Source organism: Sulfurisoma sediminicola, from assembly GCF_003865015.1.
Lineage (GTDB): Bacteria > Pseudomonadota > Gammaproteobacteria > Burkholderiales > Rhodocyclaceae > Sulfurisoma > Sulfurisoma sediminicola.
Window position 1 is genome coordinate 165,298 of record NZ_BHVV01000006.1, and the last position, 226,459, is coordinate 391,756.

Genomic DNA, 226,459 nt, shown 5'->3' on the forward strand with positions numbered 1-226,459 from the left:
CTGAAGGCAAGAAAAGCCTTGCATTTCGTATAGTTATGCAAGATACTCAACGCACCCTGTCAGATGGGGAGGTCGAGGCGACGCTTGCTGCGCTCGTCACGACTGCGCAAGCCGGCTTCGCCGCCGAACTGCGCAAATGACCAGGGTTCCGGGGGACAGAATGACACTAACGAAGGCTGAACTTGCCGACCTGTTGTTCGAGAAGGTCGGGCTCAACAAGCGAGAAGCCAAGGACATGGTCGAGGGGTTTTTCGAGGAGGTCCGCGATGCGCTGGAACGCGGCGATGGCGTCAAGCTGTCCGGCTTCGGCAATTTCCAGCTGCGCGACAAGCCGCAGCGGCCGGGGCGCAACCCCAAGACCGGCGAAGAAATCCCGATCACGGCGCGCCGCGTCGTCACTTTCCATGCCAGCCAGAAGCTCAAGACCTCCGTCGAAAGCCTGAAACATGGCGACAGCCAGCCATAGCCCGAGCAGCGATCTGCCGCCGATTCCCGCCAAGCGCTACTTCACGATTGGCGAGGTGAGCGAGCTTTGCGGCGTCAAGCCGCATGTGTTGCGCTACTGGGAGCAGGAATTCACCCAGTTGAAGCCGGTCAAGCGCCGGGGCAACCGGCGCTACTACCAGCACCACGAGGTGCTGCTGGTGCGGCGCATCCGCGAGCTGCTCTACCAGGAAGGCTTCACCATCAGCGGTGCGCGCAACCGCCTCGACGAGGGGCCGGACAAGGTCGAGCACCACGCCGCCGACGAGGCTGCCGCGTCAATGCCGTCGCTGCGCGCCGAACTCGCCGGAATCATCGAATTGCTGCGCATCTGAGCGCGGGCTGCTGATATAATTCGCGCCTCGTGTCGGGGCGTAGCGCAGCCTGGTAGCGCACTTGCATGGGGTGCAAGGGGTCGCGAGTTCGAATCCCGCCGCCCCGACCAGTAATACCAAGGGTTTCCAGTCACAAGCTGGAAACCCTTTTTTGTTTCCCGGCGTCCCGGGTATGCGTCAGGGTATCTTCCGCAGCAGGCTGAACAGGCCCAGCAGGAAGAGGGCGAAAAAGCACAGCAGAGACCATTCGGCGATCGACAGGCCGAGCAGCTTCCAGGCGGGATCGGAGCAGAGGCCGTTGGGCTGGAACAGCATCGGCACCAGGCGACCGGCCCACTCCACGAACGCCTCCCACCACGGCATCTCGGCGGCGCAGGTGGTGTTCGGTGCGAAGCGCTGGATCCAGACCTGATAGGCGGCGACACCGCTGCCGGCGGCGGCGATGGCCGTCATCGCCAGCGCGGCGATCATCCGCGCCAGCGGGCTTGCGGCGAGGACGAGGCCGCTGCCGGCAGCCAGCGCCAGCAGCAGGTAGAGCATGCGCTGGATGACGCACAGCGGGCAGGCGGCCAGGTGCAAAAGCTGCGCCAGAAGCACGCCGCCGCCGACCAACGAGAGGCTGACGCACAGCGCGACGGTGAAGGGCAACAGCTTGGGTTTGAGCGGATTTCTTGTCATCGCCCGGCGATCATACTCGCGGCGGGAGGCGGCATTGCCCGGCCCCGTTGTTCCGTGATCCGGTCAGAACAGGCTGGCGACGACGTTGCGGTCGCGCGCGGCGAGTTTTTCGAGGCCTTTGGTCACTTCGAGCGAGGCGCCCCATTTCATGACGTGGGTCAGGAAGGTGGTGAGCGCGAGTGCCAGGCCGTAGCCGGTTTCGCGCCACTCCTGACGAAACTCATCGAAGTTCAGCGTCCGGGCCGAGAGGCGGCCGCTTTTCATGGGCACCAGCGTGACCTTGTGGCCGTCGTTGCGGATCACGATGGCGGTGGTGCGGTGCGAATCGGTGACGACCATGATGCTCCCTTGTGCGTTCTTCTCGAGCGGATTTCGGCCGCTGGCAACGCGTCTTTGAGTCATCGCGATTGAAGCGCCGCACGCGATTTTGTTCAAGCCGGATTAGCGGGGGTTTACACCCCGACTTGCCAGTTATCCCGGCGCAGTCTTGGGAGCACGATGCCGAAAACAAGATTTCAGGAGGACGTTTCCATGGTCATCGAATCCGTTGAACTTGTCGCATTGCCCAATGCTCCGGTCTGGCAGGAAAAGATCTATCGTGCCCATCTCGACACCGGCGAGGATGTCGATCTTTTCCAGCAGCACTGGGACGTCAAGCTGCCGCCGGAGTCGCTCGTCGGGCTGACGCCGGAGGAGGCGATGCGCAAGCGCACGGAGAAGATGCTGGCCGCGGCGGCCGGCCACCACTGACCACGGAATAGGCCGCCGGCGTCCCGCTGGCGCCGACTTTTTGCTAGCCTAACGCCTCCATTCGAACAGCAGAGGAGGCAAGCATGGGCACGATGATCGAATTCGCGCGGCCTGACGGCGGCCATTGCCGTGGCTATTTCGCCGATGCCGGCAAGGAACGGCCGGCCGTCATCGTGATCCAGGAATGGTGGGGCCTCAACGAGCAGATCTGCGGCATCGCCGATCGCTTCGCCGCGGCCGGTTTTTCCGCACTGGCACCCGATCTGTTCCAGGGGCGCGTGACGCAGAATCCCGACGAGGCCAGCCACCTGATGAACGGCCTCGACTTTCCCGGCGCGACCCATCAAGACATCCGCGGCGCGGCAAGGCATCTCGCCGCCCTCGGTGGCAAGGTCGGCGTCACGGGTTACTGCATGGGTGGCGCGCTAACCATCGCCGCCGCCGTGCATGTGCCGGAGATCGCCGCAGCCGTCTGCCTTTACGGCATCCCGCCGCGCGACTTCGCCGATCCGGCCAACATCCGCGTGCCCTTCCAGGGGCACTTCGCCACGCGCGACGACTGGTGCACGCCTGCGGCCGTCGCCGAGCTCGAGGCGCGCATGCGGGCGCACGGTTCGGCGCCGGAAATCTTCCACTACGACGCGGCGCACGCCTTCTGCAACGAGAAGCGGCCCGAGGTGTACGACGCCAAGTGCGCCGCCGAGGCGTGGATGCGGACGCTCGCCTTCTTCGGCAAGCAGCTGCAGTGAGGTGAAGCGGAGCGTCGCGCCACCGCCGTGTCCCTGCGGCAGCGGCAAGGCATATGCGGCGTGCTGCGGCTTGCTTCATGCCGGTGCGCCGGCCGTCGACGCCGAGGCGCTGATGCGCTCGCGCTACAGCGCCTATGTGCTGGGTCTCGCCGACTACCTGCGCGCGACCTGGCACCCGGGCACCCGGCCGGCCGAACTGGATTTCGCCGGCGGGCCGAAATGGCTGGGACTGACCGTGTTGCGTCACGAGGTGACGGGCGATGACCGGGCCATCGTCGAGTTCGTCGCGCGCTACAAGGCCGGGGGCCGCGCGGGCCGGCTCGGCGAAGTCAGCCGTTTCGTGCGCGACGACGGCCGCTGGTACTACGTCGATGGCGATGTCGACTGAGGGGGCGCCGCGCTTCCTCTGCGACGCCATGCTGGGCGGGCTCGCGCGCTGGCTGCGCGCGGCGGGCTACGACACCCTGCTGGCAAGGCGCGAGAGCGACCGGGAACTGCTGGCGCTGGCCGCTGCCACCGGCCGACACTTCCTCACCTGCGACGGAACCATTCGCGAACACAAGGCAGCGCGCGGCGTGGCGCTGGTGCTGCCGCAAACGAAGCTCGACGACATCGCCGAACTCCTCGGCCGACACTTCGCCATCGACTGGCTGGCACGGGCCTTCACCCGCTGCGTCCTCGACAACGCGCTGCTGGAAGCGGCGACCGCCGAACAGGTCGCGAGTCATCCCCATCCCTTGCCGGGTAACGTCCTGCACTGCCCGGCTTGCGGGCGACTCTACTGGGAGGGTTCGCACCTGAGCCGCATGCGCCGGCGCCTCGAGCGCTGGCAGGCAGCCCGCTAAGCCGTGGCAAGGCCGCAGGGCGGCTCGCCACGGTCAGCCCGCGTCAGGTGCAACGACCCACTTTCCGCGTTCCGGTACGGCGGAACTGCAGCTGCGGTTCCTGCTGTGTCGATCCTTGAGTTCCGCCGAACTGGTTTTCGCCACCCCCGGTCGTCTGGCCCCCGAAGAGGGTGAAGCTCTGCTCTGTCGTCACTGCGGCATAGGCATCGGGCGTATAGACGCCGGAACAGGTGCCGCGGAAATGGCAGGCGGCCGAGCCGTCGCCGAAGGCCTGGACCAGTGCGGTGACCGCCGGGCTCTCGTAGGTATAAATTGCCAGCCCGTAGAACAGATTCAGGCCGAGCCCCAGGACTGCCGGCTCGCCATTGACGAAGAAACCGCTGTGGCCGACCTCGGTGGTGTCGGTCTCGACGCCATCGATGATGATGCCGCCCGAGGCGCGGTTCTGGAAGGCGATGTTGACCCGCCCGGGTCCGCCGGCGTAGGCGGCCAGGATGGTCGACGGGTTCGGATTGTCCGGCTTGCCGTTGAGGACGACCCTGGACGCGCCGCCGAACAGGTCGAGATAGACGTGGTTGGTCGCCAACACCTGCGCCCCGTCCTCGAGGACGATGTCGCCGAATATGGTCGTCAGCGATGCATTGTTGCCTGCGTCGACATAGCCGCCGGCCCCGATGCTGATGTTTCCGCCAGCGGCGATATCGACGTTGAACTGTGCGCCGACCACGTTCTCGATCATCACCTGCTGGCCGATCACCGACACGTTGGCGGCGCTGAAGGGATCGATGCCGCCGCCGCGGAAATGAACTGTGTTGCCGCTCATCGCGATGTCGTAGAGCGCTCCGGCACCATCCGTGGCCGCGAGCGGGGCGTCGATGCCCAGCAGGCCGCCCGCCGACAACAGCAGGTCTCCGCCGGTGGATGTGACCCCGTTGTAGATCATCAGGTCGCCGCCGGCCGCCAGGCTCAGCTGCTTGGCATTGCTGCTGATCGCGCCGACGACGTTCATGCTCGATCCTGCGGAAACGCTCAATGTTCCCCCGGTCACCCAGTTGCCGATATCGCTTCCCGCGGCGACCGCACCATTCGCGGTGAAGCTGATGCTGCCCTTCGCCGCGCTGAAGTCGTAAATGTTGCTATCGAGGTTGGCGTTGCCTGCGGTCTGGTAGCGGACGTTGCCATAGCCGGGCGTTGTGCTGAAGTCGGCCAGACGGACATAGCTCGGCTCCATGCCTGCATTGGTCTGGCGGATATCGATGCCACCAAAATTGCCGCCACTGACCTCGGCCTCGATGTAGAAGGCATTCACGTCGGCGCTGATCGCGATCCCGTCCAGGGAACTCATGCCGGTGGAGTAGAGATACACCGTGTCAGCCACGAAATTGTCGGTGAATGTTCCGTTGTTGTCGACGATGCGCCCCCTTGTGAACACGTCGATCGTTCCCGTGGGCGCCTTGACCAGCGAGGCGAAGATATTGCGGCCGGCTTTGAAGGTGACGTTGGAGCCGACGTTGGATACCCAGAGGGTCGATGTGGCATCCATCACGATGTCGCCATAACCGGACGTTACGTTGGACGCACCGTCCCAGCCGGCGTAGGCGCTGAAACTGCCGCCGATGGTCATCTTGGCATTGTTGAACTTGATGTGTCCCGATTCGGCGCCGTAGGCGCTGCTTCCCCTTGACCGTAGCGTCAGATTGCCCGAGTTGAGACTGGTGTATATCCCCGGCACGACCTCGATGCCGCCGCCACCGGACGTGTCGATGGTCACCGGACCGCCGGAAAGGGCGCTGTCGATGGTGGTCCAGTACGCGCTGTCGATGGTGATTTCCGCCGGGTCGAGCAGGAGCATGCCGGCCTTGCCCCTGGGGGCACGGCGATCTGCGAAGCCGGTGAAGTCCAGCGTCTGTTTTCCGGAAACCTCGACGAAGCCGCCGTCCCCGCCCTCGGCGCCGCCGCGGGCGGAGATATCGCCGTAGGCGCGGGTCGTATCGTCGGCCCAGACGATCACCGTGCCGCCATCGCCGACTTTTTTGGCGTCGGCGACGAGGCGGCTGTTCGGCCCGAAATAGGTCCTCTGCGCATTGCGCACGGCGGGATTCCTGCCCTGGTAATCGCCGCCGACCATGATCCGGCCGCCGCCCCGCTCGCCGCTGGCGTCGATGCGCGCGCGATCGGTCAAGGTGACGGTGTCGCCGAGTACTTCGACCCGGCCGCCCCGGGTTCCGGTCGCGACGATGCGGCCGTTGCCATCGACGTAGGCATCCCGGCTCGCCCGCAGGAAGACCTTGCCGCCTTGCGCAACAGCGCTGCTCGCATTGAGCAGCCCCGAGTTCCTGACGACCACGCCCGCCATGCCTATGCGGCCGGCCTCGGCAGCGATGGTGCCGAGGTTGGTGGTGTTACCCGCGGCGCCGGTGATCTCGACCTTGATGCCCGGCGTTGCCGTGTCGACGAGATTCACGGTTTGCCCGGCAGCCAGAATCACCTCGCCCCTGGGCGAATTGATGATGCCCTCGTTGCCGACGTTGGCCCCGATCAGATAGACGGAACCGCCGGCCGGCGTCGTGATGCTGCCCTGGTTGGTGACATCGCCGCCGGCACCCGAGAAAGTCAGCCGCCCGGCCAGGAAGTCAGCATCACGGACGGCCAGGGTGGAAGCGACGAAGCCGGCGGTATCTACCGTTCCTCCCGGCCCGACGAGGATGCCGGCCGGGTTGACCAGCCAGACCTTGCCGTTGGAGGAGAGCGAGCCGTAGATGGCCGAAAGTCCGCCGCCTGCCAGCACGCGGTTGAGCACCGAACTGGATGCGGATGACTGAATGAAGCGGACCGCCTCGCCCGCCGGGATGCCGAAGCGGTTCCATTCCAGGATCGCGCCGCTGGAATTGGTGACGGTTAGAAGCTTGCCGACCTGGTTGAAGGAAGCCGTCCCGTTGGCGAGCCGAGCCAAATCCGCAGCCGTCGCGGACCATGCCGGACCGACAGCGAAGCAACCTGCTAATGCGGCCGCGAGGATGGTTCCCCTGCCGATGAAATGGGGTGCGCGTCGATGGCCCATGGTACGTCCTTCCGGAAATTCAGGAACTTACTTTTACAAAATACATCCGATCGGCGGACTTTTCCACCCCGGATGTCACGGATCGAGAAGCTTTCCACGATTCCAGTCTGGCCGTCGCCGGCGCGATCGTTTCCCGTGACAAATGCCCTACCGGAAGGGCGGTTTTTGGATTAGAGTCTTTCTGTTACGAAAGTTAAATGCCGGAGGTACGTCCGCGATAGTCGGCGCCCCTCGGCACAACAGGCTGCGGCGGAAAAACACAGCGGACCAGACGGAAGTCGAGGCTAATCATGGCTGACACCAACAACACATTCGGAACCTCCACGCTGCTCGGGACGCTCGGTTCGAGCAATCTCACCCTTCAGGCTGCGCCTGGTGATAGCAGTATCGGACCATTCGCCGGCGACCAGTACGACTACTATCAGATCGTCGTAAGCCAAGCCGGCTGGGTCACGGTCGATCTGACCGGACTGTCGGATGACGTTGATCTTTGGTTCTACGACTCGACCCAGATGTCCCTCGCCGGGTCGAACTTGACCTTCACCGACCCCGAGAAGATCCAGTACTACGTCTCGATGCCGGGGACCTATTACATCGTCCTCAATGAGCCGTACCCCTCTGGGCTCAGCACCACTTACAACCTGTTGGCACAGTGGAGCAGCGACAGCAATGCTTCGCCGTCGACGGCTACCGATCTGGGCATCCAAAATATCGGCTCCCATCAGATGCTCCCCGACTCGTTGTCCTTCACCGATGCCTGGGACTACTACCGCATCTACGTCGCGTCCTCCGGGCGCCTGCAGGTCGCCCTGTCGGGACTGACGGGTGATGCCGACATTTTCCTTCTCGACGCGTCTGGCGCTCAGATTGCGGGTGCAAGTTCCGGCAATCTCGGAACAGCGAATGAACTGTTCGACTGGGGCGTTGCGGCGGGCACGTACTACATTCAGGTATCGACATTCGGCGGAGCCAACACGCCTTACCAGCTCGAAACCTTCGTCTACGCCAGCGGCGACGACGCGGCGACGATGTACAGCGCAATCGATCTCGGTGCGCTCAATGTTGGCAATGCCGTGGCGCCTCAGGCGAATGCCGTCGCCGACATCAACGATCCCGCCGACTACTACAAGGTCCACCTGAATGCGGCAGGGCAGTTGACGGTGACTTTGACGGGCATCTCGTCCGCCGGCTTCCAGATGGGATACGTGGATCTGCAGGTGCTCGGCACGGATGGCATGCCGCTCGGCCAATCGTTCAACTCTGGCATGGCAGACGAGTCGGTCGTCCTGAATCTCGCCCCCGGCGATTACTTTATCAAGGCCTTGTATTCGCCGGGCGGGTCGTCAGCGGCCGTCAACTACACCCTCAACGCTCGCCTCGATCCGACGCCACCGCCGCGCTTTGCCATCGTCGGGGGCTCCTCGGCGGTCGAGGGCGGCACCTTCTACGCCACCATCACGCGCAGCGGCGCCGACCTTGCCTCGCCCCAGGCCGTCGAATGGGCCGTGCGGACCGAGGACCTGCCGGGCTGGGTCTCTGCGGATGATTTCAGCGGCACGCTGCTGCCATCGGGATCGGTGACTTTCGCTCCCGGCCAGACCGACACCACCATCAGCATCACCGTCGTCGACGACGCGATATACGACAGCTACGAGAATTTCAACATCGTCCTGCGCAACCCGACCAACGGCGCAGTCCTCGATCCCTGGCAGTCGACGAGCGGCACGGTCCAGGTTTCGGATGCGCAGGGCAGTCCGAGCGTTTCGGCGGTGGCCTCGATCACCACCTGGGGGGCCTCCAGCCAGGTCGAAGGCGGCTCGCTCGTCTTCCGCATCGCGCTCAACGGGCCGCCGGTTGCAGGCGGCAGCACGCTCAACTGGGCGGTCGAGGCTCGTGCCGGCACCGAGCCGGGCGATTTCGCGTCGGCGACATCGGACAGCATCATGTTCGAGGGTGGCGAGACGGCGGTCTTCGTCACCATCGCCCTTGCCAATGATGGTGTCATGGAAGAAGCGGACGACTTCGCCGTTCGCCTGACCGGTGCCGGCGGAAACGTCGTCATCGACCGCGCTTCGGACTTCGCGGTCGCCTCGATCCACACCGCCGACGTCGACGTCACCGCGACGCAGGGGCTTGCGGTCGGACTGGGGACGATGGGCAAGATCGAGTATTCCGGCGACACGGATCTCTACACCTTCAACCTCGTCGCCGGCCGCACCTACATTTTCGATGCCCATGCAAACTCGATCGGTTCAGGGATGCCGGGCGATGTCACGTTCAATCCCTTCCTGAAGCTCTATCAGGGCACGGCCGTCGTCGCCCCCGACGTCGTCGCCATGAACAACAACTTCGCCAGCGTGTATGGCGCTCGCGTCTCCTATACGCCGATAGCCAGTGGCGTGTACACCCTCGAAATAAGCGGCGCCAGCGGTAGCACCGGCGGCTATGTCGTGCAGACCCGCACGAGCGGGGTCGACGACATTCCCGCTAATTTCGTCGGCAACGTCGACGCCGAACACCTGCTGGTGGCGGCATGGATCGAACCGCCCAACGGCACGCCGGGCGCCAGCGACACGGACGTCTATCGCCTGCATCTGCGCGGTGGCCAGACTTATACCTACTACCTCACCTCGTCGCCCGACGTGAGCTTTGGCCTTGTCGAACTGCGCACGGCGGGCGGCAGCCCGCTGCCCGGCGCGACCAGCGTCAATGGACCGCTTACTGCGCCTGATGGCAGCAATTACGCCATCCGCCAGATATCCGTGACGGCGCCGCTCGGCGCCGACGCCGATTACCTCATGGCCGTCAGCGGCACCCATCCCAACGACTATTCGCGCAGCTATCGGCTCAGCGGCGGGGCGTCGGGCATACTCGGCGGCGTGACGTCCGCGCCCGAGGAAGGCCTGCGCATCCTGGTTCAGGGCGGTTCAGGTGCCGAAGGCACTACCGGCCAGACCACCGACTACGTCTTCTCGGTCACCCGTTCCGGCACCGACTTCAGCGTGCCGGCCACCGTGAACTGGGCGGTGGCCCCAACCTCGATGATGGATGGCAACACGGTTGCACCGGTCGATTCCATCGATTTCGCCGGCGGCAGCGTTCTGCCTTCCGGCAGCCTGAGCTTCGCGCCGGGCGTGGATCGTTTGCAGATCACCGTGGCGGTGGCCGGCGATGCCGTTGCGGAAGCCGACGAGTTCTTCACGGTGACCTTGAGCGGCGCCAGCGGGGCCTCGATCGTCACCGGCGGCGACGTGGCCTACGGCCGCATCGTCAATGACGATGTCGCGCCGAACACCAATGCCGTCTTCAGCGTCACCACCGTCGACGCCTACAAGGCCGAGGGCACGGGCGGCAACACCACCCAGGTCTTCCGCGTCAACCGCACCGGCGACACCACCAAGGCCGTCAGCGTCAATTGGGCGGTGCGCAACGACAACATCTGGGGCAACATCGCCACGGCATCGGACTTTGTCGGTGCCACGGTGCTGCCGGCCGGTTCGCTCGCCTTCGCCATCGGCGAAACCGCCAAGTTCGTCACCCTGAACATCGCGGGCGATGCGCTGCTCGAACGCAACGAAGGCTATTCCGTCAACCTCTCGCTGCCGACGACCGTGACCGGCGCCTCGATCGATACGGCCGGCCAGACCTCCTTCGCCGGCATCGTCAACGACGATTCCAGCCAGGTAGTGGTCGTCCAGACCAGCCGCATCGTCGAAAACGGCGGCTCGCCGACCTTCCGCGTCACGCGCAGCAACGCCAACTATTCGGTCGTCGACAACAGCAACACGATGATGCCGGTCGGTGAGGTCATGTACTGGCGGATGGTGGCCGACAGCATCGGCCCCGCCGCGAGCGCCGATGATTTCTGGGGCACCTGGCCCAGCGGCACGCTCACCTTCGCTCCAGGCCAGACAATGGCCACGCTGATGCCGATGGGCAGCGTCGCCTTCGATGGGGTAGCCGACGACAACGAGCGCTTCCGCGTCGAGTTCTTCGATGCCAACGGGCTGCTTCTCAACGTGCCCGGCTCCAGCAACACCTTCCGCATCAGTGACCTGGAAACTACCGCTCCCCTGTTGGTAGGGGGAACCATCGGGGTCGGCGGCAGCCTGGACAGCACCGACACTTTCGACGACTTCCAGATCAGTCTCGTCGGGCCGGGCCACTTGCGCGTCAATTTCGCCTCGCTCACGGCTGGGGCCGACGTCGACCTCGAACTGCGCAGTGGCGATCAAGTGCTCGCCTCGGGCGACAGCGCCCTGGTGGCAAACAACCTCTCGGGCGGCATTTACACGTTGCGCGCGCTGCGTCGCTCCGGCAGCCCGACCTACAGCCTGGACCTCTCCCTGGCGCCCGAGTCCGACCCGTCGGTGCAGCCGCTGGTCTGGATCGACCAGAACTACTCCGCCTCGCCGCTGTATTCGCTCGACGAGGAAAGCGGCAGTTTCGTCCTCGCTCTGCGCCGCGCCGGCGGCGACGTCACGGGAACGGGCACCACGGTCGAATGGATGTTCGAGCGTTCTCCCTGGGGCGGTTCGGCCACGGCCGACGACTTCCGGGCCGGCATGACGGAATTCCCGTCGGGCTCGGTCAGCTTCGCACCCGGCGAGACGCTCGCGCTGGTCACGCTGCCGCTCAACAACGACGTGACGCCGGAAGGCTACGAGGGCTTCCGCGTCCGCCTGACGTCGGTCGTCGGCGGCGAACTCGCGCATAGCCAGACCTACGCCGGCAACTGGGTCGACTCCACCGCCTATGGCAGCATCATGGCGAGCGACAACACCTCCGGCCAGTTGCCCTACGTCTATCTCAGCGCGCTCAACTACGGGCAGACGCGCCAGTTCGAGCGTGACGCCGGTGCAACGTCGAACTACGTCTTCCGCGTCACCTATAACGATCCGTCGAGCAGCAGCTATACGCCGCCCTATGTCCTGGACGATACCACCGAGGGGGCGCGCAACGATTTCCTCGGCCTCGCCACGTCCATTTCGACCAATGCCTCGGTGTCCGGCACAGTCGAGCGTGCCGTCGATCATGACGATTACTTCAGCATCGTTTCGGCGGGAGGCCCGCTGCAGCTCTCGTTGAGCGGGCTAACCGGCAACGCCAACCTTTACCTGCTGGATGGTTCCAGCGTGGTCGTCGCATCGTCCCTGGCCAGCGGCGCCGATGCCGAATTCATCAGCTATCCGACCACGCCCGGAACGTATTACATCAAGGTCGCTGCCGACGATGCAACGACGCAACCGATCAGCTACAACCTCGGCGTTTCGACGCCGTCTGTCGGCAGCTTTACCGACCCGGACACGACCATTTCCGTCAATGGCGACTTCGTTACGGCAAGCTCGGCTGGTACGCTGTCGAGCGGCGGCATCCTCACCCTGACCGACGGCTCCGTCGAGTCGGCCGCCGACCATGACGACTACTACCGGTTTACCGTCGACTCCACCGGCAACGTCCAGGTCACGCTGTCCGGCCTGACGGCTGATGCCGATCTCTATATCTACAATTCAGTCTACGGCTATGTCGCATCGTCGACCTATGGCGGTACCTGGTCCGATTCGGTCAATTTCTACGCCGACACCCCGGGCGACTACTATGCCCGCGTCATTGCCTATTCGTCCTACGGTGCGATCAGCTATGACCTCGACCTGAGCCGGGGCGGCTCGGTCACGACAGCGACCGACGATTCGGGCGCGATGTTCCTCGGCGCCCTCGGCCAGGGCGCAGGCACCTCGCTGAACGTGACGGGTTCCGTCACTACGGCCACCGATCCGACCGACTTCTACCGCATCGACGTCACCAGTCCCGGCCAGATCCAGATCGCGCTGTCCGGACTCGATTCGACGGGCGCCGACCTGCAACTCTTCGACGGCAGCGGCTATCTCGTCGCCAGTTCGGCCCGCCTTGGCACGGCCGGCGAGAACATCGCCTATTACGCCGCGAGCGGCAGCTATTACGTCGCGATCAGCGGCAACTCCAACTACACGCTCGATGCGAGCGTGTACCGCGCCCCGGTCAGCGTCAATTGGGCAGTCGACCTCAGCGATTCCGGCGTCACCGCGGCGGACTTCGCCGGTGGTGTGGTGCCTAAGGGTGCGGTCTATTTCTATCCCGGCCAGACCGACGCGTTCGTCACCGTGCGCGTCGCCGGCGACGTGACTCCGGAATACGACGAGTGGTTCGATGTCCGCCTGATCCAGGACAACGCGGCACTGAGCTACTACAACAGCACCGTTTCGGCCGTCATCCTCAACAATGATGACGAGCGCCCGGCCACCACGGCCACGACGACGACGATACCGATCGGCGGCGTGATGGATGGCGGAATCGGCCAGGTCGGCGACAAGGACTGGGTCCGCGTCGACCTCGCGGCCGGCACGCGCTATTTCTTGGAAGCCCATTCGAACGACGGCAACGACAGCTACTACAACGGCGGCTACTCTTCGCCCCCGCCGTTCGATCCCTTCCTGACGCTGCGCGACGCCAGCGGCAATGCGCTGGCGATGAACAACGATTTTGCCGGCACCAACGGATCGCGGATCGACTACACGCCGACCACAAGCGGCACCTACTATCTCGAGGTCAGCGGCAATCCGGCACGCGTGGCTTCCACGGGCGAATATGTCATCCAGACCCGTTCCAATATTCCCGGCAGTCCGGTAGACGATTACGCGGCCAACACCTCCACCGTCGGCCGCATCGTCGCCGACCACCCGATAGGCCTGGGCTGGTTCGAATCGGCGGGCGACGAGGACTGGTATCGCGTGCGCCTCGAACCTGGCCAGCGCATCAGCCTCGGCGTCGAGACCGCGTCGGACGTCGATCTCGCGCTGCGTCTGGTCGATGGCGCGGGCGCCGAGGTTTTCGGCGGGGTCACGCCTTACAACTATGTGCCGATGGGCACCGACCAGTCGACCGATGGCTATCAGCGCAAGGGTTATTACGTCTCGCTGCCGGGCGGAAATGCGGCGGGCGAATATTTCCTCGCCATCCAGGGCAGCCAGGCGAACGGCTTGCTGCGCAGCTACCGCTTCGAGGACGTGAATCTGGGCTACGAGGGCGACAGCGGCGGCGACACCGGCGTCCGTCCCAACAACGTGATTACCGTCACCACGGCCGACGCCTTCAAGGTCGAAGGCGCCAACAACGCGGCGACGCCTTATGTGTTCAATATCTGGCGCGACGGCGACCTGACGCGTGCGCTCGCGGTGAACTGGAACCTGTCCACGTATTTCATGATGGGTTCGCTCGCCGGTGCCTCCAGCGAGGACTTCTTCGGACTTGCGCAGTCCGGTTTCGAGTGGCCGGGCACCTCGCTCGCCTTCGCCCCGGGGCAGAGCCTTGCTTCCGTCACGCTCAACGTCAAGGGCGATATGGATCCGGAGACCGACGAGTACTTCAACTTCAACGTCTCGCTCGATCCGATGACGACGATGATGGACGCGAGCCAGCCCTGGTATGTGAATACCTGGTCGCTGACCGGCCGCATCAAGAGTGACGACAGCACGGTCGCCACCGCGGGCAGCGTGGTGAGCATCCTGCCCGGCGCCGAGTTCTACGAAGGCAACGGCGGCACCTCCAACTACATCTTCACCGTCGTGCGCGACGGCAGCCTTGCCGCAGGCGAATCCGTGCAGTGGTCCGTCAATTCCGGCATGGCGGCCGCGGCCGGCGCCGAGGACTTCGCCGGCGGCACCGTCGGCGGCGTCCTGCCCGCGGGCATGCTCAGCTTCGCAGGCGGCCAGAGCCTGGCCTACATCACCCTGGCGATCAATCCCGACCTCATCAAGGAAAACGACGAGTACTTCAACATCGGTCTCTACGGCCAGTCGGCCAACATGACGCTGGTCAATGCCCAGGCGACCGGCCGCATCCGCGACGACGACAGCAAGCAGATGGCGCTGATGCAGGTGATGGGCTATGCCAACGAAGGCAACAGCGGCACGACGCCCTACGTTTTCTGGGTCGATCGCGGCGGCGACACCAGCCAGGTGGCCACTGCGCAATGGGCGGTTTCGCGCATGCCCTCGATCTCCGGGCTTGCCTCGGTCTCGGCGGACGATTTCCAGAACGCCCTGTTGCCGAGCGGCACCGTCACATTCGATGCCGGCGCCGAGTCGGCGCTGATCACGCTCAACGTCGTCGGCGATGCCACGGTCGAGCCCGACGAGTACTTCAATCTGACGCTGTCGAATCCCACGGGCGGCTGGTCGCTGGTCAATGCGCAGGTCACCGGGCGCATACGCAACGACGACATCACGCCGACGCAGGCCGCGGCTCTGACCGCGACGACCCAGCGCGTGTTCATCGCTCCGGCGACGACTTCTGTGACCGAGGCTGGTTCGGGCGTCACGCCTTACGTCTTCGACGTTTACCGCAGCGGGGCGGGGCTGGCGCAGGGAACAACCGCCAACTGGTCAATCTGGGCGCCCGGATCGACATCATGGGCAAGCGGCGCGGATTTCTCCGGCGCAACTTCCGGCACCGTCACCTTTGCCGCCAATGCCACCAAGACTTCGTTGACCATCAATGTCCTTGGCGACGCCAATGCGGCGGAGTGGGACGAAGCGTTCAAGGTCTACCTCTCGAACGCGCAATCCGGCGTCGCGAGCGTCGTGCTTGCCAACGACCACACGACGGGGCTCATTCTGAATCCCAGCATCGGTGCCGCGGAGCGGATCGCCGAAGGCAGCAGTTTCTCAGTAGCGACGAACCCGGCGCATCTGATGCAGGCCGAGGGTGACAGCGGCACCACCAACTACACCTTCACCATCCAGCGCACCGGCAAACTCGACCACGCCGCCGGCGTGACCTGGGCGGTGCAGCCTTCTGCCAACGCGCCCGTCGATGCGCAGGACTTCACTACCGCGACGGTCCTGCCCTCGGGTACGGTGCAATTCGCCGCCAACCAAACCTCGGCCACCATCACCGTCGGCGTGCGCGGCGACGGCTTCTACGATGAGTCCGACGAGTATTTCAGGGTCAGTTTGGGCATCGTTTCCAGCGTTGCCACGGCGAACGACGATACCTGGGCCCCGGCCTATGCCGGCATCCTCAACGACGATATCGCCCCCGTGCTCAGCATCTCGATCACCGATGCCTACAAGGATGAAGGCAACGGCACGAACACGACGCAGGTCTTCCGCATCAATCGCACCGGTAACGTCAGCGGTGCGTCTTCGGTGACCTGGACCGTGCGCAACGACATTGTGCGCAGCAACTTCGTCGACGTCACCGACTTCGCCGGTGCCACGGCGCTGCCGACGGGTAGTGTCAGTTTCGCCGCCAACGAGACGGCGAAGTTCGTCACCCTGACCATCGCCGCCGACTCGCGCATCGAGCCGAACGAAGGCTATGCGGTCGTGCTGTCCGGCGCGAGCAGCGCCACCATCGGCGGCGACACCGCCTATGCGGGAATCTTCAACGACGACACCAGCAGTTTCACCATCGGCGGCAGCACGGTGGCCTTCGAGTCGCCGCAATGGGACCCCTACGGCACCAGCCCGGGCACGGCCGTGTTCACCATCGATCGCGGCAGCAGCAAGGCCGATCAGTTCGAGACGGTGACCTGGCTGGTCGCCACGACGCCCACGCCGGGCAGCGCCGATGTCAATGACTTCGGCTCCGATCCGATGATCGGCACGCCTCAGACGGCCGATAACCTGCCGGGCGGCACGGTGAGCTTCATGCCGGGCGAAACCAGCAGGACGATCACCGTCCAGATTGCCAACGACCTGCTGGCCGAAGGCCCCGAAACCTTCCAGGTGCAGTTGCGCCGCAGCGGCAACGTCACCCTGGCGTCGACCACGGTCACGGTGCTCGACGGCGCGATGCCGACGCCGCCCGAGTTCGGCGCGGTCTACCGGCTCCTGCCGGTCGGCCCGTCCACTCCGATGTCCGAGCAGAACGGCACCATCACCAACACGTGGTACGACATCGAGCGACCCGAAGGTGGCGCCTTCGTCTATAGCGTCGCCCGCTTCAGTCACAACCTGGGCGCGGAAACCGTAGGCTGGAAGGCGGTCAACAACGGCTGGGGCAATGTGGCGACCGCCGCCGATTTCGGCGGCAGCCTGCCCAGCGGCACCATCAGCTTTGCTCAGGGCGCCCAGATCGCCCAGTTCACCATCAACGTGACCAACGACACGATCGACGAGTCGGACGAATGGTTCAACGTCGTGCTGCAGGACCAGCAGACCACCCCGTACCAGATCGTCGCCATCGCGCAGGCCGACGGCTTCAGGAAGGAAGGCGCCGCCAGTACCACGACGCCCTATGTGTTCGACCTCTGGCGCAGCGGCGCAGGGCTGGGGACGCAGACGACGGTCGGCTGGTCGGTGATGCCGATGATGGGCGTGGACGGTTCCGACTTCGCCGGTGGCATGATGCCTGGCGGAATGGCGACCTTCGCGGCCGGCGCCACCAAGGTCTCGGTCACTGTCGCCATCCAGGGCGACGCCCAGAATGAGGCCGACGAGTCCTTCAACGTCCAGATTTCGACCGTCACGGCCGCGCCCGGCATCCAGGTTCAGCAGGCCAACTGGAGCGCCACCGGCGTCATTGCCAACGACGATGCCGGAACCATCATTCCGATGGGCAGCGTCTTCAGCATCGCCACCGATCCGCTCAATGTCGTCAAGAACGAAGGCGCGGCCGGCACGACCACGGCCTTCAAGTTCAACGTCACGCGAACCCCGACCGGAACCTTTACTCCGGCCGCCTCGGTCAGTTGGTCCCTGATGTCCTCGATCGGCAACGTCAATCTCGACGACTTCAGCGGCACGGGCTACATGTGGCCGTCCGGAAGCGTCAATTTCGCCGCCAACCAGACCATGGCCGTGATCACCGTCAACGTGGCGGGCGACGGCACTTTCGAGGGCGACGAGTATTTCAGCGTCTCCATCATGCCACCCATGGGCGGCATGATCGGCAACGGCACGGCCGTCGCCGGCATTCTCGACGACGACCCGACGATGAACGAACTCTGGGATGCCGGGCAGATCAATACCAGCATCCTCGACGACGACGACGACTACGGCAGCACGACCACCACGTCCGGCCGCCTCGGCGTGATGAGCAACACCTTCGGCCGCCTCGACAATGCCACCGATGACGACTGGTTCAAGGTCTCGCTCGCCGGCGGACTGAACTACCACTTCGTGGCCGGTTCGCCCGACAACATCGGCATCTCGCTGCGCCTGCTCAACGGCGCGGGCTCGGCGGTGACCGCCGCTTCGGTCGATACCATCGATGGTGGCCTCGGCCAAGTCATGAGTTTCACGCCGGCGACGGCCGGCGACTACTTCATCAGCGCGCGCAGCAGCGGCGGGCTGACCGGCGACTACGGCCTGTGGGTCGGCGTCAACGGTCAGGACGACGTGCCGAGCCGTTCGTCATGGGATATGAACCCAACGACGCAGACGGCCAACATCGCCTATGACATTGCGCATGCCGCTTCCGTCACGTCCCTGAACTACGGCGATCACCTCGGCATGATCGAAAACGACGGCGACGAGGACTGGTATCGCGTCAGCCTCGTCCGTGGCCACGAATATCGCTTCAGCGTCGATCACTTCGCCAGCCAGCAACTCACGCTCGAACTGCGCGACGCGAACGGCCAGTGGGTGCAGACCTTCGGGTCGCTGCCCGCCAGCGACGGCCTGCCTGCGGTAGAAGGCGGTTTCTTCGCGACGCCGCAGCTGGATACCAACAACGACGGCATCCCCGAAGGCGGCGTGCATCTCGACTCCTATTTCGGCACGGCCGGCTCGACACAACTGACGGTTCAGTCGGTCGGACAGAACGGGCTTGCGGCGCTGAGCGACGGCACCATCCTCGTTGCGGGACAGCCGACGTGGGGCACGCTCGGCTTCGAGGCCATCGATCCGTTCGGCACTGTCCTCGGCCATGCCTCGGCCTACTTCAATGATGGCTACGACTATCCGAACGCGGTCGCCGTCATGCCCGGCGACTACTTTGTTGTCGGCGGCTATGCGGAAAACTCGACCTATACGGCGAATGATTTCGCCCTGGCGCGCTGGGACTCGAGCGGGATGCCAGATTATTCGTTCGGCACGAGCGGCACGCTGACGTTCAATGTCTCGCTCGGCGCGGGTACGACCAACGGCGAGGTCACCGCGCTGGCTTACAACGACGGCGACATCCTGGTGGCAGGGTATGCCTCGCTGACGGGCGCGACCAGCCTCCCGGCGGAGAGGAAATTCGTGCTGGCGCGCTTCAACGCCAACGACGGCACCCCCGAAACCACCTTCAACGCCGGCTCTCCGGTGCAGACGGAGATCGGTACCGGCACGCTCGACGCGGCCTACGACATGCTGGTCCAGCCGGACGGCAAGATCCTGCTGGGCGGCGAGGCGGCGACCGGCACCACCCAAATGAACCTGACGGGCAATTTCGCCCTGGCCCGCTACACCGCCACCGGCGCGCTCGATACCACCTTCGGCACCGCCGGCAAGGTGATCACCGATCTCGGCGGCAGCGATTCTATCGATGCGCTGGCCCGGCAGGCGGACGGCAAGATCGTCGCTGCGGGCAGCACCTATCTGGCGACCGGCGAGCAGCGGCTCGCGCTCGTCCGCTACACGGCGACCGGCGCGCTCGATACGACGTTCGGCACCGGCGGCAAGGTGATCACGGACTTCGATCCTGCCTCCTCGATGGGCGGCAGCTGGGCCACGGACGTCGTGATCCAGAGTGACGGCAAGATCCTGGTCGCTGCCAGCGGCTATGACATGATGTCCGGCAGCTACGGCGCGCTGGTCCGCTACAACGCGGACGGCACGCTGGATCGCACCTTCGACGGCGATGGCCGCTTCGACGTGCCGAATGCCGCCAGCATCGAGGAGATGACTCTCGCCGACGGTGCCATCTATGTCGCCGGCAGGGACAGCATGTCCTACCAGCGCGCCTGGAAAGTGCTTGACGAGACCGGGCTCGACCAGACCCAGGACTACTACCTCGTCGTGCGCGAGACGGGCTTCGGTACCGGCACGGGCGCCTACGGCGTCAACGTCGAGGACCAGAACTTCGAGCAGCTGATTCAGACCTCGGACGGCTATGGCACTCCGATTCCGACCAATCTGCTGGTCGGAATCGACGCGGTCTCGTCTAACATCATCGAGGGCGGCACGGGCACGACCAATCAGGCCGTGTTCCGGGTCCGGCGCGAGGGCTACGCCAACAACGCGACCACGGTCGTCAACTGGGCCGTTCAGACCGCGGGGATTTCCGCGAGCATCGCCGCCGATCCGCAGGACTTCGGCACCGGCACGTCCACCGTGCTGCCGACGGGGGCCGTCACCTTCGCCGCTGGCGAAACCGAGAAATTCATCACCGTCGCCGTCTTCGGTGACGCGCTCGCCGGCGAGGTCGAGGACTTCGTCGTGCGGCTCAACTCGGCGAACACCACCTTCGCCGGCACGCAGGCCTTCGGCAACCCGGGCGGTACGGTGATCGTGTCCGACTACCAGGAAGCGCGCGCGACCATTCGTGACCTGGTGCCCGAATATGCGATCGGCCTCGAAAGCCAGTGGGCCTGGCCCGACCGCATGGAAGGCTCGTCCTGGGTGTTCCGCGTCACCCGCAGCGGCCGCGTCGACCAGAGCGGTACGGTCGGCTGGAACCTGGCCGGAGAAGCATTCGAACACTACGGCATCAGCTTCGACGTCGCGGCCTCGAACGACGACATCTCGTCGGTCACCGGCGCCACGCGCACGGGCGCGATGGGCGACACGCTCGCCCTGGCCGGCTCGCTGACCTTCGCCGCCGGCGAGACGCTGCGGATGTTGACCATTGCCAGCGTGCCGGATGCGCGCATCGAGAACAACGAAGGCTTCCGCATCTCGCTGACGGCTCCGAGCGGCTCCTCGGTGCGCGATGGCGCCGGCTCGATGACGCTCGGCGTCTGGAACGACGACTACACCAACGACTACGCCGGTTCCACCCGCGACTCGGCCTACAGCCTCGGAAATCTCGGCGCCGGCGCCACGCTGGCGCTGCCGAGCTGGTTCGCCGGCGGCAGCATCGAGAACGTCGGCGGGGCCGGCGATCCGACCGACTACTACCGCTTCACGGCGGGGGCGAGCGGCGCCCTCACGCTGAATTTGACCGGCGTCGGCGGCGGCACCTTTGACCCGTCCGCCGATATCGACGTGCGCCTCGAAGATGCCCAGGGCAACTGGCTGGGCAGCAGCACCTGGGGCGGCAACACGGCCGAGCAGATCAATTTCAGCGGCCTGGTGAGCGGAAGCGATTATTACGTCGCGGTATACAGCTACATAGGGCAATCGGACTATCAACTGACGCTGAGCAACCTCAGCAGGCAGACGACGCTGGCGATCATGCCGCGCGACGCCTACCAGATGGAAGGCAACTCCGGAACGCGGGCCTTCACCTTCGAGGTGAGCCGCGGCGGCAACGTCCAGAACACCCTCGTCGCGGACTGGAGCATCGGCAGCGCCCTGGACACGGCGAATGCGGTCGATTTCGGGAGCTCAGCGACGCCGACGGGCAGCATCACCTTCGCGGCCGGCGAGATGTCGCGCATGGTCACTGTCAGCGTGGCGGGCGATTCCGTCTTTGAGAATTCCGGCCTCGACGAGACCTTCACGGTCAATATTTCCACGGCCGATCCCGACGTTCTCGTCACCATGGCGAGCGCGGTTGGTGTCATCGGCAACGACGACCGCAACGAGACGGGTGGCGACACCTTCGGTGCCGCGACCACGCTGGCGCTTGCGTCGGGTGGTTCGATCGACCCGGTCGCGGGGTGGGTCGGTTCCGACGACCTCCACGACTGGTACAGATTCGATGCACCGACGGGCGGTGCGGCGGTCAACGTCCGCATCTCCGGACTGGTGTCCGATGCCGACCTTTACATCTATGACAACACGGGTACGGTACAAGTCGCCAGCAGCACTTACGGCGGCTCGACGCCCGACGAGGTCAATTTCGCCGTCACCAGCGGCAATACCTATTACATCGAAGTCCGCAGCTATTCGGGCGACACCAATTACGTGCTCGAGGCATCGCATCTTTTGGCCGAAGCACTTTACGCCATCGCTCCGGCCGACGCGGTTCGCGCCGAAGACGCCGGTGGCGCGAGCACCGACTTCACCTTCACCGTGACGCGCACGGAAGCCTCGCGCGCCGGCTCGGTCGGCTGGTACGTCGAGGCGCCGATGGCGCAATACGGCCAGGCCGACTGGTACGACTTCGCCGGCAGCTATCTGCCGAGCGGCTTCGCGCAGTTCAGCGCCGGCCAGACGGTCGCGACGGTGACCGTGACGGTCACGGCGGACAGCAACAACACCGAAGGCGATGAAACCTTCGCCGTCAGCCTCTTCGCGCCGACGGGCGGCCGCCTCGATCTGCCCAACGCCACGGCCAGTGGAATCATCCTTGCCGGCGGCAGCGCCGACAAGGGCGCGAACAGCATCGCCCAGGCCGATGCGGCCTACGCGACCGGCAACTACGGCTTCGACCAGGCGGTCGGGGTCCTGGCTGCGGGTGGAACGCTCTCCGTCAGCGACAACGTCGCCACGGGTGGCGACACCAATGACTACTACCGCTTCGAGGCTGCGGCCAGGGGCTCGGTGAGTCTGACCCTGAGCAACCTCAGCGCCGACGCCGACGTGCAGGTACTCAATTCCGACGGCTGGTACATCGCAGGCGGATTCGCCGGCGGTCCCAGCACCGAAAACGTGAGCTTCGCGGTCACGGAAGGCGAGACCTATTACGTCCGCGTCTATCCTTACTACGGCGCCACCGACTACGATCTCACGATGGTCCATTCGCAGACCGGATCCGACCTCCTGCCGTCCGTCTGGATCGAGGCGGCCGATGGCGGCATGCCGGTGACCGAGGGTTCGGCTGCGGGTCATGTATTTACTGTCTATCGCAGCGATGGGACGGGCAGCCTGAACGTCGGCTACACGCTCGATACGGCGTTCTCTTCGGCCGGCAGCGCCGATTTCACTCCGGCCTTGTCCGGAGGCACGGTTACCTTCCTCGCCGGCCAAACGGCGGCCAGCGTCACGATCGTCAGCACCGATGACCTCCTGACCGAGTCGGACGAGTTCTTCACCCTGCGCCTGACGCAGGATCCGTCCTATGTCACTCGCACGTCTCAGGACTTCGCTGTCGGCGTGATCCAGGACAACGATGGGCGGAACACGGCCTACCGGATCGATGCGTTCGATTTCGAACAGGCCGAAGGCAATAGCGGCACGACGCCTTATGTCTTCGTCGTCAGTCGCTCCGGCAACCTGAATTACGCCGGCACGGCGAACTGGTCGGTCACGGCCGGATCCCCGACGACCAATGCGGCCGACTTCGGCGGCACTGTTCTCCCCAGCGGAACGGTCAGCTTCGCCGCAGGCATTGACTTTGCACTGGTGACGGTCAGCGTCGCCGGCGACCAGAGCTTCGAGCAGGACGAGTTCTTCTCGGTGACGCTGGGCGGCGCCGCCAACGTCGGTGTGCCGGCCTCGGTCAGCGTTTCGGCGTCCATCGAATCGGCTACGGCCGGGGCGCGCATCGTCAACGACGATCTGCCGGATACCTTTGCGATCGATCCCTATGTGCGGAACGAGGTCGAGGGTGCGGACATGGTGTTCACGGTCAGCCGCAGCATCTCGACGGCTGTAGCCGCAAGCGTGGTCTGGACGCTGAATCACGTCTCGACAAGCACCGCCGACCTCGGACAGACGCTGACCGCCGGCACGCTCAGCTTCGCCGCCGGCGTCACGGCGATGGATGTCACGATCGCGACGTTCGACGATACAGCCGTCGAGGCAAGCGAACTCTTCCGCGTCAGCCTGTCCAACCCGACGGCCGGCGTGACCATCGAACCTGCGCGTGGTATCGCCTGGGGCGTGATCGACGACAACGACTCGGTCGCATCCATTACGAACGTGACCGTGTCCGGTGGCAGCGCGGCGTCGCTCGGGACGATCGTGCCCTTCGGCACCGTCGGTTACGAGGTAAGCGAAGGAAATATTCCGACCACGCTGACCTTCACCATCACCCGGGATGCCGACCTCGGGCCGGATGTCGCGAGCTGGCGGATCGGTGCACCGAACGTGAATGTCGCCGACGGCTTCAGCAAGATCGGCGAGAACGTCGCCAACGCGGCGGATTTCAGCGGCCTGCGGACGGGGTTCGTGACCTTCGCGGAGGGTGCTACCAGTACTACGGCCAATGTCACTTTGGTCGGGGACTCGTTCTCTGAGCCCGACGAGTGGTTCAACGTCGTCGTCGGGGAAACCTGGCGGACCACGACATCGACGACCGTGATCCCGGGCAACCAGGCCTACGTGGCGCCGGTGCGCATCAACAACGACGACGATGAAAACGGCACCGTTTTCGTCAATGGCTTCAATTTCAACGAGCAGACTGAATCGCTGTGGCAACCGGGCGACAGTGACCTCTTCGCCGTTGCCCCTGCACCAGGCGTGACGCTGCCCGCGACGATAGCTGCAGGCGTACAGGCTGCGGTGATCTCGGCGCAGATCGCGCATCCCTCGCTGTCGGTTTCGCCGTCGATTCTCGGAAACGCGGACTCTGACCAGGAAGGCATTTTCGTCTTCACGACGACCGAGTCCTTCAGCTCGGCGATACCGCGCACCTTCACGGTCAACGGAGGCGCCGGCGAGGTTGGCGGCTACGCCGTTCTGACCCGCCTGTCGTCCAGCTACGATGAGAGCACCAACCGCGCGAACGCCAAGACGTTGGTGGCTACACGCGAACCCTACGCCGGCTGGCTCGACTCGGGCGACCGCGACTGGTACAAGGTCACGCTGAACGCCGGTGTGGGCTACAGCTTCGAGGCGGCGACAGGCGCCTGGCAGGGCGCGGCGACGACCGACATTTCCTTCGCGCTGTTCAACGCGACCGGCGACCTTGCCCAGACGACGACGCTGCCCGACTCGCTGATGCTGGCGAGCGATGCCAACGGCGGCTCGTCCGTGGCTGGCATCGCCGGAATGCAGAGCTACTTCTTCGAATACACGCCGACCGCGACCGGCACCTATTACCTGCAACTCAGGGGCAATGACGCCGCCGACCGGCTCTACGCCGTGGCGGTGAATGCGCCTTACGGCGGATCGACGGCGGCGCTGCCGAGCGTGAGCGTGTCCGCGCTCCAGACGGAAATGATCGAGGGCACCACGTCGGCCGGCACGCCGGCCGGCCAGTTCGTCTTCGCCCTGCGCCGCACGGGCAATCTCGACGTCGAATCGGTGGCTGCCTATCAGTTCGTCCCGGGAACGACCACCGCGACTATGGGTGCCGCCAGTGCCGCCGACCTCGTGGGCGTGACCATGAACGCACCCCTGGCACAGACCTTCGGGCTCGGCCAGGCCGTTGCCTACGTCACCGTGACGACGGTAGCCGGCGATATCTTCGAACCCGACGAGCAGTTCAAGCTGGAGTTGCTGACGGCCGGGACCGAGAACGCGGTGGTTTCCGCGACCGCCCGTTCCGCCGCCGTGATCATCCGCGACGACGATTCGCCCCCAGCGCTTTCCATCGCTTTCAACGATACCGACGGAATTGTCGACGGCGCAATGGACGAAGGCAGCAGCGGTCCGGCCGCGACGCCGGGCAGCACGCCGTTCGTCTTCACCGTGACGCGCGACCAGCTGACGCCGCGCGGCTCGACCGTCGCCTGGGCAGTCCAGGCGCCGTCGACCATGATCGCCGGCGACTTCGTCGGCGCGACCTCGGGCACGCTGACCTTCAACGCATTGCAGGAGAGCGCGACGGTCACGGTCAATGTCAGGGCCGACTATGCGGTGGAAGCGGACGAAAACTTCGCCGTCGTGCTGAGCAATCCCGCGAACGCCCTTCTTTCCGCGACGTCGAGCGCGAGCGCCACCATCCGCAACGACGATGAGTTGCCGACCTTCGGCATCGTCGCGGCCGTGTCCGGTCAGGCCGAGGGCAACAGCGGCACGACGCCTTTCGTCTACACCGTCAGTCGCAGCGGCAACGCGAATGTCGCGAGCGTGGTCGGCTGGTCGGTAGCCCAGGATGGCGATGCCGGCCTGACTGCCGGCGATTTCGGCGCCACGCTGACCGCGATGCCCTCCGGGTCGATCACCTTCGCCGTCGGCGAGACCGCCAGGACGCTCACGCTGAGCGTGGCGGGCGACACCGGCAGCGAGGGCGACGAGCGCTTCCGCGTGACGCTCGCGCCGGTCAGCAATGCCGCAGTCGGCACGGGACAGGCGACGTCGCGCATCTACAACGACGACAACATCACCCTGAGCATCCAGCCGAGCACGGCGACGATCGCCGAGAACGCCAGCGTCGAGGCGCGCGCGACCTACACGCCGTTCGTGTTTACGCTCAATCGCTCCGGTCTCAGCCCCGAAGCCAACGTCACCAACGTCTTCAACTGGAGCGTGGTCACGACGGGCATTTCCGCCAGCCTCGCCGCCGATCCCGAGGATTTCGTCGGCAACGTCATCCCGTCAGGCAGTGTCACCTTCGGCCAGGGCGTGCAGGTCCAGAGCATCACCATCAACATCGCCAACGACACGCTCGTGGAAAACGACGAGTCGTTCAGGCTCGAAGTGAATCCGCTGTCCGGCGTGACATTCGAAGGCGTCGCCACGGGCGGCAAGCTCGTGGCCAACGCGGTCATCACCAGCGACGACGTCGCGGCGACGACCCTGTTCTCGATCACGCCGATCGCAGCCGATCTTCTCGAGGGCAATGCCGGCACGACCGCGTTCACCTTCCGCGTCAATCGCAGCGGCAATCTCGCCGATGCATGGACGCTGGCCTATCAGGTCGAGACGGCGCCGGACAGCAACGTCAGCTATGCCGACTTCGGCGTGGGCGCGCTCGGCGACCTGCCGAGCGGGCGCCTGACCTTCGCGCCGAATGTCGCCTCGCAGACGATCACGGTCGCGGTCCGCGGCGACACCACGGTCGGCGAAGGGGACGAGGCCTTCCAGGTCCATATCCTGCCGCCGGTCAATAACCTGACCAATAGCGGCCAGTCGTCCAACTACAGCATTTCGGCCCCGCTCGCCGACGCCATGATCCGCGACGACGATCTGGTCAATCCGGACTTCGCCGGTGGCGATTGGGCCGATGCCCGGGATCTCGGCGAAATCGGCGCGACGCCCCGAATCTTCAGCGACCGGATCGGCGATCCGGTCGGCGGGGATGCCATCGACGAGAACGATTTCTATCGCTTCCGCCTGACTGCGGCGGGCGCGCTGAGCCTGACGCTGAGCGGCATGACCGTCAATACCGACGCCGACGTCTATCTCTACCGTTGGGAAGACGATGGCGACGGCATCGTGAACGAGGCTACCGAGATCACGCTGGTCCAGGCCGGCCTGCAGGGCGGCAACGCCGCCGAAAACATGCGTCTGCCTTACGTGAACGCCGGTGACTACTTCGTTCGCGTCTCGTCCTATGCGGGCGCCACGCCATACGCGCTGTCGCTGGCTTCGACGCCGATGACCGACGGGGCCGGCAATACCCTGACCACGGCGCGCAATGTTTCGCTGACGGCGACACCGCTGGCGCTGACCGACTTCGTCGGCGGGGCCGATGGCAGCGACTACTACAAGTTCACCACCACCTCGGCCACGCGCTTCGCCCTGGCGATGACCGGTTTGAGCGACGACGCCGACGTGCGCCTGCTCAATGCCGCAGGTCAGGTGCTCGAGTCGAGTCTGCTCGGCGGCGCCAGCAGCGAGGGTATCCTCGTCAATAACCTGACGGCGGGGAGTTACTACGTCTGGGTGACGCCATGGGCCGACGCTTCCACCTTCTACGACCTGACCATGTCGGCCGAGACGCTGGAAACCGCAGCCACGGCCTACGATTCGATGGCGACGGCGCGCTCGGTGGCCCTTTCGGCGACACCGCAGGTCTTCCGTGATGCCGTCGGCAATGCCGATCCGCAGGACTACTACAAATTCACGCTGGGGTCGCCGACCCGCTTCGAGCTCGGCCTCTCCAGCATCGCCGCCAGCGGCGACGTCGATGTCGAACTGCTGAACTCCGACGGCGTGCGCATAGCAGCCAGCACCACGGGCGGCAACGCGGCCGAAGCGATCGTCTATGACAACCTGCTCGCCGACACCTACTACGTTCGCGTCTATCCCGCGGCCGGGGCCAGTACCTATGCGCTGAGCCTCAAGGGCACGCCGCTGACGCGCGTCGATGCCGGCGGCAATATCGGCACCCCCGTGGTGCTGACCTCGCTCGGCGCGACGGTCCAGACCAAGGTTGATTACGTCGGCGCCGACGACCCGGCCGATCTCTACAAGTTCACCGTGAGCGGTGCGGCGCAGCGCCTCGCCGTCGAGCTGACGGGCATGAGCGGCGACCTCGACGCCGTCATCCTCGACGCCGACGGCAACGTCGTCAATGGCAACTACTTCGTGCCGGCGAATGCCGGCCAGACAGCCGGCCCGGCCGATGAGATCTTCGACGTGATGTTCGGCGTCGATCCCGACGACGTTGGCCCGCTGACGGCACTGGCCGCCGGCGATTACTATCTCCGCATACAGCAGGGCAGCGATGCCCTCAACACATCCGCCTACCGGCTCGACGTCTCGCTGCAGGACGTCGCCGACGCCGATCCCGATCTCGTGCTCGGCGTCCGCGGCATTCCCGAAAGCGGCGGCGCCGACATCACCTCGCTGCTGGCAAGCACCAGCACGGTGCGGCGCATCGTCCCGCAGGGCAGCAACAGCAACACCTACACCGATTTCATCGGCTCGCTCGACCCGCACGACTACTATTCCTTCACCATCGCCGGGCCGCGCAACCTGCGCCTGACCATGGACGGCATGACCGGGAACGCGGACGTCGAACTGCTCAACGTCAATGGCGCCGTCGTGGCCGCGGGACGCAACAACCGTACGACCGCCGAGTCGATCAGTATCGACAACCTCGCCGGCGGCACCTACTACGTCCATGTGCTGCGCGGCGAAAACAACGTCAATACGCGCTACAGCCTCAACATGACCGCGATGGCGCCGACCGACGGTGCCGGCGACACGGTGAGGACGGCGCGCAGTGTCACGCTGTCCGGTACGCCGGTAAGGTTCAGCGACTACGTGGGTTCGCACGATCCCGATACCACCGACAACGGCATCGACGACGATCCTATTTTCGATCTCGGCGACAACTACAAGTTCACTCTGGGCGCCGCGAGCACGGTGTCCTTCAAGTTGGGCGGCATGACCGGCAACGCCGACATGAAGCTTTACCAGTTGTCGTCGTCGACGGCTACCGTCCTGCCAGGCAGTTCGATTGTTGAAAGCCTCAACGGCGGCACGACCGAGGACTCGTTCGTCAGCCAACTGGGTGCCGGGACCTACGTGCTCTCCGTGATTCCGGGCGCTGTTTCGGGCATCGAGGCCGCCTACACGCTGAGCGGCTGGGCGATCAGCGCGACGCCGGCCGACAACGCCGGTCAGTTCCGTTCGACCGACGGCATCATCGACGATACCTTCGCGGTGATGCCGGGGACGCTGCGGCTGGTCACGGCGGACGCCTACAAAAACGAAGGCTCGGCGACGACGCCATATGTCTTTAGCGTCTATCGCGACGGCGACCTGAGTCTGGCCGCAACCGCGACTTGGGCGGTGAGTGTGCCCGGTGGATCGACGACCGAGGCGGACTTCACCACGACGTCGGTCTTCCCGTCCGGAACCGTCAGCTTTGCGGCGAATGCCAGCGTGGCCACGGTGACCGTCAATATCAAGGGCGATGCGGTGGCCGAGGCCGACGAGTTGTTCACGGTCACGCTGACAGGCGCCTCGAACAACCTCGCCATCGCCAATGCGGCAGTCACCGGGCGCATCCGCAACGACGATACGCCGGTTCCCGGCGCCTCGGTCTATGCGATCACGGCAGTGGATCAGTTCAAGCTCGAAGGCAACTCCGGGACGACCCCTTACGTGTTCAACGTATGGCGCGACGGGGCAAGCCTCGGCGCCGCTGAGACGGTGGACTGGACGATCGACGGCATCGCGTCGACGGACTTCGCCACGGTGGATTCCGGCGATTTCAGCGCGCTGTCCGGTTCGGTGAGTTTCACGGGCACGCAGACGGTGAAGACGATCACGTTGAGCGTCAAGGGCGACACATTGCTCGAGCCCGACGAGTACTTCAAGGTCAGCATCACTCCGTCGGCCGGCACGACGGCCAACGCGTCGGCGGTCGGCGTCATTCGCAGCGACGACCTGAGCAGCAGCCTTGCGCCGAAGGCGGTGACCCTGACGGGTACGGCGCAATCCTTCAACGACTTCGTCAGCTATACGGCGGCGGGCGTTTCCGACGATGACTGGTACAAACTCACGCTGGGCAACGTCACGACCAACGGTGGCGGCCGGGTGATCGCGAGCCTGACCGGCCTGGTCGGCAATGCCGACATCGCCCTCTACAGCGCCGCGACGAGCGGCGGCATCACCAACTTCACGCAGCTGGCAGCATCGAACAACACCGGCACTCTCGATGAGTCCATCCTCTCGGACAACCTGGCCGCCGGCACCTACTATCTGCGTGTCTCTCCCGACGCCGCCAGCGCCGACCCGATCACGGGTCTCGTCACCGGTTACACGCTGGGCCTGCGGCAGGTGGCCCGCGATGACTACGTCGCCAGCATCGAGGCGATGCAAGCGGGCGGGGCGGTCGGCAACATCGGCCTGAGCGGCAACACGGCCGACAAGACCGGCAGCCTCGCCGGCAATATCGAACTGGCAGGGGATGTCGACTGGTTCCGCGTCCACCTGACTGCGGGTACCTATACCTTCACTGCGAAGGGATCGCCCAGTAGCGGCGGTACCCTGACCGATACGGTCATTTCGGGCATCTACAATGCCGCGGGTACCCAGCTCGAAGGGTCGCATGGCGACGACTCGATCCGCATCACGTCGTCCGGCTACACGACGCAAAGCGCCTACACGACCGACGCCCAGGTGGCGCTGGCGATCGCGACCGAAGGCGATTACTACGTGGCCGCGGAGGCATTCGGCGCACTGACCGGTACCTACACGCTGCAGGTCTCCTCGCGCAACGAGGCTCCCGTGGTGACCAATCCGATCAATGACCAGTCCGCGCCCGAGGGCGGCCGCTTCGTCCTGCGCCTGCCGTGGAACGTCTTCCGCGATCCGGAAGGCCAGCCGCTGGCCCTGACTGCAACCCAGCGCGACGGCAGCGCCCTACCGAGCTGGCTGACCTTCGATGCGGCGGCGCAGATGTTCGTCGGCACGGTACCCAATGGTGCCGGCGATTACCAGATCCGCCTGCGCGCCACCGATCCGGGCTTCGACGGCGATCCGGCGACGAGCGGCGACAACAAGTCGGTCGACACGACCTTCACCATCCGCACGCCGCGGATCACCGACGACTACGGCGACACAGTCAGCACCACGGGCGTGGTGACGGTGGGCGGCTCGCTGCGCGGCGTGATCGCACCGGCCTACGACATCGACTGGATCAAGGTCGCCCTGTCCGCCGGCCAGACCTACTCCATCAACCTGCGGGGCGTGCCCGGCAGCAACAAGCTGACCGATCCGATGATCGGCGGGGTCTACGACGCCACCGGCACGCTGATCGACGGCACCAGCAATGATGATTTCGGCGACAGTCTGGATTCGCGCGTCACCTTCACGGCGCGCGATGCCGGCAACTACTACGTCGCTGTGACCGGGGCGGCCAACAGCACGGGCAACTACGAGGTCTCGGTGGCACTGAGCAGCGGCGGGGCGGGCAACGTGCCGCCCAGCTACGCCGGCGGCCTGCCCGACTTCGTCGAGGCGCGCGAACTCAGCCCATTCAGCTGGACCGTGCCGGGCGACGCATTCACCGATGCCCAGACCCTGGCCTACAGCGCCAAGCTCTCCGACGGCACGGCGCTGCCGAGCTGGCTCGCCTTCAACGCGACCACCCGCACCTTCAGCGCGACCTCGGTGCCGGGCAACATCAACGACCTGGATGTCCGCGTTACGGCGACCGACACCTACGGCCTCTCCACTTCGCGCGACGTGGTGATGCGCACCGTGGCGGCCAGCGAGGGGCTCGGCAACTGGACGCTGATGGTCTATATCGCGGCCGACAACGACCTCGAGCAGTATGCGCTGAAGGACCTCAACGAAATGGAGGCCGTGGCCCTGGCCAACGGCGTGCGCCTCGTCGTCATGGTCGACCGCAACGCCGGCTACAGCACGGCCGACGGCAACTGGACCGACACGCGGCGCGGCCTGATCAGGCAGGACAGCAACCTGTCGTCCTTCACCAGCTCGCTGACGTCGTTGGGCGAATTGGATACCGGTTCGCCGACGACCCTGACCGACTTCATCAACTGGACCGCGTCCAACTACCGGGCGGCGAATTACGGTCTGGTGGTCTGGGATCACGGCGGCGGCCTCTCCGGCACCAGCTGGGACTTCACCACGGCCGGGCGCTCCAACTTGTCCATCGCCGAAACGACCAACGCGATTTCCAGTTCGACGCTGGGCAGGGTGGACTTCCTCGGCTTCGACACCTGCCTCCAGGGTATGGTCGAACAGGCCGTGGATGTCCGCGGCGTCGCGGACTTCGTTGTCGCCTCGCAGGATCTGGAACCCGGCGACGGTTGGGACTACAGCCGCTGGTTGAACACCTTCGCCCTCAACGGCAACCCGACGGACCGCGAGCTGGCGACGGCGGCCGTCAATGCCTATGGCACGGCCTACTTCAATACCCAGACGCTGTCGGCGATCGATACCAGCCGCCTGTCGACCCTGATCACGCGGATTAACGAGTTCGTCTCCGCCACCGAGGCCATGCCCGGCGGCGGCTGGACCGATCTGCGGCAGGACCGGACGGCGACCGGGGTGCGCAACTACAACAGCAACGACTATATCGACCTGGGCGCCTACATGGACGTGGTCGCCGCGGACGCCGACCTGTCGGCATCGCTGCGCAGCGCGGCGCAGGCCGTCAGTCAGGCCCTGAGTGCCGCCGTGGTGGCGGAAACGCAGGTTGCCGAAGCCAGCGGCCTGTCGGTCTTCCTGCCCGGCACCGCAACGGCTGCCGCCGCGGCGGACTACAGCTCGAGCAACTTTAGCTTCCTGAACGAGACGCGGTGGGCCAGTTTCGTGCAAAATCTCGCCTCATGACGGATCGACCCGGCCTGAAATTCTTCAACCTGAAACTGGAACCCAAAATATGAACAAGGAACTGTTTATCGACGGCTTCGGCAACATCATGGTCACCGGCACCATGGTGCGCATTGACCTCGTCTCGCTGGTCGAGCCCGCCGCGGAAGGCAAGCAGGCGCGTTTCGAGCACCGCGAGCGGCTGGTGATGCCGCTGGACGGCTTCCTGCGCTCCTTCGGCATGGCCGAGAGCGTCGTGCAGAAGATGGTGGACGCCGGCGTCGTCGCCAAGCGCAAGCCGGGCGACGAGGGCACGACGGCCCAGGTCGTCGAGACTGCTCCGGTTTCGCCCAATTTCGGCTAGCCGATGCGCAACTGAAGGGCCTGCCCCCGGGCAGGCCTTTTTTGTTGCCCGTCACCGCCGAGCATCCCGATCGAAGATCGCCCGATGACCAGCACAGCCGATAACGGCACTCCCGGCGCGCACACGGCGGTGCAGTGCCTGACGGCCATCGCCCATCATCACGGTGTGACCCTGCCGCCGGAGCGCCTGGTGCACGAATACGCGCTCGGCACCGAGGAGCCCTCGCTCTCCGTCGTGGTGCGGATGGCCGAGAGCAACGGCTTCAAGGCAAAGGCGGAACAGATCGACTGGCCGCGCCTGATGGGCCTGCATGGCGTGTTTCCCCTGATGGCCCGATTGGACAACGGCAACTGGGTCATCATCGTCGGCGTGCGTCGCGACGCCGACCAGGAACGCGTGGCCATCGTCGATCCCCTTGCCGCAGGGGCCGAGGTCCTGCTGCTCGATGCGCACCAGTTCGGCGCGCGCTGGCAGGGACAGGTGGTGTTGCTGAAGCGCGTCTTCAAACTGACGGATACGGAACAGCCGTTCGGCCTGCTCTGGTTCGTGCCTGAGATCCTGCGCCAGGGAGGCGCCTTCCGCGACATCGCCGTGGCGGCGATCATGCTGATCGGCCTGGCACTGGCGACGCCGATCTTCTTCCAGCTCATCATCGACAAGGTGCTGGTGCACGAGAGCTATTCGACGCTCTACGTGCTGACGGCGGGGATCGTCGCCGCCATCGCCTTCGAGTCGGTGTTCGGTTTCCTGCGCCAGTACCTGCTGCTCGGCGCCACCAACAAGATCGACATCCGGCTGGCGCGGCGGACCTTCGCGCACCTGCTGTCGCTGCCCATCGACTTCTTCGAGTCGGTGTCGGCCGGCGTCGTCGTCCGCCACATGCAGCAGGTCGAGCGCATCCGCCAGTTCCTCACCGGCAAGCTGTTCCTGACGCTGCTCGACGCGTTGGCGCTGTTCTTCTTCGTGCCCCTGCTGTTCTTCTACAGTGCCAAGCTCGGCACCATCGTGCTGCTGTTCACCCTGGCGATCGCGGCGGTGGTGGCGGCGCTGATCAAGCCCTTCCAGGCGCGGCTGCGGGAGCTGTACGAGGCCGAAGGGCAGCGCCAGGCCCTGCTGGTCGAGTCGATCCACGGCATGCGCACGGTCAAGTCGCTGGCGCTGGAACCCAAGCGCCGCAAGGAATGGGACCGGCGGTCGGCCAGCGCCATCCACAACCACTTCCGCGTGGGCAAGATTTCGATCACCGCCCAGGCGCTGACCCAGTCGCTCGAGAAGCTGATGATGGTGGCCGTCATCGCCTTCGGCGCCCGGGATGTCTTCGACCATACGCTGACCGTGGGTGCCCTGATCGCGTTCCAGATGATTTCCGGGCGGGTGGTGGGCCCGCTGGTGCAGATCGTGTCGCTGGTTCATGAATATCAGGAAACCGCGCTCTCCGTGCGCATGCTGGGCGAGATCATGAATCGCCCCGCCGAGGCCCGCGGACGCGGTGCCGGGCTGGCGCCGAAGCTGGCCGGCCGCATCACTTTCGACCGCGTCACCTTCCGCTATCCCGGTGCGACCAACGCGACGCTGGACGACATTTCCCTCGACCTGCAGCCGGGCATGATCGTCGGCGTGGTCGGACGCAGCGGTTCGGGCAAGACCACGCTGACGCGCCTGATCCAGGGCATGTATCCCGTCAGCCAGGGCCTGATCCGGGTGGACGGCATCGACATCCGCGAGATCGATCTCTCGCACCTGCGCAGCAGCATCGGCGTGGTGCTGCAGGACAACTTCATCTTCCGCGGTTCGGTGCGCGAGAACATCAATGCCACCAAGCCCGACGCGACCTTCGAGCAGATCGTCGCCGCCGCCCAGGCCGCCGGTGCCGACGAGTTCATCGAGCGGCTGCCGCAGGGTTACGAGACGCTGCTGGAAGAGAACGGTTCCAACCTGTCGGGCGGGCAGAAGCAGCGCATCTCGATCGCCCGCGCGATCTTGCCGCAGCCGCGCGTGCTTATTCTCGACGAGGCGGCGAGTGCGCTCGACCCGGAAAGCGAAGCCATCTTCATCAACAACCTCTCCCGCATCGCCCGCGGCAAGACGGTGCTGATGGTTTCGCACCGCATGACGACGCTGGTCGGCGCTCATGCCATCATCGCCATGGACCAGGGTCGCATCGCCGACATCGGTACCCATCAGGAACTGGTCGCCCGCTGCGAGATCTATCAGCAGCTGTGGCGCCAGCAGACCATCCACGTCTGACGCGCCATGGACGAACAGCAAAAACCCGCTCCCGCGCCGAAGGCGGTTCCGTTCCAGGACTTTCTGCCCGACGCCGACGCCATCGAGCAGCGACCGTTGGCCGGGGTGGCACGGTGGACGCTCTACACGGTGGTGGCGATGGTCGTCGTCTTCCTGATCTGGGCGACGCTTTCCGATGTGGACGAAATCGTCGTCGGACGCGGGAAGCTCATCACGGTGCAGCCCAATCTGCAGGTGCAGCCGCTGGAGACCTCCATCGTGCAGTCGATCGACGTCAAGGTCGGACAGGTGGTGAAGAAGGGGCAGCGGCTGGCGGCACTCGACCCGACGTTTGCGAGTGCCGACGAATCGCAGCTGAAGGGCCGCCATTTGAGCCTGGACGCGCAAACGACCCGGCTCGAAGCCGAACTTGCCGGCAAGGCTGTTTCTCCGGGCACGCCAGGCACCGGGTCGGATGCGCGGCTGCAGGCCGACATCCGCAGCGAGAAGGACGCCAACTTCCGCGCACGGCTGAGGAAATTGGACGAAAGCCTGGCGAAGCTGAATGCGTCTCTCGTGACCAATCGGCGCGATCAGGACGTGCTCGATGCACGGGTCAAGTCCTTGCGGGAAATCGAGGCCATGCAGGAACGCCTGGTCGCGCAGAATTTCGGCGCCAAGCAGAAACTGCTCGAAGCACGGGAGAAACGACTCGAGGTCGAACGCGACCTTGACCTGGCGCGAAACCGCGAGGCCGAAATCAAGCGCGAGATCGCCGGCGAACATGCCGATCGCGATGCCTTCAGGAAGGATTGGCGACAGAAGTCCATGGAGGAACTCGCGAACGTCCGGCGCGAGCGCGACAGCATCGGCGAGCAGTTGCAGAAGGCCGAGAAGCGCCGCAATCTGGTCATCATGACGGCGCCAGTGGACGCCGTGGTGCTCGATGTGGCCAAGCGTTCCATCGGCTCCGTCGTGCGCGAGGCGGAACCCCTGGTCACCCTGGTCGCCTTGGATGCCCCGCTGGAGGCCGAGGTGCAGATCGATGCCACAGACGTCGGCTTCGTCAAGACCGGCGACGCGGTGCGCGTCAAGATCGACGCCTTTCCCTTCCAGAAGCACGGCACCCTGCCGGGGCGAGTCACCGTGGTCAGCGAGGATGCGTTCGCCCGCGATCCGGCGCAGATGCGCGCCACGGGGCAGACAGGCGATGCCTATTATCTCGGCCGTGTCGGCCTGGAATCGACCAAACTCGGAAAGACCGGCGCGAATTTCCGTTTGCTGCCGGGGCTCACGCTGTCGGCGGAAATCATCGTCGGCCGCCGCAGCGTCATTTCCTATTTCCTCTACCCGTTGATCCGAGCCCTCGATGAGTCGATCCGGGAACCTCGATAGAAGCACCCTGGCCGGACTTCCCCCGCGCTACGCCGCGGTGGTGACGCTGCTGCAGGAGGGCAAGGCGCGGGATGCGGCGGAACATTGCAAGGCGATCCTGCAGCGCGACCCCTGTGACGCCGAGGCCTATCATCTGCTTGGCCTCGCGGCGGCGTCGGCGTCATCGATGGAGGACGCTTGCGAGAATTTCCGCCAGGCGGCGGTGCTGGCGCCGCGCAATCCCACCTATTTCTTCAACCTCGGCAACGCCTACACGCGGCTGGGCCGCCATGCGGAGGGGGCCGCGGCATTCCGCAACGCCCTCGAGTCGGCCCCCGAGGAGGCTTCCTGCTGGTTCAACCTCGGCAACGCCGAGCATGCCCGGGGCGACAACGCGGCGGCCGACGCCGCGTTCCAGCGGGCCGTCGAGATCAAGCCGGATTATGTGCGCGCCTGGCTGAACCTCGGCAACGTGCGTCGCGAACTCGGCCGCTATGCGGAAGCCCAGGCGGCGCTGGAGCAGGCCATCCGGCTGGAACCGGAGTCGTCGGGTGCCGTCAACAACCTCGGCAACCTGCTGCGCGAGATCGGCCGGCCGGAAGAGGCGCGCAAGGTGCTGGAGGACCTGCTGCGCCGCAGCGCGCGGCATTTCCGCGCCTGGAACAACTACGGCAGCGCCCTGCGCGAATCCGGCCATCTCGAGGAGTCCATCAAGGCCTATCGTCAGGCGATCGCGCTGCAGCCCGACCACGCGCAGGCGCACCTCAACCTGTCGATGGCGCTGCTCGCCGCCGGGCAGTTCGACGAGGGCTGGAAGGAATACGAGTGGCGCTGGAAGGCCGCGCGCGAAACCAAGGGCTACCAGCGCGACTTCAAGGAGCCGCTGTGGCAGGGGCAGCCGCTGCACGGCGAGACGATTCTGCTGCACGCCGAGCAGGGGCTCGGCGACGCGCTGCAGTTCGTGCGCTATGCGCCGCTGGTCGCTGCCCGCGGGGGCCGCGTGATCGTCGAGTGTCAGGGCGAACTCAAGGGCATCTTCGGGCGCATGCCCGGCATTGCCGTGGTCGTGGCCCGTGGCGAGCCGCTGCCGCCGTTCGACCTGCAATGCCCGATGATGAGCCTGCCGCTCGCCTTCCGCACCGACGCGCAAAGCATCCCGGCGGAGATCCCCTACCTGGCGCCGGATCCCGCAAAGGTCGCGGCCTGGCGCGAATACTTCGGCCGCGAGACGCGACCCAAGGTGGGACTGGTGTGGGCCGGCAATCCACGTCGTCACGACCCGGTGTCGAACATGATCGACCGCCGCCGCAGTTTCAACCTGGAGCAGATGCGGCCCTTGCTGGAGCAGCCGGGTTTCGCCTTCTACAGCCTGCAGAAGGGCGAGGCGCAGACGGAACTCGCGCGCTGGCTCGGCCGCATCGAGGACATCGGCAGCCGCTTCGCCGATTTCGACGATACCGCGGCAGCGGTATCGCAGCTCGACCTGGTGATCACGGTCGACACCTCGGTCGCCCATATCGTCGGCGCGCTGGGGCGGCCGGTGTGGATGCTGTCGCGTTTCGACGCCTGCTGGCGCTGGGGACCGATGGGCGAAACCAGCGCCTGGTATCCGACGATGACGGTTTTCCGGCAGGAGCGTTACGGCGACTGGAGCGCGCCACTGGCCAAGGCGGCGCAACGCCTGGCTGGCGAATGGATGCCGGCAAAGCCGTCATCCCCGTGCTGAGCTACCGGCCTCGACGCCGGATCAGCGCACCTCGGCCGATCGACTCGCCTCGATCACGGCCGTTCCCTCGCGTCGTAGCGTGATCCGCCCCTCGTAGCGGCCGGGCCGCAAGTCTTCGGCGGCCCGCGGATGCCCGACACTGCCGAACCACACTGCCTGGTGACGGGGTGCCGTGGCGCTTCCTGCGGCAACTGTCCTGCCATCGGGATCGGTCAGGGTGAGTTCGAGGCGGTCGCCTGCACGCAGGCCGAAGAGTTCGACCCAGAAGGCGAGGGCCTCGGCGTGCCGGGGGAACGACACCGCGCCGTGGAGTCCACCCTCCGCGTTTTCACGCCGGGGCGCCTGCGTCGCAAAGCCGGCGATCAACAGGCCGGTCGGCCGATACTTCAGTTGCGCGCGGACGGCCTGGGCCCAGAGGCCCTGGGCTTCATCGCCGCAGTCCGACGACGCGGGGGCGAAGGGGTCGAGCGGCCGGCCTCGGTGGCGCACGGCGAAATCGACATGGGGGAATTCGGTGTTGCCGGAAAGGCCGATCCGCCCGAGCACCTGACCGGCCTTGACCCGCTGGCCGCGGCGGACGGCGATGCTGCCCCGCTCAAGATGACTGTACTGGGTTTCCCAGCCGTCGCCGTGGTCGATGCGTACGCCGTTACCGGCGTCCTTGCCCTTGAGGGCTTCACGCCCGCGGTCTTTGATGGAAATGTCCGGCTCGCCGTCGCGCAGGGCGACGACGACGCCGTCGGCGGCAGCCAGGACGGGAACGCCGGCTTCCATCGCCGAGGCGTCGATCAGGCGGAAATCGGTGCCGGTGTGGCCGTCGTAGGTCAGGGAGCCGCAAGCGTAGTCGCGGGCGCCGGGGCCGGGATCGTGATCGTAGAAGTTCTGGATGAAGCAATCCACGCCCGGCTGGCACCGGACGGGCAGCTCAAGTGACGGCGGGGCGGCTTGTGCGATGCCGGCCCAAAGGCCGATCAGCAGTCCGAGTGCCGGCAGCCTGCGCCGCGGTCCTGACGGACGGCATGGTGGCAGGACGAGACGTTCGCGCAAGCTGTTCGGGTTTCGGATGACTTGGGCCAGCGCAGATGAGCCGGGCCGGCTAGGAGGCCAATGCGGTGGCGGTCCCGGCGCCTGTGCCGGCGATCTTTCCGAGCGCTGCGGCCACGTCGCGGATCACGCTGGCCCAGTCCTCCAGTGCCGGTTGCCGGAAAATGGTCATCGAGGGGTACCACGGCGAGTCCGTGCGCTCCGCTTGCCAGCGCCATTCGCTGGCGTGGCGAGAGAGCAGCCAGACGGGCTTGCCGAGGGCCCCGGCCAGGTGAGCCACCGAGGTGTCCACCGTGATCACCAGGTCGAGGCAGGCTATGATCGCCGCCGTGTCGGCGAAGTCGGCCGCTTCGGCCATCGGATCATCCCAGGCGGGGAGGGTGGGACGGGTGGTCGCCGCGTCCTTGACGAGGCCGAACCAGCGGATGCCGTCGAGCCGTCCCCACGGCGCCAGAGATTCGGCCGCGAGGCTGCGCAGCCGGTTGTCCTTGAGGCTGGGGTTGCCGCTCCAGCAGACGCCGACGCGCAGCCCGCCGGGGCCGATGCGCGGCCGCCAACGCGCCAGCGCGTCGGCCGGCGGCGTCAGGTAGGGACATCCGCCGGGAATCGATTCCGGCCCGGTCCTGAAGGCGCGCGGCAGGGACATGACCGGCACATGCCAGTCGAAGACCTCCTTCAGCACGGCGTTGCTGCCCCCTGCCGGCACGATCCGCGCGAAGCTGCCGAAGCTGGCGAGGAACAGGCGATGGAGTTCGTCCTGGCAGACGCAGGTGACGGCGAATTTCGTCGCCAGCATGGACAGGTAACGCGCGAATTGCAGCGTGTCGCCAAAGCCCTGCTCGTGATAGACGAGGATGTTCTGGCCGGGGCGCGGTGGGGTGCCGTCCCACTGCGGATAGGCGAAGCGCGGCGGCTTGATCTGGCGCGACATGTGGCTGCCCCACCAGCGATGCTCGTAATCCTCCCAGCCGCCGGCGAAATCGCCGAGCATCAGGCGCGTCAGCCCGCGCCCGAAGCGCGCCTGGTGCGATGCCGGATCGTGGCGCACCGCGCACTCGAAGGCTTCGAGCGCCTCGGCATGCCGTCCGGTGGCGATCAGGACGTTCGCCAGGTTGTTCCAGGCTTCGGCGAAATCGGGCTTCGCCGCCAGCGCCCGGCGATGCAGCTCGATTGCCTCCCGAAAACGTCCGGCATCGAGCAGTGCATTGCCCAGGTTGCTCATGGCCTCCGCATATTCGGGCCTGAGGCGCAGGCTTTCCTCGTAGGCGGCGACGGCCTCATCGAGCTTGCCGACTTCCTTCAGCGCATTGCCGAGGTTGTTCCACGCCTCCGGAAAATTCGCCTGGCGATCGATCGCCGTTCGGTATTCGGCGATGGCGGCTTCGACCTTGCCGGCATCGAGCAGGACGTTGCCGAGATTGTTGTGGCCGACGGCGAAGCCATTGTTGCCCTCGATCGCGCGTCGCAGCAGCTGAATGGCCTCGTCGTGCTGGCCTTGCTCCTTCAACAGGGTGGCAAGGCTGTTCAACGCAGCGGGGTCGGCCGGCTTCAAGGCCACGGCGGCACGATAGTGCCCCAGGGCCTCGCCCTTGGCGCCCTGGATCCGCAACATGTCGGCAAGTGCGAGCTGGGCCGTGAAGAGATTCGGTGCAAGCGCGACCACCCGGCGAAATATTTCCAGTGCCCGTCGCTCCATGCCGGCGGCCCTGAGTGCCAGACCGAGTTCGGCCAGGACTTCCGTGTGATCGGGGTGCCGAGCCAGGAAGCCGTCGAGAAGGGCGACGGCCGCAGGGGTCGATCCCAGCTTGCGCAGCGCCTTGGCACAGTGAATATGGGCATCGGCGAATTCCGGCATGAGGTCGACGGCCGCTTTCAGGTAGGGCAGGGCGGAGTCGAACTCCTTTCGCTGGCAGTAAACGACGCCCAGGAGGTGAAGGGCATCGGGATGGTTCGGGACTTCACGCAGGATATCCGCATAGAGGCGGGCCGCCTCGTCGGAGCGGCCCTGCCGATGCAGCGTGGCGGCCTGGCGCAGCCGGTCGTTGAGTTCATCGGTGCGCTCGTTCGCGTTCGCGGTGGGCTGCATCATGTCCGGCATGTTTCGATCATCTCATTGTTCCTCGGTCAAGCCGGTGATCGCGAGGGGCGACTCCTGCGGAAGGCAGAGATAGTTGTGGGCAAAGACGTAGCGGCGATAGCCAGCGGCCTGAAGCCATTGCCGGAGCGCGGCCCGATCGCACTTGATGTATTCGATGAACAGGATGGGGCGGTATTTGCTGATCGCTGCGCGGGCGCCTGCGAGCACGTCGAGTTCCATGCCTTCGACGTCGATTTTCATGAGGTCGAGCTGGGCCAGGCCGAAGGAGTCCACGGTGACGCACTCGACCTGTTCCTGGCGATCGGGCGCGTGCCGACGCTCCTGTCCGATGGCCTCGCGCTGTTCGGCGCCGAATTCGACACTGCCGAAGCTGAGGGGCTTGCCGTAGTCGAATTGCGGGATGTCGATAAAGCCGGGCGCGGCGCTGGCCGCCAGATGCAGGCAGTGAACATTTTCGATGCTGTTGAGCGCGATGTTCCCGGCAAGCATGTTGAAGACGATGCGTTGCGCTTCCAGGGCGATGATCTTGCCGCCGGGGCCGACCTCGTCGGCAAGAACGACGGAATGAACGCCGATGTTCGCGCCGATATCCATTACCAGCAGGTTCGGCCGTAGCTTCCTGAGGTTTCTCAGCATGCTCCGCAGCAACTTCAATTCATCCGGGTCGTAAGTGCCGCGGGCGGAGAGCTGCCAGCCGACACCGAGATCGTTCTTGTTGACGATGAAGGTGCCGATGTCGGTGGCGATGATGACGTTGTATCTTCTCATGACCTGCATTTCAGGCCACGGCGTGGCCAATGTCAATGAAGTCCGCCCGTCGCGGTCGGCTGCGGCCGGCTGTCGTATTCGAGTGTGATGTCCCATCCGGACTCCGCGGCGCACTTGCGGATCAATTCACAGAAGCCCGAATGGACGGCTGCGTCCATGGGCAGATCGACGCCCATGCCCCGGGTATCCTGCAGTCGCAGCGCGGTGGTGCCGTCGGGCAGGCTCTTGAGCACCAGGTGGGTCGCCAGCAGGGGCGGCGCATCCTGGATGGCTTCCCTTTCCTGCTTGTATGGGGTCGAGAAGTCTGCCTGCTGCAGCGCTACCTGGCGCTGCAGGTCGCTGATCTCACGGCGCACGGCCGGCGCGGTCGCCCGCTTGTCCACGAGCTTTACCGCAATCTGCCCCAGCACAGGCCAGAGCAGCTTGACCAGGCGTCGAGTCAGCCAGACTTGCACCTCCTTGTCGGCATGGCCGATGCGCAGCAGGATGCGGTCGTCCTCGGGAAGGTATTTTGCAGCGAATTGGAGTGGTGTCATGGTCCGTATTTTGCCTCGCGGCGGCTACATGTTCGCGCCGGAGCCGCGTGATTCGAGTTCCTCCCAGCGCGTGAGCAGGGCGAGCAACTCGTCGTCGATGGCGGTGAGCCGCGCCGCCAGTTCCTGCGCCTGCTGCGGCAGGGTCTGGTACAGCGCCGGATCCTCGAGTCGAACCGTAAGCTGTTTCTGTTCGGCCTCGAGCGTGGCGATGCGTTCCGGCAGCCCCTCGAGTTCGCGCTCCTCCTTCCAGGAGCGTTTCTCGCGCTTGGGCTGCTCGGTGCGCCGTGGCGCCGGCGCCCCGAAGGAAGTCCCCTTGGGGGGCGCCGACTTTTTGGCCGGGTCGGCTGCGGTCGCATCGGCCCGACGCGCCGCCTGCCAGGCGGCCCAGTCGCTGTAGCCGCCGGCGTATTCGCGCCAGGTGCCGTCGCCTTCGGCGGCGATGGTCTGGGTGACGATGTTGTCGAGGAAGACGCGGTCGTGGCTGACGAGGAAGACCGTGCCATCGTAGTCCAGGATCAGGGATTCGAGCAGTTCGAGCGTCTCGATGTCGAGGTCGTTGGTCGGTTCGTCCAGCACCAGCACGTTGGCCGGGCGGGCGAACAGCCGCGCCAGCAGCAGCCGGTTGCGCTCGCCGCCCGACAGCGACTTGACCGGCGAACGCGCGCGCTCCGGAGCGAAGAGGAAATCCTCCAGGTAGCCGATGACGTGTTTTTTCGTGCCGGCGATCTCCACGTAGTCCGAGCCCGGCGAGATGACTTCGGCCAGCGTCGCCTCGGGATCGAGCTTGGCGCGGAACTGGTCGAAGTAGGCAACCTCCAGCCTGGTGCCGCGCCGTATGGTGCCGCTGTCGGGCTGCAGTTCCCCGAGTATCAGCCGCAGCAGCGTGGTCTTGCCCGCGCCGTTGGGGCCGATCACGCCGATCTTGTCGCCGCGCTGGATGCGGCAGCTGAAATCCCGAATGACCGCCTTGTCGCCGAAGCGCTTGCCGACGTTGAGCAGTTCGGCGACCAGTTTCCCGCTCTTGTCGCCGGCATCGAGCTCCAGCCGGACCTTGCCCAGCCGCTCGCGGCGAGCGGCGCGTTCGGCGCGCAACTGGTCCAGCCGCTGCACGCGGAACACGGCACGGGTGCGGCGCGCCTCGACGCCCTTGCGGATCCAGGCTTCCTCTTCCTTGAGCAGCTTGTCGAAGCGTGCGTTGGCGAGCGCTTCGTCGGCGAGCATCGCCTCCTTGCGCGTTTGGTAGGTGGCGAAGCTGCCGGGAAAACTGGACAGGCGGCCGCGATCGAGCTCGACGATGCGCGTGGCCAGGCGGTCGAGAAAGCGCCGGTCATGGGTGATGAGAATCAGCGTGACGCCGCTGTCGAGCAGGAACTGCTCCAGCCATTCGATGGCGGCGATGTCGAGATGGTTGGTGGGTTCGTCGAGCAGCAGCACCTCGGGGGCGAGCGCCAGCGCCTGCGCCAGGGCGAGGCGCTTTTTCTGGCCGCCCGACAGCGAGCCGACGCGGGCCTCGGGGTCGAGGTCGAAGCGTGAAATCACCTGCTCGGCCATCGCTTCGTGCGACCACGCGCCCAGACTTTCCAACTCGTGCTGCAGTTCTTCGAGCCGCGCCAGCAGTGCATCGTGTTCCTGCGGGGCGAGGGCAGGAGCGGCCAGCCGGTGAGAGATCTCGTGGTAATCGGCGAGCAGGCGCGAGGTTTCACCCATGCCGGCGACCACCGCCTCGAACACCGTCAACTCCCGATCGAACGGCGGCTCCTGCGGCACATAGCCGAGGTGCAGACCGGGTTCCGTCCAGATCTCGCCGTCGTCGAGATGGGCCTGGCCGGCCAGCGACGCGAGCAGGGAGGACTTGCCGCTGCCATTGCGGCCGATCAGGGCGACGCGTTCGCCGGGATCGAGCTGGAAGTCGGCGTGGTCGAGGAGGGCGACGTGGCCGAAGGCGAGGCAGGCGCCGGTGGCTTTCAAGTAGGGCATGGTCGGTACTGAAAAAAGTTCTTGCGGCGGCCTTAGGACAACGGCAATAATCCGATTGAATTCGTGGGGTATCCAAAATGGCAACGCGTGCCCCACCGACATTATCCTTCAACGATGGCATGACCCAGGCAACTAACGACTCACCGGAACGAATCGCGGCTCTCGAGGCCCAGCTGCGACAACGCGAACACGAGATCGCGCTGCTGCGCGAAACGGCGTTCGCCATAGGCAGCGAACTCGACCTCGACAAGGTCTTCGCGCTGATCGTCGATCGCGCCCGCGAGCTGATCGGCGCCGAGACGGTGCTGCTGCCGCTGATCAACGACGACTGCGACGAATACACCTACCGCGCCGGCGCCGGCGCCAATGTCGACGAGATCGTCGGCGAGTCGCTGCCGCTCGATTTCGGCGTCTGCGGCTGGGTCTGGAAGCACAAGCGCCCCTGGTGGCGCGGCGTGCTGAGCGAGCTGTCCGAGCAGGAAAAGAACCTGTGGGAGAAGGATGCGGGCACCCTGCTGCTGGTGCCGCTGGTCGGGCGCGATCATTTCCTCGGCGGCATCGCGGGCATCAACAAGACCGGCGGCGGCGATTTCAGCGAGAACGACCTGCATCTGCTCGAACTCTTCGCCGGCCATGCGGCGATCGCGATTGAGAACGCGATGGCGATGGAGCGGGCCGCTCAGGCGCGGAGTGACGCCGAGGCGGCGCAGGCCGAGTTGCAGCGCATGAACAAGCGGCTGTCCGCCGTCAACCAGGAACTTGAGTATCTCTCGCTCTACGACAACCTCACCGGCCTACCCAATCGATCGCTGTTCCGCGACCGCATCCGCAAGCAGATCGAACAGCACGCCGACGCTGCGCTGGCGCTGCTGATCGTCGACATCGACCGCTTCCAGGAGATCAACGATACCCTCGGCCATGAAGCCGGCGACGAGTTGTTGCGCGTCGTGTCCGGGCGCTTCGTCAAGGCGCTCGAGCCGGCGGACACCATCAGCCGCATGGCGGGCGACGAGTTTGCCGTGCTGCTGGCCGGCGCCGGCGCGGATGCGGCGATGATTGCGGCCAGGCGGCTGCTCGCGACGCTCGACCGGACGCTGCAGCTCGCCGGGCAGGAGGTCCTGGTGACGGCGGCGGCCGGCATCGCCCTCTATCCGCAGCATGGTCGCGACGTGTCGACGCTGTTCAAGAACGCCGATGCCGCCATGCTGGCGGCGAAGCGCGAAAAAAGCGGCGCACACTGCTTCGATGAGCGGCACGATGCCGGCGCGCCGGGCCGCATCGCGCTGATCCGCGACCTGCGCGCGGCGCTTGATCGCGAGGAGTTCACCCTCCACTACCAGCCCAAGGTCGAACTGGCGACCAGCACCATCACCGGCGTCGAGGCGCTGGCGCGCTGGCGCCGGCCGGACGGCTCCGTCGTGCCGCCCGAGATGTTCATCACCGCGCTGGAGCAGACGGGCCTGATCCAGCCCTTCACCTGGTGGGTCCTGGAGACGGCCATGCGCCAGCGCATCGCCTGGCTCAAGCTTCGTTTCGACCTGCGCATCGCCGTCAACGTCCCGGTCAGCGTGATCATGGATCCGCAGTTCATCACGGGGCTGACGCAGCTCGTCGAACGCTTCGGCAGCCGCGGCGGCATCACCATCGAGATCACCGAGAACGTCTTCTTCGGCGACTACGATCGCCTCAATGCGATCCTTTCAGAGTTGCGCCGCTTCGACATCGAGTGTTCCATCGACGACTTCGGCACCGGCCATTCCTCGCTGGCGCGCCTGCGCCAGCTGCCCGTGGCCGAGCTCAAGATCGACCGTTCCTTCGTCATGGATATGATGCGCAGCAAGGACGATGCGGTGATCGTCAAGTCCACCATCGATCTGGCGCAGAACCTCGGCCTCAGGGTCGTGGCCGAGGGCGTCGAGAACGTGCAGACGCTGCAGCAGCTCTACCGCCTGCGCTGCGATGTCGTGCAGGGTCACCACATTGCACGGGCGCTGCCGGTGGCCGAACTGGAACACTTCCTCGCTCACTCGAAATGGGCGGTGGCGCGGCTGGGCGATGCGGCCGCGCCGGACAAGACGGGCGACCGGACGATCTGACGGCTCATTTGGTGGCATGGCGCCGTCCGGTGCTGGCGGCGCGGTACAATCCGCAGTCATGCCACCTTCGCCCATTTTGCGCATTCTGCTCAGCAACGACGACGGCTATTTCGCGCCGGGCATCGAGGCGCTGGCCGCTGCCCTCGGCGATCTGGGCGAGATCACCGTGGTGGCGCCGGAGCGGGACCGCAGCGGCGCCTCGAATTCGCTGACCCTCGACCGGCCGCTCCACCTGCGTCGTTCCGCCAACGGGTATTTCTACGTCAATGGCACGCCGACCGACTGCGTGCATCTCGCCGTCACCGGCATGCTCGAGCAGCAGCCCGACATGGTGGTTTCGGGCATCAACCTCGGCGCCAACATGGGCGACGACACCATCTACTCCGGCACGGTGGCGGCGGCGATGGAAGGCTACCTGCTCGGCGTTCCGGCAGTCGCAGTTTCGCTGACGAGCAAGGAGGGCAAGCATTTCGCCACGGCGGCCCGCATCGCCCGGGCGACCGTCGAGCGCTTCCGGCGCTCGCCCTTCGATGGTCCGGTGCTGCTCAACATCAACGTGCCGGACCTGCCCTGGGAGGAGATCCGGGGCGTCAAGGTCACCCGGCTCGGCCGCCGGCACAAGGCCGAACCGGTGGTGAAGCAGGTTTCGCCGCGCCATGAGACCGTCTATTGGGTGGGTGCCGCCGGCGCCGCCGCCGATGCCGGCGAAGGCACCGATTTCCATGCGGTGGCCAACGGCTACGTTTCGGTGACGCCATTGCAGATCGACCTGACGCATGCCGCCCAGGTTGGCGCGGTCACCGAGTGGCTGGCGCGATGAACGGCAACGGCCTGCTGCAGGGCATCGGCATGACCTCGCAGCGCACGCGCGCGCGCATGGTCGAGCGCCTGCGCGTCGAGGGCATCCGAGACGAGCGCGTGCTGACCGCGATCGCGGCGGTGCCGCGCCACATCTTCGTCGAACCGGCGATGGCCCACCGCGCCTACGAGGACACCGCGCTGCCGCTGATCCTCGGCCAGACCATCTCGCAGCCCTATATCGTCGCGCGCATGATCGAATTGTTGCTCGCGGGACGCGAAAGCCTCGGTCGCACGCTGGAAATCGGCGCCGGCTGCGGCTACCAGGCGGCCGTGCTGGCGATGCTGACGCGCGACGTGTTCGCCGTCGAGCGCCTCGCCCCCCTGCTGGCCCGCGCGCGCGACCACCTGCGCCAGTTGAATCTCGGCCAGATCCGTCTCAAGCATGCCGACGGCATGGGCGGACTGCCCGAAGCGGCGCCCTTCGATACCATCATCGTCGCCGCCGCCGCCGCCGGAATTCCGCAGCGCCTGCGCGACCAGCTCGCGCCGGGCGGCCGCCTGATGATCCCCGTCGGCACCGATCCGCAGGTGCTGTGCCTGATCGAGCGCGGTCCGCAGGGTTTCGTCGAGTCGCGCTTCGATGCCGTGCGTTTCGTGCCCCTGTTGCCTGGAGTCGAATGATGTCGCGTCTTTTTCCCTTCCTGCTCGTGACCCTGCTGGCGGCATGCGCCACCCAGGCGCCGGCGCCTGTCAGCGACCGCTCCACCGGCGGCGCAGCGGCGCCCGCGGCGCCGGCCGCCGAGGCCAGGCCTGGCCACTACCTGGTGAAAAAGGGCGATACGCTGCACCGCATCGCACTCGACCACGGCCTCGACTACAAGGACGTCGTCGCCTGGAACAATCTGGATAATCCCAATCGTATCGAAGTCGGGCAGCAATTGCGCGTCGTTCCGCCCGAGGGCAGTGCGGTGGCCGTGGTCAAGCCGGTGACGACGAGTGCTCCGGTCGAGGTGAAACCCATTGCTCCAGCCACGCCGCCGGCTACCGTGGCGCCGGCGCCAGCTTCTGCCAGTACCGCCACGCTCAAGCGTGACCCCAAGGGCGGCAAGCTGCCCTATTCGGAGGAAAACCTGGCCAGCCTGCGTGCGGCCGAGGGCGGGCCGCTGCCAACGGCTGCCGTCGCACCTGCCCCCGACGCCAAGCCCGTCGACAAGCCCGCGACGGCGGCCAGCGAGGATGGCATCGACTGGGCCTGGCCGGCGTCGGGCAGCCTGCTCGTAGGCTTCGTCGAGGGCGGCGCCGCGCCCAACAAGGGCCTCGACATCGCTGGCAAGACCGGCGAGCCGGTGCTGGCGGCGGCGGCGGGCAAGATCGTCTATGTCGGCAGCGGCCTGCGCGGCTACGGCAACCTGGTCATCGTCCGCCACAGCGCGGCCTTCCTCTCGGCCTATGCGCACAACAGCAAGATCCTGGTGAAGGAGGGCGCCGCCGTCACCAAGGGCCAGAAGATCGCGGAGATCGGCTCCTCGGACACCGATCAGGCGAAGCTGCACTTCGAGATTCGCCGCCAGGGCAAGCCGGTCGATCCGGCCAAATACCTGCCGACACGCTGACATCCCTGGTTGCAAGATCCGCCCCCCATGCCATGAACCCGTCCAAGGCAATCGACGCCCCCACCCCCTTCCCCCGCCCCGGGGCGGGGGGCGAAGTTTGTTCGCTGCGCTCAGGGGATTACCCGGCGTCAAATTCCGTATTTCACGGTAGCTCAGCCGTGCGCGAACCCGAAGGCCAGCCCGACGAGGACATCGCCCGCGACGGCGACGCCGCCGGCGCGGAAGAAGGGATGCCGCGGCGCGAGGACGAATTCCTCGACGATGTCACTCAGATCTATCTCAACGAGATCGGCGCTACCCGGCTGCTGACCGCGCAGGAAGAGCTGAGTCTGGCGCGACGCGTTTGCGCCGGCGACTTTGCGGCGCGACAGCACATGATCGAGGCCAACCTGCGCCTCGTCGTCAGCGTGGCCAAGCACTACCAGCATCGCGGCATGCCGCTCGACGACCTGATCGAGGAGGGCAACCTCGGCCTGATCCACGCCTTGGAAAAGTTCGATCCCGAGCGCGGCTTCCGCTTTTCCACCTACGCCACCTGGTGGATCCGCCAGAACATCGAGCGCGCGATCATGAACCAGTCGCGCACCATCCGCCTGCCGGTGCATGTGGTGAAGGAACTCAACCTGATCCTGCGGGCCCTGCGCCAGATCGACGAGCGCGCCGGCGGCGAGCATCGCGCCGAAAGCCATGCCGCCATCGAAGGGGTGGCGCGGCTGCTCGACAAGCCGGTGGAAGAGATCCGCCAGATCCTGCAGTTGGGTGAGCGCGTGACCTCGCTCGATGCGCCGCTGGACATCGATCCCGATCTGTCGATCGGCGATTCCGTGGCCGACGAGGGCGAAACCGGTCCCGACGCCCGGGTCGAACACGAGGAGATCGTCCGCCACGTGCGCGAATGGGTGGCGCAGCTCTCGGCCAAGCAGCGCAGCGTGATCGAGCGCCGCTACGGCCTCGGCGCCGAGGAAACGCGGACACTGGAGGAACTCGCCCAGGACCTCGGCGTTACCCGCGAACGCGTGCGCCAGATCCAGCTCGAGGCGCTCGGGCAGTTGCGCCGCCGCCTGCTGCGCGACGGGCTCGACAAGGACGCGCTGCTGTAATTCGGCGTCCCGCCGGAGCGCCCCGCAGGAAGTACCCTTGGGGTGCCGACTTTTTCAGCGTGCGGTGCGCAGGGCCTCGGCGAGTTGATACACCGCCATGGCGTAGAAGCTGGACTTGTTGTAGCGCGTGATGACGAAGAAGTTCTGGTAGCCGAGCCAGTACTCGGTCGGTGCGTCCGGCGTGACGAGGTCGATCAGGGCGGCGGGCCGTGCCGCGGCGGCGTCGGTGCGCACGCCGAGCGGACGCATCTCCGCGGGAAGGCGCACCGGGCGGATTCCCTCGTCGATCAATGGCTGCGGGTTGCTGCCCGGTTCGAGTTCGACCGGTGCCGTCACCGGCTCGCCCGGCTGCCAGCCATGCGCCTGCAGGAAGTGGGCGACGCTGCCGATGGCATCACCGGGGCTGCGCGTCAGCTCGACCTGGCCGTCCCCGTCGAAATCCACCGCCCATTGCCGCACGCTGCTCGGCAGGAACTGCGGCAGGCCTAGTGCGCCGGCGTAGGAGCCGCGATAGCCGAGGGGGTCGCGCCCTGCGTCGCGCGCGAGCAGCAGCAGGGCCTCGAGCTCGCGCCGGAACAGCTCGGCGCGCGGCGGGTAGTCGAAGGCCAGGGTGGCGAGGGCGGCCAGGGTGCCGAAGCGGCCGGTGCTGCGGCCGTAGATCGTCTCGACGCCGATGATGGCGACGATGACTTCCTCCGGCACGCCGTAACGCGCGCTGGCACTGAGCAGATCGCCTGAATGCTCGTCCCAGAAGCGCAGGCCGGCGGCGATGCGCCTGGGTTCGACGAAGCGGCCGCGGTAGGCCTGCCAGGAACGGATGCCCGGATCGGCCGGCGGCCTGATGGCCTTGATCACGGCGGGCAGGGGTTGAATTCTTGCGAATGCGGCGAGCAGGGCATCGCGATCGAAGCCGTGGCGCTCCACCATCTCGTCGACGAAGGCGCGCACGTCCGCGCGCGCGGCGAACGTGCCGGCCGCCATCGCCGGCATGGCGAAACAGGCTGCCAGGCATATGGCGATCAGCAGGCGGCGGGCGGGGGAGATCACGGCTGGAAGCGGGCGATGCGGGTCTTCAATTCGTCGAGCAGTACCGGGTCCAGATTACCGTAGCGCACGCGGCCGTAGAGCGCCGAAATGGCGCGGATTTCCGCGGCGCTTTCGGGAAAGCGGACGGCGATGCGATCGGCGTAGGCCAGCGGAGCCTCCCACGGGGTGCGCGGGAGGCCGCGGCGGCCGAGCCGGCGGCCGAGCCTGAGCCAGGCGCGCTGCGCCGCATCGACGCGCCGACGCTGGCGCAGGGCCCAGGCGGTCAGTCCGAGCAGGACCAGGCCGGCCAGAACCGCGAGCGTGGCTGTCATCTGTCGCCAGTCGGGGGCCCGCATGCCGAGGCGATTGAGGAACTCGCGTTGCCGCTCCGGGTTGTAGCCGATCACCCACTGGTTCCAGGTATTGGCGACGGCGTCGAACCGCAGCCGCAGTTCGCGCAGCCAGGCGAGATCGGCGCGCGTCAGCAAGGGCAGCGGCGAGCCGGCCGGAACGGCGGCGGCGAGGTTCTGCGAGATGCGCGAGGGCACGCTCAGCGCCGTCGGGTCGATCCGCGTCCAGCCGCGGTCCTTGAGCCAGACTTCGGCCCAGGCATGGGCGTCGTACTGCCGCACCGTGAAATAGCCGTCGAAGGGATTGGTTTCGCCGCCCTGGTAGCCGGTGACGACGCGCGCCGGCAGGCCGGCGGCGCGCAGGGCGAAGACGAAGGCGCCGGAGAAGTGTTCGCAGAAGCCCTGCCTGGATTCGAAAAGGAATTCGTCCACGCCGTGCCGGCCGAGCAACGGCGGCGTCAGGCTATAGCTGAGGCCCTGCGTCAGGAAGAAACGGGTGGCTGCCTCGAGCACGGCTTCGTCGGTCTTGTCCTGGTCGCGCCAGCCTTGGCCCAGTGCGCGCGTTCGCGGGTTGAAGTCGCCTGGCAGGGCCAGCGCCCGTTGCAGCACCGCCGACGATTCCTCCCGGCCTGCGGCCATTGCGGTGTGTGAGGTGACGGAATAGCGCAGGCGGGTGGTGACCGGCGTCCTGGCCAGCAACTGGTAGTCGCCCGTCATCAGGCTGTCTGACGGCAGATTGCCCGGCAGTTCGAGGGCGAACAGCCAGCGCTTGGCGTGGGCCTCCAGCGTCACCTCGTACTCGATCAGCGGGCCCTGCGGTGCGTAGGCCAGCCGCGGCAGTGCCAGGCGCCCTTCGGGACGCCAGGTGCGACCGTCGAATTCGGTGAGGACCGGGCCGCGCCAGTAGAGCAGGTCGCGCGGTGGCGTCTCGGAGAACTTCGCCCGGAAGGCGATGGCATCGGATTGCGAAAGGTTACTGATGCTGCCGGGCGCCATCGAATCCGAAAGCCCGGTAAGCGCCGAGAAGGCGTCGCGCGGCAGGCCCCAGAGCGGCCCCTGCACGCGCGGGAACAGCACGAACAGCAGCAGCATGAAGGGCGCCGCCTGCAGCAGCATGAGGCCGGAGCGACGCAGCAGATCGGCGGGCCGGGCGCGGCCATCGGCCAGACTGCCGAGCGCCGCGGTGACGGCGACGATGGTCGCGACCGTCATGGCCGCGGTGGCGATACTCTGGGCGAAGAAGAACTGGGCGAGGACGAGGAAGTAGCAGAGGAAGATCACGGCCAGGCCGTCGCGCCGGGTACGCGTCTCCAGGGGTTTGAGGGCGAGGAACAGCACCAGCAGCGCGACGCCGGGGTTCTGCCCGAACAGCGTCCGGAACTGGGCGAGGACGCCGGCGCTGCCGGCGAAGGTCAGGAGGATCAGCCAGAAGCGCGCCGGCAGCCGGCGCTGGGTCCGGTTGAGCACGGCGCGTCCGCCCAGCAGCGTGAGCGCCAGCGCCGAGAGCCAGTACGGCACGTGCGGGGTGAGCGGCAGCAGCGCGGACAATGCGGCGGCGAGCAGCCACCAGGTTTGCGACGGCGTCACCGCCTGTGGCTTACTCTTTGCCATGGAGGGCGAGACGCCGCAGGCAGGCGTGCAGTTGAACCTCGCCGCCGGCCGGTGCGAGCTGCGCCCCGGGCAGACGCAGCCCCCAGGAGAGGCCGGCGGCGTGGGCGTCGAGCACCCAGCGGGTGAGCCAGGACAGGCGTTCCTCCGCGGGCATCGCGGCGGGAAGGGCGTCCCAGTCGAGCCAGACGGTCTCGGCCGCGGGATCGGCATATTGCTTGGTCATCAAGGGCGCGTCGGCGCCGAGCCGGGCGGCGGTCTTCCAGGCGACGTGGCGTGGCGGATCGGCGAGCTGATGGCCGCGCAGCGCGAGGAAGTCCTCGCTGCCCGCCGGCATGTTGGCCGCGCCGCCCGAGCGTCCGCCGGAAGCCGGCGGTGGCGGCACGGTGGCGTTCGCCGGCCTGGGGTACACGAGGCAGCGCGCGTCGGGCGCGGCATAGGCCCAGGCGCGGATCAGGCCCAGAGGCCAGATGGTGTCGAGCGTCACGCGGGGCAGGGCAAGCCAGCCGCGTTCCGTCGCCGCTACGCCGAGACGCACCGCGGCGCTGGAGCGGGCGGCGACATCGACCATTTCGGCGGTTGCGGGCATTCCGCCGGCGAGGTGCAGCCGGATCTGGCGCCGTTCGTCGCTGCGCATGTTGTGAAGCAAGAGGGTGAAACGGGCGCTGTCGCCGGCGAAGACCGGCTCGGTTCGTCCGGGGGCCAACGAGATGTAGGCGAGGTTGCGGAAGGTATGGAGTATCGCCGTGACGCCGAGGCCGGCGAGCAGGAAGGTGAGGGCGTAGCCGAGGCTGAGGTTGTAGTTCATGGCGCCGAGCAGCATCACCACCAGCGAGGCGGCGTAGCCGATGCCGGCTCGTGTTGGCAGCACGTAGACGCGGCGCTGGGTCAGGACGACCGGGGCGGGCTCCGGTGGGTGCACCCGCAGTGCCCAGCGGATGAATCTCTCCTGCACTGCCGCGGTGAGGCGCATGCCGGCCTCAGGGGATGGGTACAGCCTCGATCAGCCGTGTCGCCACCTCGGTCGGGGTCAGGCGCGCGGCGCTTTCGCCGGCCGCATGCAGACGGTGGCAGGCGACGCCGGGCAGCACCGCCTGCACGTCGTCGGGCAGCACGTGGTCGCGGCCTTCGAGCCAGGCCCAGGCACGCGATGCGGCGAGCAGGGCGAGCGCCGCGCGCGGCGACAGACCCACCTGCCAATCGGGGGACTCCCGCGTTTGCGCGACGAGCGCCTGTACATAATCGATGAGCGGTTCCGCGACCTGCACGGCCCGTACCGCCTTCTGATGGGTCAGCAGTTCCTCGGGGGAAAGACAGGGTTGCAGGCCGGCGAGAACCTCGCGACGGTCGACGCCGGCGAGCAGTTCGCGTTCGGCGGCGCGGTCAGGGTAGCCGAGCTCGATGCGCATGAGAAAGCGGTCGAGCTGCGATTCGGGCAGGGGATAGGTGCCGATCTGGGTCGAGGGATTCTGCGTCGCGATAACGAAAAAGGGCTCGGGCAGGGGGCGGGTCTGCCCCTCGGCGGTGACCTGGCGTTCCTCCATCGCCTCGAGCAGCGCCGACTGGGTCTTGGGCGTGGCGCGATTGACCTCGTCGGCCAGCACCACATGGGTGAACACGGGGCCGGGATGGAAACGGAAGGCGCCGCTGTCGCGATCGAAGACCGAGACGCCGATGATGTCGGCGGGCAGCATGTCGCTGGTGAACTGGATGCGCTGGAACGACAGGCCCAGCAATTGCGCGAGGGCGTGGGCCAAGGTGGTCTTGCCGACGCCGGGCAGGTCCTCGATCAGCAGATGGCCCTTTGCCAGCAGGCAGGCCAGGGCCAGGCGAATCTGCCCTTCCTTGCCAAGGATGACGCTGCCCGTCGCACCGACGACGTGCTCGAGCCGCTTTGGAGATTTGGGGGACAACACGCTGGCGCAGCTCCGTATTCCGTGGATAATGGAACCTTCGATGTCATTGTATGTCATTCGTTTCTGATGACCACGACTGCCTTCATCACGCATCGCGACTGCTTTGCCCACGACATGGGCAGCCATCATCCCGAGTGCCCCGACCGGCTTTCCGCGATACAGGACCGCCTGATCGCGGCGCAGCTCGACCTCTATCTCCAGTTCCACGATGCGCCGCTCGCGACCACCGAGCAGCTGACCCGAGTGCATCCGCTGCGCTACATCAGGACGCTGGAAATGAACGTACCGACGACGGGCATTTTTCACGTCGATCCCGACACGGCGATGAGCCCGGGTACCTGGACGGCGGCGTTGCGTGCCGCCGGTGCGGGCGTCCTCGCCGTCGATCTGGTCATGAAGGGCGAAGCGGAGAATGCCTTTTGCGCGGTGCGTCCGCCCGGGCATCACGCCGAGCGTGCCAAGGCCATGGGCTTCTGCTTCTTCAACAACATCGCGGTGGCGGCGGCGCATGCGATCGACCAATGGGGCCTGAAGCGCGTCGCCATCATCGATTTCGACGTTCACCACGGCAACGGCACCGAGGAAATCTTCGCCAACCATGAGAACGTGCTGATGGTCAGCACCTTCCAGCATCCCTTCTATCCCTACTGCGGAGCGGAGAATCCGGCGCCCAACATGTGCAACGTGCCGCTGCCGGCGCGCACCCGCGGCGATGGTTTCCGCGAAGTGGTTAGCGAGGTGTGGTTGCCGCGCCTGCGCGACTATGCGCCGGAGATGTTGTTCATCTCGGCCGGCTTCGACGCGCATTACGAGGACGACATGGGCAATCTCGGCCTGCTCGAGGCCGACTACGCCTGGGTCACCGAGCAGTTGCTGGCGGTGGCGCGCGAGTCGGGCAAGGGGCGCGTCGTCTCCATGCTCGAGGGCGGCTACGCCCTGTCGGCGCTGGCGCGCAGCGTCGCTACCCACGTCAAGGTCCTGGCGGACCTGCATTAACACGCCGTTACAACCTGGTAGGGCCCGGCGGGTCATTTCGACAGTAAAATCCATGACTTTCCCATTCGGACGCAACAGCCCATGATTCAAGGTTCGATTCCCGCGATCGTCACGCCCATGGCCGATGACGGCAGCCTCGACCTGCCGCGCCTCAAGAGCCTGCTCGACTGGCACATCGCCGAGGGTTCGGATGCCGTGGTAGTCGTCGGCACCACCGGCGAGTCGCCGACCGTGGACTTCGACGAGCATCGACGCCTGATCGAGACGACCGTCCAGCATGTCGCCGGCCGCATTCCGGTCATTGCCGGAACGGGTGGCAACGCTACCGCGGAGGCGATCGAACTGGGCGAGTTTGCCAGGAAGGTCGGCGCCGATGCCCACCTTTCCGTCGTCCCCTACTACAACAAGCCGACGCAGGAAGGCATGTATCGCCATTTCAAGGCGATCGCCGAGGCCGTCGATCTGCCGCTGATCCTCTACAACGTGCCGGGCCGCACGGTGGCCGACCTCGCCAACGATACGGCACTGCGCCTGGCGCAGATTCCCAACATCGTCGGCATCAAGGATGCGACGGGCGACCTCGAGCGCGGCAGCGATCTGTTGAAGCGCGCGCCGAAGGGTTTCGCCGTCTACAGCGGCGATGACGCGACGGCCATGCTGCTGACGCTGCTCGGCGGCAAGGGCACCATTTCCGTGACCGCCAATGTCGCTCCGCGACTGATGCACGAGATGATCGCGGCCGCGCTGGCCGGCGATGCGACGAAGGCGCGCGACATCAACTTCCGTCTCCTCGGCCTGCACAAGAATCTGTTCGTCGAGGCCAATCCGATCCCGGTCAAATGGGCCTGTCAGCAGATGGGCCTGATCGGCGGTGGCTTGCGCCTGCCGATGACACCGCTGTCGCCCGAATGCCACGATCGCGTCCGCGCCGCCATGCGCGAGGCCGGCATCCAACTTTGATGAATCCCATGTCAAACCAGTTCCGTTTGTTCCTCGCCTGCGCCAGTGTGCTACTGCTTGCCGCATGTGGCGGGGTCGAATCGAAGAAAATCGATTACAAGTCCTCGGGCAAACTCCCCCCGCTCGAGGTGCCGCCCGACCTGAGCCAGCCGACGCGTGACGATCGCTACGCCGTTCCCGACAGCGGATCCAAGGGCACGGCGACCTTCTCGACCTACAGCGGCGAGCGTGCAGGACAGCCCCGCGCCGAGGTCAGGAGCGACGTCCTGCCGCAGGTGAGCAACATGCGCATCGAGCGCTCCGGCACCCAGCGCTGGCTGGTCGTGAGCGGCATGCCGCCCGACAAGCTGTGGCCGATCGTCAAGGAGTTCTGGCAGGAAATCGGCTTCATCGTCAATGTCGAAATGCCCGAGGCCGGCGTGATGGAGACCGACTGGGCCGAGAATCGCGCCAAGATTCCGCAGGATGGCCTGCGCAACTGGATGGGCAAGGCACTCGATTCGCTCTATTCCACCGCCGAACGTGACAAGTTCCGTACCCGCCTCGAGAAGGGCGAGGTTGGTTCGACCGAAATCTACATCAGCCATCGTGGCATGTACGAAATCTACGTCAGCGAGGGGCGCAGCGAGACCCGCTGGCAGCCGCGTCCGCCCGAGCCCGAACTGGAGGCAGAGATGCTGCGGCGCCTGATGGTGCGCCTCGGCGCCACCGAGACCCAGGCCAAGGCGCAACAGGCGGCGAAGGCCGCCCCGGTCGAGGAGAAGGCCAAGCTGGCGCGTGCTACCGACGGCAGCGGCACGCTGGAACTGCAGGAGGGTTTCGATCGCGCCTGGCGCCGCGTCGGCCTCGCGCTCGACCGCGTCGGCTTCACCGTCGAGGATCGCGACCGCTCGCAGGGCCTTTACTTCGTGCGCTATGTCGATCCCGAGCCCACGGCGAAGAGCGATGAAAAGAGCTTCACCTCGAAGCTGATGTTCTGGAAGAGCGACGCACCCCAGGTTGACCCCGGTGCGCGCTATCGCATCTACGTCAAGGGCAGCGGCAGCGCGAGCACGGTGCAGGTGCTGACCCGCGAGGGCGGCGTCGACAAGTCCGGCACCTCGAAGAAGATTCTCGGCCTGCTCTACGAACAGTTGAAGTAATGCGCTTCGCCTCGCTGGGCAGTGGCAGCAAGGGCAACGCCCTTGTGGTCGAAAGCGGGCGGACGCGGGTACTGATCGATTGCGGCTTCGGGCCGCGCGAACTGGCGTCGCGGCTGGCGCGACTGGGATTGACCCCGGAGGATCTCGACGTGATTCTCGTCACCCACGAGCACGGCGATCACGCCGGCGGCGTAGCCCGCGCGGCGCAGCGTTTCTCGCTCGATGTGCGCATGAGCCATGGCACCTGCGTTGCCACCGGATTGGCCGGGCAGATCGAGGTGAGCCTGTTCGACAGCCACGCCGCCTTCGTGATCGGCGATCTGCAGATCGAACCTTTCCCGGTGCCGCACGATGCTCGCGAGCCGACGCAGTTTGTCGTCAGCGACGGCCGGCGGCGTCTTGGCGTGCTGACCGATGCCGGTTGCGTGACGCCGCACATGGTCGAGATGCTCGATGGCTGCGACGGTCTGGTGCTGGAGTGCAACCACGATGCCGAGATGCTGCGCAACGGCAGCTATCCCTGGTCGCTCAAGCAGCGTGTCGGCGGCCGTCTCGGCCACCTCGACAATTTGAGTGCGGCCTCACTGCTGGGGCAGATCGACCGCCGTCGCCTGCAGCATGTGGTGGCGGCCCACCTGAGCGAGCAGAACAACACGCCGCAGCTGGCGCGAGCAGCGCTGGCCGGGGTGTTGGGCTGTCAGCCGCAGGACGTTGCCGTCGCCGATCAGCAGCAGGGATTCGACTGGCGCGAACTCTGCTGAGGTTTCCGGTCGAAAAAAAAGGCCAGCCCGCAGGCTGGCCTTTCTTGTTGCCGGAAAAATCCGAATTACTTCTTCGGCTCTTCCTTCTTCGGCTCTTCCTTCTTGGCTTCCATGCCGCTCATGCCGGCCATGCCAGCTTGGGGAGCAGCAGCCGGGGCGGCAGCAGCCGGGGCAGCGGCGGGAGCGCCAGCCATGCCGGCCTGGCCTTCCATGCCCTTCGGAGCTTCCATGCCGGCCATGCCAGCCTGGGGAGCGGGAGCCGGAGCGGCGGCCTTGGGAGCGGGAGCCGGAGCGGCTTCTTCCTTCTTGCCGCAGGCGGTAACGGCGAGGGCGACCAGAGCGGCGACGAGGAGGGACTGTTTCATTGTTTGCATTCCTTTATCGATAAAAAGAGAAAGTGGAGCTCAGAAAAGACAGGGCGCGACCCAGTCAGCCGGTGATTGTATCAAGCTTCTGGAATTTGTTGTAAACGGCTAACAAACGGCTTTTTACTGCGTTTTTGCCGCGATCAGATGCCGGCCGTCGAAGGGGTGCAGACCTGGCATTCCAGCCACAGATCGTCGAAGCGCTGCCAATATGGGTGAATTTCCTTGGTATCCGCGCTGACCTGCTTGCCACGCGCGTGATCGGCGTGAAAGCGGATCGCACCATGGGACGCGTCGGCGAGTACGAAGCGGTCGGCCAGATGGCGCAGGTGGTCCGGCGTCTGACGGATCTCGATCTGGTGGCCATGGAGGCGGATCAGATTCAGCAGGCGCGGGTGCCGGGTGCGCAGGGGCGCCGGATCGTGGACGATGATGTGCATGCGCCGGTTCGCGTCGTCGGCGAGGAAGTGCAGCAGCATGGCGTTGCGGCTCGCATCATCGAGGGCCATGCGTTCGAGGTCGCCGTCGAAAAGGCGCAGTTCGCGGCACGCCGCCTGGATCGTGGCGTCGATGGCGGCGCGGTAGCCGGCTTCGCTGTCGAAGGGTTCGATCATGGGTGCTCCTATGGCTCGCGGATCGCCAGGAAGCCGCAACGATACCACTCGCGCAGCAGTTCGACGCCGGTCGCGCTGAAGCCACGGATGGTCTCGATGTCGCGGCGGTCGGCCAGTTGCCGCAGCAGGCGTCGGTCGGGGCCGGGGACCGTGATCGCTTCGCCATTGAGGTAGAAATGCGTGCCGGTGAACAGAAGCTGGGTACGCGGATCGAGCGCGACGCCGCGCCGTTCGGCGAGACTGGCGAAGCGTTTCGCCGCGAGCGGTCGTTGCGGCGGATCGAAAAACACGTGGGGTTTCGGCTCGGTCAGCATGCGACCCAGAAAGTCTCGCACGGAATTTCTGTTCCAGCTGACTCTGGCGAGAATGTCGCTTACTTGGTCGATCATGGCGTCGCCGATCTGTGCTGGCGATCGCTGCCGTTGCAGTTGCGGGTCGCGATAACGGCCGTCGAGACGAACGGTGTCCTGCAAGTGCATCAGGAACTGCTCGGCCAGCTCCTGCGCCGGGAAGGCGCGGAAGCCGATCGACCAGGTCATGCATTCACCCTCGGCGATTCCGTCGTGCGCCCATTCCGGTGGCAGATAGAGCATGTCGCCGGGTTCGAGCAGCCATTCCTGGGTCGGCCGGAAATCGGCGAGGATGCGCACCGGCAGGCCATCGATCAGGCGCTGGTTGCGTTGCTTGCCGATGCGCCAGCGGCGGCGGCCGATGCCCTGCAGCAGGAAGACGTCGTAGCTGTCGAAATGCGGGCCGACGCCCCCGCCATCGGTGGCATAGCTCACCATCAGGTCGTCGAGCCGGGCGTAGGGAACGAAGTCGAACTCGCGCATCAGGCGGTCGCCTTCGGGGCTTACCAGATTGACGCTCTGCGCCAGCACGGTCCAGGGCCTGGCGCGGCGCTTGAGCGAAGATGGGTTGAACGGGCCATGCTCGAGAGTCCAGCCGTCGACCTGCGAGACGAAGCGCGACTCGACGTCGTCGCGTGCAGCGAGCGCCAGCATGTCGTTCCGTCCGCTGACGCCGGATACGCCGGTGAAGCCGGGAATTGCGCCGCGCACCAGCAGCGGCTTCTTCTGCCAGTAGTCGGAAAGGAATTCTTCGGCCGTGAGGCCGCCCAGCAGCGTCGGAATCATGCGGCCATTATAATCGCGCCTTTTTTCGAGGCGCCCGCCATGTCCGAGGCCATTGTCGAATCACTGGATCACGAAGGCCGCGGCGTCGCACATGTCGACGGCAAGGTGATTTTCATCGAGGGTGGGCTGCCGGGCGAGCGCGTCGAATACGCCAGCTTTCGGCGCAAGCCGAGTTACGAGCAGGCCAGCGCCACCGCCATCCGCCGTGCGTCGAGCCAGCGGGTGACGCCGCTATGCCCGCATTTCGGTGTTTGCGGCGGCTGCAGCATGCAGCATCTCGAGGCGGGGGCGCAGACCGCGGCGAAGCAGCGCGTGCTCGAGGACGCGCTCTGGCATCTTGCCCGCCTCAAACCGGAGGCGGTGTTCCCGCCCATCGGCGGTCCGGCCTGGGGCTACCGCCGCCGCGCGCGGTTGTCGGTGCGCCTGGTGCCGAAGAAGGGCGGCGTGCTGGTCGGTTTCCACGAGCGGCGCAGCAGCTATGTCGCCGACATGCTCACCTGCAAGGTGCTGCCGCCGGCAGTCGCGGCACTGTTGCCGAAGCTGCGCGAACTGGTCGCGGCGCTGTCCATCCCCGACCGGCTGCCGCAGATCGAGGTGGCGGTGGCGGACAGCCAGACGGTGCTGCTGCTGCGCATCCTCTTGCCACTGACAGCGGCTGACGAAGATCTGTTGCGTGCCTTCGCCGACGCCCACGGCATCGTCTTCTACCTGCAGACGGGCGGTCCGGATACCGTGGTCCTGTTTCATCCGGCCGCTGCCGGGCCGCTGAGCTATGCACTGCCGGATTTCGGCGTGACGCTGACGTTCCGTCCGACCGACTTCACCCAGGTCAATTTCGGCATCAATCGCATGTTGGTGCGCCGGGCGATGGGACTGCTGGCGCCGCAGGCTGGCGAGCGCATCGCCGACATGTTCTGCGGCCTCGGCAACTTCACGCTGCCGATCGCCACTCATGGCGCGACGGTGGTCGGCGTCGAGGGTAGCCAGGTGCTGGTCGATCGAGCCCATGCCAATGCGTCGGCGAACGGCCTGGCCGGGTGTACCGAGTTTCATGTCGCCAATCTTTTCGAGGCGACGGCGGAGAGCCTGGCGGCGCTCGGCCCTTTCGACAAGATGCTGATCGATCCGCCGCGCGAGGGCGCGATCGCGCTGGTCAAGGCGCTGGCCGAGCCCTATCCGCGGCGCATCGTCTATGTTTCATGCAGCCCGGCGACGCTGGCGCGCGACGCCGCCGTGCTGGTGCGTGAGCAGGGTTATCGGCTGTGCGGCGCCGGCATCGGCAACATGTTCCCGCAGACCTCGCATGTCGAGTCGATCGCGCTGTTCGAGTGGCCATAAGCAACAACGGCGACCCGCGGGTCGCCGTGGCGCCATCCGCTACGGCGAGGAGAGCGTTTCTTGCTCGACCGCCCTGTAGCGCAGTGGCTTCATCAGCGCCGACTTATTGAATCAGTCGCGCTCGCCGCTGAATGCCAGCAGCAGTTGCAGCAGGCTGACGAAGACGTTGTAGATGTCGAGATAGACCGCCAGCGTCGCGCTGATGTAGTTGTCCTCGCCGCCCTGCACGATGCGGTTGATGTCGTAGAGGATGTAGGCGGAGAAGATGACCACCGCCAGCGCGGCGATGGCCAGCGACAGCGCCGGGATCTGGAAGAAGATGTTGGCTAGTGCCGCGACCAGGATCAGGATCATGCCGGCGAAGAGGAACTTGCCGAGACCCGAGAAGTCGCGCTTGGTGGTGGCGGCGACGCCGGCCAGGGTGAAGAAGATCGCGCCTGTGCCGCCGGCGGCCATGGCGATCAGCGTGCCGCCGTTGGAGAAGCCGAGCGCCACCTGCAGGATGCGCGACAGCATCAGACCCATGAAGAAGGTGAAGGCCAGCAGCAGGACCACGCCCATGCCGCTGTTCTTGGTCTTCTCGATGCCCCACATGAAGCCGAAGGCGATGCCGAGGAAGAGCAGGAAGGAGACCATGGGGCTGCCGGCGAGGAAGGAAAACTTCAACTGGATGCCGACCAGCGCGCCGATCACCGTCGGCACCATCGACAGGCCGAGCAGGGCGTAGGTGTTGCGCAGGACGCGGTTGGTCGCCAGTGCGCTGTCGCGACTCGCGGTCTGGGCAATGCCGAACTGACTGTTCATCATCTGTGCTCTCCGTAAAGTGTGGCCAGAACGCTCGTTAGAGTGGGGTGCTGCCCGCAAGTTTCAATGGTGACAGGATTTCTGGTGGCGGATAGGGTGAGATTCGAACTCACGGACGCCTTGCGACGTCGCCGGTTTTCAAGTTCTCTGCTATTCCGCGTAAAAACAGTGGCCTATTTTACATTTATCTCCGCAACTTGGCTGAAACAGACGTCTTGGGAACCCGGTAAATCCGTGCTCGTTTGACACGTTGCGGAGATTAATTTTCTCTCTCAGGTGTCTTCTTATAGCTTCGGTTCCGTGGCCAGTTTCACCCCATAAAGCCGTTCGACACGGAGACGATTGAGGCGGGATGATGCACCGACCCTTCGGAGGACATTCTCCATCTTTTCGATGATCTTCCGCTGGCCTTCATCTGCATTTGAGATCCGGCGAAACGAAAGGCAGGCACGGATATAGCGAGGTAGATCGGCCCCATGAGTTTTGGTCACAAGGTCGTAAAGATCGTCTTCCGATGCAGCAAGCACAGCTTCTTCATCTGACTTTGACCATCCGTCGTTGCTACCAAGCGTATTCAGAGCATCGGCAAGCGGTTTGGGCTTACTGAGTCGCGCGTGCTCAGCATTGAGTCTACCTTCCAGAACCGAATCGTATAGATCGCCAGGGAATCGCTGAGAAAGATCGAAACGCTCCCTACGATCAGAATTCGCCGCGACAAAGTCGTCTATCAGCTTGTCTGCCAAGTCGTCGCGAGAAAAATCCCTTAGCAAAGAAACAACCGAATTGATCTCGCCGACGCTAGACCACTTGAGGTGATCCTGGATCGCTGACAGCAACGCTGCAAGTATTTCCTCTTGGTTGTCATCAAAACCGTGTTTAAACAGGTGCCAAGCGGCCGTTAGACGTTCGCTTCCGTCATGAATCTTCAGCTGGGCATCAAGCTCGTTAGCCGCATTCCTTATCGCTTCAACATCCGGGTAACCACGTTCGATTGTTGTCATCAATGCGAGATCTAACGCGTCGGTATGTTGGTATCCGTACTCTCCAAGCAGTTCCTCCCACTGCCTTTCCTGCGTATCTTCAGACTTATCGTCGAGATATTTTGACCATCCAGCAAATCGATTGGTCAATTCCTTCAGGAAAGCCAGAGTCGGCCCTTTGCCTGGACAGTAGTGGCACCACCCCATTAGCACGAGAGAAGCGACAGCCTGCTTCCGAATCGTTGGATGAAGACCACTCAGGATCGCTGCTGTCGCCACGGCCAATTTATCGATTTTCCGCAGCACGCGAATATTTCTGAGCCCGAGCTTTGTCGCGTGAGTTTTGAGGTCAGCCGCCAGTTCATCTGATCGTGGAATAGCTACCTCGATCGCTTCTTCTGGCTTCGGGTCGAGTCTTATTTCACGGTCGACTACTTTCTCCTTGTAGAGATCGTAATCATCCTGACCGTCCAGCTCGCCGTGGTTGAAAATGAGTGCAATCTTGCAGCCTCGGTGTTCCTTCAAATAGGACACCAGCCCCAATACTTCGCGGGTAAGAAGAGATGGGCTACGGCGCTCAAAGTCATCAATGCAAATGACCAGGTTGCGGACACGCGAGAAAGCAATGTCCTGAACCAACGACCCCGTATAGTTCTTCACGATCGGAGCCTGTGAAACAGCCTTTGTAGCTTTTCTTCCGCCGCCAATCAATTTCCTGAAACCCCACCCCGATGCACCTTCCGGTGACGTTTCGCCTAGGGTTGCGTCATCAATGTTTTCGAATATGGCCAGCTTCAGGGATTCAAGGTCTTTGACACCAAACAAGGACACATACGCGTATCGAAACTTCTTGTCAGCCGACACCTGCGTCTTCAGCCGTAAGACGGCTTGAGTCCAGAGAAATGTTTTGCCGACGCCCCAGTCACCTGTCAGCGCAAGAACCTCTGGCTCATCGCTGGCCAAGAAATCATGGATTGCTTGTTTCGACTGGTGGATCGACATGCGTCAGCTGGCTCCGTTCGTGCCCGACTGCCTGAAAATATCAACCTTCGTTTCCAAACATTTCCTAAGCGCCAGATCATGCGCGCCAATCTCAAACCAGCCTGTAGGCTTCTGGTAGAAGTCGAGGCCACGCCCGATCTTCACAATCCATCCGTTATTGATGCGAATCTCTCGGTCATGAAGGTTCTTATTGACCTTGATGTCCAGCAGTACGTCGATCTCAAGCAGGCTCTGCTTGAGTTCGTCGAGCTTTTCCTGCATGTCCGCGAGCGGAGATGCATCGTCGTAGCCGGTAACCAGCGAAATCTTCTTGATGGCTGGCCGCTTCACGATGACTTCGCAGAAACGAACTAGGTTCTGGATCTGATGGGGCGCGCGAATGTATGGATCCTCGATCAGGATCTCGGTCGCTCCCTCCAGATAAGGGCCGAAGATGTTTTCGTAGCTATGGCCAGAATCACCGTAGAGGATCGTGAAATGGCGTTCCTCCAGCGATGGCTCGGGTATCGGCGACCCGACTTCCGCAACGGGAGCGGCTACCTGAATCTCAGTCGGTGCTACTGCTGCAACGGGCGCTACCGGTGCGGATGAGGATGTGCTCTCAACGATGGATGTCGATGTTCCTCGACGTGACGGAGACTGCGTTGCGGTCGCATCCTTGGATTCCGGGCAGAACACCACAACTTCGTCACCCGTTTTTCGGAAGTACGACAGGTTAATGTTGGCAAACTCGTCGTCTGGTTTGCGCTTGTTCATCTGCTCCTTGACGCGGCGCCTGCATTCGATGGCATAGGCAACGTATTCCTCGAACTCCTCGTCGGACGGTGGACCATTGGGGTGAAGGATTTTCAGGAATGCGCACAGCGTCTTCTTGATTCCCTTCTCATCCCGACCTTCCACGCATTTTCCGAGACGAATCCGCTGATTGACCTCCTCATAGCGATTCGTGTGCTTGAAGATGTAGTGGAATGCCTCGGCCAGGTAATCGGTGATGAAACCGTAGTTCGAGGTCAGATAAGCGCTGCTGTTCTTCGGCATCTCCCAGCCTGGCAGGTAGCAGGCAAAGCGATCCATGATCGCCAGGTCAAACTCCGGCGGCAGCGGCTGGAACAGGTCATGCGTCGTCGAATTGACGACCTGCTGAATCGACAGATCGAAGTTGCCGACAAAGCTCAAGCTCGCGTCGGCAATGACTTCCGCCCCACGGGAAAAACGCCCGTTGGCCATGAAGTCTTTCATGATCTGGATCGTGTCCGGGTCTTTGACCTTGATACCGCCGATCTCGTCGAATGCGACCGTGTCCCAGTAGCCTACAAGGCCAACCTTGCGACGTTGATTGTTGTAGAACAATGTCGCCTTCGTCGCTTGACCACCCGAAATTAGTGTGGCGTAGGGTGAAAATTCGCTGAAGAAGTATGACTTACCGGTGCCACGGGGGCCAAGCTCGATGTAGTTGTAGTTGGGCTCAACAAGGGGCGCGAGGCGCGTCACATAGTGCAGCTTCACTCGGTGGGACAGCTTGCTGGGCTCCAGGCCAACTGAGCGCAACACGGCATCCAGCCATTCGTCACGAGAAAACGACGCTCGGCCTTCTGTGTAACGATCGAAGTCAAAGCGGCTCAACTGGATCGGCCGCATGTCCTCGATGTAGAAAGCGTAGTCGTCCTCCTCGATGTCGTTGTGGGCAATCGTCACTTCGGCCCAGATGCCGCCTTCGAGCAGGCGGTCGTTGTCCTTAAAGAACTTGTCGCCAATGGCTATGCGCTGCGAGTTGAAGTTCTCCAGCGAGGCCCAGTGACGTTTTTCCTTTTCCACGTAGCGGACGTGCACCTTGTCGATGAAGCGGTGCTTGCCTTTGGTGGCCACTCGCGACTGGGCGGCGTTCGCTTCGTCCGGGCGCACGTAGTTGTCTTGTAGCGTTGCCAGTACGGCCTCCATACCGGCGTTGATCTCGGCCGGATCATCGCTTGCGCAATACCGGGCCAGGAGAAACTCCAGCACGAAGGTGGGGACGTTCGTTCCCTTCTTGATCCGATGGAGAAGATCCTTGCGGACGACTTTGCCATCGAACGTCGTCGTCAGCTTCGTATCCAGCGCATCCAGCACGTTTGCTGGGGTTCCAGTTTCGCTCATACTGTGTAGTCCGTTTCTAGCGTCAGGCTATTAAAGGCCACCAAGGTATTGGGATTCAGTGCCTTGATCGTGAACTTGCCTTCGAATTCTTCGAGCATCTTCAAGGCAACAGGCACCCGCACATTTGGGCGCAACGAAATTGTTCGGGTGGCCGGATCGACGGCACCACCGGGGCGGGGCTCGCCGACGACATCGCCGTTAGGCTTATGGGCTTCCAGAAGAATCTCGACCTCACGATCCTGCTCGAACATGTCGTCATTAGCCCACATCACCTCGACCACTGGTGTACGGGTCGTGATGCGTTTTGCGCCGTTGCGGTAGGTCAGATCAATCTTAATCTTGCGGATGGCCGGCTCAGCGCCCTCCAGGCGCATGGACAGTACGGGCACGACAGCTTCCTGAAGTGAAGCCCCACCGTGGAAATAGAGCAGCCCCCGCGAATACGGGGCCATACTTTTCGGCATCGCAACCATCGGGAAATCGCCACGAACGCCCAAGCGCTCGTTAGCCATCACCAGGTTGCTGGAATCCCCGCCGCCTTGGCCGAGCAGCATTCGATCATGCGCATTGAAGGCCCAGTTACCGGTTGGCTTCGAGCACACATCACCAGCTTCAGCAGCCGCGTTCAGGTAAAAGCCGTGGTCGGTGGCAATGACGACTTCCTTGAAACCTTCCTTGCGCAAGCGATGAATCGCGGCCCGAATCCGGCTCAAGGTCTTCGGCAGCAGGCCCAGAGTTTCCTGGGGGTCGTTTTCTAACTGGCTGTCGATCTCAACGCTGCGCAGAACAAACAACTCGATGGTCTCTGCCACCGAGTCCTTGGCCATCACGTAATCACCCAAGCGCATCTCAGTAAAGCGCGCTCCGTAGCGCTTACGAATGGCCTCCATCCTTTGCGTGACATTGCCAACAGTCTGGTCCCCAAGCGTGGGCACCAATCCTGTTCCGTCAGAGCGGAGCGCGAGCTGCTGCCCGGCTTCGGGTAACAAACTGGCCATGCCGATGATCGTAATCGTAGGTAACTGCGCGAAGGCCGCCTCAATTGTTACCGGACCATCTTCAGAGAGTAGATGTTCCAGCGCCACGCCCAATTCATAGCGCAACGCATCCACCAGGATGTAAGCGATGCGATGGCCCGCTTGCTGCAACGGCTTCGCGACGAAGCGGTCAAAGACATCTGCATTGGCAAGCCGATTGGCTGGTGGCCAACCGGTCGTTTCCAGGTGGCGCATGAAAACGGCCTGCACCTTTTCCGCGAGCTTGCGATAACTCGTTCTGGCTTGGCCAACAACCGAGCTCATCAGGCCATGCGGATCAATAAAGTCGCTGGCCGCTTGTTCAAATTCGCGGTGCAACCGATCTATCTCGCGCAAGCTGGCCACATAGAAATCAATCAGGCTGGTCTGCGATTTGGCGTAGTCAGGTAGCTGGCGGTCAAAGTCACCGCACTGCGCCACCAGGCGCAATGCGGCTTCGATCAGGCCCCATTGGCTTTGGCTTTCCGCCTTATCCAGCCAAACTGACGAGGCATGCTTGGCAATGATCTCGCGCACGCGATCCACATCGTCGGCCTTGAGTGCCTCAATGGCACGCTTCAGAAATGTGCGTTCCTCGAAGGGAAAGGTATCGCGCTTGCCTAGATCGTCGAGTTCTCCGCACGCATCCTTTAGATTCAATTCCTTCTCGATCGCTTCGGCGTGCTCAACGTAGATATTCCGCGAGCGCAAATCACTGCGCAGTCGCTCGCACAGATCCTCAATGAGCGACCTGGCCTCAGGCATTGCTTTCGGAACATTCCCAAGCGCTGACGGCAAGGAAACCGGCAGATCAAACGCGAACTCGCTGAACAGGCAGAAGCGCCAAAGCTCCTCCGAAATCGTCGCCCATGCTTTGATCTTGCTCTTGAGATCGAAACCCAACGTGACCTTGAGCAAGTCACGCGCTTCCTGCACCCAGTTGTCAGCACCTTTCAGCGCCTTTTCCTGGGAGGCAGAGGGCGCCATCAATGCGTACAGAATGTCACGCACGGACTGCGCATCCAGCAATGCGCGCAAATGCGGCCAGCCTAAACCGCCGCCAATGGCGTCAATCACTGCAAAAGTCGGCGCTGGCGTCTCGGCAAAGACCTTGCGAATCACCGTCGCATGGTCTGGCTTGGCGCGCAGGCAAATGCTGAGGAATTCGTCTCCGTCGTCATCGGGGAAAACTGCGCCGCAGGCCGCGTAGATGGCAAAAGGATCCTTCTGTTTTTCCTCGTCGTTAAGCGGTTTGGCCATTGGCACATAGACGATCAGCCCCTCGACACCGCTTTGCGGCTTGCCTACCTGTCGCAACAGACTCAGGGCATTCAAGCGACCGTCCAGGCCAGAAGCACCTACATCGATTGCCTTCAGATTTTCGGACTGCATCCCAAGGCAAAGCTCACGATACAGCCCAGCCTGGTCGTAGACCACCAGACAACTGTGGCTCTTGAGCCGTGGCGTCAGCAAATTGTCGCGAATGAATTCGGCAATGCTCATAGCAGATTGCCCCGAGCGAATTTGTGGCGCATCAAATCACTGCTATCGATCTTGTAGATCGCAAAGTGGCACACCATGCTCCACAAGAGTCTTCGCGTCGCATGAATTCGCATCAAAAAGCCTCCCGACCTTCGGCAATGTTCAACAGAGCAGGGAACAGCCATCACACTTCCTCCACTTTCTTGCGGCGCGTCTTCTTTGGCTTCGCCTCGGGCTCGATGTACAAATCTTCCAGCCCATGGGCGATAGCCAGTGACTTGTCGGTTTTGCATTTCTCCCGCACGCGGGCTGGCCAGTAGCTCATGGCCAAGTGCGCCCAGTCGTAGTCGCCTTTTTCGAGCTTTGCCCAGGTGTCTTTGAGCACCTTTTGCCATGGCTTATGGCGGAACAGCGGCCAGAGCGGCGCAGCGGTGATTTGCACGCCGTCGTCGTGGTTCGGTTGGTAACCTTGGGCGATCCCCAATAACGTGTCGCGCAGTTCGATCAGTTCAAGCTCGAATGCCTGGAGAGTCTCAAACTGCTTTTCTTCGTCGTGGGTACGGGACGAGCCTCTATTGCGCAGCGCTGTCCCCCCAGCGCCCACTTGCTTGAGCTTGGCCTCGATAAAGTCGTTGATGGCCGTGTATAGCGTCTGGTTGGTGAGGGTGGGATAAAAAAGCCACAGTGTGTAACTGCCTGAGCGGGTAGACAGGGGCCATAAAATTGGCGCCTTCCTTGGTGACAACGAATGACTGGTCAGGTGGTCTTCAAAGAAACCTTTACTCTCAGAAAAATAATCCTGCAATGATCCGCCCGGAATAAATCGAGCAACATCATCAATGAAGGCGTCCTCAGAAACGCCTAAAACGCTCTTTGAAAACCCAACAACTAGGGTGAGAAGATCATCGGTCAAGCTAGGCGAATGCCCGTTCTCTCCTGCGCGGGAAAAAGCTGCGGTAATCAGCCTATTTATGAGAATTGATAAGCAATCGCGCAAGCCTTTTTCGGCGTCATAATTTGCCGCCGAGTATCCTTCTGGACGCAATACCGACTCGATTTCATGGCTCGATTCATCGGCGCCGCGCAAACGATCGATGTACTCAGCCAATAATTTCTGTTCCGATACAGGAATGCCATAAATATCAAATATCTTCAAATCAATTTGATATTGGCGGTCTGCCACGCCTTTCCATGCAGCCGAAAGATCCTTTACAACCTGAGCCAAGCCAAGCTGTACGCTTCTTGTCGAAGTTATCTCCTTTAGAGCCTTTTCATATATGGCATTTTCGTCGGTGGCATCCTTCACAAGACCATATGCCTCTTGAGCAAACCTGCACAACCCCTCATCCTTGAGCACTCTCTCTTCCATTGGAATTGCAGCGAGATGTGCAACTTCAAACTTCCGTCCAGGATGAAGTGCTGCGCAAATAATGTCTGCTAGACGAGAGTTGAACAGCGCGAGCAAGTTCCAAGTGGACTCTTCGTCTTCGGGAATGATTGCCATTCCGGTATCGGAAAATACCGAATCCTTTGGCATGAGACGCCCATTCATGCCAACACTGCTGACCCTGGGAAAGGTTATTCCAGGTTTGAAGAATTCAGATTCATTCTTTATTGTCCGAGAGGCACCGCCATACCTTTGCTCTGCGAAGGCTTTTGACTCCCGGCCGTCTTTATCCCATAGGAATAGCCAATTCTCATTGGAAAAATATCGACGGAACTCGCCACCTTTCATCATTGGGACCCACTTAAGGCCGTTCCCAATTTCGTTGCCAGGTACTTCCCATCGCAATCTGGTAAATCGGAAAATATCACCCGGAATTAGCCCCTGCCGTACTTTCCCATAGCGCTTATTGCTTACGGGTTTCTCAACAAGCGGCTTGCAAGCAAAACCTGGGTCAAATTGTGGAAAGCGCTTGATCGCTATCTCAACCGCCGTAGGAAGCCAGTAGCACAGTGATCCATTTGGGATCTCCAAAAACCAGCTATGTTCTCGGACCCAGGTACTCGCAGGCGACTCACCATTGCGCAATGACGACAAGATTCTGGCAATAGCGGGTTGCTTCTCTTTAGTCGTGGAGAGATCAATGGAGTAGAAGGCTGAACTAGCACCTTTTGATGCGATGTAGGCGCTAGTCTCAACGGTCGCCCCATCAAGAACGCCGCTTCCAAGATCTGCAAGAACTTGGAGTCTTGTTTCTCCAGTAAGGAGCTCTCGCCGCATAGGCTCAAAAAATTCAAGCGTATGAAATGTGCGAGATGTGATTTGACCTTGAAAACCGTTTGCAGCAAGAAGATCTTTGGCGCACCGCAAGAAGAAACACATATACAAATCCGGGCGCCCAAGAGCGTAAACCCGTTTTAGATATTGCGTAGCCGAAGCGGAAGATTCACCGAATGGCGGATTCATCACAATCACATCAAACTTCTCTCGAGTTAGATCGATCATTCGCAACAATTCGAGGGAATCTTGGGCGAAAAGTCGTCCTTGGAAAGTCGCTTTTACTGTGTGCGCGAACTCAGTCAGTGACAACCGAAGTCGGGTTTCGGCTTGCCGCCAGTTCTCATGCTCTTGCTGGGCAAATAGTCCAGCGCCTTTGCCGACATAAATTTGCCGGATCAAGTGTGGCAATTCGCGCTCAACCTGGAGCAGTATCCCGAGTTCGGGTAGGTCCTTGAGAACTTGGATAGTCTTCTCGAATAACTCGGCATCGAGCTTGTCGAGGTTTGCAGCGAACTGTAGACGTAGTTCTTGCTCTGCCGGCGGAGCAATGGCGGCAACTACTTGGCCCCGCCCGACCAGGGGGCGATCTTTGGCTTTGATGTCTGCATCGTGCCAGGCACGTTGCGCTCGGAGCCACAGCGCCAACGAGGCGATCTGCGCGGCACGAGGGTCAATGTCCACACCGTGGATATTGTGCTCGATGATGAGACGCGGCACGTCGCGCAGGAACGCCGCCTCGTCCCCATAGGCTTGTTTCAGTGGTTGGAAATTGGCCTGTGGTTGCGTTGAGACATCGAGCGAACCAGGCCCGTGTTCCTGCTCCCATTCCCAGGCCTCGCGGTAAATCTCAGTCAGCAAATCGAATGCGTAAAGTCCAAAGTGCATCGAACCGCAGGCAGGATCGAGCAACTTGAGTGTGCGCGGGTCGCGCAGGCGAGTCGAAGCTTCTGGCTCTTCATTCGGCTTGATGAGCAGGTATTGACACCGTCCCGCCAGCGCCGACTTTCCGCCTGTAGCGTTGAACCATAGGCGGCCAAGGGTGTTGTCGACCAGAAATTCGACCACATAGCGCGGTGTAAAGAACTGGTTGCGCACAGCCAGTTCGCGGCTGTTGCGTGGCGCTTGGCTAGCATCGCGCATCGCTTTGCGCTCTTCTTTTGAATTGAAATATTGGTAAATCCAGCCGATAGTTTCGTCCTCGGTCCAAAGCAGATCAATGTCGGTAGCATTGATGAGGCCCAGCAGTTGCAGTAGCGTAGCTTCTCGCGGGAAAAGGCGCCCATGCGGCGAATAGCGATCAAATAGCAACGGCAAGTCCTGCGAAAGCTCATCGAATACGCTGAACAGATAGGAGCAGTACGCTTCGCCGGTTTCCCCTAACCCTGTGCCCGCCATGCGAGCGTATAGCTGAAACCCCTGAGACTGGTAGCCAGATTGGTCGCAAGCGCTGACCGATGGGTAAAGCAGGCCACGCGCTTCGGCCATACGTAATGCGCAAAGACGGTTTAGGACCGTAAAGGCTTGCTCGCGGACGATGCGGTCGAGCACTTCGGCTTTGTTGCCATCTGGTGTCTGCGCCAGGTAGTGCTGAAGCAGTTCGCGTAGGATGCGCGCCGTCTCGCGCTGGGCATCGGTGAGGTGGGTCAGTTTTTCAAATGCCGCAACTTCGCCCGAGACGGGATCAAGTCCGTAGTCGTTCTGTAGTTGCTTGGTGAATTCGTCAGACAACAGGCTGCGCGCTTCGGACACGAAGCGCTGAAGCCTGTTGCGGGTTGATTGGTCAAACGCCATGCGTGGCCTCGTTATTCTTTTATGGTCAGATTGACTTCAATGTCAGGCAATCCGGCGAGTTCGGCTTTGACGGTTTGCAACTGGGTGATGAGCTGATCGATCTGGTCGGTGGTTGTGAGCTTGAGGCGAATCGGTAGATCGCGCTTTTGCTTGCCGCTCTTCTTCAGGTCCTCGATACGCTGACGACGCTTTTCCTGGCCCTGGCGACGCACGGACTCCTTGAGCTCGGTGATGCGCGTGTTGATTTCGTAATCGCGAGACAGCAGTTGCTTAAAGCCGTCGAGGTCGCGGTTGGCATCAATCGAGATGGATTCAAGGCGCGACAAGATGCTGGCACGTTCCTCGGGGTTGAGTTCGGCCCATTCGGGAAGTCGCTCCAGGTCCTCTGCGCCTTCTTTGCGGCGATGTTTCAATTGCTCGGCCAGCTTGTCGGCGGCATCGCGTACAGAATTTTGCAAGTTGGTCAGCTGAGTCGCGAGGTCCGCTGCCGATTTGTAGAAGGATTCTTGGGCGAGCCGGTCGCTTAGCAGAGAGAGGTCTTCCGCCAAGTCGCGCTTGAGATCGCCCGGCACGCCGGAATCCGGCAATGCCTGTATTTCATTTCGATGTCGCTGCAAATCGCGCAGGGTGGCATCCAGTCCATTTTCTAGGGTGCGCTTGAGGTCGCCAGCCCATTGGAGGTTGTCATACAGCGGCGACTCTTCACCGCCCAGGCGTAGCGGTGCATCGGAGGCATCGGTGAGCAGAATGTCTTGGATGTCGCTAGTCAGGTTGCGCAACCGATCAACCCCGGCAACGCCCAGACCGGAGAGCTTTTCAGCCAATGGTGAGTAGTCATGCTGGTAGCGCGGGAAGTGCTTGGCAGCGGCCTTGCTGATTTCTTGCTCCAGCGGCACCACCGAATCGCCGATCAGGTTGGTGAGCCGTTCAGCCGCACGGGCGAGCACGTCGTCCGGCATCTTGGATTCGCGCAGGGAGACGCCGATCGGGCCAAAGCTCTTGTTGGTCTTGAGTGCATCGATCGCTTGTTGCCCAGCGGCAATGACCTCGCGCCCGGAAATCTTGAGTTTGAGATCGCCAGCGACCAGCATGGCGGCTAGGATGTAGCGCACGGTATCGGGCGACCACCCGAAGGGTGCGTCGCTAAATTGCTCCAATAGGCGCTTGCCTTCCAGCGTGCCGTTACGTTCGATAGCATCGCGCAGGCTGACGATGGCCTTGTGCGCGGTGTTGATCTTGTGTGAGCCACCTTTTATTTCGACCAGCCCCAAAGGATCTAGGGCGCTATTGATTCCCGCCGGGTTGCCGACACGCAGGAATTTCTCGGCCAGGGCAGTATCGACGCGCTCGGGTGCTTCGGCATAACGATTAAAAACATCGGCCGCGACTTTCGCCAGGTGCTTCTTGGCGGCGTCGAGCAGCTCTTGGTCAAGACTGGTGACGGCATCAAACTGACCACGGAAAACAAACGAACCGTGAGTCAGGCTGCGTTTAACGTGCACCTGAAGCTGATTGGCCAGCGTGGTAGCTCGGTCGATCTGGCTGGCACAATACTCTTTGACTTCCTGGTCGGGGTCGTTGCGGTGCAACTCAGCAATACGCTGGCAGCGATAGATTTCAGCGGCCAAGTTATCCGCTTCGGGGCTTGTGCGGCCCAGCAAGAGGATGGTGTTCTGATTGCTGCGCTGGCGTGATTCATCGACCAGGCGAGTACGTGCCGTGTCGTAGTTGGCCGGATCTGAGAACTCGACGATGGTCTGGATGGTTTCACGATCGCCCGCCAGACTGGACGGGATGCCGCTGTTCATGACCTTGAGACCAGCGGTAACAGCAAGACTGCCATGCAACCGGGTGGCCGGGAGGGGGTCGAAGACCTCGCGTAGGGCTTCGTTTCCGATGCGACGGATATCGACGGAACGTAGCGGGATGTTGCCGCGCTCCTGCTCGATGTCGCGCAGCTTCTCGGACAGGAAAGTCAGGCTGCCATCTTTTTCGCCCAAAGGAACGAGCGGATCGTTGAGCATCTGCTCGACGGCCTTGCTGACCTCATCCTGGTGCGAGGCAGCATCTACACCGGGGTGCATCAGGCTGGCGACGTTTTGGAGGGTGACCGGCAGGTTGGCGAGGATCTGCAGGATGGCGATGGTCTTGGCGATGTTCTTGTGCAGATCGGAATCCGGGAAACGCACGAAGACCTTGCCGACCGCTTGATGGATTGACGGAAAGGCGCGGCGAATATCTTTGTCGAGTGCATCGAATAGCGTGACGGTCGTGGCGAGCCAGCCTGTGGGGCGGTCAGCTACCGGAATCTCGCCAGCGTGTTTTTCAACCAGAATGTCTTGAATGACCTTGATGGCCGAGCGCAGGCCGATGCCACCCGTCGACTTGGCCAAAGCACCCAAGAGGTGCAGCAGGATGTCGAAATGCGCTGGCAGGAAGGGATACAGGTTGATGAAGGTGTCACGTGAGAAGTCGGAGTCGTAATACTTGGCGTCCTGCAACTTGGTGTTGTGACGCAGAGCTTGTCCGTGGGTATCGAAGAGCTTGCCTAGCGCATCAGCACCAGCGGGGGATTTTCCGAGCAGGCGGCCGGTACAGATCTTCTTGATGTCTTCCGCTTCCAGGTCGATCTGGATCGGGAAGCGGTCCTTGAGTTTGTAGAGCTGAGATGAGTTGAGCGCAGCCCTGGGGTCGTCCTCGGTCAGCGTCTGCTGCGCGGTGGCGAACATCCAGACTTTGCCATCGCCCAGGCGCTTGAGGTTCTTGGCCAAGCCGTCGAGGTTGAGGATCAGGTTGTCTCGCGAAGCGACGTATTGGCCGACTTCGTCCACGATTAGCAGAACGTACTGCTTGCCGCTTTTCTCGCGGATGATGTCGATCATTTCCTGAACGCGCTCATTTTCGAACTTGATGAAGCTATCAATGTTCGAACTAAACGATGATGACGTCGGGAAAAGCGCCGGATACATTTCGTGGGCAACTTGAGGGACAAGTCCGTCGACGATCAATGGATCATTTTGAAGTTCGCCTTTCCACGGCAAACCTGGGAGCATTGCAGCGACTTTCTGCTCGAATTCAGCAAACCGGCCGTCTTTCTCAAGTTTTCTCTCCAGTGCTGCGACCTTGAGATTGCGCGAGTAGCCCGCCCATTGCAAAACCTTGTAGTAGAGGACTGTCGATACCTCTTGCATCGTCGCATCCACAACCTGGTCGCTCGCCAGGTCAAGCATGACCACGGCAGCAGGGAAACGCTGAACGACGGTGGACAGCTGAGCTTTAACGGGCGCGGTTTGCAGGCGATCTTGCAGATGTTTGATGAACGGCAAACCATCAACCTTGATCTGGTTGTCGAAGGCGAAGCCCAGGTACTTGGTGAAAGAGCTCTTGCCTGAACCGTAGAAGCCGGACACCCAGACGCCGATCTCGTTTTCACCACCGGTTTCCATGGCCAACTGCATACGATCGAGGAGTTTGCGGAACTGTTCCTCGATGCTTTCGGTGACGATGTATTCCGAAATCTCGGACTTGAGGCGTGCTTCCTGGGAGGCGCCGTAAGTGATGACCTTCTCGATTGACCGGTGAATGTCTTTGGACGGGTCGAAGAGTGTGCGGATCTGCATGATGGGTTTCCTAAATACTGAACGGTTATCCACCAACGTGGACAGAGCGATAGTTGCCGTCTTCTGGGTAGAAGCCGAGGAATTTCAGTCGGGTCTTCCCGGTGCGGACACCGGGATACAGAAACACAGTGGGCACACTGAACTTACCTTGCAGCTGACCCTCAATTGCGCCGATGCGCATGTAGGGGTGCAAGGCTTCGAGGTCAGTTACCAGCAACAGGTGGTTGGCTTTGCCTTCGAGCGCAGCAAGCGCCTCTTCTAGGCGCTTGAGGAGCGCACCACTACTGGTCAGCGCGTTGGAAATCGACTCATTGGTTTTGCCCCAGGCCAGCGGATCGCGCTTTTCTGCGGCAAGCCAGAGCGCACGGCGCGGATCGGCACTCAATACCTGTTCTATATGCTCGGCGATGGAGAAAGTGGAGACATCCCAGCCATCATTGCGCAACTTAGCGATGAGTGCCGGTGTTTGGCGCTTGATGTCGATAATCTGTGCCGGATCGAACACCAGGTAATAGATGGGCTCGAAGCTGGCATGCCCGAGTTCGCGCCCGTGACGGATCCGCTCGCGCAATTCTTCAAAGTCGGCTTTAAGCGAGGACATCGCAAACGGCCTCCATGGTGGGGTGCTTCCAACTGATTCGAGTGACGTCACCGCCGGCCTGGAAGATCAGAAAACCTTTCAGCGACAAACGACGCAGTTCTTCAATGACTTCTTCTCGCGATAGACCAAACAGGCGCCAATCTAGATGGTTGATTACCGATGCATCCCCAAGGCCGGAGAAGTGCAAGTCATAGGCGAGATAAGCTGCAACATTCTGGCTAAGCCTGAAAGTCAGCATACGGCGCGAGGAGCGGGTGCCTTTTTCCAGTAATCCGTAGTCTGCGCAGCAGCCCGTGAGGTAGGCAGACACTCGGCGGACGGTGGTTTCAGACCAGCGCTTAGACGTTTTGCCGTCATCGATTCCCCGCTGCACAAAGACTTTGGCGTCTTCATTACTGACCTGAGTGTGCCCGCTGGCGTATCGATCCCAATACACCTCGCGAATAAAATCGGCGAGGATTGGGTTGGCGCGAGCGGTGAAGAGAAGGAAGAGTTGCAGTAGGTCGCCGGAATTCAGGCGTGTAGCGAGACTCTTCAGGTGTTGCGCTGCGATGCCTTGATTTGTCAGGTAGCGCGGCGCAAAACATTCGGCGACCACGTTGCGGAGTCGCCTGGCGGTGACGTTCGGGAACCGACCTGAATCGAGCGCGGCTTGATACAACTGCGAAGCAGTTTGGCCGGGCTGCCAGATGTCGAGCAAAACCTTGGTCTCGTCCATAAGACCCAAGCCTGCTTGCAACTGCGTTGTGTAGGGTGCCGGCGTGCTCATGCCGGACGCGAGAAATAAGGATAGGCACGAACACCGCCAGTAAAGGCGGCTGCATAGACTTGCGCGAGCTGGCGAACGGTAGCGTCTGAGACAATATCGTCCGCCAGTTTGATCGCAACCGGGCCTTCAGAAGCGCCTGTCTTGGTGCCTGCCAGTTCGATCAATGCTGCCTCAGCCGATTCCTTTTTGCTGATGATGCTGGCGTCGATCGCATCTGGCGAGTTGAGCAACAGGTTGTGAAGATCTTGCTCCGTTTCCTCGGGCAGACGGAAGAGGTGGAAAACCTGGCCAACACCGATATGCTCGTCGTGCAGGCGCCGAGCACCTTCCGTGGCGCCATGGTACTGCGCCAGGAAAGTGGTTTTTGGGAAGACCGGCACGAGGAACTGATTGCCGATCGTGCCGAAAAACGACGTGGGCCACCAAGCATGTTGGCTTTTTTCGCCGAGGTAGGCGGCGACAATTCGAAGTCGCGCCAATTTGCTCAGTGAGCTATTCACTTCTTTTCTCCCGTTTTTTTGTTCCAGGCGTTTTCTGGGTTGTTCGGTCATCAACAGCCTGTTGCTTGATCCACTCCGCGATGTCCGTCTGGGAGAAACGCCAAGACCCGCCAACCTTGAACGCCGGTATCTGCTTAGCAGCTGCAAGCCGGTAGATCGTGCGTTCTGTGACCTTTAAGAAGTCGGCGACTTCTTTGATGGTGAGAATTTCGCTAGATTTTGCCGTAACCATAGCGCCCGCTGATCGCGTGGAAAAGACGTCAGAATAGTGCAAAATATTCAAGATGCCAAAGGTTTAATGGCTATCCTTCCTGGCCGGCCAGATCGGCCTATGCCTTTGGGCCTATGCATGAAAATTTGCCGCCGGGCTATCTGGCCCGGCGGCAAATGAATTTCCGGGAGTAGCTGGGATTAGGCAGCTATCTTGATCTGGTTTTCCTTGGATTTGTCCATCAGGAAAGCATGCGCCTTTGATGCCTGCGACGCGGCGGTAAAAATCGCCTTCTTGTCGTGCTTGAGCACCTTCAGCCAGGAATCGATATAGCTGGCATGGTCGTCCATCGTGGCCGGGATCAAGCCCAGATCCGCACAGCAGAACGCCGCGCCCAGTTCGGCGATCAGTTCCTCGAAGGCATAAGCCTCCGTGCCGAAGCGCCCGGAGAAATCACGCGCCAGGCGTGACTTGTGGCCGGTCCAGTGCGTCAGCTCATGCATTGCTACTGCGTAGAAAGCCTCGTCGGACACAAATCGGCTGCGCTCGGGTAGATAGATTTCGTCGCTGCTCGGGCGAAAGAAAGCCTTGCCGCCCTGCTCGAAGATAGCGGCCCCACTGTGTCGCATTACTGCTTCGGCAGCTACATCGCCCTGGAAAGTGCGGCGCACGATGCCATCTGCGATTCCCTCGCATTGGTCAATATTGAACACGGTATAGCTCTTTAAGAAGCCAATCTTTCGGGATTCGACCTCGCCGGTCTCGGTGTCGATACGATCACGGTCGACGGTAGAAAAGTACACAACCTGCTGGCCCTTGCTGCCTTTTTTCACAGAGCCGCCAAGCTCCTTGGCCTGCTGATATGTCAGCCAGGCGGAAGAAGCAAAGCCTGCCTCCTGCGCGGCAAGCCAGAGAATCAGGACATTGACGCCCGAATATGTTTTGCCGCTTTTGCGGTTGTACGGGATTCCGGTCGCCCCGGCCCCTGACCACAGTGGCCTGCCATCGCGCTTCACGCCAAGCTCAATGGCGGCGATGATTTTGTCAGTCACCGATTGATACAGATCGAACTTACCGCTTTTCCCATCCTGCTCTTGGGTGAGTCCGGGGGGTACGGGGGGAACGCCCGTTCCGTTTAAGTTGGCAGGTGTGGATTGGGTGCGTACTGGCATGATTTTGTCCTTTCGTGGTTGTGATTTCTGCTCTTCGGAGCCGTCCGCAAACGGGCGGTGAGCGAGCGGCCCACAGGGCGACCAGGCGAAAGGGAATGGAGCAAGCCGGCATGCCAGCCGGGGTTATCGGGGTGAGGAATAATTGCGACCGTAGGGAGCGGTTATGCCGGAGCCACGCTGGCTGGCGTGACGGGTTGCAGGTGCTGCCTTATCGCACCGGTCTAATTCCCGCCGGGTCAGCGAGGAGACGCGCTAGCGGCTTCGCAGGGCAGATGTCCGCGAAAGGTATGGTCAGCACACACCGGTTTTGCCATGCCTGCCAACGCTATGAATGCCTGTGCAACGCACAGGCTGCTGTGTACGCACCACTGGGGAACCGCGCAGCGGGGGCAAGCGTTCAGCGCAGCCCCCCGCAGGTGCGCCGGCCCCAGCCGGCCGCCGAGGGTTGGGGGGAGCCGCGAGCCAAATTTCGGCCCCAGCCGAAATAGGCCCGCCCACGGGCCGGTTGGTTCGTGGGGGGCGAAGCCCCGCCCGGCAAGCGCCTTGCGGCGCGCGCCTCCCCTCTTCGTGGGACGAGCAGGCGAACAGGCGCGCGAAGCAAGACTGGTCGCCGGCGCGAGTCTCCCTGCGGCAGCGGGGACAAGCCAGGAAGGCGGGGCAAGACGCGTCATTGAGCGAAGCGAAATGCTGCGGCTTGAGGTCAGAGTGGCGCACCGCGACGCACTGGCCGACCCCGCGTTCGTGGCGCAGCCTCGAAGAGGGGAGGCGCGCGCCGCAAGGCGTGCCGGGCCTGGGTGAATCGACCGAAGTGGTGGCGTCCAGACACCACGCAGGAAGAGAGGGCCGTGCCCTCAAGCAAGGATAACCGTCCAGGTTAGCCGCAGCGCTTGGTATCGCTGACATTGATCGCAGCGCATTGACGCTGACATTCCGGCAGCGGCTTGCGTTGTGATGAGTGTCAGCGAGCGCTCGATAACCACTGTTTGCAGTCAGATTACAGACTGCAAACAGTGCGTGCGCGGCAGCGGGTGAATCGACTGCGTTTGCGGCAGATTGCGGCAAACAAAACGAGAGAGGGCTATGCCCTCATGCGGCCGACAATTCTATATAGATTTGTCGGCGGGTCTTGCTGCTCACGCAGCAAGTGCATTCTGTTGCTTTGTCGGCAGCGCTGCCAGCTCGCTACGCGCGGAACGAGCCGCCTGCGTCAGCGCACGCTCCACAACATCGGCGACATCAAATGCCAGACCGTGTTCGTCGGCATGGCGCTTGATGTCGTCGAGTTCCTCGGCCAAGTCGATTGGCACGCGGACGCTAATCGTTTTCGTCTTATTAGCGGCTTTGGGTTTGAGAAATGCCATTTTGGTCTCCAACGTTTTCAGGGAAGTCTTGATAGGAAGCAAACATCAACGTTTCCAGATGTCGATCTTCGATCTGGGCTCGGGTTCCAGCAACTGGAATATCTTTGATGCCGGTGACGATGGCCCTCAGCCGGGATGACAATTCCGGCGTTGGGCTAAGCCAAAGGCAGCGTGCAAACTGACCGCGCTTAATCGCTTGCAAACGGTCGGACAGAATGACTTCGTAACGTTTGACGGTTTTGATTGTTCGCTCACACTCAATGGCAAACCGTATACCGCTCGGTGACGTAGTTAGCGCGTCTGGGCGACTCTGACTGGCATGCCATTTTTCCATCTGATCACCCAGCAACCACTCGGTCCAGCCAGCACGCTCAGCGAGAATACTTACGCGTTGTAGATCCAAGGTGTGCGCAAGGACGGTCAATCCGACACGACCGGCCTCAAAATATTTGCTTTCAGGCTGTTCGCCATTGTCAGGATCGAATGCAAATGCCTGTCCGTGTGATGTAATCCCCCAGAGCGTCCAGCGCCGGCCATTGGCCTCTACTGTTTCCCGACGGAGCAATTCGTCACGCTCCATTGCAGCCAGGGTTGTGTGTACGCCCTGGCGGCTTGATATTCCGAGTAGCAGTCCGGCGATCTCTGCCGACGTGTAAAGATTCTTTCTCAGGAATCGAAGGAGAGCTTGTCGCTTTTCGGTAATTCGAGCTGCTCGTTCTTGCGGTGGCAAGAACCGGCCTACATGTAATGGGGCGCAGCTCGAATTGCACGCATCAGGGCTAGACGCTTCCATAGCGGAGCTCCAGCAATTTAAATACCCGTGCATACTCAGGCTCAGCAGAAATTACATTGCATAGTGTGCGCATGCCAAGCATTTCGTCCTGAGTGAATCGAATGCTGATATTGACCTCTGCACCTTTTGCACTGAGGAAGAAAACACCTCCCATGTGAGGCACATGCTCCAAACGGAAATAATCAGACTCAGCACCCCGATCAAGGCGAGTAAGCTCGACAAAATCGACAAAACGCTCGTATCGACATGTAAGCATCCAGGAACTAGACGCTGGCGTAATTAGCACAGACAAATCCCCGTTTCCGTCAGCAAACGAGATAGAAAAGTGTTCGTTGCGATGGTTCAGAGATGCACGGATCTTGAGGCGATCGATCATTTCGTGGTGGTTCTCGACACCATCAACTGGGCGGTCGTTTTCATAGGTAAAGGACCGCAGTGCGAGCAGCAGCAGTCCAGGCAAGTATGGTCGCAGCACACGGTCTACTTCGTCGTCAGCAAGGCCCTTCTCGTCCCTCAATGCGACTTCGAGGTTCCGTGACATGAACTCACCGGTAGTACGAAACGGGATTCCGAGCGAATCAACCAGGGAGTTACCTTCGTTGATTGAATCGGGTAGATCGGTCTTCTCTTGAGCCTTTGTTCCAAGATTGCTCCGGTAGTAGCGCGCCCGGTCATCTGGAATGTCATGCCCCTGCTGTTTGCACAGCGTAATGAATGCTGCAAATGCATTGAGGTTGTTTTTCAACAAGTCTGCGCGAACAAAGTCGCGGCGCGTCTGTTGGTAGGTCGTATGCGCCTGATCCGCAAGGAATGCATAGTGATGCTGGGTTAGCGGCAGATCATCACGTTGCGCCCGTAGGATTCCCCGAAGCATTTCCTCCTTATCGACCACGAAGCCGATAGGCATGTCGCGGCCCGCTGAATTAATCAGCAGTTGTCGTGCAACATCAGAGGTGGTGAGTTTCTGGCCTTCTCGCTCAAGCGCTTCGCGCGAACGTTCCAGGTACTGGGTTAGCCACTCGGAAATTCGGAGTGACAGCGTCTTCTGCATTCCCTCTTCAGGGGCGAGCTGTTTGCGTCCCATTATGCAGATACTCCAATGATGTCGGAAAGATCGATCGGAATCTCTTCGGGCGATACCACCTCCCACCGTGGGCTGGAATAGCCAACACCATTCCAGTCAAACCATACTCGCTGAAGAGTCCCGTGGTCTGGGATGCTCAAGGATGAGCCCGCTGGAAACGCGTTATACCAATGAATATCTTCGGGCTTCAGACTTTTACCCTCTAGAAGAAGTACGTACAGAATTTTTGTCGCGACTCGTTCAGCCGCATTCATCGCGCTCGGCAGGCTGAGTCCTGGCAATTCCTCCAGTACGATATGAGCCCCGTCGTTGTCACTGAAATGGTAGCGAATACCGCAAACAGCTTCTTTCCCAGCCGCCCCTTGATAGCTCAGTTTCTTTCGCCCACTGCTGATCTGAGAATCTGTCGGTTGTGTATGGATAGCTAGTGAATTTAGGCGTTCTTCTACAGGGTGATTTCCATTACGACGCGCCAGGCGCCCACCCAGATATCCGGCGAGCCAAAGCTTCAGTCCAGTAATGGGCTTGTATCCAAAGTCTGGGTGACCACGTAACAAGTGTCCCGCGAGCTGCTTCTGGGCACCAGGGTGTCTAGCGCCTACCGCTGCTGAAAGGTAGTCGCGCTCAATTTGATAATGGTCTGCTCCCCAGATTTCGAGCTTGTCTCCAACCTCTCTGGCGCTCCATTTTGTACCGTGGTACTTGGCAAGCTGGAAGGCAGACTCTGAATCACCAGCCTTGGCAGCTACCTCAAGAGCATCGTAATAATCGTATTGCCACATGCAACACCTCGCTAAATCAAATTGGTTGCTAGATTCTGGGATGTAGCAGCTCTGACTTCAGGGGCCTTGAAAACTGGAGGCATTTCTGGTGTGAGATGCTGCAGAGGACTGACTTGAACTACTTTTGATTCGCCGCCTACGATCAGGACGCCAACTAGAGGCGGTAGTCTCTTGAAGGTATTGGGGTGAATAGCGGGCGTCTCGGATTCACGCCACTGGCCGGGCGACCGATCATTGTCATGAGCCTTGTCAGAAGATTCGACAAACTGGCGGACGGTACATGTTTCATTACTGGCCCATTTCGCCGTTTCATCGTTTTGCGACTGCAGAACGAACTTGAGCTTACTGTTATCGAGAATTGCCCCTCGCACCCGTTTTTCGGGTATTCCTTGGCATGCCGCCAAGTCCCCAAGACTCTGGAAAAGTAACATGGCATGACCGCCGAAATCTTGAATCATGCCCAGTGCATCACAGGCTGGTTCCGACAACAGATGCTTGAACTCATCCAGCGCAACACAAATTGGCCTGATTGGGCCATCGAATCGGGGACGCTGATATATCTGAAGCAGTACGCGAACCAGCAACATCCGTTGTGCCATCTTGACGACCGGGTCAAGTGGATCTCCCAGCACATACACTATGCCGCCGCTAGTGAAAGGGGAGAGCAGATCGAATCCTTTTGAAGCTGAAATGGCCGGTAGTGCCGCCAACTCGTTAAGGAAACCCCAGAACACCTTCGCCGACGTAATACTTTCTTCGGATGATGCAGTGCGGACCATGCTCGGCAGGTCTCTTGCGTCTTGCTGCACAGCTAATTGGGCAGTCCGTGCTGCTGCCTGACGATCTTCCAGGCGATAGACACGATCCATCTGTCCGGTATCTGCCAGGTCGAAAGCTGCCGCAAAGAGCATCTGGATCTGCCTAACGTCAAGTCCAGCGCAGGGATTTATCTGCGGCGGGGCGGTATAGCTGAGGTCGATAAGCTGAAACGAAATGTTCTTTCGTTGGCAAAAGCTTGCCAATGCGCGGGGCAGCTTCGAGTCTCGCTTGGGATCAAAGAAGAAAACGCCATCACCGGCCGAAAGAAATTGAGGAATCAGGACTTGAGCAGTTACTCCCTTGCCTGCACGAGTTGCTGCCGGGACGACCTTGTTCAGTCGAGCCTGGTCGCCTGAGATATAGACAGGCCGCCCCTTTTGATCCAACCCGAAAAAAATCCGCTCTTTAGACACGAAAGTATTTCTCCGGATCGTAGAGTCGACATGACTTCGGAACCGGCTCGCTAACCCCAACTCCTATCGGTCGTTCAACTCCGGGTATCCAATGGTAATAACCAAGCCCACCAAGGATCGCCCCAGCAATTGCCCCGGCAGCAATTGCAGAGAGATGTACTTTTAGTGCGCCCCAAACCGACAATTGCCAGCCGAGACTGAAGGCCAGGGAGACAATTAGCCCAGCAAGAATTACCAACGCTATAAGCATTAGCCAAGACGGCCAGACTATGAAAGCGCTAGAGCAATGACGAACAAGGAGGCTTACCCGGGGCTTAGCAGGGTGAGAGAACTTTGCGAGTCTGCTGCCAGTGATCACGCCCGCAAAAAGTAATCCAACCATAAGTCCAGACACCGAAGGTTCAACGGCCAACAGATACCCCACCAATACGCGCTCTAGGCGTGCTGCAGATTCCCAGATTGGCGAAAAAAGATTTAACATGTGAGACATATTAACACAAGGCAAGCAAAATAGGTGCATGCATGCAATTATTTTGAGATACACTGATGGCCATCGTTTAACCAAGTGTCCATTCATGGCGAAGTACCGCCCAATTTCTCCCGAACAAGCCTGGCGATCCACGAGATCAACCGGCCTTGATCCATTCGAGCGCTACGTCGAGCTGTACTTACTTAGCAGCCCGTTTTCCAACGCGATCGGTTGCTTCAGGTTTGTGTTACGAATTGCTGCAGCTGAGATCGGCATGAGCTGCGAGGACTTGTTAGCAACGATTTCCCGGTTGGAACAAAAGGGAATCGTGTTGGTTCAAGGTGACTTCGTCCTGGTACGGACGTGGTTTTTCCATAACTTCTGGGATTCAACTTTCGTTGGCAACGTTGCGAAAGCCGCGTCACGCGAGGCGGCAGAGTTGCCGCCAGCCATCCATAGTCAATGGACGGTAGCGTGTGTTGAGGCTGGGGTGCCAGCGGATGTAATCAGTAAATTCAGCGGCAAGCCCCTTCAAAGCCCCTTGGAGCAGACCAATAGGGGTCTATCCAACAACAACCGAACCGAACCCCAACCTGACGAAAACAAGACCACGACAATCACTTCACCGCTGTGTAGTGGTGGTGAAAATTCTTTCTCGTTAGTGCTCCTCCCTATTGGTGAGCCGCATCGGCGAATCATCGAATCATCACTCGTCGGGATTGATTCAGCTGACGCGCAGGCTATTGCCGACGAAGTCTGTGGTGCGTTAGAGGCTGCCGACAAAGGCCGGCGAAAGCCGATTCTTGGCCTGCATGGATGGATACCAGCACTTGTTGAGAGCTTCAAAAGCGGATCCTTCGTACCGCAATGGGGGCCAAAAGTGGCACAGGAGCGAGAAAGAACGCTCACGAATGCAGAAAAAGAACGATCGGCAAGGGTAGAAGTAGCGCAAGAAGAAGAGCGCCAAAAGCAAGCTCGTTGCTCGGCAACAGCCCTGCTGCAATCCTTAAGTGAAACGGACCTTCATGAGTTCATTAGGGCCATTGAGCCGCAGGTTAAGCTTCCCAAACTGTTACCTGCGATTCGAGATTCAATTCTCCGTCGAGAGGTACCGCAGGGACTTGGCGGAAGCATCGTTGTATCGGCATCTAGAACATGGTCAGTTCAACCAGGAGCGCGTCCATGACAGCTTTCTTTGAAATGCCGATAGCGAGCGAAACCTTGGCACCAGAGGAGGTTGCTCAGATCACCGGGTGCGCGCGGCGTGCAGACCAAGTGGCATGGCTACAGGCCGAGGGATGGATGTATGTGAAGAACAAAGCCGGAGAGCCTATCGTCGGCAGGCTCTATGCAAGACTCCGCCTGGCTGGAATCAGCACGTCGACAATCACAGGGGGCAGTGGATGGGCTCCAGACTTCACAAAAGTTCGATAGCCAATATTCAGGAGAAAATCGATGAGGCCAAAAACCACTGGAAAGCACCTCCCCCCGAGAATGCTGAGGCGAGCCAAGCGGCTAGTCAGCGGAAAGACATGGGAAAGCTATTACTACAATGGCCGCGATGAAAACGGCAAGCGGATCGAAATCCCGCTCGGCGCTGATTTGAATGAAGCGAAGAGGAAATGGGCGGAACTGGAGTGCAAGCCCGCTCCGATCGAGACCGGGATCATGAAAGTCATCTTCGATCGCTATGCTCGTGACATTATTCCAACCAAAGCCCCCAAGACGCAGAAGGACAACGAAGGTTGCCTGAAAATGCTGCGGTCGGTCTTTGATACTGCCCCGATTACCGCGATTACGCCGCAGCACATTGCTCAATACAGAGACAACCGAGGAGCAAGGGCTCCAGTGCGCGCAAACCGTGAGCTAGCGCTGTTTTCTCACATCTGGAACATTGCTCGGGAGTGGGGTTATACGGCCAAGGAAAATCCAGTAAGAGGGGTTCGTAAGAATAAAGAAAAGCCCCGCGACTTCTACGCCGATGATGCCGTATGGTCAGCGGTGTATGCATCGGCCTGCGTCGAGTTGAAGGACGCCATGGATTTGAACTATCTCACCGGCCAGCGCCCGGCCGATGTGCTCAAGATGAGACTTACAGACATCAAGAACGACGCAATTGAGGTGCAGCAAAACAAGACAAAGAAAAAATTGCGCATCCTCCTGAACGTCGGCGGAGTACGCACTGAGTTAGGCAGAGTAGTCGATCGCATCAAGGCTCGCGAACGCAAAGTAGCTAGTCTTTTTCTTATAGCCACGCCGGCTGGTGTGGCGCTCAACCGCTGGACGTTGCGTAAGCGCTTCGACGATGCACGAACAGATGCCGCGAAGGCGGCTACCCAGGCCGGCGACATCGACTTGGCCGCAAGAATTCGCAATTTTCAGTTTCGCGACATACGGCCTAAAGCTGCGAGTGAGCTGCCGCTGGAGCACGCAAGCAAGCTGCTGGGCCATACAGAGCATGAGATAACGGAAAAGGTGTACCGTCGCGTTGGCGAGATCGTAAAACCGACCAAATGAGTAACCGGGAATATTAAATTGGAGGAGCGCACTAATGGATTGGCTCGCTGAAGTACTTTTATCCAACTACCAGTCTCGGTTTCCACAAGATCTACCGTACATTGCCGGGAAAAAGGCCGAATTCGCACAACTTGACAGGCTCGGGGCAATGAGAGCAATAAGCTCGCTCGATGACAGAGGTCGAGAAAATCTTTGCGAAACGCTCGGTATTCAGCGCCCCCAACTAGAGAACTTTCTAGTTGTGCTCCGTAATTTGTGAAGTTCTCTGCACCTCCTGGCTGCAGAGCACTTAAATCGATCAAGCTGTGAACGGTTGGATTTAAAGAAAAACGGCCCCGTGATCGGGGCCGTTTTCAATCTGGCGGAGGCGGTGAGATTCGAACTCACGGAAGGCTTTCACCTTCGTCGGTTTTCAAGACCGATGGATTAAACCACTCTCCCACACCTCCAAACTTTTTCCCCTGGCGATGGGGGGTTGCGGAAACGATTCCCGTAAGTTGCGGAAACGATCCCATAAAAACCAATCAAATCAACTCACCCGTCGCCGATGCAACTGCTTTCAAGACCGGTGCATTCAACCGCTCTGCCACCTATCCATCGGAACCTCACGGGGGAAACCGGCGCGATTCTAGCATCGGGCCGCGGCCGCCCTCCGCGGACTGCTGATAGACTTTTCCCGCCGATTTCTACCAAAGGAAATGCCATGAACAAGCGCCAATTGATCGATGCCGTCGCCGAGAAGGCCAACGCCAGCAAGGCTGCCGCAGACATCGTCGTTTCGGCCGCGATCGAAGCCATCGCCGAGGCGATCGCCCGCGGCGAGAGCGTGCAGTTCGTCGGCTTCGGCACCTTCAGCGTCGCCGAGCGCAAGGCACGCAGCGGGCGCAATCCGCAGACCGGCAAGGAGATCCTGATTCCGGCGAGTCAGGCCGTGCGCTTCAAGGCCGGCGCCCGACTGAACGCCGCCGTGAACAAGGGCAAACGGAAGAAGTAGGCGGCCTACTGTCCCCGCCGGCTGCGCCGCGGTTACGCGCTGGCGCGGATGCGCTGCACCAGAGCCGCAGTGAACTCGCGGGTCGATGCCTTGCCGCCGAGGTCGCCGGTGCGCACCTGGTCGACGTTGAGGGTGGCGTCGATCGCCTTGCGCAGGCGGTCGCCGAGGTCGGGACGGTTGACATGGTCGAGCATCATGGCCGCGGCGAGCATCAGCGCGATCGGATTGGCGATGCCCTTGCCCGCGATGTCGGGGGCGGAGCCATGCACGGCCTCGAAGATCGCGGCATGTTCGCCGATATTGGCACCCGGTGCCATGCCGAGGCCCCCGACCAGCCCTGCGATCTCGTCGGAGAGGATGTCGCCGAACAGGTTGGTCGTCACCAGCACGTCGAACTGCCAGGGATTCATCACCAGTTTCATGGCACAGGCGTCGACGATCACTTCCTCGAACTCGAGGCGGCCCTTGTACTGGGCCTCGTAGATCTCCCGCGCCGTCTCGAGGAAGATGCCGGTCAGCGCCTTCATGATGTTGGCCTTGTGCACCACCGTGACCTTCTTGCGGCCCTTGCGCAGGGCGTACTCGAAGGCGAAGTGCACGATGCGACGGCAGCCCTGGCGCGTATTGATGCCGGTCGACATGCCAACGGCATGAGGGTCGCCATCGATGGGGATGAAGTGCTCGTACCCCATGTAGAGGCCTTCGTTGTTCTCGCGCACCAGCACCAGGTCGATGTTGTCGTAGCGCCCGCCCGGGACGATGGTCCGCGCCGGACGCAGGTTGGCGTAGAGCTTGAACTCCTCGCGCAGGCGGACATTGGAGGAGCGATAGCCGCCGCCGATGGGTGTTTCCAGCGGGCCCTTGAGGGCTAGCTTGGAACTGCGGATGCTGTCGAGACAGGCGGGAGGCAACGGATCGCCACAGGCATTGACACCGGCCATGCCGGCAACCTGCTGGTCCCACTTGAAAGGTGCGCCGAGTGCGTCTAACGCCTCGAGCGTGGCTGCGGTTATCTCCGGGCCGATGCCGTCACCGGGGATGAGCGTCGCGGCAATCGGGGGTGAGGTCGAGTTCATGAAACGTCATGCTCCAATCTCCCCTGCTATTTCTTTGGTTGATGTTGGCGACCGCTGCCCCAGCGGGGACGGTTCTTTTTGGATTGGGCGGGCTTCTGGCCACCTGGAGCGGGGCCCTGGCGATTGTTGCCACCACCGCCCCCGCCTCCGCCCCCGCCACCACCTGGTGCAGGGCCGACGCGGTTGCCGGGAGCAAGCTGAATTTCGAGTTCGATGATCTCGTCCCACTGCGCATCGGTGCGATCCCGTTCCGGGATGGTGAGCAGTTCGCGCAGACGACGACGCGGATCGGGCGGCGGCGGCGCGGCAGGAGCGGGGCTGGGCTGTTCTTCGGTCATGCCGGGGGAAGTGATTCAATGCCGGCGAGGTCCGTGCTGACGCACCTCGCCGGCATGTTTTGGCTGTTACTTCTTCTTGGCGGCCTTCTTGCCAGCGACGGCGGCCTTGAAGGTGGCACCGGCGGAAAACTTCGGCACGGTGGTGGCGGGAATCTTGAGGGTCGCGCCGGTCTTGGGATTCTTGCCGGTGCGCGCAGCGCGCTTGGCGGACTTGAAGGAACCGAAACCGACGAGCATGACGGAGTCGCCCTTCGAGACGGCCTTGACGACGGCGCCGATCATGGCGGACAGGACGCGCTCGGCGGCAGCCTTGCTGATCTCGGCTTCCTTGGCAGCAACTTCGACGAGTTCGGATTTGTTCATCTGCGGCTCCTGATCATGAGTGAGAAGAGAATCAATGCGCCCCGAATCATAAGGCCATTTCAGGCGCCGTGGGTGACAACGATCACGCCGGAGCAAAAAAATGCCGCCGACGGCGGCGCCCAACGGGCACGACGAGACAACGACAACGCGATCCGAGTGCTGCCCGGAAATCGATCTTTCAAGGTCGCCACGCTACCAGGAGCCGTGTGCGATATCTTCGAGCAGACCCGCCGGTTCGGAAATCAAGTGGTCGGCGCCCCATGCACCGATCGGCGGTCCGTCGCCGAGATAGCCCCAGGCGGCGGCGAAGGTGCGCATGCCAGCGGCGCGGCCGGCCTGAATGTCGCGCAGATCGTCGCCGACGTAGGCCGATGCCGTCGCGGCGACGCCGGCGACGGTGCAGGCGTGGAGCAGGGGCAGCGGATCGGGCTTGGCCTTCGCGGTGGTGTCGCCGCCGACGATCGCTGCCGCGCGGCCGGCGAGTCCGAGGGCCTCCATCAGCGGCAGGGTGAAGCGCTCCGGCTTGTTGGTGACGACGCCCCAGGCGATGCCCTTTGCCTCAAGTGTGGCAAGGAGAGTCTCCATGCCGGCGAACAGCGCCGTGCGTTCGCACAGCGCCTGTTCGTAGATGTCGAGAAAGCGCTCGCGCAGCGAAGTGTAGGCCGGGTTTTCCGGCCGAATGCCAAAGCCGACATGCAGCATACCGCGAGCCCCGGCCGAGACATGGGGGCGCAGCACCGCGTGCGCCAACGGTGCCCGCCCTTGCTCGGCCAGCAGGCGATTCAGCGCCGCGCCGAGATCGGGCGCGGTGTCGGCCAGGGTGCCATCGAGATCGAAAAAAACGGCTTCAGGCATGCCTGCGGGCACGCAGCAGGTAATTCACGCTGGTGTCCGGGCCGAGCGAATATGTCCGCGTGAGCGGGTTGTAGCTCATGCCGATGATTTCCTCGACGTCGAGAGCGGCTTCCCGCACCATGCGCGCCAGTTCGGACGGCCGGATGAACTTGGCGTAGTCGTGCGTGCCGCGCGGCAGCAGGTTGAGCACGTATTCGGCGCCGACCACCGCGAGCAGATAGGCCTTGGGGTTGCGGCTGATGGTCGAGAAAAAGGCATGGCCACCGGGCTTGACCAGCGTCGCACAGGCGCGGATGGTGCTGGCCGGATCGGGCACGTGCTCGAGCATTTCGAGACAGGTCACGACATCGTAGGCGGCAGGTGCCTCGGCCGCGAGTTGCTCTGCGGCGATGTGGCGATAGTCGACCTTGCCGCCGGTTTCGAGCAGATGCAGGCGTGCGACGGCGAGGGCCTTTTCCGACAGGTCGATGCCGGTGACGTCGGCGCCGCGCCCGGTCATGCTCTCCGACAATATGCCGCCGCCGCAGCCGACGTCTACGACGCGCTTGCCGGCAAGGCCGCTGTTCCGGTCGATCCAGTCGAGACGTAACGGGTTGATGTCGTGCAGTGGCTTGAATTCCGAATTCGGATCCCACCAGCGATGCGCCAGTTCGCTGAACTTGGCCAGTTCATGCGGGTCGGCGTTGTGAGCCGGGGCAGTGGTGTTCGTGGCGTTCATGTTCAAAGTGCGTTAGGAAAAAAAAGCCCTGCATGCGCAGGGCTCTCCTGAAGCTCGGCGCGATTACTTCTTCGTGCCGATCACTTCGATCTCGACGCGACGGTCGGGCTGCAGGCATTCAATCAGCTGCTTGGTCCGCTTGTCGCCCTTGCACTTGTCGCCGGTCACAGGCTGCTTCTCGCCCTTGCCTTCGGCGTAAATGCGGTTGGCTTCGATGCCCTTGCTCACCAGGTAGTCCTTGACCGAAGCGGAACGCTTTTCGGAGAGCTTCTGGTTGTAGGCGTCGGCGCCGATGCGGTCGGCGTGGCCGACGGCGATGATCACTTCGAGATTGATGCCCTTGGCCTTGGCGGCGAGCTCGTCGAGCGACTTCTTACCCTCGGGGCGCAGCGTCGCCTTGTCGAAGTCGAACAGCGCGTCGGCGGCCAGGGTGATTTTCTCGGCGGCGGGCTTCGGCGTGGCGGCCGGGGCGGCGGGAGCCGGTGCGGGGGGAGCTTCCTTCTTCACCAGATCGGGATCGCACTCCGCAATGGCCATCGCCGGGGTCCAGTAACCGGTACGCCAGCACAGGCCGTAACCGCTCTTCGCGACATAGCCGCGCTGATCAATGACATAGCCGACAGTGCCCTTCATATCCACGCCCGGGGTCTGGGCGTAAGCGGAAGCGCCGATACCCAGCAGGGTGACTGCCAGCAGCGAAAGTTTGGTGGTGTTCTTCATGTGCTCCCTCGTCGGAAAAAAACTATCGGCTTCGATAGCGGAACTATTGGTACACGATAATAGATCGATTTTACGATGCGCACTACCGCAACCAGTGTCGAATGTTTAATGCTTACAAATCTCAGTATGCCACATTTTTGCCAGCTCAATCAAATGACGTGTATCGAAATCGACCGGTTTCCCGTCGCGGATCCTGAGTCGGCCCGCGACCCAGGTATGCGTGACCTGCTCGCGCCCGGCGACGTAGACCAGATGGGAGGCCGGATCGAAACAGGGCTGCAGTATCCATTCATCGAGGCGGACCGCGCAGAGGTCGGCACTCTTGCCCGGCAGCAGCGATCCGATTTCGGCGTCCAGCCCGAGAGCGCTGGCGCCTTCCAGCGTCGCCATGCGCAGCACGGTCATGGCTGGGAGTCCCGTGGCATCTTCGCTGGCAGCCTTGGCCAGCAGCGCGGCGTGGCGCATTTCGTGGAACAGGTCGAGGCGGTTGTTGCTGGCGGCTCCGTCGCTGCCCAGTCCCACGCCGACTCCGTGTGCCTGGAGGGACGCGATTGGGGGAGCGCCGTTGGCGAGCTTCATGTTGGACGTTGGGCAATGCGCCAGATGACAGCGATGCTCGCCGAGTAAATCGATTTCGCTGGCATCGAGGTGCACGCCATGGACGCCGATGAACCCCGGGCCGAGCAGCCCGGCACGCTGCAGGCGGGCGAGCGGCCGTACGCCATGCAGGCGTAGGCTGTCCTCGATTTCCGCGCGCGTCTCGTGAATGTGGATGTGTACCGGCAGGTCGAGCTGGTTCGCCAGCGTCGCAATGCGCTCGAAGGTGCTGTCGCTGACCGTATAGGGGGCGTGCGGCGCGAGGCAGAAGGAGAGCAGTGGTTCGTGCCGCAGAGCATCCCGGCTCGCCAGCCCCTTGGCCAGGTAGTCTCCGGGATCCGCGGCGTAGGCCGTGGGGAATTCTAGAACGGTGAGGCCCAGGACGGCACGGATGCCTGCTTCCCGCGCGGCCGCGGCGGCCGCCTCCGGAAAGAAGTACATGTCGTTGAAGCAGGTGATGCCGCCACGCAGCATCTCCCAGGACCCCAACAGTGTTCCGTCCCGCACGAAAGCAGGGGACAGATGGCGCCTCTCGGCCGGCCAGATACACTCGTTGAGCCAGTGCATCAGCGGCATGTCGTCGGCAAAGCCGCGCAGCAGGGTCATGGCGGCGTGGGTGTGAAGGTTGACCAGCCCGGGCAGCAGGACATGTTCGCTCAGCTGCAGCCGTTCGCGCGGGGCGTAGCGGGTGGCCGCCTCTTCAAGCGGCAACAGGGCGACGATCCGCCCCTGGTCGACCGCCAGGGCGTGTTCTTCGAGGATGACGCCGGCCGGCTCGATCGGGATGATCCAGCGCGGCTCGAGCAGCAGGTCGATGCAGACGGGGGCAGTCATGGTCGCGATTTAAGCACAGCCCGGGCTCACGCCATCAGGCAGTCTGCGGTTGGATGTTCGGAGGGGCGGGGCTGGCAGGTCGGGGCTGGTCGGCATGGTAAGATTTATGCTTTTCGCCGGTCCGCTGCGCGGGCGCCATTGACGGACATATGACTTCCTTCGCCAAAGAAATTCTCCCCATCAGCCTAGAAGAGGAGATGCGCCACTCCTACCTCGATTACGCCATGAGCGTGATCGTCGGCCGTGCCCTGCCGGATGCGCGCGACGGCCTCAAGCCCGTGCATCGCCGCGTGCTGTTCGCCATGCACGAACTCGGCAACGACTGGAACAAGGCCTACAAGAAGTCGGCGCGCATCGTCGGCGACGTCATCGGCAAGTACCATCCGCACGGTGACACCGCCGCCTACGACACCATCGTGCGCATGGCGCAGGACTTTTCGCTGCGCTACATGCTGGTCGACGGCCAGGGCAACTTCGGCTCGGTCGACGGCGACAATGCGGCGGCGATGCGTTACACGGAAGTGCGCATGGCGCGGATCGGCCACGAACTGCTGGCCGACCTCGACAAGGAAACGGTGGACTTCGGGCCGAACTACGACGGCTCGGAGCATGAGCCGCTGGTCATGCCGGCGCGCATCCCCAACCTGCTGATCAACGGCAGCGCCGGCATCGCGGTGGGCATGGCGACCAACATCCCGCCGCACAACCTCAACGAAGTCGTCGACGCCTGCCTGGCCGTTCTCGACAATCCGGCCATCGACATCGATGAACTGATCAAGATCCTGCCGGCACCGGACTTCCCGACCGCAGGACTGATCTACGGCGTTTCCGGGGTGCGCGAGGGCTATCTGACCGGCCGCGGCCGCGTGGTGATGCGTGCCCGCACCCATTTCGAGGACCTGGAAAAGGGCGGCAAGCAGGCCATCATCGTCGACGAGCTGCCCTACCAGGTCAACAAGAAGACCCTGCAGGAAAAGATCGCCGAGCTGGTCAACGAAAAGAAGATCGAGGGCATCGCCCACATCCAGGACGAATCGGACAAGTCCGGCATGCGCCTGGTGATCGAACTCAAGCGCGGCGAGGTGCCCGAGGTCGTGCTCAACAACCTCTACAAGCAGACCCAGCTGCAGGACACCTTCGGCATGAACATGGTGGCCCTGGTCGACGGCCGCCCGCAGCTGCTCAATCTCAAGCAGCTGCTGGAGTGCTTCCTGTCGCATCGCCGCGAGGTGGTGACGCGGCGCACGGTGTTCGAGCTGAGGAAGGCGCGCGACCGCGGCCACATCCTCGAAGGCCTGGCGGTGGCGCTGTCCAACGTCGACGACATCATCGCCCTGATCAAGGCGGCGCCGACGCCGGCCGACGCCAAGCGCGACCTGATGGCGCGCACCTGGAAGTCGACCGTGGTCGAGGAGATGCTGGCGCGGGCCGCGGCCGAAGCGTCACGCCCCGAGGGCCTGGCGCCCGAGTTCGGCATGTCGCGTCGCGGCTACCTGTTGTCGGACGTTCAGGCCCAGGCGATCCTCGAACTGCGCCTGCAGCGCCTGACCGGGCTGGAACAGGACAAGATCGTCACCGAGTACCGCGAGGTGATGGAACAGATCGCCGACCTGCTCGACATCCTCGCCCGTCCCGAGCGCATCACCCAGATCATCGTCGCCGAACTCACCGCGATCAAGGCCCAGTTCGGCGATAAGCGCCGCTCCGAAATCGTGCTGCAGACGGCCGATATCAACCTCGAGGACCTGATCGCGCGCGAGGACATGGTGGTGACCATGTCGCATGGCGGCTACATCAAGCGCCAGCCGCTCGACGACTACCGCACGCAGAAGCGCGGCGGTCGCGGCAAGCAGGCGGCGGCGATCAAGGAAGACGATTTCGTCGACCACCTGTTCGTCGCCAATACCCACGACTACATCCTGTGCTTCTCCAGCCGCGGCCGCGTGTACTGGCTCAAGGTCTACGAGGTGCCGGAGGGCACGCGCATTTCGCGCGGCAAGCCCATCGTCAATCTCTTCCCGCTCGAGGAGGGCGAGAAGATCACCGCCGTGCTGCCGGTCAAGGAATTCGACGAGCAGCACTATGTCTTCATGACCACGGCGATGGGCACGGTCAAGAAGACGCCGCTGTCCGACTTCTCCAACCCGCGCAAGGCCGGCATCATCGCGGTCGGCCTCGACGAGGGCGATTACCTGATCGGCGTGGCCATCACCGACGGCAGCTTCGACGTCATGCTGTTCTCCGACGCCGGCAAGGCGGTGCGTTTCGCCGAGGACGACGTGCGGCCGATGGGTCGCGCGGCGCGCGGCGTGCGCGGCATGATGCTGGAGGACGGGCAGCGCGTGATCTGCATGCTGGTGGCCAAGGACGAGAGCCTCAACGTGCTGACCGCGACCGAGAACGGCTATGGCAAGCGCACCCCGATCACCGATTACACCAAGCACGGCCGTGGCACCAAGGGCATGATCGCCATCAGCACGTCGGAGCGCAACGGTGCGGTGATCGGCGCGATCCTGGTTCAGGAAACGGACGAGGTCATGCTGATTTCGACCGGCGGCGTGCTGATCCGCAGCAAAGTCGCGCAGGTGCGCGAGACCGGCCGCTCGGCCCAGGGCGTGAGGCTCATCAACCTCGATGACGGCACCAAGCTGGCCGGCATCGAGAAAGTCATCGAATCCGAAGAAGAGGAAGGGGAGGAGTAATCATGTCTCGCGTATTCAATTTCAGCGCCGGTCCCGCCACCCTGCCCGAGGAGGTGCTGCGCCAGGCCGCCGAGGAGATGGTGGATTGGCACGGTTCCGGCCAGTCGGTGATGGAAATGAGCCACCGCGGCAAGGAGTTCATGGGCATCGCCGCCGCCGCCGAGGCGGACCTGCGCGAACTGATGGGCATACCGGCCAACTACAAGGTGCTGTTCCTGCAGGGCGGCGCCTCGCTGCAGTTCGAGATGATCCCCATCAACCTGCTGCGCGGCAAGGGCACGGCCGACTATGTCCATACCGGCGAGTGGGCGAAGAAGGCGATCAAGGCCGCCAGGATTTTCGGCAACGTCAATGTCGTGGCCAGCGCCGAGGACAAGGCTTTCACCTACGCGCCGGCGCAGGCTGGCTGGAAGCTCGACAAGAACGCAGCCTATGTCCATTACACCGCCAACGAGACCATCGGCGGCGTCGAATTCCAGTGGACGCCGGAGACCGGCGACGTGCCGCTGGTCTGCGACATGTCCTCGAACATCCTGTCGCGGGCCATCGATGTCAGCAAGTACGGCCTGATCTACGCCGGCGCGCAGAAGAACATCGGCCCGGCCGGCCTGACCATCGTCATCGTCCGCGACGACCTCGTCGGCAAGGCCCAGCCGACGCCGCCGCCCATGCTCGACTACAAGACCCACGTCGACGCCGAGTCCATGTACAACACGCCGCCGACCTATTCGATCTACATCGCCGGCCTGGTGTTCCAGTGGCTCAAGAAGAACGGCGGCGTCGCGGCGATGGAGCGGAAGAACGTCGAGAAGTCGAAGCTGCTCTACGATTACCTCGGCACCACCGACTTCTACCGCAACCCGGTCAACCCGGCCGACCGCTCGCGCATGAACGTCCCGTTCACCCTCAAGGATGCCGCGCTCGACGAGGCCTTCCTCAAGGGCGCCAAGGAACGCGGCATGACCCAGCTCAAGGGCCACCGCTCGGTCGGCGGCATGCGCGCCTCGATCTACAACGCGATGCCGGTCGCGGGCGTCAAGGCCCTGGTCGATTACATGCGCGAATTCGAAAAGAGCCATGGCTGAGCCCTTCCAGGTTCTGGTTCTCAACAACGTCTCGGCCAAGGGGCTGGCCCGCCTGCCGGCGGAGCGCTTCGTCGCCGGCAAGGACATCGCCAGGCCCGATGCGGTGCTGGTGCGCTCGGCCGACATGCACGGCATGGACATCCCGAAGAGCGTGCTGGCCATCGGCCGCGCCGGATCGGGCACCAACAACATCCCGGTCAATGCCATGAGCGCCCGCGGCGTGCCGGTGTTCAATGCGCCCGGCGCCAACGCCAATGCCGTCAAGGAACTGGTGCTGGCCGGCATGCTGATGGCGGCGCGCAACATCGGCGGTGCCATGTGCTTCGTCGTCGGCCTCGATCCGGCCGACCCGGAGATGGAAAAGAAGGTCGAGGACGGCAAGAAGACCTACGCCGGCTACGAGTTGGCCGGCCATACGCTGGGCGTCATCGGCCTCGGCATGATCGGCCGCCTCGTCGCCGACATGGCGCTGAAGATGGGCATGAACGTGCTCGGCTACGACCCGGAGATCACCGTCGAGGCGGCCTGGAGCCTGTCGTCGAAGGTGAAGAAGGCCAACTTTGTGACCGAAGTGCTCAAGCACTCGCATTTCGTCTCGCTGCATGTGCCGCTGGTCGAGGCGACGCGCCACATGATCAATGCCGAATCGCTGACGCACATGAAACATGGCGCCGTGCTGCTGAATTTCTCGCGCGAAGGCGTGGTCGACGAGGCGGCGGTGCTGGCGGCGCTGGAGGCACGGAAACTCGGCAGCTATGTCTGCGACTTCCCCAGCCCCAAGGTCAACGGCAATCCCCACGTCGTCGCGCTGCCGCATCTCGGCGCTTCGACGCGCGAGGCCGAGGAGAACTGCGCCACCATGGTCGCCGACCAGCTGCGCGATTACCTGCTCGACGGCAACGTGGTCAACGCGGTGAATTTCCCGAATGTCGCGATGCCGCGCGAGTCGAAGTTCCGCATCGCCGTCGCCAATGCCAACGTCCCGAACATGCTCGGCCAGATCTCGACGGCCATGGCCGGGGCCAAGCTCAACATCCACAACATGATGAACAAGTCGAAGGGCGACATCGCCTATACGCTGGTGGATGTGGACAGCAAGGTGCCGAAGAAAGTGATCGAGGCGATCGCGAAAATCGAAGGCGTGCTGGCGGTGCGCTATCTGCCGGTGGAAGGCTGATGGCGGCGGATCCGACGAAACTGGAGCAGGAAGAGCTCGGCCGTTTGCGGCAGGGCATCGATGCGCTCGACGACCAGATGCTGGGCCTGATCAACGAACGCGCCAAGCTGGCCCATCGCATCGGCGAGATCAAGCACGGCAACATCTACCGGCCCGAGCGCGAGTCGCAGGTGCTGCGCCGCCTGGCCGAGGCGAACACGGGGCCGCTACCGGAAGGCTCGATCCGCCAGATTTTCCGCGAGATCATGTCGGCCTGCCTGGCGCTGGAGCAGCCGCTGCGTATCGCCTATCTCGGCCCGGCCGGAACCTTCTCGGAGAGCGCCGCCAAGAAGCATTTCGGCTCGGCGCCGGCGCTGAGCCCCTGTGGCGCGATCGACGACGTTTTCCGCGCCGTCGAATCGGGCAATGCCGATTACGGCGTGGTGCCGGTGGAGAACTCCACCGAAGGCGCCATCGGCCGCACGCTCGACCTGCTGGTGTCGTCCCCCTTGCAGATCTGCGGCGAGGTCAATCTGCGCATCCACCAGAACCTACTGTCCAAGGCCGAATCGCTGGCCGGCGTGACGAAGCTGTATTCGCATGCCCAGTCGCTGGCCCAGTGCCACGAATGGCTCAACCGCAATCTCGCGACGCTGCAGCGGGTGCCTGTCGCCAGCAACGCCGAGGCGGCGCGCATGGCCTCGGAGGATGCCGCGTCCTGCGCCATCGCCGGCGAGGCGGCGGCCAAGCTCTACGGCCTCAATCTGCTGGCGACCAGCATCGAGGACGACCCCAACAACACCACGCGCTTCCTCGTTGTCGCCACGCACGACTCCGGTCCATCAGGGCAGGATCGCACCTCTTTCGTCTGCTCCGCGCAGAACAAGCCGGGCGCCGTGCACGACCTGCTGACGCCGCTGAAGGAACACGGCGTGTCGATGACCAAGTTCGAGTCGCGGCCGGCGCGCGGCTTCGGCGGCAGCCGCTGGGAGTACGTGTTTTTCATCGACGTCGAGGGCCATCGATCTGATCCGCGCGTGGCCGCGGCGCTCGACGACCTGCGCGGCTGCGTCGGTTTCCTGAAAGAGTTGGGTTCCTATCCCCGCTCCAGCCAGTGAGGGTTTCACCATGAGCATCGCCGCCCAGGCACCGGCCTACATCCGCGCCATTTCGCCCTACGTTCCGGGCAAGCCGATCACCGCGCTGGCTCGCGAGATGGGCCTCGCGGTCGAGAGCATCGTCAAGCTCGCATCGAACGAGAATCCGTTGGGCATGAGCCCGAAGGCGCGCGCTGCGGTCGAAAAGGCCATTGCGGGCATCGAGCGTTATCCCGACCAGTTCGAGTTGATCGCCGCATTGGCCGAGCGCCTCGGCGTGGCGCAAAACCAGATCGTGCTCGGCAACGGTTCCAACGACGTGCTCGACCTGGCGGCGCGTGTGTTCCTCGCCCCGGGCCGCTCCTCGGTTTTCTCGCAGCATGCCTTCGCCGTCTATCCGCTGGCGACCATGAGCGCCGGCGGCGAGTGCATCGCCGTGCCCGCCAGACACTACGGCCACGACCTCGCTGCCATGCGTGCGGCGATCCGCCCCGATACCCGCGTCGTCTGGATCGCCAACCCCAACAACCCGACCGGCAACTTCCTGCCTTATGCCGAGGTGAAGGCTTTCCTCCAGGCCGTGCCGGCGGACGTCGCGGTGGTGCTGGACGAGGCCTACAACGAATACCTGCCGCCGGCCGAGCGCGTCGACACCGTAGCCTGGATCAGGGATTTCCCCAACCTGATCATCACCCGCACCTTCTCCAAGATCCATGGCCTGGCCGGCCTGCGCGTTGGCTATGCCGTGGCATCAAGTGAAGTCGCCGACCTGCTCAATCGCGTGCGCCAGCCTTTCAACGTCAACAACCTCGCCATCGCGGCGGCCTGCGCGGCGCTCGACGACCACCTGTTCATCGCCGAGTCCTACGAACTCAACCGCCGCGGCATGGAGCAGATCGTCGCCGGCCTCAAGCGCCTCGGCCTCGAGCATATTCCCTCGCACGGCAACTTCGTCACCTTCGCCGTGTCCGACGGCGCGGCGGCCAACCAGAAGCTGCTGCGGCAGGGCGTGATCGTGCGCCCCATCGGCGGCTACGGCCTGCCCAACCACCTGCGCGTGACCATCGGCCGCGAGACCGAGAACCTGCGCTTCCTCGAAGCGCTGGAAATATCGCTCTGATGGCGAGCAAGGTTGTCATCTGCGGCGTCGGGCTGATCGGCGGCTCGTTCGCGCTGGCGCTCAAAAAGTCGGCGCTGGCGCTACGGCAGGAGGTACGCTTCGTCGGCATGGGCCGTACCCGTGCACCGCTCGAGCAGGCGCTGCAACTCGGCGTCATCGACGAGATCGAGACCGACTGGGCCACGGCGCTGGCCGGCGCCGACCTGGTTCTGCTCGGCATGCCGGTCGGCCAGATGCCGGCGGTGATGCGGGCGCTGGTGCCGCATCTCGAACCGTGGACCATTGTCACCGACGGTGGCAGCACCAAGTCCGATGTGGTCGCGGCCGCACGCTCGGCCTTTGGCGACAGGATCGGCCAGTTCGTGCCGGGCCATCCGATCGCCGGCGCCGAGAAGAGCGGGGTCGCCGCGGCGAAAGCCGACCTTTACCGCGACAAGCGCGTGGTGCTGACGCCGCTGTCCGAAAATGCGCCGGGAGACGTGGCGGCCGTCCGCGCGGTTTGGGAACTCTGCGGTGCGAATGTCTCGCAACTCGCCCCCGACGAGCACGACCGCGTCTTCGCCGCGGTGAGCCACCTGCCGCACCTGCTGGCCTTCGCCCTGGTGCACGACCTCGCCAGCCGCGCCAATGCCGACCAGCTCTTCGGCTTCGCCGCCGGCGGCTTCCGCGATTTCACCCGCATCGCCAGCAGCCACCCCGAGATGTGGCGCGACATCTGCCTCGCCAACCGCATCGCGCTGCTGGCCGAACTCGATGCCTACCTGGCCGAGTTGCTGCGTGCCCGGGTGCTGCTGGCTTCCGCCGACAGCGCCGGCCTCGAGGCCATGTTCGCCACGGCACGCGCGCGGCGCGACGCCTGGCTCGATTCCCTGGCGCCTTCAATAGGCGAATAAATTTATGGAACACATCGATCTTCCCGCGCTGACGCGCGCCGCTGGCACGGTCCGCCTGCCCGGCTCCAAGAGCATCTCCAACCGCATGCTGCTGCTGGCGGCGCTGGCGCAGGGCGAGACCGAAATTCGCGACCTGCTCGATTCCGACGACACGAAAGTGATGCTCGAGGCCCTGAAAAAAGTCGGCGTTGGCGTGACGGTGACCGGTGTCAATGCCTATCGGATCACGGGCTGCGGCGGCCCTTTCCCGGGCAAGAGCGGCGATCTATTCATGGGCAATGCCGGCACGGCGATCCGCCCGCTGACGGCGGCGCTGGCCTTGTCCGGCGGCCACTATCGGCTGAGCGGCGTGCCGCGCATGCACGAGCGGCCGATCGGCGATCTCGTCGACGGCCTGCGCCAGATCGGCGCCGATGTGCGCTATGCGGGCAAGGATGGTTTTCCGCCGCTGGAGATATTCCCGGCGGCGGTGAAACTGGCGGCGCCGATTCGCGTTCGCGGCGATGTCTCCTCGCAGTTCCTCACCGCGCTGCTGATGGCGCTGCCGCTCACCGGCGAGACGGCCGTGATCGAAATGACGACCGAGCTGATCTCCAAGCCCTATATCGAGATCACCCTGAACCTCATGTCGCGCTTCGGCGTGACGGTCGAGCGCGAGGGCTGGCAGCGCTTCACCCTTCGCGGCGGCCAACGCTATGTCAGCCCGGGTGTCGTCCACGTCGAAGGCGATGCTTCGGGCGCCTCCTACTTCCTCGCCGCCGGCGCCATCGGCGGCGGACCGGTGCGGGTCGAAGGGGTTGGGCGGGGCAGCATCCAGGGCGACGTGAGATTCGCCGAGGCGCTGGCCGTCATGGGCGCCCGCATCGAGATGGGCGAGAACTGGATCGAAGCGAGTGCACCTGCCACCGGGAAGTTGAAGGCCTTCGACCTCGACCTCAATCACATCCCCGATGCCGCGATGACGCTGGCCGTGGCGGCGCTGTTTGCCGACGGGCCGTGCACCCTGCGCAACATCGCCTCGTGGCGCGTCAAGGAGACCGACCGCATCGCGGCCATGGCGGCCGAGCTGCGCAAGCTCGGCGCAGCGGTGGAGGAGGGCGCGGACTGGATCACCGTAGCACCGGCGCCGACTTATTCGCGCAATGCCGCCATCGACACCTACGACGACCACCGCATGGCGATGTGCTTCTCGCTGGTGGCGCTCGGCGGCGTGCCCCTGCGCATCAACGACCCGAAGTGCGTGGCCAAGACCTTCCCCGACTACTTCGATCGCTTCGGCCGGATCGCCGCGCCGGTGATCGCCATCGACGGACCTTCGGCCTCGGGCAAGGGCACGGTGGCGCAACGCGTCGCTGAAACGCTCGGCTTTCATTTCCTCGACAGCGGCGCGCTCTACCGCCTGACCGCGCTGGCGGCGTTGCGCGCCGGCGTCGCGCTGGACGACGAAACCGGTGTAGCCGCGGTCGCGGCGACGCTGCCGGCCGAATTCCCCGGCGACCGCATCCTGCTGGCCGGCGATGACGTGACCGAGGCCATCCGCGCCGAGGAGATCGGCGTCGGCGCCTCGAAAGTGGCGGCGCTTCCCGCCGTGCGCACCGCGCTGCTCGAACGCCAGCGCGCCTATCGGCGCCTGCCGGGACTGGTGGCCGATGGCCGCGACATGGGCTCGGTGGTGTTCCCCGAGGCACCGGTCAAGGTGTTCCTGACGGCATCGGCCGAAGCACGCGCCGAAAGACGCCATAAGCAGTTGATCGGGAAGGGAATGCCTGCTAACATGCGTCCCCTTTTGCAGGACATTCTGCAGGAACTGCGGGAGCGCGATGCCCGCGACGCCGCGAGAAGCGTCGCTCCGCTCAAGCAGGAAGAGGATGCCGAGCTGGTGGATACCACGCCGCTGGGCATCGACGAGGCGGTGGCCGCCGTGCTGGACATTGTCCGGAGGAAGCTGCCGCAAGTGGTGTCGTGAGGGTTGCCAGACCTTCGCGGCAATGTTCAACCAACCCGCCACCTTCGCGTGGCAAATGGAAGTGTCAATGTCTATGTCTGCTACCGCCGCTGTTGCCGTGAATCCCGCCGAATCCTTCGCCGCCCTCTTCGAGGAAAGCCTGACGCTCAAAGAAATGCGCGCCGGCGAAGTCATCACGGCCGAAGTTGTCCGCGTCGACCAGAATTTCGTGGTCGTGAACGCCGGACTCAAATCCGAATCTTTCATCCCGGCCGAGGAATTCAAGAACGACCGCGGTGAAGTCGAAGCCAACCCGGGCGACTTCGTCCTGGTCGCCATCGAGATGCTCGAGGACGGCTACGGCGAGACCCGCCTGTCGCGCGACAAGGCCAAGCGCATCGCCGCCTGGAACGACCTCGACAAGGCACTGACCGACCAGATCCTGGTCAAGGGCGTCATCACCGGCAAGGTCAAGGGCGGCCTGACCGTCATGGTCAATGGCATTCGCGCCTTCCTGCCCGGTTCGCTGGTCGACACCCGTCCGGTCAAGGACACCACCCCGTTCGAGGGCAAGGAATTCGAATTCAAGGTCATCAAGCTCGACCGCAAGCGCAACAACGTCGTCGTTTCGCGTCGTGCCGTGCTCGAGGCCAACATGGGCGAAGAACGCCAGAAGCTGCTGGAGAACCTGCAGGAAGGCACCATCGTCAAGGGCATCGTCAAGAACATCACCGACTACGGCGCGTTCGTGGACCTCGGCGGCATCGACGGCCTGCTGCACATCACCGACCTGGCCTGGCGCCGCGTGCGTCACCCCAGCGAAGTCATCAACGTCGGCGACGAGGTCACCGCCAAGGTGCTCAAGTTCGACCAGGAGAAGAACCGCGTGTCGCTGGGCATGAAGCAGCTCGGCGAAGATCCGTGGGTGGGCATCTCCCGTCGTTACCCGTCCGGCACGCGCCTGTTCGGCAAGGTCACCAACCTGACCGACTACGGCTCCTTCGTCGAGATCGAGCAGGGCATCGAAGGCCTGGTGCACGTTTCCGAGATGGACTGGACCAACAAGAACATCCACCCGTCCAAGGTCGTCCAGCTGGGCGACGAGGTCGAGGTCATGATCCTCGAAATCGACGAGGAGCGTCGCCGCATTTCGCTCGGCATGAAGCAGTGCCAGTCGAACCCGTGGGACGACTTCGCCATGAACCACAAGAAGGGTGACAAGGTGAAGGGCGCCATCAAGTCGATTACCGACTTCGGCATCTTCATCGGTCTGCCCGGCGGCATCGACGGCCTGGTGCACCTGTCCGACCTGTCCTGGTCCGCCACCGGCGACGAGGCCAAGCAGAACTACAAGAAGGGTGACGAGGTCGAGGCCATGGTGCTGTCGATCGATGTCGAGAAGGAGCGCATTTCCCTGGGCATCAAGCAGATGGACGGCGACCCCTTCACCAGCTTCATCGCCACCCACGACAAGAACAGCCTGGTCACCGGCACGGTGAAGAGCGTCGACCAGCGCGGCGCGGTGATCGAACTCGGCAGCGATGTCGAGGGCTACCTGCGCGTCTCCGAGTTCTCGCGCGACCGCATCGAGGACCTGTCGCAGCACCTCAAGGTCGGCGACTCGGTCGAGGCCCTGATCATCAACGTCGATCGCAAGACGCGTTCGATCAGCCTGTCGATCAAGGCCAAGGACCAGGTCGAGCAGAACGAGGCGATGCAGAAGCTGGCTTCGGACAGCAGTTCCGCCAGCAGCGGCACGACCAACCTCGGCGCCCTGCTCAAGGCCAAGCTGAACCAGCAGTAAGGCGAACGGCAACCGACGTCAAGAACCTGTTCATCGACCTGTCGTGATGACCAAGTCCGAGTTGATCGCCCAGCTGGCGGAGCGATTCCCCCAGCTCGTGGCCAAGGACGCCGATTTCGCCGTCAAGGTGATTCTCGATGCGATGACCGCGGCGCTTGCCCGCGGCGACCGCATCGAGATCCGCGGCTTCGGCAGTTTCTCCCTCAACCACCGGCCGCCGCGCGTCGGGCGCAATCCGAAGTCCGGCGAGCGTGTCGAGGTGCCGGCCAAGTACGTGCCGCATTTCAAGGCCGGCAAGGAACTGCGCGAGCGGGTCGACAAACCGGAATAAGACGGTGCTGAAATGCATGCTCGGGCGGGCGGTGTCTCTAGCGGGTGCCGCCCGCCTTTTTCTTGAGCACGGCAGTGTGGAGACCGGCCGATGAGGACGCTGGTCTGGCTGCTGCGCGCGGTCATCTTCATCCTGCTGTTCGGTCTTGCCATCAAGAACGGCGGCAGTGTCGAGCTGCGCTTCTTCCTCAATCAGAGCTGGCAGGCGCCGCTGTCGCTGGTGCTGCTGCTCGCCTTCACCGCCGGGGTTGTCATCGGCCTGGCAGCGGTGCTCGGCGTATGGGCGCGGCAGCGCCGCGAACTGGCGCGACTGCGCGCGCAGCTCGATGCCGGCCCGAGGGAACCGACATGATCGAGATCGAGCTCTGGTGGCTGCTGGCTCTGCCCCTCTTCTTCGGGCTGGGCTGGGTGGCGGCGCGCATCGACATCGAGCATGTCATACGCGAGTCGCGGGCCTTGCCGCGTTCGTATTTCAAGGGACTCAACTTCCTGCTCAACGAGCAGCCGGACCGGGCCATCGAAGCCTTCATCGAAGCCGCCAGGATTGATCCGGAAACCGTCGAGCTGCACTTCGCCCTCGGCAGCCTGTTCCGCCGGCGCGGCGAAACCGACCGCGCCATCCGTGTCCATCAGAACCTGGTGGAGCGCGACGGCACCCTGACCGAACTCACCGACGAACAGCGCCTGCACGCGCTGTCCGAACTCGGCCAGGATTATCTCAAGGCCGGCCTGCTCGATCGCGCCGAGGAAATCTTCCAGAAGCTGCGGAGCACCTCGCGCGACGAGGAGGCGCTGCGGGCGCTGATCGAGATCTACCAGCAGGAAAAGGAATGGGCCAAGGCCATCGCCATGGCCGATGCGCTGCCCGATCACGCCGACCACATGTGGCAGAAGGAAATCGCCCAGTTCCGCTGCGAACTGGCCTCGAGCGAACTGCTGCATGGACATGCGGCCGAGGCCCGCGGTCAGCTCGCCGAGGCGCTCAAGGCCAATCGCAAGTGCGTGCGGGCCACCCTGCTCGAAGGGGAGACTGCCGTGGCCGCCGGCGACCTCGCGGCGGCCATCGAGGCTTGGAAGCGCATCGAGCAGCAGAGCCCGGTCTATCTGTCCCTGGCCGCCGAAAAACTGATGGAGGCGCATCGCCAGGCCGGGCAGGCCGAGCAGGGGCTGCAGTTGCTGCGCGGCTATCTCGAACGGCACCCGTCACTGGACCTGCTCGATACCGCGTTCCGCGCCGAAAGCGAGCAGAATGGCCCCGAGGCGGCTCATCAACTGGTGCGGGCCGAGCTGACACGCAACCCGACGCTGCTCGGTCTCGACAAGCTGCTCGAGGCGCAGGTGCTGGTGGCACCGCCGGAGCGGCGCGCCGAACTCGAACTTGTAAGGAACCTCATTCACAATCACACCCGCCGCGTCGCGCGCTACCGCTGCGACCACTGCGGCTTCAAGGCGCGCCAGTTCCACTGGCGCTGCCCCGCGTGCGGCAAATGGGAGACCTACCCGCCCAAACGCACCGAAGAATTCGATTTGACGCCTTGAGGGAGTTCATAAAAAGATGAAAATCACCGTCATCGGTACCGGCTACGTCGGCCTGGTTTCCGGCACCTGTCTCGCCGACGTCGGCAACGACGTGCTCTGCCTCGACGTCGATGCCAACAAGATCCGCATCCTCAACGAAGGCGGCATCCCCATCTACGAGCCCGGCCTCGAAGCCATGGTCAGGCGCAACAAGGAAGCCGGCCGCCTGCGCTTCACCACCAGCGTCGAGGAAGCCGTCGCCCACGGCACCATCCAGTTCATCGCCGTCGGCACCCCGCCCGACGAGGACGGCTCGGCCGACCTCCAGTACGTCGTCGCCGCCGCCCGCAGCATCGGCAGGCACATGAAGGACTACAAGGTCATCGTCGACAAGTCGACGGTGCCCGTCGGTACCGCCGACAGGGTCAAGGCCGCCATCGCCGACGAACTCAAGGCGCGTGGCGTCAATACCGACTACAGCGTCGTCTCCAACCCTGAATTCCTCAAGGAAGGCGCCGCGGTCGAAGACTTCATGAAGCCCGACCGCATCGTCGTCGGCGTCGAGGATGCCCGCGCCAGGGAACTCATGCACCAGCTCTACGCACCGTTCCAGCGCAACCACGAGCGCCTCATCGTCATGGATGTGCGCAGCGCCGAACTCACCAAGTACGCCGCCAACGCGATGCTCGCCACTCGCATCAGCTTCATGAACGAGCTGGCCAACCTGGCCGAGAAGCTCGGCGCCGACATCGAACTCGTGCGCCAGGGCATCGGCTCCGACCCGCGCATCGGCTACCATTTCCTCTACCCCGGTTGCGGTTACGGCGGGTCATGCTTCCCCAAGGACGTCCAGGCGCTGGTGCGTACCGCCCGGGAAGCCGGGCAGGGCCTCAAGATTCTCCAGTCCGTCGAGGACGCCAACGAGGAACAGAAATACGTCCTGGCGAAGAAGATCGTCGCCCGGCTCGGCGAAGACCTCTCCGGCAAGACCATCGCGCTGTGGGGCCTGGCTTTCAAGCCCAACACCGACGACATGCGCGAGGCCCCCAGCCGAGTGCTGATCGGCGAACTGTTCGAGCGCGGCGCCAGGATCCGCGCCTATGACCCCGTGGCCGCCCACGAAGCCCAGCGCATCTACGGCGACGAGCCGCGCCTCGCTTACGCCAGGAACCCCATGGACGCTCTCGAGGGCGCCGATGTGCTGGCCATAGTCACCGAGTGGAAGGAATTCCGCGCGCCCGACTTCGAGGCGATCAAGGCGAAGCTCAAGACCCCGGTGATCTTCGACGGCCGCAATCTCTACGAACCGGCCATCCCGCGGGCTGCCGGCCTCGAATACTTCGCCATCGGCAGGAAATGAGCGACCTGCCGATTCCCGACACGAGCGGCGCGCGCCTCCTCATCGTCGGCGACGTGATGCTGGACCGCTACTGGTTCGGCGACGTCTCGCGCATTTCACCCGAGGCGCCGGTGCCGGTGGTCAAGGTCGAGCGCACCGAGGAGCGCCCCGGCGGCGCGGCCAACGTCGCGCGCAACTGTTCCGCGCTGGGCGCACGGACGGCGCTGCTGTCGGTCGTCGGCGCCGACGAGGCTGGCGCGTCGCTGGCGCGGCTGCTGGCGGCATCGAACATCGACGCCAGCCTGCACGAGGATGCCCAGCTCAACACCACCGTCAAACTGCGCGTGCTTGGCCGCCAGCAGCAGCTGCTGCGCATCGACTTCGAGAACTGGCCGGCACACGAGGTGCTGCGTGCCAAGCTGGCCGAGTTCGAGGAACGGCTGTCCGCCTGCGACGTCGTGATTCTCTCCGACTACGGCAAGGGCGGGCTCGCCCACATTGCCGAGATGATCCGCCTCGCCCGCGCCGCCTGCAAGCCGGTGCTGGTCGATCCCAAGGGCGAGGACTACGCGCGCTACGCCGGCGCCACCGTGCTGACGCCCAACCGCGCCGAACTGCGCCAGGTCGTGGGCCGCTGGTCGAGCGATGATGACTTGGCTTTGCGCGTCGAGCGCTTGCGCGAGGACCTCGGCTTCGAAGCGCTGCTGCTGACGCGGTCCGAGGAGGGCATGACCCTGTTTTCGTCGGCCGGCGCCCTGCACGAGCCGGCGCTGGCGCGCGAGGTCTATGATGTCAGCGGCGCGGGCGACACCGTGATCGCGACGCTGGCCGTGATGCTCGCCAGCGGCCAGGGCCTGGCGGCGGCGATGAAGCTCGCCAACCGCGCCGCCGGCATCGTCGTCGGCAAGCTCGGCACCGCCACCTGCTCGCTGGAAGAACTCAGGAACAACTGAAAGAACCCGCCATGTCCAGTTACACCATCGTCACCGGCGCCTGCGGCTTCATCGGCGCCAATCTCGTCAAGGCGCTCAACGCGCGCGGCATCGACAACATCATCGCCGTCGACAACCTCAAAAACGCCGACAAGTTCAGGAACCTGACCGACTGCGAGATCGCCGACTACCTCGACAAGGCCGAGTTCCTCGGCCTCATCGAGGACGGCTATTTCGACGGCGCCGTCGACGCCATCTTCCACGAGGGCGCCTGCTCCGACACCATGGAGACCGACGGCCGCTACATGATGGAGAACAACTTCCGCTACTCCACCACGCTGCTCGATTTCTGCCTCGACCAGGACGTGCCTTACCTCTACGCCTCGTCGGCCTCGGTCTATGGCGGCGGCAGCGTGTTCAAGGAATCGCGCGAGCACGAGGGCCCGCTCAACGTCTACGGCTACTCCAAGTTCCTGTTCGACCAGGTGGTGCGCCGCCGTCTCGCCAGCGCCGACTTTTCCTCGCAGGTGGTGGGTTTCCGCTACTTCAACGTCTACGGCCCGCGCGAGCAGCACAAGGGGCGCATGGCCTCGGTCGCCTTCCACCATTTCAACCAGTACCGCGAGTCCGGCAAGGTCAAGCTGTTCGAGGGCTGCGACGGCTACGCCAACGGCACGCAGAGCCGCGACTTCGTCTTCATCGACGACGTGGTCAATGTCAATCTGTTCTTCCTCGACCACCCGGAAAGGTCAGGCATCTTCAACCTCGGCACCGGCCGCGCCCAGCCCTTCAACGACATCGCCACCTCGACGGTCAATGCCTGCCGCGCGCTGGAAGGCAAGCCGGCGCTGTCCCTGGCGGAGATGGTGGCGCAGGGCATCGTCGAATACATTCCCTTCCCCGATGCGCTCAGGGGCAAGTACCAGAGCTACACCCGCGCCGACATCTCGGCGCTGCGCGCCGCCGGCTACGCGGACGAGTTCGCGACCGTGGAGCAGGGCGTGACCAAGTACGTCCAGCACCTCGCCGCAGCGAAGTAATCCACCAAACCCTCCCGGGATCTTTTGCGGTTGCGCCGCCCTCCGCGACAGGCGGAACCGCCGCTGCTGCACGCGCACTGCGGGTTCCCCATGGCGAGATATCGCCAACGGTTTGCCAAAAGTAGACCACCATCCAGACTTTGTGGTTATATGGGCCCTTCGTCGAAGGAAAAAATCGCGTTCCAATCAATTGCTTGTGGCATTTTTGATTTAGGGCTAAACGCTAGCGCCCACTGAAGGGGGAGTAATGATTACGAACATCGTATTCGTCGACAGCCGGATTAACGGCTACGAAGCTCTCATTCAGGCACTGGACCAGCCGGCGGAGGTTTTCTTCATTGATGAATCCTCCGATGGCTTGGAGCAGATCGCGGCTCAGCTGCAGGGGCGTACAGACATCGATGCCGTGCACATCCTGTCGCACGGTTCCGAAGGAGCGCTCTATCTGGGCAGCTCCCTGCTGTCAGCCGGCAATATCGCCGACTATGCCGACCAACTCTCGACCATAGGCAGTGCGCTGAGCGGTTCCGGTGACATCCTGCTCTACGGTTGCAATGTGGCCGAAGGCGCGACGGGACGCGAGTTCATCGATGCCATTGCTCGTTATACGGGAGCTGATGTCGCGGCGTCGACCGACCTCACCGGCGCCGCGACTCTCGGGGCCAACTGGACCCTGGAAGCGCAAAGCGGAATCGTCGAAGCGGCCGCTCTGGCAATGACGGGCTACGCGGGGGTGCTTGGCACGTTCGAAGGCACCCCGGGCAGCGACACGCTCTGGGGCACATCGAGCGACGACATCCTGACCGGCTTTGCCGGCGACGACACCTACTATGTCGATTCGACGGGCGACGTGGTCATTGAAGCGTCTGACGAGGGCATCGACACGGTTAACGCGTCGATTTCTGGCTATGTGCTGGCCGACAACGTCGAGAACCTGAATCTGATTGGTTTGGGCACCTCAGGGACGGGGAACGACCTCGACAACACGATCGTCGGCAACAGTTCGTTCGCCAGCGTCATCGACGGCGGCCTCGGCGCGGACACGATGCACGGTATGAGCGCCTACTACGACGTCTATTACGTCGACAACGCCGGCGACGTGATCATCGACCATTCGGATAACAACGGGGTCTTCGCGTCGATCGATTACACGCTGATCTACACGTTCGAGACCCGGCTGGTCGATCTCACGCTGATCGGGACGGACAACCTGAACGGCACCGGCAATCAATTCGGCAACACCATCGTCGGCAACAGCGGCAACAACATTCTCGACGGCGGTGCGGGCGGCGACGCCCTGCAAGGCGGTCAAGGCAACGATACCTACATTCTGGATAACGTCTCCGACGGCATCTCGGAAAGCTTCAATGAGGGCACGGACAGCGTACGGAGTTCGGTGACCTTCAGCCTGGCTGCGAATCTGGAAAACCTCGAACTCACGGGAACCTACAACCTCGACGGCACGGGCAACGAGTTGGACAATGTCATCGTCGGCAATGCCGGCATCAACCACCTTGACGGCGGGGCCGGCAACGACAGGCTTGAAGGTGGCGATGGCAACGACTTCCTAACCGGTGGCACGGGAGTCGATGTTTTCGTACTGGGCGCGGGGTCGAAGGATTTCATCACCGACTTTGTCACCGGAACGGGTGGCGACCGGATCGACCTGGGCGCCGTCATCGCGGGATTCACGAACTACACGCTGGGCGCCAATCCCTTTGCCACGGGCCATGTACGCCTTGTTTCTTCATTCGACTTTTACGGCACCGCGATACAGGTCGACATTGATGGCGGCGGCGATGCCTACGTCACGTGCGGCGTGCTGATGAATGTGCAACCCACGGTGCCTACGGCGGCGAATTTCGTCGGCGACTTCGATCCGGCGCAGCAGCCCGATCAACCTCACAGCGGCGACATAACGATACCCGCTACGGCAACGGAGGGAGATTGGCTGTTGTCGACGGACACCATCGACGATCCCGACAACGCGGGCCTCAGAAGTTATCAATGGCAGCGCTCGAGCGACGGCAGCAACTGGACCAATATTGACGGATTGGCTGGTACGCAATCGGCCTTCTGGCCTGACGATATTGATGTGGGCAAGCAACTGCGCCTGGTCGCCAGCTATACGGATGGAAGGGGTTTCCAGACCACCATCACGACGACAGCGACAGCGGCAGTGGTCAATGTCAATGATGCGCCCACCGGCGGCGTGACCGTCAGCGGCACGGCGAAGGAGCAGCGGACGCTCACGGCAGGCAACACGCTGGGCGACGCCGATGGCCTGGGCACGATAGCCTACCAGTGGCAATCCAGCGCCGATGGCAGCAACTGGAACGATATCGGCGGTGCGACGGCGGGCAGCCTTGTGCTTGGCGATGCACAGGTCGGCACGCATGTCCGTGTCGTCGCGAGTTTTACCGATCTTCACGGCACGCTGGAGAGCGTTGCCAGCGATCCCACCGGTACGGTGGCCAACACCATCGACTATTCCTCGGTTTCCTGGACGCTCGGCACCGGCGTCGAAGACCTGGTCCTGACCGGCACGGCCGACATCGACGGCACCGGCAACGAACTCGACAACAGGATCACCGGCAACAGCGGCAACAACATCCTCGATGGCAAGCTAGGCTGGGACACCCTGACCGGTGGCGCCGGCAACGACAGCTATTTTGTGGACAGCACGCATGATGTGGTCGTCGAGGCCTACGACGAAGGCATTGACGGCGTGACGATTTCTGTCGATTACCAGTTGTCTGCGAACGTCGAGAATCTGACCGTGGCGACGGGCGGCACCTTGCTGCACGGCGCGGGCAATGCGCTGGACAACACGCTGGACGGCAACAACGGGTATGAGTTGACCCTGGACGGCAACGGCGGCAACGACATCCTGATCGGCGGCACCGGTGCCGACACCCTCGACGGCGGCGACGGCAACGACAGCCTGGACGGCAGGCAGGGAGACGACACGCTGAAGGGCGGTGCGGGCGATGACACCTATTTCGTGGGCTCGACCGGCGATGTCATCGAAGAATTTTCGACCGGCGGCACCGACACGGTGCGGTCGAGCGCCGTCAGCTACACCCTGTCCGGCAACGTCGAGAACCTGATCCTGACCGATGCCGCGATCGAAGGCCTCGGCAACGGGCTGGACAATACCATTACCGGTACTGACGGCGACAACGGTCTCGATGGCGGTGCGGGCAACGACACCCTGACCGGGGGTGCCGGCAACGACATCTATTTCGTGGATGCGGCGGGCGACATCATTGTCGAACAGTCCGGAGGCGGGACCGACCAGGTGTTTTCCAGGATCGCGACCTATACCCTGGCCGCCCACGTCGAAAACCTGACGCTGTATGCCAGCTTTGCCGTGACCCATCTCACCGGCAACGATCTCGACAACGTCATCACTGGCGGCGAAGGCATCAACTACATCGATGGCGGCGCGGGCGCCGATACGATGAACGGCGACGTTGGCAACGACTTCTACTACGTCGATAACATCGGCGACGTGATCAGTGATCCCGCGGGTTACAACACGGTGTTTTCCTCGATCAGCCTTGCGCTGCCGAATGTTGCTGTATTCCTGACACTGACCGGTAGCGCCAATCTTGATGGCACCGGCAACCTCGGCACCAACTACATCACCGGCAACAGCGGCAACAACGTGCTCGATGGCGGCGGTGGCGCGTACGACACCCTGAAGGGCGGAGCCGGTGATGACACTTACATCGTCCGGCGCTGGGACGACACGGTGATCGAAAATGCCAATGAGGGCGTCGATAGCGTCATTGCTTCGGACAGTTTCGTGCTCTCCGGCGACGTCGAAAACCTGATTCTCACCGGAAGCAACAACCTCGATGGCACTGGCAATGGGTTGGGCAACGTCATCACGGGCAACGCCGGCATCAATCACCTCGACGGCGGCGCCGGCGACGATGTGCTGGATGGCGGCGCCGGCAACGACTTCCTGACCGGGGGTGCGGGAGTCGATACCTTCAAATTGAGCACGGGATCGAAGGACTGGATAACCGACTTCGTCGCCGGCGCCGGCGGCGACAAGCTTGATTTGAGTGGCGTCCTCGCCGGATTGAGCAATTACACGGCCGACGGCAATCCCTTTGCCAGTGGGCACGTGCGCCTCGCTTGGTCGGAGGCGGACGCCTACGGCAGCTGGCTTCAGGTCGACAACGACGGGGGCGGCAATGGATTCGTCACGATCGGGCTGCTGCAAAATGTCGATTTCACCTTGCTCACGGCAGACAACTTCGTCGGCGGACTCAATCCGGCAGAACAGCCCAACCAGGCTCCTGTGGGTACGGTCGACATCAGCGGGTCGGCGACGGAAGACCAATGGCTGCAATCCGTGCGGAATTTCAGCGATCCGGATGGCCTGGGGGAATTCGGCTACCAGTGGCAAAGCTCGACCGACGGCATCAGCTGGACCAATCTGGGTGGAGGAACGCAGCCGGCATTTCTGCTGGGCCACGCGGAAATCGGGCTCCAGATCCGGGTGGTCGAGAGCTACACGGATTACCGCGGATTTCCCGAATCGGTCGTCAGCGCAGCGACGACGGCGGTGGTCGCAGTCAATCATGCGCCCAAACTCGTCAGCGAAGTGCCCAATCAGGATGCGACGGACGGCATTGCCTTCAACTATGTCGTTCCCGTCGGCACCTTTGCCGACATCGACATCGACGTCGGAGATTCCCTGAGCTTTGGTGCCACGCTTGCCAATGGATCGGCACTGCCGGCTTGGCTGGACTTCGACGGTGCGACGCGGACGTTCGCCGGCACGCCGGCGACCGCCGATATCGGCAGCCTCAACATCAAGATCACCGCCTCGGACGAGAGCAGCCTCAGCGTTTCCGATACCTTCTTCATAAACGTCGCCGTAAACCACACCATTACCGGGACTGCCGGCGACGATACCCTGACGGGATCGGTGGGCGTCGCGGAAATCCTGGTCGGCGGCCTCGGCAACGATACCTATGTGATCGGCGACAACCTCCATAGCGTCGTCGAGAATGTCGGCGAAGGCACGGACACGGTCATCGCCTCGGTCGATTACCAGTTACCTGCGAACGTCGAGAATCTGATGCTGGGCGGCACGTGGCGGACAGGGGCCGGCAATGCGCTGGACAACCGGCTCGATGGCAGCGGCGGGTATTCCATCACGCTTTATGGCAACGGCGGCAACGACATCCTGATCGGCAGCAACAGTGCCGACACCCTCGACGGCGGCGACGGCAACGACAGCCTCGATGGACGACAGGGCAACGACACGCTGAAGGGCGGTGTGGGCAATGACACCTATTTCGTGGGTTCGACCAGCGATGTCATCGAGGAGTTTTCGACCGGCGGCACCGATACGGTGTTTTCAAGCGCCGGCAGCTACACGCTGTCCGCCAACGTCGAGAACCTGATCCTGACCGATACCGCGATCGAGGGGATCGGCAACGGCCTGGACAATGTCATTACGGGCACTGATGGCAACAACACGCTCAGAGGCGGTGCCGGAAACGACACCCTGACGGGAGGTGCCGGCAACGACATCTATGTCGTCGACTCGGCTGCCGATGTCGTCGTCGAGCTGACGGGAGAGGGGATCGACGAGGTTTTCTGCACCATCGCGACCTACACCCTGTCCGCCAACGTCGAGAACCTGCAGCTGTACGCGGACCTGGCGGTGACCCACCTCACCGGCAACGACCTCGACAATGCCATCTCGAGCGGGGACGGCATCGACTACATCGACGGTGGCGCCGGTGCCGACACGATGAATGGCGGCGCCGGCAACGATTTCTACTACGTCGACAATGCCGGCGACGTGATCAGCGATCCCTCGGGCTACGACACGGTGTATTCGTCCGTCTCCTACACCCTGTCGGGCTATCTGAAATACCTGACGCTGACGGGTACAGCCAACCTCAACGGCACCGGCAACTACAACGACAATTACATCACGGGCAACAGCGGCAACAACATCCTCGACAGTGGCGCGGGATACCTCGATACCCTGAGCGGCGGTGCGGGCGACGACACCTACATCGTCCAGAGTGGAGCCGACGTCATTATCGAAAACACCGGAGAAGGAATCGACCGGGTCATCGCGTCGGACAACTTCGTCCTGCCGGACAACGTCGAGAACCTCGAGCTCACCGGCACTATTTTCAACCTGTCCGGCACGGGCAACGACCTGGACAACCTGATCGTTGGCAACGGCGCGGACAACCTACTTGCCGGCCATGGCGGCAACGACACGCTGCGAGGCGGTTTGGGCACCGATACGCTGGACGGCGGCGCCGGCAACGATACCGCCGATTTCAGTGATGCCACCGCTGCGGTGGTCGTGGCGCTCACGGCTGGCAGCGCGACGGCCACGGGCGGCGCGACCGATTTCCTGGTCAATATCGAGAACCTCACTGGCGGCAGCGGCAACGACAGTCTGGGCGGCGACGACGGCGACAACGTGCTGATCGGCGGGGCCGGCGACGATGCCCTGAGCGGCGGCCTCGGCAACGACACGCTGAAAGGCGGCCTTGGCAGAGACACGCTGGACGGCGGTGGCGGCAATGACACCGCCGACTTCGGCGATCTGTCGGTCCGGGTGGTCGCCAACCTCGGTGGCACCGTCGTCAGTGGCTATGTCACCACCGCCGGCGGTGCGATCGACAAGCTCAAGAACATCGAGAACCTGGCGGGTGGCAGCGGTGGCGACACGCTGACGGGCGATGCCGGCGCCAACGTGCTGATCGGCAATGGCGGCAACGACGTGCTGTCGGGTGGCGGCGGTGCCGACACGCTGATCGGTGGTGCCGGCAACGACATCTACGTCGTCGACGCCCTCGACACGATCAGCGAGTCCCTGGCCGAAGGTGCGGACACCGTCAGGGCGGGCGTGAGCTGGACCCTTGGACCCAATCTCGAAAGACTCGAACTGCTTGCGGGCGCCGGCAACATCAACGGCACGGGCAATGCAGAGAACAACACCCTCGTCGGCAACGAAGGCGACAACACCCTGTCCGGCGGCGATGGCAACGATACGCTGAGGGGCGGCCTGGGCAGCGATGCGCTGGACGGCGGCGTCGGCATCGACACCGCCGATTTCAGCGATGCAACCACAGCGGTGACCGTCGTTCTTTCCGCCGGCGCGGGCACGGCCACGGGCGGATCAACCGACAACCTGAGCAACATCGAAAACCTGACCGGCGGCGCCGGCAACGACACCCTGGGCGGCGACGACGGCGCCAACATCCTGTCGGGCGGTGCTGGGAACGACACGCTCACCGGCGGCGGCGGCGCCGATCGCTTGACCGGCGGCACCGCCGCAGATCGACTCGACGGTGGCGATGGGAATGACGTATATGTCGTCGACGACGTGGGGGATGTCGTGATCGAGGGGAGCGGCCCCTTCTCCGGAATTGATGCCGTGGTCAGTTCCGTCAGCTATTCGTTGACCGCGAACGTGGAGCAACTTTACCTGAACGGAAGCAACCTGAACGGCAGCGGCAACGATCTCGGTAACTGGATCCGCGGCACCGCCGGAGACAACATCCTGGACGGCGCCAGCGGCTACGACTGGGTCGCGTACGGCAATGCGACGAACGGTGTCGTCGTGGACCTGTCGCAGACTTCTGCCCAGAACACGGGCTGCGGCATGGATACCTTGCTGAACTTTGAAGCCGTCAATGGCAGTCAATTCAATGACTTCCTCACGGGAAATGCGGCGGCCAACACGCTTTCCGGCAACGCGGGGGATGATGTTCTCAATGGTGGAGCGGGCAACGACACCCTCAACGGCGGCAGCGGTGCTGACACGTTCGTCTTTGATACGACACCCAACGCTACGACCAACTTCGACCGGATCTCCGACTTTGTCGCTGCCATCGACAAGTTCGCGCTGGACCGGAATGTCTTCACGGGGTTGGGGAACGGCGCCTTGGCCGCCGACGCATTCGTTTCTGGAGCGGGGCGGAAGACCGCCGCAGATGCGTTGGACAGAATCATCTACAACGTCACGGCAGGCGTCTTGTATTTCGATGCAGACGGCAGTGCGACTGCGAGTGCGCCGATCGCCTTCGCCCAGATAAGCTCCGCGGTCAAGCCCACTCTGACCGCAGCTGATTTTGTCGTCTTCACCGGGATATGAAGCGGGATTGATGTATAGCTCGGTGCGTCGCCACGGCAACGCGCCTGCGGCACCAATTCGTGACGTTGCGTTCGCATCCATTATCATTGCCCCATGAGCTACGCTACCCTCGAAGACCATGTCGGCAATACGCCGTTGGTGCGCCTGAAACGCATCCCGGGTGCCGACAACGAGCGCCGCAACAACGTCGTGCTGGTCAAGCTCGAGGGCAACAATCCGGCCGGGTCGGTCAAGGACCGGCCGGCGCTGGCGATGATCCGGCGCGCCGAGGCGCGCGGCGAGATCAAGCCGGGCGACACGCTGATCGAGGCGACTTCCGGTAACACCGGCATCGCGCTGGCGATGGCGGCCGCGATGCGCGGCTACAGGATGATCCTGGTGATGCCCGAGAACCAGAGCCTGGAGCGGCGCCAGACCATGAAGGCCTTCGGCGCCGAGCTGATCCTGACGCCGAAGGCGGCGAGCATGGAGGGCGCGCGCGATGCCGCCGAGCGGCTGGTCGCCGAGGGCCGCGGCATCATGCTCGACCAGTTCGCCAATCCGGACAACCCGATCGCGCACTACGAGGGCACCGGCCCGGAGATCTGGCGTGACACCGAGGGGCGCCTGACTCACTTCGTTTCCAGCATGGGCACTACCGGCACCATCATGGGCTGCTCGCGCTACTTCAAGGAAGTGAATCCGGCGATCCGGATCGTCGGCTGCCAGCCCGAGGAAGGCTCGCAGATTCCGGGCATACGCAAGTGGCCGCAGGCCTATCTGCCGAAGATCTGCGACTTCTCGCGCATCGACCGCCTCGAGTATGTCGGGCAAGCCGCAGCCGAGGAAATGACGCGGCGCTTGGCTGCGGAAGAAGGCATCTTCGCCGGCATTTCGTCTGGGGGCGCCCTCTGCGTCGCGCTGCGCATCGCTGCCGAGGTCGAGAACGCCGTGATCGTCAGCATCGTCTGCGACCGCGGCGACCGCTACCTCTCCACCGGCGTATTTCCGGGCTGACGTGCTGAACCTCTTCGCGGCGCTGGCGGCCTGGAACACCCCGGCCTTCAACGATGCTCTCAAGCGCGAACTCGAAAGCGCCGGTCCGGCCGCGCTGTCCCTGCAGCAGAGCCTCTCGGCCAGCAGCTACGCGCTCGACGACGGCTGCACGGTCATGGTAATCGGCGTCGGCGAGGAACCCGGACTGATCCGTGCGCGGGTCGGCGTCTTCTTCCACGGCATCATCGCCGGCTGCAGTTGCGCCGACGACCCGACGCCGGTCGAGCCGCAGCAGGAATACGTCGAACTGGAAGTGGCGATCGACAGGCACAGCGCTGCTGCCACCATCACGCCTACAGGGGATTGATTGCCGGCCTTCAAGTCGGGTCGAACCAGCGCAGCATGCCTGCATGGACGAGCACGAAGCGGACCTCCTCCACATGCGCGAGCGTCGGGGCCATCGCCTTCGCCGCCGCGACCATGATCGGGCCGGCTTCCTCGAGCGGGTAGCCATAGATGCCGGTCGAGATCGCCGGCAGCGCCACGCGGGTGGCGCCGTGTTTTTCGGCCAGCGCGAGCACGCTGCGCACCGCCTTCGCCAGCAGCGCCGCGGGATCGGGGTCGGCGAAGTAGCGCGGGCCGACGACGTGGATCACCCAGCGGTTGGGCAGGCGGAAGCCCGGCGTGATCACCGACGCGCCGACGTCTATCGGCCCGAGATTCACGGCGTAATCCTCGAGTTCCGGACCTGCCGCGCGATGGATCGCGCCGCAGACGCCGCCGCCGGCCAGGAGCTGCGGGTTGGCGGCATTGACGATGGCGTCGCAATCGGGCTGGTGCACGATGTCGCCGACAACCGCGGTCACGCGCGCGCCCATCGCCGGACTTCCTCAGGCCGCGTGGAGGGCGACCGGAATCCGCCGTGCGCCGAAGGGCTTGGCGAAATGGCCGAAGCGTCCGGCGATCGCGGTGCCGCAGTGCTTGCAGTGGCCGCTGTCGTCGAGAGCGTAGCCGAGGATCTCGTACCAGTCGCGCTCGATCACCGCCTTGCCGCAGCCGGGGCAGTAGGTCGCGTCGCCGGTGCGGTCATGGACGTTGCCGGTGAAGACGTAGCGCAAGCCGGCATCCAGGGCGATCTTCCTCGCTTGCGCCAGCGTCGCCGGCGGCGTCGCCGGCGCGTCGAGCAGCTTGTAGTCGGGATGGAAGGCCGAGAAGTGCAGCGGCACGTCGGGGCCGAGTTCCTTCATGCACCAGGCGGCCAGCTGCTTGAGTTCGTCGTCCGAGTCGTTGTGGCCGGGGATCAGCAGCGTCGTGATCTCGAGCCAGCACTGCGTTTCATGCACGATATAGGCGAGGGTGTCGAGCACCGGCTGCAGATGACCGCCGCAGAGCTTGACGTAGAAGTTGTCGGTGAAGGCCTTGAGGTCGACGTTGGCGGCGTCCATCTTGGCGTAGAACTCGCGCGCCGGTGCCGCGTGCATGTAGCCGGCGGTGACTGCCACGGTCTTCAGCCCTGCCGCGTGGCAGGCGTCGGCGGTGTCCATCGCATACTCGGCGAAGATCACCGGGTCGTTGTAGGTGAAGGCCACGCTCTGCGAGCCGTAGCGCTGCGCTGCGCGCGCGATGGCCGCGGGGCTGGCCTCGTCCATCAGCGTGTCCATCTCGCGCGACTTCGAGATGTCCCAGTTCTGGCAGAACTTGCAGGCGAGGTTGCAGCCGGCGGTGCCGAAGGACAGCACCGACGAACCCGGATAGAAGTGGTTGAGCGGCTTCTTCTCGATCGGGTCGATGCAGAAGCCCGAGCTGCGGCCGTAGGTGGTGAGGATCATCTTGCCGTCCTGCATCGCGCGGACGAAGCAGGCGCCACGCTGCCCTTCGTGCAGCTTGCAGTCGCGCGGGCAGAGGTCGCACTGGATGCGCCCGTCGTCGAGCGTATGCCACCACCTGGCAGGTGTTCCCGTCAGTTCTTCTCCGGCTCTTTCCATTTCTGCACCTCGTAACGGGAAAGCTTGATGTCGGGGGACCAAAAGGTCGACGCCAGCCCCGCCTTCTGCTTCAGATGCGCCATGAACATCCGCGGGTCGGGCAGGCTCTCCCATACCTGCGGCAGGAAGGTACCGCGGTGCATGCCGTATTCGAGGATCATGCCGTCGATGCCGGGGCGCAGCTGGCGCACGGCGTCGTCTTCGCTGGCGAAGCTCATCGGCACGGCCGGCGCGAGCAGCGAGACTTCGACCCGCGTGCGCGCCAACTCGTCCTCGGTGAGCGGCATGAAGCGCGGATCGCGAAAGGCGGCGGCCTTGGCATTGGCGCGGACATCCTGGTCGAGCGGCCGCCACGCCTCGAGCGAACCGATGCAGCCGCGCAACTGGCCATGCTGAGTCAGGGTGACGAAGGTCGCGCCCGGCCGCAGCAGCGCCGGATCATCGGGCTCGGCCGCAGGCGCAAGGCCGAACTCGGCGGCGATCGCGTTGCGCGCCCGTATCAGCAGCGCGTTGCCCAGCGTGTCAGGCATGGCCGGCTTCCTCGAAGGCGAAGGCGGCGTAGCCCACGACACGCGCGCGGTCGCCGGCCGTATCGCCCGAATTGCGCAGGTCGAGCAGCGTCGGCTTGAGGCCGCGGCGCTGCGCCACCTCGATCAGGCCGTTGATCGGCAACGCGCCGCAAGCCTGTTCGAACTCGGTCAGCGGCTGCAAATGGAGGATGCTGCTGGTGGTCGCCCCATCCTTCTGGCGGGCCACGGCATAGGGCAGGTAGTGCGAGAGGTCCGAGCTGATCACGATCAGCGTCTCGGGGCCGCCCCAGAGCAGATCGATGACTTCGGCGATCTGGTGGCCGCCGGTATGGCCGACGACGAAGGGAACGAGCTTGAAATCGCCGAGCACGGCCTGCAGGAAGGGCAGTTGCACCTCGAGCGAGTGCTCCGTGGCGTGGGCGGCGGCGCTGATCGTGACTTGCGGCAACACCTCGGCGGCGCGCATGGCCGCCAGATCGAGCGGGACGACGCCGAGGGGCGTGGCAAACGCCTCGGCCTCCGGCAACGCCAAGCCATTCACGGCCACGCGGTGGGCCGGGCCGAACATGACGACGCGGCGAATCGTTTGGGCCGCGCCCGCCAGCAGCGCATAGGCGCTCGCCGCGATGGGGCCCGAATAGATATGCCCCGCATGCGGCACGATCAACGCCTTCGGCATACGGGGCAAGTCGCCTGCCCGGTCGGCGCCGGCAAGCATCCCAGCCACTTCGGCGGAAAGGGCCTTGGGGTCGCCGGTGTAGAACATTCCCGCCACGGCGGGCGGGCGGATGCGTTCCTGTGCATGCATGGTCGTCTCCCCGAAAAAAAGCGAGCAACCCGGCGCAACACCTTCTGGCGCTGGCCTCGATTCATTGTAGTCCTTACAATTGCCCCATGTCCTACTTTGCACTGGTCCCCGCCGCCGGCTCGGGTTCGCGCATGGGCCGTGGGCTGCCCAAGCAGTACCTGCCGCTGGCCGGGCGACCGCTGATCTTCCACGCCCTGGCGACGCTGGCGGCCGTTGCCGCGATCGAGAAGGTCTTCGTCGTGCTGGCGCCCGACGACGCCGAATGGCAGCGCCACGACTGGAGCGGACTGGGGGAGAAAGTGGCGGTGCTGCGCTGTGGCGGAGATACCCGCGCGGCGTCCGTCACCCAGGGGCTGCGTGCGGTCATGGGCGATGTCGCTGCAGAGGACTGGGTGCTGGTGCACGATGCGGCCCGCGCCTGCCTGGCCGTGGCTCACGTCGAGGCGCTGATCCGCGAGGCGGGTGCCGACCCGGTCGGCGGCATCCTCGCCGTGCCGGTGGCCGATACCCTGAAGCAGGCGGGCGAGGCGGTGGATGGCATGAACCGCATCGCCGCCACGGTGCCGCGCGAAGGCCTGTGGCAGGCGCAGACGCCGCAGATGTTCCGCCACGGCATGCTGCTCGACGCGCTCGAATTCGCGCCGGTGGTCACCGACGAGGCCAGCGCGATCGAGGCGCTCGGCCTCAAGCCGCGGCTGGTCCCCGCCGACGCGACCAACTTCAAGGTCACCTATCCGCTCGACCTTCACCTCGCCGAACTCATACTCGCCAGCCGGAGCCAACGATGAGCACTCCTCAAATGCCGATCTTCCGCGTCGGCCAGGGCTTCGATGTCCATGTCCTGGTCGCCGGGCGCCGCTGCATCATCGGCGGCGTGGACATCCCGCATGAAAAGGGCCTGCTCGGGCATTCCGACGCCGACGTGCTGCTGCACGCGATCACCGACGCCGTGCTCGGCGCGGCCGGCCTCGGCGACATCGGCCGCATGTTCCCCGACACCGACGCGCAGTGGGCGGGTGCCGACAGCCGGGCGCTGCTGCGGGCGGCGATGGCACGGGTGCGGCAGAGTGGCTGGCGCGTCGGCAATGTCGACGCGACGGTGGTCTGCCAGGCGCCGAAAATCTCCCCCCATGCCACGGCGATGTGCGCCAACATCGCCGCCGACCTCGAGGTGCCGCTCGACTGCATCAACATCAAGGGCAAGACCACGGAGAAACTCGGCTTCACCGGGCGCGGCGAGGGCATCGCCGCCCAGGCGGTGGCGATGCTGCTCAGGGCGTGACGCCGACGCGCCGAATCTTCTTCGCGCTCTGGCCCGGGCCCGAGGTGGCCGGGAGGCTCCATGCGCTCTCCGCCGATGCCCATGCGGTCTGCGGCGGCCGCCGCATGCGCCGCGAGACCCTGCACCTGACCCTGGCCTTTCTCGGTGAGGTCGATGCCACGCGTTTCGATCTGGCCTGCGCGATCGCCGATGGCGTCGCGGAAAAAATCGGCACCGGCGACGCCCTGCAGGAAACCCCCTTGGGGAACACGGTGCTGCGCATCGACCGCATCGCCTGGTGGAAGCACAATCACATCGTCTGGGCCGGTTGCGACGAGGTGCCGCCGGTGCTGGCGGCGCTCGCCGATGATCTGGCCGCCGAACTGCGCGGCGGCGGCTTCGTGCTCGACAGCCGCCGCTTCGCCGCCCATGTCACGCTGTTGCGCAACGCGCAATGCGCCGGAGAAGTGGCGCCGATCGAGGCGTTCGACTGGCCGGTGCGCGAATTCGTGCTGGTGCAGTCGCAACTCGATCCTTCGGGTGCCCGCTATGAGATCGTGCGGCGCTGGCCGCTGCCGGGGCCATCGGCTAGAATCACCGAGTCCTGAAACCGGAGAGCACCCGTGGTTCTTGGCCTGTTCCGTCCCAAGCCCGTTTCGCCCCGCCTCGAGCGGCTGCACTCGCTCTTCCTGTTCGTCAATCTGACCCCGGCGGAACTGGCCATCGTCGACGGCCTGCTGCACGAGCGGGACTATTGCGCCGACGAGGTGATCTTCGACGAGGGCGAGGAAGGCCAGGCCATCTACATCGTGCTCGAGGGCAGGGTGGCCATCCGGCGCGACAACGACGGCGAGCCGGTGGTGCTGGCGGAGATGGAGGCCGGCGCGGTCTTCGGCGACGTCGCCCTGCTCAACAACGCGCCGCGCCTGGCGCAGGCGCGGGCGGCGACGTCCTGCAGGCTGGCGGTGTTTTTCCGCGAGGACTTCATGACGCTGCTCGACACCCACGCCCGCATCGCCTCGAAGATCTCCCTGCAGATCGCGCGCACCCTCGCCAACCGCCTGCGCGACGTGCGCATCGCGCCGCAGACCAGCCAGCACCTGTGACGACCAACAATCACGGCCCGGGGCCGGTGGTATGGGCCGGCATCATCGCCGGCACCTGCCTGCTGCTGTTCGCCCTGCAGAAGCTGCTGTGGCTGGTGGTGCCCTTCCTGCTGGCGCTGGTCCTCTACTACATGCTGCGGCCGCTGGTGCAGGGCCTGGTCCTTCGCGGCATGGGCCGCGACGGCGCCGCCAGCGCGGTGATGCTGGGTTTCCTCGCCGTGGTCGGTGCCGGCTTCGCGCTGATGCTGCCGCGGCTGGCGACGCAACTGGTCGACGGCCAGTCCTCGGTCGAGCGCTACATGAAGGGCGGCATCAACCTGCTCGAGCGTTCGCTGCGCATGCTCGAGGCGAAATGGGCGCTGTTGGCCGACGCCCACATCGCCGAAACCGTCGTCCACCGTCTGAACAACCTGGGTGGTGATGTCGCCACGCACATCGAGCCGCTGGCCATGGGCATCGCGGCGTGGATGCCCTCGCTGCTGCTCGCGCCCTTCCTCGCCTTCTTCTTTCTGCGCGACGGCCAGCGCTTCAAGCGTTTCCTCGGCAGCGCGGTACCCAACGCCTTCTTCGAACGCACGCTCTACCTGCTGCACGATGTCGATCGCACGGCGCGCGCCTATTTCCAGGGGTTGATCGAGCTCACTGTCCTCGATACCGTCACGCTGGCGGCGGGGCTGTCATTGATGGGGGTGCCGGGTGCCTTGGCGCTGGGCGTCATCTGTGCGGTGCTGGCGTGGATTCCCTACGTCGGCTCCATCCTCGGGGGCCTGCTGGTCGTACTCGTCGCCGCCACGGACTTTCCCGACACGCCGGCGATGGCCTACTGGGCCGTCATGCTGTTCATTTTCGTGCGCCTGCTCGACGATTTCGTGTACATGCCGCTGACCATAGGCAAGAGCCTGCACATGCATCCGCTGGTCACGGTGCTGATGATCTTCGTCGGCGGCGCCGTCGCCGGCGTACCCGGACTGATGCTGGTGCTGCCGGTGCTTGGCGTGGTCATGGTGATCGGCGCCACGGTCGGCCAGATCGTCACCGACCCGCGGCTGATGGCGCGGCACCGCCACGCCCGCCTCCTGCGCAAGCAGCACGCCAGCCTCGATCTGAATTAGGGCCTGCTCCTCAGCCCGGCGCCTGGTTGCGCATGAACAGGGCGAGATCGGTCAGGGCCTTGTCCAGCCGGGCGCGTACTTCCTCGTCGGCGATGCACTCGGCCATGGCCTGGCGCATGCAGAGCATCCATTGCTCCGCTTCGCTGCTGGCGATGGGGAAGGGCATGTGGCGGGAGCGCAGCCGCGGGTGGCCGAACTTTTCGACATAGAGCTGCGGGCCGCCGAGCCAGCCGCTGAGGTACATGAAGAGCTTTTCTTCCGAGCCCGACAGGTCCTGCGGGTGCAGCTTGCGGATGGCGTAGGCTTCGGGAAGCGTGTCCATCAGTTCGTAGAAGCGCCGAACCAGCGCGCGCACGGCGGATTCGCCGCCGATGGTCTCGTAGGGGGTGGCAGGAGCGTTCATGGGGCGGGGATTGTAATACGCGCGACCAGGCCGCCGCCCTCGCGTGGCAGCAGGTCGAGGCTGCCGCCGTGGGCACGGGCGATGCGTTCGACGATCGCCAGGCCGAGGCCGGCGCCGACGGCGTTGCTGCGTGCAACCTCGAGCCGGGTGAAGGGCAGCTTGAGGCGGTCGGCCTCGGCTGCGGGAATGCCGGGGCCGCGGTCGCGTACTTCGATCCGCATCGCCCCCCCGATGCGTGCCAGGGCCAGTTCGACCGATTGTTCCCCGCCGGCGTGGCGCAGTGCGTTGTCGATGAGGTTGGCGATGGCGCGGCGCAGCGTGGCGACACGGACGGGCAGGCGGGCGTCCTCGGCAAAAGCCGGTTCCAGCACCACGGTGAAGCCACGGCGGCGGTATTGTTCGGCGAGTTCCCGCAGCAGCGCCGCGAGGTCGATCGGCTCGAGGCCTTCGCCGCCCTCGCTGCCGGTGCGGGCGAAGTCGAGGAACTGCCCGATGGTACGGTCCATTTCCTCGACATCCGCCGCCATGGCTTCGCGCGTCTCTTCGTCGGCGCCGGTCATTTCGATCTCCATGCGCAAACGGGTCAGCGGGGTGCGCAGGTCATGCGAGATGCCAGCGAGGATGAGGGCGCGGTCATCGTCCAAGCGTGCCAGATCGGCGCTCATGCGGTTGAAGGCACGCGCCAGCGTTTCCAGTTCTTCCGGGCCGCTCTCGGTCAGCGGGGCCGGCTGGCGGCCGCGGCCGATTTCGGCGGCGGCATGTTCGAGCGCCTTCAGCGGCCGCGTGACGCGGAACATGATGAGCCAGGCGCCTACCAGCGACAGCAGCACTGCGGCGATGCCCCAGCCGATCCACTGCGCCGGAAAAATGCGATCGAGGCGCTCGATCGGCAGCGCGATCCAGAACTCGCCTTCGTCGCCGTCGTCGATGCGGAAGGAGGCGAACAGGGCTTTCTCGCCGTCGCGCTCCAGCGTCAGGCGCGTCTCCGGACCCAGGCGCTCTTGCAGCAGCTCCTGCAAGCGCTGCAGGAAGGCCCGCTCCGGCAGGGGGGCGATGTGGTCGTCACTCTCGGCCGGGTAGATGTGGATGCCCTCGCGGTCGGACAGTTCGCGCAGCAGTTCGCGGCGCGCATCGGGGCGGGCCGAAACCAGCGAGGTGCGCGTGAGGTTAACGACGCTGGCGATCATCTGGGCGATCTGCCGCGCGCGCGGCTCGCGCTCGTAGGTGGTGAAGATCGCGAACCAGGCCAGCACCGAAAGCAGCATCAGCGCCGCCAGCAGCAGGAAGGTGCGGGCGAGCAGGGTGCGGGGAACGAGTTTCAAGCGGGGGCTTTCCGGAAACGGGGAAGCCGCGTCAGCGGCTGAACACCCGTCACCCCCCTCCCCGGGAAGGGGGCTGGGGGGAAGGGGGCCGTCATGAAGTGTGTTTGTGCCCGTCGGGCACGAACACGTAGCCGAAGCCCCAGACGGTCTGGATGTAGCGGGGCTTGGCGGCGTCCTCTTCGACCAGCTTGCGCAGGCGCGAGACCTGGACGTCGATGGCGCGGTCGAATACCTCGTATTCGCGGCCGCGGGCCAGTTCCATCAGCTTGTCGCGGGACAGGGGCTGGCGCGGATGTTCGACCAGCACTTTGAGCAGGCCGAACTCGCCGGTGGTGAGCTGGGTGATCGTGCCCTCGCGCGCGAGTTCGCGGGTGGCGAGATTGATCTCGACGTTGCCGAAGCGCACGACCTCCTCGGCGGCGGCCGGTGCCCCGGGCGGCGGCGGGGTGGCTCGCCGCCGCAGCACGGCATGGACGCGGGCAACCAGTTCGCGCGGATTGAAGGGCTTGGGCAGGTAGTCGTCGGCACCGAGTTCGAGGCCGACGATGCGGTCGACGTCCTCGCCCTTGGCGGTGAGCATGATGATGGCGACGTCGTTCTTGGCCCCGCGCAGCCGGCGGCAGATGGCCAGCCCGTCCTCGCCGGGCAGCATGAGATCGAGCACGATGAGGTCGTAGAACTCGCGGTCGAGCGCGCGGTCCATCGCCGGCGCGTCGGGCACGGCCCTGACCGTGAAGCCCTGGTCGGCAAGGTAGCGCTCAAGCAGCTGGCGCAGGCGGACGTCGTCATCGACGACAAGGATTTTCTCTGACATGGCGCGCATCCTAGCGGCATCGCCCGGTCAGCGCCAGAGGGCATTTACATTCCTTTACACATTGCCTGAGGCCGCAAACAGTTCGCTTACACCTTGGTCCGAGGATGCGAAGCACGCCACAAGGGATGGGCGGGCCGAACAAGGGAGATGAAAATGAAACAGCTGAAACCAGTGGTATTGAGCATGCTGACCATCGCCGGCCTCGCCGCCGGTGCCGCCGCAGCCGCCGAACCGGGGACCTCCGGTCGGACGGAGCGCCAGCAGCAGCGCATCGAGCAGGGCTGGCGCTCTGGCGATCTGAACCGCAACGAAGTGCGCCGGCTCGAAGGCGAGCAGCGCCAGATCCGCCAGGAGCGTCGGCAGTATGCCGCGGACGGCAATGTCGACCGCTTCGAGCGCGCCGACCTGCGCCGCGACCTTAACGGGGCCGATCGCCACATCTACAATGAGCGCCATGATGGCAATCGCCGCGACTGGAACGCTCGCTCGGACAACGGCAGGCACTATGGCCGGGATCGCGGCAGCTACCAGCAGGGTCGCCGCGACGTGCGCTACGACGGCCGCCAAGGCGCCGGGATCGATCGCAGTCAATGGCAGCAACGTGAGATGATCGAGCGCGGCGTGCGTTCCGGACGGATCACCCCGGTCGAATACCGTGAGCTGCGGGGCGAGCAACGGGCGATCCGCCAGGAGGAACGGGCCTATCGTGCCGACGGCTACCTCAGCGGCGCCGAGCGCACCGACCTGCGCCATGATCTCAAGGCGGCAAGGCGCCACATCCGTGGCGAAATGAGCGACGGCGATCGGCAGTATTACTAAGGAAGGTTAGTCACTTGAAACTGGCGGGTCCGATCACTCTTCTGGCAGCGCTGCTCGCAGCGGCGCTGCCGGCGTTCGCCCAGCCCGGCGGGGGGCGCCACGGCGCCGGCCGCCAGGAACGGGAATCGTCCGAGCGGCAGCAGATGCAACAGGAACGTGGCGACCTGCGCAACGACGTGCGCGGCGAATACTGGCGCTACGAATCCTCGGGCGGGCGTTGCGAGGGCCCCTGCCGCATGACGCCGGAAGAACGCCGCCAGCTGCGCCGCGACATCGACGATGCCGGGCGCACGCTCTACGGCCGCGGGCCGCGACGCGGCCGCGACTGACTCACCGGTCGAGGGGCGCGTTGCGCGTTTCGGGCAGGAACAGCACCCCGACCACCGCGGCCATGCCCAGCAGTGCCACCGGGTACCAGAGTCCGGCCAGGGCGCTGCCCGTCTGCACCGACAACAGCGTGACCATGAAGGGCGACAGCCCGCCGATCCAGCCGGCCGATAGATTGTGGGGGAGGGCGACGGCCGAGTAGCGCGTGCGCGCCGGGAACAACTCCGCGAGCGTCGCCGTCTGTGGCCCGGTGATGGCGGCGACCGCAACCACCGGGATCAGCAGCAGCAGGATCAGCATCGTGCGGTTGACCTGCGCCGGGTCCGCTTGCGCGGGCCAGCCCGCCGCGACGAGCGCCTTCTCGACGGCCGCGTTGCCGGGCAATATCGCTTCGGCCACGCCGACCGCAACCGTGAGTGTTGGGCCCGATGTCAGGGTGTAATTCACCCCCTTCTTCGCGAACAGTTCCTGCAACTTCGCGCACGGCGTCGTTGCATTGCGGAAGGGCGAGTAGTCGCAGTCGCGACCGGAGAGTTCCACCCTGACCTCGCGATGGAAGCGTTCCAGCGCCGGGTTGCCGAAGTGAAGCAGGCCCTGGAACACCGGCAGGATGGAGGCGAGGCCGATCAGCAGGCCCGCCAGCAGAACCGGCCGGCGGCCGATGCGGTCGGAGAGCCAGCCACAGAAGACGGTCAGCGGGAACAGCGCCAACGTCGCCACCATGACGACGAAGCCGGCTTCGCGCGGATCGAGCTTGACCACGTTTTTGAGGAAGACCGTCGAATAGACCTGTGAGGAAAAGAACAGCAGCGAGCCGCCGGCCGAGATGCAGAAGAACAGCAGTGCCATGCGACCGAGGGTGTGGCGGTCGCGGAAGCAGTCGGCCAGCGGCGTCTTCGCCACGCTGTTGCTGGCGCGCAGCTCGGCGAACACCGGGCTCTCGTGCAGGGCGAGACGACTCTTGAGCGAAATCGCCAGCAGCACGACGGAAAGCAGGAAGGGCACGCGCCAACCCCAGTCGCGGAATTCGGCATCGGAGAGCCAGCCCTGCAGCAGCACGATCTGGAAGGTCGAGGCCATGATGCCCAGCGGCCCCATCAGCTGCAGCACGCTGGTGTAGATGCCGCGCCGGTTTGCCGGCGCGTGCTCGGTCAGATAAACCACCGCGCCGCCGATCTCGCCGCCCATGGCCAGGCCCTGCAGCAGCCGCAGGATCAGCAACAGCGCCGGGGCGAGCAGACCGACCTGGGCGTAGGTCGGCAGCAGGCCGACGCCGAAGGTGGCGATGCCCATCAGCACGATGGTGGCGATGAAGACGTTGCGGCGGCCGATGCGGTCGCCGAGCGAGCCGAAGAATGCCGCACCGAGCGGGCGCACCACCATGCCGACGCCGAAGGTGGCGAGGCTGGCGAGCAGCGCGGCGACGGGGTTGTCGGGTGGGAAGAAGAGGGCGCCGAAATAGCTGGCGAGCGCGGCGAAGGTGAGGAAGTCGTACCACTCGAGGAAGGTGCCGAAGCAGGCGGCGACGGCGACCTTGGTCTTGACGGAGTCGGGGGTGCTCATGGCGAGGATTATCGGCGATCGAAGGTAAAATCCGTCCGTGAATCTTCTCGCCTTCGAAACCTCCACCCGTCGCCTCTCCGTCGCCCTCTGGCATTACGGCGAGCGTCTCGAACGGGATGCCGACCTGCCCAATGGCGGGTCCGAAATCATCCTGCCCTGGGTGCATGAACTGCTGGCCGAGGGCGAACTCACGCTTTCGCAGATCGACGGCATCGCCTACGGTGCCGGCCCCGGCGGCTTCACCGGCTTGCGCCTGGCCTGCGGCGTGGCGCAGGGCCTCGCTTTCGGTTTGGGTCGGCCGGTGGTCGGCGTCGGCAGCCTCGAAGTGCTGGCCCGCGCCGCCCACGAGGCGACCGGGGCCAAGAAGGTGTTCACCTGTTTCGATGCGCGCATGAACGAGGTCTATAGCGCGGCCTGGCTGCTGCGCGACGCGATCCCCATGCAGGTGCTGCCTCCGGCGGTGAGCGCGCCGGGCGAAGTGCATGTGCCGAACGGGACCGACTGGCTCGGTTGCGGCGACGGTTTCGTCAGCTACTTTGATGCTCTCGGCGGCGTGCTGGGCGAGACGCTGGTCCATGTTCGCTCCGACATTTTTCCGACCGCCGGCGCGCTGGCGGCGCTGGCGGCGCGACGCTTCGCCCGCAACGACGGCGTCGATGCCGCGAAGGCGGCGCCGCTCTACGTGCGCGACAAGGTGGCGCTGACCACGGCCGAGCGCCTGGCGAAGGGGGGAGTCCGCTAAATGTCGGCGGTACTGGCGGCTGTCGTCGATTTCCTCCCGATGCGTTCCGACGACATCGATGCCGTCGTCGCGGCCGAGCAGCGCATCTACGATTTCCCCTGGACGCACGGCAATTTCACCGATTCGCTCGCGGCCGGCTACAGTGCCTGGCTGTTGCAGGAGGACGGCCGCATGGTCGGCTATGCCGTGATGATGCTGGTGGTGGACGAGGCGCACCTGCTCAATCTCAGCATCCTGCCCGAGGCGCAACGACGCGGCCTCGGCAGCCGCCTGTTGCGCCACCTGTTCGTCATCGCGCGGGGCAAGGGGGCGACGCGTGTGCTGCTCGAGGTGCGTCCGTCGAACGCCTGCGGCCTCGGCCTCTATCGCCGATTCGGCTTTCTCACCATCGGCGAGCGGCGTGGCTATTACCAGGCACACCAAGGTCGCGAGAGCGCCCTGGTGATGGCGCTGGATCTGTGAGCCCGATGGACCGGCACGATTCCACCCTGCGCGAGATGGGCCTCGGGCCGCTGTGGCGACTGCGGGATGCGCAGCCCGCCGCAGTGCCGGAGCCGGCACGTCCGGAGGCGAAAGCGGTGCCCGCCCCGAGCCCGACGCTCGCCGCGGGCGAAGGTCGCGGCGCGGCGATCGCCGCGATGGACTGGGATGAATTGCGCGGCGCCGTCGCCGCCTGCGATGCGTGCATGCTCTGCCGCGATCGCCAGCAGGCCGTACTCGGCGTCGGCGATGTCAATGCCGACTGGCTGTTCATCGGCGAGGGCCCGGGGGCGGAGGAGGACGAGCGCGGCGAGCCCTTCGTCGGCCAGGCCGGCAAACTGCTCGACGCGATGCTCTCGGCCATCGATCTCAGGCGCTTTGATGACGTCTATATCGCCAATGTCGTCAAGTGCCGCCCGCCGGGCAACCGCACGCCGCAGCCCGAGGAAACCGCCGCCTGCTGGCCCTACCTCGAACGGCAGATCGCCTTGCTCCAGCCCAAGCTCATCGTGGCGCTGGGGCGGCCGGCGGCGCAGACCCTGCTGCAGGCCGAGGTCAAGGTCGGCGAGTCGCGCGGGCGTCTGTTCGATTTCCGCGGCATCCCGCTGATCGTCACCTACCATCCCGCCTACCTGCTGCGCAGCCTGCCGGACAAGGCCAAGGCATGGGAAGACCTTTGCTTCATGCGGCGCACCATGCGCCAGCTGAAAGGCGACGCCGCGCCGCGTTGAGCGACGCTAGTGGTGGGCCGCGTCGTCGAGGTGGGCGACGTCGTCGTACTGGCGCTGGTTGGCTTCGTGCCGTTTCTTGACGAAGTACATGGTGCCGGCGACGAAGAGGCCGAACAACGCGATGATCCAGTAGATGTGCAGGTTGGCCTTGATCAGCAACGAGTAGATCGTGGTCATGACCAGGATCGACAGGTTCTCGTTGAAGTTCTGCACGGCGATCGAATGACCGGCGCCCATCAGGATGTGGCCGCGGTGCTGCAGCAGCGCGTTCATCGGTACGACGAAGAAGCCGGAGAGGATGCCGATGATGACCAGCAGCGGAATCGCCACCCAGGTGTCGCGCACCGCGATCATCACCAGGACGACGATGCCCATGGCGACGCCGAGCGGGATGACGCGCACCGACTTGCGCAGGGTGATCATCTTGGCCGCGAGGATCGCTCCCACGGCCACGCCGACGGCGACGACGCCCTGCAGCATGCTGGCTTTCGACAAGTCGAGGTTGAGCGCGGTCCGGGCCCATTCGAGCACGATGAACTGCAGCGTCGCGCCCGCGCCCCAGAATAGCGTGGTCACCGCCAGCGAGATCTGGCCGAGTTTGTCGCGCCAAAGCAGCTTGAGGCAGTGGTTGAATTCGTGGATGAGGTAAACCGGGTTCTTCTTGAGGGGCTTGTGGTCTACGCCGGTATCGGGCACATACAGGTTGAAGACCGCGGCGACCAGGTAGAGCGCACCGATGACCAGCAGGTTCATCTCGGAGATGGTGTCGATGCCCGTGTCGATCACGGGGCAATCAAACGCGAGCAGGCTGGCGGCGATGTCCGGCCGGATCAGCGCGCCGCCCAGCACCACGCCGAGGATGATGGCGGCTACGGTAAGGCCCTCGATCCAGCCGTTGGCTACCACCAGCAGACGGTGCGGCAGGTATTCGGTGAGGATGCCGTACTTGGCGGGCGAGTAGGCCGCTGCGCCCAGCCCGACCACGGCGTAGGCCATCAGCGGATGCACGTCGAAGAACATCAGCGTGCAGCCGAAGATCTTTATCCCGTTGCTGATGAACATCACCCGCCACTTCGGCATCGAGTCGGCGAAGGCGCCGACGAAGGCGGCCAGGGCGACGTAGGAAACGGTGAAGAAGGTCTTGAGCAGCGGCTCGTATGCGGCCGGCGCGTGCATGTCGCGAAGGATGGCGATCGCTGCGATCAGCAGGGCATTGTCGGCGAGCGCAGAGAAAAACTGCGCTGCCATGATGATGTAGAAACCGAGCGACATGGGCGGTTGGGGCCGAGGGCTGCGGCTTTATAGCACGAAAGACTGGCGGGGCCGGAAGCGGGGAAAGCCGCGGAAACTATCATCAGACTATCTTATGCGCGACTTTTGTGATTGAATATCAGTCATAACGAATACGAGCTTTGCCGGGGGAGTCCAGTCAGATGGCCGATCGCAGGTTGCAGGTGTTTCACGCCGTTGCCAAGCAACTGTCCTTCACCAAGGCGGCGGAAGTGCTGTTCATGACGCAGCCGGCCGTGACCTTCCAGATCAAGCAGCTCGAAGAGCACTTCAATACCCGCCTGTTCGACCGCGGCCACGGCCGCATCGCGCTGACGCCGGCCGGCGAACTCGTGCTGGCCTACGCCGAACGGATTCTCGGCCTCTCCTCGGAGATGGACGTGCGCCTGGCCGAGATGACCGGCGAGATCGGCGGCTCCCTGCTGGTCGGCGCCTCGACCACTATCGCCGAGTTCATGCTGCCGCGCATCCTCGGCGAGTTCAAGTCGCTCCATCCCAACGTGCGCCCCCGCCTGGTGGTCGGCAACTCCGAGACCATAGAGACCCGCGTCGCCGAGCACACCATCGACATCGGCTTCATCGAGTCGCCATCGCACCAGCCCAACCTTCAGACCGAGGCGAGTTGCGAAGACGAACTGCTGGTGATCTGCAGCCCGAAGTCACCGCTCGCCAAGCACAAGGAGTTGACGCCGGCGCAACTCGTCGATCTGCCCTACGTCTCGCGCGAACCGGGTTCGGGCACGCGCGAATTCACCGACGCCTACCTGCACAAGCACGGCGTGCAGCCGGAGCAGGTCAATCTGGTCATGGAGATGGGCAGCCCGATCTCGCTGATCGGCGTGGTCGAGACCGGGCTGGGCTTCGCCATCGCCTCCTCGGCCTCGATCGCCAAGTCGCTGCGCCTCGGCGACATCGTCGCCATCCCGCTCAAGCCGCGGCTGACGCGCAAGCTGTCGATGGTCTACCCGAAGGAAAAATTCCGCTCGCGGCTGGTCACCGCTTTCGTCGACTACGCCAGCAAGCGCCTCAAGGATTTCGCGGTCTGATTTCCTGCCGCAATGCGGCTCCCGCTCTTGTAGACTTAACAAGAATGGCCCCCTCGCTCACTTCGTTCGCTGCCCCCACGGGGGGCGCTGACTTCCTCGGGCCGGCCCGTCGGAAGTCATGACCCGCCCGATCCGCGCCCGCATCGACCTTTCCGCGTTGCGCCACAACCACGCCGTCGCCCGCCGCCATGCCGGCGACGCCTCGATCTGGAGCGTCGTCAAGGCCAACTCCTACGGCCACGGCCTGATGCGTGTCGCCAAAACGCTCGCCGACATCACCGACGGCTTCGCCCTGATTGAGCTCGAAGGGGCGATTCAACTGCGCGAGGCCGGGATCCGCCAGCCGATCCTGATGCTCGAGGGCTTCTACGAGGCCGAGGAGCTGCCGGCCTTCGCCGAATACGCCCTGACCACGGTGATCCACAGCCGGGCCCAGGCCGAGGCCTTCTGCTCCGCCCCGCTGCCGAGCAAGCTGCCGGTCTATCTCAAGCTCAACACCGGCATGAACCGGCTGGGGCTCGATGCCGACGAGGTGCCTGCGGTGCTGGAAATGCTCGAGCGTTCGCGCCTTGCGGCCAGCGTGACCTTCATGACCCATTTCGCCGATGCCGACGGTCCGCGCGGCGTCGACTGGCAACTGGCCGCGCTGGCCAGGTTTCCGCCCGCCGTGCAGCGCAGCCTCGCCAACTCGGCGGGACTGTTGCGCCACCAGGGCACGCGGGCCGACTGGGTGCGGCCCGGCATCATGCTTTACGGCGGTTCGCCCTTTCCCGAGCAGACCGCCGAACAACTCGGCCTGCTGCCGGTGATGACGCTGCAAAGCGAACTGATCGCGGTGCGTCGAATCGCGGTCGGCGACCACGTCGGCTACGGCTGCACCTTCACGGCCCAGCGGCCGACGACCGTCGGCATCGTCGCCTGCGGCTACGCCGACGGCTACCCGCGCCATGCGCCGAACGGCACGCCGGTGCTGGTGGCCGGGCAGCGTTGCGGCATCGTCGGACGAGTTTCCATGGACAAGATCTGCGTCGACCTGACGGACCTGCCCCGAAAAGTCGGCGTTGGCGAGACGGTAACGCTGTGGGGCGAGGGACTCCCTGCGGACGAGGTCGCCGCCGCGGCCGGCACTGTCAGCTACGAACTGTTCTGCGCACTGTCCGCCCGCGTGCCGGTGATCGAGGTGCGCGAGTTTGGCTAAGCCGAAGACTGCCTACGTTTGCACCGAGTGCGGCGCGTCCTCGCCCAAGTGGCAGGGGCAGTGCCCGGGCTGCGGACTGTGGAACACCCTGGTCGAGTCGGTGACCGAGCCGGCGGCCGGCGCCAACCGTTACGCCACGTCGTTCGCGGCGCTCGCCGGCGTCGGCAAGCTGCAGGATCTCGCCGAGATCAAGCCGCGCGAGGAACCGCGCCAGCCCACGGGCATCGAGGAATTCGACCGCGTGCTCGGCGGCGGCCTGGTCTCCGGCGGCGTCGTGCTGATCGGCGGCGACCCCGGCATCGGCAAGAGCACGCTGCTGCTGCAGGCCCTCTCTCGTCTGGCGGAGGCCGGGCAGTCGGTGCTCTACGTCTCCGGCGAGGAATCGGCCGAGCAGGTCGCGCTGCGGGCGCGGCGGCTGGCGCTGCCGGTCGCCGGGCTGCGCCTGCTGCCCGAGATCAGCCTCGAAAAAATCACCGCCACGCTGGCCGAAACGCGGCCGGCCGTAGCGGTGATCGACTCCATCCAGACCGTCTATTCCGAGGCGCTGACCTCGGCGCCGGGCTCGGTGGCACAGGTGCGCGAGTGCGCGGCGCAGCTGACGCGCTTCGCCAAGCAGAGCGGCACCTGCGTGATCTTCGTCGGCCACGTGACGAAGGAGGGCGCGCTGGCCGGGCCGCGCGTTCTCGAGCACATGGTCGATACCGTGCTCTATTTCGAGGGCGACACCAATTCGAGCTTCCGCCTGGTCCGCGCCTTCAAGAACCGCTTCGGCGCGGTCAACGAGCTCGGCGTCTTCGCCATGACCGACAAGGGGCTGCGCGGCGTCTCCAACCCTTCGGCGCTGTTCCTGTCGCAGCACGCGCAGGAGGTGGCGGGCAGCTGCGTGCTGGTGACGCAGGAAGGCACGCGGCCGCTGCTGGTGGAGATCCAGGCGCTGGTCGACAGCGCCCACACGCCGAGCCCGCGCCGGCTCACCGTCGGCCTCGATTCCAATCGCCTGGCGATGCTGCTGGCCGTGCTGCATCGCCATGCCGGCATCGCCTGCTTCGATCAGGATGTGTTCGTCAATGCCGTCGGCGGCGTGCGCATCCAGGAGCCGGCGGCCGACCTCGCGGTGTTGCTGGCCATCGTCTCGTCACTGCGCAGCAAGCCCCTGCCCGGCAAGTGGGTCGCCTTCGGCGAGGTCGGCCTGGCTGGCGAGATCCGTCCCGCGCCGCGCGGCCAGGATCGCCTCAAGGAAGCGGCCAAGCTCGGCTTCACCCATGCGCTGATCCCCAAGGCCAATGCGCCGAAGCAGGCGATCAAGGGCATCGAGGTGATCGCGCTGGAGCGCGTCGAGCAGGCCGTCGAGCAGTTGCGCGGCCTTTGCTAGCCGACACCGATGCCGAAAAAACTTTCGCTCATGCAGTCGGCCGGCATCGCCGCGGTCCTGCTTGTCCTCTTCCTGCCGCTGCCGCACCGCATCGCCCCTGCGTGGTCCCTGCGCCTGGTCGACAACGCCGGCATGCCGCAGGCCGGCGTTCCGACGGTGCAGACGTGGCAGCATCCGCTGTTTCAGCCCGATGAACGCGAGGAGACGCTGCGCAGCGATGCCCAGGGCCGCGTCACCTTCCCCGAACGCCAGGCATGGGGCATCGGTGCCGTCCATGGCTACCGGGCGCTCGCCAAGGCCTTCGGGGTCGGCCTGGTCTCGGGTTTCGGTCCCGTCGTCTGGGTGCACGCCCGCGTGAGCGCCGAACGCAGCGGCGCCAACCTCTACGTTTCCGGGCAGACGCCGCCGGATACGATCGTGATCCACCGCGACGGCGTCTGCCCGGCTGACGACCTGCCGGCGCCTGCGACGAAATGATTGCCCTGCGCCTGATGTGGCGCATGCTCGCCCGCGACTGGCGCGCCGGCGAACTGACGGTGCTCGGCGTGGCGCTGGTGGTGGCGGTGGCGGCACTGACCAGCGTCGGCTTCCTCGCCGACCGCGTCGAACGCGGCCTCATGCAGCAGTCGCACCAGCTGCTCGGCGGCGACCTGCTGCTGACGGCCGACCACCCGTGGCGCGACGAGATCAGGGAGGTGGCCCGCCGGGCCGGCCTGCAGCTGGCCGAGAGTGCGACCTTTCCCAGCATGGTGTCGACGCCGCAGGGCGCCCAGCTGGCCGAGATCAAGGCCGTCACTTCCAATTATCCGCTGCGCGGCAAACTGCGCACCGCTCCCCAACTCAATGCCGCCGATGCCGAGGCGCAGGGCGTACCTGTACCGGGCGAAGTCTGGCTGGACGAGCGGCTGACCTCGGCGCTGGGCATGGCGCCAGGAACGTCGTTGCGGCTTGGCGCGCTCGATCCGGTGATGACGGCCGTGCTGACGCTCGAGCCCGATCGCGGCATCAACGCCTTCGCCCTCGCCCCGCGCCTGCTGATGAACTTCGGCGACCTGCCGGCATCGCAACTGGTCCAGCCGGGCAGCCGCATCGCCTGGCGTCTGCATCTGGCCGGAGAGGCAAAGGCCGTAGCCGCCTTCGCCCGCACGATGGAACAGCGCCTCGGCCGCGGCGAAAGACTCGAAAGCCTCGACAACGCCCGCCCCGAGGTGCGCAACCTGATCGAGCGCGCCCAGCGCTTCCTGCGCCTTGCCGCGCTGCTCGCGGTGATCCTCGCCGCCGTCGCGGTCGGGCTTTCCGCCGACCGCTACATGCGCCGCCATCTCGACGGCTGCGCGGTGCTGCGCTGCCTCGGCGCGCGCGAATCGCAGATCCTCGTCATCCACGGCGGCGAGTTCGTGATCTTCGGCCTGCTCGCCACGCTGGTCGGCGGCATCAGCGGCTACGCGACGCAATGGGCCTTGCAATCGCTGCTGGCGGGAATCCTGACCGATGCTTTGCCGCAGCCGGGGTGGCAGCCCTGGGCGCAGGGCCTGGCGGTCGGCGCGGTGCTGGTGGTCGGCTTCGTCCTGCCGCCGCTGCTGCGGCTCAAGCGCGTGCCGACGGTGCGGGTGCTGCGGCGCGAGTGGGACGGCGAGCCGGTATCGCTTGCCGCCTACGGCATCGGCATCGCACTGCTGGCGCTGCTGATGGTCGCCATCGCCGGCGAGATGAAGCTCGGTGCCATCGTGCTCGGCGGTTTCCTCGGTGCGATCCTGCTATATGCCGGCTTCGCCCGGCTGGTGACGACGTTGTTGCGTCATGTGCGGGCCGGTCCGGGCTGGCGCTACGGCCTGGTCAACTTGCGGCGGCGCCGGCTCGCCACGCTGGTACAGGCCGTGTCGCTGGGCCTCGGCCTCACCGCCCTGTTGTTGCTGACCGTGGCCCGCGACGAACTCATGGACAGCTGGCGCGCCAGGGTACCGCCCGATGCGCCCAATCGCTTCGTCATCAACATCCAGCCCGACCAGCGTGCCGCCATCGCCGACTTCTTCGCGGCCGCCGGCCTGCCGCCGTCGCTGATGGAACCGATGGTGCGCGGCCGCCTGGTGGCGGTCAATGGTCGGGCGGTGCGGCCGGCCGACTATGCCGAGGAACGGGCCCAGCGCCTGGTCGAGCGCGAGTTCAACCTGTCGTGGACGGCCGACCTGCCGGGCGGCAACACCCTAGCGGCGGGGCGCTGGCATGGCCAATCCAGGGAGCCGCAGTTCTCGGTCGAGCAGGGCTTGGCCGAAACCCTGAATCTCAAGCTCGGCGACGAGCTGGATTACGATATCGCCGGCCAGCGCCTGGCCGCACGCATCACCTCGCTGCGCAAGCTCGACTGGGATTCGATGCGGGTCAATTTCTTCGTCATCGCGCCGGCCGGAGCGCTCGACGGCCTGCCGACGAGCCTGATCACCAGCTTTCACCTGCCGCAGGAAAAGGTCGCCTTCGTCAATGCCCTGGCGCGCGAGTTTCCCAACGTCACCGTGATCGACGTCGCCGCGCTGGTGCGGCAGTTGCAGGCGACGCTCGACCAGGTGACGCGCGCGGTGCAGCTGCTGTTCGGCTTCGCGCTGGCCGCAGGAGTCGTGGTGCTCTACGCCGCGCTGCAGGCCACGGCGGACGAGCGCCTGCGCGAGCTGGCGGTGATGCGCGCGCTCGGTGCACGCAAGCGCCAGCTGCGCGCCGCCCTCGGCACCGAGTTCGCGGCGCTGGGCGCCATGGCCGGGCTGCTCGGCGGGCTCGGCGCGGCGGCCATCGCCTGGGCGCTGGCGCGCTTCGCCTTCCGCCTGCCGTATCTTCCGGATCCGCTGCTGGTCGTCATCGGCTGCACCGCCGGCGCCCTTGGCGTGGCGATAGCCGGCGTGCTGGCGACACGCGGCGCGCTGGCCAGCGCCGCCGTGACCGGGTTGCGCGAGGCGCAGTAGGCCGAGCATTGCCTTTTGCCGCTGCTAGCGGCACTATTCCGGACATGAAAGCGGAATCGGCCGATTCCTCCAGTTCGTCCGCAGGGGCGAGCCCGTTTTTCGGCACGCCCTATCGCTCGCTGGTGATCGGCGTCTATGCCCTCGTAGCCACGGTTTGCGGTGGCATGGCCTGGCTGCAGATCCAGCAAATCGAGCGGCATGTCGGCGACGTCGCGCGCGAGCGCGGAGCGGTGCTGTTTCGCCTGATCGAACTGACACGCGACTGGAACGCCGGTCACGGCGGCGTCTATGTGCCGGTGACCCCGACGACCCAGCCCAACCCCTACCTCCAGGACGAGAAGCGCGACATCGTCGGCCACGACGGCTCCCGCCTCACCAAGATCAACCCCGCCTTCATGACGCGGCAGATTGCGGAACTGGCCGCCCGGGGTAATGGCGTCAAGATCCACCTCACCAGCCTCAGGCCGATTCGTCCGGCCAACGCGGCCGACGCCTGGGAGACGGAATCGCTGGCGCTGTTCGAGGGTGGGCTCAAGGAACGGCTCAGCTTCTTCGGCGACGGCGCCAACCCGTCTCACCGCTACATGGCGCCGCTGCTGGTCAAGGAACCTTGCATGAAGTGCCATGCCATGCAGGGCTACCATGTCGGCCAGATCCGTGGCGGCATCTCCATCACCATGCCGGCCGGCGAGCTGTTGGCGGTGGGCGCGCGCCAGCGCGACTGGACCCTGTCGATCGCCTTCGGCACCTTCGTCGTGGTCAGCCTGCTGGCGCATTTCGCGTTCAACCGCGCGCGCCACCATTACGTCGACCTGGCGGACCTGACGCGGGCACAGGATCGCACCATCGCCGATCGCACGCGCGAGGTGGAGGAGCGCAACGCGGACCTGGAGCGCGAGGTGGAGGAACGCCGGCGCAGCCAGCAGCAGTTGGCGCAGAGCGAGTCGCGTTACCGCTCGGTGATCGAGAGCAGCCAGGACGGGGTGGTGTTGCTGGATCAGGGCAACATCGTCTTCGTAAACGAGCGGCTCAGCGAGATCCTCGGCTTCCGTCCCGAAGAACTGATCGGCAAGCCTTTCGTCGACATCGTCGCCGAACTCGACCGCTCCTGGGTGGCGGATCGCCACCAGCGGCGCCTGCGCGGCGAGGCCGTGCCGGGCACTGCGCGCGTGCGCCTGCGCCACCACAACGCGAGGCTCACGCGCATCGCCGACATCCTCATCGTGCCGCTGCACGAAGGCACGCAGGGGCAATGGGTGGTCACCCTGAAGGACGTCACGCTGCTGGTGCGCAACGAACGCGAACTGCAGATCGCCGCCGCCGTGTTCGAGCATGCCGCCGAGGGCGTGATGGTGACCGACGGCGAAAACCGCATCCTGCGCGTCAACCCGGCCTTCACTTCCATCACTGGCTACACGCCCGGCGAAGTCGTCGGTCGCAAGCCCGACATGCTGAAGTCGGGCCGCCACGACCTTGCCTTCTATCAGGAGATGTGGCAGGCGCTGTCCGGGCGCGGCCACTGGGAAGGCGAAATCTGGAACCGCCACAAGAACGGCAGCCTCTACGTCGAGTGGCTCGCCATCAGCACCATCCCCGAGGACGCCGAGGATGCCGGCAAGTACGTCGCGACCTTCACCGACATCACCGAGCGCAAGCAGGCCGAGGAACTGCTGCGCCACAAGGCGCAGCACGACCCGCTGACCGACCTGCCCAACCGCGCGCTGTTCGAGGATCGTCTCGACGGTGCCCTGGCGGCGAGCCGCCGCTACGGCCGTCAGTTCGGCCTGCTGGCCATCGATCTCGACCTCTTCAAGGAGGTGAACGACAGCCTCGGCCACCAGGCCGGCGACGAGTTGCTGGTCGCGGTGGCGCGGCACCTGCTGTCCTGCGTGCGCGAGGCCGACACCGTGGCGCGGATCGGCGGCGACGAATTCGCCATCCTGCTGACCGAGGTCGGCAGCGCCGCCGAAGTCGAACAGGTAGCCCGCCGCGCGCTCGAGCTGCTGGTGCAGCCCTTCCGCCTGGAAGCGGGCATCGCGCAGATCTCGGCCAGTATCGGCATGGTGCTCTATCCCGAACATGGCGACAACGCCGGCGACCTGCGGCGTGCGGCCGATCGCGCGCTCTATGCCGTCAAGACGGGCGGCCGCAACGGCTGCCGCTTCTACGCCGCCGGGCTCTGAGTCGCCACGGTCGTCTGCAGTCGCGCCAGTTCGTCCGGGGTGTTGATGTTAGCGAAGGCCGTGCCGTCGGCGAAAGCCACTTCACATGCGCCGGCAGCGGCGAGCCAGTCGCGCGCCTTGCGCCCGCCGTTTTGCAGCCATTCGCCGAGTGCCGGGGCGAGTTCGACGTGGGCCAGCATGAAGCCGGGCTCGGGGCCGCGCGGGCTGGTCGCCACGAAAAGTCGGCGCTGGCGGCGCCCCGAAGGAAGTCCCCCTGGGGGAGACGCCGACTGCGCCAGGCGTGCGACCAGGTCGTGCGGCAACAGGGGGGCATCGCAGGGCGCCGTGACCAGCCAGGGCGTGGTGCAGGCGAGCAGGCCCGCGTGCAGCCCGGCCAGCGGGCCGGCGAAGCCGCCGACGACGTCGGCGACCAGGGGCAGCCCGAAGGCGCCATATTCGGGGCGGTTGGCGTTGATCGCGAGCCGCGCCACCTGCGGCGCGAGACGCTCGATGACGTGGGCGAGCAGGGGGCGGCCTTGCAGCGGCGCCAGTCCCTTGGCGATGCCGCCCATGCGCAGGGCCTGGCCGCCGGCGAGCACGAGGCCGCTGATCTCGGCACGGGACGGCGGGGCGTTCAGACCGGCTTCGCCCACGCCGCCCGCCGGGCCGCCCCAAGGGCGGCGGCGCCCCCCCGTGGGGGGCAGCGAGCCGTTTTTGGGAGCGTGGGGGGCCATTACTCTAGCCGCCGATGTAGGACATTTCGATCTTCCTCGCCGCGGGGGTGGCGGCGTGGCGGATCTCGGAGTAGCGATCGCCGCGGCCCTGCCAGATGCCGGCGATGAAGGCGGCGAGCTCGGCATCGCCGGCGCCGCGGCGCAGCAGCGCGCGCAGGTCGTGGCCATCGGTGGCGAAGAGGCAGGTGTAGAGCTTGCCTTCGGTCGACAGGCGCAGGCGGGTGCAATCGCGGCAGAAGGCCTGCGTGACCGAGGCGACGACGCCGACCTCGCCGGCCCCGTCGCGGTAGCGCCAGCGTTCCGCGACCTCGCCCGGATAGTTGGGATCGATCGGCTCGAGGGGGAAGCGCTCGTGTATCCGCGCGATGACCTCGCGTGAGGGCAGCACCTCGTCCATGCGCCAGCCATTGGTGCTGCCGACGTCCATGTACTCGATGAAGCGCAGGATGTGGCCGCTGCCGCGGAAGTGTTCGGCCAGGGGCAGGATCTGGTCGTCGTTGGTGCCGCGCTTGACCACCATGTTGATCTTGAGCGGCGCCAGTCCCGCCGCCGCGGCGGCTTCGATGCCGTCGAGCACGTCGGCGACGGGGAAGTCGACGTCGTTCATGCGCCGAAACACGGCATCGTCGAGTGCGTCGAGGCTGACGGTGATGCGCTTCAACCCCGCCGCGGCCAGGCTCGGTGCCATCTGCGGCAGCAGCGAGCCGTTGCTGGTCAGCGTGAGGTCGATTCCCGGAATTTCGGCGAGTTGCGAGATCAGGCCCTCCACATGGCGGCGCAGCAGCGGTTCGCCTCCGGTGAGGCGAATCTTGTTGACGCCGAGACCGGCGAAGACGCGAGCGATGCGGGCGATTTCCTCGAAGCTCAGCAGTTCCGCGCGCGGCAGGAAGGGGTAGTCGCGTCCGAACACCGTCTTCGGCATGCAGTAGGTGCAGCGGAAGTTGCAGCGGTCGATGATCGATATGCGCAGGTCGCGCAGCGGGCGGCCGAGGCTGTCGAGCAGGGCGGGGGGGCGGGGGGCGGGGACGACGTCACGAAGGGCTCCGGAAGTGGCCAAGAATAACCCGAATCGCCGGCGAGAAAACTTGCGCCGGCTCAAGGGTCAATCGGGCTAAACGGCGGTTTCGAGCCGCGCCAGCAGTTGCTGCCCGGCACCCTCCGAGATCACCAGCACCAGCTTCAGCATCGCCCGCGTCGTGCCGACGAAGAGCTTGCGCAGGGCTCGGTCGTCGAGCGTTTCGAAGTCAATCTCGGCGAATATCACCGCCGGGGCGGCCTGGCCCTTGAAGCGATAGACCGATTCGAGCAGCAGGTCGCCCTGGCCGTAGACCGGCTGGCCGAGCAGGTCGTAGCTGCCGCTGAAACTGCGCAGGGTATTGGCGCCGAGGCGGTCGTGGCGCATCAGCTGCGAGTGTTCGCGGCCGTGGTAGCTGACGATGGCGACATCCTGCTTGCGGAAGCCTGCCGAGTAGCAGAGGCGGATCGCTTCCTTGACCTGCTGCAACATGCCCGCCGTGTCGGCGTAGGCGAGGATCTCGACCTCGCCCGCCTCGAAGGGCGAGTGCGCTTCGAGGCGCTGGCCGTCCTCGGGCAGCAGGCCGCGCAGCATGCGCGCGACACCGCGCGGGCTGCGGTAGTTGCTCGCGGCGCGCAATCCAACCCAGCCCGGCAGGGCCACCGGCGGCCGGCCGTAGAGATTCTGCAGCGGATCCTCGAGCCAGAGCAGGCGCGCCCCGGCACCGGCGAGGCGGAGCACCAGGTCGCGCCAGGCCTCGGAAAAGTCCTGGCCTTCGTCGACGATGACGGTGTCGAAGCGAAACTCCGTGCTTACCGGCAGTTCCGCCGCGCGCGCCTCGAGCCGGGCGAAGGCGTCGGGCGCCGAAAAATCCGGCGTCTCGCCGTGGGCGCGGACGATGCGATCGCACAGCATGTGGAAGGTGCAGGCCAGGCCTTGTCCCGGGCGCCCGCTCGGGGCGATGGCAGCGAAATGGTCGGCGAGCGGCCGGTTGAAGCAGACGTAGAGGGGGCGACGGCCGGCGTCGATGGCGGCGCGGTATTCGGCCAGGGCGAGCTGCGTCTTGCCCGAGCCGGCGGTGCCGGTGACGCGCAGGCGCCAGGGCGTCATCTCGATCTGCCGCGCCCAGTGCGCGAGGCCGCCGGAGATGCGCGTCACCATGTCGCGGGCGCGGCCGAGCAGGGTGCTGACGTCGCTCTCGAGCTGGATGATGTCGCGCAGGAAGCGGTGCACCTCGCGCGGGTTGAGACGGGCATCGGCGGCGGGCGCGGCGACGGGCAGCAGGCGGGCGATCACGGCGGGCAGCTGCTCGCGCCGGTCGGCGTCGACGATGCGCTCGGCGACCACGCCGGCCGTGTCGGGATGCCGGACACGGTAGTCCGGACAGTAGAGCAGGGAGTCGACATGCGCACCCAGGCAGCCGGGTCGGCGTCCGAGCTTGGTCCGCAGCGCGCCGGCCGAACGCGACATCTGCACCGCGACGCGCTTGACCCTGCCCTCGTAGCGCTTGAGCAGGCCGTCAGGGCCTTCTTCGAGGAAGCCGCTCTTCTGCTCGATCAGCAACAGGTGGCCGGCCGGGCTGACGACGACGAAGTCGATCTCGCCGAAGGCGGCGAAACCCTGTTCGAGATTGGTCCAATGCACCGCGTGATAAACGGTGTAGTCGCCGGGCAGGCGCTCGGCCAGCAGGGCGAGGGTCTCGATCTCGCGCTGGGCGGCGCCGGTCACCGCCAGTTCGCGCCAGCCGTCGGGAAGGATGCGGGCCATGCCGGGTTTGCTCAGAGGGGGTGGATGGTTGCAGGGGAAGGTCGCATAGGGTAACGGATCGCGCGCAATTTGTTAGGATGGCGGTCCGCATTCATCCGGGCTGCACGCCATGAGCCACAAGCACGCCACCCTGCTGCGCGCCATCTTCCACGATCCCGTCAGCGGCAACATCCACTGGCGCGAAATCGAATCGCTGCTGAATCACCTCGGCGCCGTCGTCGAATCCGGGCATGGTGCCCGCTTCCGCGTCGTCCTCAACCGCATGGAAATCTTCCTCCACCACCCGCACCACAGCAACACCTTCGGCAAGCAGGAAATCAAGCAGTTGCGCGAATTCCTCGCCCATGCCGGCGTCAGCCCCTCGAGCTACGAGGCCGCCGGCGAAGGCGAGCGCAGCTAGTCCGGCGATGGAGCTCAGCGCCACCGATCTGGTGAATATCGGCCTGACCGAGGCCATCCTCTCCGACCGCGGCCCACCGCTGTTCGTGGCCGCGAGCCTCGGCTGCATCGCCGCGGTCAAGGTCATGGCCGAGGCCGGCAGCAACCTCGAGGTGCGCGGGCCCAAGAGCCAGCGACCGCTGCATGCCGCGGCCGCGGCGGGACACGCCGGCATCGCCGCCATCCTGCTTTCCGCCGGCTGCGAAATCGATCCGCTCGACGAAGACGGCAACACGCCGCTGATCACCGCCATTCTGCATGGCCAGACCAGCGCGGTGGAACTGCTGCTCGCCGTCGGCGCCGACGTCGACATCGCCCGAGCCGACGGTTTCACCGCCGTCCACATGTCGCAGCTGCCCGATACGCCGAAGGCGATCAGGGAGCTGCTGGCCATCGGCCAGTAGGCGGTCGCCTCCGCCCGCCGAAAGCGTCGCGCGACACCATGAAAGACAGACGCTTCTTCGACTTCCTCCACCGGCAGATCCCGGTATTCCTCGCGCTGTCGCTCTTGCCGGGGCTCGGCTACCTCTTCCTCGGCTGGCTCAACGGCGTCTTCGTTCCGGCCTTCGTCTGGTACCTGCTGGTCATCGCGGCCTCGCTCTGGGGCTATCGCCTCTACCGCGACTACGATTTCGAGGCGATGAGCGAACAGCGGCGCGATCGCTGGTATCGGCAGTGCTCGTGGTTCTTCTACGCGTTCTTCGCGCTGTGGACGCTGATCTTCCTGCTCTACGTCGGGCAGGCCGCCCACAAGCTCCACTACATCGCCATCTTCACCGAGATCGGCGCCTCGGTGGTCGCCTCGTCGCTGCTTGCGTCCGACCGTCGCCTCTATCGGCCGACCCTCTTCATCCTGATGGTGCCGCTGATCGTCTATTTCTTCCTCATCGGCGAATGGTACGGCTATGTCCTCACAATCTTCGCCTGCACCCTGACCTGGGTCCTGCTCTATGCCGCCGGCAGCAGCAACGAGCTGCTGATGAAGGCCCATCACCAGGCCACGCACGACGCCCTCACCGCCCTCTACAACCGCCAGTACTTCGTCGAGCACTTGCAGAAGCGGATGAATTCGCTGAGCGAGAGCGGCGGTTTCTCCTACCTGCTGCTCATCGACCTCGACCATTTCAAGACCGTCAACGATTCGCTCGGCCACGATATCGGCGACCGGCTGCTGCAGGATGTGGTGGCGCGACTGCGCCAGCAGGTGTCGGCGGACGACGTCGTCGCCCGCCTCGGCGGCGACGAGTTCATCATCACCGGTGGCGATTGCGCCGACCGGGCAGCCTGCGAGCGCGCCGCGCTGGACCTGTCTGAGCGACTCCTCGCCCGGCTCAAGGAGACCTATGTCGTCGACAAGCACCATCTGTACATCAGCGCCAGCATCGGCGTGAGCATCATCAGCCGGCGCGGCGCCAACGCCGGCACCTTCATCAAGGAGGCCGACATCGCGATGTACGAGGTCAAGGCCCAGGGGCGCGACGGCGTCTTCATGTTCAACGAGGACATGGCGGCGCGCGTCGAGAGCCGGCTGGAGATCGAACGCCTGCTTCACTTCGCCCTGCCGAACGACGAAATCAGCCTCGACTACCAGCCGCAGCTGGATCGCGCCGGGCGCATCGTCGGCGTCGAAGCACTGGCACGCTGGAACAATGCGACGCTCGGTGCGGTCGCGCCCGCGCAGTTCATTCCCGTCGCCGAGCAGACGGGCCTGATCGTCGAACTCGGCAAGTACATCCTCGAGCGCGCGTTCATGACGTTGCGGGAATGGCATGAGGCGGGCATCGAGCTCGAGCAGTTCTCGATCAACATCAGCATGCGGCAGTTCACCCACCATGACTTCGAGGCGCAGGTGCGCGAGCTGGTGCAGCGCCATCTCGACGCCCAGCTCAGGTCCAAACTGGTGTTCGAGATCACCGAGTCGATCGTCGCCGAGGACATCAATCGCGTGATCGAGATCATGCAGCGCCTGACGGCGACCCTGGGCATCCGCTTCTCGATGGACGATTTCGGCACCGGCTATTCCTCCCTCAGCTACTTGACGCGCCTGCCGCTCGATGAACTCAAGATCGATCGCGCCTTCGTCTGCACGCTGGGCCGGCAGGAAGAGGGGCCGGCGATGGTGGCCACGATTCTCAACATGGCCGACGTCCTCAAGCTGAAGATCGTCGCCGAGGGGGTGGAGACCGCACAGCAGCTCGACTTCCTGATGCGCCATGGCTGCACGGTCTTCCAGGGCTACTACTACTCCGCGCCGTTGCCGAAAGACCGGTTCGTCGAGTTTTTCCGCAGCCGGAATTGAGAGTTTCGCCCAGCGGCGGCGAGCAGGGGGCGCGATGCGCCCGCGCTAGGCGGACAGGGCTTCGTAGAGGCCCACGGCAGCATCCGTCTGCCGCAGCAGCCGCTCGCTGACGGCGGCGACGAGGGTGGCGCGCCGCTTCTCGTCGGCAGGGCCGGCGGTGCCAAGGGTGGACTCCAGCAACTGCCAATGCCGGGACACCCGTTCCAGCTGGTGTTCGATCTCGGGCACCGCCCTTGCCGGGACGGCGAGTTCCGTCAGTGCCGTCGCGAACTCCCGCATCGCCTCGGCCAGCCCGGCCCGACTCCGGGCGACGTGGATGCCCCATTGCTGGAACAGGTAGAACTTGGCGATGCGCTGCGACAGCATGAGCTGACGCCCGGCCAGGTTGACCCAGCGGCCGTGCGGCGAGTCGGCGGCATGTTCGAAGGCCAGTGTGATTTCATCGGTGGCGGCGAGCAGGATCTCGTTCAGTTCGAACAGTTCGCGCGCGGCCTTCGGCTCCGGATCGCGGGCGAGCAGCCTGCGGTAGCTGTTCCATATCTCGCCGACCCGCGACTGGATGCTGCGGACATCCGCGTTCGGCGCAAGCGTCGCGATCACCGCCATCTGCTCCTCGAACAGCGCGGCCGACTGGGCGAGGACATTGCGCGAACGGCCCGGTTGAATGCCGTGGCCGAGCTGCAGCCAGCACTTCGCCAGGCGCTGCGACAGCATGCGCTGGCGCCCGGCCAGGTTGATGATGCCGCAGGGCGTGGTCGGTGCCGCGACCAGCCGGCGCCGGCGGCTGGCCGTGCCGCTGCCGTCGCGCTGGCCGTAGCGTCGCGGGAACACGGGCTGCTCGGGGCGTGTCTCGGCCAGGCGGCGGGTGATGCAGGCGTTCTGCAGGTGGATGTTGCGGCCGTCGACGATGATCATGCCGGCGTCGGAGAGATCGCGCAGCACCCGGGAGAGCGTTTCGGGCGTTATGCCGATGCGCGAGGCGATCAGCTGCTTGCTCGCCGCCAGCGTCAGCGTGGTCTCGCCCTGCGGCGCGAGGGGCGTCGCCAGCTGCGCCAGCAGGTAGTCGAGCACGCGCTGGCAGCCGGTGCGGAAGTGGCTGGCGCTGGCGTCGCTCTCGACGGCGAGCGCGCGACCGGCCAGTGCGCCGATGATGCGCAGCGACAGCAGCGGCACCGCTTCGAGGGCACGGCGGACGCCGTCGCCGCCGATGCAGAGCAGCACGCTCGGCTCCACCGCGACGGCGAAGGAGGCATGGAGTTGCGGGCCGAACAACTCCGCTTCGCCGAAGTGGCGGCCGGGCGCGACCAGCTCGAGCACCCTTTCGTTGCCGCCTACCGAAAAGGTCGCGCGTTTGACCTGGCCCGAGAGCAGAAAGAACAGCTCGCGCGCCGCGTCGCCGACGTGGAAGATGGTCTGGCCCTTGTCATAGCCGACGCGCCGCGTGGAATGCGCCAACTCGCCGAGATGGCGGGCCGGGATCCCGGTGAACAGGGGGATGGACGCCAGCGCGTCCAGCATCTCGCTGTTTCGATGGTGCTGCATGATCCCCCTTCCGGACCGCCGTCTTGGGCGGAGCGAATCTTATTTTTGGCGGGGGCAGTATGCCAGATTAATCGGACTGCGCCTCGCCGCCGAGGGCGGGGACGAGATCGCCGAGCAGCCGCGCGACTTCGCCGCTCATCAAGGTGAAATCGATGTCGAATTGCTCGTCGGCGTTCTGGGCGTCGGCGGCCTGCTCGCGGATGATGTCGAGGAATCCGAGGCGCTTGACCTGGAGCTTGTCGGTGAGGACGAAGGACACGCGGTCGCTCCAGGTCAGGCCGAGCTTCGTCGCCGTCTTGCCGGCGGCGATGTGGGCGCGGATCTCCTCGCCCTCGAGTCCGAGGTGCACGTAGCGGATGGCGGCATTGGCCGGTGTCGGCGGGCGCAGCTCGAGCTCGTCGTCGATGCCGAAGCCGGCCGGGCCTTCGCCGGCGGCGAGCCATTCGGTCATCGCCGTGCCCGGCGAAACCTGGGTTTGCAGCGGGCGCAGCGGCATGCCCGGCGCGCACTTGAGCAGCGCCTCGATGAACTCCTCAGCCTTGCTGTCCGAGCCGGCGTCGAGGACCAGCCAGCCGCTGACCGGGTCGAGCCAGCCCCAGGTCGTGCGCCGGCGCGTGAAGGCCCGCGGCAGCAGTTCCTGCGTCACGTGCTCGCGCAGGTCGCGCATTTCCTTGCGGCCGACCTTGCGGCCCTGTTCGGCCTCGATCGTGGCCGCGCGTTCATTGGTCGCCTCGCGCACCACCGCGGCCGGCAGCAGCTTTTGCTCGACGCCTAGCGCGATCAGCCAGCAGCGATTGACGGCATGGACGAATTCGCCCTCGTAGCGCGGATAGACCCAGCCGCGGCTGACCATGTCCTGGCTGCCGCAGCGCGCCAGCGGATGATCGGCGAGCAGGGCGTTGAGGCGGGGGGCGTCCATGTCCCAGGCGGGCGACAGGCGGTAGAGGCGGAGGTTGCGGAACCACATGGCGGCGGCGATCGTTGGCGTGGAGAAGGCCGGCATTCTACTTTGCCGGCGTGCCTCATGCCGCGCGGTAGGGCGTGTCGCCGCCGGATGATTCCATGAAGTCGTCGATGGCGCGCCGTTCGCGCCCGAAAAAGTCGGCGACGGCGGCACGCAGACGCGGCTCGCCGATCCAGTAGGCCGACCAGGTGCGCGTCGGCACGAAGCCGCGATTGACCTTGTGCTCGCCGCCCGCGCCCGGCTCGAACAGGCGAAGGCCTTCGCGCAGGCAATAGGCTATGCCCTGGTACTGGCACAGCTCGAAATGCAGGCAGTCGACCTCGGCATCGGCGCCCCAGTGGCGGCCGAAGAGGGTGTCGCCGCTGCGGTAGCAGATCGCGGAGGCGATCGCCTCGTCGCCGCGAAAGGCGACGAAAACGACGAAGCGGCGGCCGAGCCGGGCGGCTACGTCGCGAAAGAAGGCCTCGCCGAAGGCGTGCGGCGTGCCGTAGCGTTCGAAGGTCGTGCGGTAGTGGCGGTGGAGCGCCGGCCACAGAGCATCGTCGATTTCATCGCCGTGAAGCACCTCGACGCGGATGCCCTGTTCGGCGACACGACGGCGTTCGCGCCGCACTTCCTTGCGTCGCTTGGAGGTGAAGGCGTCGAGGAAGTCGGCGAAGTCGCGCCAGGCGGTCTGCTGGCGATCGGGCGGGTTCTGCCAGTGGTACTGGATGATGGGCCGCAGGAGGCTCCCCGTTTCCTCGAGCAGGGCGAGATCGTCGGCGCGGCCGTAGAGCGTCTGCCACATGGTGATGCCTGCGGCGCGCGCCGCGTCGATGGCGGCGGCGACGAGGGCGCGGCGCGTCTCGGCCGGCGCATCGGCGCGCAGCAGGAAACGCGGCCCCGTCGCCGGGGTGTAGGGGATGCCGGTCACCAGCTTCGGGTAATAGGCGTGACCGAGCTGATGCCAGGCCTGGGCCCAGCCGTAGTCGCGCGAGAAATCGCCGAAGGAGTGCGTGCGGCTGTAGAGCGGCAGCAGGCCGATGAGGGTGCCGTCATCCGCCCGCGCCGCGATATGGCAGGGCTGCCAGCCCATGGGCCGGGCCGCGGCACCGTGAATTTCGGCGGCCTCGAGGAAGACCGGGTTGAGAAAGGGGTCGCCGTCGCCATCGAGGGCGGCGGTATCGTCGGCGATCTCGGCAAAGGCGGGGCAGGTGGCGATTTTCACGGCAGGGTCGGGGATGGGCGCGGGCGAGGGTAGACTGCCAGCCTCAGCCTCCGGCAGTCCAGTCCATGTGTGGTCGCCATTCCCCCAAAGCAAGTCCCGCGGCGATCGTCGCCAGCTTCGATCCGGCCGGTGAGCCGCCTCATTGTTCGCCCCATCCCTGCAGACCAATCCCAATCCGCCGAGCGACGCCATGACCCTATTGAACATCGACATCGTTTCCGACGTGGTCTGCCCCTGGTGCTTCGTCGGCACACGCCGGATGGCGCGGGCCCTCGACTTGTTGCGCGCCGAGGGACGGGAACTTGCCGTGACCATGCGCTGGCTGCCCTTCTTCCTCAACCCCGATACGCCGCCCGTGGGCGAGCCCTACCGTCCCTTCCTCGAGAAGAAGTTCGGCGGCGCGGCCGCGGTCGAGGCGCTATGGGAGCGCGTGCGCTCGGCGGGGCGCAGCGTCGGCCTCGAACTGGCATTCGAGAAGATCACCGTGCGCGCCAACACCCTGCAGGCGCACCGGCTGCTGCACTGGGCGCAACAACGGGGCGATGTCGATGCGCTGGTCGAGCGCCTGTTCGCCGCGAATTTCCACAACGGCGAGCATGTCGGCGATCCGGCGGTGCTGCAGCGCATCGCCGTCGAGTGCGGATACCCGGCGGCGGAGGTCGCCGCCTACCTGGCATCCGACATCGACACCGAACTCGTGCGCGCCGAGGAGCGGCGGGTCCGCGAGCTCGGCGTGCGCTCGGTACCAACCTACATTTTCGACGGTCGCAGCACGATCTCCGGCGCCGAGACGCCCGAGATTCTCGCCGATGCCATCCGTCGCCACCTCGCCGATGCAGCTGCCTGAACGAATAGTCTTCGTCGATCTCGAGACCACCGGCGCGACGGGAACCAGCGATCGCATCACCGAAATCGGCATCATCGAAGTCGACGCCGCGGGTGCGCGGGAATGGTCGACGCTGGTCAACCCGGAGACGCGGATCTCGTCCTTCATCGAGCGCTTGACCGGGATCAGCAACGCGATGGTGGCGCAGGCGCCGACCTTCGCCGAGATCGCCGCCGAGGTGCTCGAGCGGCTGCAGGGGCGGCTGTTCGTGGCGCACAACGCGCGCTTCGACTACGGCTTCCTCAAGAGCGAGTTCCGTCGCGCCGGCCACGACTTCCGCGCCACGGTGCTGTGTACCGTAAAGCTCTCGCGCCGGCTGTTCCCGCAGCACCACAAGCACAACCTCGACGCCCTGATCGAGCGCCACGGCCTCGACGTCAGCCAGCGACACCGCGCGCTGGGCGACGCGCGGCTGATCCACCAGTTCTGGCGCCAGGCCGAGCAGGGCATCGCGGCGGAAGCGTTCGAGGCGGCGCTGGCGGCCTTGCTGGCGCGGCCCAGCCTGCCGGAGCATCTCGACGCGGCGATCCTGGAGGACCTGCCCGAAGGTCCCGGCGTCTACCTCTTCTACGGCGAGAACCAGCTGCCGCTCTACGTCGGCAAGAGCAAGGACATCAGGAAGCGGGTGCTGTCGCACTTTGCCGCCGATCACGCCTCGAGCAAGGAAATGGCGCTGGCGCAGCAGGTGCGGCGCATCGACTGGGTGGAGACCGCCGGCGACATCGGCGCGCAGCTGCGCGAGGCCGATCTGATCAAGAAGCTGCAGCCCCTGCACAACCGCCGCCTGCGCCGCAACGAGGAACTCTGCGCCTGGCGCCTCGACGACGTTGGTCGGCCGCAACTGGCTTTCGCTTCAGACGCCGATTTCGGTGGCGGCGGACCGCTCTACGGTCCGTTCAAGAGCGCGCGCGAAGCCCGGACGGCGCTGCGCGACATCGCCGATGCCCACGGCCTCTGCCATGCGCTGCTCGGCCTCGACAAGGTGGCACCGGGGCGGCCGTGCTTTTCGCGCCAGCTGCACAACTGCCGCGGCGCCTGCGTCGGCGCCGAGTCGGAGACCGCGCATCACGCGCGGCTGCTCGCGGCCCTGGGGCGGCTGCGCATGGTCGACTGGCCCTTCGCCGGGCCCGCGATTCTGCGCGAAGGGGAGGAAGCGCACATCGTCGACCGCTGGTGCTACCTGGGCACGGCCCGCAGCGAGAGCGAGGTCTGGGCCATCGTCGAGTCGGCGCAGCCGCGCTTCGATCGGGATACCTATCGCCTCTTGCACAAGGCGGTCGGCAAAATGAAACCCGTGCTGGCTACTTCGCCGCGACGCGCTCCTCGCGCAGGCGGGCCAGCTTCGTCCTGATCTCGGGCAGCACGGCGGCGACGGCCTTCTCGCCTTCGAGCACGGCGAGATGCCGGTCCTTGAAATCGGTGGAGCGGATTTCCGGCGTATGGGGACGGACGACGATGTCGGCCCCGGGCAGCTCCTGGTTCTTGATGCTCTGGCCCATGATGGCGAAGGTCTGCAGCAGCACGTCGAGGGTACCCTGCGTCCTGCCGTACTGGGGCTTCTGCGAGATGTCCACGGCGATGACGAAATCGGCGCCGAGCGAACGGGCGATGCGCACCGGCACCGGGCTCACCAGCCCGCCGTCGACGTATTCGCGGCCATTGATGGCGACCGGCTGGAACACGCCGGGCACGGCGCTGGAGGCCCGCACCGCCATGCCGGTGTCGCCGGTGCGGAATACGATCGCCTCGCCGCTGCCGAGGTCGGTGGCGACCACGGCGAAGGTCTTGCCGAGCTTCTCCAGCGGCCGCCCGCCGACCGCGCGATTGACGAAGGACTGCAGCGCTTCGCCCTTGAGCACGCCGCGATCGGGCAGCGACCAGTCGCTGAACTGGCCTTCCTCCATCTGCAGCGCGAGCTTCTGCAGTTCGAAGCCGTTCTTGCCCGCGGCATAGAGGCTGCCGACGACGGCACCGGCACTGGTGCCGACCACGATGTCGGGAACGATGCCCTGCGCCTCGAGCGCCTTGATCACGCCGATGTGGGCGAAGCCGCGTGCTGCGCCGCCGCCAAGCGCGAGCGCGACCTTGGGGGCCGGACGCGGCGCGGGCATCGCCACGGGAGTCGGCGCGGGCTGCTGTGGCAGGCCGACGCAGCCGGCCAGCGGCAGGGACAGGAGAAGGGTGGCGACGAGGCGGCGCAGCGGGTTCATGGGGTGGCGGCAGCTTGCAAAGGAATCAGCCATAGGCCGCGGCCGCCGCGGAAAGTTCCCGCCGCACGGTCGCGCGCAGCGCGGGCGGCGCCAGCACCTCGACGCCGGCGCCGTGGCGCAGGATGTCCATGACCAGTTCCGTCGGATTGGAATAGGGCAGTTCGAGCAGGTAGCGGCCGGCGGCGTCTGTGGATGCCTTCTGCTGCGGATGCCACTGCTCGCTCGCCACCCAGCGGGCGCTCTCGGGCGTGAAGCGCAGCTTCGCCCACTGCACCTTGGCGCCGGAGAAGATGCCGTAACCGGCGCCGAGCGTCGCGTCGAGATCGCGCTTGGATAATTCCTTCGCCCGCTGCTCGAGCGGCGTGGCGTGGCGGATGGCATCGACGGCGAAGCTGCGGATCTCCTTGCGCAGGTGGCACCAGGCGTCGAGATACCAGTTGTCGCGGTAATGAACGAGGCGTTGCGGCGAGACCTCTCGCTCGGTCTCCTCGTCACGGGCACGGTTCCAGTGACGCAGGCGCAGGCGCCGGCGCTTGAGCAGGGTCGAGGCGATCAGCTCGAACCACTTCAGATCGGATTGGCGCTTCGCCGCATGGAGTATGCGGATGCGCCGCGCGATTTCTTCCGGCGCATCCTCCTGGCTGCCGAGCAGGCTCTTGAGGCGGGCCTGCAGCGGCGCGATGTGCGGCCCGAGCAGTCCCGGCTGCACATCCTCGAGGAGGTTCTGCATGGTCAGCAGCGCGTGGATTTCGGACGAGTTGAACCAGAGGCCGGGGAGTTCGAAGCGCGGCGCATCGCGGTCCGGCGCCGCGAAGTGGTAGCCGTTGTTGTCGCGGTCGTAGACGATCGGGGCATGCAGGCGATCGCGCAGGTACTGCAAGTCGCGCTTGACGGTGGCGCGGGAGACGCCGAGGGCCGTCTGTATCTGCGCGAAGGTGGCGAACCTGCGCTCCTGCAGCAGCTGTTCGATCTTGTAGAAGCGCTCGGTGCGGTCCATCGGAGCTTGTGTGAGCTTGCGCGAGAAAGCGGAGAGTGACGGCCGTAAACGCAAACCGCCCAGCCGGAAACGCGTTCGGGCCGGGCGGTCGCGATGCTGCGGGTATTACTTCTTCTTGGCGGCCTTCTTGCCAGCGACGGCGGCCTTGAAGGTAGCGCCGGCGGAGAACTTCGGCACGGTCGTGGCCGGGATCTTGATGGCGGCGCCGGTCTTCGGGTTCTTGCCGGTACGGGCGGCGCGCTTCGCGGACTTGAAGGTACCGAAGCCGATCAGGGCAACGGTGTCACCCTTCGACACGGTCTTGACTACGGCACCGATCATGGCGGACAGGGCGCGCTCGGCGGCGGCCTTGCTGATGTCGGCTTCCTTGGCGGCGATTTCAATCAGTTCCGATTTGTTCATGCAAATTCCTCCGGTGTGAAAATCAGGTATGGCGCTGAGCCGAGCCGATTCTATACCCGCTCCCGCGAGGTTTTGTGAGGCTTCATGCACTTTGTCGGGATTTTTTTGTTGTGCGTTGCCGCAGGGCAACGCCGCGGCGAGACCTGTCGGCGGTAGGATGAGGCTCGATCTTGGCAGGGTCCGGCTGGTTTTTTCGGGCATTGAACGGCAAGAGGGAGCGAACATGGTGGCAAGGAATCCGGGTGTCGCGGCGGAGCTGGAACGGCTGGCGGGTGTTGGCGCGCGATGGCTGCTTCTGCTCCTGTGGTGTCTGGTGCTGCCGGCGAGCGCCGCGCCGAAGGCACCCGAGGAGGGCCTCGACTACGACGTCGTCGAGCCGTCGGCCAAACGTGGGGGCCCGGGTGCCGATGGGCGCGTCGAGGTCGCCGAATTCTTTTGGTATCAGTGCCCGCACTGCAACGCGCTGACCGCGCTGATCGAGCCATGGGCGCAGCGGCAGCGCGAGCGGGTGCGCTTCGTGCGGCTGCCGCTGGCGCTGAATTCCGCCTATGCCGCGCAGGACCGGCTCTATTTCGCACTGGAGGAACTGGGCCTGGTCGAGCGGCTGCACGCGACGGTCTTTCAGGCGATCCACGAAGACGGCGTGAAGCTCAAGACGGTGGGGCAGATGGCGGAGTTCCTGCGCGACGAGGGCGTGCCGCGGGCGCGTTTCGAGAAGGCGATGCGCTCGCCCAGGGTCCGCGCCGGCGTCGCCCGCGCGCGCGACCTCGCTTCGCACTACCTCATCGCCGAGGTGCCGACGCTGCTGGTCGATGGCCGCTACCTGACTTCGGCCGGCCATGTCGGCGGCAGCCAGGCCGATGCCATCGCTGTCGTCGAATGGCTGGTGCGGCGTGTCGAGGAGGAACGCCGCGCCGGTCGCCGCTAGCGTCGACCGAACAGCAGGTTCAATACCAGGCCGAGGCAGGAGATGAAGAAGGCGGCGAGCATCGCCGCGCCGAAGCCGCCGACCTGAAAGCCCGGTACCACGGCGGCGACCAGCAGCAGGAGCAGGGCGTTGATCACCAGCAGGAACAGACCGAGGGTCAGCACCGTGAGCGGCAGCGTCAGCAACACCAGCACCGGCTTGATCACCGTGTGGGCGATGCCGAACAGCAGGCCCGCCAACAGCAGCGGCGTCGCGCCGCTGTAACGGACGCTGTCGAATAATTCGGCGGCGGTCCACAACAGCAGGGTGTTGACCGCCCAGAAGGTCAGCAGGCGCATCATCATCATTGATCTCTCTGGATGGCTACTTTAGCAGCCGGGCCGCGGCGCGGGCGACCAGCCAGTTGACGACCCCGGCGCGCGATTCCTTGAGATGGTCGGCGAGGCCATCGAGCTTACCCAGGGTGTCCGCATCGAGCACGAGCTCCACACGCTTCGCGCCCGTGGCGAGGCGACGGCGGCGGCTGTTCGCCGCGCGTTCGCTCGCCGCTACCGCGACCTTGGCGCGAGGGCGTCCGCGGCGCGACATCCCCGGCAGGAAGGCCTGCGGGTTGCTGCCGGTTTGCGTTCGCTTGCCTTTGACGGGTTTGCTCTTCGTCGTCGCACCCCTGCGATTCGGAATAGTCGCAGCCGGCAACGTTAAATTGGCATCATCGAGTGGCAGATCGAGAGTATCGATTTTTTGTCGCTTACGTCGAGAAGTGGTCATGTCGGGAATGTTATCCGGAACCGGCTGCGTTTATTCTGTTGCATCACGACTGCCACGGCAAGGAAAAGCACAAGAAGCCGTAATCCGGGCATCATCCGCGCACAGATGACCCCGCCAGCTCCCACCGGACGTTTGATGCAGCAAGTGAGCGATCCCCGCAGCGACGAAGCCCTGATGCTCGCCTATCGCGACGGTGATGCGGCCGCGTTCGACCTGCTGTACGAGCGGTGGCGCGGTCGGCTCTATCGCTATCTGCTGCATCAGGTCGGCGCGGCGGCGATCGCCGACGAGATCTACCAGGACATCTGGATGCGGGTGATCGGCGCACGCGGGCATTACGAGGTGACGGCCAGGTTTTCGACCTGGCTGTTCCGCATCGCCCGCAATCGCCTGGTCGATCACTGGCGCCGCCTCGGGCGCGAGATCGTCGACACGGCGGCCGACTTCGAGGCGACGGACCCCGAGGACGAGCCGGTGAATGTTCTGGTGACGGCGAGCGCCGCGCCCGAGGAGAACCCGGAGCGTCGAGCGGAACGCGCGCAACTGGCGACGCAACTGATCGCCGCCATCGAGGCGCTGCCAACGCTGCAGCGGGACGCCTTCCTGATGGCGGAGGAGGGCGGGATGACGCTCGAGGAAATCGCCGCGGCCACCGGCACCGGCCGCGAAACCGTGAAAAGCCGCCTGCGCTATGCGCTGGTCAAGCTCCGCAGCCAACTGGGACACTGGCGATGACGAACGATCCGATCAAGGACAGCGAAATTTCCGCGCTCTATCGCGAGGGGGCGAAGGCGGAGCCGCCGCCGGTGCTCGACGCGGCCATCCGCGCCGCCGCGCACGAGGCGCTGACCGAACGGCCGGCCGCGGCGCTGCGACCGCAGCCCTGGTGGGAGCGCTGGCGCCTGCCCGTCGGCGTGTTCGCCACGCTGGTGCTGACCTTCTCTCTCACCTTGCTGGTGGAGCGGGAGCGGGCGCGCGATATCGAACCGGCGCCGCCGGCCGTGCCCGCGCCCGCGCGAGTCGACGAGCCTGCGGCGGAAAAGTCGCCGCCGGCCGTTGCGGACGAAGCGCAGCCGCAGAGGGTGGCCCCGCCGCCGCAAAAGTCGGCGCCGGCGATACGGCGCGACGCGCTGCCGCAGCGATCACGGTCAGCCGAGGCCGCCGCACCCGCCGCGACAGCGCCTGAGCCAATCTCGCCGCCCGTGCTCGGTGGCGCAGCGGCGCCGGCGGCGGCCGAGCAGCGCAGCAGCGTCGAGACACTCCAGGCCAGGCCGGCCGCCGAGGGTGCTATGGCCGATCGCGTGGCTCCGGCGGCGGTGCAGATGAAACGCGAAGCCAAGGCGGCCGCCCCGGCAGCGCGTTCGCCCGAGGCCTGGCTGGAAGAGATCCGCCGGTTGCGCCGCGAGGGCCGCGCGGCCGAGGCGCAGGCGCAACTGGAGGAATTCCGGCGGGCCCATCCCGACTTCGTCCTGCCGGACGACCTGAAGCGCTAGGGCCTGTTCACAATCAAGCGACGGTGGCGCTGGAGACAAATCCGGATGCGATGCAAGGCGCGGCGACGCGGCGATGCGTGTGCCTCGCAAGGAGCCGCAACGCTGCAGCGCGCCGGATTTGTCCCAGCCCTGCGGGTTGAGGCCGGAAGCGGCGCCTGCCACGTTGTCGGGCTTGCCAAGGGATCACCATTGGCTGCACCCTCCGCCTCGCAGTCATCCGCTTCCGGCCTCAACGCCATCCGCCGCATGATTGTGAACAGGCCCTAGGCCGGCCGATGGCGAACGCGGTTTAACCCCGTTCGTCGCCGCGCCTCGTTGAAGGGAGTGCAAGCCCCCTTTTTCGAGGAGAAGAACATGAAAAAACTGCTGACCCTGCTGGCTGCCACCTGGCTCACCGGCTGCGCCAACATCGCCGACGCCGGCGCCCTGCTCGACGTCGCCGTCATCAACCGCTCGAGCGGCGAGCGCATGACCACCTACCGCCATGGCGGCCGCCTCTACGTCGCCGGGACCCCGGGCGATCGCTACGCCGTCGAACTGCGCAATCGCAGCGGCGCCCGCGTGCTCGCCGTGCTTTCGGTCGACGGCGTCAATGCCGTCACCGGGCAGACGGCCGCGCCGCGGCAGTCGGGCTACGTGCTCGATGCCGGGTCGAGCGCCGAGATCAGCGGCTGGCGCAAGAGCATGGACGACGTCGCCGCCTTCTATTTCACGGCGCTGCCCGACTCCTATGCCGCCCGCACCGATCGCCCCGACCATGTCGGCGTCATCGGCGTCGCCGTGTTCCGCGAGCGCGTCGAGCCGCGCGTCGAGGAACAGCCGCCCGCGCTGGCGAAATCGGAAACGCTCGGTGCCGCGCGCGCGGTGCCGGCAGCGCCCGCCGCCGCGCAGGAAAGCAGGAGCGCGGCGCTCGCGGATCGCCTTGGTACCGGCCACGGCGAACGCATCGCCGAAGGGACGCGCTACACGGATTTCCGCCGCGAAAGCACGCGGCCGGTCGAGACCATCACCATCCATTACGATTCCTATCGCAATCTCGTCGCGCGTGGCATCGTGCCGTCACCGTCGCGCCTGCCGCAGCCCTTCCCCGGCGGCTTCGTCCCCGACCCGCGCGGGTGAGCGGCGCTCAATTCGGTCGCCGCGCCTGCTGCCAGGCCAGCACGGCCTGGCCGGCTGCGGCAAGGATCTCGCGGTGGCGCTGCGCCGGCAGGGACAGGCGCAGGGACTCGAACAATCGCTGCGTCGTTTCCTGCGGCAGGGGCGCGTTCTGGCTCAGCAGCCTGATCTGGACGTGAGCCAGCGCATCGGCCACCAGTCGCCAGCCGACCAGGGGCATGCGCTCGATCAGCGCCAGCATCATGCCGCCCAGGCCGCGCATGATGCGTGCGGCTTCGGCGCGATCGTCGCAGGCCGCCATCGCGTGCCACAGCGCCAGATGGATGGCGCGGCGCAACTCGACCTTGAAGTCGATCGCATGCATTTCCTCGCGCTCCACGCTCTCGAACTGCTGCTGGAAGCGGGCATCGGCGACCACATCGAGCCCGGCGCGCAGCGCGCCGAGCAGGGCGCTCGGGCCCGGCAGCTGCGTCAGCTCGAAGGCCTGCGAGTACGCCAGCGCCCATTGATCGATGCCGCTGGCGAGCAGCGCCTGGCGCAGGGCGCGAGCCTCCTCGCTGCCTGCCGCCGAGCACCATTCGCGACAGCCGATCTCGAGTTCCGCGACGCCCGCAGCGAGGGCCGCCGGCTTGCCCTCGACGCTCAGGCGAAACAGGCGGGCGAAGGCATCATGGGCCATGCGCGCTGCCTGCCGCTGGTCCTCGGGTGGCACCAGTGGGGCGAGGGGATCGTCCGGAAGGGAGGGGGCGTGGGTCACGGCCGCGAGGAAGGAAACGGAACAGGGGTGGGGCGCTATTATCCCGCACCATGAACCCCGACGTTCTCGCGCCCTTCGCCCTGGCCGCCGCCCTGTCGGCGGCCGCAGGCCTGCGCTTCTATGGCGTGGTGTTCTTCGTCGGCCTGCTCGGCAGTCTCGGCGTCATCGAATTGCCGGGCGAGCTGCGCCTGCTGTGCCATCCCGCCGTCGTCGCCGTTTCCGGACTGCTGTTCGCGCTGGAATTCACGGCCGACAAGATTCCACTGGTGGATTCTCTCTGGGATGCCTTCAACACCTTCGTCCGTGTGCCCGGCGGCGCGCTGCTGGCGGCGCTGGCATTGGCCAATTTCGACAGCGGCCTGGTCGCCGCAGCGGCGCTGCTCGGCGGCGTGCTCGCCGGCGGCACGCACGTCGCCAAGATGGGCACCCGTGCCACGCTGAATCTCTCGCCCGAACCGTTCAGCAACTGGCTCGCCTCCCTCGCCGAGGACGGGCTCGGTCTCGGCCTGTTGGTGCTGGCCATCGCCCATCCGATCGTCTTCCTGCTCGCCTTCGCGCCGTTCCTGCTGCTGCTGGTCTGGGTGCTGGCGAAGGTGGCGCGGCTGGCACTCGGGGTGATACGCCGTCGCGTCGTCGCTCGGCCACGGCAGCAGCGATGACGGAGTCCGCGCCCAGGACCTGGTTCGTCTACCTGATCGAATGTCGAGACGGCAGCATCTACACCGGCATCACCACCGATGTCGCGGCCCGCTATGCGGCACACGCGGCGGGCAAGGGCGCCCGCTACACGCGCTCGCACCCGCCGCTGCGCTTGCTGGGAAGCGAGGTCCATCCCGATCGCTCGGCGGCGGCGAAGGCCGAATACCGCATCAAGCGATTGATGCCGGCCGAAAAGCTCGCTTACGCGGCGCGGATGAGCAAAGTGGCGTGAGATCTCAGCGGGCGCTGTCGCCCTGGGCCGTGTAGCGCAGCTGCTTCAGGTCGTAGCCCTGGTCGGCCGCCGCCTTGAGGGCCGCGTCGAGCATTTCCTGCGGCAATTGCGGCGTGCGCGACAAAACCCAGAGGAAGCGCCGGTTCGGATTGCCGACCACGGCCCAGCGATAGTCGGGATCGAGCCCGATCACCCAGTAGTCGGAGCGGAAGGGCCAGAAGAAGGACACCTTGAGGCGGGCGTTGTTGCTGCCCTCGACTACGGTGGCCGAACCCTTGGCTTCGTCGAAGCCGCTGTCGGTGCGGCAGCGGTTGGTGACGCTGACGCTGCCGTCGGGCGCCAGCGCGTATTCGGCCGTGGTGTCGCCGACGCAGTCGCGCTGGAAGAACATCGGGAAGGAACCGATCTCGAACCACTTGCCGACGTAGCGGCTGATGTCGACCTGGGCCACGGAGGCCACCGCAGTTTCGGCGTGAGCGGGCAGCGGAAGCCAGGCCAGGGCGAGGAAAAGCAGGCGCGACGCGACGGAATGGAACATGGCGGAACTTTATACGAAAGACAGAGGGAGATGCATGAATCCGGTACCGTGTATCGGGTACTTTTCCCCGTCTATTCCTGCATTTGGATCGAGGCGTCGGCCATTTGAAACATGTTGTTGCAAATCGGCGTTGAACCATTCTCCCGCGGCCCCATCTACCTAGACATTCGAGAAACAACAACGACGGAGAGACGAATGGAGTCAGACGCGATTCAGAAGTTCCTTACCGATTCACGGCGCTACCTGGGCCGCTAAGCACGAGTTCCCATGGTGGCGGGAAGACGCCAATTTCAGCGAAGAGACGCAGGAGCAGCAAATGAACCAGCAAGCCATCAGCCTGATCGACGTCCTCATGCCGCCGGGAAACCGCTGGCTGATGGAGCTTTCGCGTCGCAAGGCCGATCTTCCCCCCGGCGTGCGCATCGTCCGCTTCAGCGAAAACGACGATGCGAGCGAGGCCGATGAGAGTGACGCCGGTGCCGCCGCCGAAGCCAAGCGAGGCAAGAAGATCGCGGCCTGAAGCCGCCACGCTCAGGGTTTGAGGTCCAGCACCGGCGTATCGGCATAGGCGTCGATGCCGTCGATCTCGATGACGTTGTCGTGCACCGCCAGTACGTTCACGCTGCTCTGGGCGATGAGGTTGGGGCGGAAGGGCGAGCGCGTGGCGAACACGCCGCGCAGCGGGCGGCTGCTGTCGCCGCGCGGATGGACCTGGAGGATGGATCGCTTCTCCGGGCTGTCGTTGCGGTCGAACCAGTAGAACACCCACATGGTCTTTAACTCGTCGACGCCGAGCAGAGCCGGCTGGTAGCGCTTGTCGATGACGATGAAGGTCTTGCCGCCGCTCTTCCTGATCCAGCCGACCGGGCTCACCGTGTACGCCGGCGTCGCCTGCACCTGCTCGGCGGCGAGGCCAGGTGGAGCCCAGGCGATCAGGCCGAGCAGCAGCGCGGCCGCGAGGTGACGGCAGGCCGATTTCGTTTCGGCGCGGCGTGTCATCGCTTTACCTCGGCCTCGAGCAGTTCGGTGTCCTCGTGGGCGTAGGCCGGGCTGCAGCAGCAGAGAATGCGCAGAGGCACCGCGCCGATGGCCTCGATGCAATGCGCCGTGCCCGGCGCAATCAGCACGCTGTCGCCGGCGGCGACGTCGAAGGTGTCCGCGCCCAGCGTCATGCGGCCGCTGCCGGCGGTGACGTGGTAGATCTCCTCGGTCATGCCATGGCGATGCAGCAGGGTGCGCGTGCCCGCAGGCACCGTCGCCTCGGCCAGGCTCTGCCGGCGCCCGCCGTGCAGCGAGGGGTGCATCAGTTCGCGGATTTCGGAGCCGTCCCGGGTGACGTAGGCCGGGATGTCGGCGTAGCGGGTCTTCATTGGTATCCTCCGGCCGTCGAGTATAGCGGCGGAGCCTGCCATGCCCCAACAACGCACCATCCTCATCACCGGCGTCAGCCGCGGGCTCGGCCGCGCGCTGGCGCTGAAATTCGCCGCGAGCGGCCACGTCGTCGTCGGTTGCGGCCGCTCGGCCGAAGCGCTGGCAGCACTGCGCCGCGAGATCGGCAAGCAGGGCCACTTCCAGGTCGTCGACGTCGCCAGCGACCGCCAGGTCGCCCACTGGGCGCAGAAGGTCATCGACACCGTCGGCGCGCCCGACCTGCTGCTCAACAACGCCGCGCTGATCAACCGCAACGCCCCGCTGTGGCAGGTGCCGGCCGCCGAGTTCTCCGACGTGATCGACGTCAACATCAAGGGCGTGGCCAACGTGCTGCGACATTTTCTGCCGGCGATGGTCGCACGCAAGTCCGGCGTGATCGTCAATTTCAGCTCGGGCTGGGGTCGTGCGACCGACGCCGAGGTCGCACCCTACTGCGCCACCAAGTGGGCGATCGAAGGCATGACGCGGGCCCTGGCGCAGGAGCTGCCGCGCGGCATGGCGGCGGTCCCGCTCAATCCCGGCATCATTGACACGGCGATGCTGCGCAGCTGCTTCGGCGCCGATGCCGGGCACTACCCGACGGCCGACGAATGGGCCGAGACCGCCGCGCCCTTCCTGCTCAGGCTCGGCGCGGCCGACAACGGCAAGGCGCTGACGGCGCCCGGCGGCTGAAGGCCGTCAGCGCACCCAACTCACCACGTCCGCGAGCGGCTGCCGCGTTTTGGCCGGCTGCGGATTGATGCGGTAGCCGAAGGCCAGCATCACAGCGAGGCCGAACTCGCCCGTGTCGAGCACGCCGGCCTCCTGCAGGATCGCCTCCGTTCCCGCCATTTCGAAGCCCTCGATCGGGCAGGAATCGATGCCGAGCAGCGCGGCCGCAGTCATCAAGTTGCCGAGCGCGATGTAGGTCTGCTTGGCCGCCCAGTCTTCGAGCTGGCGCCCGCTGTCGAGGACGTGATGGTCGGTCTGCTGGAACTTGCCGACGCGCGCGCGCTTGGCCTGCTGCACGTCGTCGTTGAGCTTCTGTACGTCGGTCATCATGTGGCGCACGTGCGCCGAGTCGAAGCGCATGTCCTTGCGGTAGAGCAGGGCGAGGTAGTGGCTGGCCGTGGGCAGCGTGCCCTGCGCGCCCCAGACGGTGGCGAGGAGCTTCTGGCGCAGGGCGGGGTTCTGGATCACCACGAACTTCCACGGCTCGAGGCCAAAGGAACTCGGCGACAGCCGTCCGCACTCGAGGATGGCGTCGAAGTCGGCGTCGGGAATCTTGCGCTGGGGGTCGAACTGCTTGCAGGCGTGGCGGAAGCGGAAGGCGGACAGGACATCGTCGCGGGTGGTCATGATCAGGCTCCGGAAAGTCGTGGCGGCGGGATTTTACGTCGGGGTCGCCGTAACGCATCGGCGATAATTGCAGCGATGAGCTTCCTCTCGACCGTCTTCGCGCGGGCGCTGGCCTCGCGCAACTACCGGCTCTACTTCGCCGGCCAGCTGGTGTCGCTCGCCGGTACCTGGATGCAGCAGATCGCGATGATCTGGCTCGCCTACCGCCTGTCGAACTCGGCGGCCGTGCTCGGCATGGTCGGCTTCGCCAGCCAGATCCCGATCCTGCTGTTCGGCCCCTTCGCCGGCGTGCTCACCGACCGCTTCGACCGCCGTCGCATCCTCATCGTCACGCAGTTCCTTTCCATGCTGCAGGCCGTCGCGCTGACCTGGCTGACCTTCGCCGGCCGCGCCTCGCCGGAATGGCTGATCGGGCTGGCCTTCGTCCTCGGCAGCATCAACGCCCTCGACCTGCCGGCGCGGCAGGCGTTCTCGGCCCAACTCGTCGAAAGGCGCGAGGACCTGGCCAACGCGATCGCCCTGAATTCGATGCTGATGAACGGCGCCCGCTTCGTCGGCCCGGCACTCGCCGGTTTTGCCGTCGCCACCATCGGCGAGGCCTGGTGCTTCGCCATCAACGCCACCTCCTACCTGGCCGTGATCGTCGCGCTGCTGGCCATCGACGCCAAGGCCAACGTGCCCCACGATACACCGGCGTGGCGAGCCTTCCGCGAGGGCGTCGGCTACGTCTGGAGCCATGCCGACATCCGGCCGCGCCTCTTCATGGTCGCGGCGGTCAGTTTCCTCGTCACGCCCTACGCCGTGCTGATGCCGCTCTTCGCCAGCGAGATCTTCGGCGGCGACGCCCGCACCTACGGCCTGCTCATCGGCAGCGCGGGGGCCGGTTCGTTGCTGGCCGGGCTCTATCTCGCCAGCCGCAAGCACACGGAACGGCTGCCGCGCCGGGTGGGGGTCGCTGTGCTCGTCTCGGGCGCCGGCCTCACCGCCTTCGCCCTCAATCAACTGCTGGCGGTGGCCTTTCCCATCGTCATGGTGATGGGCTTCGCCATCATCACCGTCATCGCCGGCAGCAACACCCTGATCCAGATGCAGGTCGAGGACGTCTACCGCGGCCGCGTGATGGCCATCTTCTCCATGGCCTTTCTCGGCATCGCGCCCTTGGGCAGTTTCGCCGTCGGCCATCTGGCGCACGCGATCGGCGTGCAGCCGGCGCTGTTCGCCTGCGGCCTCGGCACCCTCGCCGTCGGCTGGGCGGCGCGAAACATCGGCATGAAGGCGGTGCGGCGGGAAGGCCCGCTTTAGAGTGCCGGCGGCCGCTTCACCGCCGGCAGCAGCCACACCAGCAGCAGCGGCAGCAGCGGAATGCTCAGTGCGAACACCAGCCAGAGCGCGACCGAACGGCCCTTCTTCTTCGCCAGCATGACGGTGGGGATCGCGGCCGCGAGGGTCAGCACCGTCAGCAGCACCATGCTGGCGGCGGCGGCTTCCGCGGTCTCGGGGCTGATGCCGAGCTGGCTCAGCAGGGCGACGGTGTTCGGATCAAGCATGGCTCGCGCTCCTTACTCGGTGACGACCGGATACTTCGCCTTCGTCCATTCCTCCCACTTCATGTCGACGGCGGTGACGTTGCCCAGTTTCAGGTCCTGCAGGGCCTTCGTCGCGAGGATGCTGCGCGAGCCGGTGCTGCAATAGACGGTGATCTTCTTCCGGGTGTCGAGGTTCTCCGGATGGCCGAGGTGCGGCCACACCTTGAACTCGATCTGGCCGCGGGGCAGGTTGATGGCGCCCGGCACGTGGCCATCGGCGAATTCCGCCGGCTCGCGCACATCCACGATCAGCCCGGCGCCCTTCTTGTCCAGTGTCGCCTTGAAGGTCTTGGCGTCGATGGTCTTGACCTGCTTCCTGGCCTTGGCGACCAGTTCGGTGACGGACGGCGGATAGTTCTGCGCCCAAGTCGCGGCTGGAAGCAGCAGGGCGATGACGAGAAATGGTGCGAGTCCTTTGGACATGGCTGATATTCCGATGAGAGGCGAGAGGTTGGAACAGTCTAGGAAAAACCTGGCGGCTGGGCAATCGCCACGTTAAACGGCGCCATCCGGTGAATTTTCCTGCATGTTCGCGCCTTCGGATTCCGCCGTCCGGGTGCAAGCTTTCGACGCATTTTCGCTAAACCGAATTCGAATCCTGGCGGCTCACGGGTGGGGCCGTCGGGATCCGAATGCCATCGCCGGAGGCCGGGTCGGGATCGACCGTTCTATACTTTGGCCGTGTCCAATCCTCCGAGGCTCATCATGCCCCATTCCTCCAGCAATGAACTCGCGGCAGGCGAAGTCATGGACCGCGAGCACCAGGTGCAGACGGGACTGGTCGAAGCCCTCTGCAACGCCGTCGAACGCGGCGAGGATGCGTCAAAGGTCGAGGAGATCCTCGATCGGCTGCTCGCCTACACCTCGGCGCACTTCATGTCGGAGGAGCTGCTCATGCGGCTCGCCAGCTATGACGACTACGAAGACCACGTCGCCGACCACATCCGCGCGATGGATGAGCTCGACGCCATCCTCTCTCATCACCGGGCCGGGCAGCCCGCGCTCATGCTCGAAAAGGCGCGGGCCATCGACGGTTTCCTACGCCAGCATATCGCCACGCGCGATGCCCGTTTCGCCGCGTGGGCGCCGCCGCGCCAACCCTGAGTTCGGCTGCGGCGCGGCAGGCGCGAGTCGTGGAAACCCCCGCGCAGGTCTGCATCGCCCGCCACGGCGAAACCGACTGGAACGCCGCGGGCATCCTGCAGGGCTGGATCGACGTCCCGCTCAACGATGGCGGCCGGCGCAAGGCGCGGGAGATGGCGGCGGCCTTCGCCGACGCCGGGTTCTCGGCGATCTGGTCGAGCCCGTTGAGCCGGGCGCTGGAAACCGCGGAAATCATCGCGCGGGCCCTGCGCCTGCCGCCGCCGCTCTGCCACGTGGGCCTCAAGGAAAGGCATTTCGGCGCGATCCAGGGCATTCCCAAGCTCGAAGTGGGCGAGTCGAACCCGATACTCCTGCAGCAGATACTCAGGCGCAATCCCGCCACCGTCTTCGACGCGGGCGAATCCATGGATGAGTTCGCCGACCGGGTGCTCGGGGCGATACTGGCGATCGGCGCGGTGCACGGCGGCGAGCGCGTGCTGGTGATCATCCACGGCTGGGTGATGGACGTCATCACGCGCCACATCCAGGGCCTGCCGCGAAACGCCATCCTCGGTTCCAAGCGCAAGCACGGCACCAGCCTGTGGCTGGAGGCGACCGCCCAGGAAATCCGCGGTTCAGGCTAGCGCGATCCAGTCGCCGAAGGCCGCGGCCTGGCCGACGGTGCGGCCCGCGTCGATCAAATTCCATACCGTCGCGCCGGCGATGCGAAAACGCCTGCCGCTGGACGCGATGCGCACGCCGGCATAGTCGTCGATGTAGTCCTGGCGGGCGACGCGCGCCAGCAGGCGCTGCCTTTCCTCGCGGGCGAGCGGCTCGGCGGATTGGCGCGAGGGCAGCCGCACCATTTCCTGCCAGGACATCTCGAACAATTCCTGCGCCGCCAGGTTGGCGTAGAAGAACACCGGGTCGGGCGCCGCGTCGTGGGCCAATATGACGAAGGGCGCATGGTAGAGGCGCCTCGCCGTGTCGCCGTCATCCCCGCCGTCGGGCAGCAGCGGTCGTCGCAACAGCCGCAGATGACTCGAAGCGATCAGTTCCGCATGGGCGGCCTGGAAACCGTTGCCTTCGTCGGGTTCGCCGCGGTCGAATTCCATGGCGGCGTCGCTACTTCGAGCCGGTGCCTTCGATCCGCAACTGGCCGGGCTCGAGCGAGAGGAAGCGGGCGGGGCGACCTGCCTTGCGGTCGCCGTCGTCGCTGACGATGACGATGCGCTGCTGCCCGTCGACGATCGCCGGGCAGACTCCTTCGGCATGCTCGAAACCCGGCAGGCCGGGCACGGTGACGCGGCGGGGCCCATCGTCCGGCCGCCCGCTCCAGAACCACAGGCGGAACTGCGTCTGCTCCTTGGCGATCGGGCCGCTGATCACCAGATAGCCGGCGAGGGCCGGGACGTAGGCCATGCCGCGAATGCCGTGGCCGCCGAGGTCGAGCGTGTCCAGGCGCGGCGAAATCCGTGGCGCCGCGCCGGCCTCGAAGATTTCCCGCGGATTCTCGATGGCCGCGACGAGCGCGCGGCGAGCACGCAGCGGACTGCGAAAGCCAACCAGCAGGCGCTGGCCGTCCGGCGCCATCTCCAGTCCTTCGATGTTGAGACCGCCCTCCGCCTTGACGTCGGCGATTTCCGCGGCGGCGGCCAGCACCGGGTGTGCCGCGGTCAGCGCGGCCTTCAGCCCCTTCACCACCAAGGGTGCCACGGCGCGGTCGCCCTCGATGCGAAAGCGAATCAGCTTCTCGCGCGACTTCTTCTCCTCGCCGTCGGCGTTGCGGGAATGCGAGGTGATGGTGTAAACGAAGCCGGCCGAATCGGCGGTGATGCCTTCCAGATCGTCCAGCTTGGACAATGCGGCATGGGCATTCGGCCCTGGCAAGAGCAGCGGGGTGGCGGCCGAAGCGCCGCCCGCACGGAGGGTGAGCAAAGTGAAGGGGTGCGCCTTCTCGTCCTCGGCGACGAGGAAGCGGCCGTCCGGCAATTGCTGGATGGCGGAAGGCTCGAAAACGCCGGTCAGTGCGCTGAACATGAAGAGAGGGCCCAAGTTCATGGGCGGCGCTGCGCCTTCACCGGAAACCGATGCAAGCCGCCCGGGCTACGCCTTCTTCACGAATTCGGATTTCAGCCCCATCGCGCCGATGCCGTCGATCTTGCAGTCGATGTCGTGATCGCCGTCGACCAGGCGGATGTTCTTCACTTTCGTCCCGACCTTGACCACCGACGACGAGCCCTTGACCTTCAGATCCTTGATCACCGTCACGCTGTCGCCGTCCCGCAGCTCGTTGCCGTTGGCGTCGCGCACGACGCGCCGGTCAATGCCGCTCTCCGGCGCCTCCTTCGACCACTCGTGCGCGCATTCCGGACAGACGAACATGGTGACGTCTTCGTAGGTGAAGCCGGAGCCGCACTGCGGGCATTTCGGCATCTCGCTCATCGGGGGAATCAGCAATTCGCGGTCACCGGCTCGGCTTGCGGCCGGGCGTCGCCGGCGGGATATAGCCCGAGATGCGGCAAAGGGTGGCTTCGAACGGCTTCCCGTCGTTGAATCGCGTCACGCGGCAGCGCGAAATCTCGCCGCGGTCCGACAGGTCCGAGAGGGAGACGAGCACCTTGGGCAGGGGAATGCCGGTGGCGGCGGCGATCTCCGAGTCCAGGAGCTGGCCATGCTTCTTGAGGTACGTGAGGATTGGCGTGTTGTCCATTGGAGTTATCGGCCTTGAGTGAGCGGAAAGGGTTGCGCAGGGATGCGTGGAGCGGAAAACGAAAAGGCCCCGCAAGGCGTGAAACCTGCAGGGCTGTGCTGTTCTTGGCTCCCCCGTCTGGGTTCGAAGCAGGGATCTTCCAATCGACGGAAGAATCCAACTTCCCCGCATCGGTTGCGAAGCAGGGGGCATTGTACGCGATTTCCGGGGTTCACGCCCCCGGATATCGTCCGGCCGGCCCGAAACCGGGCACGGCCTCAGTCCAGGGCTTGCAGGAAACGCTCGCGGGCAGCCGCCAGCGCGGGCCGCCGGTCCTCGGGCAGCCGGCTCTGGCACTCCGCGTAGAACGTTTCGAAGGCCTCGAGGACCTTCGGCCGCGACAAGGCATCGCCTTCCGGCTTCTCGCGAGCGCCCTCGACCGCTCCGAGCGGCTTGAGCACGGCGTACTTCGGGATGAGGCGCTGCCCCCCTTTGCCCGTGGCGAACAAGGGGCCGGTCTTCACATATTCGTCGCCCTCGTACTCGAAACGGGCGCCGGTCGGCAACTGGTGGATCTTCATGGGGCGTCGTCGGACGGTATCGTGCCGATCCGAACCGTCGGCTTCCGTCCTCAGTGGATCGTCTGCGCCTCGAACTCCACATCCATGCCGACGATGGTATCGAGCACGGTGCCCACCATATCGACATCGGTATCGGACCACTCGGCCTCCGGGGCGGCCGATTTCGTCGTCAACGGCGCGATGTCAAAATCGACGAATGCATCGCCGATCTTCAGCACTTCCATTCCCGACGGGTGCTCCACCAGTTCCCAGTCGTCGGGCACTTCCAGTTCGGCGCGAATCACTACGGTCAGGGTCTTCATGGGGGAACTCCTTGGGCTAAGACGCCACTTTAACAGGGCAATCCGACTCGCTGACGGAAAGCAGGCCGCGGGATGGGCTAATCCGCCTCGAAGCGGAATTGCTCACCGAGGTGGCCGCCGATGAAGATGGTGTCTCCCGGCCGCAGCGGGACTTCGCTGATCGAAGTGCGCAACTGGGCATTGAGGAAGGTGCCGTTCGTCGATTGCATGTCGCGCAGGGTGACTTTGCCTTCGACCATGCCGATCCAGGCATGCTGGCCCGAGACGCAGCTATCCGTCAGCACGATGTCGCAGGACGAACTGCGCCCGAGGGTGATGCCGGCCGCGGCGATCGGGAAGCTCTGCCCCTTCTGCTTGCCGGTCAGGCCCACCAGATGCACGCCCCTCAGCGTCATCGTCGGCACGTCTTCGCTCTTTCGCGGTGCTGCCGGCGTCGTGGCCTGACCCGGACGCATGTAGACCATCGTCGCATCACTGTCGAAGGGTTGCGGTTCCGCAGCCGGCTTCGGCGTGGCCGGGGCATCGATGATCGTGATCGACGCGGGATGGGCTTGCTCCTGGTCGGGCTGCTCACCGCCGCGCGAACGCATCCGGAACATGACAGCGGCGATCACGACGACGGCGACCAGGGCGAGCGAGACGTAGATGAGCATGGTTTGGCGATCCAGGGGCCGGGGAGCCCCGATTTATACCGGCAGCCGCTCGTTTTGCAAACCGAGGCGGGCGAGGAAGGCGCCTTCTTTGCCCGGCGGCAGGGGAACGCGTACACGGTGGCCGCTGCCCGGCGCCGCATCGGTCGGCGTCGCCGTCCCGTCGGCGCCGACTTTTTCCATGCGCTCGACCTGGACGACCAAATTGCCGTCGGGGTGGATCAGCTCGATCGCGTCGCCGACGCCGAAGCGGTTCTTGACCTCGATCTCCGCCCAACCCGAGCCGACATACTGGCTGAGATCGCCCACGTACTGACTATGGCCCATCTGCGACAGGCCGCTCAGGTAGTTCTGATGGTCGCCGTCGGGATGGCGTTCGTAGAAGCCGGCGGTGTAACCGCGATTGGCCAGATCGGCGAGGCCGGCGACCAGCCCGGCATCGAAGGCGCGGCCGGCGACGGCATCGTCGATCGCCTGACGATAGGCCTGGCAGGTGCGCGCCACGTAATAGGCCGACTTGGTGCGGCCCTCGATCTTCAGCGAGTCGACGCCTATCCCGACCAGCCGCCCGACATATTCGATGGCGCGCAGATCCTTCGAGTTGAGGATGTAGGTGCCGTGCTCGTCCTCCTCGATCGGCATCAGCTGGCCGGGCCGCGTCTCCTCCTCGATCAGCCAGACGTCGCCGGCCGCATTCGCCGCAGCGGGCTTGACGTCGTAGCTCCAGCGGCAGGAATTGGTGCAGCTGCCCTGGTTCGGGTCGCGGTGGTTGAAGTAGCCCGAGAGCAGGCAGCGGCCGGAATAGGCGACGCAGAGCGCGCCATGGACGAAGACCTCGAGTTCGGTGTCCGGGCATTCCTGGCGGATCTCGGCGATTTCGTCCAGGGACAGCTCGCGCGACAGGATGACCCGCGTCACGCCGATGGAACGCCAGAAGCGCACCGCGGCGTGGTTCACCGTGTTGGCCTGCACCGAGAGATGGATCGGCATCTCCGGCCAGGTCTCGCGGATCATCAGCATCAGGCCCGGATCGGCCATGATCAGCGCATCGGGTTTGAGCGCGACCACCGGCGCCATGTCCGCGAGGTAGGTCTTGAGCTTGGCGTTGTGCGGGAAGATGTTGCTGACGACGTAGAACCTGCCGCCGCGGCCATGCACCGTCGCTATGCCTTCGGCGAGCTTCTCGATGCGGCCGAATTCGTTGTTGCGCACGCGCAGGCTGTAGCGCGGCTGGCCGGCATAGACGGCCGTGGCGCCGTAGTCGAGCGCGGTCGCGGCCATGCGCAGGCTGCCGGCGGGGGCAAGGAGTTCGGGAAGTCTCATGTTTCGAATGGCGCGGGCCCATGCGGGCCCGCGCGGTTTCGCCTCGTGGCGTCGGTCGCCATTATCGCGCCGGTTGCGGCGCGGAGGCGTCCCTGGGTTCGGTTCGCGGCGCCGCGTCTGACCTGGGGCGTGATTCGTCACGCTGTTCGGGTGCCGGTCGCTTCTCCTCAGGCGCCTTCTTGCGTTCCGCTCGTGGCTTGTCGGTCGTCTCGGCCGGGCGGAGGCGGTCTCCGCCGTCCTTGGGTGCGGCCTTGGGTTCCGCGCGTGGTGTCGCGTCGGATTTGGCGCGCGCTTCGTCGCGACGCTCGGGCGCCGGACGCACATCGGCAGGCGGACTCTGGCGTTCCACGCGCTGCCTGTCGCCCGCGTCGGCCGGCCGGCGGTCGTCGCGGTCGGGTTTGGGAACGACGACGGGTGCTGGTCCCTGGCTTCGATCGGGCATCGGCCGGGCGGGCGGCGCCGCCACCGGCGCAGGGGCGGGCTGGGCCTGGCGTAGCGGCGGCGGCGATGGCGGTGCGGACGGCGGCCGCCTGTCGGGCTCCCATGCGCCGCCGTGTTGCCGCCAGTAATTTCCATCGCGCTCCCAGCGATGAGGCACCCAGTAATATCCGGGCCGCGGCGCTTCCCACCGGCCCGGCACCCACACGTAGCGGACGTTCGACCAGTTCCAGAAACCGTCGATCCAGACGTAGCCAGCGTAGGGCGGATATCCCGGATACTCGTAGGGAAGCGGCGGCGGTGCGACGATCACCGTCTGTTCATGGCGGTAATGGGGATCGTGCACGGGTTGAATGGTGCAGGCCCCCATCAATACCGAGGTCGTCGCCAGCGTTGTCAGCAGTAGTGCGTGTCTCATGTCACTCCCCTTGCCAAGTCGTCCGAAGCGGATCGCTTGTGTTCAAGAGAGCTAACGCCGTTGCGCGTGGATCGACATACGGTCTGCGGCAGCTATTACACAATCTTACAAAGGCGTGGCCGGAGCCGATGCCCCGCCCTGCCTAGCGTTTCGCCGGGGCCCTGCGCCAGCGGCCCTCCACCTTGAAGTGGCGATCGGGCTTGGCCTTGGGCATCAGAAGGTTCTTGCCCGGGGCCTTTTTCGAAGTCTTGTGCATCCGGACGGCCTCGCCGAGTTGCGACTGGGTCAGCACGATGGCGGGAAATTCCTCCGTCGGGCTGTAGGCGGCGAGTTCAGACTTGAGCGCGACGAGGAGTTCTTCCGTGCCGGCCTTCTTGTGCTGCTTCGCCATGATCGCATGGGCGGCGGCAGTCAGCGTGAAGCCGCCTTCCGCCGCGCTGATCAAGCCGACAGAGGATAGCCGCGCAATCGCGTCGCCCAGTTTGTCGACGAAAGGAATGGCCTCCTGGATCAGATCGGCGGCGGCCACGATCTCGACCAGTTCCGCAGGTCGTCGCTTCGACGAGAGCGTCGTGGCCATCAGGATGACTACATCGATATCGTGGACCGGGCGCATCGCGTGACCTTTTGAATGATTGTTCGAGTGCAACGATTGTAATGCCCGCTTATCATCGCAGCCCATGCCAAATCCGGTAACACCGCCCCGCTTGATCCTTGCCCCGATGGAGGGCCTGGCCGATGACATCCTGCGCGACGTATTGACCGGGGCAGGGGGCTACGACTGGTGCGTCACCGAGTTCGTCCGCGTCAGCGCCACCGTGTTGCCGCACTCCGCCTTCACGCGCATCAGTCCGGAACTCAATCGCGATTCGCGCACTCGCGCCGGCACCCCCGTGCGCGTGCAGCTGCTGGGGGGCGATCCTGCACTCCTCGCCGACAACGCCGCCCAGGTAGCGCAATTGCGTCCTGCCGGCATCGATCTCAACTTCGGCTGTCCGACGCCGCTGATCAACCGCAACCGGGGCGGCGCCGCGCTGCTGGACGACCCCGAGCTGTTGCACCGCATCGCCCTGGCCGTGCGCCAGGCCGTTCCGGCATATATCCCGGTGACCGCCAAGATGCGCCTGGGCATCCACGACGCCGGCCTGGCGATCGAGTGCGCCCAAGCCCTCGAGGCCGGCGGTGCCGAGGAGCTCGTGGTGCATGGCCGCACCAGGGAAGACGGCTATCGTCCGCCGGCGCGCTGGGACTGGATCGGCCGCGTCAGGGAGTCCGTGCGCGTGCCGGTGATCGCCAACGGCGAGGTGTGGAGCGTCGCCGACTACCACGCGATGCGCGCGGAGACCGGCTGCACCGACGTCATGCTCGGCCGCGGCGCGGTGGCCGACCCGCTCCTGGCCGGGCGCATTCGTTCAGGCGCGGGGGAGGGCGCCGACGACTGGCCGCAGATCGCCGGAATGATCCTCGACTTCTGGAGCCAAGTGCAGCGCAAGGTGCTGCCGCGCCAGGCTCCGGGCCGCCTCAAGCAGTGGCTGGGACTGATGCGCCGCATCCATCCCGAAGCCGAAAGGCTCTTCGTCGAGGTCAGGGAGTCGCGTCATGCCGATGAGGTCACGCCGGTGCTGATGCGGCGTCTTGCGGCGGCGGGCGGATGCGCCTGAGGGCGTATCCGCAGAATCCCGCCGATCGCCAGTCCGACTATTCCGGCAATCCGTTCAGCAGGAACATCGCTTTCAACACATCGCTGGGTTTGCCGATCGGCTCGAGCCAGGTCTTCAGGATTGGCGAAATATCGCCGCTGCGATAGAGGCGCGCCAGCGTACGGTCGACTGCGAGCCGAAAATCCGCATCACGGCGCATCGTCAATCCATAGGGCTCATAGGAAAACTGCATTTCGGAAATATCGAAGCCCTGTCCCTGCCCGCGCACCATCGCAGTCGTGATCAGCACCGTGCGATCGGCCGCATAGCCCGTTGCAGTCTTGTCGGCCAGAGCCTTCATGGCGGCATCATGATCGGCAACCTTGATAACGGTCATATCGAGTTTGCCCGCCCCAATCTGTTCCGCAAGAGTCTTTTCCGTCGTCGTTCCCGCGACCACGGCCACACGCTGCCCCTTCATTTCAGCCTCTGACCTGGGCGCCTCCCCCTGCCGGAACAGCAAGCTGGCGCCATCGACGTAGGTCATCAGGCTGAAGTCGAAATCGGCGCGGCGTGAGAGCGTCTGCGTCGTGTTGCCGCATTCCAGGTCGATCTCGCCATTTTTCAAGGCATCGAAGCGGCTTTTCGCCGTCACCGGCACCCAGCGCACGTTCAGCTTCGCCAGTTTCAGTTGCTTCGCCACATCGTCGGCAACGATCCGGCATAGATCGACGCTGTATCCGCGGGGTTGCTTGTCGTCGCCGACAAAGGAAAACGGGATCGAATTCTCGCGATAGCCGAGCTTGATGATGCCGCTGCTCTTGATCTTGGCCAGGGTCGTCTCTGCCATTGCGGGCAAGGTCATCGACATGCTCGCCACGAAGGCAGCACCGATCAATATGGATTTCTTTATGTGCATTTGATTTTCTCGCTGTTGTTGTTTGTATTGAAGAAGAAGGCCAGGCTTGGGCATGTCCGGCGGCCAGTGTATCCGGATATCGATTATCCAAGCCGGCGCCAGACCAGGCAGCGGTTGTTGGAAGGCATCGCGACATCCTCGGCCAGGGCCATGCCGGCGCGGCGGGCGAACGCGTCGAGGTCGTCGAAGTCGCGGATGCCCTGGTGCGGGGCGCCGGCCTTCAGCGACGCATCGAAGCGCGCATTGCTCTCGCTGGTGAACTTGCCGCCGTAGTTGAAGGGGCCGTAGGCGACGAAGAGCGCCTGCTCGACCAGCACCCCCGGCAGCGCGGCGAACATCGCCTCCACGGCGGACCAGGGCATGATGTGCAGGGTATTGGCCGTGAACACGGCATCGAAGCGCCGCGCCGGCCAGGGGCCGGTCACGTCCAGTTCGACGGGGGCGGGGGTATTCGGCAGGCCGGCCTCGGCCAGCCAGGCCCGTATGCCCGGCAGGTTTTCCGCCCGATCCGAGGTCTGCCAGCTCAGGTGGGGCAGAGCCGGGGCGAAATGCACCGCGTGCTGCCCCGTGCCGCTGCCGATCTCCAGCAACGACGTCCGCTCGGCCAGACGCTCGCGCAGCACCGCGAGTATCGGTTCGCGGTTCTTGTCGCAGGAAGGGGCGTAGGGCTTGTCCGGCATGCAGCGATTATGCCGCGACTATTCCAGCGGCAGCTCGCCCTGCGTCGATTCCGCAACCGCCGGTATCGCTTCGGGCTTCTGCAAGCCGCTGACGCGCACGCCCAGCAATCGCAGCTTCTTGTCCAGCGGCACCCGCCGCAGGCATTCGCCGGCCGCGCGGCGTATCGCCGTCGCGTCGCCGGTCGCGGCCGGCAGGGTCACATCGCGCGTCACCGTCTGGAAGTCGTCGTAGCGCAGCTTGATGCCGATCGTGCGCCCGACGACCCCCTTGCGGGCCAGGTCCCCGGCCACGCGCTGGCACAGGGCGGTGAAGATTTCGCCCAGCTGGTTCCGGTCCTTGCGCGGGTGGAGGTCGGTTTCGAAGGTGGTCTCGCGGCTGATCGACTTCGGCTCCGAGCGCGTCACCACCGGCCGGTCGTCGATGCCGTGCGCCGCCTCGTGCAACCAGGCGCCGTAGCTGCGGCCGAACTGCAGCTGCAGGAATTCCGGGTCCGCGGCGGCCAGTTCCGCGATGGTCGTGATGCCGAGGCCGGCCAGCTTCTCGCTCGCCTTCGGGCCGATGCCGTTGATCTTGCGCACCGGCAGCGGCCAGATGCGGGCGGGGATGTCGCCCATCCCCAGGAGGGTGATGCCGTCGGGCTTCTGCAGGTCGGAGCAGATCTTCGACAGCAGCTTGTTGGGGGTGATGCCGATCGAGCACGAGAGCCCCGTCGCGTCCTTCACCGCCTGCTTGATGCGGCGCGCCAGTTCCAGGGTTTCCCCGGGCACCTCGGTGAGGTCGATGTAGATCTCGTCGATGCCGCGATCCTCGATCTGCGGCGCGATGGCCGCGACGGCCGCCTTGAACAGGCGCGAATAGTGGCGGTAGGCATCGAAGTCGACCGGCAGCAGGATGGCGTCGGGGGCGAGGCGGGCCGCTGCCATCGTGCCCATGCCGGAATGCACGCCGAGCGCCCGCGCCTCGTAGGTCGCCGTGGTCAGCACGCCGCGCCCGACGTAATCGCGCAGCCGGGCGAAGCGGCGCGAGCCGTCGGGCAGTATCTCCGCCTGCTGCGCCCGGCGCCCGCCGATGGCAACCGGCTGGCCGCGCAGTTCGGGGTATTTCAGCAGCTCGACGGAAGCGTAGAACGCATCCATGTCGAGGTGGGCGATGCGGCGTTCCGGCATCATTCCGTTACGGCCGACGCAAGGGCGCGAGGATGTCCTTGAGCCCGTTGTGATCGATCTCCTGCATCAGCGCCAGCAGCCGGCCGATCTCGCCCTTGGGGAAGCCCGCCCGTGCGAACCAGTTGAGGTAATGCCCCGGCAGGTCGGCGATGAGCCTGCCCTTGTACTTGCCGAAGGGCATTTCGCGGGTGACGAGCAGTTCGAGGTCCTCGGGATTCATGGAAGCCAGATTGTTACCGGGTGTAAGACTTAAGCCAACCCTAAGAATTCGTCGGTAGCATCCATCCTGACGTTGTGATGGACGTCACCTCCCGGCCCCTCCTGGTTACCTCCCCCGGACCTCGAGGGGCCACCCTTTTTCAGTGCCGGCGTTTGAACAGATGGGCGATGGCCACCAGCACGCCGCCCGCGACGCCGCCGAGCAGCGTGCCCAGCGCGAGTTCGATGACGCCCGCGAAGGCCCCGCCGGCATGCGCGATGGCCTCGATGCCCGGCACATGGTGCCCGAGGATGCCGCCGCCGACGGCGAGCATGGCGACGGTTCCCAGATACGCCAGCCCCGTCAGCACGGCCGGCATCATGGACACGATGCCGACGCCGGCCTTCTGCAAGCTCCCGTTCCCCGTCGCGACGCCGCGCTTCACGAACGCCAGCCCGACGTCGTCCATCTTCACGATGACGGCGACCACCCCATAGACGCCGACCGTCATCAGGAAGCCGGCCAGCACCAGTGCCAGGGCCTTCTGCGCCAGCGGCGCCGCGGCCATGGTGGAGAGCGAAATCACCACGATCTCGGCCGAGAGCACGAAGTCCGTCTTCGCCGCGTTGGATACCCGGGCCTTTTCGGCCTCGGCCGGCGACAGATTCGTCTCGTCGGCGGATTCATGCACCCCGCCCCAGAACTTCTCGATGATGCCTTCCACGCCCTCGAAGCAGAGGAAGGCGCCGCCGAGCGCGAGCAGCGGCGGAATGCTCCACGGCGCCCACACCGACAAGGCCAGCGCGAGGGGAATCAGGATCGCCTTGTTGAGCAGCGAGAGCAGGGTGATCTTCGCCACCACGGGCAGCTCGCGCTCCGGGCTGAGGCCGTGCGCGTACTGGGGCATCGCGGCGGTGTCGTCGATCACCACCCCGGCCGACTTCGCCGTGGCCACCTTGGCCGAAGTCCCGACGTCGTCGAGCGAGGTGGCGACCATGCGCTTGGCCGCCAGCGCGGCATCGTCGAGGGAAGAGCCGACGATCTTCAGGATCGCGGCGACGTCATAGGCCATGTTTCGCGGGTTCCGGATTCAGGTGCGCGGCACGAAATTCAAGGGCGCATTTTCGCAAGCCGTTTCGCAGAGTCGGCGCGGCTCATGCACCGCAAGCCCTCGGCTACTTGATGTTGTCTGCGGAGTGCAGCACGACCTGGTCGCCGACGAAGCGCACCGTCACGTTGCTCTTGTCGTCGCCCCAGCGGCACGCCTTGAAGCCGGCGAAATCGCTGCAGCTCGCCGGATTGCCCAGGATCGCGGTGACCTCCGTATAGGCCATGCCCGCCTTGATCTTCGCGTAGTTCTCGGCGGTGACCTTGCTGCAGGCCGCGACGAGCAGGGCGAGCGCCAGTGGTGCCAAAAGAGGAAGAGGGGATTTCACGTGGGTACTCCGCTCGATGAGTGATAGGAGAGGTCGGCAAGCCGAGTGCGTGCTTTCTTCGGCGGGTCGGCAGATTCTAAACGCTCATCCACCGATCGGCGCTGGCGCGCCTCTACACGCCTGCACGCCGCCCTATTTGCAGGGATAAGAAGCTTCCAACAACGGCACCAGCCACTCGACGACGGGTTTGTTCGCGACTTCAGGATGATCGGCCAGATTTTCCGATCATGCTCGTCACCCCCCCCGAATGTGCAGCGGTCGATGATAAGGGCTTACCATGCGGTCAGCTCTTGTTTGAAGATGAAGGATACGGACCATGGCCCCGGCGGATCGTGAGCAGCTGCTCGGCCTGCTCGCCATGCTTGGCCGGGGCCCTGTCGCGGTGATTACCGGGGCGGGGCTGAGCACGGGGAGCGGCATCCCCGCCTACCGTGACCGGCATGGCCAATGGCAGCACGCTCAACCGATCCAGCACCAGGATTTCCTCAAGTCGGCGGCGACGCGCCGGCGCTATTGGGCGCGCAGCTTCGTCGGCTGGGCAACCATGGCGGGCGCCCAACCCAACCCTGGACACCGGGCGCTCGCCGGCCTCGAATCCCGGGGAGTCGTGTCAACCGTCATCACCCAGAACGTCGACGGCCTTCACCATGCGGCCGGCAGCCGGTCGGTGATCGAACTGCATGGCGGCATTCGCAACGTGCGCTGCCTGTCCTGCGAGGCACGCTTTCCGCGCAGCCAGGTGCAGGAATGGCTCACCCGGGCCAATCCCGACTTCGATCACGACCAGGCGCGAACCGCACGCATGGCGCCGGATGGCGATGCACACCTCGTCGATACCGTCTATGCCGCCTTCGAGGTACCGGACTGTCCAGCGTGTGGCGGGACGATAAAACCCGACGTCGTCTTCTTCGGCGACAACGTACCGCGCGAGCGGGTGGCCGTTGCCCAGCACGCGATGGAGTCCGCGAATTCCTTGCTGGTCGTCGGTTCGTCGCTGATGGTGTATTCCGCTTATCGATTCGTGGAACAGGCGCATCGGCTCGGCAAGCCGGTCATCGCCATCAACCGCGGTGTCACGCGGGCCGATCCCCTGCTGGCGCTGAAGATAGAGGAAGATTGCGCAACGGTGCTGGCCGAATTGGCAGCGGACAAGATGATCCGGTACCGTTAGAGTCCGGCATCCTGAAACAGCCTATCCTGTCTGCCATGACTCCTGTCCTGTTCGATTTTTCCGACCCGGGTTCGGCGGCATTGTGGAGCCCGATCAACGATGGCGTGATGGGCGGGGTCTCCCAAAGCCGGCTGCGCCACGACACGGCCGGGCACGCGGTCTTCGCCGGCCACGTCTCGTTCGAGAACAACGGGGGGTTCGCTTCGGTGCGCTGCCGGCCCGGTGATCTCGGCAGGAAGGACGTCGTTGCCTATCTTCTGCAAGTACTAGGCGACGGCAAGCGTTACAAGCTGAACCTGCGCACCGACGACGGCTTCGACGGCGTCAATTACCAGGCCGGCTTCCATCCTCCCGCCGGCAGCTGGGCCAGCTGCCGTATCGCCAGCGCCGACTTTTTGCCGACCTGGCGCGGCAAGCCCGTTGCCGATGCTCCGCCTCTCGACACCGCACGCGTGAGACAGATCGGCCTCATGATCGCCGATCGGCAGGAAGGGCCATTCCGTCTGGCCGTCAGGTCGATTGCCGTAGAAGTCGCCTGATCGTGCTCTGGCTTCTCGGGCTCGTCGCCGCCATCGGACTGTTGGCCGGCTTGCGCTGGACGATCCATCGCAGCCTGGCTCCGCAACGGGTGATCGAGGTCCGGACGCCGGTCGATGTCGGCTTGCGACATCAGGACGTCACGATCCCCACGGAAAACGGCAAGTCCCTGTTCGGCTGGTTCATCCCCGCGAACCCGCAAGGCCGGGAGGGCAGGGAAGGGCGGTGGCCGGCGGTCGTCCTGATCCACGGCTGGGGCGGCAACGCCGAAACCCTGTTGCCCTTGGCGGCTCCGCTGCATGAAGCGGGGTTCGCCCTGCTGTTCATCGATGCGCGGTGCCATGGCCGCAGCGATGAGGACAGCTTCGCCTCGATGCCGCGCTTCGCCGAGGATCTTGGCCACGCCATCGACTGGCTGAAGCGACGGGACGACGTCGACCCGCTAGCCATCGCCGCCATCGGTCACTCCGTCGGCGCGGGCGCCGTCTTGCTGAGCGCCGCGAGGCGAAACGACCTGGCCGCCGTCGTGAGCATCGCCGCTTTCACCCATCCGGTCGCGATGATGCGGCGCTGGTTCGCCGCCAAGGGAATTCCCTACCGGCCCATCGGCTGGCTGATGCTGCGCTACGTCGAATGGGTGATCGGCCACCGCTTCGACGACATCGCGCCGGTGAACACCATCCGGCAGGTTGCTTGCCCGACATTGCTGATCCATGGCGCCGAGGACACGACCGTGCCGGTCAGCGAGGCCCATGCCATTCACGCCGGCCGCGCGGGCGACCATGTCCGGCTGAAGGTCGTTGCCGGCAGCCACGACGACTACGCCGATCTCGACCGGGAGTTGCCGGTGCTGGTGGGTTTCGTGGCCGCGATGGTCGAGAAGCGATAGCATATCGACGTCCCTGGCCACATTCCGCGTCCCATCATGTTTGCAATCGTCATCGCCCTCATCCTCCTGGCAATCGCCGTCGGCGCCATCTACCTGATCCTCAAGAACATGGGCGAGGAGGGCATCGAAATTGCCGCTCCCGGCAGCTGCAAGAGCGGGCGATGCGGCGTGCGTTGTGCTCCTGTGGCCGACGAAGCCGACGAGATCAGACGAAAGGACGTCGCCTAGACAAAGGCGCACGGATTGATGGCTTAGGGCGCATCGAGATTGCATCTGGTCGCATCCGCCTGACGTATCGGCCAGGGCGCCGTGTTGCACCAAATCTCAATCCGCGTAGTTGTATTCGGAACTCTTGACGATGCCTGCATCCAGAACCACCTTGCAGGCGAATCGCCCGTAGGTCTTGGTCTCTGGCAGGTAAGTGATACCGGAATCTCTGCTGGGCGCTTTGAGGCCATGTTCGTCGGCAAGGCTTTTCAGTTGCGCCAGGTTCATTCCCGGCTGAATCTGTGCGCACACTTGCGTCATCCGCTTCTCGCCAGTCGATAGGGCGTAATAGAAATAGCCGATTCCGAAGAGGACGGGAACGCCGAATACGAATAGCAGGCCCTTGAGGATGGGGTTCATCATTGCACCTCGATGCCGTGGCTGGCGAGCCAGGACTTGTCGAGTTCCCATTGGATGAGCTTGATGCCCGGCTGCGCCGCGGCGATGGCGGCGACTTCGGACTGGACGAGGCCGAGTTCCGTTTCGGCGGCGATGAAGGCGGGGTCGTTGGGGTTCTTCACGTTGATTTCGGGGTGGATGACGCCGATGAAGCGGAATGCGGGAACCTGGACGTTGCGCGGCGTGGTGAGCACAGCGGTGTCGCCATTGACGCGCACGGCGCGGAAGCGATAGGGGTAGTTGTTGAGCCGGTCGCTGGCCTTGGCCTGGATCGCGGCATTGATCTCGCGGGCGCGCGGGTCGGGACGGTTCAGGATCCAGTCCGCCGCCAGCGACAGGATCACGACGAGCACGATCCATTGCCAGTAGGCCAGCTTGGGTAGTTTGGGCATGGGCATGGGCATGGGCAATCCTTCTACGCCTTCTTCAAGCCGGGAAATGAAAAGGGACCAGGCCTTGGACCTGATCCCTTGCTGTGTCTGGCTCCCTGACCTGGGTTCGAACCAGGGACCTACGGATTGACGGTAGAACTCACCCGAGCACACTTGGCCTGATGTTGGAAGAATTTTAAGGCATTTTCCCGGGCAGGGGTGTCGGTGAAGCCTCGTCGCTTACTTGATCCAGATGGAAGTGGCGTATTTTTTCGTATGGGGCCGCTTCCAGCGAGGCAAATTCGGATGGTCCGATAGGCGCTGGGCTATAAACTTACGTTCGCCCATATCAGGTGGACCCGCCTGATCCGATCCAAGGAGTCCCCAATTGCCCAACATCGCATCCGTTCTCAAAGAAGAGATTGCCCGGGTTGCCCGGAAGGAAGTTCGCGCTGAAACCGAAAAGCTCAAGAAGGCGTCTGCGCAGTACCGTTCCGATATCGCCGCACTGAAGCGACGTATTGCAGCCCTGGAGTTGCAAGTCGGTCGTATCGGGAAGGCCAAGGCATCAACACCGAAGCCGCTCGAGCAGGCGACCTCTCTACGTTTCTCGGCCAAAGGATTCAGTACTCAACGCCAGCGCCTCGGCCTATCGGCGGCCGATATGGGCACCTTGCTGGGTGTGTCGGCCCAGACTGTCTATAACTGGGAATCTGAAAAGTCCCGTCCTCGTCAGCGACAGATGGCGGCAATTGCGTCGGTCAGGGAGATGGGAAAGAGGGATGCCGCGGCTAGGCTGGCTGCGTTCGCAAAGTAGTTCGAGGTCATCGAGCACATCGGCGGTTATGATAATCGCCGGGACGCCTGCGTCGTCAGGACGGTCACCGGCCGGCCTGGAGGATGACAAAGAGGATGTTGACCAAGAGGGCGAGCTGCTTGTGCAGATCGACCCGTCGGTGGTCGGCTGCTAAGTGTTCGCCAATTCGTCCAGAACGAGCTTGCCGTCCCTGATCCGGATCCGTGGGCCGGGTTTGTGTGTCATGCGCACTACGCTGTCCTTGTTTTCCAGGCGATAAGTCACGTCAAAGCCGAGGTGCCTGGTCGAGACATCGTATGCCACCTTGCAGCGTCGTTCATTTGCAGTTTGCACGTCTTGGTCTTGCATCGATTTCTGGATAGTGTTGCCGGCATATCCGCCAGCAGCAGCTCCCGCAATCGTCGCCAGTTGATTGCCTTTTCCGTTTCCGATCGTGCTTCCCAACAATCCGCCGGCAACGACGCCGACGGCTGTTCCGGCAATCCGGTATTTGTCGGCTACGGGCGCACGCTTGTGGACCGTTACGTCCTTGCATTCCTCCCGCGGTGTTCTGACAGTCTCGTTGACCTCTTGAACCGAGATCACCTCCGCGAACTTCGGAGACTGGAGGGTCTGAAATCCGGTCACACCGACGGCTGTTACCGCAGTAACGGCCAACCCGCCGAGTACCATGCCCTTGAGTATCGACTTGTCCATGATTCGCTCCTCTGATATTTGCGTGCCGGCCACCTGATCTAGAGGCCGCTCGGAAGCGCATCATTGCGGACATGGGCGATTGTTTCCAGTGTCGTCAACCGACGACACATGAGCGCCCGTTGGCAAAGTTGGCCTCGGTTACAACCCGTTACACACGCCCGGTCAGCGGCAGAGATGCCCTCGGCGTTATTGGATCAGGCGCATGTGCGCCATATCCGAATAGAGGAAACCGAAAATGTCCAAGCTGCTCTCCGTACTGATCGCCGGCCTGTTCGCCGCTTCTGCTTTCGCTGCGGATGCTCCCAAGGCGACTACTACCGAAACCAAACCTGCCGCGACCGCCGCTGCACCCGCCAAGCCCGAAGCCAAAGCCGATGTGAAAGCAACGGCAAAGACCGAAGCCAAGGCCGAAGCCAAGGCCGGTACCGAATCGAAGCCCGAAGCCAAGCCGGCCAAGAAGTCGCATAAGAGCAAAAAGTCCAGCAAGGCGAAGACCGCGGCTCCGGCCACCGCTACCCCGGCCGCTCCTGCCGCAGCGACCAAGTAATAGAAGCAAGTTGTCTCGATGGGCTCGTGGAGGCGAATGCCTCTGCGGGCCTTTTTCTTTACGCGGCGCCCGCTGGCGTCCAGGGCAATACCCGAAGCCTTGTAACTTCTGATCGAATCTCACCTCGCCGGCGGCGGCGGTGGCTGTCCCGGTGGCGGCGGCGGGTAGGCCGCGGGCTGATCGGCTTGTCCCTGGCCGGCTTGCGGCGGCTGGACCATGGCTCCATACACCGGAACTTTGTGTCCCGTGGCGTACATGCACTGGATGTATGCGGAGTCGAAGCTCCGCTGGGTTTCGTAGGCCGAGTACTGGCCGGAACCTGACCCGGCCATGCTGCCCACGACCAGTCCGGTGCCTGCGCCCACCCCCGCCGCATTGTGCCCACCGATGGCCGCGCCGGCCGCGGCGCCGATGACCGTGCCGACCACCGCACTCTTTGCGGCCGCGTCGTTCGCCGCGCGATTCGCATCGGTGCCGCCGATCTGCTCGGAGGCGTAGCGCCGGCAGTTCATGTCGTCGGCGCGAAACTGCTCGAAGCTCTTGCCCGTCCCCGGCAGGGCCATCACGCTGGGACCCGTCGGGATGCTCATGCAGCCGGCGACCGCCAGCAAGGCAGCCGCGGCAGCGAAGGTGGATTTCATTTCAGCGTCTCCTCCCGACTATCACTGTTGTTCCGGCGGCGTTGGCAGGATTTTTCGCCATCCGGTCGGGCATTCCTTGACGTAGGGGTAGTACGCCTGCTTCGGCGGGCAGTAGTACCAGTAGTTGATCGGCGGTGGCACGGTCCCGGTCGCCGGCGGCTGCGTCTGCTGCTCGATGTACACGGGCGGCGCGGCGCGCTCGACGACGACCGGCGGATAGTTGTACGGGTAGGCGCCGTAGCCGTAATAGTAGGGCGGGTAGCGGTAGGGCCACCACGGGCCGGCGTAGGGTCCGACATACGGCCCGATGACGATCCCGACGTGGGGATGATAATGACCGTGATCCGCCCAGACGGTCGGCACGGCGGCCAGCCCCAGGAGGACCGCCGCAAGCAGGCGAGACGAGGCTTTCATGAATGCAACCCCTATTTGATTTACCGTATTTCGATCCTAGTTCACAAGGCCTCGCAAATCGAACGGTCATTTGTAAGTTCGTGTTGCCGGGTGAGGCCCTCCGGCCCAGAGGTATCAGGCTGGGGTGCCACTCGAATCCTGCCGGGACACTGAAGCGCCAGCGGTTGCGGACGACGGTGGCGGGTATCAGCAGAACGCCAGCGCAAGCATCGCCGGGTCGTCGATCAGGCTCGACATCAGGAGTGGCGCCAGTCGGTAGTACCAAGGCGCGATGGTGTCGAACAGTTTGATGTCCTTAATGCCGCCCAGAAACGCCATGCGGGAACGATTCGTCGGCATCAGACCATCAAGCCGTTGCCAATGGGGTGCCACGGTGTGCTGCCGCTTGCCAAGAACACGTCGAACAAGAAGCTCAGTACGGCAATGAATATGCTGGCGAAGAAGGCGGTCCAAAACCCTGAAACCCTGAAGCCGGGCACTGCCCAAGAAACCAGCATCATCATCAAGGCGTTGATGACCAGGAGGAAGAGTCCCAGCGTCACCAGCGTCAGTGGCAGCGTGAGGATGATCAGCAATGGTCTGACGATCGCGTTGGCAAAGCCGAGCAGCAGTGCCGAAACGATCAGCGAGGCGGTGTTCGCAAACCGGATGCCTCCGAACACATGGCTTGCCACCCAAAGTGACAGGGACGTGATGCCCCAGTGAAGCAAGAATGGCGGTAGGGATTCGAGCATGACGGAGGATTTTGCTACTGATCGATCCCCACGACGTCGTCAGCCTCGAACTCGTCCGGCACGGTGCCGTCCCCGATGCCGGTAACCATGGCAGCGAGAGCGTCGCTCCGCTTCACGAAGTATTCCTGGCTGATCGGGTCGTAGAAACGTTGGTCGAGGGCGAGATCACCGAATTTGATACGGTTGCGGTTGGGTGTGGTCATGGGGATCAGGGCATTACCTTGATCAACTCGACCTCGAATGTCAGCGTCGCATTGGGCGGTACGGCCGAACCGGCACCACGGGAACCGTAGGCAATTTCAGGAGGACAGGTTAGTTTCGCCTTGCCACCTTCACGCATTTTGGCTACGCCTTCGGTCCAGCAGGGGATGACCCGGTTGAGGGGGAAGGTTGCCGGCTGGCCGCGCTTGTAGGAACTGTCGAACTCGGTGCCATTGGCTAACGTTCCCCGGTAGTGCACCTGAACGCTGACTTCGGGGGATGCCTTTGCGCCCGTGCCATCCTTGAGAGACTCGTAGGTCAGACCGGACGGGGTCTTTTCCGGGGCGCCAGCCTGGGCAGCGGCCGTTGCCATAGCAACCAGTCCGGCCAATACGATCATTTTCGGCAATAGCATTGCGTTCTCCATTGTTGGTTGATATCGCACTTGCCGGCGGCCATGCCGACCGCCCGACTTTCTGAATACCGATCCCCGAAATGCGAAAGGCCCTACAGGGAACCACCTGCAGGGCCTTTCAGTGTCTGGCTCCCCGACCTGGGCTCGAACCAGGGACCTACGGATTAACAGTCCGGCGCTCTACCGACTGAGCTATCGAGGAATTGAAGCGGGGCGAATTATAAGAGGTTCGGCCCCGCGTCGCAACAAAAAGTGCTTACTTGAGAACGGCAGCGATGGCCTTGGCGACGTAGCCGATGTTCTTGGTGTTGAGCGCCGCGACGCAGATGCGGCCGGTGCCGACGGCGTAGATGCCGTAGTCGGCGCGCATCTTCTCCACCTGGGCGGCGGTGAGGCCGGTGTAGGAGAACATGCCGCGCTGGACGTTGATGAAATCGAAGTTCGGGGCGCCTTCGGCCTTGAGGTTCGCGACCAGGCTGGTACGCATGGCGCGGATGCGGTCGCGCATGCCGCCGAGCTCGTCTTCCCACATCTGGCGCAGCTCGGGGCTGGACAGGACCGCGGCGACGACGGCGCCGCCGTGGGTGGGCGGGTTGGAGTAGTTGGTGCGGATCACGCGCTTGACCTGCGAGAGCACGCGGGCCGACTCGTCCTTGCTGTCGGTGACGATGGTCAGTGCGCCGACGCGTTCGCCGTAGAGCGAGAAGGACTTGGAGAATGAGCTGGAAACGAAGAACTGCAGGCCGGAGGCGGCGAACAGGTCGAGGGCGGCGGCGTCTTCCTTGATGCCGTCGGCGAAACCCTGGTAGGCCATGTCGATGAAGGCGACGAGGTTGCGCTCCTTGATCGCGGCGACCACTTCCTTCCACTGGGCGACGGTGAGGTCGGCTCCGGTGGGGTTGTGGCAGCAGGCGTGCAGCACGACGATGGACTTGGCGGGCATGGCGGCCAGCGCAGCCTTCATGCCGGCAAAGTTGACGCCGCGCGTGGCTGCGTCGTAGTAAGCGTATTCCTTGACCGGGAAGCCGGCGCCTTCGAACAGGGCGCGGTGGTTTTCCCAGCTCGGGTCGCTGATGTAGACGGAGGCGTCGGGCAGCAGGCGTTTGAGGTAGTCGGCGCCGACCTTGAGGGCGCCGGTGCCGCCGAGGCACTGGCAGGTGACGGCGCGGCCGGCGGCGAGCAGTTCGGAATCCTTGCCGAACATCAGGTTCTGCACTGCGCCGTTGTAGGCGGGGGTGCCCTCGATGGGCTGGTAGCCGCGCGGCGGCTGGGCTTCGAGGCGGGCCTTTTCGGCGGCCTTGACGGCGGCCAGCAGCGGGATCTTGCCGTCGTCGCCGAAATAGACGCCGACGCCGAGGTTGACCTTGGCGGGGTTCTTTTCGGCGTTGAAGGCTTCGTTGAGACCCAGGATGGGGTCGCGGGGGGCCATTTCGACTGCGGCAAAGAGGGAAGTGCTCATGGAAGCTCCTGAGATCGGGGAAATTTTTTGTGAACGCGCAATAATAGCCGATTCGCCATGCGCGCCTGCAGCCCGTTTTAATTTAATTTTCTGATGGAAGAACAATCCACTAGCGACATTCCGGTCGTCGAGTTTCCCGGCAGCCCCTACCGCCTGCACCAGCCTTTCCAGCCGGCCGGCGACCAGCCCGAGGCGATCGCCAAGCTGATCGAGGGCATCGCGGACGGACTCTCGTTCCAGACCCTGCTCGGGGTGACCGGCTCGGGCAAGACCTACACCATGGCCAACGTGATCGCCCGGCTGGGGCGGCCGGCGCTGGTGCTGGCGCCGAACAAGACGCTGGCGGCGCAGCTGTATTCGGAATTCCGCGAGTTCTTCCCGGAAAACGCGGTCGAGTACTTCGTTTCCTACTACGACTACTACCAGCCCGAGGCTTACGTCCCCTCGCGCGACCTGTTCATCGAGAAGGATTCGTCGATCAACGAGCACATCGAGCAGATGCGGCTGTCGGCGACCAAGAGCCTGCTGGAGCGGCGCGACGTAGTGATCGTGTGCACGGTGTCGGCGATCTACGGCATCGGCGACCCGGTGGATTACCACTCGATGATCCTGCACCTCAAGGAAGGCGAGAAGATGGGCCAGCGCGAGATCATCCGCCGCCTGGCCGAGATGCAGTACGAGCGCAACGACGTGGATTTCCAGCGCGGCTGCTACCGCGTGCGCGGCGACGTGATCGACGTTTTCCCTGCCGAGCACGCCGAGAGCGCGGTGCGCATCACGCTGTTCGACGAGGAGATCGAGTCGCTGACGTTGTTCGACCCGCTGACCGGGCACAGGAAGCAGAAGCTCGGGCGTTTCACGGTCTTCCCCTCGAGCCACTACGTCACGCCGCGCGCCACGGTGCTGCAGGCGATCGATAAGATCAAGAACGAGTTGCGCGAGCGCATCGAGTTCTTCCAGGCGCACCAGAAGCTGGTGGAGTGCCAGCGCATCGAGCAGCGCACGCGCTTCGACCTCGAAATGCTCGACCAGCTCGGCTTCTGCAAGGGCATCGAGAACTATTCGCGCCACCTGTCGGGGCGCAAGCCCGGCGAGCCGCCGCCGACGCTCTACGACTACCTGCCGCCGGACGCGCTGATGTTCGTGGACGAGTCGCACGTCGCCATCCCGCAGGCGGGCGGCATGTACAAGGGCGACCGCTCGCGCAAGGAGAATCTCGTCGATTACGGCTTCCGCCTGCCCTCGGCGTTGGACAACCGGCCGCTGAAGTTCGACGAGTTCGAGCGGCTGATGCCGCAGACGGTGTTCGTTTCGGCGACGCCATCCACCTATGAGGCGGAGCACCAGGGCCAGGTGGTGGAGCAGGTGGTGCGGCCGACCGGCCTGATCGACCCGGTGGTGATCGTGCGCCCGGCGAGCACCCAGGTGGACGACCTGCTGTCGGAGATAAAGAAGCGCATCGCGGTGGAGGAGCGGGTGCTGGTGACCACGCTGACCAAGCGCCTGTCGGAGCAGCTCACCGACTTCCTCGGCGACAACGGCATCCGCGTGCGCTACCTGCATTCGGACATCGACACCGTGGAACGCGTCGAGATCATCCGCGACCTGCGGCTGGGCGAGTTCGACGTGCTGGTCGGCATCAACCTGCTGCGCGAGGGCCTCGACATTCCGGAAGTCTCGCTGGTGGCGATCCTCGATGCCGACAAGGAAGGCTTCTTGCGCTCCGAGCGTTCGTTGATCCAGACCATGGGCCGCGCCGCGCGCCACATCAACGGTACGGCCATCCTCTACGCCGACAAGGTCACCGAGTCGATGCGCAAGGCCATCGCCGAGACCGAGCGGCGGCGCGCCAAGCAGGTGCAGTACAACGAGGAGCACGGCATCACGCCCAAAGGCGTGAAGAAGCGCATCAAGGACATCATCGACGGCGTGTACGACAGCGAAGGCGCGCAGCGCGAGCTGAAGGCGGCGCAGGAGGCGGCGAAGTACGAGGCGATGAGCGAGAAGGCGCTGGCCAAGGAGATCAAGCGGCTCGAGAAGGCCATGCACGACCACGCCAAGAACCTCGAGTTCGAGGAGGCCGCCGCCGCGCGCGACGAGCTGTTCCACCTCAAGCAACTGGCCTTCGGCGCCGAGGTGCACGACCATGATTAGCCCGCCCACCCCCGGCCCGTCCCACGGTTGGCTTTGCACAGCCAACCGGCTCTGGCGGCGCGGAGCCGTGCTCCGCGAAACCCCGTCGTCGCCCCTCGCGGGAGGTGTGACTGAGGTTCGCCGCTGCGCGGCTCCGGGTGTTCCACCGCCGGCCTGACCGGCACGCGAGCGGGCATGTACCACGGCGAGAAGTTCAACGCCTGGACCCATCTCGGCGGGGCGGCGCTGGCGCTGGCCGGGGCGATCGTGCTCGTCGTGCTGGCGGCGACGGGCGGCGATGCGTGGAAGGTGGTCAGCGTGTCGATCTACGGCGCCACGCTGGTGCTGCTGTACGGCATTTCCACGCTCTATCACAGCGTGCGGGGGCCGGCGAAGGGCATCCTGCGCAGGCTGGACCACGACAGCATCTACCTGCTCATCGCAGGCAGCTACACGCCGTTTTGCCTGGTGACGCTGCGCGGGCCCTGGGGCTGGTCGCTGTTCGGCGTGGTGTGGGGGCTGGCCGTGCTCGGCATCGTGCAGGAGTTGCGGCCGAACAAGGGCGCGCGCATCTGGTCGGTGGTGATCTACGTCCTGATGGGCTGGGTGGCGCTGGTCGCCGTGGTGCCGCTGCTCGAGGCGCTGGGGTGGGGCGGCTTCGGCTGGCTGCTGGCCGGCGGGCTGTTCTATACGCTCGGCATCGTCTTCTATGCGCTCGACGAACGCATCACCCATGCCCACGGCGTCTGGCACCTGTTCGTGCTCGGCGGCAGCGCCTGTCATTACGTCGCGATCCTGCGCTACGTCTTGTAGCGGCGGTGGCTATATTTCGGGGTGACCGGTTATTCCCGGCGCATCGGCCTATACTCGATCGGCACGGCGAATTCGCCGGTGTTCACAAGGAGTACGGCCATGGGCAAGATCAAGAAGGACGCCAGGGAAGCGAAGAAAAAGCCGGCATCGACGCCCAAGGAGAAGAAGGCCGCGAAGCAGGCGAAGAAGCACGCCTCCGATATCGTTCCTTTCGTTCACCACTGAGCGCTCGGCTCGGTTCATGAAACACATTCTCGACGCCGTCCAGGGCCTCTTGCCGTTCGGCCCCGAGGCCAGCGCGGTCGCGGCGAACGATGCGCTGCCGGCTGCAAAGGCGATGTTCGTCAGGGCCAAGGGCCTCGCCGACTACCGTAAGACGACGGGATTTCTGTTTCGCGCAGCCGACAAGGCACCGCCGAAGGCGTGACGTCCCGGCCGTGGAAATTGGAGCATTGAGACCATGGACACCCATCACCTCGCCGCGTGCGAGTTTCTCGCCAGCGTCATCCGCAACCAGCCGGAACTGCTGAAGGGCTTCACGCCGAACAAAGACAGCGGCGAGATGGTCGCGTCCTTCTGCTCCGGATTCATCGAGAAGTTCTCGGTCGCCCTGAAAGACTTCGACGAAGGTTCGAAGGAAGCGTCGCTCGACGCCTGGAGCTTCCTCAACATCAAGTCCGAACGCTGAAGCGAGGGCGCCAGCGCCCGCGGGCAGGGTTGGCGCGTCGGCGTCTCAGTCCGTGTAACGGACGAATCGGTTCGCCCGGTGGTAGGCCGGCAGGCCGTTGGCCTTGACGAATATCGCCTTGGCTACCTTCTCGTAGGGCATCAGATTGGCCGCGTCGGCGACTGCAGTCGGTATGGTGTCGCGTGTCTCCTTGACGGGGGGCGGGAAAAGCTCGTCCGGGATCTGGGTGGCGTCATTCATCGTCGCTGTCCTTTTCTTGTGGCGCCTTGTCGGCGTCATTCCCGGTCGCATGTGGCCGGCAACCAAGCCAGCATGCGCCCTTTCCCGCGAATAGCCAGGCATTTAAATAAATATGCCGGCTTGCAATCCGGGAATGCCGTGCGGGCCGGCGTCGACAGACGATCGCGCCTGCCCGGAACGGCAGCCGGACGACGGCACCGGCCAGGCCGACGGCTCAGGCGGTCTGGCGGCTGTCAGCCATTTCTGTCGCCCAGTGCTGCCAATGGCTGTCGATGTAGGCGGCGACCAGGCTCAGCACCGGATCATGGCTATGCCACTCGCTGTCGATGCGGAACTCGATGTTGGGAAAGCGTTTTGCGGCATGGTCGGCGATCGTGCGTGCCAGGGCCTGGGCTTCGACGCGGCCCAGTTCGCCCGCGTATTCGTAGGCTTCGGGACGGTCGCTGACGTAATAGACCGGGCGCGCGGCGCCAACGCCGGCGGTTTTCGGTGCGTCTCGCTTCATGATGTGACCTCCGTTTCCGGGTCAAGGCCCGTACTTGATCTATAGATTAAGTTGACAAGAATTGTCAACTTATCGGGCCCGGAAGTCCGCGAGCGAAGCTAGCCTGCGATCGATCCCGGCTTGAGCTTGGCCGGGATCGGCTGGCCCTTGCGGGCGCGGGCGCCGCGGTAGGTCGCCATGTCCTTGGCCCCGACCTTGAACTCCGAGGCCTTGCCGCCGCGGCCCGCACCGAAGACCGTGAAGCTCTTTCCGTCGCCGACGGCGACCGCCGCCATCTCGTCCTTCGGCCCGATTTCCTGCACGATCAGGCCGCGGCCCTTGGCCATGGCCTTCAGTTCGGCCAGCGGGAAGACCAGCAGGCGGGCGGATTGGGAGATCGCCGCCACCGTATCACCGGCGACCTTCGCCGGTGACAATGGCTTCTCTCCCTTGGCCAGCGTCATGAAGGCCTTGCCCGCGCGCTGGCGCGAGACGAGGTCGGACAGCTGTGCGATGAAACCGTAGCCGCCGGAGTTGGCGAAGAGGTATTGGGCTTCGGGTGCGTCGCACAGCGCCTGCGCCAGCTTGGCGCCGTCCTGCAGCTCGATCATGGTGGTGAGCGGGGCGCCGTCGCCGCGGCCGCCGGGCAGGTCGGCCACGCGCACGCTGTAGGCGCGGCCGGCGGTGTCGATCATCACCAGCGGCCAGACGGTACGGGCCTCGATCACCAGCCAGGGGAAGTCGCCGGTCTTGTAGGCGATGCCGCCGGGGTCGATGCCGTGGCCTTGGCGCGCGCGCACCCAGCCGTTCTTCGAAACGATCACCGTCACCGGCTCGTCGGGGATGGCGATCTCGGAGGTCGCCGTCGGCGCCACCGCTTCGATCAAAGTACGCCGATCGTCGCCGAACTTCTTTGCATCTTCTGTTATCTCGCGGACAACGAGCTTGGTCAGTTCCTTTCGGTCTCCAAGTATCTTCTTCAAACCGCCGGCTTCGTCGCGCAACTCACCGAGTTCCGTCTCGATCTTGATGCCCTCGAGACGGGCCAGTTGGCGCAGGCGGATCTCCAGGATGTCCTCGGCCTGCAGCTCCGTGAGCTTGAATCGGGCCATGAGGTCGGCCTTCGGCTCGTCCGATTCGCGGATGCAGCGGATCACCTTGTCGATGGCGAGGAAGGCCGTCATGCGGCCTTCGAGGATGTGGATGCGCCGCTCGACCTCGGCCAGGCGATGCGCGGAGCGGCGCTCGACGGTGTCGTGGCGGAAGGCGACCCACTCGCCGAGGATGTCGAGCAGCGACTTCTGCGCCGGCCGGCCGTTCGTGCCCATCATGGTGAGGTTGATGGCGACGTTGGCCTCGAGGCTGGTCTGGGCCAGCAGCACGGCCATGAACTCGTCCTGCGGCACCTTGGAGCTGCGCGGCTCGAGCACGAGGCGCACGGGCTGCTTCTCGCTCGATTCGTCGCGCACCGACTCGAGCACGCCGAGCATCACCTGCTTCGCGTTCTTCTGTTCCTGCGACACGTCCTTCTTGCCGGCGCGCGGCTGCGGGTTGGTGACGGCCTCGATTTCGGACAGCACCGTCGCCGTCGACACGCCGTGCGGCAGTTCCTCGACGATCACGCGCCACTGGCCGCGGGCCATGTCCTCGACCCGCCAGCGCGCGCGCATGCGCACGCTGCCGCGGCCGCCCTCGTAGGCGGAACGGATGTCGGCGGGCTGGGAAATGAGCTGACCGCCGCCGGGGAAGTCCGGTCCGGGCAGCACGGCGAGCACCTCGTCGAGCGAGGCGTTGGGCTTCCTGATCAGCAGCTTGGCGGCTTCGGCGACCTCGCGCAGGTTGTGCGGCGGGATCTCCGTGGCCATGCCGACCGCGATGCCCGAGGCGCCGTTGAGCAACACGAAAGGCAGGCGGGCCGGCAGCAGCTGCGGCTCCTGCATGGTGCCATCGTAGTTCGGCTGGAAGTCGACCGTGCCGCGGTCGATCTCGGCCAGCAGCATCTCGGCGATCGGCGTCAGGCGGCACTCGGTGTAGCGCATCGCCGCGGCGCCGTCACCGTCGCGCGAGCCGAAGTTGCCCTGGCCGTCGACCAGCGGATAGCGCAGGGAGAAGTCCTGCGCCACGCGCACCATGGCGTCGTAGACGCTGGTATCGCCGTGCGGATGATACTTGCCGATGACGTCGCCGACGACGCGCGCCGACTTCACGTGCTTGGCGGAGGCGGGCAGCCGCATCTCGTTCATGGCGAAGAGGATGCGCCGCTGCACCGGCTTCAATCCGTCCTCGACCTGGGGCAGGGCGCGGCTTTTCACCACGCTCATGGCGTAGGCGAGGTAGGCGCGCTCGGCGTAGGCGTCTAGCGGCAGCGTGCCGTCGTCGAAAGTCGGCGCTGGCGGGACGGCGGGAGGCGCGGGTGGCGGCGCCTCGGCTACTGCGGTGGCGTCGTCGTCAAACAGGTCGGGGGTTTCGTTGCTCATATATCCGCCTCGGCCAGGTGGCCCTTGGCTTCCATCCAGGCGCGGCGACCGGATGCCTCGCCCTTGCCCATCAGCAGGTTGAAGAGTTTCAGCGTTTCGGCGTGGGCTTCTTCGCCGAGGCGCTCGGCCACCGGCAGCACGCGGCGCGTGGCCGGATCCATGGCGGTCTCGCGCAGTTGCTCGGGGTTCATCTCGCCCAGGCCCTTGAAGCGGCCGACCTCGATCTTGTCGGGGGCGAAGCCTTCCTTGGCGAGGCGGTCGCGGATGGCTTCGAGCTCGCCGTCGTCCAGCGCGTAGAGCCGCTTGGCCGGGCGCTTCTTGCCCTGCGCGGGTACGTCGATGCGGTAGAGCGGTGGCTGGGCGATGTAGATGTGGCCGCGGCGGATCAGTGCCGGGAAGTGGCGGTAGAACAGGGTGAGCAGCAGCGTCTGGATGTGGGCGCCATCGACGTCGGCGTCGGACATGATGACGAGCTTGCCGTAGCGCAGGCCGGAGAGGTCCGGCTCGGCCGCCGCATCGTGCGGGTCGATGCCCAGGGCCACCGCGATGTCGTGGATCTCGGCGTTGGCGAAGAGCCGTCCGGCCTCGATCTCCCAGGAGTTCTGCACCTTGCCGCGCAGCGGCAGGATGGCCTGGGTTTCCTTGTTGCGCGCCATCTTGGCGGAGCCGCCGGCCGAGTCGCCCTCGACCAGGAACAGCTCGTTCTCAAGAAGGTCGGTCGATTCGCAGTCGGTGAGCTTGCCCGGCAGCACGGCCACACCCGATTGCTTCTTCTTCTCGACCTTCTGCGCGTTCTTCTGCCGCGCCAGCGCCTGGCGGATCGACATCTCGGCGATGGCCTTGCCGGCCTCGACGTGCTGGTTGAGCCAGATCTCGAAGGGGTCGCGCACCATGCCGGAAACGAGCTTCACCGCCTCGCGCGAGTTGAGCTTTTCCTTTACCTGGCCCTGGAACTGCGGGTCGAGGATGCGCGCGGAAAGCACGAAGACCATGCGACCGCAGACGTCGTCCTGCTGCAGCTTGACGCCGCGCGGCAGCAGCGCGTGGTGTTCGATGAAGGTGCGCACCGCCTCGAACACGCCTGCGCGCAGGCCGGATTCGTGGGTGCCGCCGGCGACCGTCGGGATCAGGTTGACGTAGGACTCGGAGGGCAGGGCCTCGGCGAACCAGGCGAAGGCCCAGGCTGCGCCTTCGCCCTCGGCGAAACTCTCGTCGTCGCCGCCGGCGTATTTCTCGGACGCGTACACCGGCGCTACGGGCAGCTGCTCGCCGGCCAGCTCGGCCAGGTAGCCGGCCAAGCCCTGCGGGTAGGTCCAGGTCTTGGACAGCATGCTGCCGTCGGCCTGCTCGATGTCGAGCAGCACCTTGACGCCGGGCAGCAGCACCGCCTTGGAGCGCAGCAGGCGCTCGAGCTCGGCCTGCGGCACCTTCGGCGAATCGAAATACTTCGGGTCGGGCCAGACGCGCACGCGGGTGCCGCTCTGGCGGCCGCAGCTGCCGGTCACTTCGAGGGCGGAGACCTTTTCGCCGCCCTCGCTGAAGGTGACCGCGTGGACCTTGCCCTCGCGCCGCACCTCGACCTCGACGCGGGTCGACAGCGCATTGGTCACCGCGACGCCGACGCCGTGCAGGCCGCCGGAGAAGGCGTAGGCCGTGTTGCCCTCGCGCTTGTTGAACTTGCCGCCGGCATGCAGGCGGGTGAAGGCCAGCACCACCACGGGAACCTTCTCTTCGGCATGCAGACCGACGGGAATGCCGCGGCCGTCGTCGGTGATCGTTACCGAGCCGTCGCGGTGCAGGGCGACGTGGATGTGCTTGGCGTTACCGGCAAGCGCCTCGTCGGCGGCGTTGTCGATGACTTCCTGCACGATGTGCGCCGGCGAGTCGGTGCGGGTGTACATGCCCGGCCGCTCGCGCACGGGCTCGAGGCCTTTCAGTACGCGGAAGGAGGATTCGTCGTAGGTCTGCTTCATGGGAGGGGATCAGCGGGGGCCGGAATCGGCCGCGAGGGCACGAATTATCGCCCGGCCCCCCGCCTTGGGGCGGAAGAAAGGGGGGCATTTTGGGCGGGTGATCGACCCTTTTCCCTCTAGCCGTCTGATTCGTCGCTGTTTTTTGTGTCAGGCGACTTTGGTTTCGTCGAGAGCCGCAGGTCTCGGATGCGCGTGAAATGCAGCAGCCGTCCACGAAATGACGTGCCGTCGCTCGCGGCGATATCGCCGCCGGCTACGGCGACGTGCTGCACCTTGACGTCATAGCCGGGCACGTGACGTCAGGCGCGGTCGCTCAATGCTTGCGTCGTGCCGCCGGCGCGATGGGGCCGCGCCCTTCGATATGGCGGAAGGTGATACGCCCCTTGCTCAGGTCGTAGGGGGAGAGTTCCAGCGAGACCTTGTCGCCGGCGAGGATGCGGATGTGGTGCTTGCGCATCTTGCCGGCACTGTAGGCCACGAGCTTGTGACCGTTGTCGAGGGTGACGCGGAAGCGCGAGTCGGGCAGCACTTCTTCCACGACGCCATTCATTTCAAGGAGTTCTTCCTTGGCCATTGTCATACCTCCGGGCGAGGAAAATGGAAAGGCCCGGGAATACCGGGCCTAGCGGAACGGACTTGCCGGCATGGCCGCGGAGGCCATGCCTGACCAAGCGAAGCTTAGTCGTGCGGGCGGATGTTGGACGCCTGCTGGCCCTTGGGGCCGGTGGTGACGTCGAAATCGACGCGCTGGCCTTCCTTCAGCGTCTTGAAGCCGCTGGACTGGATGGCGGAAAAATGGGCGAAGAGATCATCGCCGCCGTTTTCGGGGGTGATGAAACCGAAGCCCTTGGAATCGTTGAACCACTTCACAGTACCTGATGCCATGTCTTGAATCTCCAGAAAAAACAATAAAAGGGGATTGCCCCTTGCTTGGGGCGAAACTCAAGACGGCGGGGTGATGAAGGGTAAAGACCGCAGTTTGCTGCGGGTACAGAGCCGAACAACAACAGCACTACTTGAAGATCGCGACGCGCATAGTGGACTGCTTCCGCCGGAATAGCAATCTTTATTTTCAAAAGCTTAGCGAGATAGCAGCCGCTTCAGGCGCGCGCCATGCGCTGCAGGCCGCGCATCAGGCAGCCGAGCAGGGGCAGCTTGGCGTAGAGCTCCTCGGCGGCATCCCAGTAGTCGCGATGCAGCGTCACCCGCCCGACGTCGTCGAAGCGCAGGTGGGTGGCGCCGCGGGCGATCATGGCTCGCGCCGGCAGCGGCGCGCGGGTGCGGAAATGGAATTCCCACAGCAGCATGGCCCCGCCCACGGGTGGCGAGCCGACGAAGCGCGAGGTGACGACGAAGCGCGGCTCCGCAACCTGCACGAACATGTGGCGGAAGATGTTCTCGATGGCCGGCGGGCCGCGCACCTCGTTGAACGGGTCCTTGAACTCGGCGTCGGCGGCGTAGAAGTCGGCGACCCGGTGCAGATTGTCGGGGGAGAGGGTCTCGAACCAGGCGATCAGTTCGTCAAGTCGCGTCATGGCGGGTTCCGGTGAGGGTGTGGATCAGGGGGAAGTAGAGCGCGTCGGGCAGCAACGCCAGCGCCTTGAGCGCCCAGGACAGGCGGCGCGGAAAGTGAATCTCGAAACGGCCGCGGGCGAAGCCGGCGAGGATCTCGCGCACCGCCCGCCCGGCCGGGACCAGCGCCGGCATCGGGAAGTCGTTGACCGCGGTCATCGGCGTCTCGACGAAGCCGGGATTGATGAGGAAGACGCCGAGCCCGCGCTGGGCCAGGTCGAGGTGCAGGGCACCCGCGAAGTAATTGAGCGCGGCCTTGCTCGTACCGTAGAGCAGCGCGCGCGGTAGCGGCCGGTAGCCGGCGACGCTGCCGACGAAGGCCAGGGCGCGCGGACTCCGGCTGCTGCCGTCGCCCCGGCGCAGCAGCCGCGGCACCAGCACCGCGGCGAAATGCATGGCGCCGCGCAGGTTGATGTCGAGCGTGGCATCGATGCGTGCGCCGTCGAATTCGCTCGCGCTCGCCGGGTGCCAGACGCCGGCGGCGTAGATCGCCACGTCGACGCCCTGCCAGAGATCATCGAGTTTGCGTGCCGCCGCTTCGAGGGCGGCAGGGTCGGCGGCGTCGCAGGGCAGGGCGAGGGATTGCGGCAGATCGGCGGCAAGTCGATCGAGCAATTCCCGGCGCCGCGCCGACACGGCCACCCGCGCGCCGCGCGCCGCCAGCTCGCGCGCCAGCGCTGCGCCGATGCCCGACGAGGCGCCGACGATCCAGACGCGCAGGCCCTGCCAGTCGGTGATGCGCGGATTCATGGCCGTTTGCGGAAGGACAGCGTGACCTCGCCCAGGGTGTAGCCGTACTTGCTCATCACCGAGCGGTTGAGCATGACCTGCTCGTCCATGAGGAACATCCAGTCGTCGAAGTCGACCTCGACGGTCTTGCCGTCGACCGGTAGCGCCAGCACGTAGCGCCAGCGCAGGGCATTGCCCGCCGCCTCGCCGCGGGCCTCGCCGATGACGTCGTCGGCGGTGCCGATAAAGCGGCCGCCGCCCTGGTCCTTGAGGGTCCACACGCGGCGGCTGGTGGTGCCGTCGGACCAGGTGAAGCGCTCGTCGAGCGTGCCGGTGTCGCCGGCCCAGCGCGCGTCGATGACGACGTGGAAGCGCTTGACCACCTCGCCGGAACGCTTCTGGAACATGCCCCAGCCGTCGAGCGTGCCGTTGAAATAGCGGCGCAGGTCGAGCTGCGGCGTGTCGGCGCGGTAACGCTCGACCTCGATGCCGGCGCAACCGGCAAGACCGAGCAGCGACAGGGTGGCCAGAACCATGCGTTTCCACATCATGCATCTCCTTCGAAGTCGCGGCGCCAGCGCCACAGCAGCGCCAGCGCCGCCAGTTTGAGAACCGCCGGCAGCAGGGCATAGACGGCAGCCAGCGCGGTCAATGCCGCCGTATCGCCAGCGCCGACCTTGTAGCCGGCCAGCCCGAGCAGCGGCAGCGCCAGCCCCGCGGCCAGCGCGAGGTTCAGTTTGGTGACGAAATTCCACAGGCCGAAATAGGCCCCGGCACCGGCCACCGCGGTGGCGCCGCCGGCGGCATCCGTGACATCGCCGCGCGCCAGGCGGTCGGCCAGCAATGCCGGCGGCAGCGCCAGTTCGGCGCCGAGCGCGGCGCCGCTGGCGGCGCAGATGACGCCGAAGGCCACCGCATCGCCGGCATCGAGGAAGAAGGCCCAGACGAAGCTGGCCAGGGCCAGCGCCATGCTCGCCGCCCAGGCCGCGACCTTGCCGCGGCGTCGCGCCAGCGCCACCCAGCCCGGCAACGCCAGCGCGCCGGCGAGGAAGTAGATGGCGAGGAAGGCGCCCTGCCAGGACTCCAGCTGCAGTACGTCGGCGATGTAGAACAGCACCAGCGTGGCCGGTATCGCCGCGGCGATGCCGCCGACGGCGAGCACAGCGAGCAGCCGCCGGAACACGCGGTCGCGCAGCAGGGCGCCGAAAATGTCGGCGGCGGCTGCGGGCGCAGCACGCGCGGCCGGAGCACCGAGCAGGGTGACGAGCGCGGCGACCGCCAGCACCGGCACGAACACCCAGGCCAGTCGCCGCAGCCCCGGCGCGGCCTCGTCGGCGAGCAGCGCCGGCAGTGCCGCCGCGACCACGACGCCGGCCAGCGCGAATCCCTCGCGCCAGGCCGTGACCTGGGCACGCTGCTGGGTGCCGACATCGACTTCGGCGCCCCAGGCGTGGTAGTTGATGCTGGCTAGGCTGAAGCCGGCGAAGGTCACTGCCAGCGCGGCGGCGAGCCAGCCGGCACCGGCTCCGGCCGGCGGCGTCAGCAGGCCGACCAGGCCCACGGCGAGCAGCGGTAGCGCCAGCAGGATGAGGCCGCGACGGTCGCCGCGGCGGCGACTCCAGCGGTCGCTCCAGGCGCCGATGAGCGGATCGACGACGGCGTCGAGGAGGCGCGCGGCGAGCAGCACGGTGCCGACCAGCGCCAGCGACAGGCCGACGTTCTCGGCATAGAGCCGCGGCACGTGGACGTAGAGCGGCAGCGCGGCGAAGGCCAGCGGAAAGCCCAGCACGCCGTAGGCCAGCAGGGCGCGTTGCATGGTCAGGCCCTCTAGCCCTGCCCGAGCAGGCGGGCGCGCAGCGCCGGCTCGCGGGTACGCGGATCGAGCCAGATGGCGAAGAAGGTGCGGGCGAACTCGGGGTCGTCGACGCGGCCGGTCAGCCGCCCCTGGTGGTAGAACTCGGCACCGGCCTGCGGGCGGTGCACGCCGATGATCACCTCGCCCGGCCGCACGTCGGGAAACACCCGTTCGAGCGCAGTGCGCCAGCGCGCCAGGCGTTCGGCGTCGGTGCCGCCGAGGCGCTGCATCTCCTCGATGCTGGCCTGCACCAGCCGCTGCGCCGGAATGTCGCGGGCGTAGCGCAGCTCCAGGGCGTAGGCGCCATCGGCGCTCCAGCCCGCCGGCGGCGCCCACAGCCGCGCGTCGTACAGCTGGAAGCCGAACCAGCGCATCTCGCCCTGGCCGATCATCCGCCAGTCGCTGGCGATGCCGTCGAGGGCCCGCGCCGCCTGCATCAGCGCCGCCAGCATCGCGAACAGCAGGATGGCGCGGAACGTGCCCATGCTCAGCGCCGTTCGAGCAGGTAGTGGTAGACGTCGGTGCTGCCGGCGCGGAAGCCGGCCTCGCAATAGGCGAGGTAGAAGCGCCAGAGGCGGCGGAAGCGATCGTCGAAGCCGTGGCTGGCGATCTGCGGCCAGGCCGCTTCGAAGCGATCGCGCCACAGCGCGAGGGTGCGGCCGTAGTCGCGGCCGAAGGCGAAGCGGTCGGCGACGCGAAAGTCGGCGCTGGCGGCACGCCGCTCGAACGCCGCGGGCGACGGCAGCATGCCGCCGGGAAAGATGTGGCGCTGGATGAAGTCGGTGCCGCGGCGGTAGCTGGCGAACCGGTCGTCGGCGATGGTGATGGTCTGGATCGCGGCGCGCCCGCCCGGCTTGAGGCAGCGCGACAGCTGGCGGAAATACGCAGGCCAGTAGCGCTCGCCGACGGCCTCGAACATCTCGATGGAGACGATGTGGTCGTATTGCCCGGCGAGGTCGCGGTAATCGACCAGTTCGAAGGTCGCGCGGTCGTCCCAGCCGCCGGCGCGGGCGCGCTCGCGCGCGAATGCCAGCTGCGCGGGGGACAGGGTGATGCCATGCACGCGGCAGCCGTAGTCGCGCGTCGCCACCTCGGCGAAGCCGCCCCAGCCGCAGCCGATCTCGAGGATGGTGTCGCCGGGCCTGGGGTCGAGCCGGTCGAGCAGGCGCAGGTACTTGGCGCGCTGCGCCGATTCCAGCGACACGTCGCCGGCATCGCCGAAGAGCGCGGCCGAGTAGCTCATCGTCGGGTCGAGCCAGAGGCGGTAGAAGTCGTTGCCGAGGTCGTAGTGGGCGAGGATGTTGCGACGCGAACCGCTGCGCGTGTTGGCACGCAGCAGGTGGCGCAGGCGGTGGCGCAGCAGCGGCCACCACTGGCCGCGGATGGCGGCGTCGAGTTCGCGGCGGTTTTCGGCAAGCAGGGTGAGCAGCTCGGCGAGATCCTCGCTGTCCCACTCGCCGTCGATGTAGCTCTCGCCGAAGCCTATATCGCCTTCGCTCAGGGTGCGCTCGAACACGCGCGGGTCATGCACGACGAGGCCGGCACGCTCGACGCCTTCGCCCAGGCGCAGGCTGTCGCCGCCGGGCAGGGACAGGCGCAGGGAACCGCCGCGCACCTGGCGCAGCAGTTCGATGGCGGTGCTGGTCGCCGGCGCGAGCCGGGGCGCGGCTGCGCGTTCGCGGCCGGCGAATTGCGGGATGGGCGAGGCGGTGGTGACGAGGGTGTTCATCGGGTGGTCTCCTGCAGGGGGGCGGTGGGTTTGCGGAAGAAGGTGGCGCCCTTGAGCCACAGGCGCAGGGCCTGCCAGTGGATGCGGGCGAGGACGCCGAGTGCCAGCGCCGGGAAGGCGAGCCCGGCGCGCAGCGCGGTGGAGGCGTCGAGCGGAACGCCGCGGCCGCCGACGGCCGTGGCCAGCACGCGCTTGCCGTCGCGCCAGTAGTCGATCTCGACGCGGCGGCGGCCGTTCGAGAGGTCGAAGCGGAAGCGATATTCGCCGTCGACGGGGAAGAAGGGCGAGACGTGGAACACCTTGCGCGCGAACATGCGGTCCTCGGGGGCGATCGGTCGCTGGTCAGGATGGACCACCAGGTAGTTGTGGCGTTCGCCGAAAGTGTTGTTCACCTCGGCCAGCACGGCACGCAGATCGCCCTCGCGGTCATGGCAGAACCAGAAACTGACGGGATTGAAGACGCGGCCGAGGACGCGCGGGAAGGCCTGCAGCACCACCTCGCCGTCGGCGCGGTCGATGCCTTCGCGTGCCAGCAGGGCACGGATCCACGGCAGCGGCGCGCTGCCGTCGCGGGCGCCGTGGTCGGCGTAGCGCAGGCTCAGCAGGCCGGGACGGTCGATGCTGAACCAGCGGTTGCCTGCACGCTCGAGCTGCGACAGCGGCAGCGCGACGAAGAACAGCGGATAGACGAAGCGGTTGGCCGCGGCGCCGAAGCGCGCGTGCATCACGCTGCCGCGGCACAACTCGGGTGTCATGCGGCGCGCTCCGTGGCGTTCGCACCGTCCTGCCACGGGGCGCGGACGCCGAGGCCGTTGGCCACCGCCAGCGCCGACTTGAGGCCGTCCTCGTGGAAACCGTAGCCACCCCAGGCGCCGCAGAACCAGAGGCCGCGCCTGCCCTGGATCTCGTGCAGGCGCTGCTGCGCGGCGATGGCGGCGACGTCGAACAGCGGGTGGGCGTAGTCGTAGTCGCCGATCACCGTCTCCGGCTGCGGTTCGCGGTGGGGGTTGAGCGAGACGACCACCGGCGTGGCGAAGGGCAACGGCTGCAATTGGTTGATGAGGTAGGAGACGCTGACCGGGCGCCGGCCCCGCGGCTCGCTTTCGCTGCCGCTCGTCATGTAATTCCACGCCGACCAGACGCGGCGGTCGCGCGGCAGCAGGGCGGCGTCGGTGTGCAGCACCGCGCGGTTGGGCTGGTAGCGGATGGCGCCGAGCACGGCACGCTCTTCGGCGCTGGCGTGGTGGCCCAGCAGGGCCAGTGCCTGGTCGCTGTGGCAGGCCAGCACCACCTGGTCGAAGCGCTCGAAGCTGCCGTCGGGCAGGTCGACCACGACGCCTTCGCCGTAGGACACGACACCCTGCACCGGCGTGGCGAGGCGGATGTCGGGGATGGCGGCGGCGAGGCGATTGACGTACTCGCGGCCACCGCCCTTGACGGTCAGCCACTGCGGCCGGTCGAACACCTGCAGCAGGCCGTGGTTGCGGCAGAAGCGGACGAAGGTGGCGAGCGGATAGTCGAGCATGGCCTGCGTCGGGCAGGACCAGATCGCCGCGGCCATCGGCAGCAGGTACCAGTCGCGGAGCTCGGCGCTGTAGCGGTTGGCCGCCAGGTAGGCGCCGAGCGTGGTATCGGGCAGGTCCGCCGCCGCCGTCTCGCGGTTGAAGCGCAGGATGTCCTGCAGCATGCGCCAGAAGCCGGGGCGCGCCAGGTTGCGTTTTTGGGCAAAGAGCGTGGCCAGGCTCGAGCCGGCCCATTCGAGGTCGGGATCGTCGAGGCTGACGGCGAAGGACATGTCGCTCGCCACGGTGTCGACGCCGAGCAGGCGGAACAGCGCGGTGAGGTTGGGATAGGTGCGGTGGTTGCAGACGAGGAAGCCGGTGTCCACCGGATGGGTGATCCCCTCCACGGCCACGTCGACGGTGTGGGTGTGGCCGCCGAGGTAGTCGCCGGCCTCGAACAGCGTGACCTGGTGCTCGCGCACCAGCAGCCAGGCGCTGGCCAGGCCGGCGATGCCGGCGCCGACGACGGCGATCTTCATGGCCGGCTCCTCGGGTCGCGGCGTGGGGGCACGACCGCCGGGCGGCGTCGCGTCAGCAGATCGGCGGTGCGCAGCAGGAGGACTGTCAGCGCCAGGCCCAGCATCAGTTCGATCAATGGAACACTCATGGTTTCACCTCGGGGAAGGGTTGACTGGTGGCTCAGGGCTTTTCCGCCAGCCGCTGCTCGATCGCCGCAACGAAGCTGCGGCTGTCGGGGCTGGTCAGGGTGCTGAAGCTCTCGACGTTGGTGCCGGAGCGGTCGATCAGGTACTTGTGGAAGTTCCACTTCGGACGCGTGCCGGTTTTTTCGATCAGGCTCTTGTAGAAGGGGTGGGTCTTCGGCGCCGCGATGTCGGTCTTGGCCATCATCGGAAACTGCACGCCGTAGGTCAGCCGGCAGAAATCCGCGATCTGCTTGCTGTCGCCGGGCTCCTGGTTGCCGTAGTCGTTGGAGGGGAAACCGATCACCACCAGGCCGCGCTCGCGATACTTTTCGTAGAGCGCCTCGAGCGGTTCGTACTGCCCGGTGAAACCGCACTTGCTTGCGGTGTTGACGACGAGGATCACCTTGCCCTTGTACTGGCAGAGGGACTGCGGCACTTCGTCCTGCAGCCGTGGGAAGGTATGGTTGAGCAGGGGCGGGCAGTCGTTCGCCGCGGTCGGCAGGGGAGTCGCGACGGCAGCGGCGACGAGAAGGGCTGGTAGAACGCGCTTGTTTGTCATGTCATTTTGTCCTGGACAAAAGTAGAATCTGGTGCCAACATACCAATCCAGAGTATCTCTGTCAACTATTTTGTCCAAGACAAAGTCGCATGAATCCGAATCCATTTGAGCGGCACCAGGACATCGCCGCCGTCGCGCGGGATACCGGGCTCGGCAAGGACACCCTGCGCGTCTGGGAGCGGCGCTACGGCTTCCCCGCGCCCTTGCGCGACGAGGCCGGCGAACGCTTGTACCCGAACGAGCAGGTGATGCGCCTGCGCCTCGTCAAGCGCTTGATCGATCAGGGTTTTCGACCGGGAACCCTGTTGGCGCTGGATGCGGCGGCGCTGCAACAGCGCCTCGACGCACTGGCCGGAAAGGTCGGCGCCGGCGCCACGGCGACCGGTGATGGCGGCGCACGGCCGGCGGGGAATGCGGGGGTGGAAATGGCCGAGCGTCTCGTTCCCCTGCTCAGGGAGCGCGCCGCCGAGAGCCTGCGCGCGGCTCTGGCGCAGCAGCTCGCCCGCGAAGGTCTGCGCGGGTTTGTCATGGACACCGTGCCGGCGATGAACCGGCGGATCGGCGAAGCCTGGACCGCCGGCGAGATCGAGGTATTCGAGGAGCATCTCTACACCGAACTGCTGCAGAACCAGCTGCGCGCGGCCATCCATGCGCTGCCACCGGCACCGGGGCGCCCGCGCGTGCTGCTGACCACGCTCAAGGGCGAGGAGCACCAGCTCGGCCTGCTGATGGCCGAGGCGCTGCTGGCGGCCGAAGGCGCCGACTGCATCTCGCTTGGCCCGCAGACGCCGGTGGTCGACATCGTCATTGCGGTCGCACGCACCGCGCCGCAGATCGTGGCGCTGTCGTTCTCGGCCGCCTATTCGTGGCGCAAGGCGCGCGACGGCCTGCTGGAACTGCGCGCCGCGCTGCCGTCGGATGTCGAGCTCTGGGCCGGCGGCGGCGTCATCGCCGCCCGCGGCGCGCAGATTCGGGGGATAGTCTGCTTCGGCCGCATCGACGAGGTGCCGGGTGCGGTAGCCGAGTGGCGGGGTCGGCAAGCCGGCTAGGGCGTTTTCGGCTCTGCGCCGGAGCCTCGTCCAGAGGGCTCGCCGACGGCGTGTTCGCGGCAATGTTTCAGCTTTGGGGAATAATCCGCGGGTGTCGTGCGTATATGCGGTGTAGCACCCCTCAACCCCAACGGAGCACACCATGAAAACAAAATCCCTCATCGCAGCACTTTCGCTCTTCGTCCTTGCCGGCGCCTCCTGGGCCGCCGGCGCGCCCGTCAAGGCCGCCGACGGCGTTCTCGTCGGCACCAACGGCATGACGCTCTATACCTTCGACAAGGACACCGCCGGCAGTGGCAAGAGCGTCTGCAACGGCCCCTGCGCCGGCAACTGGCCGCCCCTGGCTGCGTCGGCGGACGCTGCGCCGGCCGGCGACTACAGCGTGATCACCCGCGACGACGGCTCGAAACAGTGGGCGCTGAAGGGCAAGCCGCTGTACTACTGGGCCAAGGACCAGAAGCCGGGCGACAAGACCGGCGACGGTTTCAACGGCGTCTGGAAAGTCGCCACGCCGTAATCGCCTGGTGAGCAGCCGCGACGCCATCGTTGCCGAGATTCCCCGCCTGCGCCGCTATGCGCGCGCGCTGACGGGGAATGCCGACCAGGCCGACGACCTGGTGCAGGACACGCTCGAACGTGCCCTCGAGAAATGGCGTCTCTGGCACAGCGCCAGGGAATTGCGGCCGTGGCTGTTTTCCATCATGCACAACCTGTTCGTCGACAGCCGGCGCCGGGCAGGACGAATCGATTACTGCGACGCCGATGAGCTTGACGAGGTGCCGCAGCGCAGCCAGGCCGGCGATGCACTCGAACTGCGCGACCTCGATCGCGCGCTGGCGCTGTTGCCGACGGAGCAGCGCGAAGTGCTGCTGCTGGTCGGGCTGGAGGAACTCAGCTACGCCGAAGCCGCGCGCTCGCTCGGCGTTCCGCAAGGAACGGTGATGTCGCGGCTGTCGCGCGCCCGCAGCCGGCTGCAGTCGATACTGAACGGCGAAGCCGTGCCCCAACTCAAGGTAGTCAAGACATGAACGCCCCCATCTCCGACGACGATCTGCATGCCTACGCCGACAACCGGCTCGATGCGGCGCGCCTGACGCAGGTGGAGGGCTGGCTGGCGGCGCACCCGGAGCATCGCGGCCAGGTCGACGCCTGGCGCAGCCAGTCCGCGCGGCTGCATCGCGCCTACGACGCCGTGCTCGACCAGCCGGTGCCGGCGCGGCTGATGCCCGCGGCCAACCAGTCGCGCTGGTTCGAAATGCGCCGCGTCGCCTTCGTCGGCTGGTTGATGCTCGGCACGGTGATCGGCTTCATGCTGCGCGGGGAACCGGCGCGGCAGGCGCCGCCGGCGCAGGCCGGTGTCTCGCTGCCGCACATGGCGGCGGTGGCCCATGCGGTTTACACGCCCGAAGTGCGCCATCCGGTCGAGGTCGGCGCCGACCAGGAAGCGCACCTGGTGGGCTGGCTGTCCAAGCGCCTCGGCGCCGAGCTCAAGCCGCCGCGGCTCGACGAAGCCGGCTACCGCCTCGTCGGCGGACGCCTGCTGCCGGGCGAGCGCGGCGAGGTGGCGCAGTTCATGTACGAGAACGCCGCGAAGAACCGCCTGACCCTCTACGTCCAGCCGCAGGCGGCCCAGGCCGCCGACGCCAGCTTCCGTTACGCCAACGAGAAGGGCATCGACGTCTTCTACTGGATCGACGGGCGCTTCGGCTACGCCCTGTCGGGCAGCACCGGGCGCGAGGACATGCTGCGGCTCGCGACCCTGGTCTACCGGCAACGCTGAAGCAGGGATCGTTCGACGCAGTGCGGATGGGGTAGAGTTGCTGGAGATCTAAAACTTCTCCCCGTCACCTGAAAGGTATCAGCGATGAAACTCGGTGCGACTGTTTCGGTCCTGGCCCTTGCCGCCCTCGGTTCGGCCTTCGCGCTGCCCGCGCTCGCCGACGTGACCATCCCCTACAACGAATACAGCGAATCCCCCACGATCGGCCGCGGCGGCGGCACCTCCACCGATCCGCGGAACCCGGGCTATGGCGCACTGAAGATCTTCATCGAGAAGGTCAAGGACTACACCGACGACCAGGGGCCCGATGCGCTACCGCCGGGCCATAAGGTGATCTTCGAGCGCGACCAGAAGACCGGGCGCGAGATCAGCGCGCTGCGCGCCGGCATCCAGTTCGCCAACAAGGGCGCGGAGAAGAAGTTCGCCGAGCCGAGCTGGGGCTTCGCCTACAACTCGGTGCCCTTCGGCATGCGCTTCGAGCAGATGCTCGGTTTCCTTTATGAGGCCAAAATCGAGGGCTTCGGCGGCAACGGCATCGCGCTGGCGCAGTCGCTGCTCGACAGTCGCGGCGGCACGCAGGTCGTGCTGCCGGTCGTCGGCAGCACCATGCAGGGCTCGGGCTATTTCCCGCAGCCCATCGGCAAGCCGGACTGCAATCCCGGCGACACCGAATGCGCAAGCCAGGGCAGCGGCATCGGCCTGGCGGGCCTGTGCCAGTCGGGCTGGCGCATCCGCTACCTCGCGCCGCCGCAGGACATCGTCGATCGCGCCTGCGACATCCTGGTCAAGCGCGGCGTGATCGCGAAGAAGACGCTGACCTTCTACCCGCCGGTCGGCGGCCAGTCGGTGCTGCTGCCGATGCAGAAGCGCACCATCCAGGGTTTCGAATACGTCAATCCCTACGACGACTTCGCCGACTTCTTCCCCATCAAGGGCGCCGCACCCGGCGTGCCGCTCGGCAACCCCGAGCTCGGCCCGCTCGACTGCAGCCCGGCGCAGCCCTTCCCGATTCCGGCCGGCACGAAGTCGACCTGCACGCAGAACATCGGCCAGATCGGCGGGCGCTATGCCCACCATCCCTCCTGGCACCAACCCTTCCTCGTCTCCTGGATGCACATCGACAAGGACCTCTGGAACGGCCTGACGCCGGCCCAGCGCGCGGCGATCGAGCGCGCGGCGAAGGACGCGCTGGTCGAGAGCTACAAGGCCAACGAATCGGTCGAGTGCGCCAGGCTCAAGGACATCCTCGACATCAACCAGGGCGTGCACCAGCGCAACGTCGACGGCTCGCGGCGCATCGTGAACGGCAAGCCCGTGAGTGCCGCGATGACCCTGGCGCGCTGGCCGGACGATGCACTCAAGGTGCTGCAGGAGGCGACCAACGACTACCTCGCCGCGCTGGCAGGGCCGGCCGAGGGCAAGACCCCGGCGCAGCAGGACTTCACGCGCTTCTACACGGCGCTCACCCAGTACGCCAAGGGCATCGGCGCGACGAAATTCGAACCGGGGACATTCCCGGCGAAGAGCGGCCTCAAGGCCGGGGAGCAGTGCCGGCTGGTGAAGTAGCCGTCCCTGGCGATCTCCATCGGCGTGTGGTGCGCGAGGCCGGCCGGCGTGATCTGATCGGGGCGAATTGCCTCAGGCCGAGCGTTGCGCGAGCCAGGCGCGCCAGCCGCCGAAGGTCGTGATGTCCTCGGCGGCGGCGGTGGCCGCGGCCTCGCAGACGAAACCCTGCACGGCGCTGCCGTCGGCCAGCGTGATGGTGCCGATGCCCAGCGGCGCCGGGATGCCGGCGACGAAGGAGCCGAATTCGCGCGCCGGCAATTCCCACACCTCGACCGTGATCGCGGCGCCGCCGGATGTAACTCGCACCATGCCGGGCCGCAGCGGCGGGCCGCCGGGCAGGGCGTAGAGTTTGTAGTCGGGCGACGATTGCGTCGCGGCGACGAGGCGACCGCCGCGCGAGGTCAGTTGCCAGTTGAGAGGCAGGCCCGAGAGGTGGGCGCCGCAGACTGCGACGCGGACCTGGCCCGAGGGCAGTGCGGCAAAAGTTCCCGAAGGCGACCCGAAGGTAGTGCAAGGCACGCATCGCGCTGGCGCTGGCGACACGGCGAGCGGGACGCCGGTCGCGCCCAGCGTCGCCTGCGGCAGCGCGCCGTGCAGCTTCGCCGCCAGGTGCAGCAGCGGCGCGTCCTGCGCGGCCGGGGCGAAGATCGTCACGCCCAGCGGCTGTCCATCCTTCCGGAATCCGCCCGGCACGGCGGTCGCCGCGTAGTCGAGCAGGTTCATGAAGTTGGTGTAGTAGCCGAGGTTGGAGTTGAGCTTGATCGGGTCGGCTTCCATCTGCGCGATGGTGTAGATGGTCGGTGCGGTCGGCGTGACGATGCAATCGACGCTCGCCCACACGGCATCGCACTCGCGCTTGGCGGCCTTGAGTTTGTAGAGGTAGGCGAAGGTGTCGGCCGCCGAGAACCTCAGGCCGCTGGCCGTGATCTCGCGTGTCACCGGAAACAGCGCCTCGGGCGTGGCATCGAAGAATTCGCGGATGGCCTGGTAGCGCTCGGCCACCCAGGGGCCTTCGTAGAGCAGCTTGGCCGTGGCGAGGAAGGGCGACAGGTCGATCTCGACCGCCTCGCCGCCGAGCGCCTCCAGCCGCGCCACCGCGTCGCGGAAGATGCGCTCGCTCTCCGTGTCGCCGAAGAACTGCAGCTCGGCCGCGCGTGGCACGCCGAACTTGAAGCTCGGCGCGCGGCCGAAATCGAAGCCGTAGCCTTCGACGGCTCGGGCGTAGGGATCGGCCGCGTCGAAACTCGCCGCGACCGCCAACACGGCCTCGGCGTCGGCTGCGGTCAGCGCGAAGATCGACACCGCGTCGAGCGAGCGGCAGGCCGGCACCACGCCCGTGGTCGACAGCCAGCCGCAGCTCGGCTTGTGGCCGACGAGGTTGTTGAAGGCGGCCGGCACGCGGCCCGATCCCGCGGTGTCGGTGCCGAGCGAAAAGCTCGCGTAGCCCTTGGCCACCGCGACCGCCGAGCCCGAGCTCGAGCCGCCCGAGACGTAGGCCGGGTCGAAGGCGTTGCGGCATGCCCCGTAGGGCGAACGCGTGCCGTTGAGCCCCGTGGCGAACTGGTCGAGGTTGGTCTTGCCGACGGGAATCGCGCCGGCCTCGATCAGCTTCTGCACGACAAAGGCGCTCGTGTCGGGTGTGAAAGCGTAGGCGGGACAAGCCGCCGTGGTCGGCACGCCGGCGAGGTCGATGTTGTCCTTGATCGCGAAGGGGATGCCGTAGAGCGGCAGGCTCGCCGGATCCTTTCCTTCGAGCGAGGCGGCGTACTTGCGCAGCGCTGCTTCGGGCAGGCGGTGGATCCAGACCTTGTTCGGGTCCTCGGCGGTGCGGCGGAGGATTTCCTCGACCAGCGCGGTCGGGGTGAGGCCGCCGGCGGCGTAGGCGGCACGCAGGGTATTGAAGTCGAAACTCAGCATGAATTACTCCTCGGCCTCGATGACCAGCAGATCCTGTCCGGCGGCGACCTGGCCGCCTTCCTTGCAGAACACGTGGCTGACGATGCCGGCGCAGGGCGCCGTCACGGGGATTTCCATCTTCATCGACTCGACGATCAGCAGCGTCTCGCCAGCGCCGACTTTTTGCCCCACGGCAGCCATGACCTTCCAGACGTTGCCGGCGACGTGGGTGGCGAGCGGCCGCGCGTTCGGCGGCAGGTCGAGCTCGGAGTCGGGGCCGGCTTCGGCGACGATGGCGTCGGATGCCACCACGTCCTGGCCCGCCGCCTTCCAGCGCTCGCGCTCGGCCTCGAACGATGCCTGCTGCTTCGCCTTGAAGGCGGCGATCTCCTCGCGGTGCTCGGCGAGGAAGGCGCGGTAGTCGCGCAAGCGGAAGGTCGTCTCCTCGATGTCCAGCTTGTGGCGGCCGGCCGGCACGTCCTCGCGCAGGCGCAGCAGTTCTTCCTTGCTCACCGGCACGAAGCGGATCTGGTCGAAGAAGCGCAAGAGCCACGGCTTCTCGAAGTCGGCGGTGACGCGGTGGCGGTTCCACATCTGCACCGTCCGGCCGACGAACTGGTAGCCGCCGGGGCCTTCCATGCCGTAGACGCAGAGGTAGGCGCCGCCGATGCCGACGGCGTTCTCCGGCGTCCACGTCCGTGCCGGGTTGTACTTGGTGGTCACCAGGCGGTGGCGCGGATCGACCGGTGTCGCGACCGGCGCGCCGAGGTAGACGTCGCCGAGGCCCATGACGAGGTAGCTGGCGTCGAACACCACCTTGTAGACGTCCTCGATGGAGTCGAGGCCGTTGATGCGGCGAATGAACTCGATATTGCTCGGGCACCAGGGCGCGTCGGGGCGCACCGACTGCATGTATTTCTCGATGGCGAGCTTCGTCGCCGGGTCGTCCCAGGACAGCGGCAGATGAACGATGCGCGAGGGCACCTCGATGTCGTCGATGGCCGGAAGGGCGGCATCGGCGGCGACGATGGCGTGGATCAGTCGATCCTGGTCGATCAGCCGCGCGTCGAAATGCACCTGCAGCGAGCGGATGCCCGGCGTCAGGTCGAGCACGCCGGGCAGGCGGCCGGCGGCGATCTCGGCCTGCAGCGCCTGCAGCAGCGCCTGCACGTGCAGGCGCAGTTCGAGGTCGAGCACCAGCGGGCCGAGTTCCACCAGCAGGCTGCGGTCGCCCGATTGGCGTATCGCCAGCGCCGACAACGCGCCGACGTCAGTCGGCAATGGTGAGTCTGGCGAAGCCTGACTGGTTGGACGCCGAAGGCGGCACTTTTCATTTTCCTCGGGCAGGAACTTCACGACGGGGCTGGCCAGCGGCGCCGGTGCGGAGGGCAGCATGGCATAGGCCGGTGCGTCGAGCGCGGCGATGGCGGCATCCTGGGCGCCCTCGTAGGCGTTGGCCTGCTCGCGGGTGATGCGGCGGAAGCGCACGGTGTCGCCGGGCTTGAGCTGGCCGAGCTTCCACAACTCGGCCTGGACGATGGTGGCGGGGCAGACGAAACCGCCGAGGCTGGGACCGTCCGGGCCGAGGATCACCGGCATGTCGCCGGTGAAGTCGACGGCGCCGATGGCATAGGCGTTGTCGTGGATGTTCGACGGATGCAGGCCGGCCTCGCCGCCGTCGGTCCGTGCCCATTGCGGCTTGGGGCCGATCAACCGCACCCCGGTGCGCGAGGAGTTGTAATGCACCTCCCAGGGCGTGGCGAAGAAGACCTCGATGTCGTGGTCGGTGAAGAAGTCGGGGGCGCCGTGCGGGCCGTAGAGCACGCCGATCTCCCACTCGTGCACCAGCGGCGGGCGCAGCGCCTGGCTCAACGGCGCACGACAAGCGGCGCTTTCCAGGTTCTGCGGATGGGCAGCAGCGATGCGCAGCACGTCGCCGGCGCGCAGCGTGCGGCCGCCGTGGCCGCCGAACTGGCCGAGGGTGAACGTGGACTTCGAGCCGAGGTATTCGGGAACGTCGAAGCCGCCCTGCACGGCGAGATAGGTTCGCAGGCCGGCCCCCTCGATGTTGGCCAGCCGCAGCACGCTGCCGGCCTTGACCGCATGCGCCTGCCAGTAGCCGAGCGGCGCGCCGTCGAGTGTCGCTGCCATCTGCGCGCCGGCGAGCGCGATCACGGTATCGCAGTTGAACTTGAGCGTCGGGCCGGCGGCGGTGAGTTCGAGCGCGGCCGTGCCCTCGGCATTGCCGACGAGGCGGTTGGCCAGGCGCAGCGCGAGGTGGTCCATCGGCCCCGAGGGCGGCACGCCGACGTCCCAATAGCCGGTGCGGCCCGGCCAGTCCTGCAGCGAGGACTGCACGCCGGGCTCGAGCACGTCGATGGTCGCGGCGCGGTAGTGGAAGGCGTTGAGGTAGCGCGTGGTCTGGCGGCCCTCGGCGAAGACCGCGTCGGCCACGACCTGGCGCAGGTAGTCGAGGTTGGTCTCGATGCCGTGCAGTTCCGTCGCCGCCAGCGCCTTCTGCAGCTTGTCGCGCGCGTCTTCGCGCGTCAGCCCCTTGGCGATGACCTTGGCCACCATCGGGTCGTAGTAGGGCGGGATCTCGCTGCCGTTCTCGACCCAGGAATCGACGCGCACGTCCTGCGGAAATTTCACCGAAGTGAGCAGGCCGGGTGCGGGCTGGAAGTTCTTGTTCGGGTCCTCGGCGTAGAGCCGCACCTGCATCGCCGCGCCCTTGGGCCTGGCGACGAATCCCGCGAGGTCGAGTTCGCCCGCCGCCGTACGCAGCATCCACTCGACGAGGTCGATGCCGGTGACTTCCTCGGTGACGCCGTGCTCGACCTGGAGCCGGGTGTTGACCTCGAGGAAGTAGAACTCGCCGTTGCCGGCATCGTAGACGAACTCGACGGTGCCGGCCGAGTGGTAGCCGACGGCGCTGCCGAGGCGAACGGCGGTGTCGAGCAGCCGCGCGCGCTGGGCTTCGGTGATGTTGGGTGCCGGGGTTTCCTCGATGACCTTCTGGTTGCGCCGCTGCACCGAGCAGTCGCGTTCCCCCAGCGCGACGACATGGCCGAAACCGTCGCCGAAGATCTGGACCTCGATGTGGCGCGCCTCCTGCACGTACTTTTCCAGGTAGATGCCGGCGTCCTTGAAGTTGGCGCGGGCCAGACGATCGACGGAGGCATAGGCCTCCGCCAGTTCGTCCTCGCTCCAGATCAGGCGCATGCCGATGCCGCCGCCGCCGGCCGTGCTCTTCAGCATCACCGGGTAGCCGATGCGGCGGGCTTCGGCCGCGGCGTGGCCGGCGTCGCCGAGCAGGCCGGAGCCGGGCAGCAGCGGCACGCCGCTCTTCTCCGCCAGCTCGCGCGCCGTGTGCTTGAGGCCGAAGGCGCGCATCTGCGCGGCACTCGGGCCGACGAAGGCGATGCCGGCGGCTGCGCAGGCATCGGCGAAGTCCGGGTTCTCGGAGAGGAAGCCGTAGCCGGGGTGGATGGCTTCGGCGCCAGTGGCCTGCGCGGCCTCGATCACCTTGTCGGCGCGCAGGTAGCTCTCGGCGGCCGGGGCCGGGCCGAGGCAGACGGATTCGTCCGCCTGCATGACGTGGGCGGCGTGGCGGTCGGCCTCGGAGTAGACGGCAACCGACGCGATGCCCAGGCGCTTGAGGGTGCGGATGATGCGGCAGGCGATGGCGCCGCGGTTGGCGATGAGGACTTTCTTGAACATCACCGGGCGTCCCAGACGAGCAGCCGGATCGGCGTCGGGTTGTAGGCGTTGCAGGGGTTGTTGAGCTGCGGGCAGTTGGAGATCAGCACCACCACGTCCATCAGCGCGCGCATCTCGACGTACTTGCCGGGCGCGGAGATGCCGTCCTCGAAGCTGAGCCTGCCTTCGGGCGTGACCGGCACGTTCATGAAGAAGTTGATGTTGGCGGCGATGTCGCGCTTGGACAGGTGGATGTGGCCGCAGTCGCAGTGCGCCATGGCATGGAGGAAATTGTCGCGGCAGCTGTGCATGTGGCGCTTGTCCAGCGCGTAGCGCACGGTGTTGCTCTCGGCCGCGCAGGCGCCGCCCAGGGTGTCGTGGCGGCCGCAGGTATCGGCGACGATCTCCAGCATGGGCCTGCCTTCGCTCGAATACAGCGTGGTGCCGGCGGTTAGGTAGAGGCTGCCCTGGCGGCGGATGGTGTCCGTCGCGCTATAGCGCTCCTCGGGATCGTCGGCGTTGTAGAACAGGGTGTCCACGGCCTGGTTGCCTTCGAGGTCGAGGATGCGGAAGACCTGGCCGGTGGTGACGGTGGCCATCCAGGGCTCGCCGGCGGCGCAGATTTCGTCGATCACGGCGGCCTTGGGGTCGAGCTTGCTTTCTACGAGGGACATCGTGTGCTCTCCTAGCAGGCGTTGTAGCGTTCGGTGTTCTCGAAGCCGCGCCCGTTCTCGGGGCGGAAGTTGCGGCAGGTGTCGTCGGCCGCCGGCGCGTCGGCGTGCCAGGCGATGAGCCTGACCGGCCGGGGCGCGTAGTCCGGATTGGGGTCGAGCGGGTGCGGCGCGGTGGAGAGTGCGACGAGGGTATTCATCTCGAAGCGCAGGTCCACCGTGCCGCCGGCCGGCGAATGGCCGGCGTGGAAGTGCAGGGCGCCGTCGGCCTCGTCCGCCGTGACCTTGCTGAACAGGTTCACCGTCGGCCCGAGGTCGCGCTTGCCCAGCCCGTATTTGCCCAGCTCGACCAGCAGCGAGTCGCGGCCGTTGCGGATCATCTCGTTGCGCTTCGCGCCATAGGGGGCGAGGCCGTACTTTTCCGCGGCGAGCGCCGCGTCGGAGACGCCGCAGAGCGGGTCGTGCCAGCCGACCGTGTCCGCGGTGATGGAGCAGAAGATGCGCCCCATGTCGGAGTAGAGGCAGTGGCCGCGCGTGAGGAAGGCGGTGTGCTGGGCCTTGAGCGTGTCGGGCATGTTGTAGCGCTCGAGCTTGTCCTCGGGGTTGAAGAACAGCAGCGAGGCGTTGGCGCCGCCTTCGATGTCGACGATGCGCAGCGCCATGCCGCGGCGAATCAGGCCGGACCAGTGGGTGCCGGCGGGAACGGTGTGCTCCCAGCGCAGGCGGTCGGATGAAATGTCGGGTGCGTTCATGATGTCGGCTGGTTGAGTTTTTCGAGGAGTTCGAAATCGGTCTTCATGCCCGAGGTCTCGCGGATGCGGGCGAGGATTTCCTTCTTGAGGGCGAGGAACTCGGGCGCGTGCTTCATGTCCTGGTCGCGCTGGGCCGGCAGCGGCACGTCGTAGATCTGCGCGATGCGGCCGGGCCGCGGCGCCATCAGCACGACGCGGTTGCCGAGGTAGATCGCTTCCTCGACGTCGTGGGTGACGAAGGCGATGGTGGTCTTCTCGATCTTGTGCACGTGGCGGATCAGGTCGTGCATCACCTCGCGCGTCTGCGCGTCGAGCGCGCCGAAGGGCTCGTCCATCAGCAGGATCTCGGGCTTGGGCATCAGCGCGCGGGCGATGGCCACGCGCTGCTGCATGCCGCCGGAGAGCTGGTTGGGGTAGGCGTCGCCGGCGTGGGCCAGGCCCATCAGCCGCAGCAGAGCGTCGGCGCGGCCGCTGGCGGCCTCGACGTCGGACATGGTGCGCTCGGCGGTGTGCACCTTGAGGCGGCGGCACCACTTGATGTTGTCCATCACCGACAGCCATGGATAGAGGCTGTAGTGCTGGAAGACCATGGCGCGGTCGGCGCCGGGGCCGGCGACGGAGTGGCCCGAGACCGCAAGCTCGCCGCCGTCGTGCCATTCGAGGCCGCCGATGGTGCGCAGCAGGGTGGACTTGCCGCAGCCCGAGGCGCCGACGAAGGTGACGAACTCGTTGTCGAAGATGTCGAGGTCGATGCCGGCCAGCGCCTGCACGGCCGCGGCGCCCTCGCCGAAGGTCTTGGTCAGGCCGCGGATGCTGATCTTGGCGTTCATTTGAAGTGCAGCCAGGGGAAGGACTTGCGGTGCATGGCGCGGAACAGCTGGTCGATGACCAGGCCGATGGCGCCGATCAGCAGAATGCCGGCGAAGATCTTGTCGGTCTGCATGAAGCGCTGCGCCTTGAGGATGGAGTAGCCCAGGCCCGAGTTGGCGGCGACCAGCTCGGCCACCACCAGGTAGGTCCAGGCCCAGCCCATGGTGATGCGCAGGGTGTCGAGCAGGGCCGGCTTGGCCGACTGCAGCAGCACCTGCTCGACGATCTCGCCGCGCGAGGCGCCCAGCGTCTGCGCCGCCTCGACCTGCGCGGCCGGCACGCGGCGCACGTCCTCGGCCACCATCAGCACCATCTGGAAGAAGGTGCCGATGAAAATGATGGCGATCTTCGAGCTTTCCTCGATGCCGATCCACAGCATCACCAGGGGGATGAAGGCGACGGCCGGCATGTAGCGGATGAAGTCGGTCAGCGGCTCGAGCAGCGCCTGCACCGGCCGCCAGGTGCCGATCATCAGCCCCAGCGGCACGGCGATCACCGCCGACAGCGCCCAGCCGGCGACGACGCGATAGACGCTGATGGAAACGTCGCCGAGCAGCTCGTCCTCCGTCGCCCAGGTGACGAGTCGCCGTGCGACGTCAGCCGGCGAGGGCATGAAGACCTTGTCCATCAGCTCCAGCGCCGCCACGCCCCACCACAGGCCGAGCGGCAGCAGCAGGCCGACGAGCGCCAGCAGCCAGTAGCGGCGGGAAGAGATCGGCGCGCGGATCGCCCAGAATCCGGGGCCCATGTTGCGCTGGGGTACGGCCATCTTCGGCTCCCTAATCGGTTGAACAGCGGGAGCGACGCGCGACCTCGTCCTCCCGGGCTTTTGTCCCTCCGTGGAGCCGCGCCTTCGCGAGGCCGGCGGCTCTCGGACCAGTCACCTCGACAAAGAGGCCGGAACCCTAGCCGCGCTTCGAGCAGCGATGGCAATCGCTCCCTTGCCCTACCTACAGCAAGGGGTGTGCCATGCGAAAACCGGTAGCCGATGCACTATCGGCGGGCTGCGATGCGAGGTCGGACGGAAAGAGGCACCGATGTGGGGCGTTGGATGCCCGCGCATGGTGCGTTTGGGCATTGTGGTCGACGGGGCAGAGTGGGGCAGCGGGCACCGCTCTGGTTTGGCTGCGGATTGGTCGGTTATCGAAGTTCAGAGTGGCTCAGCGCCACGGCAGAAATTCGGCCATAGCTGCCACAGCATCTGGCCACGCTGTATGTCAGCTTAAGACGTTGCTGACATAGAACGAAATACGTACGATCTGTCCGCTACATGGCTATGGAAAGCTACCCAATTTTTTGCCAAAGCCATACGAATATCGACGCTATTTTTTCTTACCAACTAGCCAACGCTTGAAGTCTTCTCTGTCAATGTGGCAATACCCTTTGCCCGGATTAGTGATGCCCTTCTCGGCACAGTATGCCTTCCGCGATGCTGCAGCTAACTTCGTCTTTGTAGCTACACGATCCCGCTCCGCTTGCACTGAAAAGCGCACGCTGGCAGAGTCTTTTGCCTTTTTTCGCAACTCAGGATGACTCCATGCTTTGAGAAGGCCGGCCGCCACCTTTTCCTTTATCTCAGGTGAGGCCATTGCGGATTTTGTTGCCGCCGCGTGCCTTTCTCTAAACAATGGGTCCGCAAAAACTGCGGCACGCTTTGCCTGCACAGTTGGGTCAGCGTGAGTCTTTCGATTAGCCGCAACATGCCGCGCGCGAACTTCTGGATTTTGATTTGCTTGCAGGATCGCCTCAATGCGTTTTTCACGCTCACCGGGCTTCGCCCAAGAATTGTGGACTCCGGTCGAATGTCGCTCTTTGACCTCAGGATTTTGCAGCGCGTTACGAACCGCATCTGAGACACGGCGAATTACTTCGGGGTTTGCGTACGCCTGCTTGAGTGACCGTATCCTTAATTGTTTAACCTCTGGTCGAGCCGCAGCAGCACTAATCGCCCGACCAATTTTTTCCTTCATCCCGGGGCGCGAGTGAATTTCCTTTGCAACTTCGCTATCGATCCCATCGCCACCGGCTGAAATATTCATCAATGTGCCACCGCCAATAGCTCTGCGTCCATGCTGTGCAATCAAATCAATTTCTACATTCTTGGCTTGCTCTGAAGTAAGACCGTCAGCGAGAATCTTCACAACAATTTCACGC

At 65.2% G+C, this 226,459-nt stretch carries 207 protein-coding genes, 3 tRNA genes and 1 riboswitch (2 of these 211 running past the window's edge); of the genes, 93 read left to right on the forward strand and 117 right to left on the reverse strand.

The window, feature by feature from the left end; translation table 11 throughout:
* The 4 genes from pheT to EJE94_RS09675 form a co-directional block, all read left to right on the forward strand.
* Window positions 1-140: the 3' portion of a phenylalanine--tRNA ligase subunit beta gene (gene pheT / locus EJE94_RS09660; RefSeq protein ID WP_121240981.1), read on the forward strand. It extends 2,266 nt beyond the left edge of the window; only the last 140 of its 2,406 coding nucleotides appear in the window; its start codon lies off the left edge, out of view; the stop codon is at window positions 138-140.
* Window positions 141-160: 20 nt separating this feature from the next.
* Window positions 161-466, forward strand: a complete 306-nt coding sequence (locus tag EJE94_RS09665; protein ID WP_121240983.1) for an integration host factor subunit alpha — start codon at window positions 161-163, stop codon at window positions 464-466.
* Window positions 447-818 carry a MerR family transcriptional regulator gene (locus EJE94_RS09670; protein ID WP_121240985.1) on the forward strand — a complete coding sequence of 124 codons (372 nt, stop codon included), beginning with the start codon at window positions 447-449 and terminating at the stop codon, window positions 816-818. Before EJE94_RS09665 ends, EJE94_RS09670 begins: the two co-directional genes overlap by 20 nt.
* Window positions 819-851: 33 nt before the next feature.
* Window positions 852-928 (forward strand) — tRNA-Pro (locus tag EJE94_RS09675).
* A 67-nt stretch (window positions 929-995) separates the two neighbouring features.
* Here the strand turns inward: EJE94_RS09675 and EJE94_RS09680 are convergent.
* On the reverse strand, window positions 996-1,496 hold the full coding sequence (locus EJE94_RS09680; RefSeq protein ID WP_121240987.1) for a disulfide bond formation protein B: 501 nt from the start codon (window positions 1,494-1,496) through the stop codon (window positions 996-998).
* A 63-nt stretch (window positions 1,497-1,559) separates the two neighbouring features.
* The gene (locus EJE94_RS09685; RefSeq protein ID WP_121240989.1) at window positions 1,560-1,835 is read right to left on the reverse strand and encodes a hypothetical protein; all 276 of its coding nucleotides are present in this window, start codon (window positions 1,833-1,835) and stop codon (window positions 1,560-1,562) included.
* 192 nt (window positions 1,836-2,027) lie between these two features.
* On the opposite strand from EJE94_RS09685, the gene EJE94_RS09690 reads away from it, so the two are divergent.
* The 4 genes from EJE94_RS09690 to EJE94_RS09705 all read left to right on the forward strand — a co-directional run bounded on the left by EJE94_RS09690 (window position 2,028) and on the right by EJE94_RS09705 (window position 3,840).
* The gene (locus EJE94_RS09690) at window positions 2,028-2,246 is read left to right on the forward strand and encodes a hypothetical protein (protein WP_121240991.1); all 219 of its coding nucleotides are present in this window, start codon (window positions 2,028-2,030) and stop codon (window positions 2,244-2,246) included.
* A gap of 83 nt (window positions 2,247-2,329) precedes the next feature.
* Entirely contained in the window at window positions 2,330-2,995 is a 666-nt protein-coding gene (locus EJE94_RS09695) for a dienelactone hydrolase family protein (RefSeq protein ID WP_121240993.1), read from the forward strand.
* 1 nt (window position 2,996) lies between these two features.
* On the forward strand, window positions 2,997-3,383 hold the full coding sequence (locus EJE94_RS09700; protein WP_121240995.1) for a YchJ family protein: 387 nt from the start codon (window positions 2,997-2,999) through the stop codon (window positions 3,381-3,383).
* Entirely contained in the window at window positions 3,367-3,840 is a 474-nt protein-coding gene (locus tag EJE94_RS09705; protein ID WP_243642576.1) for a Mut7-C RNAse domain-containing protein, read from the forward strand. The genes EJE94_RS09700 and EJE94_RS09705 overlap by 17 nt, the downstream gene beginning before the upstream one ends.
* A gap of 43 nt (window positions 3,841-3,883) precedes the next feature.
* On the opposite strand, the gene EJE94_RS09710 is transcribed toward EJE94_RS09705, so the two are convergent.
* A complete protein-coding gene (locus EJE94_RS09710) occupies window positions 3,884-6,793 on the reverse strand; it encodes a two-partner secretion domain-containing protein (protein ID WP_165904798.1) in 2,910 nt (969 codons plus the stop codon).
* A gap of 398 nt (window positions 6,794-7,191) precedes the next feature.
* On the opposite strand from EJE94_RS09710, the gene EJE94_RS09715 reads away from it, so the two are divergent.
* The 5 genes from EJE94_RS09715 (at window position 7,192) to EJE94_RS09735 (ending at window position 38,735) form a co-directional block, all read left to right on the forward strand.
* Window positions 7,192-33,066, forward strand: coding sequence for a Calx-beta domain-containing protein (locus tag EJE94_RS09715; protein WP_121240999.1), 25,875 nt, complete (start codon window positions 7,192-7,194; stop codon window positions 33,064-33,066).
* A gap of 49 nt (window positions 33,067-33,115) precedes the next feature.
* Window positions 33,116-33,409 (forward strand): hypothetical protein, encoded by a 294-nt coding sequence (locus EJE94_RS09720; RefSeq protein WP_207855885.1) that lies wholly within the window; start codon window positions 33,116-33,118, stop codon window positions 33,407-33,409.
* Window positions 33,410-33,493: 84 nt separating this feature from the next.
* Window positions 33,494-35,656 (forward strand): peptidase domain-containing ABC transporter, encoded by a 2,163-nt coding sequence (locus EJE94_RS09725; protein ID WP_121241001.1) that lies wholly within the window; start codon window positions 33,494-33,496, stop codon window positions 35,654-35,656.
* Between the two features lie 6 nt (window positions 35,657-35,662).
* Window positions 35,663-37,030 (forward strand): HlyD family type I secretion periplasmic adaptor subunit, encoded by a 1,368-nt coding sequence (locus tag EJE94_RS09730; protein ID WP_121241003.1) that lies wholly within the window; start codon window positions 35,663-35,665, stop codon window positions 37,028-37,030.
* Window positions 37,005-38,735: a tetratricopeptide repeat protein gene (locus tag EJE94_RS09735; protein ID WP_121241005.1), complete on the forward strand. Its 1,731-nt coding sequence runs from the start codon at window positions 37,005-37,007 to the stop codon at window positions 38,733-38,735. Before EJE94_RS09730 ends, EJE94_RS09735 begins: the two co-directional genes overlap by 26 nt.
* Before the next feature lie 21 nt (window positions 38,736-38,756).
* Here EJE94_RS09735 and EJE94_RS09740 read toward each other — a convergent pair whose 3' ends face one another.
* The 5 genes from EJE94_RS09740 to EJE94_RS09760 all read right to left on the reverse strand — a co-directional run bounded on the left by EJE94_RS09740 (window position 38,757) and on the right by EJE94_RS09760 (window position 45,158).
* Window positions 38,757-39,635 (reverse strand): M23 family metallopeptidase, encoded by an 879-nt coding sequence (locus EJE94_RS09740; protein WP_121241007.1) that lies wholly within the window; start codon window positions 39,633-39,635, stop codon window positions 38,757-38,759.
* Window positions 39,636-39,831: 196 nt separating this feature from the next.
* Entirely contained in the window at window positions 39,832-41,868 is a 2,037-nt protein-coding gene (locus tag EJE94_RS09745) for a tetratricopeptide repeat protein (protein ID WP_165904799.1), read from the reverse strand.
* A 21-nt stretch (window positions 41,869-41,889) separates the two neighbouring features.
* A complete protein-coding gene (locus EJE94_RS09750) occupies window positions 41,890-42,645 on the reverse strand; it encodes an FkbM family methyltransferase (RefSeq protein WP_165904800.1) in 756 nt (251 codons plus the stop codon).
* 32 nt (window positions 42,646-42,677) lie between these two features.
* Window positions 42,678-43,181, reverse strand: a complete 504-nt coding sequence (locus EJE94_RS09755) for a hypothetical protein (RefSeq protein ID WP_121241013.1) — start codon at window positions 43,179-43,181, stop codon at window positions 42,678-42,680.
* Window positions 43,182-43,205: 24 nt separating this feature from the next.
* Entirely contained in the window at window positions 43,206-45,158 is a 1,953-nt protein-coding gene (locus tag EJE94_RS09760) for an ATP-binding cassette domain-containing protein (RefSeq protein WP_121241015.1), read from the reverse strand.
* 119 nt (window positions 45,159-45,277) lie between these two features.
* On the opposite strand from EJE94_RS09760, the gene EJE94_RS09765 reads away from it, so the two are divergent.
* From EJE94_RS09765 to rpoS, 5 genes are all read left to right on the forward strand, one after another.
* Window positions 45,278-47,254 (forward strand): bifunctional diguanylate cyclase/phosphodiesterase, encoded by a 1,977-nt coding sequence (locus EJE94_RS09765; protein ID WP_165904801.1) that lies wholly within the window; start codon window positions 45,278-45,280, stop codon window positions 47,252-47,254.
* Window positions 47,255-47,330: 76 nt separating this feature from the next.
* Entirely contained in the window at window positions 47,331-48,074 is a 744-nt protein-coding gene (gene surE, locus EJE94_RS09770; protein ID WP_121241019.1) for a 5'/3'-nucleotidase SurE, read from the forward strand.
* Window positions 48,071-48,736: a protein-L-isoaspartate(D-aspartate) O-methyltransferase gene (locus tag EJE94_RS09775; protein WP_207855886.1), complete on the forward strand. Its 666-nt coding sequence runs from the start codon at window positions 48,071-48,073 to the stop codon at window positions 48,734-48,736. The genes surE and EJE94_RS09775 overlap by 4 nt, the downstream gene beginning before the upstream one ends.
* On the forward strand, window positions 48,736-49,668 hold the full coding sequence (locus EJE94_RS09780; protein ID WP_121242207.1) for a peptidoglycan DD-metalloendopeptidase family protein: 933 nt from the start codon (window positions 48,736-48,738) through the stop codon (window positions 49,666-49,668). Before EJE94_RS09775 ends, EJE94_RS09780 begins: the two co-directional genes overlap by 1 nt.
* A gap of 158 nt (window positions 49,669-49,826) precedes the next feature.
* Window positions 49,827-50,768: an RNA polymerase sigma factor RpoS gene (gene rpoS / locus EJE94_RS09785; RefSeq protein ID WP_370685661.1), complete on the forward strand. Its 942-nt coding sequence runs from the start codon at window positions 49,827-49,829 to the stop codon at window positions 50,766-50,768.
* Between the two features lie 54 nt (window positions 50,769-50,822).
* Here rpoS and mltB read toward each other — a convergent pair whose 3' ends face one another.
* From mltB to EJE94_RS09805, 4 genes are read right to left on the reverse strand one after another with little or no spacing between them, the layout of a single operon-like run.
* Complete coding sequence (gene mltB, locus EJE94_RS09790) at window positions 50,823-51,815, reverse strand: lytic murein transglycosylase B (protein WP_243642577.1); 993 nt, start codon at window positions 51,813-51,815, stop codon at window positions 50,823-50,825.
* Complete coding sequence (locus EJE94_RS09795; RefSeq protein WP_121241021.1) at window positions 51,812-53,755, reverse strand: transglutaminase TgpA family protein; 1,944 nt, start codon at window positions 53,753-53,755, stop codon at window positions 51,812-51,814. The genes mltB and EJE94_RS09795 overlap by 4 nt, the downstream gene beginning before the upstream one ends.
* Window positions 53,742-54,725: a DUF58 domain-containing protein gene (locus EJE94_RS09800; protein ID WP_121241023.1), complete on the reverse strand. Its 984-nt coding sequence runs from the start codon at window positions 54,723-54,725 to the stop codon at window positions 53,742-53,744. The genes EJE94_RS09795 and EJE94_RS09800 overlap by 14 nt, the downstream gene beginning before the upstream one ends.
* 7 nt (window positions 54,726-54,732) lie before the next feature.
* Window positions 54,733-55,665, reverse strand: a complete 933-nt coding sequence (locus tag EJE94_RS09805) for an AAA family ATPase (RefSeq protein ID WP_370685663.1) — start codon at window positions 55,663-55,665, stop codon at window positions 54,733-54,735.
* Between the two features lie 117 nt (window positions 55,666-55,782).
* Between EJE94_RS09805 and EJE94_RS09810 the strand changes: the two genes are divergently transcribed.
* The 4 genes from EJE94_RS09810 (at window position 55,783) to EJE94_RS09825 (ending at window position 59,527) form a co-directional block, all read left to right on the forward strand.
* Entirely contained in the window at window positions 55,783-56,664 is an 882-nt protein-coding gene (locus EJE94_RS09810) for a histone deacetylase family protein (RefSeq protein WP_207855923.1), read from the forward strand.
* 81 nt (window positions 56,665-56,745) lie between these two features.
* The gene (gene dapA / locus EJE94_RS09815; RefSeq protein ID WP_121241029.1) at window positions 56,746-57,624 is read left to right on the forward strand and encodes a 4-hydroxy-tetrahydrodipicolinate synthase; all 879 of its coding nucleotides are present in this window, start codon (window positions 56,746-56,748) and stop codon (window positions 57,622-57,624) included.
* A gap of 8 nt (window positions 57,625-57,632) precedes the next feature.
* Window positions 57,633-58,766: an NlpB/DapX family lipoprotein gene (bamC, locus tag EJE94_RS09820; RefSeq protein ID WP_243642579.1), complete on the forward strand. Its 1,134-nt coding sequence runs from the start codon at window positions 57,633-57,635 to the stop codon at window positions 58,764-58,766.
* On the forward strand, window positions 58,766-59,527 hold the full coding sequence (locus tag EJE94_RS09825) for an MBL fold metallo-hydrolase (protein WP_121241033.1): 762 nt from the start codon (window positions 58,766-58,768) through the stop codon (window positions 59,525-59,527). The genes bamC and EJE94_RS09825 overlap by 1 nt, the downstream gene beginning before the upstream one ends.
* A 65-nt stretch (window positions 59,528-59,592) precedes the next feature.
* On the opposite strand, the gene EJE94_RS09830 is transcribed toward EJE94_RS09825, so the two are convergent.
* The 3 genes from EJE94_RS09830 to EJE94_RS09840 all read right to left on the reverse strand — a co-directional run bounded on the left by EJE94_RS09830 (window position 59,593) and on the right by EJE94_RS09840 (window position 61,642).
* Window positions 59,593-59,892: a hypothetical protein gene (locus tag EJE94_RS09830; protein WP_243642580.1), complete on the reverse strand. Its 300-nt coding sequence runs from the start codon at window positions 59,890-59,892 to the stop codon at window positions 59,593-59,595.
* A 143-nt stretch (window positions 59,893-60,035) separates the two neighbouring features.
* On the reverse strand, window positions 60,036-60,506 hold the full coding sequence (locus EJE94_RS09835; protein WP_121241035.1) for a DUF7931 domain-containing protein: 471 nt from the start codon (window positions 60,504-60,506) through the stop codon (window positions 60,036-60,038).
* Window positions 60,507-60,514: 8 nt separating this feature from the next.
* Window positions 60,515-61,642, reverse strand: coding sequence for a JmjC domain-containing protein (locus EJE94_RS09840; protein ID WP_121241037.1), 1,128 nt, complete (start codon window positions 61,640-61,642; stop codon window positions 60,515-60,517).
* Between the two features lie 39 nt (window positions 61,643-61,681).
* On the opposite strand from EJE94_RS09840, the gene rlmD reads away from it, so the two are divergent.
* Window positions 61,682-62,980: a 23S rRNA (uracil(1939)-C(5))-methyltransferase RlmD gene (gene rlmD / locus EJE94_RS09845; RefSeq protein WP_121241039.1), complete on the forward strand. Its 1,299-nt coding sequence runs from the start codon at window positions 61,682-61,684 to the stop codon at window positions 62,978-62,980.
* 111 nt (window positions 62,981-63,091) lie between these two features.
* On the opposite strand, the gene EJE94_RS09850 is transcribed toward rlmD, so the two are convergent.
* The 16 genes from EJE94_RS09850 to EJE94_RS09930 form a co-directional block, all read right to left on the reverse strand.
* The gene (locus EJE94_RS09850) at window positions 63,092-63,784 is read right to left on the reverse strand and encodes a Bax inhibitor-1/YccA family protein (protein ID WP_121242210.1); all 693 of its coding nucleotides are present in this window, start codon (window positions 63,782-63,784) and stop codon (window positions 63,092-63,094) included.
* A 284-nt stretch (window positions 63,785-64,068) separates the two neighbouring features.
* Window positions 64,069-65,766 carry a P-loop NTPase fold protein gene (locus EJE94_RS09855; protein ID WP_121241042.1) on the reverse strand — a complete coding sequence of 566 codons (1,698 nt, stop codon included), beginning with the start codon at window positions 65,764-65,766 and terminating at the stop codon, window positions 64,069-64,071.
* Between the two features lie 3 nt (window positions 65,767-65,769).
* Entirely contained in the window at window positions 65,770-67,899 is a 2,130-nt protein-coding gene (gene brxL, locus EJE94_RS09860) for a BREX system Lon protease-like protein BrxL (protein WP_207855890.1), read from the reverse strand.
* A complete protein-coding gene (locus tag EJE94_RS09865; RefSeq protein WP_121241043.1) occupies window positions 67,896-70,418 on the reverse strand; it encodes a PglZ domain-containing protein in 2,523 nt (840 codons plus the stop codon). Before EJE94_RS09865 ends, brxL begins: the two co-directional genes overlap by 4 nt.
* A gap of 163 nt (window positions 70,419-70,581) precedes the next feature.
* Complete coding sequence (gene pglX / locus EJE94_RS14745; protein WP_207855892.1) at window positions 70,582-74,412, reverse strand: BREX-1 system adenine-specific DNA-methyltransferase PglX; 3,831 nt, start codon at window positions 74,410-74,412, stop codon at window positions 70,582-70,584.
* 11 nt (window positions 74,413-74,423) lie between these two features.
* Entirely contained in the window at window positions 74,424-78,032 is a 3,609-nt protein-coding gene (gene brxC / locus EJE94_RS09880) for a BREX system P-loop protein BrxC (RefSeq protein ID WP_121241046.1), read from the reverse strand.
* A 25-nt stretch (window positions 78,033-78,057) separates the two neighbouring features.
* Window positions 78,058-78,633 (reverse strand): BREX protein BrxB domain-containing protein, encoded by a 576-nt coding sequence (locus EJE94_RS09885; RefSeq protein WP_121241048.1) that lies wholly within the window; start codon window positions 78,631-78,633, stop codon window positions 78,058-78,060.
* The gene (locus tag EJE94_RS09890; RefSeq protein WP_121241050.1) at window positions 78,620-79,402 is read right to left on the reverse strand and encodes a BrxA family protein; all 783 of its coding nucleotides are present in this window, start codon (window positions 79,400-79,402) and stop codon (window positions 78,620-78,622) included. The genes EJE94_RS09885 and EJE94_RS09890 overlap by 14 nt, the downstream gene beginning before the upstream one ends.
* A complete protein-coding gene (locus tag EJE94_RS09895) occupies window positions 79,399-79,953 on the reverse strand; it encodes a BrxE family protein (protein ID WP_121241052.1) in 555 nt (184 codons plus the stop codon). The genes EJE94_RS09890 and EJE94_RS09895 overlap by 4 nt, the downstream gene beginning before the upstream one ends.
* A complete protein-coding gene (locus tag EJE94_RS09900) occupies window positions 79,895-80,185 on the reverse strand; it encodes a helix-turn-helix domain-containing protein (protein WP_243642581.1) in 291 nt (96 codons plus the stop codon). Before EJE94_RS09900 ends, EJE94_RS09895 begins: the two co-directional genes overlap by 59 nt.
* A 128-nt stretch (window positions 80,186-80,313) precedes the next feature.
* Window positions 80,314-81,285, reverse strand: coding sequence for an ArdC family protein (locus EJE94_RS09905; protein ID WP_121241056.1), 972 nt, complete (start codon window positions 81,283-81,285; stop codon window positions 80,314-80,316).
* Window positions 81,286-82,418: 1,133 nt separating this feature from the next.
* Complete coding sequence (locus EJE94_RS09910) at window positions 82,419-82,646, reverse strand: hypothetical protein (protein WP_124962441.1); 228 nt, start codon at window positions 82,644-82,646, stop codon at window positions 82,419-82,421.
* A complete protein-coding gene (gene mobC / locus EJE94_RS09915) occupies window positions 82,618-83,472 on the reverse strand; it encodes a MobC family replication-relaxation protein (RefSeq protein WP_306307954.1) in 855 nt (284 codons plus the stop codon). Before mobC ends, EJE94_RS09910 begins: the two co-directional genes overlap by 29 nt.
* Window positions 83,426-84,523 (reverse strand): hypothetical protein, encoded by a 1,098-nt coding sequence (locus tag EJE94_RS09920; protein ID WP_121241060.1) that lies wholly within the window; start codon window positions 84,521-84,523, stop codon window positions 83,426-83,428. Before EJE94_RS09920 ends, mobC begins: the two co-directional genes overlap by 47 nt.
* A complete protein-coding gene (locus EJE94_RS09925; RefSeq protein ID WP_124962443.1) occupies window positions 84,523-85,305 on the reverse strand; it encodes a hypothetical protein in 783 nt (260 codons plus the stop codon). The genes EJE94_RS09920 and EJE94_RS09925 overlap by 1 nt, the downstream gene beginning before the upstream one ends.
* Before the next feature lie 11 nt (window positions 85,306-85,316).
* Window positions 85,317-86,537 carry a type IV secretory system conjugative DNA transfer family protein gene (locus tag EJE94_RS09930; RefSeq protein ID WP_124962444.1) on the reverse strand — a complete coding sequence of 407 codons (1,221 nt, stop codon included), beginning with the start codon at window positions 86,535-86,537 and terminating at the stop codon, window positions 85,317-85,319.
* 575 nt (window positions 86,538-87,112) lie between these two features.
* Between EJE94_RS09930 and EJE94_RS09935 the strand changes: the two genes are divergently transcribed.
* The 3 genes from EJE94_RS09935 to EJE94_RS09945 are packed head-to-tail and all read left to right on the forward strand — an operon-like array spanning window position 87,113 to window position 89,523.
* Window positions 87,113-88,192, forward strand: coding sequence for a hypothetical protein (locus EJE94_RS09935; protein WP_124962445.1), 1,080 nt, complete (start codon window positions 87,113-87,115; stop codon window positions 88,190-88,192).
* Window positions 88,193-88,206: 14 nt separating this feature from the next.
* On the forward strand, window positions 88,207-88,440 hold the full coding sequence (locus EJE94_RS15025) for a DUF4224 domain-containing protein (protein WP_121242212.1): 234 nt from the start codon (window positions 88,207-88,209) through the stop codon (window positions 88,438-88,440).
* Between the two features lie 21 nt (window positions 88,441-88,461).
* Entirely contained in the window at window positions 88,462-89,523 is a 1,062-nt protein-coding gene (locus tag EJE94_RS09945) for a tyrosine-type recombinase/integrase (RefSeq protein ID WP_121241064.1), read from the forward strand.
* A 359-nt stretch (window positions 89,524-89,882) separates the two neighbouring features.
* Here EJE94_RS09945 and EJE94_RS09950 read toward each other — a convergent pair.
* Window positions 89,883-89,972, reverse strand: a tRNA-Ser gene (locus tag EJE94_RS09950).
* A gap of 254 nt (window positions 89,973-90,226) precedes the next feature.
* Here EJE94_RS09950 and EJE94_RS09955 point away from each other — a divergent pair.
* The gene (locus EJE94_RS09955; RefSeq protein ID WP_121241066.1) at window positions 90,227-90,517 is read left to right on the forward strand and encodes an HU family DNA-binding protein; all 291 of its coding nucleotides are present in this window, start codon (window positions 90,227-90,229) and stop codon (window positions 90,515-90,517) included.
* A 32-nt stretch (window positions 90,518-90,549) separates the two neighbouring features.
* Here EJE94_RS09955 and EJE94_RS09960 read toward each other — a convergent pair whose 3' ends face one another.
* The 7 genes from EJE94_RS09960 to EJE94_RS09990 all read right to left on the reverse strand — a co-directional run bounded on the left by EJE94_RS09960 (window position 90,550) and on the right by EJE94_RS09990 (window position 96,018).
* On the reverse strand, window positions 90,550-91,593 hold the full coding sequence (locus tag EJE94_RS09960; protein WP_121241068.1) for an isocitrate/isopropylmalate dehydrogenase family protein: 1,044 nt from the start codon (window positions 91,591-91,593) through the stop codon (window positions 90,550-90,552).
* Window positions 91,594-91,619: 26 nt separating this feature from the next.
* The gene (locus EJE94_RS09965) at window positions 91,620-91,931 is read right to left on the reverse strand and encodes a hypothetical protein (protein ID WP_121241070.1); all 312 of its coding nucleotides are present in this window, start codon (window positions 91,929-91,931) and stop codon (window positions 91,620-91,622) included.
* Window positions 91,932-91,997: 66 nt separating this feature from the next.
* Window positions 91,998-92,294 carry an HU family DNA-binding protein gene (locus tag EJE94_RS09970; protein WP_121241072.1) on the reverse strand — a complete coding sequence of 99 codons (297 nt, stop codon included), beginning with the start codon at window positions 92,292-92,294 and terminating at the stop codon, window positions 91,998-92,000.
* Window positions 92,295-92,486: 192 nt separating this feature from the next.
* Window positions 92,487-93,149: a phosphoglycolate phosphatase gene (gene gph / locus EJE94_RS09975; protein ID WP_121241074.1), complete on the reverse strand. Its 663-nt coding sequence runs from the start codon at window positions 93,147-93,149 to the stop codon at window positions 92,487-92,489.
* Window positions 93,142-93,867: a bifunctional 2-polyprenyl-6-hydroxyphenol methylase/3-demethylubiquinol 3-O-methyltransferase UbiG gene (gene ubiG, locus EJE94_RS09980; RefSeq protein ID WP_121241077.1), complete on the reverse strand. Its 726-nt coding sequence runs from the start codon at window positions 93,865-93,867 to the stop codon at window positions 93,142-93,144. The genes gph and ubiG overlap by 8 nt, the downstream gene beginning before the upstream one ends.
* A 63-nt stretch (window positions 93,868-93,930) precedes the next feature.
* Window positions 93,931-94,587, reverse strand: coding sequence for an outer membrane protein OmpA (ompA, locus tag EJE94_RS09985; RefSeq protein ID WP_121241079.1), 657 nt, complete (start codon window positions 94,585-94,587; stop codon window positions 93,931-93,933).
* A gap of 105 nt (window positions 94,588-94,692) precedes the next feature.
* Entirely contained in the window at window positions 94,693-96,018 is a 1,326-nt protein-coding gene (locus tag EJE94_RS09990) for a TRZ/ATZ family hydrolase (RefSeq protein ID WP_121241081.1), read from the reverse strand.
* Between the two features lie 149 nt (window positions 96,019-96,167).
* Between EJE94_RS09990 and gyrA the strand changes: the two genes are divergently transcribed.
* From gyrA to EJE94_RS10135, 17 genes are all read left to right on the forward strand, one after another.
* A complete protein-coding gene (gene gyrA / locus EJE94_RS09995) occupies window positions 96,168-98,720 on the forward strand; it encodes a DNA gyrase subunit A (RefSeq protein WP_121241083.1) in 2,553 nt (850 codons plus the stop codon).
* 2 nt (window positions 98,721-98,722) lie between these two features.
* Window positions 98,723-99,805 carry a 3-phosphoserine/phosphohydroxythreonine transaminase gene (serC, locus tag EJE94_RS10000; protein ID WP_121241085.1) on the forward strand — a complete coding sequence of 361 codons (1,083 nt, stop codon included), beginning with the start codon at window positions 98,723-98,725 and terminating at the stop codon, window positions 99,803-99,805.
* Window positions 99,798-100,982, forward strand: coding sequence for a phosphoglycerate dehydrogenase (locus EJE94_RS10005; protein ID WP_121241088.1), 1,185 nt, complete (start codon window positions 99,798-99,800; stop codon window positions 100,980-100,982). The genes serC and EJE94_RS10005 overlap by 8 nt, the downstream gene beginning before the upstream one ends.
* Window positions 100,982-102,079, forward strand: a complete 1,098-nt coding sequence (gene pheA, locus EJE94_RS10010; RefSeq protein ID WP_121241090.1) for a prephenate dehydratase — start codon at window positions 100,982-100,984, stop codon at window positions 102,077-102,079. The genes EJE94_RS10005 and pheA overlap by 1 nt, the downstream gene beginning before the upstream one ends.
* Window positions 102,080-102,089: 10 nt before the next feature.
* Window positions 102,090-103,178 carry a histidinol-phosphate transaminase gene (gene hisC, locus EJE94_RS10015; RefSeq protein WP_121241092.1) on the forward strand — a complete coding sequence of 363 codons (1,089 nt, stop codon included), beginning with the start codon at window positions 102,090-102,092 and terminating at the stop codon, window positions 103,176-103,178.
* The gene (locus EJE94_RS10020) at window positions 103,178-104,071 is read left to right on the forward strand and encodes a prephenate dehydrogenase (protein ID WP_121241094.1); all 894 of its coding nucleotides are present in this window, start codon (window positions 103,178-103,180) and stop codon (window positions 104,069-104,071) included. The genes hisC and EJE94_RS10020 overlap by 1 nt, the downstream gene beginning before the upstream one ends.
* Before the next feature lie 4 nt (window positions 104,072-104,075).
* Window positions 104,076-106,037, forward strand: a complete 1,962-nt coding sequence (locus EJE94_RS10025) for a bifunctional 3-phosphoshikimate 1-carboxyvinyltransferase/cytidylate kinase (RefSeq protein ID WP_121241096.1) — start codon at window positions 104,076-104,078, stop codon at window positions 106,035-106,037.
* 73 nt (window positions 106,038-106,110) lie between these two features.
* Window positions 106,111-107,820 carry a 30S ribosomal protein S1 gene (gene rpsA, locus EJE94_RS10030; protein ID WP_121241098.1) on the forward strand — a complete coding sequence of 570 codons (1,710 nt, stop codon included), beginning with the start codon at window positions 106,111-106,113 and terminating at the stop codon, window positions 107,818-107,820.
* 46 nt (window positions 107,821-107,866) lie between these two features.
* The gene (locus tag EJE94_RS10035) at window positions 107,867-108,151 is read left to right on the forward strand and encodes an integration host factor subunit beta (RefSeq protein ID WP_121241100.1); all 285 of its coding nucleotides are present in this window, start codon (window positions 107,867-107,869) and stop codon (window positions 108,149-108,151) included.
* 90 nt (window positions 108,152-108,241) lie between these two features.
* Window positions 108,242-108,502, forward strand: a complete 261-nt coding sequence (locus tag EJE94_RS10040) for a LapA family protein (RefSeq protein ID WP_121241102.1) — start codon at window positions 108,242-108,244, stop codon at window positions 108,500-108,502.
* A complete protein-coding gene (lapB, locus tag EJE94_RS10045) occupies window positions 108,502-109,689 on the forward strand; it encodes a lipopolysaccharide assembly protein LapB (RefSeq protein ID WP_121242213.1) in 1,188 nt (395 codons plus the stop codon). Before EJE94_RS10040 ends, lapB begins: the two co-directional genes overlap by 1 nt.
* 16 nt (window positions 109,690-109,705) lie before the next feature.
* Window positions 109,706-111,028, forward strand: coding sequence for a UDP-glucose dehydrogenase family protein (locus EJE94_RS10050; RefSeq protein ID WP_121241104.1), 1,323 nt, complete (start codon window positions 109,706-109,708; stop codon window positions 111,026-111,028).
* Window positions 111,025-111,960: a D-glycero-beta-D-manno-heptose-7-phosphate kinase gene (rfaE1, locus tag EJE94_RS10055; protein WP_121241107.1), complete on the forward strand. Its 936-nt coding sequence runs from the start codon at window positions 111,025-111,027 to the stop codon at window positions 111,958-111,960. Before EJE94_RS10050 ends, rfaE1 begins: the two co-directional genes overlap by 4 nt.
* 11 nt (window positions 111,961-111,971) lie before the next feature.
* Window positions 111,972-112,979, forward strand: coding sequence for an ADP-glyceromanno-heptose 6-epimerase (rfaD, locus tag EJE94_RS10060; RefSeq protein ID WP_121241109.1), 1,008 nt, complete (start codon window positions 111,972-111,974; stop codon window positions 112,977-112,979).
* A 247-nt stretch (window positions 112,980-113,226) separates the two neighbouring features.
* Window positions 113,227-121,134, forward strand: a complete 7,908-nt coding sequence (locus EJE94_RS14845) for a DUF4347 domain-containing protein (RefSeq protein WP_275540524.1) — start codon at window positions 113,227-113,229, stop codon at window positions 121,132-121,134.
* Window positions 121,135-121,227: 93 nt separating this feature from the next.
* Window positions 121,228-122,130: a cysteine synthase CysM gene (cysM, locus tag EJE94_RS10130; RefSeq protein ID WP_121241111.1), complete on the forward strand. Its 903-nt coding sequence runs from the start codon at window positions 121,228-121,230 to the stop codon at window positions 122,128-122,130.
* Window position 122,131: 1 nt separating this feature from the next.
* Window positions 122,132-122,476: a hypothetical protein gene (locus tag EJE94_RS10135; protein ID WP_121241113.1), complete on the forward strand. Its 345-nt coding sequence runs from the start codon at window positions 122,132-122,134 to the stop codon at window positions 122,474-122,476.
* Between the two features lie 10 nt (window positions 122,477-122,486).
* On the opposite strand, the gene EJE94_RS10140 is transcribed toward EJE94_RS10135, so the two are convergent.
* From EJE94_RS10140 to amrB, 4 genes are read right to left on the reverse strand one after another with little or no spacing between them, the layout of a single operon-like run.
* Window positions 122,487-122,987 (reverse strand): macro domain-containing protein, encoded by a 501-nt coding sequence (locus EJE94_RS10140; RefSeq protein WP_121241116.1) that lies wholly within the window; start codon window positions 122,985-122,987, stop codon window positions 122,487-122,489.
* A gap of 12 nt (window positions 122,988-122,999) precedes the next feature.
* Window positions 123,000-124,094, reverse strand: a complete 1,095-nt coding sequence (amrS, locus tag EJE94_RS10145) for an AmmeMemoRadiSam system radical SAM enzyme (RefSeq protein ID WP_121241118.1) — start codon at window positions 124,092-124,094, stop codon at window positions 123,000-123,002.
* Window positions 124,070-124,624: an AmmeMemoRadiSam system protein A gene (gene amrA, locus EJE94_RS14620; protein WP_165904803.1), complete on the reverse strand. Its 555-nt coding sequence runs from the start codon at window positions 124,622-124,624 to the stop codon at window positions 124,070-124,072. Before amrA ends, amrS begins: the two co-directional genes overlap by 25 nt.
* On the reverse strand, window positions 124,617-125,432 hold the full coding sequence (amrB, locus tag EJE94_RS14625) for an AmmeMemoRadiSam system protein B (RefSeq protein ID WP_165904804.1): 816 nt from the start codon (window positions 125,430-125,432) through the stop codon (window positions 124,617-124,619). Before amrB ends, amrA begins: the two co-directional genes overlap by 8 nt.
* Before the next feature lie 86 nt (window positions 125,433-125,518).
* Between amrB and ispD the strand changes: the two genes are divergently transcribed.
* The 5 genes from ispD to EJE94_RS10175 are packed head-to-tail and all read left to right on the forward strand — an operon-like array spanning window position 125,519 to window position 128,911.
* A complete protein-coding gene (gene ispD, locus EJE94_RS10155) occupies window positions 125,519-126,220 on the forward strand; it encodes a 2-C-methyl-D-erythritol 4-phosphate cytidylyltransferase (protein ID WP_121241120.1) in 702 nt (233 codons plus the stop codon).
* Entirely contained in the window at window positions 126,217-126,714 is a 498-nt protein-coding gene (ispF, locus tag EJE94_RS10160; RefSeq protein ID WP_121241122.1) for a 2-C-methyl-D-erythritol 2,4-cyclodiphosphate synthase, read from the forward strand. The genes ispD and ispF overlap by 4 nt, the downstream gene beginning before the upstream one ends.
* Entirely contained in the window at window positions 126,711-127,301 is a 591-nt protein-coding gene (thpR, locus tag EJE94_RS10165; protein WP_121241124.1) for an RNA 2',3'-cyclic phosphodiesterase, read from the forward strand. The genes ispF and thpR overlap by 4 nt, the downstream gene beginning before the upstream one ends.
* A gap of 15 nt (window positions 127,302-127,316) precedes the next feature.
* The gene (locus EJE94_RS10170) at window positions 127,317-127,799 is read left to right on the forward strand and encodes a cyclic nucleotide-binding domain-containing protein (RefSeq protein WP_243642582.1); all 483 of its coding nucleotides are present in this window, start codon (window positions 127,317-127,319) and stop codon (window positions 127,797-127,799) included.
* Window positions 127,796-128,911 carry an AI-2E family transporter gene (locus EJE94_RS10175; protein WP_243642583.1) on the forward strand — a complete coding sequence of 372 codons (1,116 nt, stop codon included), beginning with the start codon at window positions 127,796-127,798 and terminating at the stop codon, window positions 128,909-128,911. The genes EJE94_RS10170 and EJE94_RS10175 overlap by 4 nt, the downstream gene beginning before the upstream one ends.
* 10 nt (window positions 128,912-128,921) lie before the next feature.
* Here EJE94_RS10175 and EJE94_RS10180 read toward each other — a convergent pair whose 3' ends face one another.
* The 3 genes from EJE94_RS10180 to ompR form a co-directional block, all read right to left on the reverse strand.
* Window positions 128,922-129,314, reverse strand: coding sequence for a group II truncated hemoglobin (locus tag EJE94_RS10180; RefSeq protein WP_121241127.1), 393 nt, complete (start codon window positions 129,312-129,314; stop codon window positions 128,922-128,924).
* On the reverse strand, window positions 129,311-130,636 hold the full coding sequence (locus tag EJE94_RS10185; RefSeq protein ID WP_243642584.1) for an ATP-binding protein: 1,326 nt from the start codon (window positions 130,634-130,636) through the stop codon (window positions 129,311-129,313). Before EJE94_RS10185 ends, EJE94_RS10180 begins: the two co-directional genes overlap by 4 nt.
* Before the next feature lie 91 nt (window positions 130,637-130,727).
* A complete protein-coding gene (ompR, locus tag EJE94_RS10190; protein WP_121242217.1) occupies window positions 130,728-131,450 on the reverse strand; it encodes an osmolarity response regulator transcription factor OmpR in 723 nt (240 codons plus the stop codon).
* Between the two features lie 153 nt (window positions 131,451-131,603).
* On the opposite strand from ompR, the gene EJE94_RS10195 reads away from it, so the two are divergent.
* Together EJE94_RS10195 and EJE94_RS10200 are read left to right on the forward strand one after the other, a co-directional pair.
* A complete protein-coding gene (locus tag EJE94_RS10195) occupies window positions 131,604-132,269 on the forward strand; it encodes a hypothetical protein (RefSeq protein ID WP_124962446.1) in 666 nt (221 codons plus the stop codon).
* A gap of 14 nt (window positions 132,270-132,283) precedes the next feature.
* Window positions 132,284-132,598 (forward strand): hypothetical protein, encoded by a 315-nt coding sequence (locus EJE94_RS10200; RefSeq protein ID WP_121241131.1) that lies wholly within the window; start codon window positions 132,284-132,286, stop codon window positions 132,596-132,598.
* Between the two features lies 1 nt (window position 132,599).
* Here EJE94_RS10200 and EJE94_RS10205 read toward each other — a convergent pair whose 3' ends face one another.
* Window positions 132,600-134,159, reverse strand: coding sequence for an MFS transporter (locus tag EJE94_RS10205; RefSeq protein WP_121241133.1), 1,560 nt, complete (start codon window positions 134,157-134,159; stop codon window positions 132,600-132,602).
* A gap of 37 nt (window positions 134,160-134,196) precedes the next feature.
* Here EJE94_RS10205 and tsaB point away from each other — a divergent pair, with 37 nt between their 5' ends.
* From tsaB to EJE94_RS10220, 3 genes are read left to right on the forward strand one after another with little or no spacing between them, the layout of a single operon-like run.
* Entirely contained in the window at window positions 134,197-134,901 is a 705-nt protein-coding gene (gene tsaB, locus EJE94_RS10210) for a tRNA (adenosine(37)-N6)-threonylcarbamoyltransferase complex dimerization subunit type 1 TsaB (protein ID WP_121241135.1), read from the forward strand.
* Window positions 134,902-135,363, forward strand: coding sequence for a ribosomal protein S18-alanine N-acetyltransferase (rimI, locus tag EJE94_RS10215; protein ID WP_121241137.1), 462 nt, complete (start codon window positions 134,902-134,904; stop codon window positions 135,361-135,363).
* Between the two features lie 5 nt (window positions 135,364-135,368).
* Window positions 135,369-136,112, forward strand: coding sequence for a uracil-DNA glycosylase (locus tag EJE94_RS10220; protein ID WP_121241139.1), 744 nt, complete (start codon window positions 135,369-135,371; stop codon window positions 136,110-136,112).
* Window positions 136,113-136,118: 6 nt separating this feature from the next.
* On the opposite strand, the gene lplT is transcribed toward EJE94_RS10220, so the two are convergent.
* Entirely contained in the window at window positions 136,119-137,384 is a 1,266-nt protein-coding gene (gene lplT, locus EJE94_RS10225; RefSeq protein WP_121241141.1) for a lysophospholipid transporter LplT, read from the reverse strand.
* Window positions 137,385-137,545: 161 nt separating this feature from the next.
* Here lplT and EJE94_RS10230 point away from each other — a divergent pair, with 161 nt between their 5' ends.
* The 6 genes from EJE94_RS10230 to EJE94_RS10255 all read left to right on the forward strand — a co-directional run bounded on the left by EJE94_RS10230 (window position 137,546) and on the right by EJE94_RS10255 (window position 146,152).
* Complete coding sequence (locus EJE94_RS10230) at window positions 137,546-138,448, forward strand: LysR family transcriptional regulator (RefSeq protein WP_121241143.1); 903 nt, start codon at window positions 137,546-137,548, stop codon at window positions 138,446-138,448.
* A 118-nt stretch (window positions 138,449-138,566) separates the two neighbouring features.
* Window positions 138,567-139,646: an alanine racemase gene (alr, locus tag EJE94_RS10235; RefSeq protein ID WP_121241145.1), complete on the forward strand. Its 1,080-nt coding sequence runs from the start codon at window positions 138,567-138,569 to the stop codon at window positions 139,644-139,646.
* Entirely contained in the window at window positions 139,639-141,018 is a 1,380-nt protein-coding gene (gene radA / locus EJE94_RS10240) for a DNA repair protein RadA (protein WP_121241147.1), read from the forward strand. The genes alr and radA overlap by 8 nt, the downstream gene beginning before the upstream one ends.
* Window positions 141,019-141,027: 9 nt before the next feature.
* Window positions 141,028-141,495: a hypothetical protein gene (locus tag EJE94_RS10245; RefSeq protein ID WP_121241149.1), complete on the forward strand. Its 468-nt coding sequence runs from the start codon at window positions 141,028-141,030 to the stop codon at window positions 141,493-141,495.
* Window positions 141,492-143,969 (forward strand): ABC transporter permease, encoded by a 2,478-nt coding sequence (locus EJE94_RS10250; RefSeq protein WP_121241151.1) that lies wholly within the window; start codon window positions 141,492-141,494, stop codon window positions 143,967-143,969. The genes EJE94_RS10245 and EJE94_RS10250 overlap by 4 nt, the downstream gene beginning before the upstream one ends.
* Window positions 143,970-144,013: 44 nt before the next feature.
* The gene (locus tag EJE94_RS10255; protein WP_121241153.1) at window positions 144,014-146,152 is read left to right on the forward strand and encodes a diguanylate cyclase domain-containing protein; all 2,139 of its coding nucleotides are present in this window, start codon (window positions 144,014-144,016) and stop codon (window positions 146,150-146,152) included.
* Here EJE94_RS10255 and mobA read toward each other — a convergent pair.
* The 3 genes from mobA to EJE94_RS10270 form a co-directional block, all read right to left on the reverse strand.
* Complete coding sequence (mobA, locus tag EJE94_RS10260; RefSeq protein WP_243642585.1) at window positions 146,134-146,784, reverse strand: molybdenum cofactor guanylyltransferase MobA; 651 nt, start codon at window positions 146,782-146,784, stop codon at window positions 146,134-146,136. The two genes, EJE94_RS10255 and mobA, sit on opposite strands and share 19 nt — an antisense overlap.
* Before the next feature lie 85 nt (window positions 146,785-146,869).
* The gene (gene moaA / locus EJE94_RS10265; RefSeq protein ID WP_124962447.1) at window positions 146,870-147,922 is read right to left on the reverse strand and encodes a GTP 3',8-cyclase MoaA; all 1,053 of its coding nucleotides are present in this window, start codon (window positions 147,920-147,922) and stop codon (window positions 146,870-146,872) included.
* A gap of 54 nt (window positions 147,923-147,976) precedes the next feature.
* Window positions 147,977-149,647 (reverse strand): ATP-binding domain-containing protein, encoded by a 1,671-nt coding sequence (locus EJE94_RS10270; protein WP_121241159.1) that lies wholly within the window; start codon window positions 149,645-149,647, stop codon window positions 147,977-147,979.
* Window positions 149,648-149,756: 109 nt separating this feature from the next.
* Between EJE94_RS10270 and EJE94_RS10275 the strand changes: the two genes are divergently transcribed.
* The 3 genes from EJE94_RS10275 to EJE94_RS10285 are packed head-to-tail and all read left to right on the forward strand — an operon-like array spanning window position 149,757 to window position 152,384.
* Window positions 149,757-150,047, forward strand: a complete 291-nt coding sequence (locus tag EJE94_RS10275) for a type II toxin-antitoxin system HicA family toxin (protein ID WP_121241161.1) — start codon at window positions 149,757-149,759, stop codon at window positions 150,045-150,047.
* A gap of 7 nt (window positions 150,048-150,054) precedes the next feature.
* Window positions 150,055-150,489 carry an ankyrin repeat domain-containing protein gene (locus tag EJE94_RS10280; RefSeq protein WP_165904805.1) on the forward strand — a complete coding sequence of 145 codons (435 nt, stop codon included), beginning with the start codon at window positions 150,055-150,057 and terminating at the stop codon, window positions 150,487-150,489.
* Window positions 150,490-150,527: 38 nt separating this feature from the next.
* The gene (locus EJE94_RS10285; RefSeq protein WP_121241165.1) at window positions 150,528-152,384 is read left to right on the forward strand and encodes a putative bifunctional diguanylate cyclase/phosphodiesterase; all 1,857 of its coding nucleotides are present in this window, start codon (window positions 150,528-150,530) and stop codon (window positions 152,382-152,384) included.
* 45 nt (window positions 152,385-152,429) lie between these two features.
* On the opposite strand, the gene EJE94_RS10290 is transcribed toward EJE94_RS10285, so the two are convergent.
* The 3 genes from EJE94_RS10290 to EJE94_RS10300 all read right to left on the reverse strand — a co-directional run bounded on the left by EJE94_RS10290 (window position 152,430) and on the right by EJE94_RS10300 (window position 156,097).
* Complete coding sequence (locus EJE94_RS10290) at window positions 152,430-153,926, reverse strand: type IV pili methyl-accepting chemotaxis transducer N-terminal domain-containing protein (RefSeq protein ID WP_121241167.1); 1,497 nt, start codon at window positions 153,924-153,926, stop codon at window positions 152,430-152,432.
* 67 nt (window positions 153,927-153,993) lie between these two features.
* A complete protein-coding gene (locus EJE94_RS10295; protein WP_243642586.1) occupies window positions 153,994-154,929 on the reverse strand; it encodes a recombination-associated protein RdgC in 936 nt (311 codons plus the stop codon).
* 19 nt (window positions 154,930-154,948) lie between these two features.
* Window positions 154,949-156,097 carry a GNAT family N-acetyltransferase gene (locus tag EJE94_RS10300; protein WP_165904806.1) on the reverse strand — a complete coding sequence of 383 codons (1,149 nt, stop codon included), beginning with the start codon at window positions 156,095-156,097 and terminating at the stop codon, window positions 154,949-154,951.
* A 142-nt stretch (window positions 156,098-156,239) separates the two neighbouring features.
* Here EJE94_RS10300 and EJE94_RS10305 point away from each other — a divergent pair, with 142 nt between their 5' ends.
* Together EJE94_RS10305 and EJE94_RS10310 are read left to right on the forward strand one after the other, a co-directional pair.
* Window positions 156,240-156,944: a DsbA family oxidoreductase gene (locus tag EJE94_RS10305; protein ID WP_207855898.1), complete on the forward strand. Its 705-nt coding sequence runs from the start codon at window positions 156,240-156,242 to the stop codon at window positions 156,942-156,944.
* Window positions 156,907-158,334, forward strand: a complete 1,428-nt coding sequence (locus EJE94_RS10310; protein WP_243642587.1) for a 3'-5' exonuclease family protein — start codon at window positions 156,907-156,909, stop codon at window positions 158,332-158,334. The genes EJE94_RS10305 and EJE94_RS10310 overlap by 38 nt, the downstream gene beginning before the upstream one ends.
* On the opposite strand, the gene EJE94_RS10315 is transcribed toward EJE94_RS10310, so the two are convergent.
* The 3 genes from EJE94_RS10315 to EJE94_RS10325 all read right to left on the reverse strand — a co-directional run bounded on the left by EJE94_RS10315 (window position 158,285) and on the right by EJE94_RS10325 (window position 160,592).
* A complete protein-coding gene (locus EJE94_RS10315) occupies window positions 158,285-159,193 on the reverse strand; it encodes a patatin-like phospholipase family protein (RefSeq protein WP_121241173.1) in 909 nt (302 codons plus the stop codon). The genes EJE94_RS10310 and EJE94_RS10315 overlap by 50 nt on opposite strands.
* A gap of 25 nt (window positions 159,194-159,218) precedes the next feature.
* Window positions 159,219-160,190 (reverse strand): helix-turn-helix transcriptional regulator, encoded by a 972-nt coding sequence (locus EJE94_RS10320; RefSeq protein WP_121241175.1) that lies wholly within the window; start codon window positions 160,188-160,190, stop codon window positions 159,219-159,221.
* Between the two features lie 105 nt (window positions 160,191-160,295).
* Window positions 160,296-160,592: an HU family DNA-binding protein gene (locus EJE94_RS10325; RefSeq protein ID WP_121241177.1), complete on the reverse strand. Its 297-nt coding sequence runs from the start codon at window positions 160,590-160,592 to the stop codon at window positions 160,296-160,298.
* A 223-nt stretch (window positions 160,593-160,815) separates the two neighbouring features.
* Here EJE94_RS10325 and EJE94_RS10330 point away from each other — a divergent pair, with 223 nt between their 5' ends.
* Window positions 160,816-161,520, forward strand: coding sequence for a thiol:disulfide interchange protein DsbA/DsbL (locus EJE94_RS10330; RefSeq protein WP_165904807.1), 705 nt, complete (start codon window positions 160,816-160,818; stop codon window positions 161,518-161,520).
* Here the strand turns inward: EJE94_RS10330 and EJE94_RS10335 are convergent.
* Together EJE94_RS10335 and EJE94_RS10340 are read right to left on the reverse strand one after the other, a co-directional pair.
* The gene (locus EJE94_RS10335; RefSeq protein ID WP_243642588.1) at window positions 161,517-161,867 is read right to left on the reverse strand and encodes a phage holin family protein; all 351 of its coding nucleotides are present in this window, start codon (window positions 161,865-161,867) and stop codon (window positions 161,517-161,519) included. The genes EJE94_RS10330 and EJE94_RS10335 overlap by 4 nt on opposite strands.
* A gap of 16 nt (window positions 161,868-161,883) precedes the next feature.
* Window positions 161,884-162,288, reverse strand: coding sequence for a hypothetical protein (locus tag EJE94_RS10340; RefSeq protein ID WP_124962449.1), 405 nt, complete (start codon window positions 162,286-162,288; stop codon window positions 161,884-161,886).
* A gap of 144 nt (window positions 162,289-162,432) precedes the next feature.
* On the opposite strand from EJE94_RS10340, the gene EJE94_RS10345 reads away from it, so the two are divergent.
* The 3 genes from EJE94_RS10345 to EJE94_RS10355 all read left to right on the forward strand — a co-directional run bounded on the left by EJE94_RS10345 (window position 162,433) and on the right by EJE94_RS10355 (window position 164,900).
* Complete coding sequence (locus tag EJE94_RS10345; RefSeq protein ID WP_207855900.1) at window positions 162,433-163,023, forward strand: RNA polymerase sigma factor; 591 nt, start codon at window positions 162,433-162,435, stop codon at window positions 163,021-163,023.
* Window positions 163,020-163,781, forward strand: coding sequence for a hypothetical protein (locus tag EJE94_RS10350; RefSeq protein ID WP_121241185.1), 762 nt, complete (start codon window positions 163,020-163,022; stop codon window positions 163,779-163,781). The genes EJE94_RS10345 and EJE94_RS10350 overlap by 4 nt, the downstream gene beginning before the upstream one ends.
* Before the next feature lie 354 nt (window positions 163,782-164,135).
* Window positions 164,136-164,900 (forward strand): hypothetical protein, encoded by a 765-nt coding sequence (locus EJE94_RS10355; RefSeq protein ID WP_124962450.1) that lies wholly within the window; start codon window positions 164,136-164,138, stop codon window positions 164,898-164,900.
* A 7-nt stretch (window positions 164,901-164,907) separates the two neighbouring features.
* Here EJE94_RS10355 and EJE94_RS10360 read toward each other — a convergent pair whose 3' ends face one another.
* Window positions 164,908-165,576: a hypothetical protein gene (locus EJE94_RS10360; protein WP_207855902.1), complete on the reverse strand. Its 669-nt coding sequence runs from the start codon at window positions 165,574-165,576 to the stop codon at window positions 164,908-164,910.
* 128 nt (window positions 165,577-165,704) lie between these two features.
* On the opposite strand from EJE94_RS10360, the gene EJE94_RS10365 reads away from it, so the two are divergent.
* Window positions 165,705-166,313 carry a DUF4126 domain-containing protein gene (locus EJE94_RS10365; protein WP_121241191.1) on the forward strand — a complete coding sequence of 203 codons (609 nt, stop codon included), beginning with the start codon at window positions 165,705-165,707 and terminating at the stop codon, window positions 166,311-166,313.
* Entirely contained in the window at window positions 166,310-166,585 is a 276-nt protein-coding gene (locus EJE94_RS10370; RefSeq protein WP_121241193.1) for a GIY-YIG nuclease family protein, read from the forward strand. Before EJE94_RS10365 ends, EJE94_RS10370 begins: the two co-directional genes overlap by 4 nt.
* 4 nt (window positions 166,586-166,589) lie before the next feature.
* Here the strand turns inward: EJE94_RS10370 and EJE94_RS10375 are convergent, their stop codons facing one another.
* A complete protein-coding gene (locus EJE94_RS10375) occupies window positions 166,590-167,123 on the reverse strand; it encodes a lipocalin family protein (RefSeq protein WP_121241195.1) in 534 nt (177 codons plus the stop codon).
* A gap of 316 nt (window positions 167,124-167,439) precedes the next feature.
* On the opposite strand from EJE94_RS10375, the gene EJE94_RS10380 reads away from it, so the two are divergent.
* Window positions 167,440-167,643, forward strand: a complete 204-nt coding sequence (locus EJE94_RS10380) for a hypothetical protein (protein WP_121241197.1) — start codon at window positions 167,440-167,442, stop codon at window positions 167,641-167,643.
* Window positions 167,644-167,654: 11 nt separating this feature from the next.
* Here the strand turns inward: EJE94_RS10380 and EJE94_RS10385 are convergent, their stop codons facing one another.
* Both EJE94_RS10385 and EJE94_RS10390 read right to left on the reverse strand, forming a co-directional pair.
* Window positions 167,655-168,122, reverse strand: coding sequence for an SAM-dependent methyltransferase (locus EJE94_RS10385; RefSeq protein WP_121241199.1), 468 nt, complete (start codon window positions 168,120-168,122; stop codon window positions 167,655-167,657).
* Complete coding sequence (locus EJE94_RS10390) at window positions 168,119-168,493, reverse strand: cupin domain-containing protein (protein ID WP_121241201.1); 375 nt, start codon at window positions 168,491-168,493, stop codon at window positions 168,119-168,121. The genes EJE94_RS10385 and EJE94_RS10390 overlap by 4 nt, the downstream gene beginning before the upstream one ends.
* A 40-nt stretch (window positions 168,494-168,533) precedes the next feature.
* Between EJE94_RS10390 and EJE94_RS10395 the strand changes: the two genes are divergently transcribed.
* Window positions 168,534-169,226 carry an SDR family oxidoreductase gene (locus EJE94_RS10395; protein WP_121241203.1) on the forward strand — a complete coding sequence of 231 codons (693 nt, stop codon included), beginning with the start codon at window positions 168,534-168,536 and terminating at the stop codon, window positions 169,224-169,226.
* Between the two features lie 6 nt (window positions 169,227-169,232).
* Here the strand turns inward: EJE94_RS10395 and EJE94_RS10400 are convergent, their stop codons facing one another.
* Window positions 169,233-169,892, reverse strand: coding sequence for an NAD(P)H-dependent oxidoreductase (locus tag EJE94_RS10400; protein WP_121241205.1), 660 nt, complete (start codon window positions 169,890-169,892; stop codon window positions 169,233-169,235).
* 75 nt (window positions 169,893-169,967) lie between these two features.
* Between EJE94_RS10400 and EJE94_RS10405 the strand changes: the two genes are divergently transcribed.
* Complete coding sequence (locus EJE94_RS10405; RefSeq protein WP_121241207.1) at window positions 169,968-171,194, forward strand: MFS transporter; 1,227 nt, start codon at window positions 169,968-169,970, stop codon at window positions 171,192-171,194.
* Here the strand turns inward: EJE94_RS10405 and EJE94_RS10410 are convergent.
* Entirely contained in the window at window positions 171,191-171,439 is a 249-nt protein-coding gene (locus EJE94_RS10410; protein WP_121241209.1) for a hypothetical protein, read from the reverse strand. The genes EJE94_RS10405 and EJE94_RS10410 overlap by 4 nt on opposite strands.
* A 12-nt stretch (window positions 171,440-171,451) precedes the next feature.
* Window positions 171,452-171,901, reverse strand: a complete 450-nt coding sequence (locus EJE94_RS10415) for a rhodanese-like domain-containing protein (protein WP_121241211.1) — start codon at window positions 171,899-171,901, stop codon at window positions 171,452-171,454.
* 282 nt (window positions 171,902-172,183) lie between these two features.
* Here EJE94_RS10415 and EJE94_RS10420 point away from each other — a divergent pair, with 282 nt between their 5' ends.
* The gene (locus tag EJE94_RS10420; protein WP_121241213.1) at window positions 172,184-172,582 is read left to right on the forward strand and encodes a bacteriohemerythrin; all 399 of its coding nucleotides are present in this window, start codon (window positions 172,184-172,186) and stop codon (window positions 172,580-172,582) included.
* A 29-nt stretch (window positions 172,583-172,611) separates the two neighbouring features.
* Window positions 172,612-173,205: a histidine phosphatase family protein gene (locus tag EJE94_RS10425; RefSeq protein ID WP_121242221.1), complete on the forward strand. Its 594-nt coding sequence runs from the start codon at window positions 172,612-172,614 to the stop codon at window positions 173,203-173,205.
* On the opposite strand, the gene EJE94_RS10430 is transcribed toward EJE94_RS10425, so the two are convergent.
* The 10 genes from EJE94_RS10430 to EJE94_RS10475 all read right to left on the reverse strand — a co-directional run bounded on the left by EJE94_RS10430 (window position 173,197) and on the right by EJE94_RS10475 (window position 179,581).
* On the reverse strand, window positions 173,197-173,676 hold the full coding sequence (locus EJE94_RS10430; protein WP_121241215.1) for an MEKHLA domain-containing protein: 480 nt from the start codon (window positions 173,674-173,676) through the stop codon (window positions 173,197-173,199). The two genes, EJE94_RS10425 and EJE94_RS10430, sit on opposite strands and share 9 nt — an antisense overlap.
* 10 nt (window positions 173,677-173,686) lie before the next feature.
* Window positions 173,687-174,622 (reverse strand): DUF3616 domain-containing protein, encoded by a 936-nt coding sequence (locus tag EJE94_RS10435; protein ID WP_121241217.1) that lies wholly within the window; start codon window positions 174,620-174,622, stop codon window positions 173,687-173,689.
* Between the two features lie 45 nt (window positions 174,623-174,667).
* On the reverse strand, window positions 174,668-175,006 hold the full coding sequence (locus EJE94_RS10440) for a zinc ribbon domain-containing protein YjdM (RefSeq protein WP_121241219.1): 339 nt from the start codon (window positions 175,004-175,006) through the stop codon (window positions 174,668-174,670).
* Between the two features lie 22 nt (window positions 175,007-175,028).
* Entirely contained in the window at window positions 175,029-175,274 is a 246-nt protein-coding gene (locus tag EJE94_RS10445; RefSeq protein ID WP_121241221.1) for a helix-turn-helix transcriptional regulator, read from the reverse strand.
* 257 nt (window positions 175,275-175,531) lie between these two features.
* The gene (locus EJE94_RS10450; RefSeq protein WP_121241223.1) at window positions 175,532-175,834 is read right to left on the reverse strand and encodes a hypothetical protein; all 303 of its coding nucleotides are present in this window, start codon (window positions 175,832-175,834) and stop codon (window positions 175,532-175,534) included.
* A 50-nt stretch (window positions 175,835-175,884) separates the two neighbouring features.
* The gene (locus EJE94_RS10455; protein ID WP_121241225.1) at window positions 175,885-176,136 is read right to left on the reverse strand and encodes a hypothetical protein; all 252 of its coding nucleotides are present in this window, start codon (window positions 176,134-176,136) and stop codon (window positions 175,885-175,887) included.
* Between the two features lie 77 nt (window positions 176,137-176,213).
* A complete protein-coding gene (locus EJE94_RS10460) occupies window positions 176,214-176,789 on the reverse strand; it encodes an FHA domain-containing protein (RefSeq protein ID WP_121241227.1) in 576 nt (191 codons plus the stop codon).
* 33 nt (window positions 176,790-176,822) lie between these two features.
* Window positions 176,823-178,109: a peptidase U32 family protein gene (locus EJE94_RS10465; protein ID WP_121241229.1), complete on the reverse strand. Its 1,287-nt coding sequence runs from the start codon at window positions 178,107-178,109 to the stop codon at window positions 176,823-176,825.
* A 61-nt stretch (window positions 178,110-178,170) separates the two neighbouring features.
* Complete coding sequence (locus EJE94_RS14760) at window positions 178,171-178,965, reverse strand: YXWGXW repeat-containing protein (protein WP_207855903.1); 795 nt, start codon at window positions 178,963-178,965, stop codon at window positions 178,171-178,173.
* Window positions 178,966-179,107: 142 nt separating this feature from the next.
* Window positions 179,108-179,581, reverse strand: a complete 474-nt coding sequence (locus EJE94_RS10475) for a hypothetical protein (protein ID WP_121241231.1) — start codon at window positions 179,579-179,581, stop codon at window positions 179,108-179,110.
* 91 nt (window positions 179,582-179,672) lie between these two features.
* On the opposite strand from EJE94_RS10475, the gene EJE94_RS10480 reads away from it, so the two are divergent.
* A complete protein-coding gene (locus EJE94_RS10480) occupies window positions 179,673-180,626 on the forward strand; it encodes a tRNA dihydrouridine synthase (RefSeq protein ID WP_243642589.1) in 954 nt (317 codons plus the stop codon).
* 37 nt (window positions 180,627-180,663) lie between these two features.
* Here the strand turns inward: EJE94_RS10480 and EJE94_RS10485 are convergent, their stop codons facing one another.
* The 6 genes from EJE94_RS10485 to EJE94_RS10510 form a co-directional block, all read right to left on the reverse strand.
* Window positions 180,664-181,578, reverse strand: coding sequence for an amino acid ABC transporter substrate-binding protein (locus tag EJE94_RS10485; RefSeq protein ID WP_121241235.1), 915 nt, complete (start codon window positions 181,576-181,578; stop codon window positions 180,664-180,666).
* Window positions 181,579-181,607: 29 nt separating this feature from the next.
* Entirely contained in the window at window positions 181,608-182,204 is a 597-nt protein-coding gene (locus EJE94_RS10490) for a DUF938 domain-containing protein (RefSeq protein ID WP_121241237.1), read from the reverse strand.
* Window positions 182,205-182,222: 18 nt separating this feature from the next.
* A complete protein-coding gene (gene dinB / locus EJE94_RS10495) occupies window positions 182,223-183,371 on the reverse strand; it encodes a DNA polymerase IV (RefSeq protein ID WP_121242222.1) in 1,149 nt (382 codons plus the stop codon).
* A 7-nt stretch (window positions 183,372-183,378) separates the two neighbouring features.
* Complete coding sequence (locus EJE94_RS10500; protein ID WP_121241239.1) at window positions 183,379-183,591, reverse strand: DUF3820 family protein; 213 nt, start codon at window positions 183,589-183,591, stop codon at window positions 183,379-183,381.
* 139 nt (window positions 183,592-183,730) lie between these two features.
* Window positions 183,731-184,642, reverse strand: coding sequence for a DUF808 domain-containing protein (locus EJE94_RS10505; protein WP_121241241.1), 912 nt, complete (start codon window positions 184,640-184,642; stop codon window positions 183,731-183,733).
* 103 nt (window positions 184,643-184,745) lie between these two features.
* Window positions 184,746-185,006: a DUF3862 domain-containing protein gene (locus tag EJE94_RS10510; protein ID WP_121241243.1), complete on the reverse strand. Its 261-nt coding sequence runs from the start codon at window positions 185,004-185,006 to the stop codon at window positions 184,746-184,748.
* Window positions 185,007-185,322: 316 nt separating this feature from the next.
* Between EJE94_RS10510 and EJE94_RS10515 the strand changes: the two genes are divergently transcribed.
* Genes EJE94_RS10515 through EJE94_RS10530 form a run of 4 tightly spaced genes read left to right on the forward strand, consistent with a single transcriptional unit; the run spans window position 185,323 to window position 187,831 of the window.
* A complete protein-coding gene (locus EJE94_RS10515; protein ID WP_207855905.1) occupies window positions 185,323-186,177 on the forward strand; it encodes an NAD-dependent protein deacetylase in 855 nt (284 codons plus the stop codon).
* Window positions 186,178-186,212: 35 nt separating this feature from the next.
* Window positions 186,213-186,716: a CIA30 family protein gene (locus tag EJE94_RS10520; protein ID WP_121241245.1), complete on the forward strand. Its 504-nt coding sequence runs from the start codon at window positions 186,213-186,215 to the stop codon at window positions 186,714-186,716.
* Window positions 186,717-186,718: 2 nt separating this feature from the next.
* Complete coding sequence (locus tag EJE94_RS10525; RefSeq protein WP_243642590.1) at window positions 186,719-187,603, forward strand: alpha/beta hydrolase; 885 nt, start codon at window positions 186,719-186,721, stop codon at window positions 187,601-187,603.
* 36 nt (window positions 187,604-187,639) lie between these two features.
* Window positions 187,640-187,831 (forward strand): hypothetical protein, encoded by a 192-nt coding sequence (locus tag EJE94_RS10530; RefSeq protein WP_121241249.1) that lies wholly within the window; start codon window positions 187,640-187,642, stop codon window positions 187,829-187,831.
* A gap of 96 nt (window positions 187,832-187,927) precedes the next feature.
* Here EJE94_RS10530 and EJE94_RS10535 read toward each other — a convergent pair whose 3' ends face one another.
* Together EJE94_RS10535 and EJE94_RS10540 are read right to left on the reverse strand one after the other, a co-directional pair.
* A complete protein-coding gene (locus EJE94_RS10535) occupies window positions 187,928-188,233 on the reverse strand; it encodes a hypothetical protein (protein WP_165904808.1) in 306 nt (101 codons plus the stop codon).
* Window positions 188,230-188,673, reverse strand: coding sequence for a hypothetical protein (locus tag EJE94_RS10540; protein ID WP_121241253.1), 444 nt, complete (start codon window positions 188,671-188,673; stop codon window positions 188,230-188,232). The genes EJE94_RS10535 and EJE94_RS10540 overlap by 4 nt, the downstream gene beginning before the upstream one ends.
* A gap of 355 nt (window positions 188,674-189,028) precedes the next feature.
* Between EJE94_RS10540 and EJE94_RS10545 the strand changes: the two genes are divergently transcribed.
* On the forward strand, window positions 189,029-189,457 hold the full coding sequence (locus tag EJE94_RS10545; protein WP_121241255.1) for a helix-turn-helix domain-containing protein: 429 nt from the start codon (window positions 189,029-189,031) through the stop codon (window positions 189,455-189,457).
* A 150-nt stretch (window positions 189,458-189,607) separates the two neighbouring features.
* Here the strand turns inward: EJE94_RS10545 and EJE94_RS10550 are convergent, their stop codons facing one another.
* A complete protein-coding gene (locus tag EJE94_RS10550; protein WP_121241256.1) occupies window positions 189,608-190,153 on the reverse strand; it encodes a glycine zipper 2TM domain-containing protein in 546 nt (181 codons plus the stop codon).
* A 235-nt stretch (window positions 190,154-190,388) separates the two neighbouring features.
* Between EJE94_RS10550 and EJE94_RS14630 the strand changes: the two genes are divergently transcribed.
* On the forward strand, window positions 190,389-190,700 hold the full coding sequence (locus EJE94_RS14630; RefSeq protein WP_165904809.1) for a hypothetical protein: 312 nt from the start codon (window positions 190,389-190,391) through the stop codon (window positions 190,698-190,700).
* Window positions 190,701-190,819: 119 nt separating this feature from the next.
* On the opposite strand, the gene EJE94_RS10560 is transcribed toward EJE94_RS14630, so the two are convergent.
* The 8 genes from EJE94_RS10560 to EJE94_RS10590 all read right to left on the reverse strand — a co-directional run bounded on the left by EJE94_RS10560 (window position 190,820) and on the right by EJE94_RS10590 (window position 194,564).
* Window positions 190,820-191,341, reverse strand: a complete 522-nt coding sequence (locus tag EJE94_RS10560; protein WP_121241259.1) for a hypothetical protein — start codon at window positions 191,339-191,341, stop codon at window positions 190,820-190,822.
* A gap of 21 nt (window positions 191,342-191,362) precedes the next feature.
* On the reverse strand, window positions 191,363-191,755 hold the full coding sequence (locus EJE94_RS10565; protein WP_121241261.1) for a hypothetical protein: 393 nt from the start codon (window positions 191,753-191,755) through the stop codon (window positions 191,363-191,365).
* Window positions 191,756-191,941: 186 nt separating this feature from the next.
* Window positions 191,942-192,094, reverse strand: coding sequence for a hypothetical protein (locus EJE94_RS14635; protein WP_165904810.1), 153 nt, complete (start codon window positions 192,092-192,094; stop codon window positions 191,942-191,944).
* Complete coding sequence (locus EJE94_RS10570; protein WP_121241263.1) at window positions 192,094-192,489, reverse strand: phage holin family protein; 396 nt, start codon at window positions 192,487-192,489, stop codon at window positions 192,094-192,096. The genes EJE94_RS14635 and EJE94_RS10570 overlap by 1 nt, the downstream gene beginning before the upstream one ends.
* 14 nt (window positions 192,490-192,503) lie before the next feature.
* Window positions 192,504-192,692 (reverse strand): hypothetical protein, encoded by a 189-nt coding sequence (locus EJE94_RS10575; RefSeq protein WP_121241265.1) that lies wholly within the window; start codon window positions 192,690-192,692, stop codon window positions 192,504-192,506.
* A gap of 5 nt (window positions 192,693-192,697) precedes the next feature.
* Complete coding sequence (locus EJE94_RS10580; protein ID WP_121242224.1) at window positions 192,698-193,105, reverse strand: FKBP-type peptidyl-prolyl cis-trans isomerase; 408 nt, start codon at window positions 193,103-193,105, stop codon at window positions 192,698-192,700.
* A gap of 126 nt (window positions 193,106-193,231) precedes the next feature.
* Window positions 193,232-193,307, reverse strand: a tRNA-Asn gene (locus EJE94_RS10585).
* 54 nt (window positions 193,308-193,361) lie between these two features.
* Window positions 193,362-194,564: an amino acid aminotransferase gene (locus tag EJE94_RS10590; RefSeq protein WP_121241267.1), complete on the reverse strand. Its 1,203-nt coding sequence runs from the start codon at window positions 194,562-194,564 to the stop codon at window positions 193,362-193,364.
* A gap of 93 nt (window positions 194,565-194,657) precedes the next feature.
* On the opposite strand from EJE94_RS10590, the gene uvrB reads away from it, so the two are divergent.
* From uvrB to EJE94_RS10610, 5 genes are all read left to right on the forward strand, one after another.
* Window positions 194,658-196,718, forward strand: a complete 2,061-nt coding sequence (gene uvrB, locus EJE94_RS10595; protein ID WP_121241270.1) for an excinuclease ABC subunit UvrB — start codon at window positions 194,658-194,660, stop codon at window positions 196,716-196,718.
* Between the two features lie 174 nt (window positions 196,719-196,892).
* Entirely contained in the window at window positions 196,893-197,510 is a 618-nt protein-coding gene (gene trhA / locus EJE94_RS10600; protein ID WP_121241272.1) for a PAQR family membrane homeostasis protein TrhA, read from the forward strand.
* A gap of 99 nt (window positions 197,511-197,609) precedes the next feature.
* Window positions 197,610-197,735 (forward strand): hypothetical protein, encoded by a 126-nt coding sequence (locus EJE94_RS14970; RefSeq protein ID WP_275540526.1) that lies wholly within the window; start codon window positions 197,610-197,612, stop codon window positions 197,733-197,735.
* 16 nt (window positions 197,736-197,751) lie between these two features.
* Window positions 197,752-197,937 (forward strand): hypothetical protein, encoded by a 186-nt coding sequence (locus tag EJE94_RS10605; RefSeq protein ID WP_121241274.1) that lies wholly within the window; start codon window positions 197,752-197,754, stop codon window positions 197,935-197,937.
* 33 nt (window positions 197,938-197,970) lie between these two features.
* Window positions 197,971-198,198 carry a hypothetical protein gene (locus EJE94_RS10610; RefSeq protein ID WP_121241276.1) on the forward strand — a complete coding sequence of 76 codons (228 nt, stop codon included), beginning with the start codon at window positions 197,971-197,973 and terminating at the stop codon, window positions 198,196-198,198.
* A 45-nt stretch (window positions 198,199-198,243) separates the two neighbouring features.
* Here EJE94_RS10610 and EJE94_RS10615 read toward each other — a convergent pair whose 3' ends face one another.
* The 17 genes from EJE94_RS10615 to EJE94_RS10685 all read right to left on the reverse strand — a co-directional run bounded on the left by EJE94_RS10615 (window position 198,244) and on the right by EJE94_RS10685 (window position 212,022).
* Window positions 198,244-198,438: a hypothetical protein gene (locus EJE94_RS10615; RefSeq protein ID WP_124962451.1), complete on the reverse strand. Its 195-nt coding sequence runs from the start codon at window positions 198,436-198,438 to the stop codon at window positions 198,244-198,246.
* Between the two features lie 214 nt (window positions 198,439-198,652).
* Window positions 198,653-198,943: a hypothetical protein gene (locus tag EJE94_RS10620; protein ID WP_121241280.1), complete on the reverse strand. Its 291-nt coding sequence runs from the start codon at window positions 198,941-198,943 to the stop codon at window positions 198,653-198,655.
* A gap of 98 nt (window positions 198,944-199,041) precedes the next feature.
* Entirely contained in the window at window positions 199,042-201,399 is a 2,358-nt protein-coding gene (gene parC / locus EJE94_RS10625; protein ID WP_121241282.1) for a DNA topoisomerase IV subunit A, read from the reverse strand.
* A complete protein-coding gene (locus EJE94_RS10630; RefSeq protein WP_121241284.1) occupies window positions 201,396-203,372 on the reverse strand; it encodes a DNA topoisomerase IV subunit B in 1,977 nt (658 codons plus the stop codon). The genes parC and EJE94_RS10630 overlap by 4 nt, the downstream gene beginning before the upstream one ends.
* A gap of 116 nt (window positions 203,373-203,488) precedes the next feature.
* Window positions 203,489-203,665 carry a hypothetical protein gene (locus tag EJE94_RS14640; RefSeq protein WP_165904811.1) on the reverse strand — a complete coding sequence of 59 codons (177 nt, stop codon included), beginning with the start codon at window positions 203,663-203,665 and terminating at the stop codon, window positions 203,489-203,491.
* A gap of 20 nt (window positions 203,666-203,685) precedes the next feature.
* The gene (gene infA, locus EJE94_RS10635; protein ID WP_121241286.1) at window positions 203,686-203,946 is read right to left on the reverse strand and encodes a translation initiation factor IF-1; all 261 of its coding nucleotides are present in this window, start codon (window positions 203,944-203,946) and stop codon (window positions 203,686-203,688) included.
* 104 nt (window positions 203,947-204,050) lie between these two features.
* A complete protein-coding gene (locus EJE94_RS10640; protein WP_121241288.1) occupies window positions 204,051-204,257 on the reverse strand; it encodes a cold-shock protein in 207 nt (68 codons plus the stop codon).
* 215 nt (window positions 204,258-204,472) lie between these two features.
* Entirely contained in the window at window positions 204,473-204,907 is a 435-nt protein-coding gene (locus EJE94_RS10645) for a nuclear transport factor 2 family protein (RefSeq protein WP_121241291.1), read from the reverse strand.
* The gene (locus tag EJE94_RS10650) at window positions 204,894-205,694 is read right to left on the reverse strand and encodes an SDR family NAD(P)-dependent oxidoreductase (protein WP_121241293.1); all 801 of its coding nucleotides are present in this window, start codon (window positions 205,692-205,694) and stop codon (window positions 204,894-204,896) included. Before EJE94_RS10650 ends, EJE94_RS10645 begins: the two co-directional genes overlap by 14 nt.
* On the reverse strand, window positions 205,691-206,221 hold the full coding sequence (locus EJE94_RS10655; RefSeq protein ID WP_207855907.1) for a DUF3833 domain-containing protein: 531 nt from the start codon (window positions 206,219-206,221) through the stop codon (window positions 205,691-205,693). The genes EJE94_RS10650 and EJE94_RS10655 overlap by 4 nt, the downstream gene beginning before the upstream one ends.
* On the reverse strand, window positions 206,221-207,489 hold the full coding sequence (locus EJE94_RS10660; protein WP_121241297.1) for an MFS transporter: 1,269 nt from the start codon (window positions 207,487-207,489) through the stop codon (window positions 206,221-206,223). The genes EJE94_RS10655 and EJE94_RS10660 overlap by 1 nt, the downstream gene beginning before the upstream one ends.
* An 11-nt stretch (window positions 207,490-207,500) precedes the next feature.
* Window positions 207,501-208,013 carry a chalcone isomerase family protein gene (locus EJE94_RS10665; RefSeq protein ID WP_121241299.1) on the reverse strand — a complete coding sequence of 171 codons (513 nt, stop codon included), beginning with the start codon at window positions 208,011-208,013 and terminating at the stop codon, window positions 207,501-207,503.
* 2 nt (window positions 208,014-208,015) lie between these two features.
* The gene (locus EJE94_RS10670) at window positions 208,016-209,257 is read right to left on the reverse strand and encodes an SAM-dependent methyltransferase (RefSeq protein WP_121241301.1); all 1,242 of its coding nucleotides are present in this window, start codon (window positions 209,255-209,257) and stop codon (window positions 208,016-208,018) included.
* Window positions 209,254-210,012, reverse strand: a complete 759-nt coding sequence (locus EJE94_RS10675; protein ID WP_121241303.1) for a DUF1365 domain-containing protein — start codon at window positions 210,010-210,012, stop codon at window positions 209,254-209,256. The genes EJE94_RS10670 and EJE94_RS10675 overlap by 4 nt, the downstream gene beginning before the upstream one ends.
* The gene (locus EJE94_RS10680; protein WP_121241305.1) at window positions 210,009-211,298 is read right to left on the reverse strand and encodes an NAD(P)/FAD-dependent oxidoreductase; all 1,290 of its coding nucleotides are present in this window, start codon (window positions 211,296-211,298) and stop codon (window positions 210,009-210,011) included. Before EJE94_RS10680 ends, EJE94_RS10675 begins: the two co-directional genes overlap by 4 nt.
* Entirely contained in the window at window positions 211,295-211,426 is a 132-nt protein-coding gene (locus EJE94_RS14975) for a hypothetical protein (RefSeq protein ID WP_275540527.1), read from the reverse strand. The genes EJE94_RS10680 and EJE94_RS14975 overlap by 4 nt, the downstream gene beginning before the upstream one ends.
* Window positions 211,427-211,458: 32 nt before the next feature.
* Entirely contained in the window at window positions 211,459-212,022 is a 564-nt protein-coding gene (locus EJE94_RS10685; protein ID WP_121241307.1) for a glutathione peroxidase, read from the reverse strand.
* 89 nt (window positions 212,023-212,111) lie between these two features.
* On the opposite strand from EJE94_RS10685, the gene EJE94_RS10690 reads away from it, so the two are divergent.
* The 5 genes from EJE94_RS10690 (at window position 212,112) to EJE94_RS10710 (ending at window position 216,417) form a co-directional block, all read left to right on the forward strand.
* Window positions 212,112-213,071, forward strand: coding sequence for a MerR family transcriptional regulator (locus EJE94_RS10690; RefSeq protein WP_121241309.1), 960 nt, complete (start codon window positions 212,112-212,114; stop codon window positions 213,069-213,071).
* A gap of 142 nt (window positions 213,072-213,213) precedes the next feature.
* A complete protein-coding gene (locus tag EJE94_RS10695; protein ID WP_121241311.1) occupies window positions 213,214-213,588 on the forward strand; it encodes a COG4315 family predicted lipoprotein in 375 nt (124 codons plus the stop codon).
* 7 nt (window positions 213,589-213,595) lie between these two features.
* Window positions 213,596-214,099 (forward strand): sigma-70 family RNA polymerase sigma factor, encoded by a 504-nt coding sequence (locus EJE94_RS10700; protein WP_121241313.1) that lies wholly within the window; start codon window positions 213,596-213,598, stop codon window positions 214,097-214,099.
* A complete protein-coding gene (locus tag EJE94_RS10705; protein WP_121241315.1) occupies window positions 214,096-214,851 on the forward strand; it encodes an anti-sigma factor family protein in 756 nt (251 codons plus the stop codon). The genes EJE94_RS10700 and EJE94_RS10705 overlap by 4 nt, the downstream gene beginning before the upstream one ends.
* A gap of 84 nt (window positions 214,852-214,935) precedes the next feature.
* Window positions 214,936-216,417 (forward strand): type 2 periplasmic-binding domain-containing protein, encoded by a 1,482-nt coding sequence (locus EJE94_RS10710; protein WP_121241317.1) that lies wholly within the window; start codon window positions 214,936-214,938, stop codon window positions 216,415-216,417.
* A gap of 72 nt (window positions 216,418-216,489) precedes the next feature.
* On the opposite strand, the gene atzF is transcribed toward EJE94_RS10710, so the two are convergent.
* The 7 genes from atzF to EJE94_RS10745 form a co-directional block, all read right to left on the reverse strand.
* Window positions 216,490-218,334, reverse strand: a complete 1,845-nt coding sequence (gene atzF / locus EJE94_RS10715; RefSeq protein ID WP_121241319.1) for an allophanate hydrolase — start codon at window positions 218,332-218,334, stop codon at window positions 216,490-216,492.
* Between the two features lie 3 nt (window positions 218,335-218,337).
* Window positions 218,338-222,033: an urea carboxylase gene (uca, locus tag EJE94_RS10720; protein WP_121241321.1), complete on the reverse strand. Its 3,696-nt coding sequence runs from the start codon at window positions 222,031-222,033 to the stop codon at window positions 218,338-218,340.
* Window positions 222,033-222,686, reverse strand: a complete 654-nt coding sequence (locus EJE94_RS10725) for an urea amidolyase associated protein UAAP2 (RefSeq protein WP_121241323.1) — start codon at window positions 222,684-222,686, stop codon at window positions 222,033-222,035. Before EJE94_RS10725 ends, uca begins: the two co-directional genes overlap by 1 nt.
* Before the next feature lie 11 nt (window positions 222,687-222,697).
* A complete protein-coding gene (locus EJE94_RS10730; protein WP_121241325.1) occupies window positions 222,698-223,435 on the reverse strand; it encodes an urea amidolyase associated protein UAAP1 in 738 nt (245 codons plus the stop codon).
* A complete protein-coding gene (locus EJE94_RS10735) occupies window positions 223,432-224,265 on the reverse strand; it encodes an ABC transporter ATP-binding protein (RefSeq protein ID WP_121241327.1) in 834 nt (277 codons plus the stop codon). Before EJE94_RS10735 ends, EJE94_RS10730 begins: the two co-directional genes overlap by 4 nt.
* Complete coding sequence (locus EJE94_RS10740) at window positions 224,262-225,074, reverse strand: ABC transporter permease (RefSeq protein WP_121241329.1); 813 nt, start codon at window positions 225,072-225,074, stop codon at window positions 224,262-224,264. The genes EJE94_RS10735 and EJE94_RS10740 overlap by 4 nt, the downstream gene beginning before the upstream one ends.
* Before the next feature lie 47 nt (window positions 225,075-225,121).
* Window positions 225,122-225,225: riboswitch (guanidine-I (ykkC/yxkD leader) on the reverse strand.
* A 402-nt stretch (window positions 225,226-225,627) separates the two neighbouring features.
* Window positions 225,628-226,459, reverse strand: the 3' portion of a protein-coding gene (locus EJE94_RS10745) for a hypothetical protein (RefSeq protein ID WP_124962452.1). The gene runs 38 nt beyond the window's last position; the window shows 832 of its 870 coding nt (coding positions 39-870); its start codon lies beyond the right edge, outside the window — the gene reads right to left on this strand; it ends in the stop codon at window positions 225,628-225,630.

What these genes read in the sequence shown, in the direction of transcription:
- EJE94_RS09665 (WP_121240983.1), top strand. Translation starts at nt 161, where the DNA reads ATGACACTAACGAAGGCTGAACTTGCCGACCTGTTGTTCGAGAAGGTC.
- EJE94_RS09670 (WP_121240985.1), top strand. Translation starts at nt 447, where the DNA reads ATGGCGACAGCCAGCCATAGCCCGAGCAGCGATCTGCCGCCGATTCCC.
- EJE94_RS09680 (WP_121240987.1), bottom strand. Translation starts at nt 1,496, where the DNA reads ATGACAAGAAATCCGCTCAAACCCAAGCTGTTGCCCTTCACCGTCGCG.
- EJE94_RS09685 (WP_121240989.1), bottom strand. Translation starts at nt 1,835, where the DNA reads ATGGTCGTCACCGATTCGCACCGCACCACCGCCATCGTGATCCGCAAC.
- EJE94_RS09690 (WP_121240991.1), top strand. Translation starts at nt 2,028, where the DNA reads ATGGTCATCGAATCCGTTGAACTTGTCGCATTGCCCAATGCTCCGGTC.
- EJE94_RS09695 (WP_121240993.1), top strand. Translation starts at nt 2,330, where the DNA reads ATGGGCACGATGATCGAATTCGCGCGGCCTGACGGCGGCCATTGCCGT.
- EJE94_RS09705 (WP_243642576.1), top strand. Translation starts at nt 3,367, where the DNA reads ATGGCGATGTCGACTGAGGGGGCGCCGCGCTTCCTCTGCGACGCCATG.
- EJE94_RS09715 (WP_121240999.1), top strand. Translation starts at nt 7,192, where the DNA reads ATGGCTGACACCAACAACACATTCGGAACCTCCACGCTGCTCGGGACG.
- EJE94_RS09720 (WP_207855885.1), top strand. Translation starts at nt 33,116, where the DNA reads ATGAACAAGGAACTGTTTATCGACGGCTTCGGCAACATCATGGTCACC.
- EJE94_RS09725 (WP_121241001.1), top strand. Translation starts at nt 33,494, where the DNA reads ATGACCAGCACAGCCGATAACGGCACTCCCGGCGCGCACACGGCGGTG.
- EJE94_RS09730 (WP_121241003.1), top strand. Translation starts at nt 35,663, where the DNA reads ATGGACGAACAGCAAAAACCCGCTCCCGCGCCGAAGGCGGTTCCGTTC.
- EJE94_RS09735 (WP_121241005.1), top strand. Translation starts at nt 37,005, where the DNA reads ATGAGTCGATCCGGGAACCTCGATAGAAGCACCCTGGCCGGACTTCCC.
- EJE94_RS09745 (WP_165904799.1), bottom strand. Translation starts at nt 41,868, where the DNA reads ATGATGCAGCCCACCGCGAACGCGAACGAGCGCACCGATGAACTCAAC.
- EJE94_RS09750 (WP_165904800.1), bottom strand. Translation starts at nt 42,645, where the DNA reads ATGAGAAGATACAACGTCATCATCGCCACCGACATCGGCACCTTCATC.
- EJE94_RS09755 (WP_121241013.1), bottom strand. Translation starts at nt 43,181, where the DNA reads ATGACACCACTCCAATTCGCTGCAAAATACCTTCCCGAGGACGACCGC.
- EJE94_RS09760 (WP_121241015.1), bottom strand. Translation starts at nt 45,158, where the DNA reads ATGCCCTACTTGAAAGCCACCGGCGCCTGCCTCGCCTTCGGCCACGTC.
- EJE94_RS09765 (WP_165904801.1), top strand. Translation starts at nt 45,278, where the DNA reads ATGACCCAGGCAACTAACGACTCACCGGAACGAATCGCGGCTCTCGAG.
- EJE94_RS09775 (WP_207855886.1), top strand. Translation starts at nt 48,071, where the DNA reads ATGAACGGCAACGGCCTGCTGCAGGGCATCGGCATGACCTCGCAGCGC.
- EJE94_RS09780 (WP_121242207.1), top strand. Translation starts at nt 48,736, where the DNA reads ATGTCGCGTCTTTTTCCCTTCCTGCTCGTGACCCTGCTGGCGGCATGC.
- EJE94_RS09795 (WP_121241021.1), bottom strand. Translation starts at nt 53,755, where the DNA reads ATGGCAAAGAGTAAGCCACAGGCGGTGACGCCGTCGCAAACCTGGTGG.
- EJE94_RS09800 (WP_121241023.1), bottom strand. Translation starts at nt 54,725, where the DNA reads ATGCGCCTCACCGCGGCAGTGCAGGAGAGATTCATCCGCTGGGCACTG.
- EJE94_RS09810 (WP_207855923.1), top strand. Translation starts at nt 55,783, where the DNA reads ATGGGCAGCCATCATCCCGAGTGCCCCGACCGGCTTTCCGCGATACAG.
- dapA (WP_121241029.1), top strand. Translation starts at nt 56,746, where the DNA reads ATGATTCAAGGTTCGATTCCCGCGATCGTCACGCCCATGGCCGATGAC.
- bamC (WP_243642579.1), top strand. Translation starts at nt 57,633, where the DNA reads ATGTCAAACCAGTTCCGTTTGTTCCTCGCCTGCGCCAGTGTGCTACTG.
- EJE94_RS09825 (WP_121241033.1), top strand. Translation starts at nt 58,766, where the DNA reads ATGCGCTTCGCCTCGCTGGGCAGTGGCAGCAAGGGCAACGCCCTTGTG.
- EJE94_RS09830 (WP_243642580.1), bottom strand. Translation starts at nt 59,892, where the DNA reads ATGAAACAGTCCCTCCTCGTCGCCGCTCTGGTCGCCCTCGCCGTTACC.
- EJE94_RS09835 (WP_121241035.1), bottom strand. Translation starts at nt 60,506, where the DNA reads ATGATCGAACCCTTCGACAGCGAAGCCGGCTACCGCGCCGCCATCGAC.
- EJE94_RS09840 (WP_121241037.1), bottom strand. Translation starts at nt 61,642, where the DNA reads ATGATTCCGACGCTGCTGGGCGGCCTCACGGCCGAAGAATTCCTTTCC.
- rlmD (WP_121241039.1), top strand. Translation starts at nt 61,682, where the DNA reads ATGTCCGAGGCCATTGTCGAATCACTGGATCACGAAGGCCGCGGCGTC.
- EJE94_RS09850 (WP_121242210.1), bottom strand. Translation starts at nt 63,784, where the DNA reads ATGAACAGTCAGTTCGGCATTGCCCAGACCGCGAGTCGCGACAGCGCA.
- EJE94_RS09855 (WP_121241042.1), bottom strand. Translation starts at nt 65,766, where the DNA reads ATGTCGATCCACCAGTCGAAACAAGCAATCCATGATTTCTTGGCCAGC.
- brxL (WP_207855890.1), bottom strand. Translation starts at nt 67,899, where the DNA reads ATGAGCGAAACTGGAACCCCAGCAAACGTGCTGGATGCGCTGGATACG.
- EJE94_RS09865 (WP_121241043.1), bottom strand. Translation starts at nt 70,418, where the DNA reads ATGAGCATTGCCGAATTCATTCGCGACAATTTGCTGACGCCACGGCTC.
- pglX (WP_207855892.1), bottom strand. Translation starts at nt 74,412, where the DNA reads ATGGCGTTTGACCAATCAACCCGCAACAGGCTTCAGCGCTTCGTGTCC.
- brxC (WP_121241046.1), bottom strand. Translation starts at nt 78,032, where the DNA reads ATGCAGATCCGCACACTCTTCGACCCGTCCAAAGACATTCACCGGTCA.
- EJE94_RS09885 (WP_121241048.1), bottom strand. Translation starts at nt 78,633, where the DNA reads ATGTCCTCGCTTAAAGCCGACTTTGAAGAATTGCGCGAGCGGATCCGT.
- EJE94_RS09890 (WP_121241050.1), bottom strand. Translation starts at nt 79,402, where the DNA reads ATGAGCACGCCGGCACCCTACACAACGCAGTTGCAAGCAGGCTTGGGT.
- EJE94_RS09895 (WP_121241052.1), bottom strand. Translation starts at nt 79,953, where the DNA reads ATGACCGAACAACCCAGAAAACGCCTGGAACAAAAAAACGGGAGAAAA.
- EJE94_RS09905 (WP_121241056.1), bottom strand. Translation starts at nt 81,285, where the DNA reads ATGCCAGTACGCACCCAATCCACACCTGCCAACTTAAACGGAACGGGC.
- EJE94_RS09910 (WP_124962441.1), bottom strand. Translation starts at nt 82,646, where the DNA reads ATGGCATTTCTCAAACCCAAAGCCGCTAATAAGACGAAAACGATTAGC.
- mobC (WP_306307954.1), bottom strand. Translation starts at nt 83,472, where the DNA reads ATGCACGGGTATTTAAATTGCTGGAGCTCCGCTATGGAAGCGTCTAGC.
- EJE94_RS09920 (WP_121241060.1), bottom strand. Translation starts at nt 84,523, where the DNA reads ATGGGACGCAAACAGCTCGCCCCTGAAGAGGGAATGCAGAAGACGCTG.
- EJE94_RS09925 (WP_124962443.1), bottom strand. Translation starts at nt 85,305, where the DNA reads ATGTGGCAATACGATTATTACGATGCTCTTGAGGTAGCTGCCAAGGCT.
- EJE94_RS09935 (WP_124962445.1), top strand. Translation starts at nt 87,113, where the DNA reads ATGGCGAAGTACCGCCCAATTTCTCCCGAACAAGCCTGGCGATCCACG.
- EJE94_RS15025 (WP_121242212.1), top strand. Translation starts at nt 88,207, where the DNA reads ATGCCGATAGCGAGCGAAACCTTGGCACCAGAGGAGGTTGCTCAGATC.
- EJE94_RS09945 (WP_121241064.1), top strand. Translation starts at nt 88,462, where the DNA reads ATGAGGCCAAAAACCACTGGAAAGCACCTCCCCCCGAGAATGCTGAGG.
- EJE94_RS09955 (WP_121241066.1), top strand. Translation starts at nt 90,227, where the DNA reads ATGAACAAGCGCCAATTGATCGATGCCGTCGCCGAGAAGGCCAACGCC.
- EJE94_RS09960 (WP_121241068.1), bottom strand. Translation starts at nt 91,593, where the DNA reads ATGAACTCGACCTCACCCCCGATTGCCGCGACGCTCATCCCCGGTGAC.
- EJE94_RS09965 (WP_121241070.1), bottom strand. Translation starts at nt 91,931, where the DNA reads ATGACCGAAGAACAGCCCAGCCCCGCTCCTGCCGCGCCGCCGCCGCCC.
- EJE94_RS09970 (WP_121241072.1), bottom strand. Translation starts at nt 92,294, where the DNA reads ATGAACAAATCCGAACTCGTCGAAGTTGCTGCCAAGGAAGCCGAGATC.
- gph (WP_121241074.1), bottom strand. Translation starts at nt 93,149, where the DNA reads ATGCCTGAAGCCGTTTTTTTCGATCTCGATGGCACCCTGGCCGACACC.
- ubiG (WP_121241077.1), bottom strand. Translation starts at nt 93,867, where the DNA reads ATGAACGCCACGAACACCACTGCCCCGGCTCACAACGCCGACCCGCAT.
- ompA (WP_121241079.1), bottom strand. Translation starts at nt 94,587, where the DNA reads ATGAAGAACACCACCAAACTTTCGCTGCTGGCAGTCACCCTGCTGGGT.
- EJE94_RS09990 (WP_121241081.1), bottom strand. Translation starts at nt 96,018, where the DNA reads ATGACTGCCCCCGTCTGCATCGACCTGCTGCTCGAGCCGCGCTGGATC.
- gyrA (WP_121241083.1), top strand. Translation starts at nt 96,168, where the DNA reads ATGACTTCCTTCGCCAAAGAAATTCTCCCCATCAGCCTAGAAGAGGAG.
- serC (WP_121241085.1), top strand. Translation starts at nt 98,723, where the DNA reads ATGTCTCGCGTATTCAATTTCAGCGCCGGTCCCGCCACCCTGCCCGAG.
- EJE94_RS10005 (WP_121241088.1), top strand. Translation starts at nt 99,798, where the DNA reads ATGGCTGAGCCCTTCCAGGTTCTGGTTCTCAACAACGTCTCGGCCAAG.
- pheA (WP_121241090.1), top strand. Translation starts at nt 100,982, where the DNA reads ATGGCGGCGGATCCGACGAAACTGGAGCAGGAAGAGCTCGGCCGTTTG.
- hisC (WP_121241092.1), top strand. Translation starts at nt 102,090, where the DNA reads ATGAGCATCGCCGCCCAGGCACCGGCCTACATCCGCGCCATTTCGCCC.
- EJE94_RS10020 (WP_121241094.1), top strand. Translation starts at nt 103,178, where the DNA reads ATGGCGAGCAAGGTTGTCATCTGCGGCGTCGGGCTGATCGGCGGCTCG.
- EJE94_RS10025 (WP_121241096.1), top strand. Translation starts at nt 104,076, where the DNA reads ATGGAACACATCGATCTTCCCGCGCTGACGCGCGCCGCTGGCACGGTC.
- rpsA (WP_121241098.1), top strand. Translation starts at nt 106,111, where the DNA reads ATGTCTGCTACCGCCGCTGTTGCCGTGAATCCCGCCGAATCCTTCGCC.
- EJE94_RS10035 (WP_121241100.1), top strand. Translation starts at nt 107,867, where the DNA reads ATGACCAAGTCCGAGTTGATCGCCCAGCTGGCGGAGCGATTCCCCCAG.
- EJE94_RS10040 (WP_121241102.1), top strand. Translation starts at nt 108,242, where the DNA reads ATGAGGACGCTGGTCTGGCTGCTGCGCGCGGTCATCTTCATCCTGCTG.
- EJE94_RS10050 (WP_121241104.1), top strand. Translation starts at nt 109,706, where the DNA reads ATGAAAATCACCGTCATCGGTACCGGCTACGTCGGCCTGGTTTCCGGC.
- rfaE1 (WP_121241107.1), top strand. Translation starts at nt 111,025, where the DNA reads ATGAGCGACCTGCCGATTCCCGACACGAGCGGCGCGCGCCTCCTCATC.
- rfaD (WP_121241109.1), top strand. Translation starts at nt 111,972, where the DNA reads ATGTCCAGTTACACCATCGTCACCGGCGCCTGCGGCTTCATCGGCGCC.
- EJE94_RS14845 (WP_275540524.1), top strand. Translation starts at nt 113,227, where the DNA reads ATGATTACGAACATCGTATTCGTCGACAGCCGGATTAACGGCTACGAA.
- cysM (WP_121241111.1), top strand. Translation starts at nt 121,228, where the DNA reads ATGAGCTACGCTACCCTCGAAGACCATGTCGGCAATACGCCGTTGGTG.
- EJE94_RS10140 (WP_121241116.1), bottom strand. Translation starts at nt 122,987, where the DNA reads ATGGGCGCGCGCGTGACCGCGGTTGTCGGCGACATCGTGCACCAGCCC.
- amrS (WP_121241118.1), bottom strand. Translation starts at nt 124,094, where the DNA reads ATGGAAAGAGCCGGAGAAGAACTGACGGGAACACCTGCCAGGTGGTGG.
- amrA (WP_165904803.1), bottom strand. Translation starts at nt 124,624, where the DNA reads ATGCCTGACACGCTGGGCAACGCGCTGCTGATACGGGCGCGCAACGCG.
- amrB (WP_165904804.1), bottom strand. Translation starts at nt 125,432, where the DNA reads ATGCATGCACAGGAACGCATCCGCCCGCCCGCCGTGGCGGGAATGTTC.
- ispD (WP_121241120.1), top strand. Translation starts at nt 125,519, where the DNA reads ATGTCCTACTTTGCACTGGTCCCCGCCGCCGGCTCGGGTTCGCGCATG.
- ispF (WP_121241122.1), top strand. Translation starts at nt 126,217, where the DNA reads ATGAGCACTCCTCAAATGCCGATCTTCCGCGTCGGCCAGGGCTTCGAT.
- EJE94_RS10180 (WP_121241127.1), bottom strand. Translation starts at nt 129,314, where the DNA reads ATGAACGCTCCTGCCACCCCCTACGAGACCATCGGCGGCGAATCCGCC.
- ompR (WP_121242217.1), bottom strand. Translation starts at nt 131,450, where the DNA reads ATGTCAGAGAAAATCCTTGTCGTCGATGACGACGTCCGCCTGCGCCAG.
- EJE94_RS10195 (WP_124962446.1), top strand. Translation starts at nt 131,604, where the DNA reads ATGAAACAGCTGAAACCAGTGGTATTGAGCATGCTGACCATCGCCGGC.
- EJE94_RS10205 (WP_121241133.1), bottom strand. Translation starts at nt 134,159, where the DNA reads ATGAGCACCCCCGACTCCGTCAAGACCAAGGTCGCCGTCGCCGCCTGC.
- rimI (WP_121241137.1), top strand. Translation starts at nt 134,902, where the DNA reads ATGTCGGCGGTACTGGCGGCTGTCGTCGATTTCCTCCCGATGCGTTCC.
- EJE94_RS10220 (WP_121241139.1), top strand. Translation starts at nt 135,369, where the DNA reads ATGGACCGGCACGATTCCACCCTGCGCGAGATGGGCCTCGGGCCGCTG.
- lplT (WP_121241141.1), bottom strand. Translation starts at nt 137,384, where the DNA reads ATGTCGCTCGGTTTCTACATCATCATGGCAGCGCAGTTTTTCTCTGCG.
- EJE94_RS10230 (WP_121241143.1), top strand. Translation starts at nt 137,546, where the DNA reads ATGGCCGATCGCAGGTTGCAGGTGTTTCACGCCGTTGCCAAGCAACTG.
- alr (WP_121241145.1), top strand. Translation starts at nt 138,567, where the DNA reads ATGACCCGCCCGATCCGCGCCCGCATCGACCTTTCCGCGTTGCGCCAC.
- EJE94_RS10245 (WP_121241149.1), top strand. Translation starts at nt 141,028, where the DNA reads ATGCCGAAAAAACTTTCGCTCATGCAGTCGGCCGGCATCGCCGCGGTC.
- EJE94_RS10250 (WP_121241151.1), top strand. Translation starts at nt 141,492, where the DNA reads ATGATTGCCCTGCGCCTGATGTGGCGCATGCTCGCCCGCGACTGGCGC.
- EJE94_RS10255 (WP_121241153.1), top strand. Translation starts at nt 144,014, where the DNA reads ATGAAAGCGGAATCGGCCGATTCCTCCAGTTCGTCCGCAGGGGCGAGC.
- EJE94_RS10270 (WP_121241159.1), bottom strand. Translation starts at nt 149,647, where the DNA reads ATGGCCCGCATCCTTCCCGACGGCTGGCGCGAACTGGCGGTGACCGGC.
- EJE94_RS10275 (WP_121241161.1), top strand. Translation starts at nt 149,757, where the DNA reads ATGAGCCACAAGCACGCCACCCTGCTGCGCGCCATCTTCCACGATCCC.
- EJE94_RS10280 (WP_165904805.1), top strand. Translation starts at nt 150,055, where the DNA reads ATGGAGCTCAGCGCCACCGATCTGGTGAATATCGGCCTGACCGAGGCC.
- EJE94_RS10285 (WP_121241165.1), top strand. Translation starts at nt 150,528, where the DNA reads ATGAAAGACAGACGCTTCTTCGACTTCCTCCACCGGCAGATCCCGGTA.
- EJE94_RS10290 (WP_121241167.1), bottom strand. Translation starts at nt 153,926, where the DNA reads ATGCAGCACCATCGAAACAGCGAGATGCTGGACGCGCTGGCGTCCATC.
- EJE94_RS10295 (WP_243642586.1), bottom strand. Translation starts at nt 154,929, where the DNA reads ATGCCGGCCTTCTCCACGCCAACGATCGCCGCCGCCATGTGGTTCCGC.
- EJE94_RS10310 (WP_243642587.1), top strand. Translation starts at nt 156,907, where the DNA reads ATGCCATCCGTCGCCACCTCGCCGATGCAGCTGCCTGAACGAATAGTC.
- EJE94_RS10315 (WP_121241173.1), bottom strand. Translation starts at nt 159,193, where the DNA reads ATGAACCCGCTGCGCCGCCTCGTCGCCACCCTTCTCCTGTCCCTGCCG.
- EJE94_RS10320 (WP_121241175.1), bottom strand. Translation starts at nt 160,190, where the DNA reads ATGGACCGCACCGAGCGCTTCTACAAGATCGAACAGCTGCTGCAGGAG.
- EJE94_RS10325 (WP_121241177.1), bottom strand. Translation starts at nt 160,592, where the DNA reads ATGAACAAATCGGAACTGATTGAAATCGCCGCCAAGGAAGCCGACATC.
- EJE94_RS10330 (WP_165904807.1), top strand. Translation starts at nt 160,816, where the DNA reads ATGGTGGCAAGGAATCCGGGTGTCGCGGCGGAGCTGGAACGGCTGGCG.
- EJE94_RS10335 (WP_243642588.1), bottom strand. Translation starts at nt 161,867, where the DNA reads ATGATGATGATGCGCCTGCTGACCTTCTGGGCGGTCAACACCCTGCTG.
- EJE94_RS10340 (WP_124962449.1), bottom strand. Translation starts at nt 162,288, where the DNA reads ATGACCACTTCTCGACGTAAGCGACAAAAAATCGATACTCTCGATCTG.
- EJE94_RS10350 (WP_121241185.1), top strand. Translation starts at nt 163,020, where the DNA reads ATGACGAACGATCCGATCAAGGACAGCGAAATTTCCGCGCTCTATCGC.
- EJE94_RS10355 (WP_124962450.1), top strand. Translation starts at nt 164,136, where the DNA reads ATGAAAAAACTGCTGACCCTGCTGGCTGCCACCTGGCTCACCGGCTGC.
- EJE94_RS10360 (WP_207855902.1), bottom strand. Translation starts at nt 165,576, where the DNA reads ATGGCCCATGATGCCTTCGCCCGCCTGTTTCGCCTGAGCGTCGAGGGC.
- EJE94_RS10365 (WP_121241191.1), top strand. Translation starts at nt 165,705, where the DNA reads ATGAACCCCGACGTTCTCGCGCCCTTCGCCCTGGCCGCCGCCCTGTCG.
- EJE94_RS10370 (WP_121241193.1), top strand. Translation starts at nt 166,310, where the DNA reads ATGACGGAGTCCGCGCCCAGGACCTGGTTCGTCTACCTGATCGAATGT.
- EJE94_RS10375 (WP_121241195.1), bottom strand. Translation starts at nt 167,123, where the DNA reads ATGTTCCATTCCGTCGCGTCGCGCCTGCTTTTCCTCGCCCTGGCCTGG.
- EJE94_RS10380 (WP_121241197.1), top strand. Translation starts at nt 167,440, where the DNA reads ATGAACCAGCAAGCCATCAGCCTGATCGACGTCCTCATGCCGCCGGGA.
- EJE94_RS10385 (WP_121241199.1), bottom strand. Translation starts at nt 168,122, where the DNA reads ATGACACGCCGCGCCGAAACGAAATCGGCCTGCCGTCACCTCGCGGCC.
- EJE94_RS10390 (WP_121241201.1), bottom strand. Translation starts at nt 168,493, where the DNA reads ATGAAGACCCGCTACGCCGACATCCCGGCCTACGTCACCCGGGACGGC.
- EJE94_RS10395 (WP_121241203.1), top strand. Translation starts at nt 168,534, where the DNA reads ATGCCCCAACAACGCACCATCCTCATCACCGGCGTCAGCCGCGGGCTC.
- EJE94_RS10400 (WP_121241205.1), bottom strand. Translation starts at nt 169,892, where the DNA reads ATGACCACCCGCGACGATGTCCTGTCCGCCTTCCGCTTCCGCCACGCC.
- EJE94_RS10405 (WP_121241207.1), top strand. Translation starts at nt 169,968, where the DNA reads ATGAGCTTCCTCTCGACCGTCTTCGCGCGGGCGCTGGCCTCGCGCAAC.
- EJE94_RS10410 (WP_121241209.1), bottom strand. Translation starts at nt 171,439, where the DNA reads ATGCTTGATCCGAACACCGTCGCCCTGCTGAGCCAGCTCGGCATCAGC.
- EJE94_RS10415 (WP_121241211.1), bottom strand. Translation starts at nt 171,901, where the DNA reads ATGTCCAAAGGACTCGCACCATTTCTCGTCATCGCCCTGCTGCTTCCA.
- EJE94_RS10420 (WP_121241213.1), top strand. Translation starts at nt 172,184, where the DNA reads ATGCCCCATTCCTCCAGCAATGAACTCGCGGCAGGCGAAGTCATGGAC.
- EJE94_RS10430 (WP_121241215.1), bottom strand. Translation starts at nt 173,676, where the DNA reads ATGGAATTCGACCGCGGCGAACCCGACGAAGGCAACGGTTTCCAGGCC.
- EJE94_RS10435 (WP_121241217.1), bottom strand. Translation starts at nt 174,622, where the DNA reads ATGAACTTGGGCCCTCTCTTCATGTTCAGCGCACTGACCGGCGTTTTC.
- EJE94_RS10440 (WP_121241219.1), bottom strand. Translation starts at nt 175,006, where the DNA reads ATGAGCGAGATGCCGAAATGCCCGCAGTGCGGCTCCGGCTTCACCTAC.
- EJE94_RS10445 (WP_121241221.1), bottom strand. Translation starts at nt 175,274, where the DNA reads ATGGACAACACGCCAATCCTCACGTACCTCAAGAAGCATGGCCAGCTC.
- EJE94_RS10450 (WP_121241223.1), bottom strand. Translation starts at nt 175,834, where the DNA reads ATGAAGATCCACCAGTTGCCGACCGGCGCCCGTTTCGAGTACGAGGGC.
- EJE94_RS10455 (WP_121241225.1), bottom strand. Translation starts at nt 176,136, where the DNA reads ATGAAGACCCTGACCGTAGTGATTCGCGCCGAACTGGAAGTGCCCGAC.
- EJE94_RS10460 (WP_121241227.1), bottom strand. Translation starts at nt 176,789, where the DNA reads ATGCTCATCTACGTCTCGCTCGCCCTGGTCGCCGTCGTCGTGATCGCC.
- EJE94_RS10465 (WP_121241229.1), bottom strand. Translation starts at nt 178,109, where the DNA reads ATGAGACTTCCCGAACTCCTTGCCCCCGCCGGCAGCCTGCGCATGGCC.
- EJE94_RS14760 (WP_207855903.1), bottom strand. Translation starts at nt 178,965, where the DNA reads ATGAGACACGCACTACTGCTGACAACGCTGGCGACGACCTCGGTATTG.
- EJE94_RS10475 (WP_121241231.1), bottom strand. Translation starts at nt 179,581, where the DNA reads ATGCGCCCGGTCCACGATATCGATGTAGTCATCCTGATGGCCACGACG.
- EJE94_RS10485 (WP_121241235.1), bottom strand. Translation starts at nt 181,578, where the DNA reads ATGCCCAAGCCTGGCCTTCTTCTTCAATACAAACAACAACAGCGAGAA.
- EJE94_RS10490 (WP_121241237.1), bottom strand. Translation starts at nt 182,204, where the DNA reads ATGCCGGACAAGCCCTACGCCCCTTCCTGCGACAAGAACCGCGAACCG.
- dinB (WP_121242222.1), bottom strand. Translation starts at nt 183,371, where the DNA reads ATGCCGGAACGCCGCATCGCCCACCTCGACATGGATGCGTTCTACGCT.
- EJE94_RS10500 (WP_121241239.1), bottom strand. Translation starts at nt 183,591, where the DNA reads ATGAATCCCGAGGACCTCGAACTGCTCGTCACCCGCGAAATGCCCTTC.
- EJE94_RS10505 (WP_121241241.1), bottom strand. Translation starts at nt 184,642, where the DNA reads ATGGCCTATGACGTCGCCGCGATCCTGAAGATCGTCGGCTCTTCCCTC.
- EJE94_RS10515 (WP_207855905.1), top strand. Translation starts at nt 185,323, where the DNA reads ATGGCCCCGGCGGATCGTGAGCAGCTGCTCGGCCTGCTCGCCATGCTT.
- EJE94_RS10520 (WP_121241245.1), top strand. Translation starts at nt 186,213, where the DNA reads ATGACTCCTGTCCTGTTCGATTTTTCCGACCCGGGTTCGGCGGCATTG.
- EJE94_RS10530 (WP_121241249.1), top strand. Translation starts at nt 187,640, where the DNA reads ATGTTTGCAATCGTCATCGCCCTCATCCTCCTGGCAATCGCCGTCGGC.
- EJE94_RS10535 (WP_165904808.1), bottom strand. Translation starts at nt 188,233, where the DNA reads ATGATGAACCCCATCCTCAAGGGCCTGCTATTCGTATTCGGCGTTCCC.
- EJE94_RS10540 (WP_121241253.1), bottom strand. Translation starts at nt 188,673, where the DNA reads ATGCCCATGCCCATGCCCAAACTACCCAAGCTGGCCTACTGGCAATGG.
- EJE94_RS10550 (WP_121241256.1), bottom strand. Translation starts at nt 190,153, where the DNA reads ATGGACAAGTCGATACTCAAGGGCATGGTACTCGGCGGGTTGGCCGTT.
- EJE94_RS14630 (WP_165904809.1), top strand. Translation starts at nt 190,389, where the DNA reads ATGTCCAAGCTGCTCTCCGTACTGATCGCCGGCCTGTTCGCCGCTTCT.
- EJE94_RS10560 (WP_121241259.1), bottom strand. Translation starts at nt 191,341, where the DNA reads ATGAAATCCACCTTCGCTGCCGCGGCTGCCTTGCTGGCGGTCGCCGGC.
- EJE94_RS10565 (WP_121241261.1), bottom strand. Translation starts at nt 191,755, where the DNA reads ATGAAAGCCTCGTCTCGCCTGCTTGCGGCGGTCCTCCTGGGGCTGGCC.
- EJE94_RS14635 (WP_165904810.1), bottom strand. Translation starts at nt 192,094, where the DNA reads ATGCCGACGAATCGTTCCCGCATGGCGTTTCTGGGCGGCATTAAGGAC.
- EJE94_RS10570 (WP_121241263.1), bottom strand. Translation starts at nt 192,489, where the DNA reads ATGCTCGAATCCCTACCGCCATTCTTGCTTCACTGGGGCATCACGTCC.
- EJE94_RS10575 (WP_121241265.1), bottom strand. Translation starts at nt 192,692, where the DNA reads ATGACCACACCCAACCGCAACCGTATCAAATTCGGTGATCTCGCCCTC.
- EJE94_RS10580 (WP_121242224.1), bottom strand. Translation starts at nt 193,105, where the DNA reads ATGCTATTGCCGAAAATGATCGTATTGGCCGGACTGGTTGCTATGGCA.
- EJE94_RS10590 (WP_121241267.1), bottom strand. Translation starts at nt 194,564, where the DNA reads ATGAGCACTTCCCTCTTTGCCGCAGTCGAAATGGCCCCCCGCGACCCC.
- uvrB (WP_121241270.1), top strand. Translation starts at nt 194,658, where the DNA reads ATGGAAGAACAATCCACTAGCGACATTCCGGTCGTCGAGTTTCCCGGC.
- trhA (WP_121241272.1), top strand. Translation starts at nt 196,893, where the DNA reads ATGTACCACGGCGAGAAGTTCAACGCCTGGACCCATCTCGGCGGGGCG.
- EJE94_RS14970 (WP_275540526.1), top strand. Translation starts at nt 197,610, where the DNA reads ATGGGCAAGATCAAGAAGGACGCCAGGGAAGCGAAGAAAAAGCCGGCA.
- EJE94_RS10605 (WP_121241274.1), top strand. Translation starts at nt 197,752, where the DNA reads ATGAAACACATTCTCGACGCCGTCCAGGGCCTCTTGCCGTTCGGCCCC.
- EJE94_RS10610 (WP_121241276.1), top strand. Translation starts at nt 197,971, where the DNA reads ATGGACACCCATCACCTCGCCGCGTGCGAGTTTCTCGCCAGCGTCATC.
- EJE94_RS10615 (WP_124962451.1), bottom strand. Translation starts at nt 198,438, where the DNA reads ATGAATGACGCCACCCAGATCCCGGACGAGCTTTTCCCGCCCCCCGTC.
- EJE94_RS10620 (WP_121241280.1), bottom strand. Translation starts at nt 198,943, where the DNA reads ATGAAGCGAGACGCACCGAAAACCGCCGGCGTTGGCGCCGCGCGCCCG.
- parC (WP_121241282.1), bottom strand. Translation starts at nt 201,399, where the DNA reads ATGAGCAACGAAACCCCCGACCTGTTTGACGACGACGCCACCGCAGTA.
- EJE94_RS10630 (WP_121241284.1), bottom strand. Translation starts at nt 203,372, where the DNA reads ATGAAGCAGACCTACGACGAATCCTCCTTCCGCGTACTGAAAGGCCTC.
- infA (WP_121241286.1), bottom strand. Translation starts at nt 203,946, where the DNA reads ATGGCCAAGGAAGAACTCCTTGAAATGAATGGCGTCGTGGAAGAAGTG.
- EJE94_RS10640 (WP_121241288.1), bottom strand. Translation starts at nt 204,257, where the DNA reads ATGGCATCAGGTACTGTGAAGTGGTTCAACGATTCCAAGGGCTTCGGT.
- EJE94_RS10645 (WP_121241291.1), bottom strand. Translation starts at nt 204,907, where the DNA reads ATGACGCGACTTGACGAACTGATCGCCTGGTTCGAGACCCTCTCCCCC.
- EJE94_RS10650 (WP_121241293.1), bottom strand. Translation starts at nt 205,694, where the DNA reads ATGAATCCGCGCATCACCGACTGGCAGGGCCTGCGCGTCTGGATCGTC.
- EJE94_RS10655 (WP_207855907.1), bottom strand. Translation starts at nt 206,221, where the DNA reads ATGTGGAAACGCATGGTTCTGGCCACCCTGTCGCTGCTCGGTCTTGCC.
- EJE94_RS10660 (WP_121241297.1), bottom strand. Translation starts at nt 207,489, where the DNA reads ATGCAACGCGCCCTGCTGGCCTACGGCGTGCTGGGCTTTCCGCTGGCC.
- EJE94_RS10665 (WP_121241299.1), bottom strand. Translation starts at nt 208,013, where the DNA reads ATGGGCACGTTCCGCGCCATCCTGCTGTTCGCGATGCTGGCGGCGCTG.
- EJE94_RS10670 (WP_121241301.1), bottom strand. Translation starts at nt 209,257, where the DNA reads ATGAACACCCTCGTCACCACCGCCTCGCCCATCCCGCAATTCGCCGGC.
- EJE94_RS10675 (WP_121241303.1), bottom strand. Translation starts at nt 210,012, where the DNA reads ATGACACCCGAGTTGTGCCGCGGCAGCGTGATGCACGCGCGCTTCGGC.
- EJE94_RS10680 (WP_121241305.1), bottom strand. Translation starts at nt 211,298, where the DNA reads ATGAAGATCGCCGTCGTCGGCGCCGGCATCGCCGGCCTGGCCAGCGCC.
- EJE94_RS14975 (WP_275540527.1), bottom strand. Translation starts at nt 211,426, where the DNA reads ATGAGTGTTCCATTGATCGAACTGATGCTGGGCCTGGCGCTGACAGTC.
- EJE94_RS10685 (WP_121241307.1), bottom strand. Translation starts at nt 212,022, where the DNA reads ATGACAAACAAGCGCGTTCTACCAGCCCTTCTCGTCGCCGCTGCCGTC.
- EJE94_RS10690 (WP_121241309.1), top strand. Translation starts at nt 212,112, where the DNA reads ATGAATCCGAATCCATTTGAGCGGCACCAGGACATCGCCGCCGTCGCG.
- EJE94_RS10695 (WP_121241311.1), top strand. Translation starts at nt 213,214, where the DNA reads ATGAAAACAAAATCCCTCATCGCAGCACTTTCGCTCTTCGTCCTTGCC.
- EJE94_RS10705 (WP_121241315.1), top strand. Translation starts at nt 214,096, where the DNA reads ATGAACGCCCCCATCTCCGACGACGATCTGCATGCCTACGCCGACAAC.
- EJE94_RS10710 (WP_121241317.1), top strand. Translation starts at nt 214,936, where the DNA reads ATGAAACTCGGTGCGACTGTTTCGGTCCTGGCCCTTGCCGCCCTCGGT.
- atzF (WP_121241319.1), bottom strand. Translation starts at nt 218,334, where the DNA reads ATGCTGAGTTTCGACTTCAATACCCTGCGTGCCGCCTACGCCGCCGGC.
- uca (WP_121241321.1), bottom strand. Translation starts at nt 222,033, where the DNA reads ATGTTCAAGAAAGTCCTCATCGCCAACCGCGGCGCCATCGCCTGCCGC.
- EJE94_RS10725 (WP_121241323.1), bottom strand. Translation starts at nt 222,686, where the DNA reads ATGTCCCTCGTAGAAAGCAAGCTCGACCCCAAGGCCGCCGTGATCGAC.
- EJE94_RS10730 (WP_121241325.1), bottom strand. Translation starts at nt 223,435, where the DNA reads ATGAACGCACCCGACATTTCATCCGACCGCCTGCGCTGGGAGCACACC.
- EJE94_RS10735 (WP_121241327.1), bottom strand. Translation starts at nt 224,265, where the DNA reads ATGAACGCCAAGATCAGCATCCGCGGCCTGACCAAGACCTTCGGCGAG.
- EJE94_RS10740 (WP_121241329.1), bottom strand. Translation starts at nt 225,074, where the DNA reads ATGGCCGTACCCCAGCGCAACATGGGCCCCGGATTCTGGGCGATCCGC.